Raw genomic sequence first — 230,686 nt, forward strand, 5'->3', positions numbered from 1 at the left:
CTTGTTAAAGAGAGTAAGACCATAGCCGGTCCCATAAGTCAGCTGGATACGTTTGTGGATATTCAGAAGCCCGATCCCAAATCCGTGCGGGGTGATCAGGCCGTTTTCAAGTTTTTCAAGCAGATCATTCTCAAACTGAGAACCGTTGTTGATCACATCTATCACGATCGTGTCTTTATGGCGGGAACCTTCCAGCCATATATGACACACTTCCGTACTCTTTTCCATTGCATAATTGACAGAATTTTCTACGAGCGGCTGAATCGTAAAGTGAGGCAGTGTGACAGACAGTATGGCGGGATCTACGTTCTGGGAGTAAGTCAGCCTGTCCTCAAAACGGATACGCTGGATCGTCAGGTAACACTGTACAATTTCTAATTCGTGGCTCAGAGTAAAGTTCTTTGAACCGGAACTTAAAGTTTCACGCAGCAGAGTGCCAAGCGACTCCACCATGGAGGATATATTTTTTTCACCGATCGCTTTCGCACGCCAGTTCACCGCTTCCAGCGTATTATAAAGGAAATGTGGGTTGATCTGATTTTCCAGTGCTTTCAGCCTGGCGTCTTTGGAAAGGATCTCATTGACATAGTTTTGTTGGATCAAGTCCTGTATCTTTATGGTCATCTGGTCAAACTGATTGTGAAGAACACCAATTTCATCGATTCTGCCGCTGTAGTCATAGCCGATATCCGGCGCTTTTGACTCGTCTTTCCCAAAGGCCTTCATTTTATTTACAAGGCGCCGGAAATCCTCTGTTACAGAACGGATCAGCATTCTGGAGAGCAGGATCGCAATGAGCACCGATATGAGGATGATAGCCAGCGCCAGCACCATAGTGAAGCTCAGCGCCGCAAAAATGTGGTCATAGGGGACGAGACAGATGTATTCCCAGGAAGTGTTCTTTATCGTTCCCTGAACAGCAAAATACCTGTTTGAATCGACCGTTACAACTCCGTAATCCGAGCGCAGCCGCCTGTGGATATCTTTAAGCTGTTCTGAGCCTATACCGTCGGAATGGTAGAATTCCGTACCGTTATCCATCAGAACGTACTGTGTCTCTTCCGATGGAAGAACAGAACTGGTCGAAGAGCGGATCAGCCGGTTCATGTCCACACATACAACGACAGTACCCAGCCTGTGAAAATTCATCTGTTCCACCCTCCGTGAGTCACGGCCGAGAAAAAGTCCGTAGGAGTTACAGTAGTCTGTGACGGCGCACGGATATCCCGATACATTATTGGCGGCGGCGATAACTTCCCTGTGAACCTGTTCAGGCACGGAGGAGCTTTGGGCTTCATAACTTTGTACGACCCCGCCGGGATAGTACAGGTTGATATAGCTGATGTTGTTGTTCTTGTATGTCTGGTAATAATCTGCAAGCAGCGTTTCCAGTGAGCTTTTTGCATTACCGGTACGGATCATTGACTCGTCATCATTTAAAGTGATCAGGTTCTTTCGTATATTTGAATTCGAGACGATGGCGCTCGTCATAGATTCAATATTGGATATTTTTCTGGAAATATCCTCCGCACTGTAAGTTAATGAACCGGCAAGAGCCTGATACAGCAGCTTGTTGCTCGAATGTAATACCATTGTGATACCTGCAATAGAGGAAGAGATCATAAGCAGTATCACGATCAGAAGAATGCCTACGATTTTAGTCCCCAGCTGCAGATTTGCGATTCTGGTCATCATTGTTTTTTTAGTTTTCATTGTAAATATCTCCATGTCTGTCTGCTAACAATACTTATTATAGTGTATATTTGCCCGCGGAAAAAGGCCTGAAACAAATAGAGCGGAATTTTGGAAAAATAAGACGGAAATGTTTATATCATATTAAAAATAAAGCCTCTATAATGTGCTTATGCAAAAGAAAACAAATGTAAGGAGGAATGAAGATGAAAAAATTGGTTTCAGTATTATTGTGTATTATGCTTGCTGCCGCAATGGTGACAGGATGTGGGAGCAGCGACGCGGGCTCGGGAACCGGGGACAAGAAAACAAAGGAGACAAAAGAGACAGGTGAGGAAAAGACAGCAGATCCTGAGGAGTATCAGGTTGTTATGGTCGTAAAGCAGAGCGATTCATGGTTTGACGACATGGCTACGGGTGTAGAACAGCTGAAAAAAGATACAGGACTGAACGTCTCTGTTCAAGTTCCGGAGACAGGAGATGCCGCAAGTCAGATCTCTATTATGGAAGATCTGATCGCGCAGGGGGTAGATGCGATCTGCGTAGTTCCAAATGATCCGGAGGCACTTGTGCCGACGATCGAAAAAGCAAGAGAATCGGGCATTGTGGTAGTCACACATGAGGCGCCGGGCATTGCCGGTGATGTGGATCTGGATGTAGAGGCGTTTGTAAATGAAGAGTTCGGACAGCTGTTTGGAGAAAAACTTGCTTCGGCCATGGACGGAAAAGGAAAATATGCCGGTTTTGTAGGCGGCCTGACGATGGAGACACATATGGCGTGGTATAAGGCGGCGGTTGCCTATATAGAAGAGAACTACCCGGATATGGAATGTGTCTCTAAAGAACCTTATGAGGATGGAAACAGCATAGACGGAGCCCATGATAAGGCATTGGAGATCCTGAAGGCGTATCCGGATATCAAGGGATTCTTTGACTGTTCCGCACAGGGAGGCGGTATTTGTGAGACGCTGCAGGAAAAGAACAAGACAGATGATATAAAAGTTGTATCTCTGGCGCTGCCGTCTATGTCCGCTACGTATCTGGAAGACGGCTCTATGGCCGCAGGGCTGGCATGGAGACCGGCCGACGCGGGATATGCAACATGCTACGCCGCGTACCTGCTGGCATCAGGGCAGAAAGTAGAGACAGGAACCGACCTTAAGATCACCGGTTACGAAGAGATGGAAGTAAAAGACGGAGTTGCCTATGGGAATGCGCCTCTTGAATTCTCATCCGATAATATCAATGATTACAATTTCTAGACAGAATCAAAGCTGCTGCCCGATTATGCTGATCGGGCAGCAGCTTTATGAGACACACGCTTGGAGGTAGCATTATGGGAACAGTCTTAGAAGCCAGACATATATACAAGTCATTTGTCGGTGTTCAGGCGCTGAAGGATATCAATATTAAGATCGAAAGCGGAAAGATCCACTGCCTTGCCGGAGAGAACGGATGCGGCAAATCGACATTTGTAAAAAACATCTCAGGCGTATATACGCCTGACTCAGGAGAAGTTGTTTTAAACGGCAGCCTGTATCATTGCCTGACGCCGGCGCAGGCAATGAAGGAAGGAATACAGGTGATATATCAGGATTTATCGCTGTTTCAACATCTGACAGTGGCAGAAAATATAGCGATCAGCAGACTTAAGTCTGACAGGAAGCGTATCGTAAACTGGAAGAAGGTACGTGAGATCGCAGGAGAGCAGCTTGACAAGATCGGCGTTCGGATGGATATCGATCAGCCGGTAGGAGAGATATCAATGGCAAACAGGCAGATCACCGCAATATGCAGAGCGCTTGCGCAGGATGCCAGAATTCTTTTTATGGATGAACCAACGACCGCGCTTACGAAGACGGAAGTCGACAGGCTGATGAAAATAATGCTGGATCTTAAGAAGAAGGGACTAGCGGTCATTTTTATCAGCCATAAGCTGGACGAAGTATTTTCAGTGGCAGACACTATTACGATTTTCCGAAATGGGGAAAAGATCGGTGACTTTGAGAGCAAAGAGCTGGATAAGAAAAGTCTATCTTATCATATGACAGGGAGGGAAGTGGAATACCCGCGGTACCGGCGTTCTGTCAAAGATGACACACCGGTTCTGGAGATCGAAGATCTCACGAGAAAAGGACAGTACGAGTCGCTTTCTCTTACCGTACGCTCCGGGGACATCGTGGGGGTGACCGGGCTTCTTGGTTCCGGGAGAACGGAACTTGCGTTATCGCTGTTTGGACTGAATCCCGCAGACAGCGGACGGATCAAAATAGACGGAAAAGAAGCTGCCATATCGTCGCCGATGGCCGCCAAAAAACTGGGCATTGCTCTGCTTCCGGAGGACCGTTTTCGTCAGGGACTGTTCGTGGACAGAGAGGTGAAGGAAAATATATCATCTGCGATCATAGATGACATCTCCGGGAAAGGACTTCTCGATAAAGACAGAGAGAAAAAAGTCGCAGAAGATTACACGCGTCAGCTGAAGGTGAGGACGCCTTCTGTTGAAACTGCAGTCGGAACGTTGTCGGGAGGGAATCAGCAGAAGGTTGTGATAGGGAAGTGGACTGCGGCTAAGCCGAGGGTCTTTATCATGGATACTCCTACGGTTGGGATCGACATCGGTTCAAAGGCAGAAATATACGAACAGATACATAAGCTTGCGGCGGACGGAATGTCAATTATCTTTATTTCTGATGAGATACAGGAAATTATCGCAAACTGCAACCGGGTAATGGTCCTTGCAGACGGCAGATGCGTACGGATGCTGGAAGAGGAAGACTTAAAAGAAAATGCGGAGCAGACGATAACAGAACTTATCGGACGGCATGCAGAGGAGACCGCAAAGGGGGGAGCGTTATGAAGATAAGGAAATTAGACCGGTTTCAGGGGATTCTCCTGCTGATAATTATTTTGTACAGTGTTTTTGTCGCGGTCAAGAATCCGGCGTTCATACATATAGAAACTATTTTTGATATTACCCGTGTCGCGTCGACTACGCTGATGGTTGCCATCGGCCTTCTCGTAGTGATGATCTCGGGAGGGATCGACGTATCATTTATGGCAGTTGCCCTGTTCGGAAGCTACACGACGATAAACATTATGATCGGAACCGGAATAGACAATCTGGCATTCGCTTTTTTCAGCTCTGCGCTTATCGGCGGCATACTGGGAGTTATCAACGCTCTGCTCATCAGCTGGCTTAAGCTGCCGCCATTTATCATTACACTTGGAACTCAGAATCTGTTCCATGGAATTATGACAACATTTATCAGCGATAAGTCTTTTGGCGCGGGCGTGCTTCCGGAAAGTCTGCATTCCTTTGGACAGGCTTCTGTATTTAAGATAAAAGATGTGGGGCTGACAGCTTCTGTGATCCCGGTACTGCTGGCCGCCCTTGTGACCTGGTTTGTTTTATACAGGACAATGGTCGGAAGAGGGATATTTGCGGTTGGAAATGATGAAGAGTCCGCCAGAAGGGCTGGATTCAACCCGTTTAGGATCAGGCTGTTTGTGTATGTCTATTCGGGGATCCTGGCCGGGATCATGGGCATGATGTATGTGGCACAGACAAATGCCCTGTATCCGAATAAGCTCGTCGGCGATGAACTGATCGTAGTGGCCGCGGTTGTGATCGGCGGGACAAAGATCACGGGAGGGCAGGGAAAAATATTTGGAGCCGTCCTCGGCGTGATCATTATCTATCTTCTAAATACAACGCTGATCATGATCGGTCTGTCATCCTCGTGGAACAATCTGTTTGTAGGGACTATTCTGGTCATCTCAGTAGCTGTGACATCATATCAGGAAAAGGTGAAGAATCGAAATAACCTTATCTTTACAGAATAGGGAGGCAGAAGATGAATAAAGTAAATAAAATGATCCGCAGAGATCTAAATCTGAGTATTCTAACAGGAGTGACCGTGCTTGTGCTGCTGTGGTCGGCGGTATCCTTCGGGGACGCAATGTACTCTCTGAAAAATATACAGTCTATGACGTTCCAGATCCCGGAATTTGGATTTTTGGCTTTGGCGATGATGTTGTCCAATATGATCGGAGGAATCGATCTGTCCATTATCGCCAATGCAAATACAGTTGCCATCATGAGCGCATATATTCTCAACGGACAATGGGCGTTTGGGCTGACAGGACCGGCAAGGATCGCGGCCGCGGTCATAGCCGCACTGATCGTAAGCCTTCTGTTCGGTCTGCTGAACGGAGTGCTCATTTCCAGGACTTCGGCCCCTCCACTCATAGCGACACTGGGCACGATGACATTGTTCCAGGGTATCGGGATGGCAGTGACAGGAGGAGCGAGTGTCGGGAACATTGATAAGGGATTTGCGCAGATGGGCAAGGCAACGCTGATACAGATCCCCCTTATTTTCTGGCTGTTTCTGGCGGCGGCAGTGATTCTGGGCATGGTCATGTCAAAAAGCAAGTTTGGAAGAAAACTATATCTGTATGGAGATAATCCTACGGCTTCCAGATTCTCGGCCATAGATAATGATAAGATGTGCATCTGTACCTTTCTTTTGACAGGCGTTCTCGCGGGGATGGCGGGCCTGATCGTACTCAGCAGAGTCAATTCCGCCAAAGTGGGATATGGTGATTCTTATCTGCTCCAGACGCTGATCGTATGTGTGGTCGGAGGGATCGATCCAAACGGCGGCAAGGGCAGAGTGGGCGGAGTGCTGATCGCAGTCATACTGATGCAGATCTTATCCAGCGCTTTTACAATTATGTCATTGTCCCCTTACACGAAGAAATTGATCTGGGGGATCATGCTCGTACTTGTGCTCGGTCTGAATTACGCGTTAAAAAAGTATACCAATATGACGGAACTTAGAAAAAGTCTGAAAGAGGGGTGTTAGAAGTGAGCGAAGAGAAATATAAGGAATTGTATAAAACGATACTTCTGGAACACGAAAAGGTATTTGAAAAACAGGATCTGACAGAATTACAGCAGTTCATGGAACATATAAAAACGGCCGGGCGCGTTTTTCTTATGGGCGTCGGCAGAGAAGGCATTGCCGCGCGGGCGTTTGCCATGCGGCTGATGCATCTTGGAAAAGAAGTACACTGGATCTGGGACGATACGACGCCGGGCATGGCGGCCGGAGACTTATTCATCGCCGTCAATGGTTCGGGAAAAATAGGACATATTCACTATGTGACAGAGCGGGCGAAAGAAAGCGGCGCGGCTGTCGCGGTCGTCACAGGGGGACCAAAAGAAAAGACACCGGCTCTTGCGGACTGTGTACTGTTTGTTCCGGCGTGCGTCTATAACGGCACGGATGACAGGGCGGTGCCCTCCGTACAGCCGATGGGCAACTTATTTGAACAGCATCTGTTTCTTCTGTTCGATATTATCATCATACAGCTGGAAGAAGAGATGCAGCTCACACATGCGCAGATGGAAGCAAGGCACAGAAATGTAGAATAATTCCGGGATAAGCGAAAAAAACAGCAGATACAGAAGAGAAGCCGCGTGAACGGCAGACAGTTCTGTATCTGCTGTTTTCATTTACATATGAGGCGGCAGGACGCCGGTTTATGTCCGGTCAGTCCTTTTGTCTCACCGGTATCCATACTTCATACTGCGCGTTATCCGGATCCGCGTTCAGGTATACTTCAATATCTGGTGCGTCGGCATATTCATATCCGGAGCCCGGCAGCCATTCTGTGACGATCCGCTGTTCCAGTTCCTGGATGGAACGGTTTGTCCCTGAACCGGTGAAGATGGCCCAGGTGGCTGCCGGAACATGGTATTCCTCCAGACTGCCGGTAAGCTCCATATCGCTTGACACTGCCAGATAGTACCGCCACTCATCTTCGTCGTGGCAGGCGCTGACACCTAACAGCCCCATCGGCCGGCCGTTCATCATTTTAGCGAGAGCTCCGATCGTGCCGTCCGCGGCCGCCTTCTGCCAGAGTCCCGGGACAACGGAGAAGTTCTCTTCGATATCTTTGTGAAGAGGCTCCGATATACCGATGATGCGGAAAGATTCCTTTGCTTCGATTCTGTAATTCATTTCTTCCACTCCTTTGATCGTTATTTGAAAACTTATGGGCGGAAATGATTTGAGCACTGCGCCTTCCTTTTTTGCGGACGACGGCGTGATCCCGTGTATGCTCTGAAACGCCCGGTTAAAGGCTGTAGGGGAAGCATAGCCGTACTTTAAAGCGATATCCAGAACCTTTGCCCCTTTATTCTGCAGGTCCGCGGCCGCCAGCGTCATCCGTCTGCGGCGTATATATTCGGAAAGCGGGACGCCCGCCATAAAGGCGAACATCCTCTGGAAATGATAGGTGGAGCAGCAGGCCGTTCTGGCTGCCTGCGCGTAATCAAGCTCCTCCGTAATATTTTCTTCAATATAATTCACCGCTTTGTTGAGACGTTCTATCCATTCCATACATGCCTTCTCCTTTTCCCATGCTTTATTATAGTTTCTTTTATGTGCGCCTGCCTCTCTTTTTGTGCAAATAAAAGAGAGGCTGTTTTACATAATTGAGTAGTGTTATAATTATACAGTTTTACCGAAAAGATACAAGTCCTTTCCTTTCTCCGGGAAAGATGTTATAATATTGGCGTATATTGTGTGGCTCTGTTTAGAAAGAGACTGTGACTGTTATAGGTCAGATTAGAGGATGGAGATATGAAAGAGAATAAGAAAGTCCAGCTGAAGGGCCAGCTGAGACTGTATATGCAATGGCCGGCCATCATGGCGCTGTTTCTTGTGGCCGTGAACATATGGATATACAAGCTGGATAGGCGCGCGGGGACATTGATGTTCATATTCCTGCTCATTTATATTGTGATGGTAGGTATATTGTATCTGTACAGCAAGTCTGTCATTATGAAAGATCTCGTTGAATTTGCCGCTCAGTACGGTATCGTGCAGAATACGCTGCTTCGGGAACTGTCTGTTCCGTATGCGATCCTTCTGGAGGACGGCAAGGCGATATGGATGAACGACAAGTTTGAAGAGATATTCGGAAGAAAGCCGAAAGGGGAGGCCTATGTAAGTAAGTACATCCCTGAGCTGAACAAGAACATATTCCCAAAAGAAGAAGATGAGATCGTGGAGATGGATGTCTACTACGAAAACCGGGAATATAAGGCGGTGCTCCGGCGCGTGTCGGTGGCAGGCTTCAGTGAGACAGAACAGCTGATGGAGCTCCCGGAGGAGCGGGAATACTTTATCGCCGTATATCTCAACGATGTGACGGAACTGAACGTATGTAAGAAAGAAAATGAAGAACAGCGTCTCGTTGCGGGACTCATATATATTGACAATTATGACGAAGTGATCAACAGCGTGGAAGAGGTGCGCCAGTCTCTTTTGATGGCGCTCGTTGACCGTAAGATCAACCAGTATATTGCCAGAGTGGACGGCATTGTCAAGAAGCTGGAAAATGATAAATATTTTATAGCGATCAAGAAGCAGTATTTTAAAAAGCTGGAACAGGATAAATTTTCACTGCTTGAGGATGTGAAGTCGGTCAACATCGGAAACGGGATCCCCGCTACGCTCAGCATCGGACTTGGACTCAGCAATTCGGCGTATTCGCAGAGCTATAACTATGCCCGCGTCGCCATTGACCTTGCGCTCGCCCGCGGAGGCGACCAGGCGGTGATAAAGGACTGCAGCGGTATCACTTACTATGGAGGCAAGCGGGAGCAGACGTCCAAGAACACAAGAGTGAAAGCGAGGGTAAAAGCGGAAGCGCTCAGAGAGTTTATCACCGTAAAGGAACACATTCTCGTTATGGGACATAAGCTGACGGACGTAGATTCCTTCGGCGCGGCGGTTGGAATATACAGGGCGGCGGCCGCTCTTGAAAAGAAGGCGCACATTATCATAAATGAGGTGTCCGCTTCGCTTCGCCCGCTGTATGAAGTATACGCAAACGACCCTGCCTATCCGGAGGACCTGTTTTTGAATTCACAGCAGGCCATCGACATGGCGGACGCGGACACGATGGTCGTTGTCGTGGATACGAACCGGCCGCAGATGACAGAGTGTGAGGAACTGCTCCGCATGACACGCACGATCGTCGTGCTGGATCACCACAGACAGAGCAGCGATAATATTGACAATGCGCTGCTGTCGTACATTGAGCCGTACGCGTCTTCTGCGTGTGAGATGGTCGCGGAGGTTCTGCAGTATATCGTAGATGATATCAAGATACCCAATATCGAGGCGAGCAGCCTGTATGCGGGCATTATGATCGACACGAACAATTTCATGAACCGGACCGGGGTGCGTACGTTTGAAGCCGCGGCATTTCTGCGCCGGTGCGGCGCGGACATCACGCTTGTGCGCAAGATGTTCCGGGACGACATGGATGCGTACCGGGCAAAGGCTGAGATCATCAGCAGCGCGGAAGTATATGAGGATAAGTTCGCCATCGCGCGGGGCACGGGGCTTGCCATAGAAAGTCCGACGATCATAGGCGCCCAGGCGGCCAATGAGCTGCTGGATATAAGCCAGATCAAGGCGTCCTTCGTGCTGACAGAGTACAACGGCAAGATCTATATAAGCGCAAGGTCCATCGACGAAGTGAATGTGCAGATCATTATGGAGCGTCTCGGCGGCGGCGGACATATGAACGCGGCGGGCGCGCAGCTTCTGGATGTAAATATGGACCAGGCGGTGGAGAAGCTTCAGGAAGTAATACATGACATGGTAGAAGGAGGAGACATCTAAGATGAAAGTAATATTAAATGAAGACGTGAAATCACTCGGAAAAAAGGGAGATATCGTGGAGGTGAGCGACGGCTACGCCAGGAACTTTATCCTTAAGAATAAAAAAGGGGTGGAAGCCAACAGCAAGAACCTGAACGACTTAAAGCTTAAGAAGGCAAATGCCGATAAGGTTGCCCAGGAGCAGTATGAGGCTGCCAAAGAGCTTGGCGCCAGGATCGAAGAAGGAAGCATAAAAGTGTCCATCAAAGTCGGGGAGGGCGGCAAGGCGTTTGGAGCCGTGTCCTCCAAGGAGATCTCCGCAGAGGTGAAGGCACAGATGGGTCTGGAGATCGATAAGAAAAAGGTACAGCTCAAAGAGACGATCAAGACGCTCGGGACACATAATGTTCCAATCAAACTGCATCCGAAGGTGACAGCAGAGCTGAAAGTTGTTGTTACGGAAGAAGTATAGGAGGAGGGCGGTATGGAAGAGGCGCTCATTAAAAGAGTCATGCCCCATAGCGTGGAAGCGGAACAGTCGGTCGTAGGCGCCATGCTGATGGATAAGGACGCCATCATGACCGCGTCTGAGATCATCAGCGGAAAAGATTTTTACCAGTCTGCTTACGGCGTGATATTTGATTCCATGGTAGAGCTTTTTAACGAAGGCAAGCCGGTGGATCTGATCACGCTTCAGGAGCGGCTGAAGGAAAAAGATGTGCCTGCGGAGATCGCAAGCCTGGAATTTGTCAAGGATCTTGTGACCGCCGTTCCTACGTCTGCCAACGTTAAGTATTATGCGGATATTGTGTCCGACAAGTCCATGATGCGGAAGCTGATCAAGCTCAATGAAGAGATCGCCAACATATGTTACGCTGGAAAAGAGCCGCTTGAGTCGGTGCTTGAGACAACGGAGAAATCAGTGTTTGATCTGCTGCAGAGGCGCAACACGGGAGATTATGTCCCGATCAAGGACGTCGTGCTGAACGCGCTGGACCGCATTGAGAAGGCGTCCAAGAACAAAGGGACTGTCACGGGGATCCCGACCGGGTTTATAGATCTGGATTACAAGCTCTCAGGCCTCCAGCCGTCGGACCTGGTGCTCGTGGCGGCAAGGCCGTCCATGGGTAAGACGGCTTTTGTCCTGAATATCGCACAGTACATCGCGTTCAAGAAAGATAAGGGCGTGGCGATCTTCAGTCTGGAAATGTCAAAGGAGCAGCTTGTGAACCGTCTGTTTTCCCTTGAGTCACAGGTGGACGCCCAGGCACTCCGTACAGGTAATATGAAAGATTCCGACTGGGAGAAGCTTATAGAGGGGGCGGGCATTATCGGCCAGTCCAACTTGATCATAGACGATACCCCCGGTATCTCGGTGTCAGAGCTGCGTTCCAAATGCCGGAAGTACAAGCTGGAACATGGCCTTGATATCGTCATCATAGACTACCTGCAGCTCATGACCGGAAGCGTCGGTAAGAGCTCCGAATCAAGGCAGCAGGAAATATCCGAGATATCGCGTTCCCTCAAGGCGCTCGCAAGAGAGCTGAGTGTTCCGGTGATCGCGCTGTCCCAGCTAAGCCGTGCCGTAGAGAGCAGGCCGGATAAAAGACCTATGCTTTCTGACCTGCGTGAGTCGGGGGCCATTGAGCAGGACGCCGACGTAGTTATGTTTATATACAGAGATGAATACTATAACAAAGATTCAGAATATAAGAAACAGGCAGAGATCATTATTGCAAAACAAAGAAACGGCCCTGTAGGGACCGTTCATCTGGCTTGGCTTGGCGAGTACACAAAGTTCGCCAACCTAAGCAGGCAGGAATAATTTTTTCAGCTTTTCCACTGGGCCGGTTCCCGCTGCAGCTTTCCGGTAAGATTGCTGCTGGCGGATGAGCTGGTCCAGTTTTTTAAATTGTTCATCCTCCTGGCGCTCCTTTGCATCGAGAAGGAAGGACATCTCTTTGCTGAACATGGACATAAGTACCTCATTGTTGTTTTCCAGCATGCGCTTCATGTACAACTGCTCTCTGGTACGGCGGATGTCAGGGATCAAGGCCTTCAGATCTGAAAAAGGCACCCCCTGCTCGTACAATTCTTTGATACAGCCATACAGTTTTGCGTCATCTTTTGTCTCGCGTCTCAACTGTTCTAATGCGTTTCCCATTATTATACCCCCTTATGAATAAAGATTCTTTCATGGAGTAATCATAGCACACGGCTGTGGTAAAACGAGTCAAAACCCGTCGAGGACAAACAAAAAACTAAAAATGGCATATTTATTGTATTTTATGCAAATATAGTGAAATGCATTCTAAAAAAATGATATAATCATAAAAGAATATATGTAAAAAATTGGAAGAAAAGAGGGAACGGCATGTATTGCAGAAAATGCGGAGCCGAGAATGAGGCCGGCAGCAGATTTTGCTGTAAATGCGGCGAGCCGGTAACGGAATCTTCGGCGGAAAGCGGGGGTAAGTCCAACGGCGGGAAAAAGAAGAAAGTGTTGTGGGTGTGCCTGGCCATCTGTATTCTGGCAGCCGCTGCTGCGGCCGCACTGTTTACGGCAGCAAAGCAGAATAAAGAAAAGCAGTTCGGCGACAATGTGGCGAAGGCAGACAAGTATATGGAAGAACTGGACTATGACAACGCAAAGGACAGCTATCTGAAAGCGATCAGCATAGACGGGAAACAGGAGGAGCCGTATATACAGCTGGCCCGCATATATGAGAAAACGAATGAACCGGAAAAGGCGAGGGAAATTCTCAAGCAGGGGGTAAAGAATACGGGGAGCGCTGTGATAAAGAATAAATACAGCCTTTATACGTACGTGGATGAGGTGCTTATCCCGGAACTTGGGCAGTGCAGCCCGGGAACGTATATGACAGAATACAGAAAGGTAAGTACGTACGGCGCGCGCGTGGAAAGTATACACAGTGAGGCGGGAGTGGTCACATACCGGATCATGGATTTTGACTCCGACGGGGAGGCAGAACTGCTGGTGGTTATACTGGACAACAAGGCGGTGAATGAATGGGACGGTTCTCAGGAGAATAAGATATCTTTACAAATGTATGAAAATGAGAATGGCACAATTGTGAAAAGCGACGAGTGGAGCCCACAGGTAAATGTCTTCGGCACATTAGACTTTGAGGAGGATATGCTCTTTCTGAAGGAAAAGGACGATGAGATCTATATATGCGGCAGTTTTTCCGGTCTCGCATATGTGCTGGCAGACGGCTGGGGATTTGAGTCATTTGTTCTGACGTATGACGGCGGATTCCAGAAGTATACCGGAACGGACGGGGAGACAGGAGGCTCTTCTTTTGAGGACAGCGAAAGTGACGCGTATGCGATGGCGGAACGGCTGGAACATATTGGCTTGACGAAATCAGCGGCTGAGATCAGGGACTCGTGGATGATGAAACTTTCCATGGACGATGAGATGGATGATATTCTCTTTACCATAACCGGCAGGCGGCAAAATGAAGGTCATTTCGTGTATTCCAATAATTTTACTGCGGAGGAACTCGGAAAAATAGACCTGGAGTTTACCATCTGGCAGCAGGGGGAATACCAAAAAGCCAAAGGGCAGGATACAGCAGCAGGGGAGACTGAAGATGTGGATTACAGGGCAGCCTATGAGCCTGTTGTCAGTCAGGCGCTTGAAGATTACGGAACATACAATACGTACGCGCTCTGGGACATAGACAGGGACGGAGTACAGGAGCTTCTTGTCCTGTGCGGCCACGCGGAGGCTGACTATACGTATAAGGTATATACGGCTAAAGGAGGAGCGGCAGTGTATATAGGCGAGTTCACCGGGTCCCACACTGCGCTGTACGGACCGGAGGAAGAGGGGGAACCGTACATAATGGCAGTCCAGTGTCATATGGACACTGAGGTCATCGCCCGGGTCATGGTTGCTGACAGCAGCGTTGTATACGAGCAGATCTCCAGCCGGGAAGTGCCCGGAGGACTGGATTACTATACGAACCCGTTCCCGATCCCGTTTTGCGACGTGTCGGACATGACGCTGGTTGATGAGGCCGGGTAAGAAGGAACTCGGAGGAAAGAGAGTAGAAGAGGATAAAATGGAAACTAGAACACTGACAATTATTGATACAGGCAGCCAGCTTACCGAAGTAAAGCTGGAGAGCTTTGGAAAAGAGAATGTCACGCTGGGGCGCAGTCGGGAGCAGTGTGATATCGTCATACCGGATAACATCGTGTCCAAACTGCACGGAACGTTTTTCCTGGATGGGGAGCGAACCTGGTATGAAGATAACGGCAGCATGAACGGTACGTTCATCGGCGACGGGCAACAGCGGCGGCTGCTCACAGGAGGCAGCGGCTATGCTGAGCTCTATGACAAGACGGTGCTGAGGATCGGGGATGTACATGCCCCGGACAAGATGATACTCCTGTTATACAGGGTGATCCCGGAGGGAGAGGTGTGGAAAAAGGCGCCGCTTAAAGGTGAAGGCATCAGCATCGGGCGCGGATCCGGGTGCCAGATCAGGCTGAAGCATCCCGGGGTGTCCAAGGTGCACTGCTTTGTTCTGCCGCAGGACGGCGGCTATGTGCTGAAGGATAACCACAGCACGAACGGAGTGATGATAAACGGACGCAGCGCCGCGGGAGCGGTCTTGCTCAGAGATAAAGACCTGATCCAGATACTGGATTACCAGCTTTTCTTTTCCGGCGAGTGCATCTATTACAAAGCGACAGCACAGGGAATCTCGCTGAGGGCGTGCAGCATTAATAAATACGTGGGCCGCGGGAAGAAAAAGAAGCAGATCTTAAAAAATGTCAGATGTGAGATACAGGGAAATGAATTTGTGGCTATCATAGGGGGCTCAGGCGCGGGAAAGACTACGCTCATGAACGCGGTGAGCGGATTCGAGCCGGAGTTTGACGGCAAAGTGTACTGTAATGGCATCGATCTCATAGAACAGTTCCAGAATCTGAAGAGTATTATCGGGTTCGTGCCGCAGCAGGATATCATTTATGAGAATCTGACGCTGCGCAGGATGCTCTATTATACGGCAAAGATGAAGATGCCCGAAGATACCCAGGGGCAGGAGATCAAAGAGCGGATAGACGAGGTCCTTTCTATGGTCGGCTTGAAAGAGCACGAAGGTACGTACATACGCAAGCTCTCGGGAGGACAGAAAAAGAGGGCCAGCATAGCGGTTGAACTGCTGGCGGACCCGAAGCTGTTCTTTCTCGATGAACCGACCTCGGGGCTGGATCCGGGAACCGAGAAAAATCTGATGATGACGCTCAGTACGCTTTCAAAAGAGCAGAATAAGACGATAATCATGGTCACACATACGACACAGAACCTGCATCTATGTGACAAGGTGATATTTATGGGGCCGGGCGGCAGGCTCTGTTTCTGCGGCAGTGTCAATGCCGCAAAAGCATTCTATGAGACGGACGACCTTGTAAATATTTATAACATGATCGCGGAAAATCCATGGCTGTGGGAGCGAAGATATGCCGCTTACCGCAAGGACAAAGAGACAAAGGAAGAGCCATCAGCAAGGTCCGAACTGATGAAGCAGAGAAGTGTATCCGCGTTCCGGCAGTTTTCCATCTTGACAATGCGGTACGCAGAGCTTATGAAAAACGACCGGCCGAGGCTCGGCGTGCTCCTGCTGCAGCCGCTGCTCATTGCGGTACTGCTCAATGTGGTGGCAGATAAAAATATATTCAAGATATACGAGAGTACGAAGTCCATGCTGTTTGCGCTGAGCTGTTCCGGTATCTGGATCGGACTGTTCAATTCTATACAGGAGATATGCAAAGAGCGGGTGATACTGAAGCGGGAATATATGGCGAATCTGAAATTACCAGGATACGTGATGTCAAAGTTTGTCCTGCAGGCGGCGCTCGGATTCGTACAGGCGCTCATTTTGACAGTTGTATTTTTACAGCTGGTGGGAAAGGACAGAGAAGGCATCTTCTTGTCCGGGTTTGGGCCGGAGATCGTATTTACCGTCTGGCTGACCATACTGGCGTCCGTCACGATGGGATTTGTCATATCTTCCATGGTGGAGACGGGAGATAAAGCGATGGCAGTGGCGCCCTTTGTTCTCATTATTCAGCTGTTGTTCTCAGGTATTTTGTTCACGCTGAAGGGAGCCGGTGAGATCATATCTTACTGTACTGTCAGCCGCTGGTCGGTGGAGGGGCTTGGAAGCATCGCAAAGCTGAACCGGCTGGATCTTAAGCTTCAGAAGGACTATCCGATGCTGGAACATGCGGCGGAGAGCTTTTTTAAGGCCACAAAGGGACATGTGCTGACAGCGTGGGGCATCCTGGCGTTTATGACTGTACTCTTCATGGGGATCAGTATCGTGATGCTGAAAAGAATATCAAAGGACCGCAGATAGGAGGAAGTTAGAATGGATTATCTTGATGGATGGAAAGAGGCGGGCGAGGTGTTTATCCCGCCGCTTAAGAAAAAGGGATTTGGCGAGGACATTATCATCAGAAAAAGAATAGAACCGGCGGGAGAGAGACCGGTTCCTGTCCGGGAGGAGCAGTGTGCGTACACGGGAAGCGAGCCTACGGTATTCGCCGCGCACGTTCCGCGCGCGTATATAAAGAGACTGAAAGACGGCAGGACAACAGAGCTTGCCGGGCGCGAGACGGTCATTGGAAAAGAGAGAGATTCGGACTGCGTCATTACGGACAATCCGACGGTGAGCCGGCACCACGCACGCATCACCGCGTCGGCGGACGGATATTATCTGGAAGATCTTGGCTCTTCCAACCATACTTATATAGACGGCAGCGAGATCAAAAAGCCGGTCAGACTTGCCGGCGGCATGTGCTTTCAGCTGTCGGATGAAGAGTTTCAGTTTATGTTAGAGGCGGGGCAGGAATGAAATGAGTGTTGCAGAACAATTTTCAGATACATATATCATAAGAGAAAAGCTCGGCGAAGGAAGCGGCGGTATTGTCTACCGGGCGTATCATAAAAGACTGAAAAAAGAAGTCGTGATAAAGCAGATGCGGACGCGGAGTGTGTCTGTGCTTGTGAACCGGCAGGAAGTGGATATTCTGAAGAACCTGCATCACTCCTACCTTCCGCAGGTGCTGGATTTCCTCACGGTCGACGGCGAAGTATATACGGTGATGAGCTACATTCCGGGGAAGTCGTTGCAGCAGCTTCTGAAAGACGGTTATCATTTTACACAGAATGAACTTATAAAGTGGGGGATGCAGCTTTGCAGCGCTTTAAATTACCTGCACAGCCAGAAACCGCCCATCATTCACAGTGATATCAAGCCGGCCAATATCATGCTGACGCCGGAGGGGAATATCTGTCTTATTGACTTTAATATATCGTTCTTTATGGATGAGAATACCGTGCTCGGATATACGGACGGATATACGTCTCCGGAGCAGTATATCATCGCGCTGGACAGCGAGTCGGTGCACAGTCTGCCGCAGTATTCGAGTATTGATGAGAAAACGGACATCTACAGCGTTGGCGCCACGTTTTATCATCTCGCGTCAGGGAAGAAGACAGAGAGCTACAGGGATCCGATAGACAGAGAGCTCCTGGCGGAGAAAATGGGGGAGGCCTTTGCGAAGGTCATAGAGAAGGCGATGCAGATAGACCCGGAAGACCGGTTTGACAGTGCGTTTGACATGTTTCAGGCGTTCAAACAGATCACGAAGCAGGATGCCAGATATGAAGCGCTTCTTCGCAGGCAGAGAGGCATACGGGCGGGACTTGTCCTGCTGACGGCCGGTTTTATCGTTCTTGGAGGCTTTGGCATCCACACGATCAAAGCAGAAAAGACGAAGGCTTACAATGAACTCGTCAGCCGGCAGAAAAAGCAGCGGCAGGACGGTGAATATGAAAAAGAAGAAGATACATATAAAAAAGCGGTAAAAATACTGCCCGGAGCGCTTGAAAGCTATTATCAGAATGCATATGCATTGTATGAACAGCAGAAATACAAAGAATGTATTGAATTTATCGACTATGACATTCTGGAAAATGAGAAGGTAGACACGTTAAAAAAGCGGATGGCGGATATTTATTACCTGAAGGCGGAGAGTCATTTCCAGCTCGGAGAATATGAAAAGTCGGTGAATGCGTACGAACAGCTATTTAAACTCGGCGGATACGACAGCGGATATTACAGAGACTATGCCGTTGCCCTGGCATACAACGGCTCGGTGAACAAGGCCAAAGAGGTGCTCGACGAAGCGGCAGAGTACGGGCTGAAGGAGGATTCGCTCTATTACGCAAAGGGAGAGATCAGCAAGTCGCTCAATGAGCTGGCCGGGGCGGCAAATGATTTTCAGCAGTGCATCAGCCTGTCGGACGACATGGCGTTAAAGAGCCGGGCTTACGTGATGTTAAGCGAGATCTATAAGATGCAGGGACAGGATGTCAGGCAGCGGGATATACTGGCGGAGGCCAGAGCGGCTGTGCCGGCAAAATACCGGATGCTCATACTGGAGCGGCTTGCCCAGGCTGATATCGAACTGGCGGAAGCGGGACAGTCCGGATACCGGGCAGAAGCCACCGACGTATTGAACGAGGTGGTAAGCCTTGGGTGGGAGACATATGACACATACGACAATCTTGTCATACTCCATGAGAAGCAGGGAGAGATCGGCGAGGCGGAGCGTCTGCTGGAGACGATGATACAGCTATACGGCGAGGACTACAATATCTATAAGCGGTATGCGTTCCTTCAGGTGGACCGTCAGGAGTTAAAGGATAATAATGCCAGGGATTACAAAGCATTCGCCGGTTATTTTGAGAAGGCGCGGCAGCTGTATTACGCCCAGCTGAAAGGGAACGATACAGATGCGGAAATGCAGCTTCTGGAAAATGTATACGCGCAGGTAAAAGCAGGAGGTTGGTTATAATGGGTATAACGGCAGGATGGATCATCACGGCGGTAAGTGTCCTTGGAATCGCCGGATGTACCGCGGCGCTGGCTGCCAGCAGAAAAATATTTGACAGACAGAGGAAAAAACTGCTCGACGAGATAGAGGCAGAGTAAGAGGGAGGAGAAAGATGAAAGAAAAATTGAAATACGCGGTGGGCGCGCTGCTGGCCTGCTCGCTCGTGGCCGGCTTCATGCCGCTCATAGAAGTGGGAGCCATGAAAATGTCGGTGATGGATATACTGAAGATCGGTGTGGGAACGTACGGAGACACAGAACTGATAAGAGAAGTGATGGAATTATTTAAAGAGTATCTGAGACCGAGCATCATCACAGTCGTCATCCTCATCATCCTAATTCTTGCGGGAGCATTTCTGACGGTGGTGCTTGATGCGTCAAAAGCTTATATCGCGGCGCTTGTAAGCGGGGCTGTCAACAATGTGCTCGTGATCATACTGTGTGTGTCTGTAAAAGGAAAAATAGACGAGGTGGAGAGCGCGTTCAACTTCTTTGGCCTTAGCAGCGGGATTCGGTTCCACGTTTCTACGATAGTGTTGTGGATCCTATTGTACGCGGTGATTTTCGGGCTGTCGGCCTGCGGGATCGTCCTGGGAAAGAGCGGACAGAAGACGGAGGGAGCCCGGGATATTATGCCGGAGAACCTAAGCGACAGGAAAAATCCGTGGGAGGCAGATTTGGATCCGAAGAAACAGGCATATCTTGAACGCATCGGGCAGCTGGAGCAGGAGAGGAAGGCAGCCCGGAAGGCGACAGAACGTGCCGCGGGGCAGACAGAGGGGAGCACATTCCACGGCGCCATAGGGGGACGGAACGGAAGATATGCCTCCAAAGTGTATCCGCTTCAGGAAAAAGTACAGGTATTTTTCATAAAAGACGGTACAGGAGAGGTACTTATAACCGGCGAAAAGAGCGGAAATACTACCGCTGGTGTATACTATATCAGTGAGTATGAGGAATACTGTGTGGAGCCTTATGAGAAAAACAGTTTCTTTCTCACAAGCGGACAGCCGCTCGGGCGTGACCGGCGTTACCATTTGCCGCGGGGAACAGAAGTGTATATAGGAGACAGAGGGCACGCCTTTGTGCTGGCCTAGATGAAAGGACAGAGGATAAGATATGTATTGCCGTAAGTGTGGCAGCCCCAACGATGAGGGGGCGCGTTTCTGCGGTAAATGCGGAGCAGAATTACAGCCGCCGCAGGAGCAGACAGAGAAAGAGAAGAAAGTAAAAAAAATCAGGCTGTGGGCAGGCGCGGCAGCAGTCCTTGCCGCCGCCGTTGTCCTGGCCGGCTATTTTGCGATGAAAGATGTAAGTGCCAGGGAGGCATACGAGGAGTACATGACCAATGCCGATAAGTATCTGGAGACAATGGATTATGAAAAAGCAGAGGAAGAGTACCTGCAGGCCATCGCCATCGATCCGAAACAGGAGGAACCATACCTGAAGCTGGCGCAACTGTATGAGGCAGACGGGGAGCCGGAAAAAGCGGAGAGCATTCTGGCGGAGGCGGATAAGAAAGTGCCCCAGAAGAATCGCAGAAAGCTGGCAAAGAAAAAAGAAGAGGATAAGCAGGCCGCAGAACAAAAAAGTAATTATACGGCTGTATGGGAGACAGAACCTCAGGTTGAAGCTGACGCCATCTATTATCTTGCAGAAAATGATTACTATGAGCAGCCGGTAAACGAACTTAGAAAGCAATACCTCTCTCCGTATGCTGTCATACAGAAGGGAGAGGCGAAGGGACTGATCGGAATGGACGGCCGGACAGAAGGCGGCCTGGATTATGAAGACATACAGATCGAGGCAGGGGGCTATCTCATGGAGAGGACGGAACCAGTATATGACGACAAAGCACAGGGACAGTGCTCGATGTACCGTATGCTCGAGGGTATGGATGAGATAGAACCGGCGCTGGGACTCGGTGGGATGCCGCCCTATGACGTATTTTATGAAAGCGGCGGTGAACTCATAAGTCTTCTTGAGAGAAGCGGGGGAAGCTTCTGTGATTTCCACAAGGAGGTGCCGGAAGGCGCGTTTCCGGTGCAGCACTTTGAGACGCCTTTTGAGGGAGATATATTTGACGACAGTTACCGTGAGTGGAAGGAGAACGGCGGACTGTATGCAGTATATAACGGTGGAGCGCCGGTGACGGACTTTGTGTACGAAGAATGCGGCTCGGCAGTGGACGGACTGCTTGCCGTAAAGAGAGACGGAAAGTGGGGGTATGTGGACGAGAGCGGAAAGGAAGTGATCCCTGCTGAATTTGACGCTTCCTGGCAGTATTATACTTCTGCTGATCCATACGGCGAGGCATACGAAGACTATTGTTATGCCGCGTCAGAAGGTTACGTCGTGCTCCGCAGCGGGAAGCAGTGGGAACTGCGGGATACTGCCGGTAACGTGGCTGTACCTTCCGGCATATACGAAGAGATCCTGCCGGTGTATGAGGGCAGATGCTGGGTGAAAAAGGACGGCAGATGGGGCGTGCTTGAGATATATGAGTGGAGCGAAGATGCGCAGCAAGAAGACGGGGGTGGATCAGGTGAAGATGTACAGGACACCGGCGGCCCGGGAGAAAGCTATACGGTCTATGACAGCGGGCCGGTAGAACTAACCGGAGTGATCCAGTTTGAAACGGGGACGCATCCGAACGGTCAGGAGATTGGAGCTGTCATATTAAAATTGGATACACCTGCCGGATTCCATGTCGGGGGAGGACTGGAGCCGGAGGAATCGTTTGAGAACTGTACGGATATACAGCTTGTAGGTGCGGAAATTGATAAATCGTGGGAAGGAAAGCATGTGAAGGTTACAGGTGAGTTGAACGCAGATGCATATACGGTATATTACTTCCGCGAATACGCAGTTTATGACGCGGTCGTCAGCGAGATAAAATAAAGGAGAGTGGAAAAGATGAGTGACAATGATAAGACAGTATTTGTAAATTATGAAAAGGGCAGCCAGGAGCCGGGTCTGGAACAGGCGTATATGGAACTTGGGAAAGCATATTACGAGGGGAAGTTTGAGGATCCGCTTCCGGAGCTTCTGCCGCTTTTCGACAAGATCACGAGACTGAAAAAAGAAAACGAAAAGGATGAGAATGTGTGCCCTCACTGTAAAAGTGAGCTGAAACCGGGCTCTCTGTTCTGCGCACAGTGCGGCCAGAGGATATAGAGATGAGATATTGTGATAACTGCGGGCACAAGCTGCGCGAGGATGATGTATTCTGCCAGCAATGCGGCCATAAAGCTGGGGAACCGTTGGGAAACAGGATAGCTTCAGGTAAGACAGGGCCCCCGGGGACACGCAGAAGCAATGTAACTGCAGTCATTATATGTGCTGTTGTATTTCTGTGTGTGTGCGGGCTTATTTTGTGGTATATATTCAAACCGGAAAGCAGCGGTTCCGGTGAGCGTACGGCGGCCAGTCATGTGGAAGGAGCTGTACTATCGGACACTGTCGCAGCTGCAGAGCTTACGGCGGAACCCGACAGCCTGAGCCCTTATCATAAAGTGCCGGCTGTATCCTCCGGCGCAAGTTCGGTTGTCAGGCAGGAGGGGCATGATAATACGGCAGCCATGACTTTGGATGGCCTTGATGAGACTTCCTGGCAGGAAGGTGCAGCCGGACCGGGGATCGGACAACAGATATGGTATGAACTAGATGGTACATATGAGATAAAATACCTATCGTTCAAGCTGGGCAACTGGAGAGGCAGCAGCTATTATGCGGGCAACCACAGACCGAGAGTACTCCGGATCACGGCCGGCGGTGTGACCGGGGATGTCACGTTCCCGGACGGAATGGAAGAGTACTGGGTAACACTGTCAAATTCGTGCAAAGCAGACCGTATCGTGCTGGAGATCCGGGATGTATATGAGGGAAACAAGTGGGATGAAACGTGTATTGCGGAAGTAGGCATATACGGGAAACAGGAAGAGCCGAAGTAATAAAGAAAAAGATATTAAAGCATACAGTGTTACAGTGAGGAGGAATGAAAATATGCGGTGTCAGAAGTGCGGAACACCGGTGGGAAAGGATGACCTTTTCTGCCCTGAGTGCGGCAGCAGAATAGAACAGAAATCAAATACAAAAGTAGTTGTCATCGCAGCGGTCATTATGGCCGCCATATTGGCAGGGATTATTTTCTGGGTCATGTCGGGAAGCAGCGGGGATGCAGGCAGAAGCGAGACAAAGTCGGAGGATACAAAGAATAAAAACGACAGTAGTAAGAAGAAACAAGAAAAATCAAAGGAAAGTACGAAGCCGGAAACGGTAAAGCAGCCGGAGGAGAAAAATACAAATGCCGCGGGATACATTCTGCCTGAAAGTGACTCTGTGTATCTTACGGATGCGGATATAGACGGCCTGACACTGAGAGACCTGAACTATGCCAAGAATGAGATATATGCAAGACACGGACGCAGGTTCAAATCCAGGGAGCTGCAGGACTATTTCAACAGTCAGAGCTGGTATACGGGACAGTATGATGCGGACGATTTTGATGCAAATTACAGCCAGAGCGTACTGAATGATTATGAAAAAAAGAATGCGGAACTGCTCCGTAAAAAAGAATTTTCACTTAATTCCGGCGGCTATCCGCTGGACGCGCAGTGACAGCAGGTGAGGGGATATGAAGAAAAAAAGAATTTATGTGACCATGACGCTCATACTGCTGGTCGCGGTTGGCGTGGCGGCAGCCGTGTACATTTTAAAGAGCCCGTTTGAAGCAAAAAAGAGTCCGGTCTCCAAAAGTGCGGGAAAGGATGTGCCTGGAAAGATGACAAAAGCAGACAAAGAAAAACTCGTACCCGAGACCATAAAAAAGAAAGGGATCACAGTGGCGGTCGACCCCGGACATCAGGGACCGCATGTCGATATGAGCGCACAGGAGGAAAATGCTCCGGGATCCGGCGTGATGAAACAGAAAGCAACGTCGGGCACGACCGGCCGTTATACCGGACTGGGTGAATATGAGCTGAACCTGGACGTTTCTCTCAAAGTGAAAGAGCGGCTTGAGAAGCTGGGATACGATGTCGTAATGGCCCGGGAGGATAATGACACGGCAATCAGTAATAAGGAAAGGGCGCAGATGGCCAATGAGGCAGGGGCGGATGTGTGCGTGAGGATCCACGCAAACGGAAGTGAGAGCCCGGCCAGCGAAGGAGCGCTCTGTCTTGTCATGTCACAGGACAATCCGTATGTGGGCCGGCTGTACGGCGAAAGCAGCAGGCTGGCGGAGGCTGTCTTATCATCCTACTGTGAGGCTACAGGATTTTCAAATATGGGGATCCAGGCCAATGATACGATGACCGGGCTTAACTGGAGTGAAATACCGGTGATGATACTGGAAATGGGATTTATGACGAATGAACACGATGACACGATGATGGCCGACGATGCTTTTCAGGAAAAGATGGCAGACGGCATCGTAAACGGCCTGGAAAAATATTTTGAACAGCGATAGCAATGGAGGGAACGGCTGTGCTGAATGTGAAGATAAAAAAGGGCGCGCTGACCGCTCTATTATGTGTGATTCTCTGTATAACGGGCTGCGGCGGTAAAAGCGGAGACGTAAAAGAAAACGGCGGCTCGAGAACAGAGAAAAAGAACCTGGTCATAACGACAGAGGACAAAGGACGGACGGAGCAAAACGGCGCCGCCGCACCGGTGCAGGAGTTTCAGGCACAGGCGGAGAAGCTGGCGGCAGACTTCCCCGGAGGCGGCGAATGTGCTGTGTATGTATATGGACTGGTCTCAGGCCGGGAGGCCTCTGTAAATAATAAGCCCATGCAGTCGGCTAGTCTGATCAAGCTTTTTATAGCGGCCGCGGTGCTTGAGCAGAAAGAGAAGGCGGAGGCACAGGGGAGCGGTTCGGAGACGGATGCGCTGCTTAAGGCGATGATAACCGTGAGCGACAATGAGGCTGCCAACACACTCGTGAAGCGTCTCGGCGCCGGGGACGCAGCGGCGGGGATGAACGCGGTCAATACGTTCGCGGCGGCACACGGATTTGCAGATACTCATATGGGACGGCTGATGCTCGATTTTGACGCGCAGGACGATAACTATACGTCTGTAAAAGACTGCGGTATTTTTCTCCAAAGATTATACCGGCAGGAGCTTGCGGGAGCAGAGCAGCTCACCGGGCTTATGAAAGAACAGACGCGGACCGGAAAGATTCCCGCGGGGGTGCCCGCGGGAACTGTCACGGCCAATAAGACAGGAGAACTGGACACGGTAGAAAACGACGCGGCGCTCATATGGGGGGAGGAGGAACCGTATATTCTTTGCGTCATGTCGGAAGGGCTTGCGGACGCGGCCGCAGCCAGAGACGGGATACAGAAGCTGTCCTCGGCCCTGTATGAACTTATGCGAAGCGAAGCACCGTAAAGCATCCGGACGGACTCAGACCACATTCAGACCACACGGTTAAATGGTTTGTTGCCCTTCAGGACATTTACAACCTCTTCGGCTGCTTTTCGCTGCAGCGTACGGATCGCGGTCTCGCTGTACCAGGCGCTGTGGGGAGTGGCGATGACGTTGTCCATGCTTAGGAGCGGATGGCCGGGATGTACAGGTTCCTCCTCGAAGACATCTATTCCTGCCCCGGCAATTCTTTTTTCCTTTAAGGCCGTTATCAATGCCTTTTCGTCTATAATGCCTCCTCTTGCTGTGTTTATCAGGAAGGCGGAGGCTTTCATTTTCTCTATCTCTTCTTTCCCGATTAAGTGAAATGTGTCGCTGGTGAGCGGACAGTGTACGGAAATAAAGTCGCCTGTACGGAGCAGTTCGTCGAGAGAGACGAGGTTTACAGACTGTTCTGCGGCTGTCTCAGAGCTTACAAAAGGATCATACGCACTGACGGTCATACCGAACGCACGCATCTTCTTTGCGGCCATCTGCGGGATCCGTCCGAAACCGACGAGACCAAGCGTACATTCGGACAGCCTTTTTAGCGGAACGGCACTGGAATAACCCCAATCGCCGGACTTGAGCGCGCCGGCAAGGGGCATAAGCTTCCTGCCGAGCGCCAGTATCATGGCGCATGTGTGGTCGGACACCTCTGAGATTCCGTAATCCGGTACATTGCATACGAGGATGCCTTTTGCGGCTGCGGCGTCACAGTCTATATTGTTTACGCCGATGCCGTATTTGATTATCATGCGGCAATGTTCCATGCCTTCGATAACTTCGGAGGTGATGGAAGAATACTGCGTGATAACGGCGTCCGCGTCTCTTAGGACCGGGAGGAGCTCCTCCGGCCTCTTCAGCTGGCAGCTGTGCAGTGTGAACCCTGCGCCTTCTATGATCGCTCTTTCTGTCTCAATGTTCTCGTACTCATAATCTGTGATCACTACCTTCATTTGTTCTCCTCCTTATAATAACCGCATCTTTTCCGCCACGAGATATGCTCCGAGCGCTGACGCGGAAAAACCGTTATCGGGTTCAAATACTGTGACATGGGAAAACAGGTCCTCCGCCTGAAAGATATCCTTAAGCGCCAGGTTCAGAGGAGCTTTTCCGCAGATGACCACCTGTGTGTCATTGGTCAGGCGGACGGCTTGAGAGTTCTTTACAGCGGTGATATCGCCCTGTAGTACAGCCCCGAGAATATAATTGGCAATTTTGGAAGGATTCTTTTCTTTAAACAGGCTCAATATGCGCCCGGAGAAGCAGGCGCGCCCGAGACCGGCTTTTTTGGCGCTGCTGTAGCCGAGAAGCAGCCAGTCCCTGTCATAGTCCTCTGCCGTCACGAAGCTGCGCCCCACGGACTTTGCGAGAATAGTGTCATTTGTGATGGAATCAAGGAGTTCTCCTGATATGGAGGTGAGGCATCCGGTGATCCGGCCGTCCTTGTCCACAGATACAAACTTGTTGTGGGAGCCGGGAAGGACGAGGAGCAGCGGTGTCCCCCTGTGACATGTGTGAATGATGGCGAGGCTCTCTGTCTCCTCCCCTCTCATAATATCCATAGCCTCATAGTTGTCAAACGTAATTTGGCCGTCAGAATTCTTTATTCCCGGAATGAAGTGTATCGGCAGCGGGCAGATCTCGGGAAGCGTGATCGCTTCTGTGGCAGCGGCGATCTCTGTGAGCCCTGCGGGCGCGGTCAGGTGGGGAACTTCCACGATGCCTACGTCCGAGGTGATCATGCCGCTTGCTATGATATGGCTGATATCGTCATAGGAGATAGAAGCGTCTTTAAGCAGCTGTTCCAGACATTCTTTTACTGCGTGCTTCAGCCGGCTGTTATTGCCGTCGATGGCTGTGTTGCGGACGCCGACTTCTCTTTTGGCCTCCCCGGTCTTTATTCTGCGGTCATCCCACAGGATACACCGGGTATTCGTCGTGCCTCCGTCAATGGTGATCGTATAAGCGCTCATATGAATTCTTTCCTTTCCTGGTAAAAATAAATATAAGCATTGTCGTATTTCCCGTTCAATCAAAGCATTTGTTACAGTTTATATTTCTTAAATGTGTTTCTCGTATCCTGCAGCCTCGGCAGCATTTCATTTGCATTTGCAATACTTATCATAGAAAACAGCGCGTCGATGAGGCAGAACTGGGATACTCTTGAGTTCAGCGCGTCGGTAAGAATGTTCCGCTCTTCGCTTACTGTACTCAATATTACCTGTGACAGTCTTGCGATAGAAGAACCAGGGGCGCCGGTGATGAGGATCGCGGGTATCCTGCGCTGGTATGCCATCTCGATCTGCTTGTACAGATCGGCAGTCTCACCGGACTGAGAGACGCATAAGATCACATCGCCCGGGCGGGGATGGGTCAGGATGGCGGCATTCATATGTGCGTCCTGATTACAGACGCAGTTCAGTCCGAGCTCGGTAAGCCTGAAAAATGCATACTGGCAGATAGAGGCGGAGGCCCCGTGCCCCAGGATGATTATGCGTTTGGCAGATGAGAGCAGTTTCTGGGCGTCCATACATTCCCCGGCGGCGATATCTGCATTCTTGCTGAGCGAGGACATGGCTCCTAAAAATACTTTTTTCTTGATCTCTGTCGGTTCATCATCGATCGTAATATCGCTTTCCGAGTGATAAAAGGTTCTGTTTACAAGTTCCTGGGCCAGCTTGATCTTAAAAGACTTAAAGCCGTCAAAGCCGAGCAGACGGTAGAACTTCACAACGGAAGCCTCGCTCTTCAGGCTCGTATGGCTGATCAGGTCAGTGATCGATTTGTTGACCACTTCAGACGGATTCTTAAGAATATAGTCTGCCAGCTGTTTCTGTCCCTTTGTCAGCTGCGGATATAATTCGCTGATTTTTGCCAGCGTGGGATAATGGTCAGTGTCTATATGCATAAGCAACCTCCCTTTTTATTATTTCTTACTTCAAATATAACATAACCTTTTTCAAAATTCAAACCGAAAATAATAAAATTTTTTTATTAATATAAGCATTATGCACATAAAAAACGATGTAAAATAATGGAAATTAAACAAATTTACAAAAATATATTGACAATAAAATAAAAAAATTATATTTTAATATCATAAAGCATTTGTCGTATCATTCAATCAAAGCAAAGAAAAATTCAAGGAGGATGACACTATGAAAAAATGGAAAGTTCAGATGAAAAAGGCAGCATCCCTGCTTCTTGTAAGCGTGATGGTCCTGTCACTGGCCGCATGTGGAAGTAAGGGTTCCGACGGTAAATCGGACAAGAAAGACAAAAAGGCGGACAAAAAGACAGAACAGGAAGGGCAGGATTTTACAAAGGATGTGCTGAAAGATCTGGCGGTCAAGGAAGACGGCACGCCTGTTAAAGCAGCCATTACGGTCGCGGAACTGGACAGTGAGTATATTATCGCCGTACAGAAATATATGCAGTACATACTGGAAGAGGCCGGGGCAGATGTGACAGTGAGCAGCGCGGACGGTGATGCCGAGAATCAGTGCAACCAGATATATGATTTTATTGAAAAAGGGGTAGAGGTGGTGCTTATTCAGGCAGCCGACAGTAATGCTGTGGCGCCGGCCATCAAGGCATGTAATGACGCCGGCGTGAAGGTGATCGCCGTCAACAGAACGATCTACGGCGACTGCAAGGTAGATTACAGCGTATTGATCGATGACAAGGCGATGGGCGAGATGTGTGCCAAATATATTGCCGACAATTCAAAAGAAAAAGACGTTAAAGTGACGACCATGCAGGGGACGCTCGGAACAGCAACGGCAGACGACCGGGCGGAAGGCTTCAGCGCCGGCGTACAGTCTGACGGGCTGGACAACATCCGGGATAATCCGTGCGAGTGGTCTTCTGAAAAGGCGATGGCGGCAATGAACGATGTGCTGACGACAGATTCCGATGTGGGCGCTGTATTCCTGCACAGCGATTGTATGCTTGCCGGCGTCGTATCTGCTCTTACACAGTCTGATAAATTGAAAAATGTTGGCGAGGACGGCCATGTCATGATCGTATCTATAGACGGAGCCGCATCGGCTCTCGACTATATCCGTCAGGATGTACTTGATATGACGGTTGACAATTCTCCGCTTGCGATGGCTACGATAGCGGCAAAAGCGGTACTGACAAAGGTAGTCAAAGGCGAGGATCTGGGCGGTAAAGTGATCACAGTGGACGCCACCGTCATCACGAAGGACAATGTGGACGATGCGGCGTTCTGGGGCAACTTTAATGTCGACGACGGGTATTGGAGTGAAACGGCAAGCGTCTGGGATCAGTATACGATCGAATAAACTTCTTTGATCAAAGAGGGTGTTGAGATATACACCCTCTGACAATTCTATTATCTGAAAGGGAGTTAATTATGGAAAAACAGGGACTGATCATGAAAAGCATTGGAAAGCAGTTCAACGGTGTCACTGTGCTTGAAGATGTTGATTTTGACGTTCGCCCGGGGGAAATTCACGGTCTGCTCGGAGAAAACGGCGCAGGCAAGTCTACTCTGATGAAAATCGTAAACGGCGTGCTTACACCGAGTGCAGGCGAGATATACATAGACGGCGGAAAGGTATCATTTGACTCTCCCCACGCGGCGTCAAGAGCAGGCATCCGGATGGTATATCAGGAACTGGACTTGTTCGCGCACCTGACGGCAGCCGAAAATATCTGTCAGGGCAATTTACCGAGAAATGGCATGAGGCTTATCGACTGGCCGCGGATGAGAGAGATATCCCGGGAGATCCTCCGCATGATCGATGTGGAGATCGATGTCGATGAACGGCTGGACCGGCTGAGTATTGCCCAGCAGCAGATCGTGGCAATAGCGCGGGCGCTGAACGGAAACTGCAGGATCATTCTGCTGGATGAACCGACGTCGGCTCTTCCAAAGAAGGATGTTGAGAATCTGTTTAAGATAGTCAGACAGCTGAAGGGAAAAAATATTTCTGTCGTGTTCATATCACATAAACTGGATGAGATGATGGAGATCACAGACCGTATCACCATTTTGAATAACGGGAAGAAAGTAGCTACGGTCAATACAGAGGACATTAATGAGGATAAACTGGCCGAGATGGTGGTGGGAAGGACGATCAAGAATAAATATCCGAAGATACACTGCGAGGCAGGAGAGACCTTGCTTAAGATGGAGCATATCTCTCTGGAAGGCCGTCTGAACGATGTCTCATTTGAACTGAAAAAAGGGGAAGTGCTGGGTATCGTGGGACTTCTCGGCGCCGGAAAGACAGAGATCGCGAAAGCGCTGTTCGGCGTATATGGAAAGGGAAATAAACGGCTGACAGGAAATATATATATGGGCGGAAGGGACGCAAGATTTGCGGCGCCTGCTCAGGCTGTAAAAGCCGGTATCGGATATATCTCAGAGGACAGAGGCTCGGAGGGACTGCAGGTGGAACAGCCCATAGACTTTAATATTTCTCTCGCCGCGCTCAGAAAGCTGAGCAGGCTCGGACTTCTGAATCTGAAAAAGGAGAGAGACACGAATGAACGTCTCATAGACAAGCTGAAAATAAAGTGCGAGACTCCGAGGCAGAAGGTCAGCAGCTTAAGCGGAGGGAACCAGCAGAAGGTCGTCATAGCGAAATGGTTTGCGACCGAGGCGAAGATCGTTGTTCTGGATGAGCCGACGAGGGGGATCGACATCGGCGCAAAGGTGGAGGTCTACAATCTCATCAACGAGATGGTGGAAGCGGGCATCGGGGTGCTTCTGCTGTCCTCGGAGGTGCCGGAGGTATTCGGCATGGCGGACCGCATACTTGTCCTGAAGGACGGAAGGATAACAGGCGAGATGAACAACGGCAGCATCACCGAGGCGGAACTGCAAAGACAAGTAATGTAAATGACACTAAAGGAGAAGAGATATGAATAAAAAATTAAAACTCTTTATGAAATCACAGGGTTCGGTTTTTCTAATACTGGTGCTTATGTGTCTGGTGGCGTCTCTGTTCACGGATAAGTTTTTTTCACCGTCCAATTTAAGCAATGTACTTGCCCAGTCTGTGACGTGCGGGATATCGGCGCTCGGCATGACCTTTGTCATACTGACGGGCGGGATCGACCTGTCGGTGGGCGGCTGTATCGTGTTCACGGCTACGATAGGAATGAAATTTCTGGCGGAAGGGACCGTGGGAGTGGAAACGGCCGTACTGATGATGCTTGGGCTTGGCATACTGGTCGGCATGTTCAACGGCATACTGATCACGGTCCTAAAAATGCCGTCATTCATAGCGACACTGGCATCGTCGAGCGTGACGGCGGGACTGGCGCTTTACATATCCATGGGGAAAACGATCATAGGGCTCCCGATCGAATACAGCGTTATAGGACTGAAAAAGGTAATGGGGCTTCCCATCTGTGTATGGCTTATGTTTGCACTGTATATCCTGTCCTATGTCATTCTCAGGTATACAGGCTACGGACGTAAAGTGTATGCCACCGGGAGCAACAGGAAGTCGGCGTGGCTGAGCGGGATCAACGTAAGGCTCGTAGAGTTTTCCGTCTATGTCATCAACGGTCTTATGTCCGCGCTCGTGGGGATCGTGCTCACATCCAAGCTTCTGTCATCCACAAGTACGATCGGCAATGGGATGGAAGTAAATTCCATAGCGGCAGTCGTTATCGGCGGAGCGAGCATGACAGGCGGAGAAGGCGGCGTTGCGGGCACGATCGTCGGGGCGCTTATTCTGACCATCATAAGCAATGCCATGAATCTGATGAGTGTCAATGCATATCTGCAGGAAGTTGTGATGGGGCTCATCATCATCATCGCATTGTTGTTTGATATGCTGCGCAAAGGATATATTTTCAGGAAACCGGATGAAGAGTAAAAGAAAGTGGTGAGTGATATGTTGATCGAACTGAGTTATGTGATAAGCGAACATGTGCCGAAGTGGCCGACGAATCCGGAAGAGAAGTATGATTACAACCAGGCGTTCCGGTTCGGGGACACGTGCAATGCGTCGTCGGTATACCATCATTTACATACCGGTACGCATGTGGACGCCCCCTTTCATTTCGATAAGACGGGAAGGACGATCGATGAGATCCCGGCGGAAGACTTCTATTATACGGCGCCGCTCGTACTGAAGCTGATGAAGTCTGAAGGGGAGCGGGTAGAGCTGGCGGAACTGAAGGTTCATGAGGAAGAGATCGCAAAGTGTGATATTCTCTTTCTTTACACCGGATATTCGGACTTGAGGGAAAGCAGTCCGGAGAAATTCGTATCTGACTTTCCGTCCATGGCGCCGGATGCGGCCCGGTATCTCAGGAAGAATTTTCCCGGGCTTAAGGCGGTGGCGCTCGATTCCATAAGTTTTGACAGCGCTGTTACCGGGGCGGCGGAAGGGTTTCCGTCCCACCATGCCCTGCTGGAGACGAATGAAGAACAGACAGAGCGCACCCTTCTTTTGTATGAGGATGTAAATATTAAGAAATTGGCAGAACAGGATACGGTACGGGCCGTCTGCGCATTTCCGGTAAGATTTGCCGGGCTGGAAGCCGGACCTGTGAATATGGTAGCAATAGTCTAAAGAAAAGGAGCAGAAGTCATGAAAAAATTAAAAGGTGTTGTACCTCCCATGATAACCCCGTTTGACGCAGAAGGGCGTCTGGATGAATATAATCTCCAGAAGCTGGTCGAGTATTTATCTCCGAAGGTGGACGGACTGTTTATCTGCGGTTCCTATGGATGCGGGCCGCTGATGACGTTGGAGGAGCGGAAGAAAGTGGCGGAGATCGTCAGAAAATATTCCGCCGAAGAGACGATGATCGTCGTACATACGGGCGCGCTTACAACAAAGGATACGACGGAGCTGACGCTCCACGCGGCAGAGATCGGCTGTGATACGGCGGCTGCGGTCGGCCCGTATTACTTCCATTACGGAGATGAAGAACTGATCCGTTACTATACTGACGTGATCGACGCAGCCGGGGAACGGATACCGTTTTATGCATATCACAACCCGAAGTTCCAGGGATATGAGACAAGCCTTAATGTCATGAAGCAGTTAAAGAACGCAGGTCTGTCGGGCATCAAGGATGCCACCTTTGATCTGATGAATTATGCGATCTATGAGAGAGAGCTTGTGGATGATAATTTTGACCTTGCGCTCGGCACGGAGGCGCTCTGGATCTCTGCGCACGCTCTTGGATGCAGGGCATATATCCCGGGCATCGGCAATGTGTTCCCGGAACTGTGCGGGGCAATGTTTGAGGCGTCCATGAAGGAAGAAAAAGAGAAGGCGAGGGAGCTTCAGTTCCTTATCAACAAGCTGAGAGATATTATGTATCTGGCAGGCTCCACCCAGCTGGCCATCTATGCCATCGCAGAGATCAGAGGCATTATGACCGCGTATCCGCGCAGGCCGTTCCTGCCGCCCACAGCAGGGGAGAAAGATGCGATCAAAGAAGCGCTGAAGGAACTGGAGGTAATCTGATGTATAACATTATCATTGACTGCGGGACGACGAACTCAAGGGCATATGTGGTGAGGGAAGACGGCAGCATAGCGGGGCAGGCATCGAAGAAGATAGGTGTGAGAGACACATCCATCACAGGCTCGAAAGAAGCGCTGGCGGCCGGGCTCAAAGAGACGGTCGGGAAAGCTGTGGAGGCTGCGGGAGTCCGGGAAGCGGACATCTGCGCCGTCTTATCCTCGGGCATGATCACGTCGGAGATCGGGCTGTGCGAGCTGCCGCATCTGACTGCCCCGTGCGGCGTAAACGAGCTGGCCGGCCATATGGAGCGGGTGGAAGGGCTGGATCTGTACGGGGGAAAACCGGTCTATTTTGTGAGAGGTATCAAAAATAAAATGGAGGAGGCGCCGGAGGATCCTTTTAAAGCGGCCGGGTGCCTTGATTTTATGCGCGGGGAGGAGACGCAGGCCGTTGGAATCATGGAAAGCGCCGGCATGATTCTGCCTGCGGCGATAGTGATTCTTTCTTCTCACACAAAGTTTATTTCCGTGGAGGAAGACGGCAGGATCCTCGGCAGTCTTACGACGATGAGCGGGCAGACGTATGAGGCGGTCAAGAACAATACCTTTCTCGGGAAATCGCTGGACGGCGATGAAAGCAGTGTGCCGGAAGATTATTTTGACGCGGATATTGTGGAGAACGCGGCCGCGTGGGTTCAGAGGGCGGGGCTTGTACGTTCCTTTATGTTTCCGCGTTTTCTCGATGTACTTCTGGATACGAAATGGTATGAGAGGCGGCTGTTTTTTGAAGCGCTCATAGCTGCGGACGATATGCTCTCACTTGGACAGATGGATATGTTCGGCGGCAGTGGAACGCAGCGGTTTGTGCTTGTGGGGCTGAAAGAGCGGTGCAGGCTTTATGAATACATTTTACGAAAAAAATATGTCGGGGCAGAGATAACAGTCATCTCGGACAAGGAGCAGATTGACCGTCTGAGCATAGATGGTATGCTCAGCATTGCAAAAAAGGCAGGGATCATAGCATGTGGAAAATAGTGATAGCGGATTATTATTATCCGGATCTGAAAGAAGAGTACAAGGTGTTTGAACAGCTCGGTGAGACCGAGATAGTCGATCTGACAAAGATAGCGGAGGGCGGCATTAAGGAGCCCGGGGAGCTGATTCCGTATGTGAAAGATGCGGATGCGCTTATCGTACAGTTTGCAAAAGTAAATAAAGAGGTCATCGACAGCATGGAGCGGTGCAGGGTGATCGCAAGATATGCCATCGGCGTTGATACGATAGATGTGGAAGCGGCGGCTGCAAAAGGGATCTGCGTGGCAAACGTGCCGGATTACTGTATCGACGAGGTGGCGGATACGGCGATCGCCCATATCATGAACGCAAAGAGAAAGATCGCCCGGGCGAACAGCCTGCTGCTTGCGGGGGAATTTGACATGGCGAAGATCAGGCCGGTTGGGCGCATGGAAAATGAGGTGCTCTGCCTGATCGGTTTTGGCAATATCGCCCGGAATGTGGCGGGGAAGATGAAGTCCTTTTTTAAAGAGATCGTTGTGTACGACCCGTACGTTAAGGACTGCGGTTCGTATCCCGAGTACAGATTCCTCGATTTTGACGAGGCTGTAAGCTGTGCGGATGTGATCTCCCTCCATGTGCCGCTTAATGGTACGACGGAGCATATGATGTCGGACAGAGCTTTCGGTCTGATGAAGCAGGGAGCAGCTGTCGTCAACACGGCCCGGGGCGGGCTCATAGATGAGGCGGCCCTTGTGCGGGCGCTGGATATGGGAAAGGTGGGTTACTGCGGACTGGATGTGGTGTCGACCGAAGAGTTCGGAAGCTCTCCGCTGCTTCACCGGGAAGATGTATTTATCACGCCTCACATGGGCTGGTGCTCGGAGGAGGCGATCGTGGAGCTTCAGCGCAAGACGGCCGAAAATGTGGCGGAGACGCTGTTGTTTGGAAAGCCGAAGTATTGTGTAAATAAAGTGTAAGCTGCGAAAGGACGATGAAAATGGATATGTATTCTATCATATCAGACAATCCGGTGCTGGCCATTTTCAGAAATGTCCCGCTGGAGCATACGGTAGATTATGCGGAGACTGTTGTGAGAGGGGGGATCTCATTTTTTGAGATCGCGCTCAACAGCAGGGATGGCATAGAACAGATCAGGCTGCTGCGAAAACATTTTGGAGACAGCTGTATGATAGGAGCCGGCACGGCGATCACCGTGGATTCTGCTAAGGCGGCTCTGGACGCGGGGGCGCAGTTCCTGCTCACACCGGGGACTCCGCTCAATGTGCTCGAGTTCTGTGCGGCGGGCGGCATCATGCTTCTGCCCGGGGTACTGACGCCGAGCGACGTGGCGGTAAGCCTGCAGTATGGATTCCGGACGATGAAGCTGTTCCCGGCCAAAAGTGTACCGAGAGGATATGTAAAGGCGTTGAAGGGGCCGTATGACGATACAAATTATATCGCCATCGGCGGAGTGTCGCCGGCCAATATCGGCGAGTTCTTTGAGGAAGGGTACGCGGGAGTCGGAATGGCCGGCGGGCTGATGCCGGAGGAGATCGTTAGGAATGAGAGGTGGGAAGCCGGAGCGGAGTATATCCGGAAGCTTCTGGCAGACAGCAGGCTGCCAAGCAGGGAGGTGCGCTGCCATGAAAATAACTGAAGTAAACACGTATGCGGTCCGGCCGCGGTGGGGCTTTGTTGAGATCGTCACCGATGACGGGTTCACCGGCTGGGGCGAGCCTGTGCTGGAAGGGCATACGAAGGCGGTGCTGGCGTCTGTGCAGGAGATGGCAGACGAGCTGTACGGAAGAGATCCGCTTCATATCGAAGATATATGGACAACGCTCTACCGCGCGGGATTCTACAGAGGCGGCGGGGTGCTCATGAGTGCCATCGCGGGGATAGACCAGGCGCTCTGGGATATCAAGGGCAAGTATTACGGCGCGCCGGTGTATGAACTGCTGGGCGGCGCCTGCCGGAGCAGGATGAAGGTCTACAGATGGATTGGAGGCGACCGGCCTTCGGATGTGAAGGACGCGGCGCTGAGGAAGAAGGAGGAAGGCTTTCGGGCTGTCAAGATGAATGCGACGGAAGAGCTGCAGATGATCGACAGTTATGAGAAGATCGATGCGGTGCTTGAACGGACGGCGGCTGTGAGAGAGGCCTGCGGAAAATACTTTGGCATTGCCATTGATTTTCACGGGCGGGTGCACAGGCCGATGGCAAAGATCCTGGCGAAGAAGCTGGAGGAATTTGACCCGATGTTTATTGAGGAACCTGTGCTGTGTGAACACATGGAGGCATTTTCCGAGATCGCGGCCTGCTGTAATATACCCATCGCCGCGGGGGAGAGGCTTTACACGAAATACGACTTCCGGCGACTGCTGTCCGCAGGGGGCGTGTCGATCGTGCAGCCGGATCTGAGTCACGCGGGAGGGATCACGGAAGTGAGGAAGATCGCGGCCATGGCGGAGGCGTATGACGTGGCTCTGGCGCCTCACTGCCCGCTTGGTCCCGTCGCGCTGGCCAGCTGTTTCCAGGTGGATGCCTGTTCGTACAATGCGGTGATCCAGGAGCAGAGCATGGGAATTCATTATAATGTGGGCAGGTCGGTACTTGATTATGTCTACAATAAGGAAGACTTCTGCTTTGAGGACGGATTTGCGTCTCTGCCGCGTCTGCCGGGCATCGGAGCAGAGATCAACAGAGATCTTGTAGTAAGTGAAAATGAGACGCCTCACACGTGGAAGAACCCGGTATGGCGCCACGAGGACGGTTCTGTCGCGGAGTGGTAGAATGTAACAGAGCCTGTAAAACGGCGGTAATAAAAAAGCATTGTCTGAGATCTGAATTGATCACAGCAATGCTTTTTTCATTATCACTTGATAAAAAAACCGATTAGCCCTGAGAAATAGCTCCTGTTGGACATTGAGCTGCACATGCACCACAATCAACACATGCGTCTGCATCGATTTCATAATGGTCTGCACCCTGAGCAATAGCTCCTACTGGACATTCAGCTTCGCAAGCTCCGCAGCTTACACATTCATCACTAATTACGTGTGCCATAGTATGTACCCTCCTTCTTAATTATCAATAGACATAATCCAATTTTGTCTATCCCTATCATAATACAAATAAATTAAATATACAAGTAAAATCATGCTTTAAATTAAGTACAAAGTTTGAAAAAAGCACCTGTTATCCAGGCGCTTTTTTGGCCTTTTTATAGGCAGACAGTATGACGTTTCTGGCCGCTTCGGCGTCCTCTTTCGAGGGCTCTTTTGTGTCCTTCAGCGGGTAGTCATATCCCATGCTCTCATATTTGGAGCGGCCCATGGAGTGATACGGAAGGACATCCAGCGCCTTCACATTACTGAGCGTGGCCATAAAACGGCCCAGACGCTGGAGATACTCCCTGTAGAACGTAATACCCGGGACAATGACGTGGCGCAGCCAGACAGGGACCTGTTTTTTGTCCAAGTAGCGCGCGAAGTCCAGGATCCGTTGGTTGGAATGACCGGTCAGCGCCTTGTGTCTTTCGTCGTCCATATGCTTGATATCCAGCAGGACCAGGTCCGTTAATGATAATACTTCATCAAGACGGCTCATAAAAGTCTCATTGTGCGGGTTAAACATAATGCCCGATGTGTCTATACACGTGTGGACGCCGTGCCTTTTCAGGTCACGGAACAGCTCGGTCAGGAAGTCCATCTGCATCAACGGCTCCCCTCCGGTCACCGTGACACCGCCGCTCCGGTAAAAAGGAAGGTTGGAATAAAATCCCTGCAGAACCTCCTCCACGCTCATCGTACCCCCCGTCCCCGGCTCCCACGTATCCGGGTTGTGACAATACTGACAGCGCATCGGACAGCCCTGGAAAAAGATGACATAACGGATGCCGGGACCGTCCACCGTCCCGCAGCTTTCAATAGAATGTATAAATCCCTTCAATAGATCAACCCCATTTCTATAGAGGGGACAGGGCGAAGAGCGGTTGGGGACGGGGTTTTTTTCAAAAAACCCCGTCCCCAACCGCGTCTTACCCTGTCCCTACATGTTATTGTGGAAGGTGCGGGCAATGACGTCATCCTGCTGCTCTTTTGTAAGCTTGATGAAGTTTACCGCATATCCGGATACACGCACGGTAAGCTGAGGATAGTTTTCCGGATGCTTCTGCGCGTCCAGTAACGTCTCTTTTGAGAATACGTTTACGTTCAGGTGGTGTCCGCCCTGTTCTACGTATCCGTCCAGCATTGCTACAAGGTTATCTATCTGTTGTTTATTTACTGTCATAACAGTTCCTCCTTTGATGGTTATTCGTTATCTATGCTGTCTTCGATGTTCGGTATATTACATGCAAGGTCTTTGCAGTCTTCTATTCTGTCCAGATCCAGGTCTCCGGCAAATATCTGGTCCTCTTTGCCGAGTGCTCCGGGAATGATGGAGAAGGTGTTGGAGATTCCGTCCTGCGCATGGCGGAACGGTATCTTGGCTACGGAAGCGAGGGAAGCCAGCGCTCCGTGGGTGTCGCGCTGATGCATCGGATTGGCGCCCGGCGCCAGCGGCTCGCCCATCTTACGTCCGTCGGGCGTATTCCCGGTTTTTTTGCCGTATACGACATTGGATGTGATGGTGAGGATGGACATGGTCGGAACGGAGTGGCGGTACGTGTGGTGCTTGCGGATCTTGTCCATGAAACTGCGCACGACCTCCACTGCGATATCGTCCGCCCGGTCGTCGTTGTTGCCGTATTTTGGAAAATCACCTTCCACTTCATAGTCCACGACAAGGCCGTCTTCATCCCGGATCGGTTTCACTTTTGCGTATTTGATGGCGGACAGAGAGTCTGCCACGACGGACAGGCCCGCGATCCCGGTGGCGAAGTAGCGTTTTACCTCGCGGTCGTGGAGCGCCATCTGCAGCTTTTCATAGCTGTACTTGTCGTGCATATAGTGAATGATATTCAAGGTGTTCACATAAAGGCCTGCCAGCCATTCCATCATATCGTCGAATTTGGACATGATGTCGTCATAGTCCAGGTATTCCCCTTCAGCCGGCCGGAAACGGGGACCGACCTGTATCTTCATGCGTTCGTCCACACCGCCGTTGATGGCGTAGAGCAGGCACTTGGCGAGGTTGGCCCTGGCGCCGAAGAACTGCATCTCTTTGCCCACGCGCATGGAGGATACACAGCACGCGATAGCGTAGTCGTCGCCGTGTGTGACCCGCATGAGATCGTCATTTTCATACTGTATGGATGAAGATTTGATGGACATTTTTGCGCAGTATTCTTTGAAATTTTTCGGCAGCTTCGTTGACCAGAGCACGGTCAGGTTCGGCTCAGGGGACGTTCCGAGGTTGTCCAGCGTGTGCAGATAACGGAAAGAAGTCTGTGTGACAAGCGTCCTTCCGTCGATGCCCATGCCGCCGATGGATTCCGTGACCCAGGTCGGATCACCGGAAAAGAGAGAATTATATTCCGGCGTGCGGGCAAATTTCACGAGCCGCAGCTTCATGATAAAGTGGTCGATATATTCCTGCGCCTGTTCTTCCGTTATGAGACCTCTGTCCAGATCCCGCTGAATATAAATGTCAAGGAAGGTGGAAGTACGTCCGAGACTCATGGCGGCTCCGTTCTGCTCCTTCACCGCCGCCAAGTAGCCAAAGTACAGCCACTGGACCGCCTCTTTTGCATTTCTGGCCGGCTTGCTGATATCGAAGCCGTAGATCTCTCCCAGCTTCCGGAGCTCGCCGAGCGCCCGGATCTGCTCGGACAGTTCTTCTCTGAGCCGGATATTATCACCGGTCATTCTGACGAGAGAGGTGCTGAGCTGCTGCTTTTTGTCTTCGATGAGCCAGTCTGTGCCGTACAATGCCACACGGCGGTAGTCGCCGATGATGCGTCCGCGCCCGTATGCGTCGGGAAGTCCAGTGATGATAGCTGATTTTCTTGCGAGACGCATCTCAGGAGTGTAAGCGTCAAAGACGCCCTGGTTGTGTGTCTTCCTGTATTCTGTAAAGATCTTAACGACTTCAGGATCCACTTCATAACCGTTTTCTTTGCAGGCATTTTCTGCCATGCGGATGCCGCCGTAAGGCTGCAGTGAACGTTTAAACGGCTTATCGGTCTGAAAGCCCACGATCTGTTCCTTGTCCTTGTCCAGATATCCCGGCCCGTGTGAGGTGATGCCCGAGACGATGCTTGTGTCCATGTCCAGGACGCCGCCTGCCTCCCGCTCCTGCTTTGACAGCTCCATCACCTGGTCCCACAACTTTCCGGTAGCGCCGGTCGGACCCGCGAGAAAAGAGTCATCTCCTTCATAAGGGGTGTAGTTAAGCTGTATAAAATCTCTCACATTGACAGATGTACGGTTCCAGCGTCCCGGCCGGAAGCCGTCCCAGCTTTCTGCGTGCCATTTGTGTTCCATAATGTCTCCTCCTGTTATTATATAAAACTGTAAAATAATGGTTAACTATGACTAACTTATTTCCTCATCATTATATGGGATAACATATAATCTCGTCAATATATTTGCTTGTACTAAATCGGATACAGTATACAAGCTGAAAACACATATAAAATTAAGAAAATTTTCAACACTTTTTCACTGTTTTAGTGTATAGTGTTTGTTGGAAAAGCAGATTTTATCAGATATGGGAGTGGGATTTATGAAAAAATTATGGAGTGCCGTTGCAGCCGCGCTCTGCGTGACATTACTGTCAAGTGCGTGTGCAGCAGGGAATGTAAGTGATGCAAAAGCAGAAAATACAGAAGATAAAAAGGTAAAAAGCACGGAAAAGGAATATCAGAGAAGTCTCGATATCATACAGCCGAGGGCGTACAGCAATGTGAACGGATTAAAACTGGAGCCGGGCTCTTATCTTTCCATCATAGGAAAGAGTTCTGACGGTCAATACTGGGAGGCTGTCGAAAAAGGTGTCTTACAGGCCGTCAAAGATTTGAACAAAGAGCTGGGATATAAGGGGAAAGACAAGATCAAAGTGACATACAGCGGTCCTGCCACTGCCTATGATGTGGATGACCAGGTGAATATACTGGACGAAGAGCTGGACCGTTATCCGGCGGCGCTCGGGATCTCCATGGTGGATGCAAAGGCGTGTGACGTGCAGTTCGACCTTGCGGCAGAAGGAGATATTCCGGTCGTTGCATTCGATTCCGGAAGTGATTACCAGGGACTGATGGCCACGGTGGAGACAGATAATGACAAAAGCGCCAGAGCAGCAGCTGACAAGCTGGCGGAGGCTGTCAACGAGGCAGGGGAAGTTATCATTTTTGCAAATGATTCCAAATCCAAGTCGTCACAGGAACGGGAACAGTCTTTTACTGCCCAGATCGCGGAGCAGCATCCGGGCGTCACTGTTGTGGACGCCTACCACAGAGACCAGCTGCCTGAGCTGCAAAAGCGGGTGGCGGACGAGATCAACGCTGGAACGTACCAGAAAGACGGCGGGGATAAACCGGAAGAAGAAGTGACTGCGGACAGTATCACAGAAGAAGAGGCAGTCAACTACCTTTTTGCGAAGCATCCAAATGTGAAGGGCTGTTATGCGACGAGCGGAGAGGCAGTGAACGCAGTGGTGGAATCTATGGACAGGCTGGAACTGAAAGATGTGGCTTTAGTGGGATATGACGCGGACGACGCGGAGATCGAAGCGCTTTCCGAGGGCAGGATCACAGGGCTCATTGTCCAGAATCCGTTCGGCATGGGGTATGCCACCGTTGTAGCTGCAGTGCGGGCTGCCATGAAGGCCGGCAACGAAGCGATCGTAAATACCGGCTACACATGGGTGACGAAAGAGAACTATAAAGATAAGGATATCAAAAAACTGTTATATTAAAGTAAATAACACCGGCACGGGACTTAAGCGCCGGAATCAAAGCGGGGACGCAGAGAGGATGAGACAGAAAAGAAATTGAGACAGCTGAATGCAGACAATTACCGCACAGATAAAAACGGCTGGAACTTTGTACATGTGGAAGGCAGCGCATTTGAAAGAGGTGTTTCCTATGGCAGACTTATGGCCGGGGAGATCACCGCGTCGGTTCAGGAGGCTGCCCGGCTTGCAGAGCTTCAGACGGGAATCAGCTGGGAGTATTTCAGGGAGAGTGAAAGGAGCATCCTTCCGAGATGGAAAGCGCATATGGAGCGGGAACCGTACAGGGAGTTTCTGGATGAACTGGAAGGGATGGTCCGGGGCGTTCAGATGGAAGTCAGAGACTGTACGCTGTCCGTGGACGATCTGATCCTCTGGAATGGGTATGAGGAACTTACCGGATACTGGTTCCCTTCTGCTGCAGATGATATTTACCGCAGCCTGCCAGGGCAGCATGGAGCGGCAGGAACAGACAGACACTTCAAGGGGGCGGATGACCACTGCAGTGCTTTTATTGCCACAGGCTCCTACACGGCGGACGGCCGGATCGTCATGGGCCACAACAGCTTCACTCCTTTTGAAAACTGTAATTATATGAATGTGATAGCGGATATAGTGCCGGAACACGGCAGCCCGTTTATCATGCAGACTCTGCCCGGATATATCCACAGCCTGGCAGACGTTTATGAGACGAGGACCGGCAGGGGCGCGGGGCTGATGATCACGGAAACTACGATCGGAGGGTTCAACGTCTATGACTGTGACGGCGCGCCGGAATTTGTGCGTATCCGTTATGCGGTGCAGTATGCAGAGTCGCTGGATGAGTTTGTCCGCCTGTTTTTGGAAAATAACAACGGCGGCTATGCGAATACGTGGCTTGTGGGAGATATCGCCACGAACGAGATCATGCGGTTTGAGGCCGGATTAAAATTCTATCAGATCGACAGGACAGAGGACGGATATTATGCAGGCTTTAACGCGCCGCTGGATGCCCGCATCCGGAATCTTGAATGTGTGGATAGCGGGTTTGCGGATATCCGCAGACATCAGGGAGCAAGACAAGTCAGGATCCCTCAGCTTATGGAGAAGTATAAGGGCAGGCTTAACAATGTCACCGCACAGAAAATACTGGCGGACCATTACGACGTTTACCTGGAGAAAGAGAATCCGTGTTCCAGGACGGTGTGTTCCCACTATGAGCTGGATAAGAGGGAATATATGTGCCAGCCGGGCCGTCCGGCGCCGTATGAGCCGCGGGGGGCAGTCGACGGAGTGACCGCCTCTGCGGACGACGCGCTGGAGCTGAGTCTGTGGGCCAGGTGGGGGAGTTCCTGCGGCATGCCGTTCCATGCGGAGGAATTCTTAAGGGACCACCCGCAGTTCGCGCATCTGAAAGAATTTCTAAAAGACCGCCCGAGCCGTCCATGGACGCGATTTGGAGCAAAGGAAAGCCGTCACGATTAAAGAAGACGCCCTGTGGGGGAAGGCAGTGAACCAACCCCCACAGGGCGTCTTTATCTATTCCTTTATTCCGGCCGGTATTTCGGCAGGGAGAAACTGAATTCCGTGCCGACGCCTTCCGTGCTGACTACGTTGACATTTTCCCCGTGTGCCTGGATAGCCTCTTTGACGATGGCAAGTCCCAGACCAGTGCCTTTTTTGTCCTTTCCGCGTGACAGGTCCGTCTTGTAGAACCGTTCCCAGATCTTGTTGAGCGCGTTTCTTGGAATGCCGATACCATAATCTTTTACAGAGGTAAAAACTTTATCACCCCGCTCGGTAGTTTCAATCGTTACGGCTGATTCTGAATCGCTGAATTTGATCGCATTGTCCAGCAGATTGTAGAGCACCTGCTGGATCTTACGTTTGTCTGCATTTACAAATAAGTGCTTTGTGGCAAATATAAGTTCAATGGACACTTTTTTCTGTGTACATGTGCCTTCAAATGACGCGGCTACATTTTTAATGATCTCATGGATATCAAAAGGTTCTTTATTCAGCAGCAGATTCTGTGTGTCAAATTCATTCAGTGTGAGAAGATCCTGCGTCAAGTCTGTGAGCCGCTCTGTCTCAAATAAAATGATCTTCAGGTACTTTTCCTGAAGCTCCGCCGGTATTGTGCCGTCCGTCATCGCCTCCACATAACCTTTGATGGAAGTGAGAGGAGAACGGAAATCGTGGGATACATTGGCCACAAACTTTTTCTGGTAGTCCTCCATGTCTTTAAGCTGCGACGACATGTAGTTGAGGGAGGCGCCGAGGTAGCCCATCTCATCCTCCGTATTCAGCGGGATCTCGTAATCCAGATTGCCGGAGGCGTACTGGGTGGCGGCTTCCGTTATCTTGCGCAGCGGCCGGTACACGAAGAACTGGAACGCCAGCAGGATGATAAAGGAGAGCGCGTAGATGACGACCATGGAAATGTACACGGAATTAAGAAGCAGGTCCCGAATCTCCATGATATCCGACATACGCTTGTGAATGATGAGATATCCGTTCGGGGTATAGTTGTACACAACCGGCGCGATAACAGTGATCACATCTTCATCAAAGCAGTCGTGGTATTCCCCGACCTGGTACTGTGAGCTGCCGCCTTCTGCCGGATCAAAGTCTTCGATCTGGCCGGGCGCCATGGGATAATTGTCGGACTGGGCGGAGACGAGCACATTACCGTCACGGTCCACAAACCATACGGAGGCGTTCAGATGAGATTCCATGCCTTTCAGCTGAAGGTGCACGTCTGAAGCGGTCAGCCGTTTGGAAAAATAATCGGGAAGATAATCGCTTGCCACGAGGTTGGCTTCCTTGTACATCGTGCCGGACATATACGTCTCCAGGCGTCCCTCGGTCAGTCCCGACGTCAGAGTGGCGATCGTAAAGAAGCCGAGGAATCCGAAGATGATATATACAATTATAAATTTTAGATACAGTGTGCTGCGCATGTGCCTTCCTCTTATTTCACTTCAAATTTATACCCGATTCCCCATACAGTGCTGAGCCCCCATGTACTGTGGTCCTTTATCTTCTCCCGGAGCCGTTTGATATGGACATCCACCGTACGGGTGTCGCCGATGTATTCATAACCCCATATCTGGTCCAGCAGCTGTTCTCTTGTGAACACCTGGTTGGGAGAGGAGGCGAGGAAATATAAAAGCTCCAGCTCCTTTGGTGGCATATCTACATTTGCCCCGTCCACCACAACGGAATAATTCGTCAGATTGATGACGATGCCGGGATATTCCACACATTTCCCCTTGTCCTCCGCCGGTTCCTCTGCCTTCGGCACAGCCTGATAACGGCGGAGCACCGCTTTGACGCGGGCGACGAGTTCCTTGGAGTCAAACGGTTTCATCATGTAGTCGTCCGCGCCGAGTTCTAGGCCGAGCACCTTGTCAAATACTTCTCCCTTGGCGGAGAGCATGATGATCGGTACATTGGATTTGGCGCGGATCTCCCTGCAGACCTGGTATCCGTCGATTCCCGGAAGCATGAGGTCCAGCAGGATCAGGTTCGGCTGATACGTATCGTAGGCGATAAGCGCCTTCTCCCCGTCGTGCACCATCATCGTGTCAAAGCATTCCTTTGTCAGATAGAGGGAGATGAGTTCGGCTATATTTTCATCATCATCCACGATTAAAATTTTCTGTTTGTTCACCATAACTGGCCTCCTTAATGATTATTTCAGTTCAACGATCGTAACGCCCGCATCGCCTTCGCCGAAGGCGCCGAGCCGGTAGGACTTCACGCGCTTCTGCCGCTTCAGGTAATTGTGGATTCCTGTGCGCAGCGCGCCGGTCCCCTTGCCGTGAACGACACGCACCGATGACAGATGTGCCAGCGAGGCGTCGTCAAGATATTTATCGAGCTCGGCCACAGCCTCATCGACTGTTTTGCCGAGAAGATTGATCTCCGCGCTCACCGAGAAGGATTTTCCCATCTTCATTTTGCCCTTGCTTGTCTTGTGCAGCTGTTTGGCAGAATAGGAAGGAGCTTCCTCGATGATCTCCAGGTCGGAGATATTTACCTGAGAACGGAGGATCCCCATCTGGACCGTGACATTCCCCTTTGCGTCCGGAAGGGAATTTACAGTTCCGGTCAGGTTCATACTGAGTACCTTCACAGACTCTCCGAGCTTGAAATCTCCCGGTTTATGCTGTTTCTGCGGCTTTTTCACCTGGCGGTCCATGCCGGATGCGGTGGAAGCCATCTTTTTGCGGAGCCGTTCCCGCTCCCGTTCCATATCCGCGGCTGAGATATTTTCTTTGCCGAATTTATGAAAATTGCGCATCGTCTCGTCGGCCACATCCTTGGCTTCCGCCAGAATGGCATGGGCTTTTTCATTTGCCTCCCGGAGGATGCGTTCCTTCTGCTCATCCAGCTTCTTCTGCTTCTGGCTGGCTTCATCCTTCAGCCGTTCCAGTTCTCTGCGGTAGGACGCGATCTCTGCCTGCTCTTTTTCTATCGTGCGCCGGTTGGCCTCCAGGTCCGCGAGAAGGTCCTCAAAGGACTCATCCTGCTCGGACAGATGCCGCTTTGCCTCCTCTATTATATAGGAAGGAAGTCCAAGCTTTCCGGCGATGGCAAATGCATTGCTCTTGCCGGGGATGCCGATGAGCAGATGATACGTCGGGCGGAGCGTCTCCAGATCAAATTCACAGCACGCATTTTCCACGCCCGGTGTAGTGAGGGCATAGACCTTCAGCTCACTGTAGTGGGTGGTTGCCATCGTGCGGATCCCGCGCTCGTGCAGATGGTTCAGGATGGAGATGGCGAGGGCGGCCCCTTCCGTCGGGTCCGTGCCGGCGCCCAGTTCATCGAACAGGATGAGAGAATGTTCATCTACCTGCTTTAAGAAGGATACGATATTCGTCATATGGGAGGAGAAGGTACTCAGGCTCTGCTCAATACTCTGCTCGTCGCCGATATCGGCGTATACATCATGGAATACGGACAGCTCCGAGCGGTCAAGGGCAGGGATATGAAGTCCTGCCTGGCCCATCAGTGTAAATAATCCTACTGTTTTCAGCGATACGGTCTTCCCCCCCGTATTTGGCCCAGTGACGATGAGCAGGTCAAATGTGTCCCCTAAAGTTATGGTGATCGGCACGACCGTATGCTTATCAAGGAGAGGATGCCTGCCTTCCCGTATGTGAATGCGCCCTTCCGTGTTAAAAAGAGGCATGCTGGCGTTCATATCCAGGGCGAGGGAGCCTTTGGCAAAGATAAAGTCAAGCTCCGTGAGAACCGTGCAGTTTGTACGGATCGTCTGGATGTGTTCCGCTGTCTCAGCGCTCAGCCGGGCGAGGATGACCTGTATCTCCTCCTGCTCTTTTGCATACAGCTCTTTTAGATCATTATTCAGTTTTACGACTGCCATCGGCTCGATAAACAGAGTGGAGCCTGTGGAAGACTGGTCGTGGATCAGCCCCTGTACATGGCCTCTGTGCTCTGCCTTCACAGGGATACAGTATCTGTCGCCGCGCATGGTGATGATAGGATCCTGCAGATACGTGCGCAGTGAACCGTTTACCATGCTGTTTAACGTGTCGTGTACTTTATCGTTGATCTGACCCATCTGGCGCCGGATGCTTTTTAAGGCGCTGCTGGCGTCGTCGCTGATCTCATCCTCTTCAATGATACAGCGCCGGATCTCGCCGGACAGCACGGTGAGCGGCCCAAGCTGCTCAAAAAAGGCGTCGAGACAGTCGGACGATTCGTCCGAATTCTCGCGCCGTCCGTATGCCTTGGCGCGGTTGGCGCACTCCAGAAGCTTACAGATGCGAAGCAGTTCACCGCTTCCGACGACTGCCCCGATCTCCAGCCGTTTCATGGAATCTTCCACAGAACTGTTTCCACTGAAAGAAAGCCGTCCCTTTTTCACGATCCGGGTAAAGGCGGCGGCTGTCTGCTCCTGGGTGATCTGTATCTCCTCCGGAGCAGTCATCGGTTTCAGTTTCCTGCATCGTTCCTTTCCCGCAGGAGAGGACGCGTTTGCGGTCAGCATCTCTATTATCTTATTGTATTCAAGTTTGATTAATGTTTTTTGATTCATATTATTCACCTAGACTTATTCTACCCTATTTGTCCCATAAAGAAAAGGATAAATATTGAACATTCTCCGGCGATACGGTATACTATATTAAGGATTGTAAAGGAGTATTGCCATGTCTATGGAAGAACAGAAAGATCCATTGGAACATACGGAAGAGCAGGAAGAAGAGGAAGCGTTTTCATTTCTGCAGGAAACGATCAAAGACGAGGCGGGCGGGACAAAGAAGACAAGGAAGAGCATACTGCGTATGATCGGACTTGGTCTTGTATTTGGTATTGCTGCCAGCTTTAGCTTTTCTATGCTTAAACCGTGGTTTGAGCAGAACTTTCAGAGCGATCCTGAGAAAGTCACAATTCCGAAAGAGGAAGAAGAAGAGAACACAGCGGACGATGACGGCACAAAGAACAATACACAGCAGGTTCTCGACGAGGAGAGCTACCGGCAGATGATCCAGGCGCTTAATGCGGTCGCCCAGGAAGCTTCTAAAAGTGTCGTGGAGATAAACGGGATATCGGGAGACAGCGACTGGCTGGAGGCTGACTATGATAAGAAGAACAGCGTGTCAGGACTTATCATCGCCGATAACGGGCAGCAGCTCCTCATTCTCGGCAAGACGTCCATATTAAAAGAAAGTAATGAAGTCACCATCACGTTTTATGACGGTAAGACATATAAGGCGGGAGTGAAGAAAAAAGATTCCAACCTCGGTATTGGGATCTATGCAGTCAGACGGGCGGATATCCAGGAGAGCACGTGGTCACAGTCGAAGATCGCAGTGCTCGGAAGTTCCAATTCTCTCGCCAAGGGAGAGACCGCCATAGCGCTCGGAAAACCTTTTAATTATGCAGGCGGCACCGGCTACGGTATTATCTCCTCCAATAAAAATGTCATCGATGTGGCAGACGGCCAGTACCGGCTTATCTGCACGGACATACCGGGCACGGGGAAGGGGACGGGATTCACCGTCAACCTGAAAGGGGAAGTGACTGGCATTATCGACCAGAGTATTTCAGATGAGGACAGTATGAAACTTACAACGGCATACGGCATATCTGATTTGAAAGAACTGATCGAACTTATGTCAAATGGAAAGGCAGTCCCATATATCGGGATCCTCGGCATCGATGTCACAGAGAGTATAGAGCAGCAGGGAATTCCGCAGGGTGTATATGTGAAAGAAGTAGAGGTGGATTCGCCGGCCATGGCGGCGGGGATCCAGAGCGGGGATATCATCACAAGTATTGGCGGCGCAGAGGTGAAGACCGTCTCAGCGTACCAGTCCGTGCTGATCGATAAGGAGGTTGGCAGCAAAGTAAAGATAAGAGGCCAGCGCCAGGGCTCCGGCGGTTATGTTGACATTGATTTTAACGTGACGGTCGGAAGTAAAGAATAAAGAAAGAGGCAGCTATATGAGATACATTAATACCCTTCAGGAGGGCGAGACAATAAGGAACATTTATCTTTGCAAAGGAAAACGTTCCGCAGAGACAAGAAACGGGAAACCATACGATAACCTGCTGCTGCAGGATAAGACGGGAACACTGGACGGAAAAGTCTGGGACCCGAATTCCGGCGGGATCGCAGATTACGACGAGATGGATTTTATAGAATGTTATGGGGAAGTGACGAGCTACAACAACAATCTTCAGCTGAACATCAAGCAGATAAGGAAGGCGCAGGCCGGGGAATACGTGCCGGCAGACTACATGCCGACGACGGAAAAGAGCCCGGAAAGCATGTATGAAGGGCTGCTCGGTTACGTAAGTCAGATCGGCAATACTTACCTTCGTCAGGCGGTGGAATATTATTTTGTAAATGATGAGGAATTTATCAGCAGATTCAAGGCACATTCCGCGGCCAAGAGTGTACACCACGGATTTGCCGGGGGACTGCTGGAACATACACTGAGCGTCGTGAAATTCTGTGAATATATGGTGGGCGCTTATCCAATACTTAACAAAGACTTATTATATGCGGCCGCGATCTGCCATGATATCGGCAAGACTGTGGAGCTTTCCGCATTTCCGGAGAACGATTATACAGACGACGGACAGCTGCTCGGACATATCGTCATCGGAGTGGAGATGGTAAGTGACGCCGTGCGCACGATACCGGACTTTCCGGTTAAGCTTGCCAGCGAACTGAAGCACTGCATCGTGGCGCACCACGGAGAGCTGGAATACGGTTCACCGAAGAAGCCGGCGCTTGCCGAGGCACTTGCACTTAACTTCGCAGACTGCACAGACGCAAAGATGCAGACGCTGACAGAGATATTCAAAGACAAAAACAGCAATGACTGGCTTGGCTATAACCGCCTGTTTGAATCAAACCTGCGGAAGACAAGCGTATAGTTGAATGAAGGGCGCAGAAATAAATTGGGGACGTAGCAAAATGAAAAATGTTACGTCCCGAATTCACTTTTGCCCTGTCCCTTTTGGAAGATGGAGTGTTTTATGAAGAAAAATGATATGGTGAAGGTAACAATTGAAGATATCGGGGTGAACGGTGAAGGTATAGGCAAGGTTGATGGCTATACCTTATTTATTAAGGACGCGGTTATCGGCGATGTGGTGGAGGCCAAGGTGACGAAGGCGAAGAAGAATTACGGGTATGCGAGGCTTGTCAATATTGCTGACGAGTCTGAATTCCGCGTAACACCCCGGTGTGACGTGGCCCGCCAGTGCGGCGGCTGTCAGATCCAGGCGATGTCATATGCCAGACAGCTGGAATATAAAAATGAGAAAGTGCGGAACAATCTTATCCGGCTCGGCGGCGTGCCCCAAGAGCTGCTGGATGAGGTGATGGAACCGGTCTGCGGGATGGAGGAGCCTTACCGGTACCGGAATAAGGCGCAGTTCCCCGTCGGTACGGATCGGGAAGGAAATATCATCACAGGCTTTTATGCCGGCCGGACACATCAGATCATCCCACATATGGACTGTGCGATCGGGAGAGCAGAGAATAAAGAGATCCTGAACATTATTATTTCCTTTATGAAAGAGTTCGGTCTCAGCCCTTATGATGAGACAAGCCATAAAGGGCTTATCCGCCACATCTTGATCCGTACCGGATACCGGACAGGGGAGATCATGGTATGCATTGTGATCAACGGAAATGGAATTCCCCACGGGGATACGCTGGCGGAGCGTCTGGCAGAGATTCCGGGGATGACGAGTGTAACGTACAGTGTGAACCGGGAGAAGACAAATGTGATCATGGGACGTGAGGCAGGACTACTGTGGGGACAGGCATATATAACAGACTATATCGGCGATATAAAATATCAGATCTCTCCGCTTTCGTTCTATCAGGTAAATCCGGTGCAGACGGAGCGTCTTTACGAAACGGCGCTTGAATATGCGGGGCTCCACGGCGATGAGACGGTCTGGGATCTGTACTGCGGCATTGGGACGATCTCCCTGTTTCTGGCGCAGAAGGCAAAGCACGTCTATGGGGTGGAGATCGTTCCCCAGGCAATCGAAGACGCAAAAAAGAATGCGCAGATAAACGGGATCGAGAATGCACGGTTTTATGTCGGAAAGGCAGAGGATGTGCTGCCGGAAAAATATGAAAACGATGGAATCCACGCGGATATAATCGTCGTGGACCCGCCGAGAAAAGGCTGCGAGGAGTCGGTGCTTCATACGATGGTGAAAATGCAGCCGGAGCGGATCGTGTATGTGAGCTGTGATTCCGCGACGCTGGCCCGGGATGTGAAGTATCTTAGGGGGAGCGGGTATGAGGTGAAGAGGGTGAAGGGGGTGGATATGTTTCCGCATACGGGGCATACAGAAGTTGTGTGTTTGCTTTCCAAACTTAAATCGAGCAAACATATTGAAGTGGAATTGAAGATGGATAAACTGATTTAACTGCGACGGAGAGTAAAGCTACCTATGAAGAAATCAAGGAATATGTGTTAGAGCATACCGGCTTAAAGGTAAGTAGTTTGTATATCACACAGGTAAAGCAGAAGTTTGGGATTATTGAGAGGGGGAATTAAAACAAACCTAAAAATAATGGTTTAAAACAACCAATTTGTCCAACAGAAAAAGAAGAGGCAATAAAAGATGTGTTTAGACATTTTCAAATGTTTTAAAGGGGAGGACAAGATGTTAAAAAAGATAAAGTTTAAAGGAGGCTTTTTTACTGAAGAAAAAGAGCTGGAATTATTTATGAATGAAGACAGAATATCACTTCTTTACGGAAAAAATGGTTCCGGAAAGAGTACAATTTCTAATGCTGTGCGTAAGGCAAAGGGGGATGTAGTTGATGAAATAGTCCAAGCTACATTACTTGATAAAAAAGGTATGGCTTTTACGGATACTCAGTGTATTCATGTTTTTAATGAAGATTATGTGAGTTCGCGTGTAAAAATACGAGATGATGGGCTAAATGCAATTATTCTTTTGGGTGAGTTAGGTAATCTTGAAAATAAAATATTGGATTTGGAACTTAGAATTGAAGCTGAATCTAACAGAAATGCAGAATTTAAAACAGCTGCTGGCGAATATAAAGACAGAGATAATATAAAGTCTCCAAGCAACTGTAGATTTCGGATTAACCTCGGACTGTCTGGAAATGGACATTGGGCTGAACGAGAAAAGATTATTAATAATGGAAAACGCAATGCCAGCGTTACGGGTAAAGTAATTGATTCTATTATTGCGTTGCGACCTGCCGAAACACTGTCAAATTTGAGAAAGCGTTATGAAGAAAATCTTCAACTATTAAGTCAGGTAATAGCTAATGAAGCGGCTCAGATTAGAAGTACTGTGAAATTGAATGTTCCATATAATGAAAAGGTATTGCAAAATCTTCTTTCACAGAAAGTTGAAAGACCGATGTTGTCAGATCGTGAGCAATATCTTCTTCAGCTAATTGATGACGGGAAATTAGAGCAAATTAATGAAATGAAGTCAGTATTTTCGAAAGAAAAAACAAAGAAATGTCCTTTTTGCTTTCAGGAAATCTCGGATCAAGGTAAACGAGATTTGATTGGCAGCATAGAGAAAGTATTATCGAAAGAAGTTGATATTCATGAGGAAAACCTCAAAAAATGCATTATACAGGAATTGAACATAGATTTTTCTGGCATGGATGTCTTGAATTCACCTAATTATATAAAATGTAAGGATGTAGTGGAAGAAATCAATAAGGAGATATTTAAGATACGAGAAATTATCCTTAAAAAGATTAACCATCCATATACACCTATTACTGGTTTTGAGAGCTACCTGATTGATAAACTTGAACAATATGAATTGTTTAGGACTAAGTTGCAGCAGGAAATAGAAACTTACAACAATGCAGTTAAAAAAATTGGAACGCTTAAAAGAAATCTCACAACTGATAATGCAGCCATTGCACATTGTGAGGTTTCTAGGGATATTGAGTTATTGAAGCAAGCCTTGGAGGATCAGAGGAACGCTGATGAAGCATTAAAAGAATCTGACGAGAAAATCAAAAATCTCAATGATGAGCTGAATGTCCTAAAATCTCGAAAGAAAAATATAAAAATAGCAGTCAACTTGATTAATAAAAGTCTCAGATATGTGTTCTTTTCAAAGGATAGATTAGAAATCAAAGTTGAAGAAGATAAATATGTATTGTATGCTCATGGAAAGGCAGTAAAGCCTAACAATGTGTCTGTTGGTGAAAGAAATATTATTGCTTTATGCTACTTTTTTACAGAACTGATTATGAATCAGGAGGCGAAAGACGGGTATTCAAAAAAACTAATCCTTGTTATTGATGATCCCGTATCAAGTTTTGATTTTGAAAACAAAGTGGGAATTATGTCACTGCTGAAAGCTAAGTTGGCAGATATTGTTAAAACTAATCCAGAAAGCCAAATTCTAGTAATGACACATGATATTCAGTGTTTATATGATCTTCAGAAAATTGGACAGGACGTTTGCAACGAATATAAGAAAGAAAGCAACGGAAAAAAGAAAGTTACATATGCTTGTTGTGAATTGAAAAACAAAGAGATTATTTCATTCAATTATACAAAGCGAAATGAATATTCTGAGATTTTAAAGACTGTATATGATTATGCTTGTAGTAAGAATGAAAATGACGCTCTGATTGTTGGAAACTCAATGCGACGAGTGATGGAGGCATTCTCAACATTTGTGTATAAAAAAGGAATAGCAGAGATTTCCTGTGATGATACGATTTTGCAACAGATTGGAGACAGAGATTACATTGATTACTTCAAAAATCTAATGTACAGGCTTGTGCTTAATGGTGATAGTCACATGCTAGAGAGAACAAATAGTTTGGATGACGTGGATTATTTGTATTTTTTAAGTGATGGAGAACGACGGAGGACTGCACAGGAAGTTATTTGTTTCATTTATTTATTAAATAAGAGACATATTTTGGCACACTTGGAAGGGAAGCAAAACATTGAAACCAACATTCAAAAGTGGTGTGCAGACATAAAAAGTTTTTGTGTAGGCGATGAAGTAATGGCGTGACTATATTCCATAGAAACTAGAAGTGCACGTCTATATTTAACCATAGGCATGTATAGAGGTAAAACAAACCAATGGTTGAGCCGGTAATCAGGATTCTTTGAAAAAAGTAAGAAATGAATGAAACGGAGCGAAGGAAATTTCTACTTTAGATATTTTAAAAGGTTGCGACCCATAGGAGAATTAGAATAATGATCAGTAACTTAAGTCCACTGAATTTCAGCTTTTTATCATTAAACATGTTGTGGAAGTAGGTTTGGACAAAAATGAGCAAGTTGAGACGATTGTTCTTTTATCCAAATTAAAATTGTCCAAATCTATTGGGGTTTAAATTGAACTTGAAGAGATAGATTTGATAACGGCAGAGATTTAGTAACCTATGATGAAATAAAGTAATATGTGCTTGATACAGGTAATGATGGATAGTGATCTGGTTACACCCTATCAGGTAGAGACGGGTATTTAATCAAGCAGTAAAAGAAATATTGCACATTTCCCAAATGAGTTCCTATTACATTAAAGGTTTATTTAGATGGGAATACGGCTTAGTTAGATTGCACATCATTTGTCGTAACACTTCTCTTATAATAAGTAAATAATTAGGGAAGATGCACTGTTATTTTTGGTATAATACACTTATAATGTTATTATAATACTTTGGAAAAGAGGTGTATAATACTTGCGTATAGAAGAATATATACCAAATAAAATAATGGAACTTTGTTCAAAAATTTTTACTGTTGATGATAATATACCCAATCTATCGGAAGAGTAAAATGATATTCCGCGAATGTGGGATAATCTTAAGATAGAAGAAAAGGGGTTTATAAAAAATTGTATGGAATGCATAAAAAAATGAGGAGTGGTCTTTGATTTAAGAGGCTATTCGTTTTTACGCTGTTTAATAAAGCTTTATTCTTATGATGTGTTAGGTATAAGAGGGGAATCTGTTGAAGTGAATAGGAATGGTAGGTAAAAATGTATTACTGGTATACAGTATTTTAACAAAAGAAGGAAGAATGTATGGAACAGTATAATGCAATTGATCTCTTTTCCGGATGTGGTGGAATGACTTCCGGATTGATTAAAGCTGGCTTTAATGTTATAGCTGCTGTTGAAATAGATAAAAATGCCGCAAGTGCATATCGTGCTAATTATAAAAGTAATAAAATAAAATTATTTGAAAAAGATATAAGACAAGTTTCTTCAATGGACATTTATGAACTGTTGGAAGGCGATGTATTACATTTGCTTGCAGGGTGTCCACCATGCCAAGGGTTTTCTTCTATTCGTAGACTTAATCGAGACGAGTATATAGAGGATGAACGTAACAATCTAGTTTTGGAGTATTTACGTTTTGTGAAAGAGTTAAAGCCTCTTACAATTATGTTGGAAAATGTTCCAGCCTTGGAGAAATATAGTACATTTCAATCTGTAGTGGAGAAAATCAAGAAATTAGGTTATTTTGTAGAGGTTAAAATTGTTAATGTGGCCTCTTATGGAGTTCCACAAAATAGAAAAAGGCTTGTAATGATTGGATCTTTAATAAAAAAAGTTCATATTCCGTATGGTGACCATGTAGGGGCTACAGTTCGAGAGTTTATTGGAAATATTGAAGCTCCGGAGAATACAACGGATGAACTCCATAAAAGGTACCCCCATCACACGCCGGAGGTTATGAAGAGAATTAGTCTGACACCAAAGGATGGAGGAAGCCGAGAAGATCTGCCGGAAGAATATACATTGGAATGTCATAAAAAAGAAAATATCGGCTTTCATGATGTATATGGACGTTTAAGGTGGGATGCCCCGTCCTCGACTATAACAGGTGGATGTTTAAATCCTTCAAAGGGGCGATTTTTGCATCCTAGTGAAAATCGGTGCATCACAGCCCGTGAAGCGGCAATGCTACAGACTTTTGATAGAGATTTTATGTTTCCAGTTGAGTTGTCACTATCTTCTTTAGCATTAATGATAGGAAATGCTTTACCACCATTGTTTTGTTATAAACAAAGTTGCTATATAAAGAAAGAATTGGATGGGTATTTTATGACCGATATTTTTGACCAAACAAAACGTTCCGCTATTATGAAAAAAGTGAAAAATAGGAATACTGCACCTGAAATATTCATTCGTAGTTTATTAAATGAACTTGGTATAAAGTATAGACTTCAGACAAAGGTATTTCACTGCAAGCCGGATATTGTATTTCCATCGAAGAAAAAAGTTATTTTCATAAATGGTTGTTTTTGGCATGGGCATGATTGCAGACGTGGGGCTTTACCAAAGACTAATACTGAATTTTGGATCAACAAAATAGAGGTCAATCGGGATAGAGATGAAAAAAATTATGCTGAAATTAGTGATAAGGGATGGGAATATTTGATTATTTGGGGATGCCAGATAAAGAAGAGTAACAGAGAATATTTAATTGACATTTTAAATAAGTTTTTAAAGGAGTAACTTAAGAAAAGGGGACCTGTTATGAATTTGAGGACGGACATATTCAAGTTAATTAATCGTATTCGTATTTTATATAAAGGGGAAGAGATAGAATGTAATCAATTTCTCAATGCATATATAGAATTCATAACATCATCTTTTAATACAGATTATCAAAGATGTTTAGTTTTGCATCCTGGAACGGAGATTTTTACAATATTAGGATTGATTTTGAATGCTTTATCAAATTTGTATGAAGATTCAATAGATAAGATAGATATTATCCACTCGATAAATAAAGGTGATAAAGTGATTTTATCAGAAAAAACAGAACAATTGGCAATTTTTCAAGGAATGGAATTTCTTGATATTTCTAAGAAAGAAATGGCCGTTTTTGAATTGAAAGATGGTGGAAGAAAGTATTTACCCCCTTCTTCTTATTATAAAATCACCCCTTATTATGGTAATGCACAAACGCTTGGGAGTAGAGGTATAGGAACTAATTTATCAATTAAAAAAAGATTTTATAGTTTTTTATTAAATGATGAAGAAAAAAATATTAATCCATTACTGACGAGTTCTATTGTTATTGTTTGTGATAAAATTTTAGCGGACTCCATTATGAACGATTTACAAATTTCATATATGAATGAAAAACCTATACGAATGTGTGAAATATTTGCAGGAGCGTATTATACACAAAATGACGTAACTTATTATGCAGGTAACTCTTACCGCTTTGAACCGGTATTAAAGTTCGTGCCAAGAATATCTATTGCAAGAGAATTAATAATTGAAGACTGCGAAAACAATATCACAAGTTTATGTGTTTGTGGTGGTATGTATTTTAGAAAGAGCATTACAGAATTAACAGATTTGTTAGAGCGCAAATCACTTGCACATGTATTTTTGTTAAGTGAAATTACTGAAATGGCAGGAACCGATTTATTAGGTAAATATCCGGACATGAAACTATTTGCGTCAACACCGCAGGCACTGAATTGCTTTGAAGTGGTTGATATAGCTACTAGTAATGGATTAAATGCAAAATTGAACCAGAGTATAAAAGCCTTAGTGAATAATAATATTGATTATATTAATTGCCAAAGCCCAATTGAAAAAGGTAACTATGAAAAATTAAAACAAAACTTATTTGTACTATCAAGGGCAGAAGACAGAGAGCTGGGCGAATTTGTTATTGCAGCATATTCTTTACTGAAGATTATTACATTTTCTATATTTCCGCTATCACATTTAGATAAGATTTCTAACAAACAAGCTTTTGAAAATTATGGTCCATCAACTAAAATGAATTACATAAATGAATATAGTAAAAATTATAAAGGAATTAATGAAAATGAAGTAAAACAAACAAGGGAAGATTTGTCGAATTTATTTTTGAATACTTACTATGAAAATAGTAAATTTCAATATATTTTTGATAGCATAACTACATATAATTTTGAAAAAAAATTACTTTTAGTGGTGCCTAAGGTTTATTTTAAAGATGCTTTTTACTATTCTTTTAAAGGGAAAAATAGTCGTTATATTAAAAATATCGATGTTGTAACACCAAACAACTTAAGAAAAAAAGATATAACTAATTGTATAGTGATATTATGTGGCATTTTTGGAAAAGAAGAATCCATTTTTTTAGATAATTTGAAAGCTTATGATTTAAAAGTATTGCTATATTCTTTTGAAGAACCATTATTAGCACACATAAGTCGTGCTATTGAAAACGCATATACATACTATAATTCTCGAAATCATTTGTTTTGTATAAATTTAAAAGAAGCAAGAATGGAATTTGATGAGTGCAACAATGGAATTGAAGAAGAGTTGGATTTATTTGTTCAAAAATTAGAACTCTCAACAATTACCGCATTTGCGTCACAATTGAAATCTGGAACTCAAAACGGTATGTCGGAAGTATTTAAAATAATTAACTTCATAACAGGAGAAACTGCATTCCTGACGCGTTATTTTGAGGTTTATGTATTAAATCATGATAATGGGCAAATTGAAGAGAAGTCTGTTTCCGAATTGGTCGAAGGTGATGAACTTGTTTTTGCCAAGCGAGATGAACAATCAAAGGATATGATAGATGTTTTGCTTAAGAGAATTATCTTTGATAAACAATGTCCGGAGCAATTGAGAATTGCGTATCAACTTTCCAAGCATTGGAAAACCGTGCTTAAAACTTATATTTCGGATCAGAAAATTACATATCGCCAATTAGCAGAGAGGATGAGAGAATTTGGAAAAGGTAAGCATGAGGCAACTTTGCGTACTTGGTTGAATGAAGATGCTCATATTGTTGGACCGCGAGATGAAGAATCTTTTTACGAGATTGCTCTTTTAACCGAGGATGATAAAATGCTAGAATCGCCTGAGATATTTAGAGATGCTTGTGATGAAATTCGGTCTTTACGCATTAGAATATTAAAGTATATTGGAAAGTATGTGTTTGGTAAGCATGGGCGTCAAGGTAAACAGTTAGATGTTTTACTTAATGATATTATTGGTGATATTTCAGATACGATACAAATATATCAAGTTGCTCAAATTTTAGACGGAAAGGATGCTACCGGAAGCGTGATGTCAGTTCCATCTTATTTTACTAATCGTCCTCAATTAAAAAGTTAGGAGAAATACAAATGAGAAGTATGTCTGATTTAATGTGTGAAACAAGACAAAAATTTCTGTCGGAAATGAAGAAAGAGTTATTAGGTCCTGGATCAGAGTATTCAGTGCCGGATGCGGAGCATGAAATTATAACGGATCTTCCGGAGACACGATATGGAGTAGGTGTTTTATATCCTCAGAAAAACTGTATGGAAGTTGATAATGATGTTACAACCCCTGATAAAGGAGTTGTTGAAGTAGAGCGGCAAGAGTTGGAGGAAGAACTGGAACAGCTATTAGTTGGTAAATATGATGATGAAGGACAGGATGATTGTAAACATAGAAACAGTAACATTAATGGTGAAGATGCGGAGATGGAGACATTAGATGAACAAATTTCATTGTCCGCACAATTGCAGCCATCTTCGATGGGATATACTTTTTTTATTGATAAAGATATATCAGAATTAAAATGTGCGATATCTTTTGGGACTTATATGAGTAATTCGGCCAAAGATTGTAAATTACCTTTTGAACCCGCTCATGAACAGTATATTATTCCTGAAGTTTTTGAAGAATATGTAGGATTTGACTCAGAGAACAAAATTTTATATCTAAAGAAACCAATGTATAAAAAAGATGTGTATCGAATCTATGAAATGGATAAAACGGAAGATGGAAATTTTATAGACTGTGCATATCGTCTTTGTGATCAAATGAAAAAAGGATTTCATAGAATTCCACACCCGGAAAAGGGGAAGGAGTCATTTGATGGAATGGTTACCATAAAGTTTACCGATTCTATAGGAAGTAAAAATAAAATAGATGAGCAAGACTTAAGTATAATGGCCATAAAAAATAGGATTAATAATCATATGTATTCTATTACAGTCATGCTTACTAACACGGCAGTGGGGAGTTACAATGGCAGAAACTCTATTTTTCAGCCTCGAATAACAATAAATAGTATGGAAAATAATTTTCGCTTTTGTGATTATACAGGTAACGATTTTCATGGTGATGCGGAAGAAAAGTCTCTTTCCTTACTTTATCGCAACAAAAAAGTATATGCTTCCGGGCATGGAACTTCTGTCGATTGGGAGATAGATCAATCCGGATTGGGGATATTGTGGAATGACTTCTTACCAATGAAAGAAGTTCCTCCTATGAATTTTGATATTGATGATTCACAAATTTCTGTTAAGGCTTTGGAGATGAAGTATCTTTCAGACTTAGATAATTTGCCGAAGGCTGAGAAGGTCAATGCTATGCATACGCTTGTAGATGCGTATAGTAATTGGATTAGTGAGATAGGCGATAAGACGGATAAGTTGGATTCAGATTTACAATCAATTGCTTTAAGGCATATAGAAGAATGTGTTATTTCCAGAGACCGTATGCTTGTGGGTTTAGAGATTTTGTTGCATGATAAGATAGCATTCGATGCATTTCAGCTTGCAAATAGAGCTATGTTTATGCAACGGATTCATAGTAACATTCAAACGAAAGATTCTTATCCCGATGATATGGAGCTTCAGAATAGGATGAAATCGTTGAATTATTATCATGCGGAAGAATACTATGTCAATGAAAAGGAACCGGCATGGCGACCATTTCAGCTTGCGTTTTTATTGATGAGCATTACCTCAATAGTTAACCCAGAACATAGTGAACGAGACCTTGTTGATTTAATCTGGTTTCCTACAGGAGGCGGAAAGACGGAGGCATACCTTGGTTTGACGGCATTTACAATTTTTTACCGTAAATTGTCATATCTCAAGGTGTCTGATGGAACAACGGTAATTATGCGATATACTCTTCGATTATTGGCTTCACAGCAATTTGTGCGTGCTGCTACTCTTATATGTGCTTGTGAGTCAATTAGGAAAGATTGTACCAAAATTAAAAATAAATATCCCAAATATTCACTTGGAAAAGAAAAAATAACAATAGGCTTATGGATTGGAGGTAACCACACACCTAATCGCAATTCAAATCCAGGAAATAAAGATGGTGCTTTGGAACACATAAATGAATTAGTATCTGCCGGGTTAAGGGATTTGCGAGAGATAAAAGATAGACATCATAAATTTCAAATTTTAAAATGTCCTTGGTGTGGCACTAAATTAGTTAAAGATATAAAAGAGAAAAAGATTATCGGAAGTTGGGGCTATAAAATGCGTGATGGTAAAGCTTTTTATATGCATTGTACACAAGTGGGATGTGAATTTGAGACAATTCTACCAATACAGATTGTGGATGAGGAATTATATAAAAATCCTCCATCTCTTCTTTTTGGAACGGTTGATAAATTTGCCATGCTTCCTTGGAAAGCAGACACCGGTTCTTTTTTTGCTACTAATTCTAAAAATCGGACTCCTGAGCTAATTATACAGGACGAGTTGCATTTGATTTCGGGTCCGCTCGGCACGATTGTAGGTTTGTACGAAACTGCAATTGACGAGTTGTGTTCGGCTAAAGGGATTAACCCCAAAATTATTGCGTCTACCGCAACGATACGAAGAGCCAAGGAACAATGCTCACAATTATATAATAGGGAAGTAAAACAATTCCCATCACCTGGTATTGATGCGGAAGATTCATTCTTTGCAAAAGAAGATACGGATAAATTCGGCAGATGCTATTTGGGAATTATGCCTGCTGGAAAAACAAAAGCAATGATGGAAGTACGGACGATTGCGTCAATTTTGCAGAGAGTATATATGTTGGATTGTGAATATTATGTAAAAGATAAATTTTGGACGTTGGCCGTATATTTTAATAGCCTTCGTGATTTGGGAAAGTGTTCCACACTTATTGATGATGATGTGAAGGATTTTATACATAGGCTAGGGTATCGCTTTGGGAGACGAAATAATGTCAGGCAAATAGGAGCTGCTAGTGAACTGACCAGCCGAGTCTCTACCACCCAATTAAATGAAACCCTTGATAGGCTTGAACATCTGGAATATTCGGAGAAGAATCAAGCTGAAAAGAAATATCCGATAAGTGTTTTGTTAGCAACAAATATGATTTCAGTCGGGGTTGATGTTGCACGACTAAATGTTATGTTACTGGTGGGACAACCAAAATTAACGAGTGAATATATTCAGGCCTCAAGTAGAATCGGTCGTACATTTCCGGGAAGTGCTTTGGTGTTGTATGATGGATCAAAGAGTAGAGATAGGTCACATTATGAGCAGTTTAAAGCCTATCATGAATCTTTTTATCGGTTTGTTGAACCTACGGGGGTCACTCCTTTTTCAAAGCCTGCACGTGATAGAGGACTACATGCGGTCATGGTATCGCTTATTCGACATCTATATGGACTTGGTAAAGACAAGGATGCCGCCAACTTTGATATTTCGGATAAATATGTTAAAGAAATAGAGGGAATTCTACTTAAAAGGGTTGCGGACATTAATAATCGTTTGTCATACAAAATGGAGGATAATTCACAGGATATCTTGGAAGAGATGAGAATGTTCTTTTCCGAATGGCAAGAGCGACTAAACATTGGAGAAAAAGAGCATTTCTTTTATGGTGATCAGTTTATGTTCAAGCAGCCGACAGGATTGGACAAGCGGCTCATGAAAGTCTACAGCAGTGGAGGAGATGATAACGCAAAGGAGACTCTTATATCAATGCGTAATGTTGACCAAAGTATAGCTGCTAATATAATCACTTGGGAGGAATAGAATGACAACCAATAGAGAAAAGTTGAATAATGTTACTCATACGGTAAGATGTGCACAGGCGGTTTTACAATATGGAGTGGGAGCTATGATAGATTTTCCGGATCAAACTTTAATGACAGCTTCACCGGAATTTTGGAATGACCAAATAGATGTCATTCATGATGAACGGTTGGAAAAAGCACTGGGCGTTCAATATTTCGGTATGCCAGGAGGAAAAGCCAACCATTCTTTAGGGATATCTTATGTCAGATTTCCACAATGGTACTTTTGTCCACAATGTAGGCGTTTTATGCCTATTCTCGATTGGATAAAAGAATATAGAACAAAACGCAAAAAGGTTCCTGGGGATTATGACTACAACATGAAAAAACCTTATTGTACAGAATGTAAGAAAGACCTTGTTGCTACGAGGGTGATAGTTGCTTGTGAAAAAGGCCATATAGATGATTTCCCTTGGGTTGCTTGGGTTCACAATAAAAATTTAAATGGTAGTAAAGATATTTGTTCTAACCCTCAACTTACTTTTGGAACATCTCCCACTGCTTCGGCAGGGCTGGAGGGTCTGCTTATCAAATGTACCAATTGTAACGCAAGGGCATCTATGCAAGGAGCATTTGATAAAGATATATTTGAAAAAATGGGTGATGCATATAAATGTACAGGAAATATGCCGTGGAAAAATAAGCATACAATGTGCGATGAATTTCCAATTGCAAGACAACGGGGTGCTTCTTCCGTCTACTATCCTAAAATTGCCAGTTCATTGGTTATACCTCCGTATTCAAATAGAGTAAATTTGGATATCGAAAAATCAAAAACTTATCATGAGTGTCTTATTAAAATGGAAGATGATGATGACGCGGAGCGGAAAGAAAGAATTAGAAAACAAATTGATAATTGGTCGGGTAAGATTGCAATTGAAATATCTGCTAATCCGCTGACTGTTAAAAATATTCTTTTTCGTAAATGGGAAATTATTCAACAGGAAAATTATGCTACCGATAGTTCGGATTACCGTTATGAGGAATTTCAAGCATTAACGGGACAAATACCAAAGAATGATTTATTGACTGGTGATTTTATAACAGAAGATATGGATGTGAATCAATATCATATTCCGGGAATAGAACGTGTTACATTAGTACATAAAGTGCGTGAAGTAAGGGCATTGACCGGATTTACACGAATAAATCCTCCGGGTGCATCTGATTTAGGTAAAGATACTTTTGGATTTGTATCATCTAAGGAGCCGGACACGTCTTGGTTTCCGGCGTATGAAGTTCGGGGAGAAGGCATATTTTTAGAGTTTGATAAAAGTCAACTTGAACGATGGGTATCTGGTTGTCCGGAGGTATTAGTGCGTTCTAAAATAATTGAAGATAATTTTAAAAAATCTTTTTACGGAGGGATTATTGCTAAGGATTTATCTCCTCAGTTTATTTTTTTACATACATTAGCACATCTACTTATACGTGAACTTAGTTTTGAATGTGGATATTCGGCGGCTTCTTTAAGAGAACGAATTTATTTTAATTCGTATAAAACGCCAATGGCGGGAATATTAGTCTATACTGCGGGAGGAGACTCGGAGGGAACCCTTGGTGGTCTAGTACGACAAGGATATCATGACTGCTTGCCACATATTTTTAGAAAAGCTATTGCAAATGCAAAAATATGTGCAAATGATCCGGTTTGTATTACTAGTAACGGACAAGGGAGAGATTCATTGAATCTTGGGGCATGCCATTCTTGTGTATTGCTGCCTGAGACAAGTTGTGATGAATACAATTCTTTTCTTGATAGAGCATTGGTAATAGGAACTTTTGAAAACAAGATGATTGGGTTTTATAGTAACTATGAGAATGATATTGTTTAATGTGTTTATACCAACAAAAAAAGCAGATTTGCTTACCGCTATGAGTGGACATATCCTGCAGGAAGGAAGTATCAGGGGTAAGTATCGGCGACAGGCTGCGGCATGGGATTACTTTTGGTTGTTTTCTCATGCCGCTCCTTTCTGTTTTAAAAATAGCTATTTCGCAGCAGATATGACATTCAGAACTTTTGGAGATTCGGTATTGGGGATGCGCTGCAGAAATTTTGGGTGTGTGAAAATTTAAAGCAGCCGCTATCCAAAGAAGAAGCTTATGGTTTTAAAATTACTTTAATGCAGTTGTCTTCCTTTTTATCGAAAATACTGTAAGCGTGGCTGCCTTCTTCTAAGGAAAGCTTATGGGTTATGATATCTGTTGCGTCAAATTCACCTTTTTGGATTTTTTGTAACATCAAGTCAACGTATCCGGTCGCAGGGCACTGTCCCATTTTTAAAGTGATATTCTTGGAAAAGAAGTTTCCAAGGGGAAAGTTATTATATTTATTGCCATATACTCCGACGAAAGCTGCTGTACCGGCTTTTCTGATACATTGGGAAGCTATTTCTATAGCTGATTTTGATCCTCCCTGTAATTTGAGTGCAGTTTCGATTTTTTCCATAACCGAAGTTTTCCCGTCCAGCCCAACACAATCAATTACGCAATGCGCTCCTCCATGTGTGATCTCTTTTATGTGCGCCCCTACCTGTTCATATTCTTCAAAGTTTAAAGCTTCCACCCCATAACCTTTTGCATGTTTCAGGCGGTAGCTTACATTATCGACCGCAATGATCCTGCCGGCTCCTTTTTGAATACACCATTTGATCGTCATCAATCCTATAGGACCGCAGCCTAAAACTACGACGGTATCTCCGGCTTTTACGCCTGCTATTTCCGTGCCCCAATAGGAAGTGGGCAGGACGTCTGTTACAAATAAGACCTGCTCATCTGTCAATTCATCCGGTACTTTTTTAGGCCCTACATTGGCATACGGAACCCTGATATATTCTGCTTGTCCTCCGGCATAATTTCCATGATATTTACTATAACCGAATAATCCGCCCGATTCACCATAATCATTTGAATTATCGCACTGACTGAATTCTCCTTTATTACAGAATTCGCAATGCCCGCATGCCACGGGAAACGGGATAACAACTCTGTCGCCTTTGGTCAGATTTTTAACTCCCTTTCCGACTTCTTCGACAATTCCCATTGTTTCATGACCTAATACATATCCATCATACATTCCCTTTACCAAACCATGCACTAAATGCAGATCTGAACCGCAGATGGCAGCAGAAGTGACTTTTACTATAATGTCATCTTCTTTTTCTAACCTCGGATCTTCCACGGTTCTGCATTCTACTTTCTGCAGTCCATCATATACGATAGCTTTCATTGTAGTACCTCCTGTTATTATTAAAAAATATTATTTGCAGCTGAATTAAATCTATACCAAATATAATTATGGAGGGTATATGAAAGAACTTTTAATATACAGCGCAACAGCCGCAACAGTCAATTTGTCACGCTGGTGTCAGAAATCAGGTGTATGATAATAATAAAGCAATTGATTTAAAAATATAGAAGGGAGGGCAGTGTTTATGAGCACTATAGGTTATGTGAATATCTCATTGGAAATCTGGGGTGCTGTTCTTTCTCTTGTATTTATATCCAGCCTTTATATCGGTGAAAATATCAAGACACGGACGGACAGATTGTTTGCGGCGATGCTTTTGTGTAATGGCCTTCTGTTGGTAAGTGACGCGGCGGCATGGATTTTTAAGGGACATACGGCGGCCATAAGTTACTGGGGCGTGCGCGCGGCCAATTTCATGGTCTACATACTTGGTTATATATTAATGGCGCTTTTTACGGAGTACCTGACGGGATATCTTTCGGCAGGAAAGCCGGTCTCGCGCTGGTTTGCCAGAGTTGTATGGGGGATCTGCGGCGCGGGAACAGCTCTGACGGTGCTTTCACAGTGGAACCATATGTATTATGACTTTGTGGGAAATAACGTATACTGCCGTGGAGACTGGTTCTGGCTGTCACAGGTGTGGGGACTGGCCGGAATGGCTGTGGACATCGGAATGCTTTTGTCTTACAGACGGGAACTTAAGAAAAAAGAAGTGTGGATCTTACTTTCCTACATATTCCTGCCTGTTTTTGCCTTGGTGATCCAGATATTTATTTATGGCATAGCATGGCTGTATCTGGCTACTACAGTTTGCATTATTTTTGTATATGTATCTCTGCAGGCCAATCAGGCACAAAAGCGCAGACTGAGAGAGATGGAACTGGAACAGTCCAAGATGACACTTATGATAAGCCAGGTGCAGCCGCATTTCCTTTATAATTCGCTGATGGGGATCAAGCAGCTCTGCGACACCGATCCGCAGAAGGCGTCGGAAGCTCTGGAACACTTTGCATATTATCTGCGGGGGAATCTTGATACACTTACACAGCAAAGACTGATTCCATTTGAAATTGAGATGCGCCATGTGAATGACTATCTCTACCTGGAGAAAATGAGATTTGACCAAAAGCTTACGATCCACCTGGAGCTTCAGTATACGGATTTTATGCTTCCGGCCATGACGCTTCAGCCAATTGTGGAAAATGCGGTCCGCTGGGGCATTACGAAGAAGAAAGGCGGCGGCACGCTGACAGTCAGAAGTGAAGCTGTGAAGGGGGATGTGGTCATTTCCATTCTGGATGACGGAGCAGGTTTTGATCCTCTTAAAATAAAGGATGATGGAAGGACCCATATTGGAATTGAAAATGTCCGGCAGAGGGTCATGCTCCAGTGTGGCGGGACCATGCACATCGAAAGTAAAAAGGGCTGCGGCACGACAGTAAAAATTATTCTGCCGCAGAAAGGAGGACAAAGTTGAATATTATCGTGGCAGATGATGAAAAATTAGCGATGGAATATATGCTGTCCCTTTTGAGAAAACTGGAGCCGGAGTCGCAGATCACCGGATTTACAGAGGCAGAGGAGGTCTTTGAATATATTCGCGCAAGCCAGGTGGATATTGCGTTTCTGGATATTGAAATGGGCGGATATAACGGAATAGAGCTTGCCCATAAATGTAAAGACATTGCTCCGTTATTGAATATTATATTTGTGACAGGTTATGCGGAGTATATGACGGATGCCTTCCGCCTTCATGCCAGCGGATATCTGATGAAGCCGGTGCGCACAGAGGATCTTAAAGCAGAACTCGATAATTTAAGACACCCGCCTCAGAATATTTCAAAACGAGGAATCCGCATACAGACATTCGGATTCTTTGAGGTGTTTGTAGATTCCGTACCCCTTAAGTTCAGAAGGACGAAGTGCAAGGAATGTCTGGCCTACCTGACTGACCGCCGGGGAGCCCGGGTTACTTATGGAGAACTTGCGGCGGTTTTGTGGGAGGACCGTGCCTGCAACCAGGCGGTGCAGAACAATACGCAGAAAGTAGTGTCTGATCTGGTGAAAACACTGCGGGAGGCCGGTCTGGAGGAGCTTGTTATCAGAAGCAGACGGGACATCGCCATAAATACTGCTCTTGTGGACTGTGATTATTATGATGTGCTTAATGGAGACAGAGAGCGGCTGCGTACATTTATGGGTGAATATATGTCTAACTACAGCTGGGCCGAGTTCAAAGTAGGAGAGTTGATCAAACTGAAAGAGGAAGTGATACATACAACGCCGTCCGGGAGGGGGAATGGGTGATGAGATCCATACAGACAAAATTCATTATACTGATCTTAAGCTGTATATTTATATGCTCCGCAGTCATTGGGGGAGCCGGTATTATTAACGCAGAGAAAGCTGTGGATAAGGATACTGCCCAGCTGATGAATCTGCGCTGCAGCGAACTGGCGGGGGATATGGATGCCATGCTCTCCCGTATTGAACAATCGGTCAAGACACTGGTAGTATTTACGGATGAACAGTTGGAAAGCGTCGAGCGTCTTAAGAATGATGAAGCCTATCTTGAGGAATACACAAAACGGTTGGAATCTGTAGCGGTAAACGCGGCAAATAACACGGAAGGGGCTGTAGCGGTATACGTCCGTTTCAATCCGGATCTTACCCCGCCTACTTCGGGTCTGTTCTGGAGTAAGACGGATCTAAACGGCACTTTCCAGCAGTTGGTTCCCACTGATTTCTCAAAATACAGTCCCACGGATACAGAGCATGTAGGCTGGTATTATATTCCGTTAAAGAACGGGAAAGCCAGCTGGCTTGCGCCCTATTCCAATGAGAATATCAATGTGCAGATGATTTCTTACGTCGTTCCTATCTATAGAGGGAATGAAACGGTAGGTGTTGTGGGCATGGATATTGATTTCAATATTATAAAAGATACGATCAATGATGTTCAGATTTATGACAGCGGTTATGCATTTTTGACGGATGATAAAGGAAATGTCATGTGCCATAACACCTATCCTTTTGGAATCCCCATGAGCAGTGTGGATGAAAGTCTCATCCCGCTTACCGCAGAACTGGAAAACGGCACGAGCGGAAACAGTCTTTACACCTACACGAATGAAGGAGTGGAGAAAAAGATGGCCTTCCGCACTCTTAATAATGGGATGCGGCTGGCTCTGACCGCGCCTCTGTCTGAGATTGACAAAAGCAAAAACGAGCTTATTCTGCAGATCGCTATTGCCTTATTGATCATTGCGCCGCTTTCGGTCCTTGTGACGGTGGCAATTACGAGACGGATGATAAAACCGCTCAGAGAATTGAATACGGCGGCAAAAAAGATTGCCGAGGGAGACTTGAGCATCTCCCTGACACAGCAGACGAAGGATGAAGTGGGGACGCTCTCAGACAGTTTCCAGCAGACAGTAGACCATCTGCAGAAATATATCAATTATATCAACAGCCTGGCTTACCGCGACGCGTTGACAGGCGTAAAGAACAAGGCGGCTTACCAGGAAGCAGAAAGACGTCTGGAGGAACTGATGAGACAGGGATGCCCGGAATTTGCCATTGTGGTGCTGGACATTAACGACCTTAAGTACGTCAACGACTGTTTTGGACATGATTTTGGAGACATGCTGATCATGGATTCCTGCAAGCTGATCTGTAAAAGTTTTCCACACAGTCCCGTCTACCGGGTGGGCGGAGATGAATTTGCGGTAATCTTAGAGGGCACGGACTATAAAAATTATGTGGAATTGCTGGAGAGATTCCAGACGGCGGTGGATGAGTACAATATGCATAACGATTCCGACAGCCGCCTTTCCATTGCAAGAGGGATTGCCATATATAACAGTGATATAGACCTCGTATTTTCCAATGTGTTTAAGCGGGCAGATGATGCGATGTACCAGAATAAAAAAGATATGAAAGACAGGATGAGGCAGGACGTATAAGACAGGATGGATCTGTCTGACGGAAGGGCAGTCAGACTTACTTTAACTCTGACTGCGGCAGTAAAACGAGAAGAACGATGCGGGAAAATATGGAACTCCAAAACAAACCATAAATGAATTTTCAAATCTATGTATACCGCCGCAATGGCGGCACCATGGCGGCGGTTTTCTGCGCCGCTGCTGTCTCTGCAAAAGGGTTTCTTTCTTTGTCTCATAAGGAATATAAAGATTGATTTTTTGAAAACTTACAGTAAAATAAGAAATAGAATATAAATTTTTATAAAGGAATACTGAAATCTAAAGAGTGATAAAAACATCCTAAACAATAAAACCACCCGACAGGAGAAGCCCATCATGCCAGACTTATTAAAAAACGTGTACAACTACAATTCCCTCCAAAAACTGGCGCACACCATACAATCCGCCTACCCTCCATTTCAGGCTGATAAATTTCTGCAGACAACAATGGACGAGACGTGGGATAAGCTGGAGTTAAAAGCCAGAGTCCGGAAAATCAGCACAAGCCTGGCCGCATACCTGCCGGAAGACTACAGCAGAGCGCTTGCCATACTCGATAAAGCGGCCGCAGTCTTCACGAATGGGTTTTTCGGCATCTTTTTTCCGGATTTCATAGAGGTCTTCGGGCAGGATGAAGAGAACTGGGATCTGTCAATGAGCGCTCTGGAGCGCTATACTCAGTATTCAACTTCCGAATTTGCCGTAAGGCCGTTTATCATCAGCCATGAGGAGCGTATGATGGCACAGATGTACGCCTGGTCCGGGCATGAAAATGAACATGTCCGCAGACTGTCCAGTGAAGGCTGCCGGCCTCTGCTGCCGTGGGGTCAGGCCCTGGTCAAATATAAAAAGGACCCGTCGCCTGTACTGCCCATACTGGAGCGGCTGAAAGCAGATCCTTCCCTGTACGTGCGAAAGAGTGTTGCCAATAATCTGAATGATATTTCCAAAACACACCCGGATCTGGTCATCAGTCTGGCCAAAGAATGGTACGGCAAAAATGAATACACAGACTGGATCGTAAAGCATGGATGCAGAACACTGCTCAAAAAGGGGAACAGAGAGATCCTTGCTCTGTTCGGATATCATGATTCCGCGTCCATAAAAGTAGACGGATTCACACTGGAACCGGCAGCAGTCCCCATGGGAGAGGACATCACTTTTTCGTTTTCCATATCAACAGAGGAGGCGGCAAAGGTAAGGCTGGAATATGCTGTTGATTATATGAAAGCCAACGGAAAAAGAAGCAGTAAGGTATTTCAGATTTCTGAAATAACGCTGGGCCGGAATGAAAAGAAGAGCTGCACAAAAAAGCATTCTTTCGCGGAGATGACGACAAGGAAGCACTATCCTGGCGTACATACGATAACGCTTATAGTCAACGGGGCCAAGCGGGAGCGGCAGGACTTTGAGCTGACAGCGGGACCGGGACGGACTCGATAAAAGCTGCCCTTCTCATATTTAAGGCAGGCTGTTCAGGAACGCAGTCAGATCTGTATAGCAGAGCGGTCGGCTGTAATAGTAGCCCTGGTAGATAGTGCAGCCGAGTTCCAGAAGCATATCCCTTTGTTCTTCTGTCTCTACGAATTCTGCTACGATGCGCAGATCCAGACTTTGTGCCATCGAGATGATGCCGGATAGTATGTCTTTGGAACGCTCGTTGCCCGGGAGCTGGGATACAAGCTTTCCGTCCAGCTTTACCTCGTCAAAGATCCGCTCCTGCAGATACAGGATAGAATTATGCCCCATGCCAAAGTCATCCAGGCTGAAACTGATCCCGCTGTCTTTCAGGCGGCTCATATCATGCATCAGTGTGTCAGATATGATCATTGCGGAACGTTCCGTTATTTCCAGCACAAGGTGAACATGTTCCAGTTTATAACTCTGTATGATGTCGAGCGATTTGTCGAAGAAACCGTTTTCCTCCATCTGCTTGGATGAAATGTTAATAGACAGATACAGGTCATTTTTTATATGCGGCTCCAGCGACACAGCGTCGCGGCACGCCAGATTCAGAAGATAACGGCTCAGCTCATGGAGAAAACCTCCTTCGTAAGCCAGCGCTATGAGCACCGGCGGGGCGATGTAGCCGGCCACCGGATGTTTCCACCTGAGCAGGGCCTCCATCCCGTGCAGGTTCCCGCCGGAGGAGAGCTGAGGCTGGTAAAACAGTTCCAGCTGGCCGCGGTGCATGGCGTTGCTCAGGTCCATGGCAAGCGTCTTGGCATAGGAGTAATATGGATACCTGTGATGGAGGAAATGGGGCAGAGTGCCGCTTCCTTCTCCGGCCGCCATGTCCTGTTCCATGCGGCGGACAATCTTCTGGAATGCCAGCGTCTCTTTCTGTTCGCTCCGCTTGATAAACGGTATATAGATAAGAACTCCGATCAAAAGGTTGACAAGCTGAAGGATGCTTCCTGCCACGGAGCCGGTCGCCTTGTATCCGCTAAGGAGGATCGGAACGGTCCATTCTACCGACTGGGTCACAACGGGCACAAGCCCTGCCTGCGCCGCCAGCGTACTTGTTAAGGTCAGCACGACAGGCGTCAGTATGAACGGGATCATCATGGTAAAGTTAAAGATGATGGGAAAGCCGAACACGGCGATCTCGCTTATATTAAACAGGGCGGAAGGCAGGGCTACATAAGCGATTTTGCGGTTGTGGCTTTTCCTTGAGATGATACAAAGAGCTATGATGAAGCTCAGGGCACACCCGCATCCGCCCAGGAATACAAATGTGTCCAGAAAAGTTTTGGAAAATAATTCTGTCGGCGCGCTGCCGGCCAGAAGCAGGGACTGGTTGACCGAGATATTATGTTCAAACAGCTTCTGGGATACAGCTTCCAGCGTGTTGGTGCCATGTATGCCAAAAAACCAGAGCACATGTGTCACAACGACATAGAGCAGAATGCCGGCCAGGTTGCCGCTCAGCCGGTCAAATATGTTCAAAAATATGTAAGAGCCAAAGTTTGTTATATTGCTGCTTCCCCAGGCGGTGCGGAGCGCATAGCCGACCACGGCGAAACCGGCCACGATAATGACCGCCGGGAACAGACTCTGGATCGATATGTTAAACAGATATTCCGCGCCTGTTGTGTGGAGCTTGCGCAGGCGGCTGCCGAACTTGAGCAGCTGCCGGAACAGCACGCACGAGAGCAGAGTGATACACATGGCGGTAAATACCCATTCTGCCTTAAATACATATTCGTCATGCCCTTCCATGCCTCCGCAGAAAGCCAGATAGGAACAGACAGCCACGACGGGATATAAGATGAATGTATCTGTCTTTGCCTGCAGTCCGTAGGACAGGCTGATGGTAATACTCAGTACAAGCGCCAGCGAGCCGAGGCTGACCGTGTAAAGCGTCTCAAGAAGCTCAGCTGCCGCCCCGCCCAGAAAATGAACGAGAAATGCCTGGTACGCATCACTTGGGAAGTTTCTCAAAAGGAGTGAAAAGGAGCCCATGATGAGAAATGGTATGGCCATTGTAAGCCCATTGCGGATGGACTGCGCGGATATTGAATTGCGAAACCGGGACATGATACTGCTGCTGCGCGATTCCATACAGACTCCTTTCAGCACATTCTGGCACCAGAAATATGCATGATCGATAAATGTAAAAATACTGTCATTTTAGTTTATAACAAATTAACTTAATATACTATATTAAAAGTACACTTGTCTGATATTTTTTTGACGTTAAATGATTATGGGATACAATTGGAATATATTACCACTAATTTACCTGGCAGCTATAACTGGAGTATGATAAAATCGGATTAAAGATACAAAGTGAATATGACATACAGTTGTCATATTGTATGTATTATAATGGGAAAATGAAATAACATGAGTTTCATACAATGTTTATACTTAAATTCAGCGCAGGAGGAAAATAGATGAAATGGCACCAGCTATATGACGCCGGCAGAGAGCCGGATATGAAGCAGATAGGAGAGTATGTCGGAAGCGGACTTTGGGAGGAACTGTGCGTACATCTGGAGGAGGAGTACAAGACGTCACCGAAGGTCGAATACAGCGGCTGTTCCATGCAGCCGGGATGGAACGTAAAGTATAAGAAAGGGGGAAGGGCGCTCTGCACGCTGTACCCGGCAGAAGGGTATTTTACCTGCATGGTGAGTATCGGCAACAGAGAAGCCGCGGAAGCAGAACTGCTGCTGACGGCCTGTACACCTTATGTTAAAGATTTATATGAAAGGACAGGCGGATACAATGGAAGCCGGTGGCTGATGATCGATGTCACGGAGCCTGAGATACTGGATGATACGATTAATCTCATCGGCACACGCGCGCCGAAAAAAAGCGCGGCAAAGTGAATGATTGGGAGGGGAACCGAAAGAGAAAGAAGGGTTGATCATGGCGAAATATATGAGCTGCTGCGGGACAGTATGTTCCGATTGTGAATATTATCCGGACAGCTGCGGGGGCTGCGAGGAGATAGAGGGAAAGGTATTCTGGCTTGAATACACCGGGGAAGAGATATGCAGTATCTATGACTGCTGTATGAACGGGAAGAGATACGTTCACTGCGGACAGTGTGAAGAACTGCCGTGCCGCAGATATGACGGGGAAGACCCGACAAAGTCAGCGGAGGAAAACAGGGCCGATCATCTCAGGCAGGTTGAAGCATTGAGACGGAGGAATGAGGGGGAGAGACGCTGAAAAAGGCGTCTTTTTCATTGCCTTTTCAGGGAGGAATGGTATAATGGAAGTGCCGGAATAACAGAACGTGATGCGGGCAGAAACGGAAGGTGGAAGTCGTGAGTTGGAACATAGCGCCAGAATCAATATCCTTAGTCATATTGGGGATCATATGGGTCTATTCCCGTAAGGGAAGCCATACACCTACTTTGAAGAACCAAATGTTCCAGGGATGTCTGCTGGTCACATTCAGCGCCATGTTTACCAATATAGTTTCCACCGTCATGATATATCACTGTGATACGATACCGCTTTGGATGACGTGGTTCGTGACGACCGTTTATTTTATGCTCACTCCGCTCATGGGGCTTGTATATTTCTTATACAGTATATCGGTAATATATTCGGAAGATCCGGCGAGGAAAAAAATTATAGGTTTCGGCCTTATTCCGGGTATTCTTTATTCCTTATTCATACTGATGAATCCATTTACAAAAAATATATTTGATATAAATATGGCGCAGGGTTACGTAAGAGGCAGTCTCATAGAAGTGACCTATATTGTTTTCTATGCCTACTGCGCGGCCAGCATCGTAACCGTACTTGCGAACAGAAAACGGATCGAGCGGAAGATCTACCGCATTTTGTCCACATTTCCGGTACTGGCAGTGCTCGTGATCATTGTGCAGCAGATTTTCCCGGACATCATTCTCTCCGGTTCCGCTGCAACGTGCGCCATGCTCATTATTTATCTTCACCTTCAGAACAGGCAGATATCCATGGATTATCTGACCAATGTGCCAAACAGACAGGAGCTGCTTAACATGCTCAGTCTGATGCTGAACCGACATCCGGAGACACAGTTCACGCTTGTCGTAGTGTCGCTCAGAGAGTTCAGACAGATCAACAATGTGTGCGGCCAGCGCATCGGGGATGAATTTCTGAAAGCTGTCTGTGAATTTCTCTGTTCCATCGTAGAGGGAGTCAATGTATACCGTTTTACCGGAGATGAGTTCGCGGTGCTCTTTACGGAAGAAAGCGATGATGTCATAGAGGGGTATATTACAGAAGTCCAAAGGCGGATGAAGCAGAATTGGTGTGTGGAGAGCTATCAGTTTAATCTGTCCGCGGTCATTGGTATCATCAGGCATCAGGCGAAGGATGACACACTGGAGCATATGATCAATGCGATCGAATATGCGGTAAATCAGGCAAAGTCCGGAAAGTGTGGACAAGTCTGCTACTGTGATGAAGAGATGCTCCGGAAGCTGAGAAGAAGGCAGCAGATAAAACAGATCCTTAAAGAAAAGCTGAGGGATGAAAGCTTTGAGATGTACTATCAGCCCATATATTCTGTACATTCCGGAACATTCCGATATGCTGAATCGCTCATGCGGATGAACGATACTCCTATCGGGCCGGTCTATCCCTCCGAATTTATACCGATCGCGGAGGAGACCGGTATGATCATCGATATTACATATGTTGTTCTTGACAAGGTGTGCGCGTTCATCAACAGACTGAAGTCGGAACATATTCCGATAGACGCTGTCCACGTTAACTTTCCCGCAGTCCAGTTCTCGCAGCCGGGGCTGGCCGGCAGGGTTATGGATATTATAGAGAAGAACGGGACGCCGCCGTCCGCTGTAAAGATCGAATTTACAGAAAGCACATTGGCGGAAAAGCCCCAGGCAGTCACAGACTTTGCGGCGGAAATGAAGAAGTTTGGGATTGAGATGGGGCTGGACGATTTTGGCACGGGTTATTCTAATTTTGCCATGGTGATCAACATTCCGTTTGGCACGATCAAGTTGGATAAGAGTCTCGTCGGCGCAATGATAGGCAGCAAAAATTCGGCGCTCGGCGTCAAGAATATCGTGCGCACGTTCAAAGAACTTGGGATGAAGGTGGTTGCGGAAGGTGTGGAGACGGAAGAACAGAAGCGGATGGTCGAGGAGATCCATGTCGATCAGATTCAAGGGTTTTATTATGCAAAACCAATGTCTGAGGATGAAGCGGAAGCATTTTTGAGAAAAAACAGCAGATCAGTGAAATAGCAGTTTATATCCGGCAGAGACAGAGGCGTTATGCCTCTGTCTCTGCCGGTTTGATTGATGCCGGATTGGCGTTTTTTTACGGATATACAGGCCGCGGGTCAGACACGGGACAGGACAAGGACAGAAACGGTATCGCTTGGGTACATGCCGGGTACGGTCTGTCTGGCATTCACAGTCTGGTTTGCCAGGAGTGAAGCTGAGGACGGCACAATGATAAACCATTGACCGCCGGCATCCACTGCAGCCGCTGCCTCGGACCCGTCGGGGAAGGTGACGGTGACAGCGGCTCCGGGGACGCCGGTGCCTGTTACTATGGCATCTCCCTCCATGACGGTATTGATGACCGGCTTCGGACTGCGCATGCGTGTGTTTTCCGGCCGGAATTGTGTCAGATCATTTCCGTTTACTGTGATATGCCCGTCGTTGGTGACGTTCACGGTGTGGACAGTGGAATCGAGGATATAACCGTCCGGCGCCTTTGTCTCGGTGAGGGTGTACGTTCCGGGGGCGAGCATGCCAAGGTCTACGGTGCCGTCAAGATCCGAGAGGGCGGAGATGCCGTTGGACAGCGTGTACCCGGCCCCTTCAAGCGGCTGCCCGGTGGAGGTGTCTGCCTTGGTAAACGTAAGATGTGCCTCTGCGGAAGGGGTGTTATACAGAGGAAAGCCGTCTGCCGGCTGTCCGTCCACAGTCACCGTTCCCTCTTCGCTTACGGTAACCTGATGCACTGCAGTATCGGGCTTATAGCCGGAAGGCGCCATTGTCTCGGACAGTTCATAGCTGCCGGGCCTGAGACCTGAGAACGTGATCCTGCCTAGAGAATCGGAAATACTGTTCAAAAGGACGCTGCCGTTCTGTGACAGGGCGAACCATGCGCCTGACAGCGGAGAGCCTGAGACGGCATCCAGCTTCCGCGCGGCAAAGGAGGAGGCCGTCAGCGGAGGCGGGCACGGGCAGCAGAACCTGCGTTTTTTCCATATGGCATAGAGACACAGGTCGGTACTGAGCGGGGGAAGAAGTTCCCCGGGCAGATAAGACCCGCCCTGTCCGGACGGACTTGTATTCCAGAAGCAGAAGCAGTATCCTCTCCTTGTCGGCACGGCATCCGGAAGCAGCGTACTCTGGCCGGCACGGACGGTCAGTGGAGCCGGAATACCGCATGCCCTGGAACAACAGCTGCCGCCGCCTTTGAATGTGACCGTGTGGTCTTCACCCGCGGCCTCCCATCTGGCATACAGAATTCTGTCGCCGGTGCTTCCGTGGGGGATGACCGTAACGCTGTTCCCGCCGTCCGGCGCGTCATACCATCCTGTGAAGCGGCTGCCCGGGAGACTGCCCGGAGGCAGAAGGTGGATATCCGGTGAGGTTGAGTTGTAGGAACCCGGGTTTGGATTGGCGGCTCCCAGAAGATTTTCGTATTGGATCCGGTAGTCGGACGGCGCGAGTAATATCTGAGTGCGGTCGCTGCTCCGTCTGATCTCCCAGCCGTCAAATCCCCGGACCGGCTTTTGGAAAGCTTTTGCATCTGTCTGTGAGAGGAGGGGATAACCATCTGTCGCTTCTCCGACGACGATCGGCGTGCCGTCTGTATTTGGAGAGAGATAGCCGGAGTTTTCAAGCTGTATGACGGAGTCGGCAGCCAGTGGGGCATTAAGCCGGACGACAGCCGTCCTGTTTTCGATATATACGCCATCTGAAATGTTGCGGAGGCCTTCTGCGTACAGGTAGGAGTCATTGTAGATGCCGCCTCCGTACGGAGCCTTGTTGTTATTCAGGCTGCCGCCGCTTAAAGTGACCGCGCTGCCCCCGTGTATCCATATACCGCCGCCGTATTCGGAGGATGTGTTGTCATGGATCGTGCCGCCTTCCACCGTGACCTGTGAGTCTTCAGCCGCGCTGACGGCGCCGCCGTAGAGACGTGCACTGTTGAGGGCGATCTCGGTACTGTCCTGTATCGTAAGCCTGCCGGGAACGAGACAGATGCCGCCGCCGTGGCTGCCAAAATCACTTTGAGCGGCATCGGCGTGGTTGTTCGTGATCTTTACGCTGCCGGTAAGGAGCATAGAACCTTCTTCGCTGTTGAAATAGATGCCTCCGCCGTTGCCTTCCTCTGTCGAGTTGTCCGTGACGGACGTAGACCCATCCAGCGTAAGAGAAGCATTGGAACCGCCGTTCCATATGCCGCCGCCGCTGTTGCCGCGTGCCGTGTTGGAGCTGACAGTACAGTCGGTCAGTACGGCAGAGAGTATTCCGCTTCCGGAAGTGAGACGGAGTCCGCCCCCTTCTGCGCCGGCTGTGTTGTTTTCTATAGAAGCCTCTGTCATGGTGAGAGAAGAGGAACTGTCACCGGATGTGACTGCGTGGTACATACCGCCTCCTGAGCCCCCGGCAGTATTGCCGGTCAGAGCCGTCTGCCGCAGAGTAAGGGAGCCGTTTCCGGAATTGCTGAGAAGAAGCCCGCCGCCGTCTTTTGCAGACTGGTTTTCTGATACAGTACCGCCAGCAACCTCAAATGAGAACGGGCTGCCGCCTGCGTATAATGCCATACCACCGCCGTGGGCTTCTGCCTCGTTCCGGCTCATAGTGATGTTGGTGAAGGATGTGAGCAGACCTGCGTCTGGTGACTGATTTCTGATCCACATGCCTCCTCCGGTGCCGGATGCCCCTCCTGCCGCGTGGTTTCCGGAGATGAGCCCCTGGGTGACGCTTACAGAGCCGCCGGAATCTGTGAGCAGGTAGAGACCGCCGCCCGTGCCGGCCGTATTGTCGGTGAGCGAGGCGGAAGTCATGATAAACTGTACGCCCGCGCCCTGTGCAGTCATATAGCATCCTCCGCCGTTTTGAGAAGCTGTATTTTGTGTGACTGCGGCATTACCAGACAGGGTGAAACGGTCACCGTCGTTGGCGGAATAGAAGTAGACACCCGCGCCGTTGACCGCTTTGTTCAGAGAGACTGCCGCGCTTCCCGTGAGGGTGAGCGTGGCGGCGGCGCTGCCTCCGTTGCGGTATCCTGAAAAGTTAAGTCCGCCGCCTGTGCCGGAGGCCGTATTATCTGTGATCTGTACCTGCTCTGCGATCGTGAGCGTGCCGCCTGTTCCCTGCGCGTATGAGCGGACGTAGACGCCGCCGCCGTCAGATGCTGTATTGCCGCCGATAAAGGCAGCTCCTGCGATGGAATAGGAGTCGCCCTGATTTCCGGAAGCTATCATGATGCCGCCGCCTTTTGTGCGGGAGGCGCAGCCGGTTATACGGGCATCATCTGTCATGAGGAAGGCGTTGTAGTAAGAGGAATTACTGTTTACATAGACGCCCCCGCCCTCCAGGTAGGAGTTATTATTCCGTAGGATGGAACCGCTCAGCAGCTTGAGAGTACCTCCGGTAACATAGATAAGGGACCGGTTAGCTTCATCTGCCTGCGGATGAGCCGCGCCGTTCCCGTCGAGTATGATATTTCTCACAGTCAGCGAGCCGCCGTCTGTTATACGAAACATATAGGAAGAATAGGAATTGTCTTTTGTCAGTACCGCCGGACTGCCGCCGGCATAACTTTCGATGGTAACGGCGTACTGTATATTGATCTGGGCGGAGATAGAGAAATCAGCCGTTACCTGTATGAATGAATCCAGAGCTTCAAGAGCTGTCCGAAGCTCTGCCTGGCTGGAAACCTGTGCCATATAAATCACCTGCTTTTTTTAAGTTGTACTTTATCATATGTAATGTTCCGCTATAATGTGTGAGGCGGCAGAGACCGGTCAATTTATGTGGCAAAACAGCCCGCGTCATGGTAAGATAGTTACAGGTGATTTCAAAAAGGAGTTTTGTATGAAGAACAGATCAAGACTGGAGATAAAAAAATGTGGAGTGGTGCTGCTTCTCCTTGCTGCAGCGCTTACGGCAGTTCTCGTGCCCTGTGCCGGAGCGCGCGCAAAGGAGCCGCAGAGCGGGAAAGTCCTGAAAGTGGCGTTTGCCCAGGTGCCGGGATTTACCGAGACCGACAAAAATGGCAACAGACGGGGGATCGTGGTAGATTACCTGAATGAGATAGCCAAATACACCGGATGGGAATACGAGTATATAGATACAGACGGTGAAACAATGGTGGACGAGTTCCTGGAGGGCAGGTACGACTTGATGGGGGGAACCTATTATCAGGAAGGTCTTGAAGAGTATTTTGCCTATCCGGACTACAATACGGGCTACAGTAAGTCTGTGCTTCTGGCCAGCCGTGAGGACGACAGCATCAAAGCTTACGACTGGAAGAGTCTGTCGGGAAAGACCATCGGGGTATATGAACGGGCCGTGGAAAATATACGCCGGCTTAAGGTATTTCTGGACAGCAACGGAATCGACTGTACGCTTAAGACATACAGCGCAGAACAGTTAACGGACGGTAATATGTATTCTTATCTGGAAAACGGCGAGGTGGATATGATCCTCGGCAATCTGGGAAGCGATGCAGATGTGTTCCGCGTGGTAGCGGAGTTTGATTCGCAGCCGCACTATATCGTGACGAAACCGGAGGATAAAGAGATACTGGACGGCCTCAACATGGCGCTTGGGAAGATCGTGGATTCTAATCCGCATTTTGCCCAGGAGCGGTATGATGCAAATATCCAGGACAGCAGCACCGCCAATATCACATTAAATGACGAAGAGAAAAAGTATGTAGAGGAGAAGAAGACGGTATCGGTAGCAGTGCTGAAGGAGTGGCATCCTCTGTACTGCCGGGAGCTGAAAAAGGATCTTCACGACGGGATCATTCCGGATATACTTGAGGAGATAAAGGAATTTTCCGGTCTGACATTTTCCTATAAATATGTGGACAGTTATGCTGAGGGGCTCCAAATGGTTGAGAATGGGGAGGCAGATCTTTTCGGCGCCTTCCTCGGGACGGATGAGGAGGCGGCGCAGAAGGAGATGGCGCTCACAAAGCCATATGTTGTTCTGAATGACATCATAGAGAGGAACAAGTCTGTGAGCTACCCGTCCGAGGGGCTGACGGGAGCTGTGCTGGAGGGACGTGAACTGCCGGCGGAGATAGAAGCCTCAGAAGTGAAATATTATTCCAATACAGCAGAAGCGCTCCGCGCCGTGGACCAGGGCGAGGCGGATTTTTATTATGGCGTTTCGGCCATCATGGAGCAGGAGATACAGAACCATCATTTTACGAATGTTGTTCCAAACACACTCATAAATGACAGGAATGATATCAGCTTCGCAATGAAAAGACCTGCCCCGGGACAGCTCTTAACGATAATGAACAAGGCGATAAACAGTCTGAGCAGCACCCAGAAGGATACGATCGCCAATCAGAATATGATATCATCAGGCACGGGCGAGATGACGATCATTGAGATGATATATGCCAATCCGCTTATGTTTGTTGTGATCTGCGGTGTTGTGTTTTTATTGATAGTGATATTGATTCTTGTGATGGCGCGCTACCGGATACATGCGGTGAGGATGCAGAACAGTCTTGCAAAAGCGGAGAAGGAAAACCGTGCCAAGGGAGAGTTCCTGTCCAGGATGAGCCATGAGATCCGCACGCCCATGAATGCCATCGTCGGACTGAGTGATCTCACATGTATGATGGACGATGTGCCGGAGACAGTGAGAGTGAATCTGTCCAAGATCCGCTCGTCTTCACGTTATCTGCTTGGTCTTATAAGCGACATTCTGGATATGAGCAGAATTGAGCAGGACATGATGACGATCGTGCGCGAACCATTTTCCATAGGACAGGTCATGAATGAACTGGAGAGTATGATGACGGCGGAGGCGGGACGCAGGGAGCTGGAATTTAAGCTGGATCTGCGGATAAAAAGCGACAGACTTATCGGGGATGCGGTCCGTCTGAAGCAGGTATTGATGAATCTTATATCTAACGCGTTCAAGTTTACCTCCGCCGGGGGGCGTATCCGGGTGGACGTGACAGAGACGGAAGCGTCTGCAGAAGAAGCGGTGTTCTGCTTCCGTGTGGCGGATAACGGCATTGGTATATCCGAGAAGGACCAGGAGCGTATCTTTGAGTCGTTTGAACAGGTTGGGACGAATTATTCCAAGAGCCAGGGCACTGGTCTTGGGCTTGCAATAAGCAAAAATATCGTGGAACTTATGGGAGGCAAGCTGGAGCTTAAAAGCGAGATCGGGAAAGGAAGCGAATTTTACTTTACCGCAGCATTTCCGACCGCCGCGTCAGAGGAAGTACATGACGAAAGCCCGGCTGTGGATATGCCAAAGCGCTATCTGAGAGACATGTGTATCCTTCTGGCGGAGGACAATGACTTAAATGCGGAGATCGCCGAAGAGCTGCTGGAGATGCAGGGAGCCGCGGTACGGCGTGCGCGAAACGGAAGAGACGCGGTAAAAATGTTTGAAGACAGCGCGCCGGGAGAGTTTCATGCCATACTTATGGATATTCAGATGCCGGTCATGGACGGGCTGGAGGCGTGCCGCGTGATACGCGGGATGAAGCGGGAGGATGCCGCAGTCATACCTGTTATCGCGATGACCGCCAATACTTTCAAGGAAGATGTGGACATGGCTGCGGAGGCAGGCATGGACGGATTTGTCACAAAGCCGGTGGATGTGGAATACCTGTATCAGGTACTCTGCAAGGCAGTCAGAAGAGACCGTCCGGCGCAGCCGGATGTTCTGTAGCTGGTATGTAATACTTATGGGAGGTTGTGCGGATGCAGACGGAGAAGCGTCTATGTGAGATAACGAGAAAGCTGTGGCACTATTACATGCTGGAGCCGACAGAGGAAAATTTCGGGAAGATCATGCAGACATGGGATGAGAAGCTGAGTATGATCGGTACGGGCAGACATGAGATATTCAATACAGCCGAGGAGGCGGTAAAGGATTTTGCCGGAAATCAGACGGAGGCCGGACAGATATCTTTTGAAGTGCTGGATGAATGGTACAATGCGGTGATGATACGTGACGATGTCGGGATCGTGTACGGGGGGATCTGGGTGAGGGAATGCAGAGACGCCGAGGCGGAAGCGCTCATTGAGATGGACACGAGATTTTCCATCGTATATGCCCTCGATGACAGCGGAGAGTGGAAGATGGTGCATATCCATCACTCTATGCCTTACTTTGACCAGGCGGACGGGGAATATTATCCGAAGGCGCTGTCGGCAAAGGTAAGGGAGGCGTTTGAGCTTGTAGAACTGTTCCGGAAGCGGTCGGAGATGGATCTGATGACTGGTATATATAATCATGATTCATTTCAGCGCAAGACAGAGGAACGGCTGATGAAAGGAAATCAGCTTTGCTTTTATATCATAGATCTGGACGACTTTAAGTCTGTAAATGATACGTACGGACACAGCGCGGGGGACGCTATCCTTAAGTGTCTTGCAAAGCTGATCAGGAAGTATTTTCCTGAAGACGCTGTTGTGGGCCGGCTCGGCGGTGATGAGTTTGCCGTCTGCGAAGTCTGCCCCGGCACGCAGGAGGAACGAAAAGAGCGTCTCAGACAGATGCGCGCGGAATATCAGCAGCTTTCCGGCGGGCTGCTTAAGGAGAATCCATGTAGTTACTCCGTCGGTATTGCTGAAAAGGGAAAGGAAAGTATGACATACCGGCAGATTTTTGAGAGGGCGGACGAGGCTCTCTACGCCGCAAAGCAGCGGGGAAAAGACAGGACCGCAGAATTGCCGGGGCAGGGGGAATAGTATGAAAGAGAACAAGTATGACAGTGACAGTTTTTTTAAAAAATACAGTGAGATGAGCCGGTCTCAGCAAGGATTAAAAGGAGCGGGAGAATGGTCCGAACTGCAGAAGGTGCTTCCGGATTTTCGGGGAAAGTGTGTGCTTGATCTCGGATGCGGGTACGGATGGCACTGTCTGTATGCGGCGCAAAACGGAGCAGAATACGTACTCGGCACGGATATTTCCGCAAAGATGCTGGAAACCGCCCGGGAGAAGAACAGTCATGAGAGGATCGAATACAGGCGCTGCGCCATGGAGGATCTGGAGCTTCCGGATCATTCCTTTGACGTAGTCCTCAGCTCGCTGGCGTTTCATTATGTGAAGGAGTTTCAGCCGGTCGTGAAAAAGATAAGCCGGGTCTTGTCTCCCGGGGGCTTTTTTGTGTTCTCAGCGGAACATCCGGTATTTACCGCGTACGGCACTCAGGACTGGTACTATGATGAACAGGGGGAGATACTGCATTTCCCTGTGGACAATTACTACTTTGAGGGAAAACGGGACGCAGTATTTCTCGGTGAGCCGGTCACAAAATACCACAGGACGCTGACCACGTATCTGAATACACTTCTGGAAAATGGATTTGAGCTTCTTAATATCATCGAGCCGCAGCCGCCGGACGACATGCTGCATATTCCGGGAATGGCAGACGAGATGCGGCGTCCGATGATGCTTATCGTTAAGGCTGTTAAGAGAACGTAGATAATAACATGTACATATCAGGACAGATGCCCCGGTTCAAAAGCCGGGGCATCGTTCTGCTTTGCGGCAAGTGTGCGGTGAGCCTGATATACTTTTTCCCGGCATTCCCTTAACAGCCCGGGGAATCCCGACCATTCCTCCAGCTCGGCATTCTGGGCCAGCTTCTCCTCCATCATATAAGCCTGTATGACGAGATGATAGTATAGCTGGGTATCTGCTTCGTCTGTACGGCATATGTCTGCCAGCAGTTCTGTGACGGTTCTGTATTTTTTCCAAAGATGTCTTGTGGCCATTTTCCTGGTATACGGAAGAAGCAGACAGTTAACTGCAAATGCCGCGGCGATTCCGGCCAGGATATAGCCAAGTCTGATGAGAAAGATATGCCCCACAGCCGGAAGACCGAACGCGGTCATGAACACGGCGCCGCCAAGCGCTCCGACGGTGGAGCAGGCGAAGGTCTGTGCATAGTCGGTGAAATAAAAAGATATATAGCCGGAGAGCATCATGGCGGCCGTGCGGCCTGCGGCGGAAGGTATGAGGGAATAAATGACTACGGATATAAGCCCTCCTGCGAGCGTGGCGGTGAGCCGCTTCTTCATTTTGACAGGGACGTCATCCGCATACGGCAGTGAGACGGAGGCCAGGGTGAACATAAGCCAGCGTCCGTGAGGGAGAGCCCAGAACTGCACGAGCAGCGCGGCGAAGGACAGAAGAAGAGCGGTCCTCAGGGCGTACACGGCCCGGACCGGACTTAAGCCGAGCGCCGCCTGTAGGCGTACTTTCAGAGAAAGGACAGTCCTGCGGTAATGGGTTCTGCGCTCCGGGTCTGTCATGTGAAGCATCCGGCCGCGTATGTAGAGTAGCGCCCTGGAGAACGGCTCGGACGCTCCGCTGCTGCCGGAGGGGAAGCTGCACTGCTCCCGGGGCGGCAGATGGCCGGCCTCCTGACAGAGAAAGGCACGGAAGCTTTCCAGGACGGTCTCGGTATGGAGAAGGAGGCTGCGGTTCTGGAGCGAAAGATGATCCGGAAGTTCGCTGACAAGAAGGTAGAGATGCTCAAGCCCCCTGCCTGCGGCTATCATGGAGAAGGCAGCGTCGGAGACACAGAGGACTTTTCTGCGGCGCTCGTACACCATCTGGCTCAGCCGGCTGAGGCTGCGGTGCACATCGGCGGGGGAAGGGGGCTCTGACGATTCCCGGTTCTTACAGGCGATCAGAAGGAGTATGTCATCTATCATTTGCACGAGCACGTCTCTTGCAGTCTCCGCCGCCCGGTTCCGTCCCATAAACCACTGGTATAGGAGGATGGAGACTGCCCCTGTGAGCATACTGAGCAGCCTGCGCGGAAGCTGCCCTGCATCCGCCGGAGAGATGTATACGAGAAACAGATAGGACAAGATGTAGGGAAAATACATATGGCTTGAATATTCATAGGTAAATGCGTACAAAATGATAAGAATTGTGATAAAATTAACTGTAAAGGACCAAGGTGCAGAGAGGGTATTGACCCAGTAAGCGGCAAGCGCCATCCAGACGAGTACAGCCGCCTGGACAAACAGATGCTTTACCGGGGAAGCGGTCATATCCCTTACCATGGAAGCGGACATCATGATAGTAAATATGACGCCGGTGATGGAATTCTCCGGACCGAATACAAGCTGGAAAATGTTTACATAGGCGATAATGAAGAGAAAGTTCAGCGTACTGAAACGGACTTTGTCCTTCGTTATTTTCGGCATATCCCAATTTTTTATGTTCATTGATATACTGCATCTCCTTTTAGGTTGAAACAAATGTCTGTGTACCGTATAATTATATAAAATATAAATAATATATGATAGTCATATATTATTTACTAATATACAAGAATAAAGATTAGCATTTTCAAATTCATTTGTCAATAAGGAGAAAAGAGATGGAATCAGAAAAGACGTCGGAAAAATTTGTCCAGAACCTGCTTCTCGTTATGCCGAACTGGCATGCCAAGCTTGTGAGGCCGTTTAAAGATACGCTGAACAAAGAGATGAGCCTGGAGACATATTACTGTCTGGAGACGCTTAAGCTATGCGGCTGCGTCACGATGAGCGAGCTGGCGCGGCACCTTAAGGTGCCGAAGCAGCAGGTGACAAAATTGATCGACAAGCTGAGCGAGCATCAATTTGTAGAACGTGTATGCAGGGAGGAGGACAGGAGGGCGGTATGGATTCGGCTGACTCCGACCGCGGCATCCTATCTGGACGGATATTATCTGAAGAACAGGGCATTTATTACAGCGCTGGAAGAGCAGCTGACAGAGGAAGAGCTTCAGCGGCTCAACCGCGCTGTTGCGGACCTGAGTGAAATACTGCCCCGGCTCAGCTAGACGATCAGATAATAGACCGCGCAGAAAGGGGACAGATCCAGCGGGATAAAGCCATTTTCAGGATGAAGGCTGCCGCTGCCGCATGGAGTATTGCCTCCGTAGATCTGTGCGTCGCTGCAAAGCAGGAGTCTGTACCGGGCGCTGTTATCCGCGGGAAGGAGATAGTGCTTCTGCGGCCTGCCGGAAAAATTAAAGACAGCTGCGACCCGTTCGTTCCCGTTGGTCCGCTCAAAGGCATAGATGCAGCGATCCTCCTGTGCGCAGTCGATCCAGGCAAAGCCTCTCTGGTCGTGGTCCATGGCAGAGAATGCCGGATGGGACAGGTAGATCTCGCTTAAGTCTTTCATAAACCGGTGGAATGCATCGTGGATCGGATATGACAGTATATTCCAGTCTTGTTCACGTTTTTCATCCCATTCCCGCAGCTGTCCGAATTCATTTCCCATAAAGCTGAGCTTCTTGCCCGGATGGGCGTACATATACATATAAAATGCCCTTGCCTGGGGGAATTTGTCCTCATAGTCTCCGCTCATCTTCTGGAGGATGGCAGCCTTGCCGTGGACGACTTCGTCGTGGGACAGCGGCAGCAGGTAGGAATCGCTGTAATAGTAATGCATGGAAAAGGTAAGCTTGTGATAGTCCCGGCTTCTGTATTCCGGCGCCGTCATGAAATATTCAAGCGTATCGTTCATCCACCCCATATCCCATTTATAGTCAAAGCCGAGGCCGCCTTCGTCTGCGCTTTTTGTCACCCCCGGATAGGAGGTGGAGTCTTCTGCTGAAAGAATTGCAGACGGATGCATACCTTTCAGTCCCTGGTTCATCTCCCGGATGAATTCCACGGCAGTCTTATTTACCCCTCTGGCCGGATCGCCCTGCCAGTAGATGATGTTACTGATCGCGTCCATCCGTATGCCGTCCGCGTGATATTCCGTGAGCCAGTAGTTTGCGGCGGACTGGAGAAAGCTTCTCACTTCCCCGCGGGAGTGCATGAAGTTTAAGCTGCCCCACTCGCTCCTGCCGACGTCGGCATGGGGATATTCATACAGGCTCGTTCCGTCGTATTGGGCGAGGGCGTAGCCGTCCACCGCAAAGTGTACCGGGACGAAGTCCAGGATCACGCCGATGCCGTTCTGGTGGCAGAGATCGATGAATTCCATCAGCTGCCGCGCCGTGCCGTAGCGCGCGGTGGGACTGAAGAAGCCGGTGTTCTGGTAGCCCCATGACTCGTCGCACGGATGCTCGCTCAGCGGCATGATCTCCACATAATTGTAGTGATATTCTTTGAGATACGGAATGAGAAGTTCTGCCATTTCGGTGTAAGTATACCAGTCGTCTTCCACATCGGAAGGCTTTTTCCAGGAGCCGAAATGTATCTCGTATATATTAAGCGGTTTTGCTTTACAGTCTGTACGTTTTGACATCCAACGACAGTCGCGGAAACGGTGTTCTCCGAGACTGCGGACAATGGAGGCGCTGGCAGGGCGCAGTTCCATTCCGAATCCGTAAGGGTCACAGTGGTCGATAAAAGTGCCGTCCTGGCGGTAGACGCGGTATTTGTACATCATGCCCGGACCCGCGCTTTGTATATGACATTCCCAGAAGTTGCCGTCATATATCCGGTCCATATCATATTCATTCCAGCCGTTGAATTCGCCGATCACACTTATTTTACGGGCGGCGGGAGCGAACGTGCGGAAGGTGACGCCCCCGTTTTCCGGGTGGGCGCCGAGATATTTGTATGCGTCAAACACTTTTCCTGTATAGAAGCCGTAATAATCCATTTTGCTTTCTCCTGTTTATAATATTTGTTGCTTTCACTAATAGACAGCAGTTGTTTATTTTGTTTATAATAATTATACAGATAAAGAGAAATGGTATCCACCGCCGCTAAAGGAGAACAGTTGCTTAAACGACGGATGGAAAAAAGAGTTGTATAAAAGGAGAGGAAAGCTTTGGATCTGCGGATGGAAAAGACGGAAAAAGGGATCAAAAACGCATTTATAGAACTGCGCTCCAGAAAACCACTGGAGAGAATAACCGTGAAAGAGCTCTGTGCGGGCGCCTGTATTAACAAATCTACCTTTTACGCTCATTACAGAGATATTTACGACCTTTCAGATACGATGGAGGCAGAGATAGCAGAGTCGGTGACAAACAGCATCTCCCACCCGGAATATATTATCGAGAATCCGGCTGCTTTTACGCAGGAGCTCTTCCTTGCGTACCAGTCCCAGAGTTCGCTCACAAATACGGTGTTCTCGGGGGACCAGAGCAGCCACCTTTCTGACCGCATTGAAGAGAGCGTCAAGAAAATGTTGTTTGAGAAATATCCGCAGCACCGCGGCGATATGATGCTGGATATCGTGCTCAGCTACTGTATTCAGGGGGCATATCACGCGTTCCATGGTAACAGACGGTACGACGCAGACGAGAGGATAGCGGTCATCGGCAGGATCACTGACAGCATAAGACCCCTGTACGAGGAATATTATTTGAATAATTGATTAAGGAGTATATTTTTTAACTGATTCGTGATATACTTAACACTATAATCAGGAGTATACATAAAAGGAGATCGTTATGGAGTTTATAGATGTACTTATAAAGATGGAGATAGACCCGCAGGAGACGATACGGCGGTTCTGCCAGAACGAGGCGATGCTTAAGAAGTATCTGCTCAGATTCGGTGATGAAGCCACTTACCCGAATTTAGTGAAGGCGATAGAAGAGAAGGATCATGAGGAAATAGAGAAGTGTGCCCATACACTGAAGGGACTCTCGGCCAACCTTGGGATGAATAAGCTGAGTGAAAAGTGTGCGAAGATCGTAAGTGCCATGAGAGAAGGCGAATACGACAAACTGGACACCCTGTTTCCCGAGGTGGAAGCAGAGTATAAGCGCCTGAACGAATGTCTGGAAGAACTGAAATAAAAGGGGCATTGCGTAAGTGAAGAAAAGAGACTATGCATCAACAGTGCAGAGTCTCCTTTTTTTGTTCAGATAACAGTTTTCCGAGTATCGGCTTTTCGGACAGGGACATGTCCGTACGGTCAGTCCGCCATGAATTTTTCAATTACGTGGAGGACGCCGTCCTCGTCGTTTGACTTCGTTATGTAGTCTGCTTTTTCCAGGACAAGAGGCTGGGCATTGGCCATGGCGACACCGAGACCGGCCGTCTCTATCATAGTTACGTCATTATAGCCGTCCCCGCAGCATATCATTTCGTCCGCGGTCAGTCCGATGCCTGTCAGCAGGCGGAGGAGAGAATGGGCCTTATCAATACCCGGAGGCATGATCTCCAGAAAAAACGGGTCCGACAGATATATATATAGATAAGAGCGGAACGCTTCCGCCGCCTCGGCCTTTACCTCCTGAATGATCTCAGGCCTGCCGGTGATGAGAAACTTGTTGGGAGGAGCCGTAATGTGGGACGGAAAATCATCCACTGCTTTGAGCGGCATGTGATTGATGCGTGACTCCAGCTCGCTGTACTTGTTCGTACTTCCGCCGGAGAGCAGCGCATCAGAAGTGTAGCCGACGATATCTACGCCCCGGTCCCGGTACTTATTCACAATATCAAACAGAGGCGCGACGGCATCCATCGGCAGTGTCTTGTTATAGATCACCTCTCTGCTGCGGCAGTCCGTGATCCTTCCGCCGTTGAACGAGAGGATGTAACTGCCGTAACGGTCCAGATGGAGCTGCCTCGCCAGCGGCAGCACCCCCTGTGTAGGGCGCCCGCTGGCAAGCACTACTTTTTTGCCCTGCTCCTGTATCCGGATCAAAGCCTCAAGCGTCGGCCTTGAGATCTCCTTCCTGGAATTTGTCAAAGTACCGTCCAGATCTAAAGCTAAAATCTCATAACTCATGTGTAACTCCTTTAATTTTGAAAGGGGTCAGACCCCTCTGTGCAGCAGGGGTCTGACCCCTATGAAAATTTCTTGAGTTGTTCAACAATTTCAGGGAACTGCATTCCGTGCGACGCTTTCACAAGGACGTTGTCCCCTTCTTTTATGATATGGTGCATCTCTGCCAGGAAATCTTGTTTCGCGGCAAACCAGTGTGTCTCTGTAGAAGCGCCCTTTGCGGCGCTTTCGGTGATCTCTTTCGCCAGATCTCCGATGCCGCACACAACGTCGATGCCGTGTTTTGCGGCGTATTCGCCGACTTCGCGGTGGAGTTCTTTTTCGTTGTTCCCAAGCTCGCCCATATTTCCGAGCACTGCGACTTTGCGTCCGATGGCCATGTCGAGTACGTCGATCGCCGCTTTTGTGGACACGGGATTGGCATTGTAGCAGTCGTCGAGTATCATGAGGCTGCCGGTAGAGATGATGTTATTTCGTCCGGGCAGCGTCGTATGTGCTTCGATGCCCGCCTTGATCTCATCTGCGGTAAGGCCGAGAGCAGCGCCGACGGCGGCGCCTGCCAGGGCGTTGGAGACCATATGGGCTCCCGGGGTGGGGATGAGGCAGTCAAAAGCTTCTCCGTCCGGCAGATGTATCGTGCAGGCGGTTCCTTTTAATCCCATGGGCACAATGCCGGATGCGTAGCACTGGCAGTCTTCGTTCGTGCCGAACAGGACCGGGGTCACGCCTTTGACAGGCCCCATCTTTGAGAGCAGGTCGTCGTCCCCGTTGAGGATGATGCTGCCGCCGTTTTTCATATCCTGTATCATCTGGGACTTCTCCTGGAGGATGCCTTCTCTTGTCTTGAAGAACTCCAGATGGGCGATACCGATATTAGTGATAACGCAGATGTCCGGGCTTGCGACCGACGACAGCCGGCGCATTTCCCCGAAATGATTTACTCCCATCTCCAGGATCACCACCTCATGGGATTCATCCATCTCAAATATAGTGATCGGGAGTCCCCATTCGTTGTTAAAATTCCCTAACGTCTTGTGCACCTTATATTTCTGTGACACGACGGAGGCGATCATTTCCTTTGTACTTGTCTTGCCGACGCTTCCTGTGATCCCGACTACCGTCACGTCAAAAGAATCCCGATACAGTTTGGCGATGTCCAGAAGCGCCTGGCCGGTGGACTCTACAAGAATATATGGAAAATCCGTATCACCGAGGTCCTCGTGGGACACAACGCAGAGAGCGCCTTTTTCAATGGTATCAGGGATAAACTTGTGCGCATTGACATTCTCTCCGTCAATGGCGACAAACAGGTAATCCTTCTCAACTTTTCTGCTGTCGATCACAACGCCTGCCGCCTCGCGGCTTTTTTTACTCTCGTCGCCGTGGTAGGTCCCGTGACAGGCCTTCGCAATGTTTTCTAGTGTAAGGTTTTTCATAGTTCTTATCCTCTTACTTTCATTGATTCTTCAATAATTTTCTCGCACAGTTCACCATAATCCATCCCGGCGTTCAGGGCGGCTCTCGGCAGAAGACTTGTAGGAGTCATGCCCGGAAGTCCGTTCATCTCCAGACAGTAAAATCTGCCGTCCGTCTCATCCACGATGAAGTCCGCCCGGGCATAGACGTCCATGCGGAGCGCGTCGAACGCCTTTTCACCGGCGCGCTGGATCTTCTTCATCGTCTTTGCGTCGAGAGAGACCGGAGGACATATCTCCGTTGCCCCTCCGTCCTGGTATTTGTTCTCATAAGAAAACACTTCGTCTCTCGGAATGATCTCCACGAGCGGCAAAGCCTTTCCGGCCAGAATGCCGCAGGCGTATTCCCGTCCTTTTATGAACGGCTCTATGACGACTTCATCCTGATGGTCCTCGTCAAAGGAGCGGCGGACCGCCTCCTTATAGTCTTCTTCCGTGTGGCAGATATATACGCCGAGGCTCGATCCGCTGGAACACGGCTTTACGACGAGCGGCAGATAGTAGCCGAGCTCATCGAGCGGTGTGTTCTTCGTCTCTTCTGTAAGCGAAGTTCCGCGCGGAGTAGGCACGCGCGTCATCTTAAATACCTGCTTTGCCACCAGTTTGTTCATGGACATGGCGCATCCGAGTGAATTCGGCCCGGTATACTTAATACCGAGGACATCAAACGTGGCCTGCATCTTTCCGTTTTCACCGACAGAACCGTGAAGTCCCATAAATGTGATATCGGCCAGCCGGCACAATTCAACGACATTTGGGCCGAGGTAGCATTCAGACTGGTCGGGCCGGGAAGCTCTGACCGCCTCGATATCCGGAGCGGTCGTCTTGATTCCACTGGCGATCTCAAGTCCGGCATCCGGAAGGTCGAATACCTCATTAAGCTTATCAGAATCGTAAGGCAATCCGAGATAGACATCCAGCAAAAATGCCTTGTGTCCCCGTTCTCTTAAGGTTCTGCAGATACCGGCGCCCGAGATGAGGGATACATCGCGCTCAGGACTCAGTCCTCCGGCTAAAACGATAATCTTCATAAACAAATACTCTCCTTTTTAATTAGTCGCACTTATCTGATCTAAGAGTGATTTCTTTACTTCATACAGTTTCTGTGACAAATCCACGTACACACGGTGAGGATAGAAGAGACGCTTCGTCTCTTCCCACAGTGTCTTCTTCTCCTGCCGGCAGTAAGCGGCAATTTCTTTTACAGAAGGAGATTTGTACACGCACTCCCCATTCTTAAATACAGGAACGAGGATTTCACGCATGGTGTAAGAACCGCCCGGAAGCTTTGTCTTCTTCCATGTTTCGATCGGGTCGAAAAGGAGCAGGTCCTCATTCGTGTCATACGTCTCCCCGACAAAACAGATTAAATCAGCCTTAACTTTTCCTGTTGTTTTATCATAGATTCTATAGATCGTTTTGTTACCAGGATTTGTTATTTTCTCTGTGTTTTCAGAAATTTTTATCTTTGGTATGAATTCCCCGTCCTCATTTTGGATCGCGGCAAGCTTGTACACCCCGCCGAAAGAAGGGCAGTCCTTGGACGTTATGAGGTTTGTTCCGACGCCCCAGGAATTGATGGCCGCGCCCTGCATCTTCAGATCGTGGAGCAGGTATTCGTCAAGGTCATTGGAAGCGGTGATGGTCGCGTCTGAAAAACCGGCCGTATCCAGCATCTTGCGCGCCTCTTTGGAGAGATAGGCAAGGTCGCCGCTGTCGAGGCGGATGCCATATTTTTTGAAATGGACGCCCTCCTCCTTCATCTCTTTAAATACGCGTATCGCATTTGGCACGCCTGACTTCAGCGTATCGTACGTGTCAACGAGAAGAGTACAGTTGTCAGGATACATCTCAGCATAGGCTCTGAACGCGGAATACTCGTCTTTAAAGCTCATGATCCAGCTGTGCGCGTGTGTGCCCATGACCGGAACGTCAAAAAGCTGTCCGGCAAGCACGTTGGAAGTACCTACGCAGCCTCCTATCATGGCCGCTCTTGCGCCGTACAGGCCGGCATCCGGACCCTGTGCGCGCCGCAGGCCAAACTCCATAATACCATCCCCGTTTGCGGCAAATACGATCCGTGACGTCTTGGTCGCTATAAGTGACTGGTGGTTGATAATGTTCAGTATCGCCGTCTCCACAAGCTGGGCCTCCATGATAGGCGCAACGACCTTCAGCAGAGGTTCCTTCGGAAATATGACAGTTCCTTCCGGAATGGCGTAGATATCGCCGCTGAAATGAAAACCGCTCAGATAGTGGAGGAAATCTTCACTGAAGATTCCCAGGCTTCTGAGATAGTCCACATCGTCATATGTGAAATTCAGATTCTTGATATAGTCAATTACCTGGTCAAGTCCGGCACATACGGAATAACCATTGTTGCAGGGATTCTGGCGGAAAAACACGTCAAAAATCACAGTTTCGTTCTGTCCCTGTTCATAATAACCCTGCATCATCGTCAACTCATATAAGTCTGTCAGCAGGGTCAAATCTCTTCTACTCATTTTCCTGTTAAAACTCCTTTTTTCTCCGGACAGCCCAAACCGCCCTGTCTAAATAAATATTCTGTCTTATTATATCACCGTACGCATAAAATGTAAAAGAGAAAAGTAATCAACCAGAGGCTTAGACAAGCCTCTGGTTCTTATTGATCGTCTCTTGTATGATGTTCTGGCAGTATTGTCCGAGATGCTTTTTCGTCTCTTTATCCAGCTCGTTCGGATAGATGGGCGCGCCGTATTCCAGCACGACATGTGTCTTTTTGATCCTCGGGAACTGCTGTTCAAATATAGCGTGTGTATTGTTGAGGCTCATCGGTATAATGGCGCAGCCGGTCTTTTCCGCGATCTTAAAAGAGCCGTCGTGGAACGGCAGCATGCTGAGTTCTTCACCGTCATTGCGCGTACCTTCGGGGAAGATGCAGATGGAGATGCCTTCCTTCACATATTCGATGGCCTTCAGTATCGTCTTAAGCCCTTCCTTTGGCGTGCTTCTGTCGAGAAACAGGCAGTACAGCCGTTTCATCCAGTCTCTCAGAAGCGGGTAGCGCAGCATCTCCTTCTTGGCGATATATCCGGTGAGCCGGCGGCAGCGGGAATAGGTGATGAGTATGTCAAAGTAGCTCCTGTGGTTGCCGATAAAGAGGACCGGTTCGTCCGGTACGTTTTCCTCCCCGATGACAGTGACTTCCACCCCGGCGATGCAAAGCATAAGACGGAATACCCACTGTACGAGCCGAAGGGAGCTCATATCCGCGCTCTTCCTTCTGAACTTACGGATGATCCATTCCACGCCAAGTACCGGGATGCCCAGAACAAGATACAGTATCAGCACGATCACAACACAAATAAATCTTATCATCAGTATAACCTCTCTGTCTCAATTTAGTAATAATTTAATATCTTCCATATAATATGGCCAGATCCTTCAGTTCCTTGGCGAGCAGCGCGCTTAAGATCCCCTTTTTAAAACGCCAGTTCCAGTTGCCGGAGGCGGTGCCGGGAATGTTCATCCGCGCCTCTTTGCCGTAGGAGAGCACATCCTGCATCGGCACGACCGCATACGCGGCGATGCTGCCCATACAGAGACGGATGAACTCCTTGTTGACCTTCGTGCCGTCGGAGTTCGTATACCGCTTAACCTTTTCTTTACAGGCGGGGTCAAGTGTCTCGTACCACCCAAGCGTCGTGTCATTGTCGTGTGTTCCGGTGTAACAGGCACAGCGGGTCGTCGTGAACTGATGAGGGAGAAAGTCATTTTCCTGCGTTCCCTCAAACGCAAACTGAAGCACCTTCATGCCGGGGAAATGAAATTCATCCCTCAGCGCTTTCACTTCCGGTGTGATGACGCCCAGATCCTCCGCAATGATCGGAAGGCCGCTGCCGAGCGCGTCCTCCACGGCACGAAACAGTTCCCGGCCCGGAGCTTTGACCCATTCTCCGTGCACGGCATTCTCCTCCCCGTACGGGACAGACCAGTATGCCTCAAAACCGCGGAAGTGGTCGATCCTCACAATATCAAGCAGGGATAGCTGATGGCGCATGCGCGAGATCCACCACGCAAAGCCATCCTCCTCGTGTGCGTTCCAGTGGTAGAGCGGATTGCCCCACAGCTGGCCGGTCTCGGAGAAATAATCCGGCGGCACGCCTGCCACCTTGACGGGATACCCTCTGGAATCAAGCTGAAACAAGTGCTGGTTCGCCCACACATCCGCGCTGTCCATGGAGACGAAGATAGGAAGATCCCCGATGATCTGTATCTCATGCCGGTTGGCATAAGCTTTGAGCTTTGCCCACTCTTCAAAAAAGAGGAACTGGAGAAACTGATAAAAGCCGCATTCTTTTTCAAAGTCCTCTTTAAGCTGTGCCTTGTACTCCGGGGAAGGACAGCGGAAATTGTCCTCCCACTCAAGCCAGCTCACACCTCCGTGAGCGTCCTTGCACGCCATAAACAGCGCATAGTCGTCCAGCCAGCCCGCGTTCTGCGCGCAGAATGCGGTGTAGGACGTGATGAGCTCTCTGTGGGAGTCCTGATAGGCCGAAGTGAGGAAACGCCGGTAGGCATTTTTGAAAATGCGCTGCTTCCACGGAATGATCACCCCGTAATCGATATGCTCGTCGTCGCGCACCGGGCAGTGTAATATCTCGTACCCCTGTACAAGATCCAGTTCTTTTAAGTGCGCCGGGCTTATGAGAAGGGGCTGGCCCGCAAACGCGGAAAAGCTCTGGTACGGGGAGTCGCCGTAGCCGGTATGGGTGAGCGGGAGCATCTGCCAGATATGCTGGCCCGCACGCTCCAGGAAGTCCACAAATTCATAGGCTTCTGCTCCCAGATCGCCTATGCCGTACGGGGACGGCAGAGAAGTGGGATGCAGCAGAATGCCGGAAATTCTTTTCTGTTCTTTCATGTGGATACGCCTGCTTTCTATAGAGATTAAGTAGTTTTATGACAAATACGCGTCTATTATACTACAAAATTGGAATTTTTCATAGCTTTGCTGTGTATGATGTTAAAGAGAATGTAGCTTTGAGGAATCTGATGAAAAGATTATGCTCCTGCGTGCTTCTTCTGGCCTGCACGCTTCTGCTTACTTCATGTTCTGTCACAAAGACGGACAAAGACAAGATCAGGGATATTGATTTTACGGTGGTCGATCCGGAGGATATCCCCGAAGAGCTGGCCGCACAGATAGAAGAGGCCAGGGCGGAACCGTTCAGGCTCACATACGGGGATAATGGATATCTGTACATTGCCCGTGGATATGGGACAAAAGATACAAGCGGGTACAGTGTGGAGGTGCCGGAATGTTATGAGACTTCCAATGCGGTCTGTATGAAGAGCAGCCTTCTCGGGCCGGACAAAACAGAAGAGGTGCTGAAAAAACCTACGTACCCGTATGTAGTTATAAAAATGGAATACAGCGACAAAAATGTAGAATTTGATTAAGGAGGTAAGAAAATGGAATATATGAAAAAACAGGTACAGACGTACCGGATGGGTAAAGTCATTGCCGATCAGTTTTACATTGACGACGACTACAATGTACCGGACGTAAAAAGCGACGTGATGCGTATTATTCTCGGGGAAGGAACACTTGACGTAGAAGATATGAAGGTCGTGGAAAATTATATCCGCGTCACCGGTAAGATGAACTTCAAAGTATTGTATGTGACAGAGGAGGGGGAATCGAGACTGTCGGCTCTGGAAGGGCGGATTCCTTTTGAAGAGATGATATACACCGAGCAGGAGCCGGAGGGCGCACCGTTTATCAAATCTTCCAATATAGACCTTACGGTGACGACGATTCACTCGAGAAAGCTGAACCTGAAAGCGCTCGTGGAGCTTCAGGTATCTTCAGAGGGTATGGACGACCTGGAAGTAACGACGGATATCTTGAGCGATTCACCGCTTTATAAGCGGTATACGGGGAGACAGATGCTGCGCATGCTCACCTCGAAGAAAGATACATACCGCATCAAAGAAGAAGTGGCCATCAGCGGGACGAAAGAGAATGTAGGCACACTGCTCTGGACAGACGTGACGAGCCGCAAGCTCGATACGAGGCTTGGCGCGGACGAGATGCTCATCCAGGGAGAGCTGATGCTGTTCTGCTTTTATGAATCGCTGGAAGGCAAGACGGACTGGATCGAACAGGTGATTCCTTACGAAGGACGTATAGAATGTTACGGAGCACAAGATAATATGTATCATCAGATCTATCCGGAACTTGCGGACGTCAATATCGATATCCGCATGGATGAGGACGGAGAGATGCGGCTGCTCGGCGTGGAGGCAACGCTTGAGATGCGGCTTATCGTGTATGAAGAAGAAAACGAGGATGTGCTGGAGGATGTATATTCTCTCGAACAGAAATGTATTCCGAGGATCACAGAAGAGACCTTTGAAAAGCTGCTCATGCAGAACCACTCAAAATGTAAAGTGATCGAGCAGCTGTCTCTTCCGGAGATAAAGGACAGTATGCTGCAGGTGTGCCACAGCAGCGGAAAGATACAGCTGGAACGGACGGAGATCGTGGACGGCGGTATTCAGATAGAGGGCGTGCTCCACATCAGTTTTCTCTATGTAAAGGCAGACGACGTCATTCCGTTTGATACGTGGCAGGGGATGGTCCCGTTTTCCTATCTGCTGGAGAGTAATGAAACGAGCAGTGATATGACATACGATCTGACCTATGCGGTGGAACAGCTCTCCATCGGCCTGCTTGGAAGCGACGAGATAGAGGTCAAGGCAGTGCTGGCGTTCAACAGCTTCTTAAAGCAGCCGGTGCGCATTTCCAATATTGAGGAAGTGGACTTTGAACCGGTAGACATGGAAGAGATGGAGCGGCGTCCGGGTATTGTCGGATATATCGTCCGGGACGGGGACCTGCTCTGGGATCTCGCCAAACGCTACAGCACTACAGTGGAAGGGATCATGGAAGTGAACGGACTGGAGTCGGAACAGGTAAAACCAGGGGATAAGATATTGATTTTTAAGGAGAACATGAGTATACTATAAGTACACTGTATACAAGATACAACGTTGGGGAACAAAGGCGTAAAGATACGAGGAGATAACATATGGATAAATTGGAGTTGAAGGCACTGGCAAAAGTGAATCTGGGCCTGGATGTGCTCGGAAGAAGGAGCAGCGGCTACCACGATGTGCGCATGGTCATGCAGACAGTGTATCTGTACGATCAGGTGATCATGGAGAAGAAAAAGAAACCGGGAATCGAGGTTGAGACGAATCTGTATTTTCTTCCCGTCAATGAAAATAATCTTGCGTACAAGGCTGCAAAGCTGCTGATGGATGAATTTAAGATCAAAGAGGGAATCAAGATCACGCTCAAAAAGCATATACCGGTGGCGGCGGGGATGGCAGGCGGAAGTTCCAATGCGGCGGCAGTGCTCTATGGAATGAACCGTATGTTCTCCCTGAAGCTGTCGGAGGAGGAGCTGATGGAGCGCGGCGTGGCTCTGGGCGCGGACGTCCCTTACTGTATCATGCGCGGAACGGTACTGGCAGAAGGCATAGGGGAGGTCCTCACACCTCTGGCTCCTATGCCGAAGTGCCATATACTGATAGCGAAGCCGCCCATCAGTGTGTCGACCAAATTTGTGTACGATGAGCTTGATTCCCATGAGATAACAAAGCATCCGGATATCGACGGAATAATAGCGGGTCTCAATGGACAAGACCTGGCCCGGATAGCCGGAAGCCTTGGAAATGTGCTGGAGGAAGTAACGGTCCGGGAATACCCGGTGATCGAACAGATAAAGAATACGATGAAGGAACAGGGTGCGCTGAATGCCATTATGAGCGGAAGCGGCCCGACCGTGTTCGGTATATTTGAGGAGAAGAGCAGAGCGAGAGAGGCCGGCAGAAAGATAAAAGAAACAGGAGCAACAAAGCAGGTGTATGTGACAAACGTACATAATGCAAGGAGGAAATAAGCATGGAACCTAACTTTCAAGTCAATATGAACGAATACCTCCCGCTGCGGGATGTAGTGTTCAATACACTGCGCCAGGCGATCCTGCACGGGGAGTTAAAGCCCGGTGAGCGGCTTATGGAGATCCAGCTCGCCAATAAACTCGGGGTGAGCCGTACACCGATACGCGAGGCGATCCGGAAGCTGGAGCTGGAAGGGCTGGTGCTCATGATCCCGAGAAAAGGCGCGGAAGTAGCGGAGATCACGGAGAAGAGCCTGCGGGATGTGCTGGAAGTGAGAAAGGCGCTGGAAGAGCTTGCGGTACAGCTCTGCTGCGACAAGATCACGAAGGAGGAGATCCGGGAGCTTGAAAAGGCGGCGGAGGATTTCAAGACAGCGATCAGGAACGGGGGACTTACGGAGATCGCGGAAGCGGACGTAAAGTTTCATGATGTCATCTATATGGCGACGGACAACCAGAAGCTGATCCAGCTTCTGAACAATCTGCGGGAGCAGATGTACCGCTACCGGATGGAGTATCTGAAAAGCGATGAAGTATATCCGCATCTCATATCCGAGCATGAAGCGATTATCCGGCATGTCGAGGGAAAAGAAAAAGAAAAGGCTACGGAAGTTGTGAGCAGACATATAGACAACCAGGTGGAGGGGGTCGTTGACACACTCCGCACAAAAAAATCATAAAATTCATACAGGCGCTGTATAAGAGCCGGAAAATGTGTACAGACTTCTTATAACATCCGAGGGGATCGTTAATAAGGAGGTACATATCATGCGGGAAGAAATTGAAAAGAGATATAGAAAGAAACAGCTCATCTGTGTTATACTTGGTGTCTGTATAGCGCTGATCCTGACGGGAAGCATCGTTAACCGGCGGATGAAGGTGGTCGATGCGAAAGTGCGCAGGACACAGGAGAAGCTGGCCGGGGAAGTATTCCGTTTTCACGTGCTTGCCAACAGTGACAGTGAAGAGGACCAGGCGCTGAAGCTGAAGGTCAGGGACGCGGTGCTTGCGTATATGAAGTCTGATATGAAAGATGAGACGACCGGCGAGCCGTCTGCAGAGGACACAAAGCAGTGGGCGCAGAGACATCTCGGTGACATAGAAGAAAAAGCAGGGGAGATCATCCGTGAGGAAGGATATTCTTACGGGGTGAAGGCGAACGTTCAGGTATGCCATTTTCCGGACAAGACTTACGGGGATATCACATTTCCGGAGGGCGACTATGAGGCGCTGCGCATTGAGATAGGGAAAGCCGAAGGACATAACTGGTGGTGCGTGCTCTATCCGAACCTGTGCTTTATGAGTACAACGTGCGCGGTCGTGAGTGACGAGGGAAAAGAAGAGCTGAAAGAAGTGCTCACGGACGATGAATACGAAATGGTGACAGCCACTTCGGACTTTAAGATAAAATGGTTTTTCTTTGGAGGAGATGCCGGGAAAGACCAGTAGAAACATGGAGGCAGTTTCATGACTGAGTTTTTAGTTAGACGATTTGTGAAAAATCATGAAGAAGTGGAGAAGGTGTCTGTCCGTACAGCCTATGGAGTGCTGGCGAGTGCGGTGGGCATCTTTTGTAATGTGCTGCTGTTTGTGGTAAAGGCTGTGACAGGCTTTATGCTCCACAGCATATCCGTCACGGCGGACGCTTTCAACAATCTTTCAGACGCCGGTTCTTCCGTCATCGGTCTCGTCGGTGTCAGAATGGCCGGCAAGCCGGCGGATGAGGACCACCCGTTCGGACACGGCAGAATAGAGTATATCGCCGCGCTTGTCGTAGCTTTTCTCGTCCTGCAGGTAGGATTTACTTTTTTCAAGGACTCGGTCGGCAAGATACGTGAGCCGGAGATGCTCAAATTCAAGCTTGTATCGGTCATTATCCTCGTACTGTCCGTCGGGGTAAAGCTCTGGATGGGTGTGTTCAACCGGAAGCTCGGACAGCGCATCAACTCCAAGGTAATGCTTGCCACGGCGACAGACGCGCTCGGGGATGTGATAACGACCTCCGCGACGATCGCGTCTCTTCTGTTCTGGAAAGTGACAGGGATCAATATCGACGGCTTTGTAGGCCTCGGCGTATCGCTTGTCGTCATGTGGGCCGGAATCGGGATCGCCAAGGATACGCTGGAGCCGCTGATCGGCGAGCCGGTGCCGGCGGAAGAATATGTGAGGATATCGCGGTTTGTGGAGAAATATGACGGCATAGTCGGAAGCCATGATCTGATCGTACATAATTACGGACCGGGAAGGAATATGGCGTCTATCCACGCGGAAGTGCCCAACGACACAGATATAGAAGATTCCCATGAGATCATCGACCGGATCGAGCGGGACGCGGCCAGGAAGCTTGGGATCTTTCTCGTGATACATATGGATCCCGTGGAAACCAAAAATGAGCAGGTGCTTGTGGCGCGCAATCATGTGGAAGAGGCGGTGTCCCGGCTCGACAGGAGGGCCAGCGTCCACGATTTCCGCATGGTAGACGGTAAGGAACAGATCAATCTCATCTTCGATCTGGTCGTTCCAAGGGAGTACACGAAAGAGCAGCAGGACAGCTTAAGAGCCGCGCTCATCGAAGAGCTCCATAAGACAGACAAAAGATACGAGTGTGTGATAACCGTAGAGATGAGCTTTGTGGCGAGCGCGCAGAAAGGACAGGAAGAGTAAGTTATGTATTCATTTGACAGCAGAGTAAGGTTCAGTGAGGTAGACCATACAAAGCAGATCACCCTGCCGGGGATCATCAATTATTTTCAGGACTGCAGCACGTTTCATTCCGAGAGCCTCGGCCTCGGTGTCGACTACTTTGCGGAGCACGGACGTGCCTGGGTGCTGAATGCCTGGCAGGTGATCGCTAAGCGGTATCCAAAGCTTGGAGAAGAGATCACGGTCAGCACATGGGCAACAGAATTTAACGGACTGTACGGCCTGCGTAACTTCCGGATGACGGACGGGGACGGCAGGACGGCGGCGTATGCCAATTCCGTCTGGGTGTACATGGATATGGTGAAGGGAAGGCCGGTAAGGCCGCTGCCGGAGGAGATAGAGGCGTATGGGGCCGAGGAGCCGCTTGATATGGAGTACGCGCCGAGAAAGATAAGCCTGCCCGAAAATTGGGAGGAGAAGGAAGCGTTTCAGGTAAGAAAGTATCATATTGATACGAACGAACATGTAAATAACTGCCAGTATGTGCAGATGGCGCTTGAGGCGCTGGAAGAAGAGCTGTGCGTGCGCCAGGTGAGAGTCGAATACAGGAAGTCGGCGGTCTGCAAAGATATCATCAGGCCGAGGGTAGCCAGGGAGGACGGCAGGATCGTTGTGTCACTTACAGACGCACAGGGGAAACCTTATGCAGTAGTAGAATTAGAGGAGAACATAGGATGACATTAGAAAATGGATTGGGAAAAAAACAGGTACTGAGCGTTGTAAAGCTGGTAGACTTCGGCGTATACCTCGGCACGGAGGAAGAGAAAGTGCTGCTTCCGAAGAAGCAGGTTCCCCCGGGTGTGAAAGCCGGGGATAAGATCGAAGTATTTCTCTATAAAGATTCGTCCGACCGGCTGATCGCCACGACAGCCGAGCCTGCGCTCACGCTTGGGGAAGTGGCGGCGCTCACGGTGGCGGACACCGGCCGCATGGGAGCGTTTCTGGACTGGGGGCTGGAAAAAGACCTGCTTCTTCCGTTCAAGGAACAGACAGAAAAGGTGGCCAAAGGAGACCGGGTGCTGGCAGCTCTTTATGTGGACAAGAGCAGGCGTCTGTGCGCGACGATGAAGGTATACGACAGGCTGCGCACCGATTCGCCGTATAAAAAAGAAGATCATGTGAGCGGCACGGTCTATGAATTCAGCGATAATTTCGGCGTGTTTGTAGCCGTGGACGACCGGTACTCCGCCCTTATACCGAAGCGGGAGGCGTTCGGCAGCCTGAAGATCGGAGATAAAATAGAAGCAAGAGTGGTGAAAGTACATGAGGATGGAAAGCTGGATCTGAGTATCCGTGAGAAAGCCTTTATCCAGATGGACGCAGATGCCGCCGCCATCATAAAACGGATGGAAGAATACGGGGGAGCGCTCCCCTTTACAGATAAGGCGGAGCCGGAACTTATAAAGAAGGAATTCGGTCTGAGCAAGAACGCGTTTAAACGTGCGGCAGGACGCCTTTTGAAAGAAGGAAAGATTGAGATCAAGGAAAATTCCATTGTTATGAAGTAATAATTACCAAAAAATGGGATGAAAATTTGTGCACTTTTTAAAAAGCGCCGAAAATCAATAATATCCTTGATTTTAACACCGTTTTCGTATATATTGAGGGTGTAAAAAGAAAAAGAGTAGAAAAGAAAAGGAGAGTAACAAGATGAAAGTTCAGAATATCACAAATATCGAAAAGTTTTTCGAAGTAGTAGACAGTTGCTCAGGTAAGGTAGAATTAGTAACAGGTGAAGGAGACAGACTTAATTTAAAATCTAAATTATCTCAGTATGTGTCTATGGCAAACATCTTTTCCAACGGAGAGATCCCGGAGCTGGAAATCGTAGCGCATGAAAAAGAAGATATCGACAAGCTGGTCGCGTTTATGATCAACGGCTAGATAAAGGACAGCAGGAAGTAAAGACAGGCAGGAAAGCTAATATATATTACTCAGACAGGCGGAGATGGTATTTATCAAAAAAGATACCTTTTCTGCCTTTTTTTGTTTTTGTGTAAAAATTTTCCACTTTTACGTGATTTCGTGAGCCTTTTTTTGGACGAAAACTCTCCTATATAATATAGTGTACAAAATATATCCTTGCCAGGCTGCACGTACCCCAAAAAGGATGGCTCTCATACAGCCGGAACCGGGGAGATACGGGCATGGCGGGTAATGGTAAGAACGAATAAAACAATGACAGAAGGGGATACGTTATGAAGAAGCTTAGAAAATGGATCGCGTTATTACTGGCAGTCGTGCTCGTCGGCGCTAACGCAGTATATTCTATGAGCAGTGCGTTATGGGCGAGTGAGATAGAGTCTCAGGAGGAAGCAGCGGGCTCGCAGACGCCAAATGAAACGGAAGTGAACGAGCAGGTTCAGAGCAGCACAGAAGGTGTCAATGTCCAGGTTGTGGAAGAGAAACCAGAACAGAAACAGAGCCAGCCGGCCGCGCAGAAGACAGAGACACAGCCCTCCGGGGGACAGCAGGATCACAATAGTGAGCCAGCAGGGCAGGAGCCGGAGGCAGACGCACCGTCTGAGGTGAAGTATGAGGTGATCATTCATAAGCCTGAAGTAGACGGCGGTACGGTTAAGGCGTGGACCTCCGGTGACAGGCGGACGGTCACATACGACGCTTCCGGCCGGTATAAAGAAGAAGTGGCGGAAGGCACGGCCTATAATATAGAGATAACCGCAGATGCGGGATATGAGATAGACAAAGTAACCGGCAGGAACGAAGACGAGATCAGTCCGGCAGGCACAGACGGAAATATCAGTACATATACGATCGCCGGTATTGCAGAAGATAAGGAAATATTTATCTCATTTAAGGAAATAAAAGCAGAGAAGACGGAAAATAACGCGGTCCTTTCTTCTAATGATAATAAGACAGCTGAACGCACAGATGCGGGCGATACCGCGGCGGCAGAGAGTATAAAGATCCGCGGGAATAATAAAGTGATGGCAGGGCAGTCTGTCGAGCTGTACGCCGACGTAGAGCCGGAGGATGCTGCCGGCGATATCACATGGACGTCCTCGGATCCATCGGCCGCAGAAGTGACCGCGGAAGGGGACAGCAGCAGACAGGCGCGGGTCACCGGTGTCAAAGCAGGCGAAGTTACAGTCACGGCAGCGACACAGGACGGAAAAGTGAATACGTCTTTTAACATTACTGTGAAAGAAAAGTACACGGTTAATTATTACGATCAGAACAATTTTCTCGTAAAATCAGAAGAAGTACAGCCGGGGACATTCCTTCAGGGATACACGTTCACAGCTCCGGAGAACCAGAGTTTCCTTGGGTGGTACTGGCAGGGCAGATATCTGTCGAATGATGAGATCACGCAGCTGGAGGTCACGTCGGATATGAACCTGCATGCCGTCTGTGTCAATATTTATACTGTGACATACAGATATGGATGGGACGGCGCTGCCACAACGAAGAGTGAGACAGAACATGTAACTGCCGGAGGGCAGCCCCAGACAGTCCCTTCTGTTATAAAGGCAAGTACGACAGGGAGAAATGCCAAGATAACAGCTGTCGACGCCGCAGGATATGTGTTTACCGGTTGGAAGAATGAAGAGACCGGTGAGACAGTCAATAATCCGGCCGAGGCTGGAATATCCTCGGATACTACATACGTGGCCCAGTACGAGAAGGAAAGCGGTAATAAATTCACATTGAGGACCGGCTCGTCAGGAGTCAAGGTCTATTATGCCTTCAAGAAACAAAATGGTACGCCGCAGGATATAACCGATCTGGCCCAGCTGCCTGTCGGTTCATCGATCACGATGAACGCGGCCGGCAATGCGAGGATCCTGTTCTACGTGTCGGTTGAGAGAGGGTATATGACGGATACGGTGTATGCGCCGGTAAGCAGCAATATGGCCGGAGAGTATTTTTCATTTGAGAAAAAGCATCCGGACAGTACATACTATTATTTTGCAGATCAGTCTAATAAAGCACATGAAGAATTAGGATGTGATTACTGGTTTACTTTTGGTACATGGAATAATGGGAATGCAGACAGGTGGTTTACGATCACGGCGAATCCGGTCAAACATACGGTAGTATATGATTCGGCCGGCGGAACACCGGAACCGGCAGACACAAATAAGTATACCATTCACGATACTGTTACTTTAAGCTCTGAACGTCCGGAAAAAACCGGTTATACGTTTGCTGGCTGGAAATTGGAGCAGACGGGTGATGTTTATCAGCCGGGCAGCCGTATTGTGATGGACGAGATCTATGATGATCTAAACGGAAGTACACAGCTTAAGTTTACGGCTCAGTGGAAGGAACATGAACAGAGAATAGAAGGGACGATCGATAACGGTACAGCGCGGTTTGTATCGGACGAGGCAGTGGATGAGGCAGAAGCAGACAATGAGGTCATCGGTTATGTCACATCGGCGGGAAGATCGCCGGAAGTGAGCTTTAAGGCTTCAGAGGGATATTTTATATCTAAGGTAACTGTCAGCAAAGACGGACAGACAACAACGAACAGGAACGTATATGGAAGAAAGGAATATACTTATCCTCCGCAGTCCAATGTAACGACAGATATTATGGTAAATGTTGAGACAGAGGCGGAAGACGCATACATTATCTTCCATAGAAATGACGGGTCTGAGAATGATATCGTCAATACCCTGACAGGTAAAACAGGCCAGACGCTGGTGAATACCGATATGCCGTCAGACATTGAAGGTCCTGAAGGATATGTGTTTGAAGGATGGTATAAGACAAAGGATTGTGAAGAAGGAGACAAAGTGACAAAGCTGCCGTCAGCTTACCCTGCCGGAGAAACACATTATTACGCAAAATGGGTACGCGATACATCTGTATTTGACGCGGCGCTGAAAGGCTATGAAGGAGTGTACGACGCAGACCGGCATGGGATAACGTTCGATATTTCTGATAAGTTGCTGGCAGGCGAGGCGGTCTCATACGAGACAGAGAGCGCCGGAAAGACAGAAGATAATCCGCAGTTTACAGATGTGACAGAACAGAAAGTTACGGTGACGGTCACAGATAAAGAGAATGGTAATACCGTCTGGAAGGGCACGGCTTCTGTGAAGATCACACCGGCAGAACTGTCGGTAAAGACAGAGGGCGCAGAGAAAGTATACGACGGTGATAAACTTACTGCCGCAGGTAATATAAGCGGCTTTGTGAAGGGCGAGACAGCAGCGTTTGAAGTGACAGGAAGCCAGACAGAGGTTGGTGGCAGCCTCAATACTTATGACATTACGTGGAACGGGTCCGCGAAAAAAGACAATTATATAGTGAAGGAAGACCTGGGTACTCTTAAAGTGACTGAATACGCAGAACAGATAACGGTAACGACGACAGGCGGAATATATACGTACGATGGCGCAGAACATAAAGCAAAGGTAGAGGTATCCCAGCTTCCGAAAGGCTATTATGTGGAAGAGGCATCTACGGATGCGAAAGCGGCGGACGTTACGAAAGAAGCAGTGGAAGCGCGCTGCGACAAACTTGTTATCAAAAATGTCTCCGGTGAGGATGTGACCGGAAAGCTCAACATTACATATAAGAACGGAAGTATCGTTGTAAATCCGGCACGGCTGACAGTAGTGACGGAAAGCGCGGAAAAGCCGTATGACGGCGGGGCGCTCAAAGCAGGCGGAAAGATGGATGGTCTTGTGAACGGCGAAACGGCAGCATTTACTGTGACGGGAAGCCAGACAAAGGCCGGTTCCAGCACGAACACTTATAAAATAGACTGGAACGGTACCGCAAAAGAAAGTAATTATGCAGTTCATGAGACTTTAGGGACTTTGACGGTACTCGAGTATGCGGATGAGATCGTAGTGCTCACAGAGGGTGGAGAGTTTACTTACGACGGAAGTGAACACAAAGCAGTTGTAGAAGTCAGGAATCTTCCGGCAGGATACAGTGCGGAGGCTTACTCTGACGCAGCGGTGACAGACGTGACGACAGATAAAGTAACGGCAGCCTGCGATCATCTCGTTATCAAAAATGCAGATGGTCAGGATATAACAACAAAGCTTCGGATCCGGTACGTGGACGGCAGCATTCAGGTGAATCCTGCAGTGCTTACGGCAGTTACTTACAGCGCGGATAAGGAATATGACGGCACAGCGCTTACGGCGGATGGAAGCATCTCGGGATTTGCAGATAACGAGGACGCAGAATTTGCAGTGACAGGGACGCAGACAGACGCAGGAACGAGCCTCAATGATTATGACATCCGGTGGACGAACGCAAAAGAAAGTAATTATGTGATCAGCGAGACGAAGGGTACTCTTAAGGTAGACCCGAAGAAAGTTACGATCACAGTGGATGACAGCAGGAAGCTTTACGGGGAGCCGGACAGTCCGGACAGTTATACAGGAAGCATAAGCCCTGCACTTGTGAACGGATCGGACCTTGGCGCTGTCACTTATAAGAGAACAGGAGCAGGCGGAGATGACAATGAAAAGGTCGGAATATATAAGGATGTTCTGACAGCAGATTATACATCCAACAGTAACTATGACGTTAAGGTAGTTCCGGGAACGTTCGAGATAGCCGGACAGATCACCTATGACGGAAACGGCAGTACTTCCGGCTCTGTACCGGTGGACGGCGCAGAATATTCGTATGAAGCGGATATTCAGATCATGGACCGGGGAGAGCTTAAAAGAGACGGCGCACTGTTCCTTGGATGGAGCACCGTGCAGTCACCTCTTATTACTACACAGGCGATGGAAGATGAAGCCATGGAATCCATAGTGGGCGCTTCTGTTAAAATGGGAAGGGAAAGCGTCGTTCTGTATGCGGTATGGGCTGTGGATATTGCGGGCCCTGGCACTGGACCGGATGATGTTCCCGACTATAAAGAGTTCAAAGTGACATATGACGGCAATGGAGATCAGGTGACAGGCAGCGTAGAAGATACAGGACTGTATGAAGAGAATTATGAGTATACAGTCAAAGATAATGGGTTCCAGCGCGCGGGCTATGTATTTGACGGATGGAACACACAGGCGGACGGAAACGGCATGTCTGTCAAACCTGATGAAAGCTACACGATCACGGGCGATGTTACCTTCTACGCACAGTGGGAGGAGGATGTCATCGGTGAAGGTGAGAATCCGAATGAGCCGGACGGAATTCCTGACAGATATCAGGCAGTCGTATATTTTGAAGCGGTCAATGGAACTGTAAGTATTGACAAAACGGTTGTCACATTATATGACATGGATGGAAATCCATCTGAGTTAGGCATCGGTACACTGCAATATACGGCGGAAGCCAGAGCAGCCGGCGGATATACACAGAGCAGCCTGACATGGACTCCGCAGACACCGGTGGTCGGCATGAAAATTACAGGAACAAGAACATTTACAGCTGAATTTGACAGAGAAGAGACACCGGCCGCAGTGACGCCGGGAGGAACGACACCAGGCGGAACGACTCCCGACGGAACAAATCCGGGAGGGACTGCTCCCGATGGAAATAATACAGTAACGCCGGCAGCTGTGATCCAGGCGATCACAGAACCTGTTGCTGAGCTGGCAGAGGGGATCGGCAATGCCATTGGAGATAATGTCCGGCAGCTTGTACAGTCAGACGATGAAGGAGTACCGCTTGCCAACAGGGCTTCTAAAGACCATAAATGCTGTATACTTCACTTTCTGCTCGTCCTGCTTGCGCTTATTGTGGAGATAGAGTACACGAGAAGCATGAAGAAACGCCAGCGGAGGATATTTGAACTAAGAGAAGAGATCGCGCTTGCGGATAAGGACATAGAAGCAGGAAAGAATCAGGCGGCTTAACAGTTTTATAATGAACAGGAGGGCACCAGTCACGCGTGAAACCGGTCAGACAGACCGTGAGCGCGGAACTGGTGCTTTCATCAATAATTTTACATTTTATTATTGGCGAAAGTTTGATATAGTATTATGTAGATATATGTCAACGAGTACAGAACAGGAGTGATTATGAGTTTTGCACATTTGCATGTCCATACGGAGTACAGTCTCCTGGACGGTTCAAATAAGATAAAAGAGTGTATTTCCCGGGTGAAGGAACTTGGGATGGACAGTGTGGCCATCACAGACCACGGCGTCATGTTCGGCGTCATAGATTTTTACCGGGCGGCGAAGGAGGCGGGAGTGAAGCCTGTCCTCGGCTGTGAAGTATATGTGGCCCCGGGTTCCCGGTTTGATAAAGAGGCGGGCGGCAGCGGTGAGGACAGATATTATCATCTTGTACTGCTGGCGGAGAACGATATGGGGTACCATAATCTGATGAAGCTCGTATCAAGGGGATTCACGGAAGGGTACTATTATAAGCCCCGTGTGGATCTGGAACTGCTGGAAGAATACCATGAGGGGATCATTGCGCTGAGCGCCTGCCTGGCGGGGGAAGTGCAGCGCAATATCATGCGCGGGATGTACAGCGAGGCGAAAGCGGCGGCACAGCGCTATGAGGGCATCTTCGGGGAAGGAAATTTCTTCCTTGAGCTGCAGGACCACGGCATGCAGGAGCAGAAAATGGTCAACCAGTCTCTGCTCAGACTTTCCCAGGAGACGGGAATCGAGCTTGTGGCCACCAACGATATCCACTATACATACGAGGACGACGTCAAGCCTCACGACATACTGCTCTGCCTGCAGACGGGAAAGAAACTGGCGGACGAAGACCGTATGCGCTACGAGGGCGGGCAGTATTATATCAAGTCGGAGGAGGAGATGCGCCGGCTCTTTCCGTATGCGCTCCAGGCGCTGGAGAATACGCAGAAGATCGCGGACCGGTGTAATGTGGAGATAGAATTTGGCGTGACAAAGCTCCCGAAATACGACGTGCCGGAAGGATATACGTCATGGGAATACTTGAGAAAGCTCTGCTTTGAGGGGTTGAAGCGACGCTATCCGGACGGGGAGGAGGCGCTGGCAGAACGGCTGGAATACGAACTGTCCGTCATTCAGTCCATGGGATACGTGGATTATTTCCTCATTGTATGGGATTTTATCAAGTATGCCAAAGACCACGACATCATCGTTGGTCCCGGCCGTGGTTCCGCGGCGGGGAGCATTGTGTCCTACTGTCTGGACATCACGAGTATAGATCCGATAAAGTATCAGCTGCTCTTTGAGCGGTTCCTGAATCCGGAGCGTGTGTCCATGCCGGATATCGATATTGACTTCTGCTTCGAGCGGAGGCAGGAAGTGATAGATTACGTGGTAGAAAAGTACGGCTCCGACCGGGTCGTACAGATCGTCACCTTTGGTACACTGGCGGCCCGCGGTGTTATCCGGGATGTGGGACGTGTGATGGATCTTCCGTATGCGTTCGTGGACAACATTGCCAAGATGGTGCCGACGGAGCTCAACATGACACTCGAGCGCGCGCTCGCCATGAATCCGGAGCTCAGGAGAGTGTACCAGGAAGATGAGCAGGTGCGGGAACTGATCGACATGTCGAAACGGCTGGAAGGGCTTCCGCGGCATACGTCCATGCATGCGGCCGGGGTCGTGATCAGCCAGAAGGCGGTGGATGAATATGTACCGCTTTCACTCGGCTCCGACGGATCGGTCACGACGCAGTTTACCATGACGACGCTGGAAGAGCTAGGACTATTGAAGATGGACTTTCTCGGGCTGCGCACGCTGACGGTCATTCAGAACGCGGCTCAGCTTGCGGGTGTAAGTACCGGTCAGCCTATCGATATGGACAACATAGATTATGACGATAAGAAAGTGCTCAGCTCTATCGGAACGGGTCGGACAGACGGTATCTTCCAGCTGGAAAGCGGCGGGATGAAGAGCTTTATGAAGGAGCTGAAGCCGCAGAGCCTGGAGGATATCATCGCGGGCATCTCTCTCTACCGTCCGGGCCCGATGGATTTTATCCCGCAGTATATCAAAGGAAAGAACAATGCACAGAGCATCACGTACGACTGCCCGCAGCTGGAGCCGATCCTGGCCCCGACATATGGGTGTATCGTATACCAGGAGCAGGTAATGCAGATCGTGCGCGACCTTGCCGGGTATACTCTGGGACGGAGCGACCTTCTGCGCCGCGCCATGTCCAAGAAAAAGGGCGACGTGATGAAAAAAGAGCGGCAGAACTTCGTGTACGGCAATGAGGAAGAGGGAGTGCCGGGCTGTATAAAAAACGGTATAGATGAGAAGACGGCCAACAAGATCTACGATGAGATGATCGATTTCGCAAAGTATGCGTTTAACAAATCGCACGCGGCGGCATACGCTGTTGTCTCCTATCAGACCGCGTGGCTGAAATATTATTATCCCGTAGAGTTCATGGCGGCGCTCATGACATCGTGTATCGATAATCCCGGGAAGGTGGCGGAATATATATACACGTGCCGCCAGCAGATGGGGATCGAGATCATGCCGCCGGATATCAACAAAGGTCTTGGTAACTTTACGGTGGAGAACGGGCGCATCCGTTACGGGCTGGCTGCCATCAAGAGCATCGGCAGGCCGGTGATCGACGCGATCGTCAGCGAGCGCGGCGCGGGCGGTCCATTCAAGACGCTGAAAGACTTCATCGAGCGCATGTCCGGGAAGGAAGTCAACAAAAGGACGCTTGAGAACTTTATCAAGTCGGGAGCCTTTGACAGTCTCGGCGGGACGAGAAAGCAGTTTATGATCATCTATGTGCAGATCCTCGACCAGGTAAACCAGGAGAGAAAGTATTCCATGACCGGGCAGATGACTCTGTTTGATATGGTGGATGAAGACCAGAAAGCGGAGTTTGATATTCCGCTGCCCGACGTGGGGGAATATGAAAAAGAAAATCTGCTCTCTTTTGAAAAGGAGGTACTGGGAATCTACTTAAGCGGGCATCCTATGGAAGAGTATGAAGAAAAGTGGAAGAAAAGCATAACGAGAACGACACTCGATTTTCAGCTGGATGAGGAGACCGGACAGACGAAGGTGCACGATGGGGCGCAGGAAGTCGTGGGAGGGATCATTGCGGACAAGACGATAAAGTATACAAAGAACAATAAGACGATGGCCTTTCTGACACTGGAAGACCTGGCGGGCACAGTGGAAGTCGTCGTGTTTCCGAAAGTGTACGAGAAGCACCAGAGGTATCTCACAGAAGAAAATAAGGTATTTGTAAAGGGAAGGGTCTCTGAGGAGGATGAAGCCGCGAGCAAGCTTATCTGTGACGACATCGTTCCGTTTGAACAGACGAAGAAGGAGCTCTGGCTCCAGTACGATAATAAGGCGGCGTTTCTCGCCCGGGAAGCAGAGCTTTATGATCTGATCAAGGAGTCTGACGGAGACGATCAGGTCGTGATATACTGCAAGGCTGAAAAGGCGGTCAAACGGCTCCCGAGAAGCAGGAACATCTGTGTGGAGCCCGGGATTTTAAGCAGATTGACGAATTACCTTGGGGAATCTTGTGTAAAAGTTATAGAAAAACCCATTGAAAACATCTCTTAGATAAGGTAAAATGAACCACGAAGAAGAGAAAGAATGAGAATGAAAACATACGATGGAGGAATTGAAATGGCAGACAAAATAATTCGTACAATAGGCGTTTTGACGAGCGGCGGAGATGCCCCCGGAATGAATGCTGCTATCCGCGCGGTCGTAAGGACGGCATTAGGGAAAGGCTTGAAAGTAAGAGGCATCAGAAGAGGATATCAGGGTCTTTTGAATGAAGAGATCATCGACCTGTCCGCCAGAGATGTATCCGATACCATTCAGCGCGGAGGGACCATTCTCCAGACGGCAAGATGTGAAGAGATGCGCACGGAAGAGGGGCAGCAGAAAGCCGCGGCGATATGTAAAAAATATGGAATAGACGGTCTGGTAGTCATCGGCGGAGACGGTTCTTTTGCCGGCGCTCAGAAGCTGTCCAGACTTGGGATCAATACAATAGGACTCCCGGGCACGATCGATCTTGATATTGCCTGTACGGAGTATACGATCGGATTTGACACGGCTGTCAATACGGCCATGGAAGCGATCGACAAAGTAAGAGATACGTCCACATCCCACGAAAGATGTTCGATCATTGAGGTGATGGGAAGAGACGCGGGATACCTTGCACTCTGGTGCGGGATCGCCAACGGCGCGGAGCGTATTCTCATGCCGGAGGAACACGATTACAACGAGGACGCTATAGTCCAGGATATACAGGAGTGCAGAAAGCGCGGTAAAAAGAACTATATTATCATCAATGCCGAAGGTATCGGTGATTCCATGAACATGGCAAAGAGGATCGAGGAGGCCACCGGCATGGAGACGAGAGCCACGGTTCTCGGCCACATGCAGCGCGGCGGAAGTCCGACGTGCAAAGACAGGGTATATGCGTCTATCATGGGAGCTATGGCTGTAGATCTGCTGATCGAAGGCAAGTCCAACCGTGTTGTCGGTTACAGACACGGCGAGTACGTAGATTTTGACATCGACGAGGCGCTTGGAATGAAGAAGGGTATTCCGACCTACCAGTATGAGATCGCGAGAGAGCTGGCACTTTAGAATATCAGTTTTGAGAGACAACAGAGACGTTCAGGACGAAGAGTTTTCTTTTACTGAAGGTCTCTTTTTTCAAACGGCACAGGTGAATAGACATACGAACAAAGTGAAAAGAGGGAAGTAAATTGAACAGTAATAAAGACAGGACGGCGCCCATAGGAGTGTTTGATTCCGGCGTGGGGGGACTTACCGTGGCGCGGGAGATCATGCGCCAGCTGCCGGATGAAAATATCGTCTATTTCGGAGACACGGCCAGAGTTCCGTACGGCAGCAAGTCCAGAAATAATATAATCCGGTTTTCACGGCAGATCATCCGCTTTCTTGAGACGAAGGGCGTGAAGGCCATTGTCATAGCGTGCAATACAGCAAGCGCACTGGCGCTGGACGTCGTGAAAGAGGAGTCCGGCATTCCGATCATAGGTGTCATCGTACCCGGCGCGCGGGCGGCGGTGAAGGAGACGAAGAGCAAAAAGATAGGAGTGGTCGGAACGGAGGCGACGATCCAGAGTCATACATACTCCAAGGTCATCACGGATATGGAGCCGGAGGCTTCGGTGATAGGAAAGCCGTGCCCGCTGTTTGTGCCGCTGGTGGAGGAAGGGTTTGCGAAGCACCATGTCACGGATGAGATTATTGAATATTATCTGGATGAGATGAAGCATTCGGACATCGATACGATGATACTCGGCTGTACCCACTATCCGCTTCTGAGGTCCCGTATCATGGAGTATTTCGGAGAGAATGTAAATATCGTAAATCCGGCCTACGAGACGGCCATGGATCTGAAAGCTCTGCTTGCGGAGCATGACATGGAGAACAATTCCGGAAGCCTTGCCCGGTACGAGTTCTATGTAAGCGATACGGCTGAGAAGTTTAAGCATTTTGCCAACTCTATACTGCCGTACAACGTAGAGACCATTCAGCAAATCAATATTGAGGATTATTAGGTGAAAATATGACGAAAGATGTACTGTTAAGCATTTCCGGACTTCACTTTGACGCGGCAGGTGCCGAAGCGGATGAGAACGAACCGATAGAGGTGATCACCCCGGCCGTTTACTACAACAAAAACGGAAAGCATTATGTGATATATGAGGAGCCTGTGGAGGGGATGGCGGGCACCGTCAGAAATACGATAAAGATCACGGGAGACAGCGTGTTTGAGATCATCAAAAGCGGGCTTGCCAGCGCCCATATGGTATTTGAGAAAGATAAGATTAACATGACTCAGTACGAGACGCCTTACGGAGAACTGCTCATAGGGATCCACACGAGGAAGATAGACGTAGATGTGACGGAGAATAACATAGCGATCGCCGTTAACTATGCGCTCGATATCAATGACGAAAAAGTGGCGGACTGTAATATTGATATGAATATAAAAGCATTGGAACGCTAGTCCCAATGCTTTTTATACGTCTGCATACTATCTGCCCGTGATCCTCTTGAAGAACCCTTTCTTCTTCGGCGGCGTCTCAAGCGGTCCTCTGAGACCTTTGACTCCTGTGATGTATATGCCGCTTACCGTGGCTTTTACTTCCTTTTTGACCGGTATGACCGGGAATACCTGAGCGTCGCACATGAGCGTCATTACTTTCGGTCCGACTTTGGCTTTTACGACAGGCACTTTGGAACGGCGGAGATACTTCGGCGTACCTTCCACTACGACCGGCGGAAAACCTGCGTCCTTAAGTCGCATCTTACCTTTGTCGATAATAAGCATAGATACGGTCTGCGCGGCCGCGTCAAGCTGTTCCTGCTGGGCAGCCTGCTTCTTTTCTGCTCTTTTGCCGAGAAAATATAATACAACACATGCTATAACTAATACAATTAAGATAACAAGCAGTACGATCGTTAATGTACTCATGGGAACCTCCTACAAATAGACTTTTTCACGATGTACATTGTATCATTCTTTTACTTTAAGTGCAAGAGATTTGACATTTTAGGGTTACTTTTCTCGTCAGATGACGTTATAATAGAACACATACGTCAGGAAATCAATAAGCATACATTATGGGGGAGTGAGATTATGATGCAAAATGCCGCGCAGGCGGTCGGGACTGCTTACTGGTGGATCATTGACCATCTGCTGTTTATCAATATAATATTTTCCCTGCTGATCATCTTTTTCCAGCGCAGGAATCCGACGACAGTATGGGCATGGCTGCTTCTGCTCTATTTTGTTCCGATCCTCGGCTTTATACTGTATCTCGTCCTCGGACAGAACTTCCGCAAGGAGCGGATGTTCAAGATGAAGGAGATAGAGGGGGAGATCAAGTATGCGGTCCGCCGCCAGGAGGAGTCTATATACCGAAGGAAGCTCAGGCTGCGCGATCCGGAGCTTGAGCGGTTCAAGAGCCTGATCCTGTACAACCTGAATGAAGGGGAAGCCGTGCTGACGGACAATAATGACATCCGCATCTACACGGACGGCAGAGAGAAGTTCCAGGCGCTCATGACAGAGATGGAGCATGCGAGGAACTACATTCATCTGCAGTATTACATCATACGAAACGATGAACTGTGGCAGGAGATAGAGGAAGTGCTTGTCCGCAAGGCGAGACAGGGCGTGGAAGTGCGGGTGCTCTTTGACAGTATGGGCTGCCGCGGTATGCACAACGCTGACTGGGTGAGGCTTGAAAAGGCGGGGATCGAGGTGGCGGAGTTTTTCCCGGCGGTGCTCGGGAAGCTGCAGCTGCGCGTCAATTACCGCAACCACAGGAAGATCGTTGTGATCGACGGACGTATCGGGTTCGTGGGCGGATTCAATATCGGCAGAGAGTACCTTGGACTGGACAAGAAATTCGGTTACTGGAGGGATACGCATATTTGTATCGAAGGCTCAGCCGTTACGTCCCTCGCGGTCAGGTTCGTGCTTGACTGGAACTATGCGGCAAGAGAAAATCTCTTTCTGGAGGACCGTCTCTTCGAGATACCGACCTATATCCGCAACGGGCGCGACCCGGTACAGATCATATCGAGCGGGCCGGACTCCAGGAGCCAGGAGATACGCAACAACTATCTGCGTCTCATTCACATGGCGAGGAGCAGTATCTACATTCAGACGCCGTATTTTATCCCTGACGAAGATATCAGAGACGCGCTTGTCATAGCGGCCAGATCAGGGATCGACGTGCGCATCATGATACCGTGCAAGCCGGATCACCCGTTCGTCTACTGGGCGACCTACTCCTACGCGGGTGAGATGATAGAAGCGGGGGCGAGATGCTACACTTACGACAACGGATTTCTCCACACAAAATGTCTCTGTGTGGACGGTCTTGTGAGCTGTATCGGGACTGCCAACATGGATATTCGAAGCTTTTCCCTGAACTTTGAGGTGAACGCGGTCGTATACAGCGCCAGGACGACGGAGAAGCTGATGGAGGCGTTTGAAAATGACATCCCGAAAAGTACGCTCATAACGCGGAAGGGCTATGAACGCCGGGGACTTGTCATCCGCGTCAAGGAGCAGTTCTGCCGTCTTCTGTCGCCGGTGTTGTGACCGTATCTTTCCTAAAAGTGAAATAAGTGTGAAAAAGGTTTCAAATTTATGGAGAATGTGCTATAACTAATACAGTATGTTTCAAAGAGAGGGACATAAAAGATAAAGAATCGATGAGGTGTATTTTATGAAAAAGAAATTAGTTGCTGCATTGGCGTTGGTATGCGCAGGTTCTATGATACTTGCAGGATGTGCGGGAAGCAACCAGATTGATACCGACGAGGTGACAGTTGAAGGATATAAAGGAATCCAGGTTGATGAAGTTGAGAAAGCGTCCAAAGTGACAGACAAGGACGTGGAGAGCGCCATCCAGTCCACGCTGGAATCAAAGGCGACCCAGAAGGAGATCACCGACCGCGCGGTAGAAAACGGTGATACGGTCAATATCGATTATGTGGGAAAGATCGGCGGAGAGACTTTTGACGGCGGCAGCGCGGAGGATTACCCGCTCACGATCGGTTCCGGCGTATTTATCGAAGGATTTGAGGAGAGCGTCATCGGCCATAATATCGGCGAGACATATGACTGGAACGGAAAATTTCCGGAAAATTACGGCAATGCAGATTATGCCGGAAAAGACGTTGTGTTCACGATCACGGTAAACAAGATCACACAGGATGAAGTGCCGGAGCTGGATGACAAGTTTGTAAAGTCCGTATCTGAGAAGTCAAAAACAGTCAAGGAATACAAAAAGGAAGTTAAAAAGCAGCTCGAGGAAGAGGCAGAGACAGCATACAATGACAATCTGTCCTCCGCAGTGTGGGAAGCAGTGCTTGATAAATCAAAAGTAAAGAAATACCCGAAGAAGGATGTCAAGGACATCACCGACAACCTGATCCAGCAGTATAAAGATGCGGCAGAATATTACCAGATGGACTATGATACCTTTATCCAGGAACAGATGGGAGCTACGGTAGAAGAGTTTGAAGAACAGGTGAACAAGGCTGCAAAGTCCAGTGTGAAGCAGACGCTTGTCACAAAAGCGATCGCAGATAAAGAGAAGATCAAGCTGTCGGACGACGAGTACAAAAAACAGCTTAAAAAAATGGCCGAGACATATGGTTATGAAAATGCAGACGCGTTAAAAAAAGCGGCTGAGGAAGACGACTTGAAAGAGATGGCATTGAATAATCTGGTGAAAGACTGGCTTGCAAAGAACTGTGTGCAGGTAGCAAAGACAGATAAATCGGATTCAGATAAATAATGTGAATAAGCCCCGGGATCCTTTTGTACCGATCCCGGGGAATTTTTGCTTTTTAACGGTATACACAGCACCGGGAACGGCCGGACTGCTTGGCTTTATAGAGGGCGATGTCACTTTCTTTGATCAGGTCGTCAATCTTTTTTGCGGGTTCTGTCGTATATGCGATACCGATGCTTGCCGACAGGACCTTCATACAGCTGTTCGTGTTGAAGGCGTCCTGCAGCCCGTCGATCAGCATGTCTGCCTGGCGGACAAGTTCTTCTTCTGCCACCGGCTCCGTCCTGGCGACAAGAAACTCATCTCCGCCGATGCGCGCAATGAGATTGTCCGGGAAACATTTCTTTAAAGTCGCGGCGACCATGATCAGCGCCTCATCACCGATCTGGTGGCCGTAAGTATCATTTACCATTTTAAAATGGTCCAGATCCACGTATAAAATGGAGATCTGCTCGTAGCTGTGAGTCTCAGAAAAGTATTCATAGAAAAAGCGCCTGTTGCACAGGCCTGTCAGAAAGTCTGTGTTTGAGTTATTGTTCAGCTGTTCCTTGAGAAGAGATTCTTCCGTTATGTCACGGTAGATGGTCAGCTCCCCGACAATGCTCTCAAATATATCATATATGGGCTCGTGGGTGATCTCGAGGATCCGCTCACCGTCGTCTTCGGGAAGATGTATTTCTTCGGTGTCGTTCTTTTTGACGGAGGACAGCCCGTGGAACATGCTTTCATGCCATTCGTGGAACGGTCTGCCTATCACATCGTCTCTGCGGGAACTAAAATATTCCTCGAACTTTAAGTTGACATCCACGATGGCGCCGGCGCTGTCTTTTAACAGAATGGCAAAAGGCATGCTGTTCAGCAGTATTTCCATCTCATTGCTCATATTCTCAAGGACGGTGACATCGTGTCCGATGCCCACGGTTCCCATAATATTCCCGTCTCTGTCAAAGAGAGGCGACTTGTATGTACGGAACTGGCGCATGCCGCCGCTGCTCTTTACAAGCTCGTTAAACTGGCACGTCCGCCGTTCCCTGCGCACGATCGCCTCCGTCGCCTCGCAGTCGTCCACTTCCACATCCCATATCGTACAGTGGTCTTTGCCCGTCACGTCTTTCCGCTCTTTTCCGACGGTGTGGCAGAAGACATTGTTCACCTTTACATGTATGCCGTTGTTGTCCTTGAACCAGACGAGATCCGGCATACTGTCGATGAGCACGTCCAGATATGTGGAGGAGAGCCATTCGTCCGCCCGGAGCTTTATCTCACCGCAAATGTGCCGTATCCGTTTCTGCAGATAGTCTTTGCTGACGGGCCGGGCGAATAATTCATCGGCCGCCGTGTCCTTATCCCGGCATATATCATCCGCGGGGCTGTATATGTAGAGCAGATAAGAATCTGATCTCATCTTTTTCTTAACGGATGCCAGCTCTTCTACAGGAATATCACACAAGATGATATCACTGTCCTGCCAATCAGTCTGCATAGACGATGTCGTAGATATGGTGTAAGCAACGGGCCCTTTTTCCATGGCTGACCGGATCAGAGGTTCCAAGCCGGTATGTTCAGAGAAAATGGTGATTTTACGCGTTTCTTGATACATATGAAGACCTTTCCCTTTCTGAATCCAAGTTCATGTAGAGATAATACGACGCTCTTTATCTGAATTTTATTTAACTGTCCCAGTATTTTTCCTCAAATTCATCCTGTGAGACAGGCTTTGAGATATAGTATCCCTGAATACTGTCTGCAGACATGTTCTGGACGGTATCCAGTTCATCTGCGCATTCCACGCCTTCCACGCAGACTGAGATCCCGATGCTGTGGCACAGGTTGATGACCGCCTGGATGAAAGAGCGGTTGAAGAAATGCTCTTTATCATTAATGAGTGAGATGAACATCCGGTCTATCTTGACGATATCCGCCAGCGTCTGGGAAAGCATTCCAAGTGAGGAGTAGCCGGTCCCGAAGTCATCCATGGCGATGCATATATCAATATCACGCAGGCGCTGGAACGTAGTCTTTAACGCCGGCATATCAGTCACGAAATAGCTCTCTGTCATCTCCAGCACGATGTGTCTGGCGGGAAGGTCATATTTTTTCAGCAGCTCTTCGATATAAGGGACAAAATCCTTTTCGATGATCTGGACGTAAGACACATTGATATTCATGACAAAATCAGGCCATCTGGCGACCCATTTCTTACACGTGCAGAAAGCCTTGTCCAACACCCACTTGCCGACAGGGACGATCGTTCCGCTTGATTCCAGAAGCGGGATGAATTCCGCGGGGCCCACTTTTTTTACTGCCGGAGAGGACCAGCGAAGCAGAGCCTCCGCGCCTTTGAGACAGAGTCCGTCGGTCTTTACAAAGGGCTGATATACGACGGAGAAGCCTTCCATGCCGTTCATCACACACCGCTGCAGTTCATTGGTCAGCTCCATGATATACAGATTGGACTGCAAAAGAGCCGGCGTGAAGGCGGTGCACATATTTTTCCCCTTCTTTTTTGACGCTTCAAGAGCGCTCATAGCACACTTTATGAGGTCGAGATAATTGTCCGCATCCGTGCCGAGCATGGCGACGCCGCCCGATATGGTGCAGTAGTAGGAGATGCCGTCGATCTCATGTTCTTTGTTGGCATAGAGATGTATCTTGGAATATAAGTCGTACATATCCTCCAGAGTGGCTCCGGGTGAGAAGACTGCTCCTTCGTCGCCGTCGAACCGGAAGATCTCCGCTTTGTGCGGAATCATATGCTGGATATCCTGAGCGATCTTGCGCAGTACGGTATCGCCGAATGTATGATTTTTCAGATTGTTGATCCGCTTAAAATCATCGATCCCAAGCAGAAGAAACCCACCGCTCGTATTGCCGAGATTCAGATAGGCTTCAATATGGTTCTTGCATTCCTCCTGTGTAAAAAGCCCGGTCGTGCGGTCCATCTTTCCCTTGCTTCCCACCGGGGTCACGACGCCCGCGAACATGGTGGGCGCGCCGCTTTCGTCCCGCGTAAGAAGACCGCGGCAGCAGACCCAGATGTATTCATTCTTTTTGTTCAGGATCTGGTATTCTACATTGTGGATATCTGTATATCCCGCCATCATCTCATCGATCGAGTCATAATAGCGCTGTCTGTCCTTCTCATGTATGAGTTCTCCCCACAGAGGGATAAGTCCCGGCACGAGACGTCCGGGCAGATCAAAGTCACGCGCCATATTCTCCGACACGAGGGAGATATCTTTGGTGATATCCACAATATAGATATAATCCTCCGTACTGTTGACGATGGCATTATAAAAGGCGTCCGTATCTATATGAAATGAATCTGGTATACCTTCATGAAGTTCCATTGGTTCCTCCCCTTACAGAAACAATCTTAACGGTTAATAAGTTCTGTTAAGTTCATTGTAGATTACCGTTAATGTTAAATCAATAAAAAGAAGTAAAAAAAATACTTATTGTGTAAATTATGGAAGATGGCGGTCGAAGGACTCTATCTCAAGGCCGGCCTCATATTTCCGTTCCATCTGGTGACGGATCTTCCGGTGCTCTGCTGAATCGAAGATGATAGAAAAGTCGTAATCCTCCGGATAAAGCTGTGATGCCGCCACTTTAAGCTCCAGTCTTTTTCTGTTGACATAAAATTTTTCTTTCTGCACCTGTACGAGGACATTACCCCGGCTGTCCGCAGGCCGGACGACGATGCCTATCTTTTTGTCCGGCAGTATGGTGACGCTGTCGCCCCTGGTAAATTCCTGGCCCTGCGATGAGGGAAGCTTTATGTCTTGCACAGGCTTTAAGCGCGGTGCGGATATCTTACGGAACGGCTCCGGTGAGCTGTGAGTCCCAAGATCCGAGATGATATGTTCCGCGCGCGGACCGTAGGCTTCTCTGGCGGCGGCCGCCAGCATATTATCCGGCACGCCGAGCCGTTTGGCGATATACAGGGCGCAGCTGTCTCCGGATTCGCCTATGGTGAGCCGGTAGAGCGGCTTTAACGTCTCCTTGTCGAATTCCATGCGCGCGTTTGCTATGTCCGGATGACGTCCCGCGTATTCTTTCACTTCCGGATAGTGAGTTGTCACGAAAAACAGCGCGCCGCTTTTGCGCAGTTCTTCCAGTATGGCGACGGCAATTCCCATTCCCTCGGCAGGGTCTGTGCCGGAGCCGAGTTCATCCATAATGACCAGGCTGTCCTTCGTTACCCGCTTTAATATATCAAGGACATTTTTAATGTGTGCGGAAAAGGTGGAAAGATTGTCTGTCATGTTCTGCCCGTCACCGATATCGCACAAGATCTGATTGTTCATCGCAATGTCCGCAGAGGCGCACGGTACATGGAGGCCCGCGCATGCCATGGCGCTTATGAGCGCGACGGTCTTAAGCGCAACGGTCTTTCCGCCGGTGTTCGGGCCGGTGATGATAATGCCGCTGACACCGCGTCCCGCCTCAAAGTCGAGGGGAACGCACGTCTCATTATCCAGCATGGGGTGCCGCGCTCCGGTGACGGAGATATACCGGCTGAGGTTAATGTGAGGTTCTGCCGCCTTCATGTCAAAGCTCAGCTTCGCCTTTGCAAATACGAAATCGAGCAGAGCGATGACCCGGACATCTTCCCTCAGCGCTTCCTCATTCAGGGCGATCTGTTCAAGCAGTTCATAGAGGATACGGCGTTCTTCGGAATCTTCCTGTATCTTCAGTATCTCCAGTTCCTCCCGAAGTGAAGCGACGGTCTCCGGTTCGATGAAGACCGTGGCGCCGGTAGACGATTTGTCTACAATACTGCCGGGCACCCGCAAGCGGCATTCTTTTTTGACAGGGATGCACAGCCGTCCGTTCCGCTGTACGATAAAGGATTCACTGACGCTGGCGCCGGCTGCTTTCAGCGCTCGCGCCGCTTTCTCGTTTATCTTCTCCTCTGAGGTCTTTATCTGGCGCCGGATATCATTCAGATAACCGGAGGCATGATCGTCCACACGTCCTGCCCGTATACAGCGTTCAATGTTATCTTTTAATTCTTCCGGGAGCACCAGATTGTCATTATAGAAGGCGATCTGTATGTGCTGTTCTTCCCCTTTTTTCAGATAAAGCTTCAGCCTGCGCACCGCATTGAGAAACAGCCCCATTTCCTCCAGATGTTCCGGCATGAGCAGTTCCCCGATCACCGCTTTTTCTATAAATGCTTCGATATGTTCCATGGCGGGAAGCGGCGGAAGCCCAAGCAGTCCGATCATCTCTCTTGCCTGTGTCGTCTCCCGCAGATTTTTGCGCAGTTCTGACTCGGACAGGAAAGGGTGGAGCGCGCGGGCGCGTTCTTTTGCGCGGGCGGTCAGGGCCTGCTTTGCCAGTTTTTCTGTAATTTCATAGTATCCGATGAGTTCTAATGATTTATTGTTCATTTTTCTTATTCCTTTCCCGGCGCCGGTGTACAGGGCATGTGTCCCTGCGCACGGATGCCGGCTGCAATTTTTATAATAATAAAGGACCACATAAAGCTCCTTCCGCCTTCTTAAGGCATACGACTTCTGTGGTCCTGAATATATACGGCCGGAAACAGGGAACAAAAAACACAGCCCTTACAAGCTGTGCATTCGGCGATACCCCTTCGGCGTCTTTATAAACATGGAAGTGTATGAATGTGTAAAGTAAGGCGGATATACCGGCAGATCAGGCGTACCAGCATAAAGAGTACACGAGTCCGCTGGACATAAGTACCCCTACAACTTATTTATTTCGCTGTATAATCCTTTACTGACACAATTAACATAAATTACCTCTTCCACTAATATTTAATGATTTGACGGATTCATTATAACATATGAGGAGCAGATGTCAACCGGAAAAATAGTTTTAGATAAAATTGGAAGACAGGTAAAAACAGGCCTGTCTTTGGTTAAAGTGTATAAAGATTTACGATAAAAGGGACTTATTTACGATATTATTGACAATGAAAATGTCCTAATCTATTATGCACTTAACAATTCAGACAAAATAAAGGAGGAATGGATTATGAAGAGAAACGTAAAGAGAATCATCGGCGCTCTGCTGTGCGCCGCAATGGTAGTTTCCATGGCAGCCTGCGGGTCGAAAGCCAAAGAAGAAGGCTCTGATTCAGGAAAGGCGGCAAAGACAGAGGGCGATACGATAAAGATCGGTTTTATCCCCTCCGACCTGGCAGGCTTTTTCGCCCAGTTAAAGACGGGCCTTGAGAAATATGCAAAGGAAGAAGGAAACGTACAGGTAACGACAAAGGAATGTATTGATTCCGCCAAGAAAATTGATGCGATCAATAACTTTGCAAACGGCGGATACAATGTGATCATCTGTCATGTGGACAACGCGGTGGCCCTGAAACCGGCCATGGAGCAGGCACAGAGCAAAGGGGTATATTTCTTTGCGTACGATACGGATATCGAGGGGGCGGACGGATTCTTCGGCGCCGACAACTATGCGATGGGACAGGTGATCGGCAAGATGCTCTCGGAGTGGGTAAATAAGACATTTGACAGCTCTGAAGAGGTGCAGTGCGGGATCCTTAACTATGACCCGTTCCCATTCCTCGTAGAGAGAAGAAAGGGAATTGAGGCGGCCATCAAGGAGGAAGCTCCGAATGTTGTGATCGTAGATTCCCAGCAGGCAGGACTTGAGGACGAAGGTACGTCGGTGGGCAATGCCTGGTTCACAAAATATCCTGATATGAAGGCGGTCGCGGGCATAAACGACGCAGGCTGTTATGCATTATACCAGGCGTGGAAGTCAAAAGGGAAGGCGGATCAGGACCATGTGGGCATCTTCGGTGTCGACGCAAATGAACCTGCGCTTCAGGCGATCAAAGAAGGCGGTATGTACAGAGGCACGGCATCGAGTGATCCGGACAGCGTGACAAAGAATATGATCCAGAATGCGCTGGAGGTCTCTAAGAATGGCAAATTGGAAACACGTGATTACCTGTTCGTGCCGGAACCGGTCACGATCGATAATGTAGACGATTTTCTGTAAAATGCGGTAATGAAAATTAGATTTAACTGACTGCGGAATCTTATACATGTAAGGTTCCGCACAGGAGAGGATACTATGAGCGTTATTTTAAAGACGAACAATATAGTGAAAACATATCCGGGTGTCATTGCGCTGAATGATGTCTCGATTGAGGTTGAAGAGGGAGAGATCCACGGGCTGATCGGTGAGAACGGCGCCGGAAAATCTACGCTGATCAAAACGATAGCAGGCGCCATTGCGCCGGACAGCGGCGTGATCGAGATCGCGGGCAGTACATACAGGATGGTCACACCGGCACAGTCCAGAAGACTGGGGATAGCGGCGGTCTATCAGGAGTTTAATCTGGCCGGCTCTCTGTCTGTGGCTGAGAATATTTTCTGCGGAGAAAAAGAAGGGCATGGTATTATATTCAACAGGAAGGAACTTAATAAAAGAGCGCGGGAAATCCTCGATATGTATGATGTGGACATTGATCCTGCTGTTCTTGTGAAAGAACTTTCGGTTGCCAAGATGCAGCTCGTTGAGATCGCCAAAGCCATCGCAAGCAAGGCGAAGCTCATCATTATGGACGAGCCCACCGCGCCGCTTACCGACAACGAAGTGAAGGCGCTGTTTGAGATCATCAGGCAGTTAAAGGAAAGCGGCGTCACGATCGTATATATATCCCACCGTCTTGAGGAGTTATTTGAAATTACGGACAGAATCACGGTAATGAGGGACGGGGAGGTAGTGGGAGTGATCAGCACCGGGGACAGTTCCAAAGACCAGCTTATATCGATGATGGTCGGGAGGAGCCTGTCCGAGGCGTATCCGGGGAGAAAGACAGCTCCCGGCGGCGTCTTGCTTGAACTGAACAAAATTACAGGTATGGGAGACCGGGATATCTCTTTATCGCTCAGAGAGGGAGAGATATTAGGTCTCGCCGGGCTCGTCGGTTCCGGGAGGACTGAGCTTGCAAGAATGCTGTTTGGACTAGATAAAATCCAGTCGGGCGATATATTTATCAAGGGCAGGAAAGTGAATATCAAATCGCCGTGGCAGGCCATCGCCAACGGGATCGGATTTCTGACCGAAGACAGGAAGGCTCAGGGCGTCTCTCTTTCCCTGTCCATCAAATGGAATATTACCGCAAGTATTCTAAAGCAGATATCAGGGGCGCTCGGCATCATTGACACTGACAAAGAAAATGAGATCGTGGACGGGCTTCAGAAGTCTCTTTCCATCAAAGCGCCGTCCGTGGAACAGCTCGTCAAAAACCTTTCAGGCGGAAATCAGCAGAAGGTTGCCCTGGCAAAGTGGCTCGCTTCTGATTCAAAGATCCTGATCATGGACGAGCCGACGAGGGGAATAGACGTTGGGGCAAAGCACGAAATTTATCTTCTTATGAACGCTCTTGCAGAAAGAGGAGTCGGCATTATCATCATATCCTCGGAGATGGAGGAGATACTTGGAATGAGCGACAGGATGGCAGTGCTGTATGAAGGCAGAGTTTCGGGTATTTTGGAGAAACCGGAGTTTTCACAGGTGAACGTTATGAAACTTGCGTCCGGGGAACGTTTAAAACAGAAGGAGAGTAAGTGCTTATGAATACGGTGAAAAAATATTTTAAAGAGTATGCTGTGGTGGTGTTTCTTGCAGCCATACTTATACTGATGAGTATACTGGAGACGGATGCTTTCTTAAGCTTTTCCAATCTTATGAACATATTGGACCAGGTGTCGGTGGTAGGGATCCTGACGACCGGAATACTATTCGTGATGCTGTCGGCCGGCATAGACCTGTCGGTTGGCGGGATGATGGCATTTGCGGGAGTTATGGTAGTGCGGCTTGTTGTGTCGGCCGGTATGCCGTATCCGCTCGCGATCGCGGCTGTGCTCGTTTTATGTATCCTGGTCGGCATGCTGCAGGGCTATATCATCGTCAGCACAGGGATTTTCCCGATGATAGGGACGCTTGCCATGATGGGGATTCTGTCAGGGGCAGCTTATGTTGTGTCGCAGGGCAGCTATCTGACCTTTCCGGCAGACATTACCGTTACCTTTCTCGGTCAGGGGCGCGTCGGTCCGGAAGGGTTCCAGATACCGTTTGCGGTCATCATCCTTGAGGTCATTCTCATAATTGCGTGGTTCATTCTCAATAAAACGTACTTCGGAAGATATTTTTATCTCGTCGGAAGTAATATAGAATCCGCAAGAGTATCGGGCATCAACACCCGCGCCGTACAGATCATCTCATATGGGATCTCTGCCCTTGCGGCCGGTTTCGGCGGGGTCATCTACATGTCCCGGATGGCGTCGGGTTCCGCCCAGATATCGGCGGACGGATGGGAGATGGAATGCCTGACGGCGGCTGTTATCGGCGGCGTCTCTCTTATGGGTGGTGAAGGGAAAGTAAGCAAAGCGTTTACCGGCGTACTTATCATGGGTGTGCTGAACACTTCCATGATCATGCTCGGCATAGACGCATACTGGCAGAAGATCGTGACCGGACTTGTATTTCTGGCGGCCGTCTGCTTCGACGGGATCCAGAAGAATATTGCCGCCGGCGCCAAGATGAAGATCGTCGCGGAAAAGGCGGTTCCGGCAAAGTAAAGAAAAATTGATATTAACAAAATCATATACGGAGGGAAAACGATGATCAGAACTTACCATAAGCTTTTTGAACCGGAATATAATGAAGTGGCGCCGGAAGTGATCATTGAGCCTGCAGAGATCATGGATATGGATGATCCGCAAGTATCACGTACACAGCTGAAAATGCAGGCGGTCGCTTTATTTACTTCGGAGTGGAGGAGGAGAACGTGCTGGCAGGATATGATGAACATCAGGACCAGGAGTGTCCCCTATGAGAGAGAGGGGTATGAGATCCCGTGTACGATCTATGATCCACGTGAAGATCCGGCGGGCACATTGCTGTATTTTCACGGCGGAGCGTGGAGTATGAATGACCACGAGGTGTATGACCAGGTGCTCAGGGGCATTGCTTTGTTTGGAAAGGTAAGGGTCATTGCCCCCGACTACCGTCTGGCGCCTGAGTATAAGTTCCCGACAGGCCTGGAAGACTGCTATGCCGCGCTTGCCCACATTGAGAGAGAGAAACTGGCAGAGGGGAAGCTTTTTATCGGCGGAGACAGCAGCGGCGGTAATTTTGCGGCTGCGGCCGCGCTGATGGCAAGGGACAGGGGGCGTAAGGATATAGCGGGGCAGGTGCTTATCTATCCGGCGGTCATCATGAATCCTGAACTGCCTCTTAAGTCGGAGCAGCGCTACGGAAGCGGATATTTTCTGGAATACAGGAGCGGCCAGAAGTTTACGTCCTATTACTTTGACGACTATGAGGAACAGTCGGATCACCCTTATGCCTCGCCTTTGTGTGCCGGCAGCTTGAAGAATCTTCCGCCGGCGCTTATGATAATGGCAGAGTGTGATCCGCTTCTGGATCAGGAACTGATGTATGCGGCGCGTCTCATTGACGAGGGGACAGATGTTGCGTATAAATATTACGAGGGCATGATCCATGCGTTTATACACCGTCCTCTGAAAGAAACGATCGATACCTATAAGGCCATCGGCGATTTTATACAAAGCCACGCATGATAAGCAGTCTGGAGGTGAGAGAGTATGCCGGGAAAAATCACACGTGTCTGTTTCGTGATATGCTTAAGCTGCTTTTTGGCGGCATGCTCTTTTGCGGGCAGTTTGGGAGAAGATACTGCACATAAAGAGAAAACTGCTAAGGGAATGAAGATCGGCGTCTGTATGTCGGATATGACACATACGACTTTTATTGAAATGCTGGATCAGATGCACAGGAAGGCCGACAAACTGGGAGTGGAGATCATCGAGTTTTCATCGGACAGCGACCCGGGAAATATGGTGGAAGGGCTGGAAAATTTTATTGCGGCGGGATGTGATGCCATAATTTTTCAGAATTTTGATCAGGACGCCAGCGAGTATGTCGTAAGTGAAGCGGTAAAAAAGGGTATCATAGTGATCTCATACGACAATTACAGTGACGCGGCAACGTACGTATATGTGGCGGACAATGAGAAACTCGGGTTTGCCATCGGGCATATGGCAGGGGACTGGATCAATGAAAACCTGGGCGGCAGGGCGAATGTCGCGATCTGTGACTATTCACTCATAAATTTTCTGAACAACAGGGCGGATTATATTGAAGAAGGAATACGGGAGCGGGCGCCGGAGTCTAAAATAGTGGCGAGGCAGGATGCGGGGCTGCTGGACCAGGGGGTGAATTTTGGCGAGATACTGCTGCAGGCGCACCCCGACGTCAACGTAGTCGCGGGGGTAAATGACAACGGGGTACTCGGGGTAAAAGAAGCGTTTGAATCAGCCCACAAGACGGGCCCTTCCATTGCGATGTTTGGCTGTGACGCGACAGAAGAAGGGATAAAGGCGATCAGGGAAGACAGCGTCTTTCGGGGGACAGTCTACTTTGACCTGAAGCAGGCAGGCGAGGATATGTTTATGGCGGCAGTGAACGCATACCTTGGAGATCCAGGCGAAAAGAGAGTGGTGACATTTCAGATGGTTCCGATTATGAAGGATAATCTGGACATCGTGAAATAGACAGCGGCATCGGAGGCGGAATATGGAGCGAGAAGGAAAAGTGAAGAAGGCAGTAAAAATGCTGAGCAGATGGATCGCCCTGATGGCGATCGTCGTTCTCATGTCACTGCTTGAATCCAGCTTCAGTACATTTGATAATGTTATGACGATATTCAGGCAGACGTCTATGCTGACAATTATGTCAGTGGGGATGCTCTTTGTCCTGCTCACCGGCGCCATTGATCTGTCGGTCAGCGGGATCTTGTCATTTGTCGGTGTGTTCACGGCTCTTGCCGCGACAAAGATGGCGCTGCCTCTGCCGGCCGCGGTATTTCTCGGACTCGTCTGCAGCGCTCTGTTTGGCCTTCTCAATGGTTTTATTGTGACGAAAACAAGGATTCCCGCCCTGATCGGGACACTTGCCATGCAGCAGGTGATCCTTGGCATATCCTATACGATCTGCGGCGGCAAGCCGGTATATGGCATATCGCCGTCTTTTAAGCAGATCGCGCGCGCTATGCTTTTCGGGATCATTCCCATTCCGATCGTGATCACGGTCGTCGTACTCGCGCTCGGTGAATTTCTGCTGAAAAAAACGTATCTCGGCCATTATTTTTATGCGGTTGGAAGTAATGAAGAGGCCACCAGACTGTCGGGCATCGATACGGATTCTGTCAGGATCGCGGCGTACACGATGAACGGCTTTCTGGCCGGGGTCGCGGGTATCATCATGCTGGCCAGAGTGAACTCGGGCCAGCCAAAAGCCGGGTCAGGGTATGAGATGGAAGTATTGACTGCGGTAGTCGTGGGCGGGGTGAGGATCACCGGCGGCGAGGGCCGGATATCTTCTGTTATTGTCGGTTCGCTCATCATGGGCTTCCTGTCAAACGGTATGGTGATTCTTGGATTTAACGAATATTACCAGATTTTGATCAAAGGTCTTGTGCTGCTCTTTGCGGTGGGGATCGACAGTATGCAGAGGACCGGAGCAGGAGGGCGCAGAAAAAAGATAAAAAGTTATAAGGCGTAAGCGGTCATTTCATATCTATGAGAAGTTCAAACAGGTCGATGGAAAGAGCCTCCTCCCTCGACAGGACGACCGACCGTCCCTGTTTCGATATGATCACAAGTTTGCTGCAGAGTGTGAGCAGCTCGTATATGTTGTTGGAACGGATGAGTATGCCCATTTTATGCTCCGCCATTTCGTGGATCAAAGCAAATATAGACTGCTGGAGCAATGGGTCGGCATATATGCCGGGAAATTCGATGTACGAAAAATTCGCTCTGTGAAAGAGCCATTTGTGAAAAGCTGATTTTTTCTGAGTGGCTTCATCTGTGTCCTTCAGTTTTGTTCTTCTGGACCATCCGGTCTCTTTCCCGTACCATTTATCTAAAATATGCTCCATATAACGTGAAAAATCAGCATTGATACAACCCATTTTAGAAGTTGGCCTGTAAATGAGAAGCAAATAATTTTCCAGTATGCTTTTTTCGGGATATGTCGCCTCCGCCGCGGCATTCTGCGGAATTACGACCAGTTCTTTGCCGGGATCATATAATTCGGCTTCCCAGCCGCTGTCTGTTTTATAGTATTTATGTTTCAGTCTTTTGCGTCTTAAATTGACGGAGACGATCAGCTCCGCCAATTCTTCCGGTATCGAATTTTCTAAGGAAAAGATCCCGACAGTCTCGCTCTCACTGACACTGAGCCGTACAGGCTGCAGGCAGGAACTGCCGTAGTATGAAAACCGGATCACCGGTCTTCCTGCTTTGATGAGAGGGGTAGAAGAGGCGGAAGTATGCCTCGGTCCCAGCAGCATCCGCATCAGATTTTTCCTGTCGAAGCTGTCGGAATACATCGTTCCCGCGTTTCTGCCGTCGCGGAGTATAATGATCCGGTCCAGGTACTCGGCCATATAATCTATGGAATTGCACACATAGATCACGGATATATTTTTTTCTTTCAGCTTGTTAATGAGAACGGACAGCCGCCGGAAGTCTGTCTCCATATAGGAGTATCCGATCTCGTCCAGCATAATGATGTCTTTGCCTGCATAGACGAGCTTTGCGATCTCAATGAGATGTCTTTCAAAGGGGGATAATTCATTTAATTTTGCCGCGGGTGTGATCAAGTCGTCAATACCGAGGTCTTCTAAAAGTACGGCGATCTCGGCGTTCAGAGAATTGTCATCGATGAGCAGGCTTTTTTTCCTGCCGGTACGCCTGGAGATCATGAGATTTTCTTTGATCGAAAATCCCGGCATCAGTGTTCCGGTCTGTCCGACATATCCGATATCCAGACACGGCTGCAATGGGGGCAGAAGCTGTGTGACGCGGGTTTCACTGCGGTATATGGAGCCGGAAGTGATGCCTGCCTGTTCCCTGAGAATGCGCACAAGAAGTTTTACTCCCGAGTTCAGGATACCAAATAACCCGAGAAACTCGCCCTGCAGAAGATGGAAGGATATGTTCCGCAGAGAACCATAAGTATTAGAAGTAAGATAGATGTTGTTTAGTCTTAGAACTTCTTTTCGCATGGAGGATACCTACTTGTTTTCTTCCTGATATGCCTGTTTTGGCATCGTTATATGTACCGTTGTTCCAACCATCGGAGTGCTCTCGAGAGCAATGCCGAACGAATCTCCGAACAGCAGCTGAATCCGTCTGTGTATATTGGAGAGGGCAATGCCGGTGGTCCGTTCTGAACCCGAAGCGGAAGTGTCGGCCTGCAGATCGCGGTGTATCATTTCGAGCTGTTCGTAATCAATGCCTTTTCCGTTGTCGCTGATCGACAGAAGAATCCGTTTTTCTGTCTCTGTCACTCTGATGGTGATCTTACCGCTTGTCAACGTCTCCTCCAATCCGTGGTAAATAGCGTTTTCCACGATGGGCTGTATCGTCAGCTTCGGTATTGCCTGATTGTTAATGGTGTTTCTGTCGCCGTCGATCATGAATGAAATGGAGAACCGTTCGCCAAACCGGAACTGCTGGATGTGCAGATAGTTGCTTATGTTTGCGAGCTCGTCTTCCAGCGGGACGACATCGCCGCCCCGGTTGATATTGTACCGGAAATAGGCGGCCAGGGCTTCCGTCATCTCGGATATCTGCAGAGCGTCATCCAGTTCCGCCTGTGCCCGTATGCTTTCCAGCGTATTGTACAAAAAATGTGGATTGATCTGGCTCTGAAGGGCCATAAGCTGCGAGCTGCTGTTCAGCTCGTCTTTTCGGTAACTGATCATATAATGCTTTTTATACAGATAGAGCAGTTCATCTAACTGCGTCTGGAATGTCATATGTGAATTGGGGGCAGCGTCGGAAAACGTCCCGTTTTTCAGTGATAAAAGAGTATGGCGCATATACCGGTCTCTTCGTATGGCAGGGAGAGAGAGGAAAAACAGAAGACAAAGGAAGATGGATATGACGCATAACAGTAATACCGTATTCAAATGAAGATTCCTCCTTTAAAGTGAATGATGAAACTTTTTATAGTCCAGAGGCTTTAGTCCCACTTTTTTCTTAAAGATCTTAGAAAAATACTTTACATCCGGGTAACCGACTCTTTTACATACTTCGCTTAAGGGAAGTTCTGTCAGAAGAAGTTCCTTTGCTTTTTCTATGCGAAGTGCGATCAGGTAGTCGAGATAGTTGCTGCCCGTCTCATTTTTGAATAAGGTGCTGAAGTAATTCGGCGTCAGATGAACATGGTCCGCCACGTCGAGGAGGGTGAGCGGCTTGTCGATGTGGGCGGAAATATATTCCTTCGCGTTTTTGATGGGCAGCATGTCCACATTTTGCTTTGCCGATACAATATGTGACAGCAGCCCGGACAGAGTGTCCATAAAGGCTGAATCCATGCTCTGTTCTGTTTTTGCGGTCAGAATGACCTTATACAACGCATCGGTATTTACTTCATTCAGATAGCTGTATTTGGAAACATAGTCTTCCAGAGTTTTATAAAGGGTGAGCAGGATATCAATTTTGTATTTTGGATGAAGCGTCTGACGGCGGGATTGTTCGAGCAGCCGGCCGAACGCCGTCAGAAGGGCTTCCATGTCGTCTGCTTCCAGATATTTTATCACGGTTTCCGCCTGCATGGGGGCGAGCGGGGCGTCCGGGTATGACAGAGTATCGGCGAAAATGATGCGGCCGTTACCGATTCTGATCCGGCATTTGAGGGCGTCGGCTGCCAGCGCGGCAGCGCCGGGAAGTTCCTGTATACACTTGGCGGGCGGGCTTACGGCGAGAGAAAAGCGGAGGTCTCCCTGCCTGTCAAGCATCTGGTTGATCTCGCCAAATACATGAGCCACACTGTTTTCCAGATCCGTATTCTGCGGGTCGTAGTTGATGAGCCAGAATAAAAGCCTGTCTTCTATGTAATATTCTTTTTCAAACAGCCGGCCTGCATAGAATTTGTTAAGGATATGGATGATGTTATCCATTGCTCCGGCCAAAGTTGAACTTAAGTAATCTGTACGTTCGTTTCCGCTGTCAAGGACACCGGTAAATACTTGAAAGCGTCCTTCGCGGAATGCATATAAAAAACGGCGGTTACATTCTTCTATGGAAGTCAGAGTGATACCGTCGTTCCTGCATAAGGCTTTCAGAAGAGAATGCCGGATGCCCAAAGTGGCGCTTGGGAGAACATTGTGCGGTTTATCAGAGGAGCCGCCGGCATTTTCCGCGCAGTCCAGCGACTGAATGATTTTTGTCAGGGAATTCAGAAAATCCTGCTTGTTGATCGGCTTAAGGAGGTAGTGCCTGACACCGTAAGAAATGGCGCTGTGCGCATATTCAAACTCACGGTAGCCGCTTATGAAGATAAAGTCGCAGTTGTTGCCGGCGGCCCTTACCCGCTTCACAAGCTCAATGCCGTCAAATATGGGCATGCGGATGTCGGTCACAACAATGTCGGGAGATTCTTTTGAAATGATCTCAAAGGCGTCTTTTCCGTTGTTGACCGAAGCGATCACCTGCAAGTCTAATCCGCTTTTGTTGATAAACTTCTCTAACATTTTACAAACTCTGAATTCATCATCTACCACGAGAATTTTGTACATAACATGGCTCCTTATCGTATCGGTTTCACCGCGCAAACGCAGGCTTTTTTCAACCTGGGCAATATCTCTTATGAAGGGTCGGCAGTTTGACATTTGTAATTTATTCTATCATATGCACCGGTAAATAACAAGTAACGGGCATGCCGGGGAGCGGTTCTTTCCCATAAGCCTTGCGCCTCCCCAGCCGACGCAGGGGAAAAATTGCGAATAAGCCCCTGTTTCCGTGCATAGATTGTAAAAACAAATTATGCAGGGGTTATTTATATGAAAGATTATATTCAGGAACGGGCAGTAGAGATCGCGTACTATATCATTGAACATCAGGCTACAGTGCGGCAGACGGCAAAGCAGTTCGGCGTCAGTAAATCTACCATACATAAGGATGTGACCGAGCGGCTCTTACAGATCAACCCGGCTTTGGCCAACCAGGCGCGCAAAGTGCTGGACATGAACAAGTCGGAACGCCACATCCGCGGCGGAATGGCTACGCGGGAAAAATATCTGCACAGCCGCCACGACGAGGGACAATGCGTTCACAGTGAAAGTATGGTATAATACATACATATTCTGAAACGGGCTTGTATACGAATGAAGGAGAAACGGCATTGAAGAGAACAGGAAAACCAGCATCTGTAATTCTGGTCTGCCTGCTTTTGGCTGCGCTTGCAGCAGGCAGTATTACGGGATGTAAAAAGGAAGAGAAGGCTGAGGCAGAGAAAAAAAGAGAGATCGTCCTGTGGCATTACTGGGACCTTCCGCAGCAGAGGAGAACGCTGGAAGATCTTGTGTATGATTTTAATCATTCCCAGGAGGCCATCCGGGTGAAGACAAGGTATATACCTGACGCTGATTTTAAAAAGGAGCTTGCGCTTGGCATGGCCGACAATAAGACGCCGGACATTGCGCTCGTTGATTCTGTTGATTTCCGGTATTTTAATTCTATGCAGCCGTTTGTGGATCTGACAGATGAGATCGGGGAGCTCGGGCAGTACCTGCCTGCGGCGGTGCAGCCTTGTACGGTGGAGGGACGCGTGCTCGGACTTCCGTCCGGGTTAAATTGTACCGGTCTGTTCTACAATGCCGCTCTGTTTGAAGCGGCAGGATTGTCCGTTCCCGGAACGTGGGAGGAGTTCTACGAGGCTGCCCGCATTCTCACGACGGACGATATATGCGGGTATGCCCAGATCGCTCTGCAGGGAGAGGAGAGTCTGTACGCGTTTCTTCCGATCCTGTGGTCTATGGGAGGGGATGTGGATGCAATAGACTCTCCGGAAAGCAGACAGGCCTTTGAGCTGCTCGGCACGATGGCCCGCAGCGGCTGCCTCGGCAAGGAGAGTATCAGTCTGACCGGTTCAGATCTGGCGGGACAGTTCGCGGACGGCAAAGTGGCTATGATGTTCAACGGTATCATGATGGCTGATTATATCCGAGAGCAGAACAATGCGCTTGACTTTGGGGTGACATATCTGCCGGCAGACAAAGACAGGGTGTCCGTAGTGGGCGGCGAGATCTTCGGTGTTATGAGCGGAGACAATGAGGCGGCATCCATAGAATTTCTGAAATATATAAGTGAGAAGGACAGGCTTGCTTCCTATATAGACGGCCTGGGACTGCTCGCCCCGAGGCAGGATGTCATGGACGGGCAGTTTGCGGACGATGTGCTCATGCGTCAGTGCGTGGATATCTTCCAGACAGCGAGGATGCGGGAAATAAGCACGGAATGGCCGAGAGTATCCGCCGTGGCGGCGGATGCCATCGATGAAGTCATCGTGGGCGGCAGGAGTGTGGATGAGACACTAAAGGAGGCTGCCGGCGCCATCCGGGATATCAGGGAGGGCGTGCGATGAAAAGAGAGAGAACGCTGCGGCAGAAGCTTACCCCCTTCTTTATTCTGGCGGTGGCTGTACCGATCGTCATATTCGCGTGTCTGTCCATGTACAGGCTGGAACAGAGCATGCGGGCAAGCCTGGACAGACAGATAGACGGTAACCTGAACAAGGCGGACCAGTGTCTCGATATGGTCCTGGACAAGTACGGTACGCTGCTCTATGATCTGTGCACGGATGATGAGGTCATATCACTCGTGGAGGAGATCAACAGGGACCAGGACGGGCTGGAAGTAAACAGCAATTACCTCAGGCGGAGGCTGAGCCACATATGCAACCGCAATGACGGCATAGAGGGCATCACGATCATAACGGCGGAAGGCAGAGCCATCTATTACGATCACCTGTCGGCCTCCTCTGTGAGCAGTTCCTGGGCGGCTGACGTCGCGCCGCCCCTTATCACGCACGGCGCGGTATATGAGGGGATGACAGAGCCTGTGTCCTCAGGCGGGGATGAAGTATATATGTTGCGCATAGCAAGGCGGCTCGTGAATTATGAAGATATACATAAAGAGACCGGCACGGTTGTGATGAGCATAAATGAGAGTCTGCTCACAGAGGCGCTGGATGCGTGGGATGTGGCGGAGAACTATCTGCTTTGTGATAACGTGGTGATCAGCGCCCGGGATAACAAAGATATCGGAAAAACAGCAGAAGATATCAGACGGGACGGATACGAATATACTTCTGCGGTGAATGAAACGACCGGATTTACCATTTACAACCGGCAGTCGCTCAAAGCGTATCACGATACACTGTATGAACAGGGGGGGTTCTGGCTGCTCATAACGGCCGCTCTGGCAGGCGGTGTCTTTGTGCTTGGCTATGTGCTTACAAGACCGTACCTGAAAGAGATCGACACGATAGCGGCGGCCATGAATGAAGTGGAGCAGGGCAATTTTCAGACTGAGGTTGCGGTCAATGAGAAGATGCCGGTGGAGATACGCAAGATCAGTTCCGGCTTCAATGAAATGGTTCAGCATATCGAGATGCTCATTGAGCAGGTGAAGGCGGCCATACTGGAGCAGAAAAATGCAGAGCTGTCCGCGCTGGAGGCACAGATCGATCCCCATTTCCTCTATAATACGCTGGACACGATCAACTGGAAGGCGATCGAGAGGGGAGAGTTTGAAATCAGCGAGATGGTGGGCGCACTGGCGGATATCCTGAGGTATACTGTAAAGAACGCCGGAGGGGAGACATCGATAGAACAGGAATTGTACTGGCTGCGTCAATATATCATACTGCAGAGCACGAAGGAGGGAAAGGAGATCCGGGTAACGCTTGACGTGCCGGATGAACTGAGAGGATGCCGCATTCACAAGCTGCTTTTGCAGCCCTTTGTGGAAAATGCGGTCAAACACGGCATGAAGCACAGAGAAGGGGAGTGTAAGATCGATATATCCATGCGCAGTACGGACCGTCAGATCCACATTATGATCATGGATAACGGAAACGGCATGACTGCCTCCACGCTGGCGAAGCTGAACTCCGGAGCATTTGAGCGTGATAAGGAGTATTTGAGCAGCCATCTTGGGATCGCCAATGTCAGAAAGCGGCTCAGGTTATATTATGGAGAACAGGCAGATATTTATTTTGAGAGCAGACTGGATAAATATACGAAGGTACACCTGTTTATTCCGGCGGTGGCCGCCCTGGAAGGAGGAACACACATATGAGAATAGTAGTTGTAGAGGACGAGGCGCCCATAAGGAACGGTATGAGCAGACTGCTTCAAAAGATCAATTCTGAGTATGAGCTTGCGGGCACGGCTGATAACGGCCTGCAGGGGCTGGAGCTGATCGAGCGGGTGAAGCCGGATCTCGTTATTCTGGATATTCATATGCCGGACATGGACGGGCTTACGATGCTTGCCAAAGTACGGGAAAAAGGAATCAGCTGCAAGGCGATTGTCCTGTCGGCATATTCAGACTTTTCCTATGCCAAGATCGCCATCGAGCTCGGCATTGAGAATTATCTGCTGAAACCGATCAAGATACCGGAACTGAAACGGGCGCTGGAGCAGGTGGAGAAAACGATCATAGAGGAGCAGAGCAAGGAAGAGTTTTTTACCCTTGAAAATATATTTTACCGCAGTGTGACCGGGCAGTTTATATCGGACAGGCAGACAGATATCACGCTGGAAAAGCATTTTCGCATTATGCCGGACGAGGAGATCGTTGTCTTTCTCGTAAAGCTTAGCGGCTGCTACCCGGTCTATCACGACACAGTCAGGTCGCTTCTGGAAGAGACGGGGATCCATAACGGTACGTTCTCCTCGTGTCTGCTGGAGTTTGAGGATAAGGAAGGTATCATCATGCTTCTCTATAAGATGGACGATCAGGATGAGCTGCGGCAGTATTTTCAAAAAGCAGTGATGCCGATGCTCTGCGGACAGGTAAAAGGCAGTTTCGCAGCGGTCTGGAGAGCGTGTGAGGGACTGGCGGGAGTGAACCCGGCGCTGGAGAATATGAGGGAAGATCTGGAATGGAATCTTGTCCTCGGCCGGGAAGTGCTCATCAGCAGAGAACGGATCGGGCAGGCCGAGGCTGTGCCGGTGAAATATCCTGTGGAAATAGAGACGCAGGCCAGACAGGCCATCGTGTCAAATCATAGGGAGGAATTTGACGCGTGTACGAAGCGTCTGAGGGAATATTTTCTGGCAGATGTCCATTTTCCAAAAGAAATAAAGGAGGCGTGCATCCGCTATTGTATGGCCATATATCATACGGCCAAGGAGGCCGGCAAAGTGTCAGAGGATACATCTGCCCAGGATATCATGAATCTGATCACTCAGGCATACACGTGGGAACAGATAGGGAAAGCATACGGCCTGTTCTATAAAAGCCTCAGGTTCCAGAGGGAGGAAGAGGCCACAAGTCTTATGGTGCAGCGCGCGGGACAGCTGATGCAGGAATATTACAATCAGGGGATAACACTGGAAGAGATCGCCCGGAAGCTCTGTGTGTCAGAAGAATATTTAAGCGCACAGTTTAAAAAGGAGACGGGTAAGACATTTACTGAGACGATACGGGGATACCGGATAGAGAAAGTAAAAGAGCTGCTGCTGCAGACTACGCTGAAGCTGAACCAGATCGCAGATCTGGCCGGATATACGGATCCGAAATATATGAGTAAGGTATTTAAAGATGAAGTCGGAGTGACACCTGCCGAGTATCGGAAACTGAATAATTAAGGCAGAAGTTTGTCGGAAATTGGACAAATACTGCTAAAAATTTCCACCTTTTTGAAAAATTTCCCCCTTTTTAATGAAACAATATATGGTAACATGGCAATAATTATAATGAACATATGGACTAGATATTGAATGGCTTATTGAACGTCAGACGTTTGATGAGCATAGATTAAAATGGTAAGGAGAGATTATTATGAGCAGAAAGACAGTGGTATTTCAAAGACCTGACGATGTCCTGGACTTTGTCAATAAGGTGGGCAAGTATCCTTTCGATATGGATATGAAACGCGGCAGATTCATTGTGGACGCGAAGTCTATATTAGGCCTTATGAATCTCGGACTGAAGAATAAGATCGAGCTCCAGGTTTATCATGACAGTTGTGATGAACTTTGGCAGGATATCGAAAAATACATTGCAGCGTAAGGTTGCTCTTGAATGAGGAAACTCCTCGGCGTATAATATATAGTTATCGGGTCATCAATGACCGGTAAGTATATATCTGGCGGACCATTTATGTCCGGCAGGGTATGCAGTGAGGAGTTTTTTTATTATGAAAAATGAAGTAAAGACAGACAGAAGCGGTTATCTTTTTGACAACAAAGCGCTTCTGGCATTGATCATTCCGCTTATCATCGAGCAGCTTCTGGCGGTGCTCGTCGGTATGGCGGATTCTATTATGATTGCAAGTGTCGGAGAGGCGGCCGTATCCGGCGTTTCCCTCGTAGACCAGATCATGGTGCTGCTCATCAATCTCTTCGGAGCGCTCGCCACAGGCGGCGCGGTCGTTGCGGGACAGTACCTCGGACAGAAAAATCAGAAGCAGGCATGCAGGGCGGCCACACAGCTCGTGTGGTTTATCACTGTCAGCGCGGTCGTCATAACGGTGATCGTGTACGCATGCAAGTTTTTTATCCTTCACGGTGTCTTCGGCAGGATAGAGCAGGACGTCATGGGCCATGCCAATACATATCTGATGATAGTGACCGCGTCGATCCCTTTCATGGCGCTGTATAACGGCGGAGCCGCCATCTTCCGCGCCATGGGAAACTCTAAAGTATCCATGCAGGTATCGATCGTAATGAACATCATAAACGTAGCGGGAAATGCTCTGCTGATCTACGGGTTCCACAGAGGAACGGAAGGTGTCGCCATCCCGACGCTCGTCTCCCGTATGGTGGCCGCGGTGCTCATCATTGCTCTTCTTGTAAATCAGACGAGGACGCTGCATATAGAAAAGACACTGCGCTACCGGCCGGACTGGAGGCTTGTGAAAAAGATCCTGAGTATCGGGATCCCGAACGGTCTGGAAAACAGTATGTTCCAGCTCGGAAAGATACTCGTGCTGAGCCTCGTGTCTACGTTCGGCACCTATGCCATAGCGGCCAATGCGGTATCCAATGCCGTGGCGCTGTTCCAGATACTTCCCGGCATGGCGATGACACTGGCGGCCACGACCGTCATTGCCCGCTGTGTGGGGGCGGGAGACTATGAACAGGTCCGCTATTATAATAAGAAGCTGATCATGATCACCCACATCTGCATGGTTGTGACGGTTGGGGCCATTTTCCTCATACTGCCGTTTATTTTAAAGGCATATCATCTGTCGGATCTGACGGCTGGCGTCACAAAGCAGATCCTGTATTTCCACGGGATCAGCGCAATACTCATATGGCCGGTATCCTTTATCCTCCCGGCCACGTTCCGGGCGTCGGGGGATGCAAAGGCGTGCATGTACATCTCCATTTTGTCCATGTGGATCTTCCGTATCATATTCAGCTACATTCTCGGCAAATATATGGGACTGGGCGTATTCGGCATATGGGTCGCCATGGTTATCGACTGGATCTTCCGTGTAATCTGCTTTGCTATCCGGTATTTCCGCGGAAGCTGGAAGAAAAAAGCAATCGTATAATGTGCCTAAAGTTGTACGTTACCCTTGTAAATGCAGAGGGGCTCGTATATAATTGAAAAATAGTTTAGACATAGGAGGAACTTCTTGTGAAGAGAGAATTAGTAATTGTGATAGATTTCGGCGGCCAGTATAACCAGTTGGTGGCGCGCCGTGTCAGAGAATGCAATGTATATTGTGAGATCTATTCTTATAAAACAGATATTGAGAAGATCAAAGAGCTGAATCCCATGGGGATCATCCTGACGGGCGGCCCGAACAGCTGCTATATGCCGGACTCACCGACTTACAGCAGAGAGCTGTTTGAGCTTGGCATCCCGGTGCTTGGCCTCTGCTACGGCGCGCAGCTTATGATGCACGTGCTTGGCGGCAAGGTGGAAAGCGCGGATGTCCGAGAGTACGGCAAGACAGAAGTGCTGATCGACAAGAAAACGTCCAGAATATTTGACCAGGTCTCATCCCCGACCATATGCTGGATGAGTCATTTTGACTATATATCCAGGACAGCTCCCAGATTTGAAATAACAGCCCACACGGCCGACTGTCCTGTGGCGGCGGCAGAAGATGAGGCGAAGAAATTATATGCCATCCAGTACCACCCGGAAGTGCTTCATACGGTGGAAGGCACAAAGATGCTCTCCAACTTTGTGCACAATGTATGCGGCTGTGCCGGCGACTGGAGAATGGATTCCTTTGTGGAAGAATCCATCCGTTCGATCCGGGAAAAGGTCGGAAGCGGCAAGGTGCTCTGCGCCCTGTCCGGCGGCGTGGATTCCTCTGTGGCGGCAGTCATGCTCTCCAAGGCGATCGGCAGCCAGCTTACGTGTGTGTTCGTCGACCACGGCCTGCTGCGCAAGAATGAGGGCGACGAGGTGGAGGCAGTCTTCGGACCGGAAGGCCACTACGATTTGAACTTCATCCGTGTAAACGCGCAGGAGAGATTTTACGAAAGACTTGCCGGAGTGTCAGAGCCGGAAGACAAAAGAAAGATCATCGGGGAAGAGTTCATCCGTGTGTTTGAAGAAGAAGCCCGGAAAATAGGGGCCGTTGATTTCCTCGTGCAGGGAACCATCTACCCGGATGTGGTGGAGAGCGGGCTCGGCGGTGAGTCTGCGGTCATCAAATCTCATCACAATGTAGGAGGACTGCCGGACTATGTTGATTTCAAAGAGATCATTGAGCCGCTGCGTGACTTGTTCAAGGATGAAGTCCGCAAAGCAGGCCTGGAGATGGGCATTCCGGAATACCTCGTATTCCGCCAGCCGTTCCCGGGACCAGGGCTTGGCATCCGTATCGTCGGCGAAGTTACGGCCGAGAAGGTGAAAATGGTGCAGGACGCCGACGCCATTTACCGGGAAGAGATAGCCAGCGCCGGGCTGGACAAAGGCATCGGCCAATACTTTGCGGCGCTGACGAATATGAGAAGCGTCGGGGTTATGGGCGATGAGAGGACGTATGACTATGCAGTGGCGCTGCGGGCCGTGAATACGATAGACTTTATGACCGCGGAGGCGGCGGAGATCCCGTGGAGCGTGCTGCAGAAGGTGACGAGCAGGATTATAAATGAGGTGGATCATGTGAATCGGGTTATGTATGATATTACCTCGAAGCCGCCGGGGACGATAGAGTTTGAGTAAAACTTATTCATTAGAGAAAAGCCCGTTGTACCGCTTGATAATCAGACGAAAACTGGCTGAATATTTGGACTTACCTACGGATTATTTTACAGAAAATCATGACTATAAATATAATGAATTTTCAAAACCAAATGGAGACGGCGAAAGACATTTCACTGAACCACTAGAAGATTTAAAGATTATTAAGAAAAAAATTGTAAATTACTCAAACGAATAGAAACACCAGAGTGGGTGATGTCCGGGAAAAAATCTTATAGTTATATCACTAATTCAGAAACACATTTGCAATATAAATTTATCAAAACAATGGATATTTCAAAATTTTATGAATCAGCACAGCGAAGTAAAGTATATAAAATGTTCATTCAAACATTTAAAATGGAACATGATATTGCATGGATTATGACTGAAGTGGTAACATATAATGGAGTATTACCAACGGGGAGTCCTTCTAGCCAGCTTATAGTGTATTGGACATATTGCGATCTGTTTGATATGATTAACAACTTGATAAAACAATATTATTGTCATTTTTCTCTTTACGTAGACGACATGACTTTCTCGTCTCATAAACCCATTTCTTTAAAGTTAAGGGATGAAGTGGCGATTATTAAAAAAAGCATGGATTAAAGGCAAAACCACAAAAAGATCATTATTATCAAGCGAAGGATTTTAAGGTGGTTACTGGTGTTGGAATAAGGGATGGTAACAAGATTGTTCTTAACGGTAAACGCAAAAAAATCATAGACATATATGAAGAATGTAAGAAAAATCCTGATATATATAATTGAAAAGCTGGGCGGAACATTATGTTCCCGGAGGCAAATTGAACTTAGTATATTTCCTGAAATATATAATTACATTATACATTATAATGATGAATTAAAGAGCTTGTCAAAAGATAGATTTTATAGGGCTCAAAGAATAAAATATTTTAAGGAATGCAAAAAAAGAGAACATGCAAATTTATCATAAATTAAAGGTTTTGAATGTTTAATTAATCTTGTACAAGACGAAAAGGAGTTATTATGGCAAAAATAGTAGAGTTGTTTAATCATAAAGGTGGGGTTAGTAAAACAACAACAACCTTTCATTTAGCATGGAAGCTATCTCAACAAGGTAAAAAAGTTTTATTAGTAGATGGAGATTCACAATGCAATTTGACAGGAATGTTTTTGGGTGAAACATTTGATGAATATTATGTTAATGAAGCTACAAAAAATATGAATTTGAAAGATGCAGTAAAAGTTGCATTTACTGGAAGACCCCAGCCTATTGAGGCAATAGAGTGTCCTATTCACATTAAAAATCCAAATTTATATATAATACCTGGACATATGGATTTATCGGAATATGAATCGTCATTAAGTCTTGCTTTAAACAGTAATAACGCAATAGTAACATTGCAAAATTTGCCGGGTTCTTTTTATGAGCTGATAAAAAAATGCTGTGAAAAATACGGGATTGACTATGTATTTATAGATATGAATCCGGGACTAAGTGCAATCAATCAGACTTTCTTTTCATATGCAGATGCATTTATTGTACCTGCAAACCCTGATCCTTTTTCAACGATGGCACTAAAAACTTTAAAACAGACATTGCCAAAATGGAAAAGATGGGCATTACAGGCAAAAGAAATGTTTAAGGATTCTGCATATCCATTGCCGGAATGTGAGATGAAATTTATAGGAGAAATCATCCAGAGATTTAATTTGAGAAATCATAAGGCAGCAAAGCCATATACTGGCAAAATAACTGAAATTAAGACTTATATAGAAACAGAATTTGTACGTGAACTAGAAAAATATGACATGGTATATGACATATCATCCTTGATTCAAGCTGGTGTACTCACAGATAGATGTCTTGGAGAAATCCCTGAGTTTGGCGCGTTAATACAAAAGGCTAATGAAGCTATGCTTCCGGTATTTGATTTATCAAAAGAGGATATGGGAACGGTGGGAAATGTATATGACAGTATGGAAGAAAAAAGGGAACTTTTTAATGATATGTATAAAAAAATTGTTAAAGTGATTATGGAGTTAGTGTAATGTTGATTGCATATAAAAGATTTACCGATTTGGTAAATAACACGCAGAATGTTGGAGTTCTGTATGAATATATAGAGAATACGATGAAAGCTCCTGTTGATACAAGCGACTTATTAAGATGGCAATGGATTCAGTGCATTTCAGTGTTTGATAAATTTGTTCATGATATTGTACGAATAGGAATGGTTGAGATATTTCAGGGAAATAGGATTTCTACACCAAAATTTAATGATTTCCAAATAGATTACCAAACATATGAAAATATAATTAACAATCCTTTAATAGCAAGTACAGTATTTGAGCAAAGAGTAATACTTAAACATAGCTTTTTGGCGTTTCAAGATCCGGTCAAAGTTGCAGATGCGTTGTCTTATATCTGGAATGAAAACGATAAATGGGGAAAGATTTCAGGGTTGATATGCATGAATAAAAAAGACTGCGTGACTTTTTTGAAAAATGCAGTCATTCGTCGAAACCAAATTGTTCATGAGAGTGATTACACGGATGCACTTTCAAGACGACAAGACATTTATGCCCAAGATGTAGTTGATATACGAAATTATACTTTAAAGGTAGGTGGAGCAATTTATAATTGCGTAAAATAAAACATAAAATGTTGCAGATGCTTATAGCACGAATTATTGATAACAATGCAATGATAACACTAGTGCGTATAGTACATAGAAACAAGACAGTTGGAGAAAAATAAAATCAAATAGAGCCAACCCACCTATACAAAATTGTATAGAATCAATTTTGATTTTGCGAGTTTGAATAAGAGAAATTTCATATGATTTATTTTATATGGCAGGTAGTCTATAAGGTTGCCTGCTATATATGTGTTGTTTCTAAATATAGATATTATTAAATTGTTTTGTTGTTAACTTTACATTTAAGAAAGGATAAAATTAATGGAGAACATAAAGTATCAAGTTTTTATAAGTTCTACATATTCTGATTTGATGAACGAGCGAAAGCAAGTGCTAGATATTTTGCTTATGGCAGATTGCATTCCAGCGGGGATGGAAAATTTTGTTGCAACAGATGACGAACAGTTTAATGTCATAAAAAAAGTAATTGATTTATGTGATTATTATGTCCTGATTTTGGGGCGACGCTATGGGTCAGTGAATGAGACAACAGGGATTAGTTATACTGAGATGGAATATAACTATGCAATAGATAAAGGAATTCCTGTTCTTGTGTTTGTATTGGATGATTCGGTAGAAATTGATAATGAAAAAAAGGAAAAAGATGATATAAAAAGAGGAAAATTGGCTGAATTTAAAAGTAAGGCTATGAGAAATAGATTGGCAAGTATTTGGAGAGATCAATCAGAATTAATGGGAAAAGTTGCGATTGCAATTATGCAGGCGAAAAACGAAATAAAGCGTCCCGGATGGCATAGAGGAAATGATGTGGAAAGGGAAAGATTATTAAAAGAAATTGATTTGTTGAGAAAAGAAAATGAAGATTTACGAAAGGGCGTAGAGTTACATGACAATAAGCCAATAGATTTTAATGGTATATTTTATGGTAAGGAGATAACCTTGCACTATACAGAACGAGTTTATGTTTTTACAAAGGATACTGTAATTCATGAGAAAAACGTGGTTACGACACTCGATAAGCTGTATCAATTTGTTTCATTGAGAATTACTGGTATTAAAAAACTATCAGAGTTTCAGGAGGCAGTAAGTGGATTTGTGTCAGGATATTATGTAGATACTCAAGATGCACTAATTGTTAGAAATAAATATGAACAATTAGGATTAATAAATAGTTTTGTTGGGAAAGACAATATTGAAATGATTGAAATGACAGATTTAGGTAAAGATATTATGAATAAATTAAATCAGTAAAGAAGAAGCATATAGCAGTAACATTTTGGAAACAGAAAATCAGTAAGCCAGAATAAATGATGTAATTGAAGTAAAGAACGGCGTGTATTTGCAGAAAACTTAAGCAAATATAATTAATTACAACAAAGGACACGCCGAGTTCGAGTAAAAGTATTTTTATATGAATTGTCTTGAATGGCAGGTAGTCTATGAGATTGCCTGCCATATTTACAATCTTTATATTGCAAAGTATTATATCTTCTGATAAAATAGAAATAGAACATATGTTTGAAAGCGCATTAAGTTTACGAGCATATTATTAAAGAAAATTGTCTGTGAGGGGAGGTTAAGAATAAATGAAAATATGAGGATTGATGATAATGGAACAGAAGTCTGGTGATAGGTAATGTTGTGAATAAAAATGCGTATATTTCTTTGACTGACATAGCGAAATACAAGAATCCAAATCATGCGTTTAATTTAACGCTTTAACAATGGATAATAGCAACGAATGCATAGGTATTACATCAAAATCAGGTAGATATGGTGGTACTTATGTTCATACAGAAATAGCATTTGAGTTTGCCTCATGGATTTCCCCAGAATTTAAACTCTATATTATTAAGCATTATCAGCGATTAAAGAAAGATGAAGCAAGTAGACTTGCAATTGGTTGGAATTTTAAGAGGGAACTTTCAAAAATAAATTATTGTATTCCCACATATGCGGTAAAGGAATTTCTAACAACACCCATATTATCTCCACAGGAGATGGCATATACATACGTTTCGGATGCAGATATTTTTAATATGGCATTGTTTGGAAAGACAGCGGCACAGTGGAGAAATGAAAAAGGGATAAGTGTAAAGATAGCTAATATTAGAGATTTTGCATCGGCGTAACAGTTAGTTGTACTTATCAATCTAGAAGATGCAAATGCCGATTTAATAAGACAAGAAGTGCCTAATTGGAACGTTTGAAGATATTGAGAGATAAGGCATATGGCAATTAGAACGTTTAAAAAAGAATCAAGAAACTGTTACTGCATTGAAACAAAACCTTATTTAAGATATATAAAAATAAGTAAGAGAGGAAGGGGTTATATGGCGACAAAAAAACAATTTCTTCGAGATTATATAAAGGCAATTAGAGATGGAAATGCAGCCGTGTTTGCAGGAGCAGGGTTATCACGATCTTCGGGATTTGTTGTGTGGAAAGAACTCCTTCGTCCTTTAGCAGAAGATATAGGATTGAATATTGATGATGAGTATGATCTCACGGCTGTTGCTCAGTATGTGAGAAATAAATCGGGAAATCGTGCGGCTATTAATTCAACTATACTTGATGCTTATGGAAAAGATGTTGCAAGGAATGAAAATGTTTCTATTCTTACAAGGTTACCGATTTATACGTATTGGACAACTAATTATGACCATCTTATTGAGGAAGGACTTCATGATGCTAATCGTAATTCAGATGTTAAGATAGATTATAAACAATTGTCTAATACAAAAAGAGATCGAGATGCTGTAGTATATAAAATGCATGGTGATGTAGATCATGCCGCTGATGCAGTTTTGACTAAAGACGATTATGCTCAGTATGAAAGGAATTATCCATTTTTCAGAAGCGTATTGCAGGGTGATTTGATATCGAAAACATTCGTTTTTATAGGTTTCAGTTTTGAAGATCCAAATCTAGATAGTATACTTGGACAAATCAGGTTATTGCTAGATGAAAATATTAGGAATCATTATTGTTTTGTGAAAAGAGTAAATCGAACAGATACAATGGATGATGAAAGTTTTGGCTATCAAAAAGCAAGACAGGATTTAAGAGAGGAAGACTTGAAACGATATGGTATTCAAACAGTTTTTATTGACGATTATTCGGAGATTACAGAAATATTAAGAGAATTAGAAAGTGCAGTTTTGGCAAATAACATTTTTATTTCTGGTAGTGCAGATTTTTTCGAGGGTGTTTGGGAAAAAACAAAGGTTGAAGAATTAGCATATAAATTGGCAAATCAACTTGTGAAAGAAGAGTTTAGGATAACATCTGGTTTTGGACTAGGCATAGGTTCAGCGGTTATAAATGGTGCGTTAGACGAAATTTATAGTAGTAGATATAAGCATATATCTGAACATTTGTGCTTGCGCCCATTTCCACAAGGAATAGTAGATGCAGAAGAATGTAAATCAAAATGGAAGAAGTATAGAGAAAATATTATAAAAGAGAATGGTGTAGTCATATTTATGCTAGGTAATAAGAAGGCTGACGGTAAAAAGTCAATAGCAGATGGATGTTTGCAAGAATATGAAATTGCTAAGAAAAATAAATGTGTGATTATACCAATCGGGAGTACGGGAGATGCGGCTGAAATCATTTATCATGAAATGAAGGAAAACAAGGCAGATTTCCCATATCTTGAAAAATATCTGGATATTCTTGGAACAGAAACGGATATAGATAAGATTTTAGGTGCTGTGACAGAGATTTTAAAAGCTAAGAGGATAGTATAATTTTATATATGAATATTGGAGAGGTGAATAATTTAGGAAAAGAATTTTTGTATCTTATTAAATATGCAGATGATCAAGTTGAAAATTTGACATCTAGAGAAAATCAACAGTTAGAGATATGTTGAATAGTTTGAGGGAAAGTTAGATTCGACCGACAAAATTTATAAAGGAGAAAGGGATGAGATTTTGATATTAAAACAATTGATAATCAATATAAGGGATTTGAATATATGACAATCTATCCGTACATTGCTCATTATAATGGAACTGAAAACTACAGAGATAGTAGACTAGTTTCGAAATATTATTATATTTGTACCCGTGGAATGGACGATATAAATTATATTACACCTTCTGCTGACTGGTTTAACAAAAGATAAAGAGGAGTTAAAATGGCGCATAAAACATTTATTTCTTATAAATATGACGAAGCTCAAAGATTGAGAGATGATATTATTGAAGCACTTGACGATGATGCAACATACTATAAAGGCGAAACAAGTGATTCTCCTGATTTGACAGATACCTCAACAGAAAATATAAAAAAGAATTTAAGAGATATGATGTATGATACATCAGTTACAATAGTGATTATTTCGCCTAATATGAAAAATAGTAAGTGGATTGATTGGGAAATAGAATATTGTTTGAAAGATAATACAAGAAAAGGTAGAACATCTCATACCAATGGAGTTGTTGGTGTAATTATGAAATATAATAGTGGTTATAGTTGGTTTAAAAGTACACATATAAATGATGATGGTTGTTCTTCCACCACATATGAGGAATCTAAAGTCTATGATATTATTAACAATAATCGATTTAATCAAAATCCGAAAAAATATAGTTGTGATGTATGTAAAACAGTAAATGCATTGACGGGCTCCTATATTGCATATGTTGATGAAGAAACTTTCTTAAGTAATCCTACCAAGTATATAAACAATGCGTATGACAAAAGTGAAAATGATGCGGAAGGTTATGATTTGACTAAAAAAAGATAACTAATACTGTGTTTTATTATCTACAGCTTTAGAGTGTGTGTTATCAATGCCGATAGCAAAATGATAACATTAGCCCATATAGGTAGGATAATATGGATAAATCAAACAATCAAAAGAACTATAAACACAACAATTATTAATATCTAAACAAAATTGATTAGTAATTGTCGAGTATGAATAGGGAAAACATACGGGAAGCCTTATATATACTGGGTTTTCCGTTGTTTTTGTTGGCACTGTGGTGCTACAATTACAGGACATAAAAATTATAAGAATTTTACAGGCATGCCGTGCGAGGCAAAACAATATACGGCTTTCTTGTTTAATTCCAGATAGCCTTGATATATCATTTCCGTAAACTACAGCTGCGGATCCATTCCGTTCGCTTTCATTTCAATATCAAATTGCGCTCGGCTTACTGCTATTTTGTATGATCTACCGGATTATAGTAGATAATGTCGTTGTTCTCGTATGATGTGAAATTAGGCAGCGTTTTTTTGATTTTCTGCAACTGGGATAGTACCTGTGCTTTGGCGGTCAGATTTTCCGTGATGCATTAGATACCAGGGTATCTCTGAAACAGCCGTTAGTGGCGTAGGGATTAAAGGGCGGTTCTCGCAGCAAAACGGAATAGAATCATTAGGTATAGTTTGAAAAAGAGTAGCTTGCTGCTGTTATGGAATGTCATGGTATAGAGTGGTAGCATTAAGGCATGAAAAACATTTGTCCGTTCTAGATTATAAAAAGCAGGAACGAGAAAAAGAGGTTTTCCAACTTGGGGACAGATAGATGGATTAATTGGTGGGGGCGATAGAAAAAATGATTTTTGATGAAAGAAACGGGCTTTGGCATGAGAAGAAAGGCCACTATTCTTTGCCTTGTATTACAAGCCGAAGAAGAAAAGACGATAGGATTGTGTAGGATAGAGGTATTTGTTTTATCTCAAAGAGCATAAGCGACTTGTTTAACTTAATCTGCTGACAAATGGCAGGCTTCATTCATACCTTACTAATATTGACGAACAGGCGGTGGATATGTTCCATTAGTTGGTAAAGAAATATGCCGACAAGTAGGAAGTAACGGAACGGCTGAAAGAAGAAATCAGCTTGAGTGGATTGGAAGAATGACTAATATTAGGGCGTGTGGGGAAAGTTGTGGAACGTGAGATGGTTTGGTAGGTATGAGTTGGTAGCGGGAGTTCCCCGCTACGTTATAAATTAGAAAAAATTTAAAATGGGGATAGACAAATGATAAAAAGCGAATTATAATATTTTGTGTAAAAAAGTTCTCAAAAAAGGAGAAAACGCTTAAATGAACAGAGTAAAAGAAATTCGTAAAGAAAGAGGAATGTCGCAAGAAACGCTCGCAAGATATATAGAAATTAGCCGCAAATATCTTTCCATGATAGAGTGTCAAAACGCTACTCCGTCTATATCTATTGCAATGAGGATTGGCGGAGCGTTGGGAGTGTCCGTTGATAAAATTTTTTTGGATTTATCTTCAGTAGAAACAATAGCATATCCGAAACCTATACGTTACATAGACTTATTTTGCGGAATAGGCGGTTTTAGATACGCCTCTCAATATGCGTTTGATAAATTAGATTTAGAGGGTAAATGTGTTTTTAGCAGCGATATAGATAAATATGCCCAGGTAAGTTACGAAGCGAATTTCGGAGAAAGACCGATGGGAGATATTACAAAAATTGAAGCGTCTGAAATACCTGATTTTGATATTCTGTTCGGTGGTTTTCCATGTCAGGCGTTTTCAATTTGTGGTTTACAAAAAGGATTTGCCGATAATACAAAAGGAACGCTTTTCTTTGATATAGCGAGAATTATAAAAGAAAAACAGCCGCAGGCTTTTGTTCTTGAAAACGTCAAAAATCTTGCAAGTCACGATAATGGAAAAACGCTGAAAACTATTTTGGAAGTCTTGCGAGATGAACTTGGTTATCATGTGGATTATAAATTGCTAAACGCTCTTGATTTTGGATTGCCCCAGAAAAGAGAGAGAATTATTATTATAGGCTCTAAAAAACCATTCCTAATGGATTGGACGTTTAATGTAGAGAAAAAGAAAACGCTGGACGATATTCTTGAAAAAGATATAGATAAAAAGCATTATGCATCTCCTGAAATAGTTGCAAAGAGGAAGGCAAAGCATACGGCGTCCATATATCCGTCGATTTGGCATGAAAATAAATCGGGGAATATATCCTCCTACCCGTATAGCTGTGCTTTAAGAGCAGGGGCAAGTTATAACTATCTTTTGGTAAACGGAGAAAGAAGATTATCACCGAGGGAAATGTTGCGTCTGCAAGGCTTTCCCGATAGTTTTAAGATGGTTGTGTCCGATACGCAGACTAGAAAGCAGGCGGGGAACGCAATACCCGTTGATATGGTGGCGAAAGTTATTGAAAGATTTTTGCCGTTGGCGTTTTAAGTGCTATACAAAAACATAGAATTTTGGTGAAAATTGTGGTAGACTATATCTTGTATGAGTCTATGTACGGAGGGATACCATGAGAGAACCAAGATTAAGAACTGTTAATAAAGCCGTTGCGCCGTTTGATTTAAATAAATTTCCTGCAAAGTTCATCGATACTCTGGCGAAAGAGATTGTGTATATGATTGCGACAAAATCGTCAATGTCGTTAGAGGGTAACGAGTGGGAACAGATATTTGCGGAGTGCGTCGGAGCAGAATGGAAGCCGTCTAACGTGGGTTTGGACGATGTTGTTTTAGATAATTGTTGTTGGGGCGCAAAAACCGTTTTCGGCTCAACCAACATTGAAAAGCAGCAGACGGTAAGGTTGATTTCAGGACGCAATTCGCCTACATACAGTTACGGAGTTGACAGTATAACAAGCGAGGATCCAAATGAAATTGGAAGATTAGTTCTCGATATATGGAACGAGCGTGTTTCAGCGGTAAGACAGGTCTTTAAATTTGTTCGTACCGTAGTTTTGGTAAAATCAAAGGATTATAAAGATTTTTTAGTATTTGAGTTTGATACGATAAGATACGACCCTGAGTTATATCATTTTGAGTGGAATATGAGAATGAATTTAGAGGGTTATGAAAAATCAACTGGAAAACACAAATTCACATGGCAACCTAGTGGTAGCCAGTTTACAATTATTGAGGATATTCCTGATAAGCGCTTGCATATTTCCGTAAGAAAGCCTGAAAAAGTTGATAAAGAAACCATTTTAAGAGCCGTAAATTTTGATAGTAGTTGGTATCAGGTTGTTTCCGACCATATAGAGAGATAGAAAAATGACGGATGTATTTGACGATAAAAAGCGTTCCGAGATTATGAGTAAGGTGCGCTCAAAAAATAATAAATCTACGGAATTAAAGCTAATACAGATTTTCAAAGAAAATGGTATTGGAGGTTGGAAACGTAATTATCCAGTAAAGGGGCATCCTGATTTTATCTTTCTTGACAAGAAGATTGCCATATTTGTTGACGGTTGCTTTTGGCATGGGCATGATTGCAGGAATACCCGCCCTTCCAACAACGCTGATTATTGGACGAAAAAGCGTGAGCGCAATATGAAACACGATAAAGAAATAACGGAGTCGTTTGAACGACGAGGGTGGACGGTTATTCGGATTTGGGAATGTGAATTAAAGAAAAAGAATAGGGAGAATCTCATATTACGTCTAAAAAATGAATTGGGGGATATATAGGTTGGACAAAAGGGAGTTTAAACCTAAGGAGAAATACTATTTGGATATAAAGGCGAAATATATGCAAGGGCAACAGTTTGGCAGAAAAATAAGTGAGTACAAATAATCTATACAATTGAAGTGAAAAATTGGCATAAAAGTAATGGAAAATTAAACTTATATGTTTAATAGAATTGTCCAATTTGCCGAGCTCGAGTAATACGTAAGGATATAATTTATTTTATATAGCAGGTAGTCCATAGGATTACCTGCCTTATTTATTTTGTTCCAATAAAGGCAATTTTGTTGAAATTAATTAAGTCTTTATCAAGCATTTTATCCATCCCATAAAGAGAATAAATTATTATAAGAACTAAAAAGCTGAAGGTTTTAATCCGGTAAGTCTTTAAACAGATCTGAAATATGAATTCCTAAGTTATTAGATATTTTATAACATAAATCTAAAGTAATACTATGCTCGCCACGTTCGATCCGGCCATAATATGCTCTGCTTATGTTACATAATTCTGCAAAATTGGATTGTGATAAGCCTTTAGCTTCTCGATATAAACGTAGATTATTGCCAAAATAGAAATTTATATTGTCAGTTGAACGTATTTTCATAGTATTTCTCCTATTTAACCAGTATAACACAAAACGTCATATATAGCGTCGACATATTGAAAAATTATACTATAATTGTATATAGATGGTGGTTGTACCACGTATCAAAATACAATTATAATATTGAAGGAGAATTTAATTATGGGCAAAGAACTGAAAATTAAGGTGGAGTCATTCAGAAAGATACCAAATCCTTATGCAACAAAGGATGAAGGGGTTAAGGATGCAATGATGTATATAGCAATTTGTGACGTAAAGGAAATTCCTAAAGACATACCTATGGAAACTAATCCAAGAGAACAAAAATTAACAACTGGGATACCAAAAAAAATCAAAGCCTCTTTATTGGGAGAAGATTATCTGGATTTTTATTTGTTAAATCGTGGATTATGTATTTCAGCATCAGAGGTGTCATATAATAATTACAATAATGAAATGACGGTGTCTTTCGAGGATTTTGAGTGTCACGGGGATATTGATGGTGGGCATACATATAAAATAATACTGGAAAATCAGGATAAACTTGATGCGGGAAAACAATTTGTAAAATTAGAGATTTTAACGGGGGTAGAGGGAATATTTCAGCGCCTTGCCGCAGCGAGAAATACATCTACGCAAGTGCAGGATAAGTCTATTGCTGAATTAGAAAACAGATTTGATATTATAAAGAAAGCCATTTCAAGGGAAACCTACTCTACAGATATTTTCTTCAAGGAGAATGAAGAAGGAAATATAGATGTCGCAGATATTTTAGCGATTCTGAATATGTTTAATATTGATATATATTCAGATATGGATAAATATCCAACTTCTTCATATAGTTCTAAGAAAAAATGCATTGATTTGTATATAAAAGCGCACAAAGAATATGGAGAGGATTTTCCTAATCCATATATAAAAATGGCGCCGTTGATGAAGGATATATTCAAATTATATGACCATATTGAAATAAATATGGCGAAATACTATAAAGAAAAGAATCCGACAGGAAAATATGGATCAGTGAAAGGTGTTACGCTGGCAAAGAATGGCTGTCCATTTCGTTCAAAATTTTATCATAAGGATATGGATTACTCTACTCCGACGGGTTTTTTATATCCAATACTGGGAGCGTTCAGAGCATTGATAAAGGAAGAAGATGGTGTGTATGAATGGAGAAAAAATCCATTCATTGTAATTGATGATTTAGGACCAGAATTAGTGGAAACGACGATAGAGAGAAGTAGAAGTCTGGGAAATAATCCACAGTCGGTGGGGAAGGATTCAGGAAATTGGAAAACTCTTTATATGATTGTAAAACTTGGTTTAATCGAATAACGTCAAGCAATAAAAACCATCCCGGGAGCCGCCCATCCACCCAGCTCCCGGGATTTCCTATTTCCACACAACAACACTACCCAAAACCTACAGCGGCAGATCCTTCTTAGCAAACCGAACCGCCCCAACCGCATAACACACAGCAGCAACTGCAGCCAAAACCAGCAGCTTCCACACAAAAGCAGTATCCACACTTCCGGTCCCAACGGTCGCCAGAGAATCAACATCATACAATCCGACCAGCGTAAGCTTATTAAATACGCTGAGCTCTTCCACACCCATACCGGTGTTGACCATATTTTCCGACCCGAACATACCGATCATAGAAGCGAGGAAGAACCAGACCGCAAGCCCGCCGCCAAAAGCCATCGCTTTTTTGCTCTGTGAGAACAGACAGCTTCCCATGTAGCACAGACCGCAGACTGCTTCGATCAGGATATACATTCCGCCGAACAGGGCAAGGATCCCGGGCACGTTCACCTCATCATAGAACAGAAAGGTGGTGCCTATACGGGTTGCGCACACAATGGCGATCATCAGAAGAGGAACGACAAGCATAAACACCATCTGTGTTATGGCGACAGCCGATCGTCTGGTCGGTGTAGACAGGACATACGCCATAGAGCCGCGGTCCACCTGGTTTGCGATCAGAGAGTTTGACAAAATGACGATAAGTATAAAGATTGGAAGCAGGCCCATTGCGGTATAATACATATGATTCATCATTGACGCGGGGTTCATCTCGCTCATTTTTTCCACCATCTCCGAGGAGACGCCCATCATATCCAGCGTGATCGTAAGCATTCCTGAAACCGTCAGTTCTTCTTTGTCGAACACGCCTTTGGACTGATTCAGTGCATATACATATTCAAACTGCTTCACATATTTATCGAGACTGATATCGGACTGTGACAGGCCGTCGATCGCCTCCTGAAAGCCTTCTGTGCTGAGGTTCATATCAGACTGTGCGTTCAGCATCTGAAAAGCCGTCTCATAAGCGGCCTCATTGCCGCCGCTTGAAAAATCATCGTAAGACAGGTCCTGCTGTGCAGCGGTATTATAAGTTGCGAGCGCTCCGAGATAAGTGTAGAAGCTCTCCTGATACTCTGTGACGTCAACATCGGATTTCTCCGTTGCCATCATGCTCATGGCATAGTTCACAACATTGCTTAATAGTATCATGATAAACAATATCGCGAGGCATAAGGTCCAGTTGGACTTGATCGTCTGCCCCATCAAAGGCTTTGAGAAATACCGCGCTGTTTTTTTATTTGTTTCCATTTTGAGTCAGTCCCTCCTTGTATGCTCTCATAAACTGCTGCTGCAGTGAGAGATGAATTTCACGTAAATATGCGATTTGGTAATTTTTAAGTGTATTAAATAATAAGTCCAACTGTTCCACAGAGCATTGAACGCTACATGTATTCGCATCTGTGGCAGCAGCCGGGAACGGAGCAGCTTCAACAAACTTCTGCTGCTGCGCCGGCTGCTCGAATTCAATGATGAAGTTTTTCGTTGTCGGATGGCGCAGATTGTAGAGCGAGGTCGTATCAATGATATGCCCGTTTTTTATCATGGACACTCTGTCACATACGGCTTCGATCTCCTCAAATATATGGCTGGACATAAAGATGGTATGGCCTTTCTGCTTTTCCTCACGGATGAGTTCCAGAAATGCTTCACGCATGAGCGGATCCAGTCCGGTCGTCGGTTCGTCGAGTACAAGAACTTCTTTTTCTCCCATCAGGGCCGCGACGATGGCAGTCTTCTGCTTCATACCCTTGCTCATTCTTTTTAAGTTTGCCGTAGGGTCCAGCTGGAGCAGTTCGATGATATGATTCATATATTTAAAGTCCGTAACGCCGAGATATTTTGCCTGCGTTTTCAGAAATTCAGTGCCTGTTTTCAGCGCGGGAAACGCAATCTCTCCGGGGATATAGCTGACGTTTTTCATAATGTCTGCCGACCTGCTCCAGGAATCCAGGCCGTTTACAGCAAAAGTTCCGCTGTCAGGCCGGATAAAGCCCATCATATTGCGGATCGTTGTCGTCTTGCCGGAACCATTAGTGCCGACGAAGCCGAATACTTCTCCCCTGCGGATCTCCAGATCTATATCAAAGATGCCGCGTCCTTTGCCGTAGTCTTTTGTCAGCCCGTTTGTTTTGATAATGACATCGTTCATCACTTCACCCCCTCGAATATTTTATCTTCATGATAAAACTGCATAAAGTAGTCCTCCAGTGAAAATGGGAACTCTGTGAAATCAATGATATGATACCGGGAGATATCTGCAAGGAATGATGTGATCTCACTGTTTTTCAGCTGGATCCTGGCACGCAGTTTTCTTTCGTTTATGGAAGTAAAATGATACGTATGAGAGGTGAACTCCTGCCATTGTTTTTTATCGTGGAAAGTCACTCTGTATATCTTGTCGCTTTCTTTTTTCAACACCTCCGGATCAAATTCCGATACGATCCTGCCGTCTCTGATGATCGCGATCCTGTCACAGGAAGCGTCTACCTCATGAAAGATATGAGAGGACAGGAATATGGTTTTGCCCCTTTTCTTTTCCTCCAGAATATATTCAATGAAGATCTCCTGCATAATAGGGTCAAGACCGGAAGTTGGTTCATCCAGGATCAATATTTTCGGGTCGTGCATAAATGCGGTGACGACCGCCAGCTTACGTCTTGTTCCGAGGCTCATCTGCTTTAATCCGATATCAGGGTTCAGTTCAAACTTCTTCAGCAGCATTTCCAAATAAGAAGTGTCCGTGACACCTCTCATCTTCTTTTGCATATTTAAAAACTGCGTTCCGGTCATCCCGGAAGGAAAGGCGATCTCTCCGGGCAGATATCCGACGTCACGCTGAAGCTCCGCCGAGCATTCCCAGCAGTTTTTCCCTTCAATACTTGTAGTCCCGCTCTGTGGCTTAGAAAACCCCATCAAATGTCTGATGGTGGTACTCTTGCCTGCGCCGTTTGGCCCGAGAAACCCCAGGCACTCCCCTTCGTCCACGTGAGCAGATACATCGAACACACCTCTGCCGTGTCCGTAGTCTTTTGTCAATTTACTGACTTCTATAACTGACATTCGTATCTCTCCTTTTACTTGAATTATGCAACAATGTGTTGTATGATGCGATTGTAAATGAATTTATACGTTTTATCAAGCAACAATACATTCAATATTGTTACATGATGACAGAGATTCTCTGTCAATCCTTAACAAGGAGGGGCAAAAGCTATGAAAAAGCAGCCGGAAGTGACCGCGGCTACGAGACAAAAAATAATGGATGCGTTCTGGACGCTCTATAAAGAAAAAGCGGTCGATAAAATATCGGTCTCTGAGATCACAGCGATAACCGGAAATAACAGGGGGACGTTTTACCGCTATTTTAAAGATGTCTACGCAGTGCTGGAACAGATCGAGGCAGATCTTTTGAGAGATGTAGGCAGGGAAGTGCACAATATTTTAAGCAGCCATATTTTTGAGGATCATTTAAGAGACATTAACCTGCTCTATACGATGACCATACCGATTTTTAAAAAGCATGAAGAGAAAATATTTACACTGCTCGGCAAAAACGGAGATCCCAAATTCACAAGTGAGTTCCGCAAAAGCATTCAGTCTATGCTGATAAAGTTTTGGAATTTTTCGGATGACACGGAACATCTCGATTATCTGTTAGAGTATACATACTCGGCAATGTTCGGATTAATGGCCAAATGGTATGAAAACGGAAATGACCTGACGGAAGATGAATTTTTCAAGATGGCGCAGGGTCTCGTTGCAAACGGAGTTTTGGGGCATTGTAAGCATTTGCCAGCGCAGGCTTAGTATCTTAAGCGTTCCATATGGTTATCATAGGCTTTAAACAGGAGAGGAGAACGGTTATGAGCAATCATTTAAAAAACGAGAGCAGTCCGTATCTTTTGCAGCATTCGGAAAACCCTGTGGATTGGTACCCATGGTGCGAGGAGGCATTTGAGAGGGCCGGACGTGAGGATAAACCGATTTTTCTGAGTATTGGTTACAGTACGTGCCACTGGTGTCATGTGATGGCTCATGAAAGCTTTGAAGATAAAAGGACAGCTGATATTTTGAATGAAAATTTTATTTCTATCAAGGTAGACAGAGAAGAACGTCCGGACATCGACAGCGTGTACATGTCTGTATGCCAGGCGCTGACGGGGAGCGGAGGCTGGCCCATGAGTATCTTTATGACCGCAGAGCAGAAGCCTTTTTACGCGGCGACGTATATTCCCCCGGATAACCGTTATGGAATGAAGGGTTTCCGGGAGCTGCTGCTGGAGATCAGCGGTCACTGGAAGTATAAGAAATCAGAGCTTCTGGAGTCGGCGGAGCAGATTTTAGATCATATCGATACCAAAGAGGAGCGTGCGAAAAAGAAAACACTTAAGCGGGTGGGAGCAGGGACAGATACCACGCTTCCTGAGCGGGCGGCAGAACTGTTTGCGCAGGCTTTTGATGAGAAGTACGGCGGATTTGGCGCGGCGCCCAAGTTTCCGACTCCTCATAATCTCCTATTTTTAATGATTTATTCCAGCCTTCAAGATGCGGGCATGTCCTATGAGGCAGAAAAGACACTCGAGCAAATGCGAAGGGGTGGGATCTTCGATCACATTGGCTATGGGTTTTCCAGGTATTCTACCGACCGTTTTTATCTCGTCCCTCACTTTGAGAAAATGCTGTATGACAATGCGCTGCTGATGATCGCCTACTCAGCCGCGTATAAGGTATCGGGGAAAACTATGTTCCTTGAAACGGCGGAAAAAACAGCGGAGTATATATTACGGGAAATGACCGGACCGGACGGTGAATTTTATTCCGCCCAGGACGCGGACAGTGAAGGAAGAGAAGGCCTGTATTACGTCTGGGATGAGGAAGAGATCTGCGGGATACTCGGTGCAGAAAGAGGAACAGAGTTCTGCAGATATTACGGGATCACAGAAGAAGGAAACTTCGAGGGAAAAAATATACCGAACGAGTTAGACGGTAAAGAGATTACGGACAGATTTCACAAGGAAAGAGAGCTTTTATACGATTACCGGAAGCGTCGGGCCAGGCTGCACCTGGACGACAAGGTGCTCACATCGTGGAATTCTCTGATGATTTCTGCCATGGCGGTATTGTACCGGGTTACGGGAAAGGAACGATATCTGGAAGCGGCAGAGCGGGCGCGCCGTTTTATCGAACATAATCTTGCGGACGGGAATACGCTCCGAGTCAGCTGCCGCGGCGGAAGCGGCTCGGTGAAGGGCTTTCTGGATGATTATGCATATTATACAGCGGCGCTGCTCAGTCTTTACGAAGCGGTCTCTGATGTGGATCATCTGACACGGGCGGAACAGATCTGCCGGGAAGCGCGGCAGCAGTTTGCGGATGAAGAGGGCGGAGGGTTCTTTCTGTACGGGAGCCGGAACGACAGCTTGATCACAAGGCCAAAGGAAACGTACGACGGCGCGCTGCCAAGCGGGAATTCCACGATGGCTTACGATCTCGTGAGGCTTTATCAGATCACGGGCAATGAAGAATACAAAGACGCGGCCAAGCGCCAGCTCGCTTTTATGTCCGGGGAGGCGCAGGAATACCCGGCGGGATACAGTATGTTCCTGACGGCGCTGCTGCTGTATGAGAATCCGCCGCAGAAGATCACGGTTGTTCTGGCAGATGGGGACAATAAAGAAGAGATAATGAGCCGCCTCCCTCTGTATGCGGAGATAAACATATTGAGCGGGGAGACGCGGGAATATAAATTATTAAATGGAAGAACTACGTATTATGTGTGTAAAAACTATACGTGTCTTCCGCCGTCAAATGAATTGATGAGTGATAGTAAATAAGAAAGAGCCCTGTCTTTTCTGTTTAAGAAGAGGCAGGGCTCTTCGTTACAGGCAGACAGAACTATTTGTAGGAAAATTATGACAGAATAACAAATTAGATTGACAAATGGATACTTATAAAATATAATTAATTTAAGTTTAATAAATATATGCACGTAAAAGCGTTATAAACGAGGGAAATATGCTTTGAATTGCAGAAACATGATATTTTTTTGCCTTAATTATGAAATAAACTTTAATAAGTAGAGCAGGAATTCCCTGAACTATATTACAGAGAGGAGGATTTTTCAATAATTTACCGGATAAAAGACGGTACAGCGTGCATATGAGCAAATGTTAATGAATGATATTAAATAATTTCAAAGGAGAAGGGTATGAAGAAGATTTATAAGAAAGTGACCGCGGTTTTAATAGTATTGACGATGATGTTTTCTCTTGCCGCCTGCACAAGCGGAGATTCGGGCAGCGGCGGGAGTTCCTCCGGAGGCAGTAAGAAAGATAACAAAAAGGTAGGGATCGCCATGCCGACTAAGGACTTGCAGCGGTGGAGCGAAGACGGCGCTTACATGAAAGAGGCGATGGAAAAAGCCGGCTACACAGTAGATATTCAATATGCCAATAACGATATCGGCGTACAGGCTTCACAGATCGAAAATATGATCACCGGAGGATGCGGGACACTCGTCATTGCCTCCATTGACGGCGGAGCCCTCTCGGAAGTGCTGGAGAAGGCAAAAGCCGCGGATATCGCGGTGATCGCGTATGACAGGCTGATCATGAACACCGATGCCGTTACATATTATGCTACCTTTGACAATGAGAAGATCGGGATCATGCAGGGGCAGTACATTGCCGATAAGCTGGACCTGGAAAATCAGGCAGGCCCGTTTAATATCGAACTGTTCACCGGCCCGACAGATGACAATAATGTCAATTTCTATTTCGGCGGCGCCATGTCTGTCCTGCAGAAGTACATAGACGAAGGGAAACTGGTGATCAAGTCGGGAACGGAAGTTTCACTGGCGGCATGTGCCACACCGAACTGGTCAACAGAAGAGGCGCAGAAGAGAATGGAAAATATCATCACCAAGAGCTACACAGGCGGAGAAAAATTAGACGCAGTGTTATCTTCAAATGATTCTGTCGCAAATGGGATCACGAATGCGCTCGTGGCAGCAGGATATACGGCGGAAGATTTCCCGATCATTACCGGACAGGACTGTGAGATAACATCTGTGAGAAACATGATAAAAGGGCTGCAGGCCATGTCTGTCTTCGTGGATACGAGAGAGCTTGCCAATGTGACGGCCGACATGGTAGAAGCGATCATGAAAGGCGAGGAGCCGGAGATCAACAATACGGAAGATTACGACAACGGCACGGGAATCATACCGACTTACCTTTGTGAGCCGCAGGTTGCGGACATCGACAATTATAAGGAAGTCCTCATTGATTCCGGATATTACACGGAAGACAGATTAAAATAGCAGATTTACATAAAGGATATGAAGAGCTGCTGCAGACTGCGGCAGCTTCTTTAGAAAGGAAGGGATTTTTTGAACAGGTTATTAATGGAAATGAAGGGGATCACCAAAACCTTTCCCGGTGTGAAAGCTCTTGACAATGTAAATCTGCAGGTGGAAGAAGGAGAGATACATGCCCTCGTCGGAGAAAACGGCGCCGGAAAATCTACCTTGATGAATATATTAAGCGGCGTCTATCCATTTGGCAGTTATGAAGGAGATATCTTCTATGAAGGAGAGCGGTGCGAATTTCAGAAGATCAAAGACAGTGAGAAAAAAGGAATCGTCATCATACACCAGGAGCTGGCGCTCGTTCCGTACATGACCATCGGCGAAAATATGTTCCTGGGCAATGAAAGAGGCAGCCGTTATAACGTGAACTGGAATGACACATTCAGTCAGTCGGAAGAACTGTTAAAGACAGTCGGGCTGTCCGAGGCGCCTCAGACATTGGTAAAGGATATTGGCGTCGGCAAACAGCAGCTTGTGGAGATCGCCAAGGCTCTGGCAAAAGACGTCAGACTTCTGATCCTGGACGAGCCGACGGCATCTCTGAACGAATCAGACTCCAAAAAACTGCTGAACCTGCTGCTGACACTGAAAAAGCAGGGCATGACATCGATCATCATTTCCCACAAATTAAATGAGATCGCCTATGTTGCGGATAAGATCACCGTGCTGCGGGACGGAATGACGATCGAGACGCTGGAGAACAAGGAGCATATTATTGACGAAGACCGGATCATCAGAGGCATGGTCGGGCGCGAACTGACGAACCGTTTCCCGCCAAGGGAACATGCGTCGATCGGAGACGTGAGCCTGGACATCCGAAACTGGACCGTACACCACCCGCTCGCCCCGGAACGCAAGGTTGTCGATAACGTGAGCATGTATGTCAGACGGGGAGAGGTAGTCGGCATCTCCGGATTGATGGGAGCCGGGCGCACCGAGTTTGCCATGAGTGTATTCGGAAAGAGTTATGGCGTCAATATAAGCGGCGAGATGACACTCGGCGGGAAAAAGGTAAAGCTGAATTCCGTTCAGCAGGCCATTGACAGCAAGCTTGCGTATATCACCGAGGACCGGAAAGGGAACGGGCTTATCTTAAGCAATCCGATCCGGGTAAACACGACGCTTGCGAAGATGGATAAAGTGAGCCGGTTCGGTGTCATTGATAAGAATAAAGAGTATGAGGTGGCTGAGGATTACAGGGAAAAGCTGCGCACAAAGACTCCGACTGTGGAGCAGAATGTGGGCAATTTAAGCGGGGGCAACCAGCAGAAAGTCCTGCTTGGCAAATGGATGTTTACCGAGCCGGACATTATGATCCTGGACGAGCCGACAAGGGGGATCGATGTGGGGGCCAAATATGAGATATACAGTATTATCAATTCGCTTGCAGAAGAAGGAAAGTCCATTATCATGATCTCTTCCGAACTCCCGGAGATTCTCGGTATGTGCGACCGGATCTATATCATGAACCAGGGAAAGTTCGTAGGAGAACTTGACCGGGCGGAGGCGACCCAGGAAAAAATCATGACACTTATATTAAAGCAGGGAAGAGAGCAGTAAAAGGAGGAGAGAAGTAAGTGAATAGTGTAAAGGATGTACTGAAGAAAAATACAATGTTATTTATACTGCTGATCGTCGCATTGTTTTTCGGATGGAAGACGAACGGGGTGTTATTTGACCCTCAGAATGTGACAAACCTGATCGCCCAGAACGGCCATGTAGTCATACTGGCAGTCGGCATGCTTTTGTGTATTCTGACCGGCGGTAACATCGATCTCTCGGTCGGATCCGTCGTGGCGTTTATCGGGGCTGTGGCAGGGAAGCTTATGGTCACGTACAAGATGAACTTTGGACTCGTTATCGTGATATGCCTTGTGCTCGGCATTTTGATCGGCATGTGGCAGGGATTCTGGATCGCATACATACGGATCCCGTCCTTTATCGTGACGCTTGCGGGAATGCTCCTTTGGAGGGGCGTGGCGCTGATCATCTTAGACGGCCTGACGATATCGCCGTTTCCCGATGACTTCAAGATGATCTTCAACAGTTATATCGCCAATCCTTTCGGGGGCAGCATCAATCTGATGTGCTTGCTGGCCGCGGTGCTCGCCTGTCTCGCTTATATCTTTGTAGTTGTCAACAGCAGAAGAAACAGGCAGAGAAAAGGCTACGCCGTAGAAAAGCTGGCGCCGTCGGTCGGAAAAACCGCAGTTATCTGTCTCGTGATCCTTTTGGCAGCTTACCGTATGGCGCAGTTCCAGGGGCTTCCGACGATACTTGTCATTCTGGCTGTCGTTGTCGGTGTGTACACATATTATACGTCGAAAACAGTGGGCGGCCGTTATCTGTATGCAGTCGGCGGTAATGAAAAGGCGGCGAAGATGAGCGGGGTCAATACGAACCGTGTCTTGTTCTTTGCATTTACCAACATGGCATTTTTAAGCGCCGTGGCCGCGCTTGTCTGTGTGGCCAGGTTTAACTCGGCGGCGCCGACGGCAGGAAAGAACTATGAGATGGACGCGATCGCTTCCTGCTACATCGGCGGGGCTTCTGCCTACGGCGGTACCGGTACGGTCATGGGAGCTGTGATCGGCGCGGTATTTATGGGACTGCTGAACAACGGGATGTCGATCATGGGTGTGGATTCTAACTGGCAGCAGGCGATCAAGGGGCTTGTACTTCTGGCGGCGGTTGCCTTTGACGTGATATCAAAGAAAAAGAGCAGATAAGGGAGAGGGAAAGAATGGATCTAAAGAAATTATATGAGTGGTGCAGTATTCCGGCAGAAGAGCTGCCGGGGAGAACTGACTTAAAAGTACCCTTCAGGATCGTAAAGGATTCTCATGAACTGGGCAGTGTGATGGCCCGTGACCTCGTGGAAGAGATCAGGAAAGCCAATGAAGAACAGCGCAGCTTCCGGCTGATCGTGCCGTGCGGCCCGAAGGAATGGTATGGTCCGTTCACGGAAATGGTCAATGCCGGGAACGTATCACTTCGGAATATGGTCTGCTACCATATGGATGAAAACCTGGACTGGGAAGGAAAATTACTGCCGAAGGAGGACCCGAATAATTTCCGTACCTTCATGGAGCGGTATTTCTACGGAGGGATCAAAGAGGAACTACAGGTTCTGCCGGAAAACAGGCATTTTCTGACCCCGTACAATATGCAGGAGATGTCGGAGATGATCGCCGGCACGGAGATAGACTATACGCTGGGCGGCTGGGGACAGGACGGGCATGTGGCATTTAACCAGGCGAACCGCAATCCCTATGTGGAAGTGTCGCTGGACGACCTGCGCGGTTCGACCGCAAGGATACAGAATAATAACAACGATACGATTCTGGCGCTGGCCCAGCGGGGGCTTGGAGGCGCGTGGCAGTTTATGCCCCCCATGTCCATTACACTGGGGGTGAAGGAATGCATGAAGGCGAAAAAGATAAGGGTCTATTCGGCGACCGGAGCGTGGAAGCAGACGGCCCTTAGGGTGGCGCTCTTTTCAGAGCCGACGGTGGAATACCCGATGACTCTGCTGCAGGAACATCCGGACGCGCTCATTACGGCAACAGAAGAAACCGCGGCGCATCCTATCAGTGAACATCCGGAGTGGGAGTTCAGGAGGGTAAACAGCAAATAAAGATAAAGGCGGAAAATTATGACATATGACAAGATTATAGCGACCGGAGGAATCGGCACCGGCATGCTGTTTCTGAGTGGTCAGCAGGAAACACTGGGCCGGAGCGAGTCACGCTCGGTGACGCTCAGTCCGGCCAAAGATTATTGCAAACAGCAGATCGTCCTGTATTATACAGCAGCTCTCTTAAGAGAGACCATTCCGGTCTATCCCATCGGCTGCGTCGGCAATGACAGCATGGGGGATTCGATCCTTGAGGAAATGCGGCGGCAGGGGATGGATGTCACTTATATATCCCAAAGTCCGGACGTTCCGACGACCATCAGTGTCTGTCTCCAGTATCCGGACAGAGAGACGTGCAACTTTACAGCGGATAACAGCGCGTCAGGCCTCGTCACACCGGAGTATATCCTACGCGCGATGGAAGACATAGGAGTGGATGAAAAGTCCATTGTCTGCGCTGTACCTGAGATCCCGGTTGACTCCCGCGCGGCAATGATGAAGGAAGCCAAACGGCGGGGAGCTCTTACCGTGCTGTCGGTGCCGGTGTCTGAAGCCGAAGAATTTGCACAGCGCTCTATATACCGGTACGTGGATATTCTGGCTGTTAATATGGAAGAGGCGCAGGCGGCTGCCGGAAGCCGTTCAGAGGGGAGGGAACTGCTCCTTGAGCTGTCGAAGCTGCTTTGCAGCTTAAATCCTCATCTGGCCATCCTGATGACATGCGGTAAAGACGGAGCCTATACATTTGCCGGACAGACTGCAGAAAAAGTACCGCCGCTGCTTTGCAGCGCCTTAAATACGACCGGAGCCGGGGACGCATTTCTGGGCGGTACGCTGGCAGGGCTTGCCCGCGGCATGAAGCTGCAGAAGGGCTGTGAGGACCGGAACTTCGGGGAATCGGAGCTTAAGAGCGCCCCGGAGCTTGGCACCATCTGCGCCGGGATGGCAGTAGAATGTGAGGACAGCATTGCATTTCATGTAGGGCCGGAAACGATCAGAGAAATGATCCAAAACAGAGGCTGGAAGGCGGATGCCCGCTTTGCCGGTTAGAGGGAAGAAAATAATATTCAGAAGAGGGCAGTGAGATATGAAAGATATAAAAGTCGAATCATTTGGAAAACTGGCGGGCGGACAGGAAGCCTTTCTATATACAATGACAAATAAAAATGGTATGCGAATTAAAGTCACAGATTTTGGCGCTGCCGCGGAAGCGGTCTTACTTCCGCAGCGGTCCGGAAAGCACAGAGATGTTCTGCTTGGTTTTGACAGCGCCGCCGGGTATGAGAACACGGGACTTTACCTTGGCGCGACGATAGGCCGGTACGCCGGACAGATACGCGGCGGAAGCTTTTGGCTAAACGGTGAGCAGTATCATCTGCCTGTGAATGACCATGAAAATACGCTTCACGGAGGGGCACGCGGCTTTGACAAGCACTGCTTCACCGCCGTGCCCGACGAAGAGAACAACCGCGTAGCATTTCATGCCTTCATCGAAGACGGAGAGGAAGGATTTCCGGGAAATCTGGAAGTGGAATCCAGTTATGAGCTGACCGATGACGATGAGATCATAATGGTACACACCGCACGCACCGATAAGGATACGGTGCTGAATATGACGAATCACAGCTATTATAATCTGGACGGACATACGGGCGGGAGTATCGAAGACCACAGACTGAAAATTTACAGTGACCAGTTTCTCGAGCTGGCCGGTGACTGCTGTCCTAATGGCAATGTTCTCGCGGCAGCGGGAACGCCGATGGATTTTCACGACATGACAAGAATCGGAGAGCGGATCGGACAGCCGTACCCGCAGCTTATCATAAGCGGGGGATACGACCACAACTGGAATATAACCGGACCGGCGGGGCGGCTTAAGAAAGTCGCTGAGCTTGAGAGCAGCAGAGGCGACGTGCGCATGGAGATGTTTTCAGATCTGCCGGGGCTTCAGTTTTACAGCGGCAATTATCTGGACGGCAGTGAGAAAGGAAAAGAAGGCTGCGCCTACAATTTCCGCGGCGGTCTGTGCCTGGAGCCGCAATATTACCCGGCGGCCCCGAATTACAGACAGTTTCCGCCGGCGGTGCTCAGGAAAAATGAGACGTACCGGCATACGATCAAAGTGAAATTTACATACGACTGAGGCCGGGCTGGGAATTCTTGTAAATCAGTCCCCGGCATGGTATAATTGGCGTTAAACAGGAGGGTGCGAGATGAAAAAGGGAGGCAAACCAGAAGATCTTGGCGAGGCGAATAGAATGTTGATTCTGAACTGCCTTCGTTTATATGGATGCATGTCAAAAGCAGATCTGGCGAGACGGCTTGGAATGAGCTTTCCCGCTATTTCGGCAAATGTGAAGATATTAATAGAGCAAGGTCATGTCAGAGAGTCCGGAGAAGGCGACAACTCACTGGGACGAAAGTCCATGCTGCTGTCATTTAACGAGGAGATGGGGTTTGTCATCGGCGTTGACATCGGCAGATTCTGGATCCGTGTTATGGTTGCCGACTTGATGGGAAAAGTGCTCGGCTACGTAAAAGCCCCCGCCGTCTCAGGAGGCGAAGCAGAGGAGCTTTATGATGCGGTAGTCGATGTCATCAGGCAGGCCTTGATAAAAAGCGGAAAGACAGAGAAAGAAATACTCTGTATAGGCATAGGAATGCCTGGCGTGATCAGAGATGATACGATCCTGCTGGCGCCGTATTTTCCAAGCGTTGAACTGAAAAAGTTTAAACAGCGCATCAAAGACGAATTTGATACAGAGCTGATACTTGAAAACAGCGTAAACATGGGCGCGATCGGCGAACAGGCCGAAGGAGCGGGAAAAGGATACGATAATTTCATTGTCATTAACTATGGCGTCGGCGTAGGCTCGGCTCTTGTTTTAAACAGAAAGATATATTCCGGCAGCCATAACGCCGCCGGAGAGATCGGATACATGGTGGCAGAACCCATGAAGCTCAGGGATTCATTTGACGAAGTGGGAGTGCTGGAAAGTATCATATCAAAAGAGAAGATCGAAAAGTTTATCTCTCACGACAACTTTCAAAAGGAGGTTGAACTGCTGGTGGAGAAGTACCGGGCAAATGATCTGTACGTCCGCTCGGTTTTAGACGAGATATCGATCAACATCGGCGTGACGCTCATAAACTTGTGCGCGGCGCTTGACCTTGAGGCGGTTATCATTTCAGGCGGTCTTGGAACAGCGTTTGGAAATATATTTATCGATACGTGGCGTTCCATGCTCGGTAATCACATCCCGTTTCCACCGGATATTCTCCTCTCTGAACTGGATAATAAAGAAGGCGTTTTAGGGGCGATACATAAGAGTATTGAGCACCTGTTTTCAGCAGATACGATAATTTAACAGGCTGACGAATCCTGAAAATGCAGTTCAAATTCCGGAATCCCGCTGGAATAAGGAGCAATATCATACTGCTGAAAGAATATGACGATGCCGTCTGCGTTCATATAATAATTTTCCGGGTGAAAATTACTGCGGATCAGTTCAGGATAATTGTCAAAATATGTGGAAGGGGCGTCTTCAAGCCGCTGCTTCGTCTGTTCTTCGATACAGCTTATGACAGATTCCCGGAAATCGGGCGTATCCGGGTAAAATTCGCGAAGCGCCATCGGCCGGCCTGAAGAGAAATTCCACGTATCCGCAGTCCGCACAGTCGCCCCGTGGGCTCCGCCCATATATGTATATTGGTCGGTATAAAGGCTGGTGATGCCGCTATCGTTGTAAGTGACCGTATACACTTCCAGGAGTTCATAGCTGTGAAACGGAGGAAAGTTCTTCTGTATATACCGTGCGCTTTCAACGGCTTCTTCATACAAGGCGGTCCTGCAGTAATGCTCCAGTTTTTCCGCCTTCGCCTCATAGTGCCTGTTGATGCCGTGTGCTGCGGATGTGCCGCACGCAGTGAGGAAGAAGGGGTAGTCTATTTTGTAAGTGAATACGGCGATATCATTGTAATAGAGTGTGTCTTTAAGCGTCTTGTTATAGATCGTCTGCATGGGGACCTCCCAAACTACACTTTTTATAATATATTTCCGGAAAATATAAAGTATACTTGATGTTTGTTCCGGCATATTGACAGTTGTGTTTTTTAGGTTCAAACCTTATAATAATATGCAGACGGATAAGGGAGCGGAAATTATGGAAAAAGTGGTCATCATAATCAACGGAAACGGCGGGGTGGGAAAGGACACACTGTGCGAGCTTGCGGCAGAGGCGTTTAAAGTCACAAATATATCATCTATAACCCCCATCAAAGACATAGCGGCAAGATACGGCTGGAATGGAGAGAAAGACGCCAGATCCAGAAAATTCCTTGCGGACTTAAAGAAGGTATTTACCGAGTACAATGATCTGCCTACCAATTATCTTGTGGAGGAGTACAGGAAGTTTCTGGAAAGTGATTCTGAACTTCTTTTTGTGCACATAAGAGAGGGTCAGGAGATAGATAAGTTCAGGAGGCAGGTAAATACGCCGTGCGCTGCGCTCCTCATACGGAGAGATCATCTGAAGGGCAGAAGCTGGGGCAATGAGGCGGATGATAATGTGGCGGGCTACGCGTATGATTTCCGGTATGACAACGACAGGCCGCTTGCGCAGGCGGGACCGGACTTTATAAGATTTCTGCGGGACATGCTCGATACAGTCCTGAAAAAAGACAGATAGCAGTATATATACTGCCCGGTGTGAGACGTTCTGAAGCAGGACGTCTTTTTTACTGCCTGAACATAAAGTTTTTTTAAAACCTTATAAAATCCTTATAGTCGTACGCTATCCTGTGACTGTAACATGGCCGGGGCCGATAAGGCACAACGTATGAAATGAGGAGGTATAAAGAGCATGAAGAATATAGAGTCAGCGCGGAGAAGGTTCAGAAAGGCTGTCATTGTTTTATGCAGTATATCAGCCGCCTGCGTCATGACCGGATGTTCCGCCGTAAGCGGCATGATAGATCAAGTTACGGGGACAAAGGAAGAATGCAGGATCCATGAGAAAGACGTAACAGAATTTACTTATAAGGGAAAGGTCTATACAATTTTGCAGGATACCGTTTCTGAAAAGGAACTGGGAACCTGGGTAGGCTGCATACGGAAGCTGGCCGTCTTAGACCGTGAAAATAATCTTATCACAGAGGTAGATGCGGTCAACTCACCGGTGAAAGATCTGGCAAAAGTTTCAGAAGATAACCCGGAGGCCGCATATACACTCTCCTACGGAAACGTATATCTGGATAAGCAGGACGGTGGGGACCGTCTCATCGTCGGCATAGACGGGACATGGCATAAAGCGGTAGCAAAAGAACTGCTGCAGGAGAAGGACATTGTATTTCAGGTCCGTGAATACAATCCTGCAGAAGACACCGTGTCTATCGCTTCGGGTAACTGTACAGAGATAATATATGGTACAGTCGTTTACCAGATCACAGAGGAAGTCATACCCGGGGAAAAAGTGGATACGTATCTTGGGATGCTGGCAAAGAATATCGTGTTCGATGAGACGACAAAACGTCCGCTGTCAAGGGCAGAACTGTCCCGGATCGACTGGACCGGGAAGGAAACGGCAGGGCAGAAGCGTGTGGAATGGTTTTTCGGGGATGTCTGCGCTGTGTCCGGAACCGATACAGAGGAGGCTGTCGCCGTTGAGATCAACAGTGAATACAGGCTGGCAAAAGCGGTCAGGTAATATGCCCGGCAATCTTGACAGAAGCCCGGAAAAGGCTTAGCATGATAACAGCAAAGATAAAAACACAGCCTGGTTGGTAGTCCAGGCATATCCGTCAGGATATAAGTAACCTTCCTCCTTAGGTCGTCCGTTCTTTGTCTTTGAAAACATTTTAAGGAGGAAATTATCATGGACAAAGTATCGGTAACGGTCAGTGTATATTTTGAGGAACCATTCTGGGTAGGAGTGGTGGAGAGAGTGACAGAAGAAGGGCTGACGGCCTGCAAGGTTACATTCGGAGCAGAGCCCAGGTCTTACGAAGTATATGCTTTCTTTCTCGAAAATTACTACAGACTGCGATTCAGTCCGGCTGTGGAGGCCGCTGTAAGAAAGACGCATGTAAATCCAAAACGGATGCAGCGCAAGGTGCATGAGCAGATGGAGGATAAAGGGCCGGGAACGCGGTCCCAGCAGGCGCTGAAACTGCAGCATGAGCAGATGAAAACAGAGCGGAAAGTGCTCACAAAAGAGCAGAAGGAAGCTGACAAACTGCGGAAATTTGAACTGAAACAGCAAAAGAAAAAGGAAAAGCACCGGGGCAGATAACGCCCCGGTGTTCCCTTTTGTGATACGTGAGAACAAATCAGACTGCATTGTGATATAATCATGACATACAGATGTCGTGATTCCTGTGTTATTCTGGTCTCACACAGAGGAAAGGAGGATGCATATGGCTTCAAGCAGAGAATTTGTAGAATATGTCGCGGACCAGCTCTTGGGAGCAGGAGAGATCACTTACCGGAAAATGTTCGGAGAGTACGGAATGTACTGTGACGGAAAGATCGTCGCGCTGATCTGTCAGGACCAGCTTTTCATAAAGATCACGGAAGCCGGACGTAACGCCTGGCCCGGTCTTGAGGAGGCGCCGCCCTACGAGGGGGCAAAACCATATTTTCTCATAGAGGAGCTTGACGAGAGGGAACGTCTGTGCACATTAGTGAAAGAGACATACAGAGAGCTGCCTGCGCCCGGGCCGAAGAAGAAACGGGCGGAAAGGAAAAAGAATGGAAAAGAAAAAGACGGCAAAGCTGGATTATAAAAAGGAGTACAAGGACTTATATCTTCCCGGGACAAAGCCTGTCATAATTGATGTTCCGGAGATGGTCTTTATACAAGTGGAAGGAGAAGGAGACCCAAATACATCGGCCGCGTATAAAAACGCGATGGAGGTGTTATATGGTCTGTCCTTTGGAATCAAGATGAGCAAGATGAGCGGCAGCCAGCCCGATGGATATTTTGAGTATGTCGTTCCGCCGCTGGAAGGATTGTGGTGGATGGAAGGAGGAGCTTATATCGGAACGGAAAAGCTGGCGGGGCTTAAGGACCAGTTCCGGTGGATCTCCATGATCCGCCAGCCGGAGTTTGTCACACCGGACGTATTTGCATGGGCCAAGGATACTCTGAAGAAAAAGAAACCGGACATTGATCTTTCCCGGACAAAGCTTGTGACGTACACAGAAGGTCTCTGCTGCCAGGTGATGCACATAGGGCCGTACGACGATGAGCCGGCTTCGGTCCGGAAGCTGGAGCAATTTGTGGAGGACAACGGATACAGGTGCGATATAGGAGAGGAACGCCGCCACCATGAGATCTATCTCGGCGACCCGAGGCGGACAAAACCGGAGCGGCTGAGGACTGTGATCCGGCATCCGGTGAAAAAGTTCTGAAAAATAAGAAATTTCGTAAATTTAAGCAGAACAGACAGTAAAAAGCGCCCACATCTGCATATTTTGTGGTAGAATATGAGTAATGTTTATCGGAAAACGAAAGAAAATATAAGTGCAGATGTGGAGTACAGCTATGAAAAGGATTGTGAGATTGGGGCTTCCGCTCGTTGTAGTTATCATTCTGGTCATGAGTTTTGTTTCTGCAAGATCGATGTCAGATATGGAAAATTACAGCAGGCTTATCAACTATGTGGGGATAGTGAGGGGAGCTTCGCAGCGGGTGATCAAGCTTGAGACGAACAACAGGCCGGACGATGCGCTCATTGACTATGTAAGCGGTATCATGGAAGAACTTTTGAGCGGCGAGGGGGAATACGGACTTAAAAGGACCGTCTACAAAGAATTTAACGATGATCTGGAGAAGCTTGGCAGCCGGTGGGATCTGATCAAAGAGGAAATTTCAGATGTGAGGGAAGGAGCCGGCACAGAGAAGCTTCTGAATTCAAGTGAAGAACTGTTTGACATTGCCAACGATACGGTTTTTACTATTGAAGAGTATTCGGGGATGCGTTCGGCGGCTCTGGCCAGACAACTGATCATTACAGGCGTCCTCTGCTTTCTTATCAGTCTGTTTGTCATTATCTATTATGTGAGAGAATATTTTAAGCTGAGCAGAAAGACGGAAAAGCTGGCGGATATGGCCGGGCGTGACAAGCTTACGGGAGCTTTGACGACAGAACGGTTTTATGAGGAGGCACAGAAGGCCATCGACCGGGAGCCTGATGCGAGGATCGCCGTTTTGTATATAGATTTTGAGAATTTCAAATATGTGAACGATGTGTTCGGCTATGAGGTCGGAGATGCCATTCTTCAAAAGTATGTGGAAGTGGTAAAAGCGTCTCTTCGCAATGGAGAACTTCTGTCCCGGACGATGGCGGACCGTTTCGTCCTGCTCCGCTATTACGAGGATAAACAGCGGCTGCTGGAAGAACAGCAGGAGCTGGACCGGCGGTTCGTGAATCTGGATGTTCTGCCGGATAAGCATTCCATAACGGTTGCATGCGGTTTCTGCTGCCGGGAGGACGTCATAGAGCAGCTCGATATACATGGACTCATCAACAGGGCAAACTATGCGCAGAAGACGATAAAGAGCAGGCCGGATGAACATTATGCCTTTTACAATGACAGCATAAGACAGAAGCTGTTCCGGGAGGTGTACCTGACGGACCGTATGCAGGAAGGACTGGACAACAGAGAGTTCCGGGTGTATCTGCAGCCGAAAGTCTCTCCCTATGACGGTATGATAAAAGGGGCGGAAGCGCTCATACGGTGGATCACAACAGACGGAAAATTCATCACGCCCGGGGAGTTTGTCCCTCTGTTTGAAAAGAATCACAGTATAAAAAAGCTGGATACGTATGTGTTCGAGAATGTGTGCCGTCTGATGCAGGAGTGGCATGAAAAAGGGCAGACGGTCGTCCCGGTGTCGGTCAATGTATCGAAGCTGACATTTTATACGGCAGATTTTATTAAGGAATACCGAGAGATAAAAGAGCGTTACGGGATTCCCGACCATATGCTTGAGATAGAGTTCACCGAGACGGTTGCCTGTGAGAATGAGAAATATATGACGCAGATAGTAAAAGAACTGCACGAAAATGGATTTCTCTGCTCCATGGATGATTTCGGGACAGGATATTCTTCACTTGGGATGCTGAAGAATCTGGATATTGACATCCTGAAGCTGGACGCGCTGTTCTTCAGAGAGAGCAAGGACTTAAAAAAGGAACAGATCATCGTAAAAGAGGTACTGCATATGATCTGCCAGCTGAATATCAAGGCAGTGGCGGAAGGGATCGAAACAGACAGCCAGGTCGCCTTTCTGAAAGAATGCGGCTGCGACTTCATACAGGGGTATTATTATTACAGGCCCATGCCGGCGGAGGAATTTGAGGCAGAGCTTAAGAGACAGTACGGTCAGAAGAGATGACCGGTCCGTGTTGAACGGAAGTTAAAAAAATGCAGCCGGCAGTTGAACACACGTCCATTGTGCCGGTACCTGCCTCTGCTGTAAAATAAGGATAACAGATCATAACAGTGGAGGCGGAAGGATGAAGCAGCAGTTAGGAAAGACAATACAGCAGATGCGCAAGGTGCAGGGCTGCACACAGGAACAGATGGCGGAGACATTAGGCGTGTCCGTTGCGGCGGTATCAAAATGGGAAAACGGTGTGAGCTGTCCCGACATCACACTGCTTCCGGCGCTGGCAAGGTATTTGAAGACAGATTTAAATGCCCTGCTTTCTTTTCATGAAAAGATATCGGAACAGGAAGCAGCCGCGGTCGTCAATGAGATGTCTGAGATTTTCTTTCGCAGCGGGTTTGAGGCCGCATATGAGTTTATCATGGAAAAAATAAGGGAATATCCCGGAAGCGATATCCTTTTGCTGAATGGGGCGATGGCGTTAAGCGGAGCGCTCGCGATGGGGAAAGACCCGGAAGAAGCACAGCTATATAAGGACAGGATCGAGCAGCTTTATGAGAGAGCGGCCCGAAGCGAAGACACGGCGGTGCGTGATCAGGCGCGGTACATGCTCGCCTCAGGGTGTATGGCGCGGGGGGAGTATGGCAGGGCAAAAGAGCTGCTGGACGGGCTGCCGGAGGAACAGACCTTTGACAAAAGGCAGATGCAGGTAAATCTCTGCCTTGCGAGAAATGAACTGACGAAGGCCGCGCAGATCGAAGAAAGAAAACTGATGCAGGCGGCGGTCAGCCTGAGCATGGTATTCTCCGTACTCATCGAGATCGCGGTAAGGGAAGGCCGGGAGGAGGACGCGCGTTATCTGGCAGAGGCTGCCGGCAAAGCGGCGGAAGCACTGGATATGTGGGAATATACAGCAGGTATCCCGTGGCTTGAACTGTATGTTCACAGGAAAGACAGGGATAACTGTCTGGAAATATTGGAGAAAATGCTCACTTCTGCGGCCGGACAGTGGGATCATACGTCTTCTCCCCTCTACCGGCACGTGAAGAAAAAGGAAGGGGAAGACCGGCTCGGCGCCAGAATGAGAGAGACATTGATAGCCGCTGTGGAAAGTGACGAACAGTATGCGTTTCTGCACAATACAGAAGCGTGGGAGCGAATAAAAACCGCCGGTTACGGCGCTGACAGGAGCAGTAAAGCAGATGAAACGTAATGTAGACTTAAAGGATATATCAGACGGCAGACTGTATACAGCCAATGATATGGTGAGGGCAGACTGCCGTGACTGTGAGGGCTGTTCGGCCTGCTGCAGGGGGATGGGGAGTTCCATTATTCTGGACCCGCTGGATATAAAAAGACTGTGCTGCGGATGTTCTGCGGACTTTGCAGGACTGATGGAACGGTATATTGAGCTGAATGTGGCGGACGGCATGATCGTGCCGAACCTTAAGATGAACGGACAGGAAGAAGCGTGCGCCTTTCTGGACGGCAGCGGCCGGTGCGGCATCCACGCCTTCCGTCCGGGCATATGCCGGCTGTTTCCGCTTGGACGTTATTACGAAGAAAAGGGATTCCGATACTTTCTTCAGATCCATGAGTGCAGGAAAAAAGACCGCGGCAAGATAAAAGTGAAGAAATGGCTGGACACGCCTGATCTTAAAACGTATGAGCAGTATACGGCAGACTGGCACGGTTTTCTGACAGACTGCCAGGCCGCTGCTGAGACGCTTGACGAAGAACAGGCGCGTATCTTGAACTTGTATGTACTGAAGACATTTTATCAGACAGCATACGAGACGGAACAATTCTACAGTGAGTTTTACGGCAGGCTGGATCAGGCAAGAGAAACGCTCGGGATCTGAATAGGAGGCAGGGACAAAAGCAGGACAGGGAAGTATGATTCCCCGCCCTGCTTTTGTCCTTTTTTCTGCGGATCTGCGGAGACGGACGTCCCTTTATTAGAGGAAATGGTTTTTCGTATGTAACGGATACGTGCAGTCATGATATAATAGTGCATAGATGTAAGGTGTGAAATACAAAAGAAAAAGGACAGACGAAATACGTAAAGAGGTGTTCATATGTATATAGCAGATCTGCACATTCATTCCCGCTTCTCCCGCGCTACAAGCAAAGACTGCACTCCGGAAGCGCTCGATATGTGGGCGAGGCGCAAGGGCATCCACATCGTCGGAACGGGTGACTTCACCCATCCGGCCTGGAGAGAGGAACTGGAAGAGAAGCTCGTTCCCGCGGAGGACGGGCTGTATGTTTTAAAGGAGGAATACCGCATCAAAGATGAGACGGCCGCGGCGGGAGATATCCCCCGGTTCGTCATTACCGGAGAGATCAGTTCCATATACAAAAAGAACGGCAGAGTGCGCAAGGTGCATAACGTGATCCTTCTGCCGGGACTTGAAGCCGCCGAAGCCATCGCAAAAAAGCTTGAGGCTGTCGGAAACATTCATTCTGACGGCAGGCCGATCCTCGGACTTGACTGCCGGGATCTGCTGGAGATAATCCTGGAACTGAGCCCGGACGCCGTCCTCGTGCCTGCGCATATCTGGACGCCGCATTTTTCCCTGTTCGGCGCATTTTCCGGCTTCGACACGGTGGAAGAATGTTTTGAGGATCTCTCCCCATATATTCATGCCATGGAGACCGGACTTTCCTCAGACCCGCCCATGAACTGGCGCGTCTCCGCGCTGGACAGGTATCAGCTCATCTCCAACTCAGACGCCCACTCTCCGGCAAAGCTTGGGAGAGAGGCGAACCTTCTTGATATCGAACTGTCCTACAGCGGACTGAAAGCAGCGGTACAGGAAGGACGGGGGCTGTGCGGCACACTTGAATTCTTTCCGGAGGAGGGAAAGTATCATTTTGACGGGCACAGAAAATGCGGCCTCTGTCTGACGCCGGTGGAGACGGAAAAGTACGGGGGGATCTGTCCTGTCTGCGGGCGGAAGATCACCATCGGCGTGTCCCACAGAGTGGAACAGCTGGCGGACCGGGAGGAAGGGTACAGAAGAAAGGACGCCGCAATGTTCGAGAGTCTCGTGCCTCTGCCGGAGGTGATCGGCGCTTCGGTGGGGCATGCTCCCGCCAGCAGAGGAGTGCAGAAGGAATACCTCAGCATGCTGAAACGTCTCGGACCGGAGTTTGACATATTGAGGACGATACCGGAAGAGGAGATACGCGCCGCGTCCGGTGTGCTGATCGCCGAAGGGATCCGGCGGCTGCGCAGAGGATATGTGGAGCGCATTCCGGGCTTTGACGGGGAATACGGCTCTGTCAGACTGTTTGAACCTCATGAGATAGAGAATACAAGCGGGCAGATGGACTTCTTTGACATGCTCGGCATGAACGTAAAAGAAGTGGGCGCGGAAAATAAAGTGCCGCCGGGACCGGCTGTAAAACAGACAGAAGAACAACGGCCGGGGGAGAAGGAGACAGGGAAGGAAGGTCAGAAGCAAAAAGAACATAAGGCAAAAGAACAGATACCGGAGACAGAGCGGCTCGATCCGGGGCAGGAAAGCGCCGTGAGATCAGCGGCGCGCAGAACCGCGGTTATCGCCGGACCCGGCACAGGCAAGACGAAGACGCTTGTCTCCCATATTCTGTATCTTCTGGAACGAAGAAAAGTAAAACCGTCTGAGATAACGGCGGTGACCTTTACAAACGAGGCGGCCCGGGAGCTGCGGGAGAGAATACAGCGGCAGCTCGGCGGGAGGCGGAGAGTGGGAACGATGCAGGCGGGCACATTCCATGCGGTCTGCCTTGCCTTTCTGAAGGAGCAGGGGCTTTCCTTTTCACTGGCGGATGAGACTGAGGCAAAAGAGATCGCCGCTGAGGCGGCAAAGGAGTCGGGGCTTCACATCACCGGGAAGCAGCTGCTTGAGCAGGTGTCCAGGGAGAAATCTGCAGCGCTTTCTGAGGAAGAAATGAGCCCTCAGGTGAGAGAATATGAGCGCAGGCTGAAAGAGAGAAAGCTTCTTGACTTTGACGGCCTGCTTCTTGAGACACTGCGCCTCATGGAGGCCGGCGCGGCGGCTGACGGCTTCCGGAAGCGTTGCGCGTACCTGCTCGTGGACGAGTTCCAGGATATCAATCCGCTGCAGTACAGGCTTATGAAGGCCTGGAATGAAGGCGGAAGAGAACTCTTTGTCATCGGGGACCCGGATCAGTCCATCTATGGCTTTCGCGGGGCGGACGCAGCCTGCTTTGACCGGCTTCGGGAAGAATATCCGGATCTGGAGGTCATCCGCCTGGAAGAAAATTACCGCTCCACACCCGAGATCGTGGCGCCTGCCATTAAGCTCATCTGCGGCAATCCGGGGGAGGAGCGCACGCTGCGCGCCAACTGTGAAGGAGGCGTCAAAGTGAGACTGGCCGCGGCGGGGACGCCGATGGGCGAGGCGATATTTGTGGCAAAGGAGATCAACCGGCTGGCAGGAGGGATCGGAATGCTGGAGGCGCACGAGATGGACGTAACCCGGGGAGAGAGGAAAGTCAGAGGGTTTGACGATATTGCGGTACTTTACCGCACACACCGGGAGGCGGACATTCTGGAAACGTGCCTGAAGAAAGAGGGGATTCCCTATATCGTGGCCGGACGTGAGTCATATCTTCAGGAGGATATTGTGCGGGGGAGTCTTTTCTTTTTCCGGTATCTTGCGGATGCGCTCGATACGCACGCCAGAGAGCAGGGGCTGAAGCTTCTGTGGGGGCTGGAGCAGAATCCGGTATCAGAGGAAGTATTTGAGCGCATGGCAGAGAAATACCGTCCTCTGTATGCAAAGGAAAAGCCGCAGAAGTTTATGGAACAATGGATACAGGATATACAGGCTGCAGACAACGAGGCGATGAAGAAGCTGTCGGGGATGGCGGTATGTTATAAAGATATGGAAGAGCTTTCTAAAGCGCTGAGCCTGGGCGTGGAGAGCGACCTGAAACGGCGCGGGGACAGGCAGTATAGCTCCGGGGCAGTCACGCTCATGACACTGCACGGCTCCAAAGGGCTGGAATTTCCGGCTGTCCTCATCTTTGGCGTGCGCCGGGGGACGATGCCTTTTGAAAGCGAGCGGCATCCGGCGGACAAGGAGGAAGAGCGCCGGCTGTTCTATGTGGGCATGACAAGGGCAAAAGAAGAACTTATCCTGACCTGCTCCGGGGAGGAATCAGAATTTCTGAACGATGTGCCGGCCGGCCTGATCGTAAGGGAGCAGGCGCATAAAAAGAAGAAAGAAGAAACAGTCCGGCAGCTCAGTCTGTTTGATCTGTAAAATACGCAGATTTTCTGTTGACCCTGACGGAAGGTCATACTGTACAGTGAGATTATCAAAGCAGGAGGAGACGGGAATATGAGAACAGTGAACGAGATATCCAAAATCACAAGTATCAGCGTGCGCACGCTTCATTACTATGACAAGATAGGGCTTCTGAAGCCGACGGCTTACACAGAGGCGGGATACAGGCTTTATGACGATAAGGCACTGGAGACACTTCAGCAGATTCTCTTTTTCCGCGAATTCGATATGCCGCTTAAGGATATCAAAGCGACAATGGAACGTCCTGACTTTGACAGAGAAGCAGTATTGAACAGTCAAAGAGCCATACTGGAAGTTAAAAAGTCGAGACTTGAGCGTTTGATATCCAGTATAGATGGCATTCTGAAAGGAGAGAACGAGATGGATTTTGAAGTGTTCAGCAGGGATGAGATAAAAGAACTATATGATACGATGGTATCAAATATGGAGAGCGGGCAGGTTGACGCCGTTGTCAGAAAATACGGAAGCCTGGAAAAGTACGAGGAACAGTTTATAGAAAAAGCTGGCAGCGGGCGTGCACAAAAGAACCTTCAGAAAGTGACGGAGTGGTACGGCGGCAGAAAAGAGGCGCTGGACGCCGCAAAAAATCCTGCCGGTTCCGGAGTCATGGACGCGTACCAGAAGCGTATCGATAAGATATACCGGAAGATCGCCGCCAAGGCAGGGACGGATGTGAATACATTTGAAGTGAAGGAGCTGATAGGGGAATATGACTTTGTATCGAAGCAGCTGTATCAGATGAAAGATGTGACAGAGCTGCTGCTTGAGATGGCGGATGCGTTTAAAAAGAGCGGTCCTCTCAAAGAATCCATGGAAGAGCAGTACGGTCCAGGAGCTCCGGATTATATAGCGGAGGCGGTGAAAGCGTTTTACGGCAGATAATATAGGACAGGGATATATGGGGCGGAAACCGGGCAGGCTTCCGCCTGTCTTTTATCATGGAGAATTTTTCAGGTGGAGGAGAGGGGACGGATGATGTATAATATAAACAGTGATCAGGACGAAAGGAGGAAGAAAAAATATGGGTGAATTGTCCAAACTGCCGAATATAGGACCGGTCGTAGAGCAGCAGCTGAATGAAGTCGGTATTATGACGGCGGAGCAGCTCAGGGAGACAGGAAGCAGACAGGCCTGGCTTAAGATCAAGGCGATAGACGACTCTGCATGTATTCACAGGCTGCTCGGAATGGAGGGGGCCGTCAGGGGGATCAAGAAGCGCGATCTTCCGCCGGAGGTCAAAGCAGAGCTTAAGGAGTTCTACAATGCTTTCAAATAATAAGGCGAGAATACAGATCATTCTGTCCATGGTGATCTTCGGCACGATCGGGGCCTTTGTGAAGAATATTCCGCTGCCGTCCGCGGAGATAGCGCTGTGGAGGGCTGTGACCGCATTTCTTATGCTCACCGGCGCGGCTGCCGCGGGGGGCAGACTTAAGCAGATCAGGGCTGTGAAGGGAAGGATCCTCATACTGCTCGGATCCGGGGCGGCTTTGGCATTTAACTGGATATTGCTGTTCGAGGCGTACCGGTACACAAGTGTGGCCGTATCTACCCTGTGCTACTACTTCGCCCCAACGCTGATCGTCCTGTCGAGTGTTCTCATATTCAGGGAGAAGCTTAAGGTAAGGCAGGCAGTCTGCTTTGCGGCGTCCACGGCGGGGCTCGTGCTTGTCATAGGAGTGAGCGGAGGGGGAAGCAACGATACGGCAGGGGCGCTTTACGGGCTTGGCGCGGCGGTATGCTACGCAGGGGTCGTATTTTTTAATAAGACGCTCGGGGATATCGACGGACTTGTGCGGACATGGCTCCAGTTTGGGGCAGCCATGCTGATCATGTTTCCTTACGTTATATTTACATGCGGTTTTGCCGTAACCGGTCTGGACGCGAAAGGGACCGTGCTGCTGCTCATAGTGGGAGTCGTACATACGGGAATCACGTACTGCATGTATTTTGCCTCTCTGACAGGGCTCAAAGGGCAGCAGGCAGCCATCTTAAGTTATATCGACCCGATGGTGGCCATACTCGTCTCGTTTATCGTACTTGGGGAGACGGTCACTGTGCCTCAGATCGCAGGAGGGGCAATGATCATCGGGTTCGCCTTTCTGAATGAGGTGAAGGGCAGGAGCAGGCGGAAAGCAAAAGAAAAAATAGAAAGCAGGAAGTAACAGATGCAGATCATCATTTCACCGGCGAAGAAAATGAATGTGAATACAGATGTATTTGCATGTCATGATCTGCCGCCGTACATGGATAAAACAGAATACTTGATGGAATACATGAAGTCACTCACATATGAGCAGTGCAAAGCGATATGGAAATGCAATGATAAGATAGCGAAACTGAACTTCAGGCGGTTTAGCGGCATGGATCTGTACAAAAGCCTGACGCCCGCCATTCTTTCTTATGAGGGGATCCAGTACCAGTATATGGCTCCTGCTGTTATGGAGGACAGGACGTTTGCCTATCTCCAGGAACATCTGCGCATTCTCTCGGGATTTTACGGGATGTTGCGCCCTTTTGACGGTGTTGTTCCGTACCGCCTGGAAATGCAGGCTAAGCTCGGGAGGCACGGAGACTGCCCGCAGATGGATTCGCTGTATGAATACTGGGGGGATACGATGGCCGGGGACATATTTGAGGAAGATAAGGTTATTCTGAATCTGGCTTCAAAGGAATACAGCAAATGCATTACAAGATATCTGCATGACGGCGTCACCTTTGTGACGTGCGTGTTCGGAGAGCTGTCAGAAGGAAAGATAAAGGAAAAGGGGACGCCGGCCAAGATGGCCCGCGGCGAGATGGTACGTTTTCTCGCCGAACACGAAGCACACAGCATGGACGACATCCGAAAGTTTGACCGGCTGGGCTACCGGTACCGGGAAGAGTATTCCGGCGAAGATACGCTCGTGTTTTTGAAAGATGACGGCGGGGCAGCCAGATAGGAGACAGAAAAGGTTAAAGAAGAGAGGACAAAGGGACAGACATACATATGGTTACGAAAGAGACAGACAACTTTAATATAGAACAGATCTGTATCTCCGGCCAGTGCTTCCGCATGGAGCCTATTGACGGCAGTACATATTCCGTCGTGGCGGGAGGACGGTATGTGGAGATCACACAGGAAGGAAAGAGCTGTACGTTCCGCTGCGCAGAAGAGGAGTACGAGAGCTTCTGGCGGCACTACTTTGATTTGGATGAAGACTACGGGGCATATATCAAAAATATCGACGTAAAAGATGACTATTTAAGATCGGCGGCTTTGCTTGGAAGCGGGATCCGGATACTGCGGCAGGATCTGTGGGAGATGACGGCTTCTTTTCTCATCTCCCAGCAAAATAATATCACCCGGATCCGCCGGTGTATCTCCAATATATGTGAAACGTACGGAGAGAAAAGAGAAAGTGCGTCCGGCCGCGTCTATTATACCTTTCCGGAGCCGGAGGCGCTGGCGGAGCTTGAGGAAGACGCCCTGAAAGAATGCAATCTCGGATACAGGAGCAAATATGTTGTGCGCACGGCCAGAAGTATAGCGTACGGGGATGTAAACCTGGATCATATCCGGTCGCTTTCCTATCCGGAGGCGAAGGCTGAACTTTTGAAGCTGTACGGGGTAGGCGATAAGGTGGCGGACTGTATCTGTCTGTTCGGACTTCATCACCTGGATGCGTTTCCGGTGGACACACATATCAGTCAGGCGCTGAAAGCCCATTACCGCAGAGGCTTTCCGAAGCGGCGGTATAAAGGATACCGGGGGGTGATGCAGCAGTATATTTTTTATTATGAATTAAACGGGAAACGCTGATATTACGGCGTATACAGGTGCAGGTCCACGCTGCGTAGACCGGGCAGAACAATGCGTGTATTGTAATGAGAACAGCTTTTGTTATCATAACAGACAGGAGCTGGCAAGGCTAAGAAGCGGCAGCAGACGGGAGGCAGAGTATGGACAATAAGAAAACAGGACAGTTGATCGCCAGAAGAAGAAAGGCAGCAGGCCTGACCCAGAAGGAACTGGCAGAACGGCTCGGTGTCACCAACAAGGCGGTATCCAAATGGGAGACAGGAGGCGGCCTTCCGGATGTAGGCATGCTGAAGGAATTGAGCCGTACACTGGAGATCAGTGTGGATGAACTGCTGGACGGAGAAGAGTACAGCGGACAGGCCGGAGGAAAAAAGAGCGGTATGTACCGGGAGACAGAGGGACATGGGCAGAAGAAAAGAAGGACCGCCGCGGTCATCTGCGTGGTTCCCGCGCTGCTGCTGTTGTGCATGCAGCTCGCATATGTGACGGCCGGGAAAAATACGGTATGGAGTATATCTCAGATTTTCTGCCGTACCTTGTTAATATACTGGCGGCAGTTCTGCTGACTGCCGCGGCCGTACTCATCTGGCGGGAGAAGAAAGCGGTGCGCGTCGGCGCCGCTGTGGCGGGAAGTGTGATCATATTGGCCGCCGGGGCCGCGGGTATCCGTGAGGTGAGGGAGCGCAGCGCAGTATGGAGCCTGTCTCCGGACTACCGGCATATGCTCGTATTAAAATACGAAGAGACGTCGGGCCGTGTGACGACATACCGGGATCAGATCCTCTGGTTTGCAAGAAGGTCAGACCAGTTCCCGTACACTTCCGGGAAAGACATGAAAGTTCAGTGGCTGGCAGATGACGCGTGTGCAGTCACGTACCAGTCACCGGATGACGGAAATGTGCACGAGTATGTGATGACTTACGGCGACCGGGGAGACGGGATCACCACGCCCTACGTATACAATCTCATTACCGGAAGCTGGACGGGAGAGGGCAAAAATATTGCCGGATGGAGCATCAAGACAACAGCGGACGGCCTGGTCGTGCGGTCAGACGGGAGAGTGGAAGAGACATATGCATTTGAAGACTGCGTACAGTTTGGAACGCTGGCTCTCGCCCTGTGCCGGGAAGGACTGCCGCAGTGGACGATAGTGCTGGATGAAAATTGTGTGGCAGGCGAGGACGATTTTCTCGAAGACGGCGGTACGATCTCACTCTGTAAGGTATCTATGGAGAAAACAGCTCCCATGCATTTTACACGGACGGAGGCTCCGGAGTCATTTGAAAGTGACAGAGGAGCAGCGCCCGATGTGGCGGCGTCCGGCAAGACAATGGCGAAGGAAATGAGAGAGATTCTGAAAAAAGACCCGGCCCTTGCCGATTTCCGCTCCAGCCAGCTCGGGTATCTGAAGGTGGCATATGGGCAGGACGATATATTTCAGGCGGCGCGGCTGGCGCTGGAAGAAAACGACAGGCAGTATACAGTGAACGGAATCGATGTCACGCGCAATATCACACATATGGAGCTGCTGGCAGGCGACAAGTACGACTGTCTCGTTCAGATCGATTCCACAGATGTATATTCAGATCCTTACAGTAAGGACGCGGAAGAGCTGGAAATGACGGCCAGCTACAGGCTCATGCGCGGGGAAGGCGTATATCTTGCGTATCAGGTTCCTTACGGGACAGACGGGTCATCCGGGCTGGATGCCCCGGCAGTGAAAAAGGAGCTTGACACAGAAGGCGATCCGGGGTACTCATATTTCGTACCGGGCGAACGGCAGGAGGAACAATAGTTGGAGAAAATGGACGAATTTACATACGATACTGTGCCGGACAATTACAGGGAGAAATATGAAAAATGCCAGAAGAACCGGATAGACGCTTTCGTCATAGTGGCCGGGTACGGAGTGCTGCTGATCGCAGTGATGCTGCAGGCAGTGGGAGTTCTGGCCGGATGGCGTCCGGTTCTTGCGATGATGGCGCTGGCAGCGGTGGCAGAGGCTGTGGTGCTCGGTATCGTCCGGCTTTGTTATCATTGCTCCGGCAAAAAACTGGCCGCGTTGATCAGAAGCCGGGAACAGAGCAGCCTTGTTGGAACATTTTATCCGGACTATCTTTTTGTCGCGTACGGGGATGGACGCAAGGAAAGCATAAGTTATTCGGATATCACAGCAGTGCGTGAGACAGAAGCATATTTTGATATCTGTTCGGGAGCGGCCGGGCTGCGGCTTGATAAAAAATATCTCGGCAGAGACGGGATACTCTGTCTTAGAAACAAGATGAAGAAGCACTGTCCTCATAAGTATACGTGCGGGCTTCTCCCGGAAGATGAGCCGCTTTGCATTGAGATCGGGTGGGGCGAAGGAGACAGGGAACAGGCAGTAGAATGTGCGTCCATGTATATGCTCTATCGGCTCCGGTATTATTATTCAGAAAAAAGGGCGGGATTTGCCAGCGTTCTGGCAGCCGCGGTTTTCTTTATGAATATAAGCAATCCTATGCTGACGGTGACGGTCTGCATGTGTCTGATCGTTGGAGTGTCCATGCTGATTATGCTTGTCCGCTGGCTTGTATTTTGGCTTACCTTAAAAGCGACTAAGAAGAATTATGCAAACCGGCCGCAGGACGCAAAGACGATAGTGGAACTGTCGGCGGAGGAGCTTGTGATCCACACGTACAACAGGGTGATCGGGCTGCCGCTTGACAAGCTGGAAAGTGTGACAGAAGGAGAACGCTTTTTTGCCGTCAATGATCAGTTTATCTTCAAAGGTGATATGTCCGGGGAAGAGCAGTCTGTACTGCGGGGCCGTCTGAAAAAATACTGCAGGGAAGGCTTCCGGTATATCGATGCTGCGGACCCGGTCAGAAATCAGCAGATACGCTCCGCCGTCTCCCTTGTTGTGCAGTTGCTTTTTATCATCCTCATAATCTTGAATTATCACGCACATCCCCTGAGAACAGGTGAGAGCTTCAAAAGCGGTACTGCGCCGGAGGAGAGGCAGGGCAAAAGTGAAGAGAAGACGGATGGTGTGCCGGCAGTTCCGTATGTGGATACGCCGGATAAAGACGCGCTGCACCTGGGGAGCAGGGAACTGCGCATTGAGGACTGTTACTGTGGCAACGCAGTGAACTTAAGCAGTAGATTTTACATTGAAAACGGTATTTTGTACGGAATCTCGGCCAATGAGCACGGCGAACTCGGGAGGGGAGACACGGATGGGCATATCAATGCCCGGGGATACTATCCCCCGTACGAGATAGCGGACGGCGTAAAGCATGTTGCGCTTGGCAAGTATTTTATGCTGTTCATAAATGAAGATAATGAGCTCTGGGGAACAGGTGATATACCAGGAACCGAAGGGAAGATGAAGGTTACGAAGCTGATGGATCATGTCCGGTTCGCGGCCTGCACGGAGGAGGCGATGGCCGTGCTGAAGGAGGACGGAACCGTCTGGTGCGGCGGGACGGTCAAAGACTTATCCGGTGCCGGGATTGTCTCATACAATGGGTTGGAACAGACGCTGTCGCATATGAAGTATGTCACAGCCGGGCAAAATACGCTGGCTGCCATCAGCGATGACAATGTCCTCTGGACATGGGGGGATAACTCCTACGGCCAGTGCGGCCTGCCGGCGGCCAAAGAGAAGGTTCTGGCAGAACCGGTGCAGGTGAGGGAGAAGGTGAAATCCGTCTGGGCGGACGCCCTTCTGTATGACTCCCCGGAGCAGTATCCGCTCTATGACCGGAAGGAGCCGCTTTCCTATGTCAGGCATCAGACTTACATCCAGCAGACAGACGGGGAAGTCTATGCCTGCGGAGAGAATCTCGCATCGGGCGGGGAGGACGTTTTCGTCCGCGTTATGCTGCAGCAGACAGATGTAAGGTGAACATTCTTTTTCAAAGATGACATACAGCTGTCCTGTTGATACTGATAAGATATATCTGCCCGGCGCATAAGACGGATGCCGCGCCGGGCATAATAACAGTGGAACAGGGGAGACCCTCAAGCGGAGGAAAAGAATATGGAATATGAAATTGTGACATTGGAAGAAAAGACAGTAGTCGGGCTGACGGCCCGCACGAACAATACGTCCCCGGATATGGGAGCCGTCATCGGCGGTCTCTGGCAGAAGTTTTACGGGGACAAGGTATATGACTCCATCTGTAATAAAAGGGATGGAAAAGCGCTTGGGATATATACGGATTACGCAGGGGATGAAAAGGATGACTATACGATAATGACAGGATGTGAGGTAAGCAAAGCAGAAGAGATTCCGCCGGAAGCTGCCGTAAAGCACATTCCGGCGGGAAAATATGCAAGATTCGTTGTAAAAGGCGAGCTCCACAAGTCAGTTGGGGCGTTCTGGCAGAAACTCTGGCAGATGGAACTTGACAGGGCGTTTACCGCGGATTTTGAAGAGTACCAGAACAGTGATCCGGAGCATACTGAGATTCATATTTATATCAGCCTTAAGGCGGAAGAATAGAACGTCTCAAGTCCTGTAACGCCGTATTCTTTTACAAAGTTTTCGATACCATCTTTGATCTCTTCTCTGGAGTAGTTGGATTCCAGCAGAAAATCATCTTTATAATCATTGATATGTGAGTAGAAGGACAGGCCCATGAGCAGATAGTCTTCGTTATCCGTATCCAGATTCTCATAGAGGAGGTTTTCAGCCTCGTTTATCCTGCCCGCGTCAGCCATTGCGATGATGCGGGTATAGTCGTCGCCGCACGGCGATGGTTCTTCGGCGTCTGTCTCATACCGGAACTGGGGCTTACCTGTGATGAGCTGCATGAGAAAGCGCACCAGGTCTTTGACCAGCCTCATGACATAATCCTGTTCAAAATCCATTGCGGTACCTCCTGACTCTAATCGTCTCCATATGTGTCATCCAGTTTCCTCTGTTTTCTTTTCGTGTATTCCCCCATGGCGGCCAGCACTCCGAACATGAGCAGAAAGATAAATACGGCAAAGGCCAGCGTGATTCCTGCCAGATGACGGACACCGCGCAGAGCCATGGCGGCGGCAAACAAAATAGTAAAGATCACAGTCGCCGCAAGGCTGTGAACGAGATAATCCCTGAGACAGGGGACAGAATAATAAGTCCACAGCCCCCTCTTTGTGCATCCGGCTATGATCGTGATGCAGCCCGCAAAAAACGCGATGTGTTCCCCGATAAGCTCCTGCACCGGAACCTGAAAGAACAGTACCTTAAGTAATATATCCGCGGTCAGGGCAAAGAATAATACCCAGAAGCCGGCCCGTTCTATCTTCATCAATTCCAGTTCCTGTCTTTCATCGACTGTTTTTTTCATATTCCTCATCCTCCTCCCAGAACAAATCGTTTAAAGTGACACCGAGCGCCCGGCAGATCGCGAGGCACAGTCTGAGCGACGGATTAAACTTCCCGGCCTCTATCATACCGATAGTCTGGCGGGTGACATCCACGTGCCTTGCAAGATCTTCCTGGGACATATCCATATTGATCCTCGCAAGTTTCATTTTCTTGTTTTTCATCTCCCGCCTCCTTTGATTTCAGTATATAGTTATGGTGATGATATGTCAACTATATTTTACATTATGTGAAATTTACATTACCTTTCTGCGCGGTTTAGCGTTTGACATTAAGACGGGCAGAGCTTAAAATAAAAGGAACCACTATACAGAAAAGGAGGATGACCATGATACATGTAATAAAAGGTGACATTACCAGACTTACAGATGTGGATGCCATAGTCAATGCGGCCAATTCTTCTCTGCTTGGAGGCGGGGGTGTGGACGGGGCGATCCACAAGGCGGCAGGTCCGGGCCTGCTGGAAGAGTGCAGAGCGCTTCATGGTTGTCCTGCCGGAGAGGCGAGGGTGACCGGCGGCTACCGTCTGCCGGGCAGGTATGTAATACATACGGTCGGACCCGTCTGGAGGGGCGGGGGGAAGAAGGAGGATGAGGTGCTGGCCGGATGCTATCGGAACTGTCTGGAGGCAGCGGCCAGGAAACGGATCACGTCCATCGCGTTTCCTGCCATATCTACAGGTATCTATGGGTATCCGAAGGAGAGAGCTGCCGGGATCGCGGTACATACGGTTCAGTCCTATCTGGAAGAGCACCCGGGAAAGATAGAGAAGGTAATATTTGTCCTGTTCGACGACGAAAGCCTTCAGATATACAAAGAACTGATGAAAAAAAGAGGAAGAGTATGACAAAGAAGAAATTAGCACTGGAAATAATCGAACGTTTAAAGAAGGAGTATCCGGACGCCGGCTGTACGCTGGACTACGACCATGCGTGGAAGCTCCTTGTCAGTGTCCGTCTGGCGGCACAGTGTACAGACGCCAGAGTCAACGTAGTTGTGGAGGACCTGTATGAAAAATATCCGGATGTGGAAGCGCTTGCTTCGGCGCCGCCGGAGGAGATCGAAGAGATCGTGAGGCCATGCGGGCTCGGTAAGAGCAAGGCGCGTGACATCAGCGCGTGTATGAAGATATTGAGAGATGAGTATGGCGGGAACGTACCGGACGATTTTGACGCATTGTTAAAGCTGCCGGGGGTCGGGCGCAAAAGCGCCAATCTCATCATGGGCGACGTGTTCAAGAAGCCGGCGATCGTGACAGATACACACTGTATCCGGCTGGTGAACCGGATGGGCCTTGTCGACGGCATCAAAGAGCCGAAGAAGGTAGAGATGGCGCTCTGGAAGATCATACCGCCGGAAGAAGGCAGCGACTTCTGCCACCGCCTCGTTTATCATGGACGGGATGTATGTACGGCGAGGACCAAACCATTTTGTGACAAATGCTGTCTGGCCGATATCTGCAAAAAAGCGGGCGTATAGCAGACGTTTGCGGTGACAGAAGGGGGCGGACAGTATGGAAGGACAGACAAAGCTGCTTTTTCTAGGAGACAGTATAACAGATGCAGATCATAACCTGGACGGGGATCCTGACAGCCTCGGGGATGGTTATGTCCGCATAATAGCGGAACGGATAAAGGACCGGGGAGTATGTTTCGTCAATAAGGGACATGACGGTTTTACAGTGCCGGCACTTCTGAGGATGCTCGATGCCGACTGCATATCAGCCGCCCCTGATGTGGTGACGGTGCTGATAGGCTGCAATGACGCGGGGATAGAGATGCATACCCAAAGGACGCTGAAGCAGCAGAAGTTTGAAGAAAATTACGGGCGGCTCATCAGAAGGATCCGGACAGAGACAGCGGCCAGGATACTCTGTATGGGACCGTTCATATTTGCGGAACCGGCCAGATACCGCCGCTGGTTTCCTGTCATTGAGGAGGCGGAGGCCATAGAACGTAAGATGGCATTGAGATATGGAGCGGAGTTTCTCCCGCTCCACAACGTGCTGAACCGTGCCGCGGACGCAGAAGGGACCGGTGAGATCACAGTGGATGGGATCCACCTGAACAGACGAGGCGCCCGGATCGTGGCTGAGGAATGGCTTGCCTTATACAAGCCTTCGTTTCCGGTAGGAATAATAAAAGAGGAACATAAGGGCTGATATGATCCATGATACCGGATAGCTGAAGATTATCGTGTCTACGGCAGGGCGGAACTTCAGGGCGCCGGCGATCCATATGATCCTCAGCAGGCACGTACCGCACATCGTGATGATGAGCGGTATGATGACATCTCCGATCCCCCGCAGGGCGCCGGATAATACTTCCAGAAACACGTAGAAGATATAACACGGCGTGATGAGGGCAAGCATCCAGGAGCCAAGCCGTATGACTTCCGGGTCAGACGTAAATATGCCAAAGAGAGGGATGCGGAGCACCATAAAAAAGACGACGAGGATTCCGGAGAAGAGCAGGTCAATGCCGAGACAGACGCGGACGCTTTTTTTCACCCGGTCTGTTTTTCCTGCTCCGTAATTCTGCCCTACGAAGGTGGTTATGGCTATGCCGAAGGCGCCGCTCATCATCCAGAAAAGGCCGTCCAGCTTGTTGTACACGGACCAGGCGGCGGACGTGTCGGTTCCGAATGTGTTCAGTGATGCCTGTATCATCGTGTTGGAGATATTGTACATCACAGACTGGAAGCCGGCGGGCAGCCCGATGCGCAGCAGCGATCTTAGGATCGGGCCGTGTATGCGGATGTGGGTAAATGACAGCTTCAATATCGTCTCTGCCCGGGTGAGACGTAAAGTCACAAGCAGTGCGCTCACCGCCTGGGAAAGCAGGGTGGCGGCCGCCGCTCCGGTTACGCCCATGTGAAAGACGACGATAAATACGGTGTCCAGCACGATGTTCAGCATGCAGCACACGATCAGGTAGTACAGAGGGTGTCTGGAATCCCCTGAAGCGCGGAGGATCCCTGAGCCCATATTGTAGATGAAGACAAAGAGGATCCCTGCAAAATAAATGCGGAGATAGACTGTGGAGTCCGCCATCAGTTCTGCCGGCGTATTCATCCACATAAGCAGCCTTGGGGCAAGCACAAACCCGAGAATTCCGATAGCGATACTCCCGGCGGCGGAGAAGGCGTACGCGGTGTGAAGACTCTCGTTCAGGGCGTGCTTATTTTTTGCACCGTAAAACTGCGCGATGATGACGGACGCTCCGGAGGAGAGTCCGGTAAAGAAGCCGACGATCAGATTGACGATCTGAGTGGAAGAGCCGCCCACGCTGGCAAGCGCCTCTTTACCGACAAAATGGCCGACGATGATCGTGTCTATCGTGTTATAAAGCTGCTGAAAAAATGTACCAAATACGATCGGAAAAAAGAAGATCAGAAGCTGTTTCCAGATGACACCTTCCGTAATTTGATTTGTATTATGAGTCCCCCGTCTCATTGTTTCATAACCTCTCTTTTGTGTGATAGTTTCAGGCACCTGAAATTATGCCACCGATACTATATCACGAAAGCCTGTTTATGTCGACAGATTTTGGAAAAAGCCAGAAAGGACAGGAAAGATATGCGATATACAATACCAGATTATTACCGCCAGTTCCGGTGCGCGGCAGGGCAGTGCGAGGATACGTGCTGCGCGGGATGGCAGATCCAGATAGATGAGAGGTCCCTTGGAAGATACGCCAGGCTGAAGGGAAGAGCAGGGAGGAAGCTGCGCAGGTCCATCAGGTGGCGTCAGAGGATATTCAGGCAGAAGGAAGGAAAGCGCTGTGTATTTCTAAATCAGGACAACTTGTGTGATATGTATACAGAACTCGGTGAAAAGAGTCTGTGCAGGACGTGCCGCCTCTATCCGAGACATATAGAGGAATTTGAAGGCATACGGGAGATCACCCTGTCGCTGTCCTGCCCTGTTGTGGCCAGGCTCCTCATGAACAGAGAAGAACCGGCGGCTTTTCCTGCCTGTGAAAAGGACGGGGAGGAGGAGTATGAAGAGTTCGACCTGCTGCTGTATTCGGCGCTGGCAGACGCAAGGGAAGTGATCCTTGATATCCTCCAAAACCGCGCTGTTCCTGCGCAGGCGAGAGAACAGAGAATGCTTGCCCTTGCCGATGAGGTGGAGAAAAACTACATGGAAGGAGCTCTTTTCTCCTGTCAGGAACTATTCGATGCGCCCGGCAGAGCGGAAGCTGCCGGGAAGCCGGGAGGAGCGGAGAATAATGAAGCGCGGATGGGCCGGCGGTTTTGTTTTATGAAGAAGATGTTTGCCTTCCTTGACACGCTGGAGCTTCTGCGCGAAGACTGGAAAAGCTGTCTGGATGAGACGAGAGCTCTCCTGTATTCTCAAGCGGACGCAGGCTATGCCGCGACATGTCTGGAGTTTGGCGCGTGGATGAAAAGATATATGCCGATGTGGGAGATACAGTCGGAGCAGATACTCGTCTATTTTATCTCCGTGTATTTCTGCGGCGCGGTCTATGACGGCCGGATCAGCGCAAAGGCGAAGCTGGCCGCGGTGAGCCGTATGATCATTGAGGAGATGCTCATGGCGCGCTGGATAAAAAACGAAAAGACACTGGATACGGAGGACATAGTCGAGACCGTATACCGCTATGCAAGAGAGGTGGAGCACTCGGATAAAAATGTGAACAGACTGGAGAGCCTAATGGAGAAAGTCCCGTCAAACCTTACATCCTATGTAAGTGGTTTCGTGCCGCCATGTACGGTATAATTCCGTTAGATGGGAGGTATGATGATAATGAAAGAGAGAATCTTACAGGTGCAGGGACTGCGCAAATATTTTGGGAAGAATGACAACAGGACAAAAGCGCTGAATGGAATGACCTTTGACGTACTGAAAGGGGAGTTCCTCGGCATTATGGGAAAGAGCGGTTCGGGCAAGACGACCCTTCTGAACTGTATCGCCACCGCGCTGAAGCCGACAGAGGGCAAGATCCTTCTGGACGGTAAGGATATAGGCGCCTTCAGCGACAGACAGCTGGCAGACTACAGGGGCAGCCGTATCGGTTATCTGTACCAGGAATTTGAACTGCTGGATAATCTGACCGGGAGGGAAAATATCACGCTTCCGATGTCGATCCGCCATATAGACGAAGAGGAAGGCGCGGCCAGACTGGCCGAGCTTACGGATTATCTGGAAATAGGAGAGGTGCTTGACAAATTTCCTGCCGGGATGTCGGGCGGAGAGAAGCAGAGAGTAGCGGCGGCCAGAGCGCTCATACTGGATCCGGAGATCGTTCTCGCCGACGAACCTACCGGAGCGCTTGACACACAGAATGCAAGGGTCCTTATGCAGAAGCTTCACGGATTGAACTGTGAATTTGGCCGGACGATACTGATGGTCACCCATGACGCCGGGGCGGCCAGCTATTGTTCCCGCATCCTGTTCGTGCAGGACGGTTACATTTTCCACGAACTGAGAAGAGAATTTCCGCACGAATCCCAGAAGAACTATTATGAAAGAATTCTTGCAGCCATGGCACAGTTAGGGGGGAGCGCGGATGTTTTTTAATATGGTCGGAAGAAACAGCAGGAGAGACCGGAAGGAGAACGGTATGTTCTTTGGCTCCCTCACTGCGGCGGTCGTCCTGTTTTACATGATACTGTCACTGGAGAATCAGGATGTGATGCAGTTTCTGCACACGATGGAAAGTGACGCGGTGGACCGTCTGCTCGGGCTTGTGTCCGTGCTGTACGGATTTTCACTGTTTCTTATATTCTTTCTCGTTTATTTTGCGGGAAAATACCAGATGGAGAGGAGGAGTCATGAATTCGGGCTATATCTTATGCTTGGCATGAAGAGGAGCAGGCTGTTTGGCATCCTTATGGCGGAAGATATGTGGAACAGTGTGCTGGCTCTGCTGGCAGGCCTTCCGCTCTCCGTATTCCTCTCCGAGATGATCAGTCTGATAACCTCACGGCTGGTCGGTCTTGGGATCATCGGGCATCGGTCGTCCTTTTCGGTGACGGCGGTGCTCTGGACGGCAGCGGGTTTTTTTGGGGTAAAGTTTCTGGCCTTTCTCATACTGAGCGGCAAGATCGCGCGGCAGGAGATCAGCGTGCTCATGGAAGAGGGACAGGAGGAAAAGCAGCGTGAGGAACAGGGGAGATCCCCGGTCCTGCGGTTTGCGGCAGGTCTGCTGCTTTTGGCCGCCGCCTATGGCACAGCACTCTCAGGAATGGCGTGGAGAGATGTGCGGACAATGACCGTTACGGTCATCGTTGGCACGGCCGGCACATTTCTGCTTTTTTCCGGGCTTGGGAAACGGCTTGAGGCTGTCATGCTCCGAAAGAAACAGAAGAAAGGTCTTTATACGTTTACATGCAGGCAGCTTCAGGAAAATGTATTTCTGAAGCACAGATCTATGGCGGTTTCCTCTCTTTTGATCCTTATGGCGCTCGTGTGCTTTTCCTATGGTATCGCCATGGGCCGCGCGGCGGGGAGAGAGGAAGGGCATGCGGCAGACTTTACCTTTACCGGCGGGGAAGCGGATATCAGAAGAGAGCTTGCGGCGCCGGAACTTAAAGAGATGCTCGGAGGACTCTCGGAAGTGAAGGCGGGGCTGTTATTTACCGAGGAGGAACCGGAGGGCACAGGCCACAGACAGCATACCTTCGGCATGGAACAGCTGCTTGAGGCAGCGGATAAGCTTAAGGACTCTGAGGAAAAGGAAACATTTAAGGATAATCTGCGTTATTTTACTTCTCCGTATGTGATCTCACTGTCCGGATATAATGAGATCCTGAAGATGGCGGGAAAGGCTCCCATTCGCCTCAGTGACAATGAGACTGCGTTTTATACCGATGCCGATTACTCTGACGGCGCGTATAAAAAGGTGGTGGATGAAGTGTGCAGGATGAGGCCGGTGGTTACGATAGACGGAGAGGATCATAAGGTGACCGGCACACTGTGCACGGAAAATCTGGTGGCCGACCGCCTCATCACGATCAGCCTCGGCCTTATTCTCCCGGATAAGGTATTTGACAGGCTGTTTGCAGGAGAAGAAGTGAATGTGTACTGGAATACTTACGTGCAAAGAGAACTTGTGGAAGAAAAGGGACTTCTCCAGGCGGTGATGCAGGTCAACAGCCTGCTCAAAAAGACAGACCTGGAATATGAGTCCTATCTGCAGGGCATAGGGCGCCAGATGTTCTACAATGTGGCCTCCACTTATGTGAGCCTCTACCTGGCGGCCATATTTCTCATAATAGGCAATACAGTCATAGGGGTACAGTTTCTGATGCAGCAGAAAAAGTGCGGGAAGCGTTACCGGATGCTCATCATGCTCGGCAGTGACAGCGGGGCGGTCTGCCGCTCTCTGGATACACAGATCAGATGGTATTTCGCGTTGACGGTCCTGACGGCGGTCATAAGCAGTATCTTTGGGATCGGTTCTCTGTTTAAGGGGATCCTCCCGACAGCGCTTGAAGGAAGGGCCGGCGTTCTGTTTTGGACCGCGCTTCTGGCAGCGGGGCTTCTGTGTATCGTGGAGTATGTGTATATAACAATTGTGATGCGGGCGGGCAGACGCCATATCCTCGAGATGGTCCGGCCGGCAAAAGAGAGGACATAAATGAGGGAAGTTACGTGAAAAAGATAGTAATTGTTGAAGACGAGACGTACATGAGGGAAGAACTGGAATATATTTTTCAAAAGGCCGGGTATGAGGTGCTGTGCATTACGGATTTTGGCAGCGCCTCCGCGGCCGTCTTCCGGTACGCCCCGCATCTTGTAGTATTGGATCTGAATCTTCCAGGCAAGAGCGGGTTCGACATATGTATGGAGCTTAAGGAGCGAAGCAGCTGTCCGGTGCTCGTGCTGACATCCAGAAATCATCTGAATGATGAACTGAGGGCGCTGCGTATCGGGGCGGATGAGTATCTGACGAAACCGTGCCGCAAGGAACGTCTTCTTGCCAGGGCGGAAAATCTCATGCGCCGCTTCGAGGGAAGGGAACAGGAGATACGCCTGGGGGAACTGACGCTCGATATCCGGACGTATACACTGTATGTGTCGGGCTGTTCTGTGCTGCTGCCGGAGAATCAGGGAAAGATCATGGAGAAGCTTATGAAGAAAAGAGGCGGGACCGTCACAAAAGAGGAACTGAGCAGCGCGCTCTGGGGCACGACGGAATATATCGATGAAAATGCGCTGCAGGTCAATATGACACGGCTTAAGAAAACACTTGCACGCCTGTCTCTTGACGGCCGGATCGAGACAGTGAGGGGCGTTGGCTATCGGATCGCCAAAGGAGATGCGTATGGAAAAGATTAGACGATTCCGGGATATCTGTATGGACCACAAATTATGGCTCGGGCTGCTTCTTCTGTCGGACACTGTATTTGGACTTTTTCTCTGGCTGGCAGACATACGCGCGTTCCGGGAACTGGCCGGAATGTTCTTCCTTTTTTCTCTCCTTCTCTTTGCCGCGGCCGCGGCGTGTACGTACCGCAGGGAGGTGAGGCAGAGTAAGCTTGTGCCGGAATATCTGGGCAGTCCGGATGAAGAGATGGAAGAACAGCTCTGCCGCTGCCTGTCCGCCGGGGAACGGCGGCACATCCGGCTGGCGGCGCAGCTGCTTTGCCAAAAAGAAGAACGCATAAAGGAGCAGGTGATCCGTCTGGAAGAATATGAAACGTTCATAGAGACGTGGGCGCATGAGGTCAAGACGCCGCTGGCGCTGATGACACTTGTTCTTGATAACCGGAGGAATGAGATCGGTCCGGATATCCATAAGCGGCTTGAATATGCGAGAAACCAGATGCATGGTTTTATAGAGCAGATACTGTTTTACGCAAGACTGAAAGCGGTGCATAAAGACTATCTGCTGGAGAAAGTGAGCGTGGCGGAAAGTGTCGGTGAAGTGCTGGATGAATATGAGATGCTCATTCATGAAGCAGGATTTCATATAGAGGCGGATATTTCCGATGAGCAGGTGGTAACAGATAAAAAAAGTCTCTGCTTTATTTTAAGCCAGATCATGGGTAATTCCATCAAATATACGAGAACGGAGGAAATTCGTCCCGAACTTTCCGTAACATTGCGCCGGTCAGGATCAGACAGGAAACTGGTGCTGGAAATAGAAGATAATGGAACCGGAATAAAGGAGACGGACTTGCCGTTTATCTTTGACAAAGGATTCTCCGGAGACGCAGGCGGGCAGAGGAAGAAATCAAGCGGTATGGGGCTGTATCTTGCGGCTCAGATCGCGGGAGAACTGAAGATCGGGCTGGACGCACATTCCGTGTATAAAAAAGGGACAAGGATCACGCTCGTCCTGTAACTAAAATTACCAATATAACTCTTCTTTTTATGCAGATACTAACATTGTAGCTATAGTATTTACAGGAAAGGAGAAAATTATGTCAAAAGAACAGTTAGCCATCGCCAGCGTGCCGGTTCAGGACTATGGTGAAATCTACGATGATAAAAAAGCTCTGTGCGAGGGTACGATATTCAGCGAGTTGGATATGCCGTTTTTTGCGGCAGACGGCGAGAATGGCAAAAGCAGCGGGAAGAGTGCGTTGTTCGGCATGAACCAGAAGCTGCCGGAGGAAAAAGAAAGAGAAGAACTGATGACAAAGCTGACAGAGGTCAGTTTTGTACTGGATGATCTGACATTATACCTCGATACCCACGGTGATGAGGAACAGGCGGTGAGTCTGTACGAGCAGAAGCTTACAGAGAGGGAGACGCTGAAAAAGCAGTTTGCGGAAAAATTCTATCCGCTCACGAGAGACTGTATCCCTTACTGTACAAAAAAAGAAGACGGCAGATTCTGCTGGCAGACGGGGCCGATGCCCTGGGAAGGAGCGTGTGTATAATGTGGCAGTATGAGAAGAGATTACAGTTTCCGGTAAAGATCACAAAGACTTGTCCGAAGACCGCACAGATGATCATAAGCCAGTACGGAGGCCCGGACGGAGAATTGTCCGCTTCCATGCGGTATCTGGCGCAGCGATATACGATGCCGGTAAAGGCGGTGGGCGGACTGCTCACTGATATTGGTACAGAAGAACTGGCCCATATGGAGATCATCTGCGCCATGGTATACCAGCTGACGAAAGATCTGACGATAGAGCAGGCTAAGACAGCGGGATTTGACGCGTATTATATCGACCATACGACAGCGCTCTGGCCGCAGGCCGCAGCGTCTGTTCCGTTTACTTCGCTGGAATTCCAGTCCAAAGGTGATGCCATAGCGGATCTTACTGAGGACCTTGCGGCTGAACAGAAGGCAAGGACCGTATATGACAACCTGCTGCGGATGATAACGGATCCGGAAGTGAGGGAGCCGCTTAAGTTCCTGCGGACGAGGGAGATCGTCCACTTCCAGCGTTTTGGCGAGGCGCTGGAGAAGACGAAAGACCAGCTGGACAGCAAGAACTTCTATTATTTTAACCCTGAATTTGATAAAGACAAATTTCACGGCAAGCTTTAGACGGCCAATATAGGCATAAGGCTGCTCTCTTTCGTGCATGTGCATGCACGGCGGAGGGCAGCCTTATTTTTTATAACATAGAAATTTCATTCCCTATGTTATAAAAACCCTCCGGGGGAGGCACACTCGCGCGAAGATGTAATATGTCGCAAGCGGCCGCGCTCGGCGCGAGAATGTGCTAGGGCACATTCTTTATTTTATAATTCCATTCGGTTTTTGAAATTAAATATCTGACAATATTGACTTATATAAAATAAAGTCTTACAATTAATATAATAAATAAGAACGGAAAGGAGTGGCTTGTATGTCAGCATATCTTATATTCACATTTATTTTTGCGGCTGCTGTACTCGTCTTCTGTTATGTGCTTACAAGGTACTGGTTCGGTACCGGAAGACATATGCCGGAGCAGGACGTTGGAAAGCTGCGGTTCGGTTCAAAGACAGCCTTTGCGCTGACCCATTTCTGGAAGGCGGTGGACGATGCAAAGGAGCTTCCGTCGGAGACTGTAAAGGGCGGGATGGGCAGCGCCGCCGGTATCACAGCAGAGGACAGAAGCGGGCCTGTCCTGTCAGACGGCGGCAGGAAGCCGGCGGAAGTCAGAAACGGATACGTTAGAAGAAAATACCGGTTAAAGGAGAACATGTAAAGCAGTATGAAAAAAGAAAAAATGCCACATTGCCAAACGGATGCGGCTGCTTCGGAGATACCCTTCACAGCAGCCGCATCCGTGTTGTTTTTGTGCGGACGGCCTGGCAGCCTGTCCTGTTTTCAGGGAGCAAAGACATTTTTTTAGCAGGTGCGGGGTACATTTCATATAAGTGTATGTGGGATTTGGGATAAGAGATATGTAGTAATAAGAACCGGAAAGATGAAGCGTTGTGCATTCTGGTTCTTATTTTTTAGATCTGAAGCGCTAAAGAAACATTTCGTATAATCCGAGTACGATCAGTATTACGCCGGAGACCGGTCCGGCCCATCGTTTTAATACGCCCGAGACTCCGATGCGCCCTATTTTATTACCGGTGTACAGAAATACCATACAGATAAGCAGGGTGGCAATGGAGGTGGGGATGAGCTTCATGCCTGAGATGCTGGCTCCTATGCCCATCCCCATGTTGTTCACAGTGAGGGCGCAGGCGATGAGTACGGCTTCTCTCAGGGTTATGGTCTTATCCGGCGGCTCTGCTTCCGGATTATCCCAGTCGTCCGGCGGCAGCTTACCCTGCCGGTATTCGATCATGGACTTTACCGTATAATACAGTCCGAGGACGATCAGTACGATGCAGCCGATTCGCTGTGCGACACTGGCGGGAATAAACAAGGTGAGCTGAAGTCCCATATAGATGGAAAATATTGTTCCGGCAAATGTTATGAGGCTAATGACAATATTCTCCGCAAAGGGCACCCGTTCCTTTTTGATCCCGTAGGATATTCCGACGATCAGAGTGTCTATGTTGGCAGACAATGCAAACAGTACAGATGATATTAGGTGCATGGATATTGCTCCTGACTTTAGGTGTATACTCTTTTTACTAATATATTCAAACGGGCGGCATATGGAACTGTCCCATGACATAGACTGTTAGGAATCCGATATACAGGAGCATGTATGCGTAAGTTTGTTATATCACCGAAGGGCATTGCCGCGGAGCTGCTTCTGATCATTCTCGCGGCCGCGCTTCTCTTTGGAAGAGGATACGCGGAAAAGACGGCCGCTGTGGCTGAGAAGAAGGAAGAGGACTATATCAAATGGGTAGAATTTAACGTCTCCTGTGAGGCGCTGGACAAAGCGTACGAGTATGACGCGGAAACATACGGAAAGGAACCACATTTGGACTGGATCGAACTGCTTGCATATCTCGGGGCGAAATATGGGGGCGATTTTTCCGGGTATAAGGACAGCGACATGGAAGAGCTGGCAGAGAAGCTGTCTGACGGCGGTACTGATATAGAAGCGCTCACAAAAGACATGCAGTATTATGAATACTACCATGAAGCTTATGAAGCCGTGCTCGGCGGCATGGTCGGAACGTATAAGATTCAGGGTGAGGACGGAAAATATAAGGATGCGTATGGGCTGAAAGCATTTCATCCTATTGCAAAAGGGTTCCCGTACAGTGACTATGATGATTTCGGTGTGTCCAGAACGTATGGTTATAAAAGAAATCATCTCGGGCACGACATGATGGGGCAGGTGGGAACACCTGTGGTGGCCGTGGAGTCCGGTTATGTGATGGAACTTGGCTGGAACCAGTACGGAGGATGGCGCATAGGCGTCAGCAGTTTTGACAACAGGCGGTATTATTATTATGCGCACCTGCGCCAGGATTTTCCCTTTGCCGGTTCTCTGAAAGAAGGAGCGGTCGTGCAGGCAGGCGATGTCATCGGATATATGGGGCGGACGGGTTACAGCACGAAAGAGAATGTAAACAATATCGATACATATCATCTGCATTTCGGACTGCAGCTTGTCTTTGATGAATCCCAGAGAGAGGGGAACAATGAGATCTGGGTGGATCCGTACCCGCTCGTCAGATTTCTGTACAAAAACCAGTCGGAGACAAAACGGGACGACGCCACGAAGGAATGGCAGCGTATATACAATATCAAGGACCCGGCGGCGCAGCAATACAAAAAAGGCCGGAAAGACAAGTAAAAGAAAGCTTTTACAGGCTAAAGAAAGTAGGATATAATAGCAATAACAGAATGGAAGTACAGAACAGGAGGACGTAAGTTGGAATACGATCAGATATCTTCCCAGATCATGGATGAAAGTGAAAATATGGTATACATATCAGATCCGGATAGTTTCGAGTTGGTGTATATGAATCGCGCGCTTGAGGAGCAGTTCGGAACCGGCTGCAAGTATATCGGTGAAAAATGTTATAAGGTTCTTCAGGGGCTGGAGGAGCCGTGCCCGTTTTGTACGAATAAGTATTTGACGAAAGACCGCTATTATATATGGAAACATTACAATCCGGTATTTAAGAAATACTTTGAGCTGAAAGATAAGCTGATCGAGATCGACGGCAGAAATATGCGCCTGGAGATCGGCACGGACATCACGGAGACAGAGACGGAGCATCAGGAACTGGAACGGCAGTTGTCTATAGAAGAGACGCTGGTGGAATGTATCCATACATTGTCAGAGCACATGGAGATCGACACTGCCATCAACGAACTGCTGCGGATAATCGGTGATTTTTATAAGGCGGACAGGGCCTATATCTTTGAGATAGATTACGAGGCAGAGACAGCGTCCAATTCTTATGAGTGGTGCAGGGAAGGCGTGATACCGCAGATCGATAAGCTGCAGGATCTGCCGGTCTGCATACTGGACATATGGATCGAGACTTTCCGTGTAAGGAATGAATTTTACTTTGACGCTCTGGATGAGTTTGCGAAAGAGGGAGCAGAAGACTATAAACTGTTGGCCGAACAGGGGATCGAGTCGCTGATGGCGGCTCCGTTTTGGAAGGACGGGGAATTATTGGGTTTCATCGGCGTTGATAATCCGTCCTGCGGTACTGAGCAGATAAAGCTGCTGCAGTCGGTACCTTATTTTATTGAGAACGATATTACAAAACGGCACATGCTGGATAAGTTCCGGGAACTGAGCTACAGGGACACCCTCACCGGGCTTGGAAACCGTAATCTTTATATTGAGACGATCGAAGGGCTTCAGCAGAGGGAGCTTCATTCACTCGGAGTATTGTTTGTGGACATCAACTCGCTGAAATATTCCAATGATAATTACGGACATCAATACGGCGACCGCATTATCCAGAATGTGGCGCACGGACTTGCAGACATATTTCCGGAGAATGCGTACCGTGTCGGCGGCGATGAGTTTGTCTGTCTGTTCATCGACGGAGAACGCAGGGAGTTTGAAAGACGAATCCTGCGGCTGCGCAGGTTTGAGCAGGAAGACTGTATGTGTGACTTTTCCATAGGTGTCAATTACCGCGAAGGGGACGTGGATATCAAAGAGCAGATCGGCTACAGTGACAATATGATGTATGTGGAGAAGCAGATCTATTATGGCAACGCTGTGGAAGGGAAGAATTCCTATCATGAGATGCTTGCGAAAAAACTTGTAGGAGAAATTGCTTCCGGTGAGTTTGAAGTATATCTGCAGCCGAAAGTAGACATCGATACAGGGGGACTGTACGGCGCGGAGGCGCTGGTCAGAAGGCGCATGGAGAGCGGTGAGGTGCTGATGCCGGGCCAGTTTATACCGCTGTATGAAGCCGAGGGAGTCATACAGCAGCTGGATCTCTACGTGTTTGAGGAAGTGTGCAGGCTGCTGGAAAGCTGGAGGAAAAAGGGCTACCGTATGATTCCCATCGCCGTCAACTTTTCGAGGATCAGCCTGATGGGGATAGACATTATGGAAAGTCTTGCCCGCATAAGAGAGAAGTATGAGATTGAGCCCGGACTTTTGACGATCGAGGTGACGGAGAGCATCAGCAGGATGGGAGCCGAGGCGCTCGGACAGCTCATGGACAAGTTTAAAGAGCTCGGGTTTGAATTCTCCCTGGACGATTACGGGACAAAGTATTCTAATCTGTCGCTTCTTGCCAGGCTTGAATTTAAGGAGCTTAAGATCGACCAGAGTCTAATCCGGGATATTCTGACAAACAGACGCTCGCGTATCGTGCTGGAGCACACGATCGAGATGTGCCAGGAACTCGGTATTATCACGGCGGTCGCCGAGGGCGTGGAGACAGAAGAGCAGCGGGAGCTTCTGAAGCATTACCACTGTGATATCGGTCAGGGATTTCTGTTTTCGGAACCGATACCGATAGGAGAATTTCTGGATAAGTATGGTAGAGAGTATCTTTATTAAATTAATATGCAGGACAGAATATTTACAGGAAAAATAAGACAAAATTCATAAACTGTTTATAGAATTATAAAGTATACAGGGGTATAATAACCTCATGTTACCGGAAGGCAGAGCCGTGTCCCAAAGAGGCGCACATGCTTATGCGGCCGGGGCTTTGCAAGGAGGATATTATGTTTTTGAGGCGGAAGTCCGATCATGATGATATAAAAGTACAGGAAGAGATATATGAATATGAAGAGGAGCGCGGGCCGGTCACCCGCTATGAGCCGGACTACAGAGACGGCCTTACCGGGAGGCAGGTAAAGGAGCATGCGGCGGCCGGATACCGGAACGTGCCGGTGGATCCTCCGTCGCAGACGGTAGGAGAGATCGTGCATGAAAATGTATTTACTTACTTTAACCTGATCTTTGCTGTCCTTGCCGTACTTCTCTGTCTTGTCGGATCCTTCCGCAACCTGACGTTTCTGCCGGTCATAATCGCCAACACGCTTATCGGTATCGTGCAGGAAGTGAGAGCCAAGAATATACTGGAAAAGCTCACAATGCTCAATGCGCCGCAGGCCGTGGCGGTGCGTGACGGAAAGCCGTCGACCGTCGGCTCCGAGGAGCTTGTTCTGGATGACATTGTTATCTTTAAGGCAGGTAATCAGATATGCGCGGATGCGGTCGTTGCCGCGGGGGAAGTGCAGGTCAATGAATCGCTGCTGACCGGGGAAGCGGATGAGATCACAAAGAAAAAAGGAGATCATCTCATGTCCGGAAGTTTTGTTGTGGCAGGGCAGTGCCATGCAAGGCTTGAATATGTCGGGGCGGACTCCTATATCTCCAAACTGACGCTGGAGGCCAAGGCGATGCAGAAGGGTGAACAGTCCGAGATGATGCGCTCCCTGAACAAGCTCGTTAAGTTTATCGGCATAGCGCTCATCCCGATCGGCATAGCGCTTGTCGTACAGAGTCTCTTCTTTAACGACGAGACATTGCGAAGCAGTATCACTTCAATGGTGGCCGCTGTGATCGGAATGATACCGGAAGGCCTTTATCTTCTTGCAAGTGTGGCGCTTGCGGTCAGTTCCATGCGTCTGGCGAAGCAGAAGGTACTGCTGCATGATATGAAGAGCATTGAGACGCTGGCGAGAGTGGACGTGCTCTGTGTGGACAAGACCGGAACGATTACGGAGAATTCCATGAGTGTAAAGAAGCTCATTCCTGTGACGGCTGGAGAGAAAAAGACGGAAGAGGCAGAAAAAAATACCGGGGAGGATGCAGAGACCGTACTTTCCCGGATGATAGGCGATCTTGCGCTCGCCATGAGCAGTGACAACAGCACGATGGAAGCGCTGAAGGTGTATTTTAAGGAGCACACGGACGCAAAACCTGTCAAGGTCACGCCGTTTACATCGAAGACAAAGTACAGCGGGGTGACCTATGAGGACAAGGCGCATGTGCTCGGCGCGCCGGAGTTTATCCTGCGGGAAGACTATGAGACGTATAAAGACGAAATACAGCAATATGCCGGGAAAGGTTACCGGGTGCTCGTCTTTGCCGGTTATGACGGCGAGATCGACGGAAATGAACTGACCGGAAAGGCTGAGCCGCTCGCCTATATACTGCTGGCGAATCCGGTGAGAAAGAATGCGCCCGAGACGTTTGCATATTTTGCAGAGCAGGGAGTGGAAGTGAAGGTCATCTCCGGTGACAACCCGCTCACTGTGTCTGAGGTGGCGAAGGAGGCCGGGATCAAAAACGCGGAAAATTATGTGGACGCCGCTGTGCTTGCGACAGAAGAAGACGCGGCGGAAGCCATAGCGAAATATACAGTGTTCGGCCGCGTGACGCCGGCGCAGAAACGGCAGTTCGTGCAGGCGCTGAAAGAGCAGGGGCATACGGTAGCCATGACAGGTGACGGTGTCAACGACGTGCTGGCGCTGAAGGACGCGGACTGCAGCGTCGCCATGGCGTCCGGAAGCGACGCTGCGGTGCAGGCTTCCCAGGTCGTGCTGCTGGAATCTGATTTTTCCTGCATGCCGTCCGTTGTGCTGGAAGGCCGCAGAGTTGTCAACAATATCCAGCGCTCGGCGAGTCTCTTCCTCGTGAAGAATATATTCTCCTTCCTGCTGTCCCTGTTCGCGGTCGCCTTTATGATAACCTATCCGCTGGAGCCGTCGCAGATATCGCTCATCAGTATGTTTACCATAGGAATCCCAGCATTCTTCCTGGCGCTGCAGCCAAACCAGGAAGTGATCAAGGGTCATTTCCTGACGAATGTATTTCTGAAGGCGCTTCCGGCCGGGCTGACGGATGTTCTTGCCGTCGGAGCGCTCGTTGTGTTCGGCAGGACCTTTGATGTGAGTCCGACCGATATTTCCACCGCAGCCACGATGCTGCTTGCCATCGTTGGTTTTATGATACTGTTCAAGATATGCCAGCCGCTCAATACACTGCGGATCATCGTCTGGATCGGGAGTATGGCCGGACTTCTGGCGTGCAGCATTTTCCTTCCGGATCTCTTTGCCATCACGGGAATGTCTGTGGAGTGTATCATGCTCTTTGTCGTATTCTCTATCGCGACAGAGCCGGTGCTGCGCTACTTGACGCTGCTTGTCGGCCGGCTGAGACTCATATACCGGAAACGTGTGAAAAAGGAGACCGGATTATAGGCTGTCTATATATTTAATACGGCGCCGTCCAGGTCTTTCCACAGAAATTTTTTGTCATACAGCATGTATCCCCGTGCAGAGTTTTCTTTCGGGATCGAGACAGAACCCGGATTCATATACGTATATGTGCCCATATTTTCGTGGGCCGGAACGTGGGTATGACCGTTTAACAGGATGTCCCCCTCCTTGAGAGGCGGCGGTGTCTGCGGGTTCCAGTGATGGCCATGTGTGGCGAAGAGCGTCTGCCCGTCCAGTTCGAGCAGGCAGTAGTCGGCCAGAATAGGAAAATCGAGGACCATCTGGTCCACTTCGGTGTCGCAGTTGCCCCGGACGCAGAGAAGTTCGTTTTTGAGCGGATTCAGCAGGGCAATGACTTCCTTCGGGTCATAATTTTCCGGCAGGTCATTGCGGGGGCCGTGGTACAGAATATCGCCGAGCAGCAGAAGGCGGTCCGCCTGTTCCCTGCGGTATGCCTCTGTCATTTTCCGGCAGTAGTGTGCAGAACCGTGAATATCAGACGCGATCATTAATTTCATAATATATATGTTCCTTTCCATATGATTTTTGCATATTTTATCATAACACAGCCGGCGGTTGTTTACTACCTGCCGGCGGCCGTAAAGAGGGAGGATTTATGAGTAAGAGAATGTTTGTTAAACGGGCCGGGTACGGAGATGTCCCTGCCATACGGAGAATCATGGAAGATTCCGAAAAGCTGGCCCGTGATAAGGACTGGTACGTCATTGATAATATTTCTTTTCTGGAACGGCACGTGGAAGAGGAAGGAATTACGTTAAAGGCGGTCACAGACGGGACGATGGCAGGGTTCCTCATTATCCGTTATCCGAAAAGCGCGGAGGATAATCTGGGGAGTTACATAAGACTTACGGAAGAGCAGGCCATGACGGTCGCGCATATGGAGTCCGCCGCGGTCGTTCCCGTCTACCGGGGGCGGGGGATACAGAAGCTTCTTATGGATAGCGGGGAAAAGCTGCTGGCAGAGACAGAGTACAGATATCTGATGGGGACAGCCCACCCGGACAACATTTACAGCGTAAATAATTTCCTGAAGCTTGGCTATGACATTGTGGCGGAAGACGAGAAGTACGGAGGTCTGCCCCGCTATGTATTCTGCAAAAACATATAAAAATACTGCAAGGGCACTGTCACTGAAGGTACAGTGCCTTTAATCTGTCCGTTTTCTCACGGTCCAGGCCGACGTTATTTTCCAGAAACGCGCGGATACTGCCGGATGTTTTCTTCATGATGGAGAAGACACTTTCAAGATAATCTTCTTTTACGCCCATGCATATGCGTATGCTTTCCAGCGCCGACGGGTCTGTGATACGGTGGGAGAGACGGCTGATGATACGGTCGATCTCTTCCTGGAGAAAGGAGCCGGTCATCATATAATCTTTCATGATCGTGTCCATATCTGCGCCGAGTGTATAGAGAAGCATGGCCGTGCCGATGCCGACCCGGTCCTTGCCGGCGCTGCAGTGCCACAGGGCCGCTCCTGCCGTCTGTGAGGCGAGGATATCAAAGAAGCTGCGGTACTGGTTCAGAGAATATTCACTCGTGATGATCTCCTCGTACATCTGCCGCATGTAAGACGCAGGGTCTATGCCCCGCTCTCTCATACTGACGGTCGCCTCCCCGAGCGAGAGCTGTCTGTCGGATTCCTCATCGTGGGTAATGCCGGCTGTCATATCCTCCAGTATCGGATTGCTTATGTGCCGTACTCCGGGGATGGACGGGTCCGGGCTTTCTGCCTGTTCGTCTGCGGTCCGGAAATCTATGATCGTTTTTAATCCATATGTCCCGGCCAGAGTCTTTTCGTCCTGTCCGGTCATGTCTCGGAGCATGCCGCTTCTTATGAGCCTGTGCGGTCTGATGCGGCGGCCGTCTTCTGTGACGATGCCGCCGAGATCACGTGTGTTGAAAAGCCCTTCCAGTGGGATCCGTTTTATTTCTTTCATAGTGCGCTGACCTCTTTTCTTAGTGATACCTTAAGTATACCGTATCGAATAACAATAATTCAATAAGTATATCATACGCGCCGGCCGCGGTTCTATATGTATACCGTCCGCAGTGCCGTCAGAACGATAAGTATGCTGTGCGGCTTATATGTTTGTCACAGATGTTTATAGTGTGATATAATACTACTATACTTAATGATCTGTCTGGTCTGGTAAGTATGAATTACAGTATGGCAGCAAAGGGGGTTATGATTATGACGGAAGAATTGATAAAAGAAGTGAAGCATATCCAGAGATGCCTTGCCGCCAAAGATATGCGCGGCGATGAGTGGGAGGAGAAACAGGAGATCATCAACAAACTGGAGGCGGTGTCCGACTATCTGAAGGATGCTCTCGGGAAAGGAATTGAATTTTAAGAGATGATAGATGCACTTATATTTGATATGGACGGCCTGCTGTTTGACTCGGAGCGTATCGTCCAGCGCTCGTGGGAGGACTGCGGAAATGTGCTCGGCTTACCCGGGATGGGGAGCCACATATATAATACGCTCGGCATGAATGCTGCCGCGCGCAGGGTATACTTTACCCGGGAAGTCGGAGCCGACTTTCCTCACGAGGAGTTTGCGGCACTTACAAGGGTGCGATTTCGTGAGATCACAGATGAAGAAGGACTGCCCATGAAGCCGGGAGTGAAAGAGCTGCTTACATACGCGCGGGACCATGGGCTTAAGACCGCGCTGGCGACTTCGTCGAGAGGGGAGTACGCGATGCGCAATCTGACGGACGCGGCAATCAAAGAATATTTTGACGGGTTTGTATTCGGGGATATGGTGAGCAGGGCCAAGCCGGACCCGGAGATATATCTGGCGGCGTGCCAGAGTATTGGGACTGCCCCCGGGCGGTGCATGGCGCTGGAAGATTCGCCTAACGGCATACGGTCTGCCCATGCGGCGGAAATGGTGCCGGTGATGGTGCCGGATCTTGTCAGACCGGACGAAGAGCTGAGAAGTCTTACATATAAGATCGTTGATACACTGCATGATGTTCCGGCAATATTGGAAGAATTAAACAGAGACAGGACACCTTAAGGTGCGCCTGTCTCTTCTTTTCTGCCGGCTTCTTGGTTCTGTTCTATGCCTCAAAGCGGCCGGAAGCGCCGCACGGAAGGACGAGTCCTGAGTCTGTGACAGGAAGTCCGATCTCCTGGGAATCTACACGGCCGTTGTATTTTTTTAATTCTGTGCCGAGCATGTAGGTGAGCACGGCGGGAGCGAGTCCTGTCGTATAGGAATTGACGAGGAAGAAAAGCGGGTTGTCGGAAAGGATGCGCGTGCATAATCGGATGAGCGGATGGATGGCGTCCTCGATCTTCCATATCTCACCTTTTGGACCGCGTCCGTAAGACGGGGGATCCATAATAACGGCGTCGTATTTGCTGCCCCGGCGGATCTCCCGCTCCACAAACTTGACACAGTCGTCCACAAGCCAGCGGACCGGCCGGTCCGAGAGTCCGGAAGAGGCAGCGTTTTCCTTTGCCCATGCCACCATGCCCTTTGAGGCGTCCACGTGGGTGACGCTCGCGCCCGCCGCGGCTGCGGCCAGGGTGGCGCCGCCGGTGTAGGCGAAGAGATTCAATACTTTCACAGGACGACCGGCATGCTTTATCTTATCGGAAAACCAGTCCCAGTTGGCGGCCTGTTCCGGAAAAAGCCCGGTATGTTTGAAGCTGAAGGGCTTCAGGTTGAAGGTCAGCTCTTTGTAATGGATCTGCCACTGTTCGGGCAGGTGGAAGAATTCCCATTCTCCGCCGCCTTTTTTACTGCGGTGATAGTGGCCGTTTTTATTGTTCCAGCCGCTGTTCTCCTTCGGCGTGTCCCAGATGACCTGCGGATCCGGACGGACAAGAATATAGCGTCCCCAGCGCTCCAGCTTTTCACCTCTGCTGCAATCTAATACTTCATAATCTTTCCATTGGTCTGCGATCCACATATATGTTGAATTCCTTTCTGTACGTATTCCTCAATATTTGCGCAAAACAGGGCAGGGACGCCCGTTTCCGCAGATGTATGGGACAAGTATATCACAGAATGTCCATAAAATCACTATATAGATATTATCTATAATAAGGCGTTATTATAAAAAAGGTCTATTTGATGGGCGGGCGGAAGGTTTATATAATGTACGTAGGTATACTTTTATATTGCTTTAAGCGGACGGGAGTGAACAGCATGTTTATTGATACACATATGCATGAGATGACCTATTCAAAAGACAGTATCCTTACTCTGCGCGAGATGGTGGAGAGAGGAAGAGAAAAAGGACTGGGAGGCATCTGCATCACAGACCATGACAGTATGGGAATTCGGGATTATGCCCGGGAATACGCGGCAAAAACGGCATTTCCTATTTTTACGGGGATAGAATACTACTCTCTGGAGGGGGATATCGTGGCGTTCGGGATCAGGGAATATCCGAAGGAACGCGTGCCGGCCCAGGAATTTATTGATCTGGTGAAGGCCCAGGGCGGAGTCTGCTATGCCGCCCATCCGTTTCGGAATAACAACAGGGGGCTGGAAGAAAATCTTCTGAAGGTGAAGGGTCTGGACGGCATAGAGGTGCTGAACGGCAGTACATCAAAAGAGGCGTGCGCAAAGGCGGCGCTCTATGCGAAACGGCTTGGACTCATTACGCTCGGCGCCAGCGACTGCCATGTGCCGGAAAAGGTCGGCGTGTGCGCCACATACTTTCCGGAGGAGGTAAAGACGGAAGAGGAATTCCTGAATGTTTTTAAGAAGGGCGGTTTAAAGCCGGCATATTACCAGGATGGACAGTATCATATTGCCGGGCTGGAGAGAAGTCTTCTCCCGCAATATTATACAAGATAAATTAAGAAATACCCATTTACCTTTTAAGGCATCAATGATAGAATATATCTATAAGTGCCAGGTGATGGGAACATGAGATTACTGGAAAGGTGGAAGAATTATGATCACAGTGAATGCTATGGGAGAAAATTGCCCGATCCCGGTCATCAAGACGAAAAAGGCAATACAGGCACTTGCAGGGCCGGAGACGATCGAGGTTCTGGTAGACAATGAGATCGCAGTGCAGAATGTAACGAAGATGGCGGAGAGCGAAGGAGGAGAGGTATCTTCTGAACAGATCTCCGACGGTGAATATAAGATCACAGTGAAGATGGAAGGCGCTCCTGGGGAAGAGAAGCAGGAAGCCGGCAGTATGGTGATCGCCGTTTCATCAGACCGGATGGGGGCTGGCAACGATGAGCTGGGGAAAGTGCTCATCAAAGGATTCATTTACGCGGTGACTCAGCTTGACGTTCTGCCGAAAGCGATGCTGTTCTACAACGGCGGGGCCACACTTACGGCGGAAGGGTCGGATTCTCTGGAGGATCTGAAGCTGCTGGAATCTCAGGGAGTGGAGATCATGACATGCGGGACATGTCTTGATTACTATGGTCTGAAGGAGAAGCTTGCGGTCGGGACAGTGACGAATATGTACAGCATTGTGGAAACGATGGCGGGCGCTTCCAAGGTGATCAAGCCGTAGTTTACTGCGGGGGACATGCCTTTGACAGAAGATGAGAAAGAGACAGGAGGATTTCAGGCATATGAAGTCAGATGTAAGATTGACGCAGCTGAGCAAGACTGCGGGGTGAGCGGCCAAGATCGGTCCGGAGACCCTTGCCCAGGTGCTGGGTAAGCTGCCGAAGTTTGAAGATGAAAATTTAATAGTAGGTATTGAGACGTCAGATGATGCGGCTATCTATAAGGTGACAGATGATATTGCCATGATCCAGACCGTCGATTTCTTTCCCCCCATAGTAGACGACCCTTATATGTTCGGGCAGATCGCTGCGGCAAACTCGTTAAGCGACGTGTGGGCCATGGGAGGAGAACCCGCGGTGGCGCTCAATATCGTCGGGTTTCCAAACTGTCTGGACCCGGGGATACTAGGGGATATACTGGCCGGAGGCGCCGCGAAAGTAAAAGAAGCCGGCGCCGTGCTTGTGGGCGGTCATTCTGTTCAGGATGATGAGCCGAAGTACGGACTGTGCGTGTCCGGATTTGTACATCCGGATAAGATATTTAAGAATTACGGCTGCAGGCCGGGAGATGTCCTTGTGCTGACGAAACAGATCGGAAGCGGGATCGTCAATACTGCCATCAAGGCAGAGATGGCGTCCGCGTCCGCGGTCAGGGAGGCACAGACAGTGATGGCATCACTGAACAAAAAAGCAAAACAGGTAGTGGAGCGCTATGATGTGTCCGCATGCACAGATATCACGGGATTTGGCCTTCTCGGCCACTGTGTGGAGATGGCATCCGCAAGCGGCGTCACCTTTGAGCTGAATGTGCAGGATATTGCTTATTTTGAAGATGCCGCCGATTACGCGAAGATGGGTCTGATCCCGGCAGGAGCGTATAAGAACCGCGGATATTCTATAGATAAAGTAGACGCAGGCTGCGTGCAGGAGTATTATCTCGACCTCCTGTACGATCCGCAGACTTCGGGCGGCCTGCTCATCAGCGTGCCCAAGGAGGATCTGGCGTCTATGATGCGGGAGTTCGGACAGACAGAGATGGACACGAAAGTGTCAGTTATCGGGAGGGTAGCTGATAAAAGTGACAGATTAATCAGGTTGTTTTAAAAGGGGTCAGACCCCTATGAGCATAGGGGTCTGACCCCTTTGAAGATTTACACACAATTCAAACAATTTGGAAGGGAAAAGTGTTATGGATAAAAATATGTTGTACCGCAGTATTCCCAAGGTGGATGTGCTTCTGGAGAGCAAGGCTGTCCGGGGGATGATTGAACTATACAGCAGGGATACGGTGATGGAAGCGATTCGTATTGAGACGGACAAGCTCCGTGCGTTTATCGGCCAATGCGACGACGAGGAGGCCGCAAGGGCGCAGACGGAGATGCTGACGGCCCATATTGAGATGACGGTGGCGGCCATGCACCGTCCGAATATGCGCATGGTGGTCAACGGGACGGGGACTATCCTCCACACGAATCTGGGCAGAGCCCCCATCAGCGGGGAACATATGAAGAAGGTGGCAGCCATAGCGACCGGTTATTCCAATCTGGAGTACAATCTGGAGGAGGGCCGCCGCGGCGAGCGATATTCTCATTTTGAAAAGTTGTTGTGTAAGATCACAGGAGCCGAGGCTGCCATGGCGGTAAATAATAATGCGGCGGCGGTCATGCTGATCCTGAGCTCGCTTGCAAAGGGCGGGGAGGTGATCGTCTCCCGCGGTGAGCTGGTTGAGATCGGCGGGAAGTTCCGTATCCCCGATGTAATGGAGCAAAGCGGAGCCACACTGGTGGAAGTGGGGACGACGAACAAGACGCATTATGACGACTACGAAAATGCAGTGACAGAGGAGACAAAGGCGCTTCTCAAAGTGCACACGAGCAATTACCGCATCGTAGGCTTCACAGATACGGTGGCGGTTGATGAGCTTGTTCCGATTGCTAAAAAGCATGATATCCCTGTGATAGAAGACCTGGGAAGCGGCGTACTTATCGACCTGAGCAAGTATGGACTGACCTATGAGCCCACCGTCCAGGATTCCATCCAAAAAGGCGCGGATGTAGTGTGCTTCAGCGGCGATAAGCTGCTCGGGGGCCCCCAGGCGGGCATCATCATCGGCAGGAAGAAATATATTGACAAGATGAAAAAGAATCAGCTCACCCGCGCGCTCCGTATTGATAAGTTTACGGCGGCCACACTGGAGCTGGTTCTTCAGGAGTATCTTTCAGAGGAAAAAGCAGTGGAGCATATTCCGGTTCTGAGGATGATCACAAAGCCGCTGGAGGAAGTCACGGAAGAGGCGCGGGAACTTGCCGGCCTGCTGGAAGCGGCTGGCCTGCCGGCGCAGATCAGGACAGAACCGTGTGAATCTCAGATCGGCGGCGGTTCGCTTCCGCTGGAGCGGATACCGAGCATGGCAGTGGCCATCCGCCCGGAGAAGATCAGCGTGCCTGAATTTGAGGAACGTCTCAGACATCTGCCGGTGCCGGTCATTCCAAGAACAGTAAATGACACGGTCCTCCTGGACGTCCGCACCCTTTTAAAGAGAGAGTTTAAGCTGATCGCAGAACAGATAAAAGAACTGGATGTGCTGGAAGAGACAAGCCTGATCGCATCACGGTAAGGAGCAGAGAATTTATGAAGAACATTATTATAGGGACCGCGGGTCATATTGACCATGGAAAGACGACATTGATCAAGGCTCTGACCGGCCGGAACACAGACAGGTGGGAGGAAGAACAGAGAAGGGGAATAACGATCGATCTTGGATTCACCTATTTTGACCTTCCGGGCGGAGACCGTGCCGGGATCATAGACGTGCCTGGACACGAGAAGTTTATCAATAACATGGTGGCCGGCGTTGTCGGCATGGATCTCGTTCTGCTTGTTGTGGCGGCAGATGAGGGGATCATGCCTCAGACGCGGGAGCATGTGGACATACTGCAGCTGCTAGGCATTGAAAACAGTATTATCGTTCTGAACAAATGCGACCTTGTGGATGAAGAATGGCTGGAGCTTGTGGAAGAAGAGATCAGAGAGGAGCTTGCCGGCACCTTTCTGGAACATGCTCCTGTGGCGAAGGTGTCTGCGGCAACAGGGGATGGCCTGCCCGAGCTTATCAGCATCATAGAGCAGATGACGCGGGATGAAGTAGTGCCAAAGGACATTCACACCATTGCGCGCCTGCCGATCGACCGTGCGTTTACGCTGTCAGGCTTTGGTACGGTCATAACCGGAACACTTGTATCCGGAACGATCACGAAAGAAGATACGCTGGAGATGTATCCGGTCGGAAAGCCGTGCAAGATCAGAAGCATCCAGGTACATGGCAGGGATGTAAAGGAATGCTTTGCCGGCCAGCGTGTTGCCATTAACCTGTCCAATGTAAAGAAACGGGAGATAAAGAGAGGGTGTGTGCTTGCGCCCTCTGACAGCATGAAGGAAACGGACCTTTTGGATGTGCGTCTCGATGTGCTGGAATCGTCCATGCGTGTGCTGACCCATCACGCCAGACTCCATCTGTTCACAGGCACGAGTGAGGTGCTCTGCCGCGCCGTCCTCCTCGATGCCGATGAGATAGGGCCGGGAGAGAGCGGATATGTGCAGCTTCGGCTGGAGGAGAAGATCGCGGTGCGGCGGAGCGACAAGTTCGTCGTGCGGTTCTATTCCCCGATGGAGACGATCGGGGGAGGTGTCGTACTGGAACCAAATCCCGGTGTGAAGAAGCGCTTCCGGGAGGATGCCATTGAGGAATTAAGAAGAAAAGAATCCGGTTCATCCACAGATGTGATAGAACTTCACGTAAAAGAGTACGGCGCGTCGATGATAACACTTGCGGAGCTGGCCAGGCTTACTGCCCTTTCCATGGAAGAAGTACAGGAAGATGTTAAGGAGTTGGAAGCAGGCGGCACAGTGTATACGTTTGCCATGAGAAAGGATACGTATGTGTGGCATGCGGATGCCTGCCGCGAGGCTGCCGGGAAGATCACAAAGGCGTTGTCATCATATGAGGAAAAGTATCCATACCGTTATGGAATGAAAAAAGCAGAAGTCCAGATGACCTATTTCCAGAAAATGAAGCCGAATGTATTTGATAAGGCGGTAGAGCGTTTGACGGCGGAGGGGCAGATCAAGCGGGTGGATGAATTTCTCTGTACACCGGAGTTTGAGATCTGCAGGGACGAGACCTATGACAAGACGGCCGGCCTTCTGCTCGGTGCATTCAAAACGGCAGGGTATGATTTCGTACGCTACTCGGAGATTGATATGAAGGGGACAGGACGGGAGACGGCAGACGATATCCTGAACATACTGCTTGAGGAAGAGCAGGTTGTAAAAGTCGCAGATGACATGTATACGATGAAGTCTTATATGGATGAGGCCAGAGAGATCATCAGCGGTAAGCTTGCGGAACATCCTGTCATTACGATAGCGGAAGTGCGCGATCTATTCGGTACGAGCAGAAAAAGCGCCAAGCCGATCCTGGAGTACATGGACAGTATCAGGGTGACAAAGAAGACCGGAGCAGAGAGTGAGAGGGTAGCATACTAATGAATTTAAAACAGTTAGAGGCCTTTGTACAAGTGGCAGAAGGTGGGAGTTTTTCCAAGGCGGCAAAAGAATTGTACTTGACGCAGCCCACGGTCAGCGCGCATATATCTTCCCTGGAGAAGGAGCTGAATGTACGTCTGTTCGTAAGGAACACCAAGGAAGTGAGCCTGTCTGACGACGGCAGGGAGCTGTATAAATACGCCAGACAGATGATAGACCTGGAGAGCCAGATAGAGGAAAAATTCGGCTCCTCCCGGAAAGAAAAGAGACAGTGCATCACCATTGCGGCGTCCACGATCCCGTCTCAGTATCTTCTCCCGAAGGTGCTCATAAAATTCAGCGAGAAATATCCGGAAGAACAGCTAAAACTGATCGAGACGGACAGCAGCAAGGTTATAGCCCAGATCGTGGACCATCTGGCAGAGGTAGGCTTTACGGGAACCGTGCTGGAGAAAAAGCACTGCAAATATATACCGTTTTACAAAGACGAACTTGTCATAATAGCGCCGAACACAGAGAAATACAGACAGATAAAAGAAGAAGGCGGAGACGACATCTCATGGATCAGGAAGGAACACGTCATCATGCGTGAGGAAGGCTCTGGAACGCGCAAGGAGGCGGGAAAGCAGCTTCGGCGCGCCGGTGTGGAGTTGTCAGATCTGGATATTATCGCGAGTATTGAGAATCAGGAGACGATCAAGAAGTCTGTGCGCCAGGGGATGGGCATATCTATACTGTCCAGGCTTGCGACGGCAGATGAGGCTGCGGACGGACATCTGCTCGTATTCCCGATCCCTTATGCGGACGAAGGCCGCAATATCAACCTTGTATATAATAAAAATTATCAGCTGTCGCGTTCGGCGGAACGGTTTATCAGAGTGGTAAAATCTATATATCAGGGGAAATAAGTAATAAAGCACCAATTATAGAGAATTTCTATAACTGGTGTTTTTTATGGGGCTTTTTGATTAGACGAAGGAAATAATTGGTAATATACTTAATTGTAGCAGAAGGAAATTTTATTTAGAAAGGATGTACGTACGTATGATATACATGGATAATGCAGCGACTACCATGCAGAAACCGAAGGAAGTGCTGGACGCGGTACTAAATGCGATGAGTTCAATGGGGAATGCGGGAAGAGGCGCCAATGAGGCATCTTTGAGCGCATCGAGGATCATATATGACACAAGAGAAAAATTATGTACTCTGTTTCACGCAGAGGACCCAAGGCAGATCGTCTTCACCGCCAACTCGACGGAAAGCCTGAACGTGGCCCTTAAAGGACTTTTAAATCCCGGAGACCATGTGGTGACGACGATGCTGGAGCACAATTCCGTACTTCGTCCGCTGTATGAGTTGGAGGAACAGGGAACGGAGCTTACAATTGTGAAAAGCAGCAGTCTCGGCACGGTGGAGCCGGAGGATATCGAGGCCGCAGTACGCCCGGATACAAAATTGATCGTCATAACAAACGGATCCAATCTCACCGGCAATTATATAGATCTAATGCCAATAGGCGATATCGCCAGGAAACACAACGTCCTGTTTGTCGTGGACGCCTCACAGACAGCAGGCGTATTCCCGATCGACGTGCAGGAGATGAAGATCGATGTCCTGTGCTTTACGGGTCATAAAGGGCTGTTGGGTCCGCAGGGGACCGGCGGCATGTATGTAAGGGAAGGGCTGGCGGTGCGTCCACTGAAGAGCGGCGGGAGCGGAGTGCGCACCTTCAGCAGGACGCATCCGGCTGAGATGCCGACAGCCCTGGAGGCAGGCACGCTGAATGGACACGGGATCGCGGGTCTGAATGCGGCGCTTGCTTATCTGGAAAAAGAAGGGATCGACAACATACGCAGACGCGAGCAGGAACTGATGCGGAAATTCTACGACGGTGTAAAAGATATCCCGGATGTAAAGGTATATGGCGATTACAGTGCAAAAGAGCGCTGCGCGATCGTGGCGCTCAACATCGGTGATTATGATTCTTCAGAAGTGAGTGATGAGCTTCTTACAACATATGGAATTTCAACAAGGCCAGGGGGGCATTGTGCTCCATTGATGCATGAGGCGCTCGGTACGGTGGAGCAGGGGGCTGTCAGATTCAGCTTTTCCCACTATAACACGGATGAAGAAGTGGATACCGCTATTGCGGCTATCCGGGAATTGGCGGAAGACTGACCCGGGGTGACGGGAAAGCCTGAGCCGAATGAGAGTTACTAAAGGAGGAGAAACATGAATTTATCAGATTCAAAGAAAAAACTTGCACTTGCAGGAGTAGTGTGCGGACTTGTGGCGGCATGTCTGGCTTACTTCGGCAATCCGGCCAACATGGCATTTTGTATTGCCTGCTTTATCAGAGACACGGCAGGCGCGCTCGGAATGCATCAGGCAGAGGTTGTCCAGTATGCAAGACCGGAAATTATCGGACTTGTACTCGGCGCGTTCATCATTTCAGCAGCGACAAAGGAGTACCGTTCAACAGCGGGTTCTTCGCCGATGACACGGTTTGTACTTGGTCTTATTATTATGACAGGCTCCCTTGTATTTCTCGGCTGCCCTCTCCGTATGGTGATCCGTATGTCCGCGGGAGATCTTAACGCATGGGTAGCCCTGATAGGATTTATTCTCGGCGTTGGCTCCGGAGTCATCGCCTTAAAGAAGGGATTCAGTCTCGGAAGGGCGCACGTTACAAATAAGGCGGCCGGCACGGTTCTTCCTGTCATCATGCTTGGCATACTTATCCTCTCTGTCGGGACATCACTGCTGAAAGCGAGTGTGACGGGTCCGGGGAGTATGCATGCGCCGTTGATCGCCTCTTTGATCGGCGGTCTCGTTTTCGGCGCGTTTGCCCAGAAGTCCAGGATGTGCTTTGCGGGAAGTATCCGCGATATCATCCTGATGAAGAATTTTGACTTATTCAGCGTGATCGCAGGGCTGTTTGCAGTCATGCTCGTATTCAACATTGCGACGGGACGTTTTGTGTTTGGTTTTGATACGCCTGGAATTATCGCTCATTCAGAGCATTTATGGAATATTCTCGGAATGTATGCGGTTGGGTTTGCGGCAGTGCTCGCAGGAGGCTGTCCTCTGCGCCAGCTCATCCTGGCGGGGCAGGGGTCCTCTGATTCCGCTGTCACAGTGATCGGTATGCTTGTCGGCGCAGCGATCTGCCATAACTTTGGCCTTGCCGCAAGCGGCACGGCAGTGAACGCGGAGACAGGAGAGACCGTTGCGGGAGCAGTTCCGTTTTACGGAAAAGTGGCATGTATTATCTGCATTGCCGCATGCTTTGTCATTGCGTTTACAAACAAGCGGGAAGAAGCAAAATAATTGTGTTTTAATATTGAAATACAGGCACATTAGTAGTATTCTGAGAAAGAAGGTCAAATAATATGAAAGAAGTAGATGCAAGAGGTCTTTCCTGCCCGGAGCCGCTCATGCTGACGGCAGACGCACTTAAAGACGCCAAAGAGGCGGTGAAGGTTCTTGTCACGGAACCACATCAGAAGATGAACGTAGAAAAATATGCGAAAGAGCATGGAAAGTCTGCGGTGTCAACGGAAAGAGAAGGATTTTTTGAAGTGGTGATCGAATAGACATGAGAAAAAAAGAATTAAAACTGGTGGTTACATTCCACACAACGGCCGATGCGATGGCAATGGAAAAGGCATGCAAGGAAAACGGTGTCCCTGGACGGATCATTCCGGTCCCAAGGGCGATATCAGCAGGATGCGGCTTATCATGGTGTGCGGATCTTACCGAAAGGGAACAGATCAAAGCGATGATGGCAAAGGCCCGGATCGAAGAAGAAGATATGCACGAGTGCATGGTGTGATCAAGATGGATTCTTTGATAGAACAGGCCCGGCGGTACAGGAAAGTTTCCTGTACCGCCGGGCCTGTGCGTTCATCTGACTTTGTTTATCTATACGCCGTTTACGAATGTGTCGAGCACATGCGGCAGAAGTTTGTCGCTGTATTGGGAAAGTGAGTATTTTCCCTTGAAAAGCGACCAGTCATACAGCAGCGCGCGCTCAAACATGGCGTATATAGCCATGAGTTCTTCGGCAGTGCTTGTATTTTTAAATTCCCCTTTTTCCAGACCTTCTTCCAGAATTTCAGTGATCCATTTGAAATAGAAGCGTTTGCTGTCAGAAAGTGATTTTTTATCCTTTGTGACAAGCTGGGAAGAATACAGAAGCGCAAGCAGCTTGATATCTACACTTGTCTCTATCATATAAAACAGCTCGTGATTTAAAAACAGGAGCTTATCATAAGCGGACAGGTTCGGGTCTATCACTGCAGTCAGTTCTTCGTATTTTTCGTCAAACAGATAGGAAAGGGAATTAAGCAAGGCTTCTTTCCTTTGAAATAGTGGTAGAAGGTACCTTTAGAGGTCTTTGAAGCATATATGATATCCTCTACAGTCGTCTGCTCGTACCCGTTCTTATAGAACAGGTTCCAGGCAGCCTTTACGATGCGGCTTTTCGTGGATTGTCGCTTTCGTGGCATCGTCCCCATTCCCTTCTCTAGTTAACCTATTTTATAACCTTTTATATAAAGAGAAGCGGATTATGAACTAATCCGCTTCTATAACTATCGCACTACCAACTTCGGTTCCGGCAGATGATTAGCCTACCTGGAAACCATATTTCAATGGATCTGTAGGATCGATCAAATATGTAGCAACGCCTGTCAGATAGCAGCTTCCTGTGATCATCGGGATAACTGCATCGTAATCGGCAACCTTTGTCGTCTCTTTGATAACGCCCTTAAATGTAGTACCGATAAAGCTTTCGTAGATGAATTCCTCGCCTACGCCGATCTCTCCCCAGTGATGAAGAGTAGCGAGCTTAGCGCTTGTTCCTGTTCCGCATGGTGAGCGGTCAGCCATAGCATCTCCGAAGATCACGACATTTCTCATCGTTGCTTTGTCCGGGTTTGGCGTCGGTCCGTAGAACTCTACCAAATCAACGGTATCAATGTCAAGAAGAGGATGTTTTACCGGAACCTCTTTATTGATAACATCCAGAAGCTTCATTCCTAATTTTGTGATGTCAGGAACAGTCTTCGGGCTGATCTCCTCAATGCCGATCTTCGTTGTGTCAACCAAAGCAAAGAAGCTTCCGCCGAATGAGATCGTAAATGGAATCTCTTTTCCGTCGATCGTAACGGAGAGGTTTTCTTTATAAACGAAAGCCGGTACGTTTGTCAGTGTAACGTGCTCAACTTTGCCGTCTTTTACAACTGCTTCTGTACGGATGAGTCCTGCAGGTGCTTCGAGAACAACTTCGTTCACACCTTCTTTGGACTCTACAAGTCCTGCTTCAACTGCAACAGTTACAGCACCGATCGTACAGTGGCCGCACATGTTAAGATATCCGCCTGTATCCATGAACATTACACCAAAGTCAGCTTCTTTGTTGACTGGCTCGCACAGGAATGCCCCAAACATGTCGTGATGTCCTCTTGGTTCGAACATCAATGCTGTACGAACATGGTCATAGTTGTTCTCCATCCATTTTTTCTTTTCGATCATTGTGCTGCCTTCCGGCTCCGGAAATCCTCCAATGACTACACGGCAGAACTCGCCGACGGTATGAGCGTCAACTACCTGCAATGCCTGCTCAAACCGATCGAAGTTAACATTTGCTTTTAACTCCATAATTCATTACCTCCTTAATGTTTACTCATAGACAATTACTATAAGTTTTTATAAAAACACGTTGGAGATTCCCTTGTCTCCGCAGTGCCTTTTTCGGAAAAACCTCAAAATCGTATGTTATTACGATATAAAATTAACAATTAGACCGTATTCTAGTATCACGTTCAGTCTGCTACAATTATTATGTACGATAAACCTTGAAAAGTCAATGATTTTTTGGTAATATAAAAAGTAAATAAAAACGGTTGAAATATGCAAAAAATTGTGTTATAGTCAAGACGCATGAGGCAAGAACCATGGGGGTAGATGGGTGACTGGTGTGCCTCCTAGTCTTCAAAACTAGTGTGGGGCGTTAAGAGCGTCCTGGGTGGGTTCGATTCCCACATGCCTCCGCCAAAAAAGATATATATAGTGTTAAAAAAATAGCGATAACAATATATTGTAATTTATAGATAAAATTTATAAATAAAACAAAATGGTATGTCATGGACATGTAATAAGTAAACGGGATGTAAGTTTCGTTTTTTACTTATAAAAAAACAAAATAAAGGAGAAAGATGTCATGGGAAATGTGCAGATTTTATTACGTCAACATGTTGGTGCACCCTGTGAGGCAATCGTAAAGGCTGGGGATGAAGTAAAAAAAGGTACCTTGATTGCAACACCTACAGGTCTTGGCGCTAACATTTTTTCCAGTGTGTACGGTGTAGTGGAAGAAGTGGCGGATGATCGTATTATCATCAAGCCTGATGAAGAGCAGAAAGACGAGTTTGTACCTATTAAAGAAGGAACAAAGCTCGAGATGGTAAAAGAAGCTGGAATCGTTGGTATGGGCGGCGCCGGATTCCCGACAGGAGTCAAGATCGGAACAGACCTTAAAGGCGGATATGTGTTGGTGAATGCAGCAGAATGCGAGCCGGGACTTCGCCACAATATTCAGCAGATCGAGGAGCAGACTGATATTACGATCCGCGGACTGAAATACTGCATGGAAGTCTGTAACGCATCGAAAGGTATCATTGCCATCAAGAAGAAAAATGAGAAGGCAATACAGATATTAAGAGAAGCGATCAAAGAGGAAGACAGTATTACGATCCATCTTCTTCCCGATATCTACCCGATGGGAGAGGAAAGAGCGGTCGTAAGAGAGGCGCTTGGCAAGCTTCTGGATCCTACACAGCTTCCTTCAGCGGCAGACGCAGTCGTGATCAACTGCGAGACACTGCTTCGCATCGCTGAGGCGATCGAACTTAAGAAACCTTGCTACAGCAAGAATATGACGGTTATCGGCAAGCTGAACGGTGGCAATGAGCCACACGTATTTATGGACGTTCCGGTTG

Annotated in this window: 193 protein-coding genes, 1 tRNA gene and 1 pseudogene (2 of these 195 only partly in view); 149 read left to right on the plus strand and 46 right to left on the minus strand. The window is 48.4% G+C overall.

Annotated features, from left to right (window positions below; all coding sequences use genetic code 11):
- A protein-coding gene (locus tag LAJLEIBI_RS03000; RefSeq protein WP_390527571.1) for a sensor histidine kinase crosses the window boundary here: on the minus strand, window positions 1-1,149 show its 5' portion. The gene continues 72 nt to the left of window position 1, outside the view; only the first 1,149 of its 1,221 coding nucleotides appear in the window; its start codon is at window positions 1,147-1,149; its stop codon lies beyond the left edge, outside the window.
- 749 nt (window positions 1,150-1,898) lie between these two features.
- Between LAJLEIBI_RS03000 and LAJLEIBI_RS03005 the strand changes: the two genes are divergently transcribed.
- The 5 genes from LAJLEIBI_RS03005 to hxlB all read left to right on the plus strand — a co-directional run bounded on the left by LAJLEIBI_RS03005 (window position 1,899) and on the right by hxlB (window position 7,135).
- The gene (locus tag LAJLEIBI_RS03005) at window positions 1,899-2,954 is read left to right on the plus strand and encodes a substrate-binding domain-containing protein (RefSeq protein ID WP_050765563.1); all 1,056 of its coding nucleotides are present in this window, start codon (window positions 1,899-1,901) and stop codon (window positions 2,952-2,954) included.
- 74 nt (window positions 2,955-3,028) lie between these two features.
- A complete protein-coding gene (locus tag LAJLEIBI_RS03010) occupies window positions 3,029-4,552 on the plus strand; it encodes a sugar ABC transporter ATP-binding protein (RefSeq protein WP_040435940.1) in 1,524 nt (507 codons plus the stop codon).
- Window positions 4,549-5,538: an ABC transporter permease gene (locus tag LAJLEIBI_RS03015; protein ID WP_006444769.1), complete on the plus strand. Its 990-nt coding sequence runs from the start codon at window positions 4,549-4,551 to the stop codon at window positions 5,536-5,538. Before LAJLEIBI_RS03010 ends, LAJLEIBI_RS03015 begins: the two co-directional genes overlap by 4 nt.
- A gap of 11 nt (window positions 5,539-5,549) precedes the next feature.
- Complete coding sequence (locus LAJLEIBI_RS03020; RefSeq protein ID WP_006444770.1) at window positions 5,550-6,563, plus strand: ABC transporter permease; 1,014 nt, start codon at window positions 5,550-5,552, stop codon at window positions 6,561-6,563.
- Between the two features lie 2 nt (window positions 6,564-6,565).
- Window positions 6,566-7,135 (plus strand): 6-phospho-3-hexuloisomerase, encoded by a 570-nt coding sequence (gene hxlB / locus LAJLEIBI_RS03025; protein ID WP_040435941.1) that lies wholly within the window; start codon window positions 6,566-6,568, stop codon window positions 7,133-7,135.
- 118 nt (window positions 7,136-7,253) lie between these two features.
- Here hxlB and LAJLEIBI_RS03030 read toward each other — a convergent pair whose 3' ends face one another.
- Window positions 7,254-8,105, minus strand: coding sequence for an AraC family transcriptional regulator (locus LAJLEIBI_RS03030; protein ID WP_006444772.1), 852 nt, complete (start codon window positions 8,103-8,105; stop codon window positions 7,254-7,256).
- A 243-nt stretch (window positions 8,106-8,348) separates the two neighbouring features.
- Here LAJLEIBI_RS03030 and LAJLEIBI_RS03035 point away from each other — a divergent pair, with 243 nt between their 5' ends.
- Genes LAJLEIBI_RS03035 through dnaB form a run of 3 tightly spaced genes read left to right on the plus strand, consistent with a single transcriptional unit; the run spans window position 8,349 to window position 12,207 of the window.
- Complete coding sequence (locus LAJLEIBI_RS03035; protein WP_006444773.1) at window positions 8,349-10,403, plus strand: DHH family phosphoesterase; 2,055 nt, start codon at window positions 8,349-8,351, stop codon at window positions 10,401-10,403.
- Between the two features lies 1 nt (window position 10,404).
- Window positions 10,405-10,854, plus strand: a complete 450-nt coding sequence (gene rplI, locus LAJLEIBI_RS03040) for a 50S ribosomal protein L9 (protein ID WP_006444774.1) — start codon at window positions 10,405-10,407, stop codon at window positions 10,852-10,854.
- A 12-nt stretch (window positions 10,855-10,866) separates the two neighbouring features.
- Complete coding sequence (dnaB, locus tag LAJLEIBI_RS03045; RefSeq protein WP_006444775.1) at window positions 10,867-12,207, plus strand: replicative DNA helicase; 1,341 nt, start codon at window positions 10,867-10,869, stop codon at window positions 12,205-12,207.
- On the opposite strand, the gene LAJLEIBI_RS03050 is transcribed toward dnaB, so the two are convergent.
- Window positions 12,190-12,546, minus strand: a complete 357-nt coding sequence (locus tag LAJLEIBI_RS03050) for a hypothetical protein (RefSeq protein WP_006444776.1) — start codon at window positions 12,544-12,546, stop codon at window positions 12,190-12,192. The genes dnaB and LAJLEIBI_RS03050 overlap by 18 nt on opposite strands.
- A gap of 210 nt (window positions 12,547-12,756) precedes the next feature.
- On the opposite strand from LAJLEIBI_RS03050, the gene LAJLEIBI_RS03055 reads away from it, so the two are divergent.
- The 12 genes from LAJLEIBI_RS03055 to LAJLEIBI_RS03105 are packed head-to-tail and all read left to right on the plus strand — an operon-like array spanning window position 12,757 to window position 25,720.
- On the plus strand, window positions 12,757-14,436 hold the full coding sequence (locus LAJLEIBI_RS03055; protein WP_006444777.1) for a tetratricopeptide repeat protein: 1,680 nt from the start codon (window positions 12,757-12,759) through the stop codon (window positions 14,434-14,436).
- Between the two features lie 37 nt (window positions 14,437-14,473).
- Window positions 14,474-16,780 carry an FHA domain-containing protein gene (locus tag LAJLEIBI_RS03060; protein WP_147570518.1) on the plus strand — a complete coding sequence of 769 codons (2,307 nt, stop codon included), beginning with the start codon at window positions 14,474-14,476 and terminating at the stop codon, window positions 16,778-16,780.
- Window positions 16,781-16,792: 12 nt separating this feature from the next.
- On the plus strand, window positions 16,793-17,278 hold the full coding sequence (locus tag LAJLEIBI_RS03065) for an FHA domain-containing protein (RefSeq protein WP_006444779.1): 486 nt from the start codon (window positions 16,793-16,795) through the stop codon (window positions 17,276-17,278).
- Between the two features lies 1 nt (window position 17,279).
- Window positions 17,280-19,286 carry a serine/threonine-protein kinase gene (locus LAJLEIBI_RS03070; RefSeq protein WP_006444780.1) on the plus strand — a complete coding sequence of 669 codons (2,007 nt, stop codon included), beginning with the start codon at window positions 17,280-17,282 and terminating at the stop codon, window positions 19,284-19,286.
- A complete protein-coding gene (locus LAJLEIBI_RS18030) occupies window positions 19,286-19,423 on the plus strand; it encodes a hypothetical protein (RefSeq protein WP_006444781.1) in 138 nt (45 codons plus the stop codon). Before LAJLEIBI_RS03070 ends, LAJLEIBI_RS18030 begins: the two co-directional genes overlap by 1 nt.
- 14 nt (window positions 19,424-19,437) lie before the next feature.
- Window positions 19,438-20,421: a hypothetical protein gene (locus LAJLEIBI_RS03075; protein ID WP_006444782.1), complete on the plus strand. Its 984-nt coding sequence runs from the start codon at window positions 19,438-19,440 to the stop codon at window positions 20,419-20,421.
- A gap of 22 nt (window positions 20,422-20,443) precedes the next feature.
- Window positions 20,444-22,225, plus strand: coding sequence for a WG repeat-containing protein (locus LAJLEIBI_RS03080; protein WP_006444783.1), 1,782 nt, complete (start codon window positions 20,444-20,446; stop codon window positions 22,223-22,225).
- Between the two features lie 15 nt (window positions 22,226-22,240).
- Window positions 22,241-22,501, plus strand: coding sequence for a zinc ribbon domain-containing protein (locus tag LAJLEIBI_RS03085; RefSeq protein ID WP_006444784.1), 261 nt, complete (start codon window positions 22,241-22,243; stop codon window positions 22,499-22,501).
- A gap of 2 nt (window positions 22,502-22,503) precedes the next feature.
- Window positions 22,504-23,277 (plus strand): NADase-type glycan-binding domain-containing protein, encoded by a 774-nt coding sequence (locus LAJLEIBI_RS03090; protein WP_006444785.1) that lies wholly within the window; start codon window positions 22,504-22,506, stop codon window positions 23,275-23,277.
- A 52-nt stretch (window positions 23,278-23,329) separates the two neighbouring features.
- Window positions 23,330-23,944, plus strand: coding sequence for a YARHG domain-containing protein (locus LAJLEIBI_RS03095; protein ID WP_006444786.1), 615 nt, complete (start codon window positions 23,330-23,332; stop codon window positions 23,942-23,944).
- Between the two features lie 16 nt (window positions 23,945-23,960).
- Window positions 23,961-24,794, plus strand: a complete 834-nt coding sequence (locus LAJLEIBI_RS03100; protein WP_006444787.1) for an N-acetylmuramoyl-L-alanine amidase family protein — start codon at window positions 23,961-23,963, stop codon at window positions 24,792-24,794.
- Window positions 24,795-24,796: 2 nt separating this feature from the next.
- Window positions 24,797-25,720 carry a serine hydrolase gene (locus LAJLEIBI_RS03105; protein ID WP_006444788.1) on the plus strand — a complete coding sequence of 308 codons (924 nt, stop codon included), beginning with the start codon at window positions 24,797-24,799 and terminating at the stop codon, window positions 25,718-25,720.
- Window positions 25,721-25,746: 26 nt separating this feature from the next.
- Here the strand turns inward: LAJLEIBI_RS03105 and LAJLEIBI_RS03110 are convergent, their stop codons facing one another.
- From LAJLEIBI_RS03110 to LAJLEIBI_RS03120, 3 genes are all read right to left on the minus strand, one after another.
- The gene (locus tag LAJLEIBI_RS03110; RefSeq protein ID WP_006444789.1) at window positions 25,747-26,694 is read right to left on the minus strand and encodes a C-terminal binding protein; all 948 of its coding nucleotides are present in this window, start codon (window positions 26,692-26,694) and stop codon (window positions 25,747-25,749) included.
- A 12-nt stretch (window positions 26,695-26,706) separates the two neighbouring features.
- Window positions 26,707-27,714 (minus strand): 2-dehydro-3-deoxygalactonokinase, encoded by a 1,008-nt coding sequence (locus LAJLEIBI_RS03115; RefSeq protein ID WP_006444790.1) that lies wholly within the window; start codon window positions 27,712-27,714, stop codon window positions 26,707-26,709.
- A 71-nt stretch (window positions 27,715-27,785) separates the two neighbouring features.
- The gene (locus tag LAJLEIBI_RS03120) at window positions 27,786-28,649 is read right to left on the minus strand and encodes a MurR/RpiR family transcriptional regulator (RefSeq protein ID WP_006444791.1); all 864 of its coding nucleotides are present in this window, start codon (window positions 28,647-28,649) and stop codon (window positions 27,786-27,788) included.
- A gap of 250 nt (window positions 28,650-28,899) precedes the next feature.
- Here LAJLEIBI_RS03120 and LAJLEIBI_RS03125 point away from each other — a divergent pair, with 250 nt between their 5' ends.
- The 9 genes from LAJLEIBI_RS03125 to dgoD all read left to right on the plus strand — a co-directional run bounded on the left by LAJLEIBI_RS03125 (window position 28,900) and on the right by dgoD (window position 38,017).
- Window positions 28,900-30,048 (plus strand): sugar ABC transporter substrate-binding protein, encoded by a 1,149-nt coding sequence (locus LAJLEIBI_RS03125; protein ID WP_006444792.1) that lies wholly within the window; start codon window positions 28,900-28,902, stop codon window positions 30,046-30,048.
- Between the two features lie 71 nt (window positions 30,049-30,119).
- Window positions 30,120-31,613, plus strand: coding sequence for a sugar ABC transporter ATP-binding protein (locus LAJLEIBI_RS03130; protein ID WP_006444793.1), 1,494 nt, complete (start codon window positions 30,120-30,122; stop codon window positions 31,611-31,613).
- Window positions 31,614-31,635: 22 nt separating this feature from the next.
- A complete protein-coding gene (locus tag LAJLEIBI_RS03135) occupies window positions 31,636-32,601 on the plus strand; it encodes an ABC transporter permease (RefSeq protein WP_006444794.1) in 966 nt (321 codons plus the stop codon).
- A gap of 18 nt (window positions 32,602-32,619) precedes the next feature.
- Window positions 32,620-33,303, plus strand: coding sequence for a cyclase family protein (locus LAJLEIBI_RS03140; RefSeq protein WP_006444795.1), 684 nt, complete (start codon window positions 32,620-32,622; stop codon window positions 33,301-33,303).
- 18 nt (window positions 33,304-33,321) lie between these two features.
- Window positions 33,322-34,209 carry a dihydrodipicolinate synthase family protein gene (locus LAJLEIBI_RS03145; RefSeq protein ID WP_006444796.1) on the plus strand — a complete coding sequence of 296 codons (888 nt, stop codon included), beginning with the start codon at window positions 33,322-33,324 and terminating at the stop codon, window positions 34,207-34,209.
- Entirely contained in the window at window positions 34,209-35,243 is a 1,035-nt protein-coding gene (locus LAJLEIBI_RS03150; protein ID WP_006444797.1) for a 2-dehydro-3-deoxygalactonokinase, read from the plus strand. The genes LAJLEIBI_RS03145 and LAJLEIBI_RS03150 overlap by 1 nt, the downstream gene beginning before the upstream one ends.
- A complete protein-coding gene (locus LAJLEIBI_RS03155) occupies window positions 35,231-36,202 on the plus strand; it encodes a C-terminal binding protein (protein WP_006444798.1) in 972 nt (323 codons plus the stop codon). The genes LAJLEIBI_RS03150 and LAJLEIBI_RS03155 overlap by 13 nt, the downstream gene beginning before the upstream one ends.
- 20 nt (window positions 36,203-36,222) lie before the next feature.
- Complete coding sequence (locus LAJLEIBI_RS03160; RefSeq protein WP_147570520.1) at window positions 36,223-36,882, plus strand: bifunctional 4-hydroxy-2-oxoglutarate aldolase/2-dehydro-3-deoxy-phosphogluconate aldolase; 660 nt, start codon at window positions 36,223-36,225, stop codon at window positions 36,880-36,882.
- On the plus strand, window positions 36,869-38,017 hold the full coding sequence (dgoD, locus tag LAJLEIBI_RS03165) for a galactonate dehydratase (RefSeq protein WP_006444800.1): 1,149 nt from the start codon (window positions 36,869-36,871) through the stop codon (window positions 38,015-38,017). The genes LAJLEIBI_RS03160 and dgoD overlap by 14 nt, the downstream gene beginning before the upstream one ends.
- Window positions 38,018-38,120: 103 nt before the next feature.
- Here dgoD and LAJLEIBI_RS03170 read toward each other — a convergent pair whose 3' ends face one another.
- The 4 genes from LAJLEIBI_RS03170 to pflB form a co-directional block, all read right to left on the minus strand.
- A complete protein-coding gene (locus LAJLEIBI_RS03170; protein ID WP_082912677.1) occupies window positions 38,121-38,291 on the minus strand; it encodes a DUF362 domain-containing protein in 171 nt (56 codons plus the stop codon).
- Between the two features lie 132 nt (window positions 38,292-38,423).
- On the minus strand, window positions 38,424-39,176 hold the full coding sequence (gene pflA, locus LAJLEIBI_RS03175; protein ID WP_040435942.1) for a pyruvate formate-lyase-activating protein: 753 nt from the start codon (window positions 39,174-39,176) through the stop codon (window positions 38,424-38,426).
- A gap of 99 nt (window positions 39,177-39,275) precedes the next feature.
- Entirely contained in the window at window positions 39,276-39,518 is a 243-nt protein-coding gene (grcA3, locus tag LAJLEIBI_RS03180; RefSeq protein ID WP_006444803.1) for an autonomous glycyl radical cofactor GrcA3, read from the minus strand.
- Between the two features lie 20 nt (window positions 39,519-39,538).
- Window positions 39,539-41,653 carry a formate C-acetyltransferase gene (gene pflB, locus LAJLEIBI_RS03185; RefSeq protein WP_006444804.1) on the minus strand — a complete coding sequence of 705 codons (2,115 nt, stop codon included), beginning with the start codon at window positions 41,651-41,653 and terminating at the stop codon, window positions 39,539-39,541.
- 241 nt (window positions 41,654-41,894) lie between these two features.
- Between pflB and LAJLEIBI_RS03190 the strand changes: the two genes are divergently transcribed.
- Window positions 41,895-43,085: a substrate-binding domain-containing protein gene (locus tag LAJLEIBI_RS03190; RefSeq protein WP_040435943.1), complete on the plus strand. Its 1,191-nt coding sequence runs from the start codon at window positions 41,895-41,897 to the stop codon at window positions 43,083-43,085.
- A 75-nt stretch (window positions 43,086-43,160) separates the two neighbouring features.
- Window positions 43,161-44,585, plus strand: a complete 1,425-nt coding sequence (locus LAJLEIBI_RS03195; RefSeq protein WP_006444806.1) for a C45 family autoproteolytic acyltransferase/hydolase — start codon at window positions 43,161-43,163, stop codon at window positions 44,583-44,585.
- A gap of 62 nt (window positions 44,586-44,647) precedes the next feature.
- On the opposite strand, the gene LAJLEIBI_RS03200 is transcribed toward LAJLEIBI_RS03195, so the two are convergent.
- The 3 genes from LAJLEIBI_RS03200 to LAJLEIBI_RS03210 are packed head-to-tail and all read right to left on the minus strand — an operon-like array spanning window position 44,648 to window position 49,173.
- Entirely contained in the window at window positions 44,648-46,063 is a 1,416-nt protein-coding gene (locus tag LAJLEIBI_RS03200; RefSeq protein ID WP_006444807.1) for a sensor histidine kinase, read from the minus strand.
- Between the two features lie 11 nt (window positions 46,064-46,074).
- A complete protein-coding gene (locus LAJLEIBI_RS03205; RefSeq protein ID WP_006444808.1) occupies window positions 46,075-46,779 on the minus strand; it encodes a response regulator transcription factor in 705 nt (234 codons plus the stop codon).
- An 18-nt stretch (window positions 46,780-46,797) separates the two neighbouring features.
- The gene (locus tag LAJLEIBI_RS03210) at window positions 46,798-49,173 is read right to left on the minus strand and encodes an endonuclease MutS2 (RefSeq protein WP_006444809.1); all 2,376 of its coding nucleotides are present in this window, start codon (window positions 49,171-49,173) and stop codon (window positions 46,798-46,800) included.
- Window positions 49,174-49,291: 118 nt separating this feature from the next.
- Between LAJLEIBI_RS03210 and LAJLEIBI_RS03215 the strand changes: the two genes are divergently transcribed.
- The 8 genes from LAJLEIBI_RS03215 (at window position 49,292) to drmB (ending at window position 66,296) form a co-directional block, all read left to right on the plus strand.
- The gene (locus tag LAJLEIBI_RS03215; protein ID WP_006444810.1) at window positions 49,292-50,566 is read left to right on the plus strand and encodes a S1C family serine protease; all 1,275 of its coding nucleotides are present in this window, start codon (window positions 49,292-49,294) and stop codon (window positions 50,564-50,566) included.
- A gap of 16 nt (window positions 50,567-50,582) precedes the next feature.
- Window positions 50,583-51,524, plus strand: a complete 942-nt coding sequence (locus LAJLEIBI_RS03220; protein ID WP_006444811.1) for a 3'-5' exoribonuclease YhaM family protein — start codon at window positions 50,583-50,585, stop codon at window positions 51,522-51,524.
- Window positions 51,525-51,626: 102 nt separating this feature from the next.
- Entirely contained in the window at window positions 51,627-53,042 is a 1,416-nt protein-coding gene (rlmD, locus tag LAJLEIBI_RS03225; RefSeq protein WP_050765564.1) for a 23S rRNA (uracil(1939)-C(5))-methyltransferase RlmD, read from the plus strand.
- Window positions 53,043-53,282: 240 nt separating this feature from the next.
- Complete coding sequence (locus LAJLEIBI_RS03235; RefSeq protein WP_147570521.1) at window positions 53,283-55,655, plus strand: AAA family ATPase; 2,373 nt, start codon at window positions 53,283-53,285, stop codon at window positions 55,653-55,655.
- Between the two features lie 1,020 nt (window positions 55,656-56,675).
- The gene (gene vsr, locus LAJLEIBI_RS03240) at window positions 56,676-58,115 is read left to right on the plus strand and encodes a DNA mismatch endonuclease Vsr (protein ID WP_006444815.1); all 1,440 of its coding nucleotides are present in this window, start codon (window positions 56,676-56,678) and stop codon (window positions 58,113-58,115) included.
- Between the two features lie 21 nt (window positions 58,116-58,136).
- Window positions 58,137-60,743 (plus strand): DrmE family protein, encoded by a 2,607-nt coding sequence (locus LAJLEIBI_RS03245; protein ID WP_006444816.1) that lies wholly within the window; start codon window positions 58,137-58,139, stop codon window positions 60,741-60,743.
- Between the two features lie 11 nt (window positions 60,744-60,754).
- Complete coding sequence (locus LAJLEIBI_RS03250; protein ID WP_205689585.1) at window positions 60,755-64,420, plus strand: helicase-related protein; 3,666 nt, start codon at window positions 60,755-60,757, stop codon at window positions 64,418-64,420.
- A gap of 1 nt (window position 64,421) precedes the next feature.
- Window positions 64,422-66,296, plus strand: coding sequence for a DUF1998 domain-containing protein (drmB, locus tag LAJLEIBI_RS03255; RefSeq protein WP_006444818.1), 1,875 nt, complete (start codon window positions 64,422-64,424; stop codon window positions 66,294-66,296).
- Window positions 66,297-66,565: 269 nt separating this feature from the next.
- On the opposite strand, the gene LAJLEIBI_RS03260 is transcribed toward drmB, so the two are convergent.
- Window positions 66,566-67,693, minus strand: coding sequence for a zinc-dependent alcohol dehydrogenase (locus LAJLEIBI_RS03260; RefSeq protein ID WP_006444820.1), 1,128 nt, complete (start codon window positions 67,691-67,693; stop codon window positions 66,566-66,568).
- A gap of 205 nt (window positions 67,694-67,898) precedes the next feature.
- Here LAJLEIBI_RS03260 and LAJLEIBI_RS03265 point away from each other — a divergent pair, with 205 nt between their 5' ends.
- The 4 genes from LAJLEIBI_RS03265 to LAJLEIBI_RS03280 all read left to right on the plus strand — a co-directional run bounded on the left by LAJLEIBI_RS03265 (window position 67,899) and on the right by LAJLEIBI_RS03280 (window position 73,140).
- Window positions 67,899-69,191, plus strand: a complete 1,293-nt coding sequence (locus LAJLEIBI_RS03265) for a sensor histidine kinase (protein WP_006444821.1) — start codon at window positions 67,899-67,901, stop codon at window positions 69,189-69,191.
- The gene (locus LAJLEIBI_RS03270) at window positions 69,188-70,021 is read left to right on the plus strand and encodes a response regulator (RefSeq protein ID WP_006444822.1); all 834 of its coding nucleotides are present in this window, start codon (window positions 69,188-69,190) and stop codon (window positions 70,019-70,021) included. The genes LAJLEIBI_RS03265 and LAJLEIBI_RS03270 overlap by 4 nt, the downstream gene beginning before the upstream one ends.
- A complete protein-coding gene (locus LAJLEIBI_RS03275) occupies window positions 70,021-71,679 on the plus strand; it encodes a sensor domain-containing diguanylate cyclase (RefSeq protein ID WP_006444823.1) in 1,659 nt (552 codons plus the stop codon). Before LAJLEIBI_RS03270 ends, LAJLEIBI_RS03275 begins: the two co-directional genes overlap by 1 nt.
- Before the next feature lie 354 nt (window positions 71,680-72,033).
- Complete coding sequence (locus LAJLEIBI_RS03280; protein ID WP_006444824.1) at window positions 72,034-73,140, plus strand: DNA alkylation repair protein; 1,107 nt, start codon at window positions 72,034-72,036, stop codon at window positions 73,138-73,140.
- Between the two features lie 18 nt (window positions 73,141-73,158).
- Here LAJLEIBI_RS03280 and LAJLEIBI_RS03285 read toward each other — a convergent pair whose 3' ends face one another.
- Window positions 73,159-75,261 (minus strand): PTS sugar transporter subunit IIC/EAL domain-containing protein, encoded by a 2,103-nt coding sequence (locus LAJLEIBI_RS03285; RefSeq protein WP_187120305.1) that lies wholly within the window; start codon window positions 75,259-75,261, stop codon window positions 73,159-73,161.
- Between the two features lie 335 nt (window positions 75,262-75,596).
- On the opposite strand from LAJLEIBI_RS03285, the gene LAJLEIBI_RS03290 reads away from it, so the two are divergent.
- The 3 genes from LAJLEIBI_RS03290 to LAJLEIBI_RS03300 all read left to right on the plus strand — a co-directional run bounded on the left by LAJLEIBI_RS03290 (window position 75,597) and on the right by LAJLEIBI_RS03300 (window position 78,416).
- Window positions 75,597-76,034, plus strand: coding sequence for a DUF3788 domain-containing protein (locus LAJLEIBI_RS03290; RefSeq protein ID WP_006444827.1), 438 nt, complete (start codon window positions 75,597-75,599; stop codon window positions 76,032-76,034).
- 40 nt (window positions 76,035-76,074) lie between these two features.
- Window positions 76,075-76,380, plus strand: coding sequence for a DUF3795 domain-containing protein (locus LAJLEIBI_RS03295; RefSeq protein ID WP_040435944.1), 306 nt, complete (start codon window positions 76,075-76,077; stop codon window positions 76,378-76,380).
- A 200-nt stretch (window positions 76,381-76,580) separates the two neighbouring features.
- Window positions 76,581-78,416 (plus strand): GGDEF domain-containing phosphodiesterase, encoded by a 1,836-nt coding sequence (locus LAJLEIBI_RS03300; RefSeq protein ID WP_006444829.1) that lies wholly within the window; start codon window positions 76,581-76,583, stop codon window positions 78,414-78,416.
- A gap of 98 nt (window positions 78,417-78,514) precedes the next feature.
- Here LAJLEIBI_RS03300 and LAJLEIBI_RS03305 read toward each other — a convergent pair whose 3' ends face one another.
- Window positions 78,515-82,090 (minus strand): SpaA isopeptide-forming pilin-related protein, encoded by a 3,576-nt coding sequence (locus tag LAJLEIBI_RS03305; protein WP_006444830.1) that lies wholly within the window; start codon window positions 82,088-82,090, stop codon window positions 78,515-78,517.
- A 148-nt stretch (window positions 82,091-82,238) separates the two neighbouring features.
- Here LAJLEIBI_RS03305 and LAJLEIBI_RS03310 point away from each other — a divergent pair, with 148 nt between their 5' ends.
- From LAJLEIBI_RS03310 to LAJLEIBI_RS03320, 3 genes are read left to right on the plus strand one after another with little or no spacing between them, the layout of a single operon-like run.
- A complete protein-coding gene (locus LAJLEIBI_RS03310) occupies window positions 82,239-85,076 on the plus strand; it encodes an ATP-binding protein (protein ID WP_040435946.1) in 2,838 nt (945 codons plus the stop codon).
- A 32-nt stretch (window positions 85,077-85,108) separates the two neighbouring features.
- Window positions 85,109-86,101 carry a diguanylate cyclase domain-containing protein gene (locus tag LAJLEIBI_RS03315; RefSeq protein ID WP_006444832.1) on the plus strand — a complete coding sequence of 331 codons (993 nt, stop codon included), beginning with the start codon at window positions 85,109-85,111 and terminating at the stop codon, window positions 86,099-86,101.
- Between the two features lies 1 nt (window position 86,102).
- Window positions 86,103-86,837 carry a class I SAM-dependent methyltransferase gene (locus LAJLEIBI_RS03320; RefSeq protein ID WP_006444833.1) on the plus strand — a complete coding sequence of 245 codons (735 nt, stop codon included), beginning with the start codon at window positions 86,103-86,105 and terminating at the stop codon, window positions 86,835-86,837.
- 17 nt (window positions 86,838-86,854) lie between these two features.
- On the opposite strand, the gene LAJLEIBI_RS03325 is transcribed toward LAJLEIBI_RS03320, so the two are convergent.
- Window positions 86,855-88,597: an FUSC family protein gene (locus LAJLEIBI_RS03325; RefSeq protein WP_006444834.1), complete on the minus strand. Its 1,743-nt coding sequence runs from the start codon at window positions 88,595-88,597 to the stop codon at window positions 86,855-86,857.
- Window positions 88,598-88,752: 155 nt separating this feature from the next.
- Here LAJLEIBI_RS03325 and LAJLEIBI_RS03330 point away from each other — a divergent pair, with 155 nt between their 5' ends.
- Window positions 88,753-89,199 (plus strand): MarR family winged helix-turn-helix transcriptional regulator, encoded by a 447-nt coding sequence (locus LAJLEIBI_RS03330; protein WP_006444835.1) that lies wholly within the window; start codon window positions 88,753-88,755, stop codon window positions 89,197-89,199.
- Here the strand turns inward: LAJLEIBI_RS03330 and glgB are convergent.
- The gene (gene glgB / locus LAJLEIBI_RS03335; RefSeq protein WP_006444836.1) at window positions 89,196-90,983 is read right to left on the minus strand and encodes a 1,4-alpha-glucan branching protein GlgB; all 1,788 of its coding nucleotides are present in this window, start codon (window positions 90,981-90,983) and stop codon (window positions 89,196-89,198) included. The two genes, LAJLEIBI_RS03330 and glgB, sit on opposite strands and share 4 nt — an antisense overlap.
- Window positions 90,984-91,154: 171 nt before the next feature.
- Here glgB and LAJLEIBI_RS03340 point away from each other — a divergent pair, with 171 nt between their 5' ends.
- On the plus strand, window positions 91,155-91,706 hold the full coding sequence (locus LAJLEIBI_RS03340; protein ID WP_040435947.1) for a TetR/AcrR family transcriptional regulator: 552 nt from the start codon (window positions 91,155-91,157) through the stop codon (window positions 91,704-91,706).
- A 76-nt stretch (window positions 91,707-91,782) separates the two neighbouring features.
- Window positions 91,783-92,133 (plus strand): Hpt domain-containing protein, encoded by a 351-nt coding sequence (locus LAJLEIBI_RS03345; RefSeq protein ID WP_006444838.1) that lies wholly within the window; start codon window positions 91,783-91,785, stop codon window positions 92,131-92,133.
- Window positions 92,134-92,252: 119 nt separating this feature from the next.
- Here the strand turns inward: LAJLEIBI_RS03345 and LAJLEIBI_RS03350 are convergent, their stop codons facing one another.
- From LAJLEIBI_RS03350 to malQ, 6 genes are all read right to left on the minus strand, one after another.
- Window positions 92,253-93,071, minus strand: coding sequence for a Cof-type HAD-IIB family hydrolase (locus LAJLEIBI_RS03350; RefSeq protein WP_006444839.1), 819 nt, complete (start codon window positions 93,069-93,071; stop codon window positions 92,253-92,255).
- A 59-nt stretch (window positions 93,072-93,130) separates the two neighbouring features.
- Window positions 93,131-94,504, minus strand: coding sequence for a UDP-N-acetylmuramoyl-tripeptide--D-alanyl-D-alanine ligase (locus LAJLEIBI_RS03355; protein ID WP_006444840.1), 1,374 nt, complete (start codon window positions 94,502-94,504; stop codon window positions 93,131-93,133).
- A 5-nt stretch (window positions 94,505-94,509) separates the two neighbouring features.
- Entirely contained in the window at window positions 94,510-95,574 is a 1,065-nt protein-coding gene (locus LAJLEIBI_RS03360) for a D-alanine--D-alanine ligase family protein (RefSeq protein ID WP_006444841.1), read from the minus strand.
- Between the two features lie 18 nt (window positions 95,575-95,592).
- Window positions 95,593-97,047 carry a nicotinate phosphoribosyltransferase gene (locus LAJLEIBI_RS03365; RefSeq protein WP_006444842.1) on the minus strand — a complete coding sequence of 485 codons (1,455 nt, stop codon included), beginning with the start codon at window positions 97,045-97,047 and terminating at the stop codon, window positions 95,593-95,595.
- A 121-nt stretch (window positions 97,048-97,168) separates the two neighbouring features.
- Entirely contained in the window at window positions 97,169-97,903 is a 735-nt protein-coding gene (locus LAJLEIBI_RS03370) for a lysophospholipid acyltransferase family protein (RefSeq protein ID WP_006444843.1), read from the minus strand.
- 34 nt (window positions 97,904-97,937) lie between these two features.
- Entirely contained in the window at window positions 97,938-99,449 is a 1,512-nt protein-coding gene (gene malQ / locus LAJLEIBI_RS03375) for a 4-alpha-glucanotransferase (protein ID WP_006444844.1), read from the minus strand.
- A 131-nt stretch (window positions 99,450-99,580) separates the two neighbouring features.
- On the opposite strand from malQ, the gene LAJLEIBI_RS03380 reads away from it, so the two are divergent.
- The 14 genes from LAJLEIBI_RS03380 (at window position 99,581) to LAJLEIBI_RS03445 (ending at window position 119,085) form a co-directional block, all read left to right on the plus strand.
- Window positions 99,581-99,988, plus strand: a complete 408-nt coding sequence (locus LAJLEIBI_RS03380; RefSeq protein WP_040436038.1) for a protease complex subunit PrcB family protein — start codon at window positions 99,581-99,583, stop codon at window positions 99,986-99,988.
- A gap of 12 nt (window positions 99,989-100,000) precedes the next feature.
- Window positions 100,001-101,560 carry a DUF3794 and LysM peptidoglycan-binding domain-containing protein gene (locus LAJLEIBI_RS03385; protein ID WP_006444846.1) on the plus strand — a complete coding sequence of 520 codons (1,560 nt, stop codon included), beginning with the start codon at window positions 100,001-100,003 and terminating at the stop codon, window positions 101,558-101,560.
- Window positions 101,561-101,622: 62 nt separating this feature from the next.
- Window positions 101,623-102,498: a 4-(cytidine 5'-diphospho)-2-C-methyl-D-erythritol kinase gene (gene ispE, locus LAJLEIBI_RS03390; RefSeq protein WP_006444847.1), complete on the plus strand. Its 876-nt coding sequence runs from the start codon at window positions 101,623-101,625 to the stop codon at window positions 102,496-102,498.
- A 2-nt stretch (window positions 102,499-102,500) separates the two neighbouring features.
- Window positions 102,501-103,178: a GntR family transcriptional regulator gene (locus tag LAJLEIBI_RS03395; RefSeq protein WP_006444848.1), complete on the plus strand. Its 678-nt coding sequence runs from the start codon at window positions 102,501-102,503 to the stop codon at window positions 103,176-103,178.
- An 88-nt stretch (window positions 103,179-103,266) separates the two neighbouring features.
- Window positions 103,267-103,947 (plus strand): stage II sporulation protein R, encoded by a 681-nt coding sequence (spoIIR, locus tag LAJLEIBI_RS03400; RefSeq protein WP_040435949.1) that lies wholly within the window; start codon window positions 103,267-103,269, stop codon window positions 103,945-103,947.
- 18 nt (window positions 103,948-103,965) lie between these two features.
- Entirely contained in the window at window positions 103,966-105,162 is a 1,197-nt protein-coding gene (locus LAJLEIBI_RS03405) for a cation diffusion facilitator family transporter (protein WP_006444850.1), read from the plus strand.
- 3 nt (window positions 105,163-105,165) lie between these two features.
- A complete protein-coding gene (locus LAJLEIBI_RS03410) occupies window positions 105,166-105,879 on the plus strand; it encodes an acyl-[acyl-carrier-protein] thioesterase (RefSeq protein ID WP_006444851.1) in 714 nt (237 codons plus the stop codon).
- Window positions 105,876-106,709, plus strand: a complete 834-nt coding sequence (locus LAJLEIBI_RS03415) for a CvfB family protein (protein ID WP_006444853.1) — start codon at window positions 105,876-105,878, stop codon at window positions 106,707-106,709. The genes LAJLEIBI_RS03410 and LAJLEIBI_RS03415 overlap by 4 nt, the downstream gene beginning before the upstream one ends.
- Before the next feature lie 142 nt (window positions 106,710-106,851).
- On the plus strand, window positions 106,852-107,085 hold the full coding sequence (locus LAJLEIBI_RS19470) for a hypothetical protein (RefSeq protein WP_006444854.1): 234 nt from the start codon (window positions 106,852-106,854) through the stop codon (window positions 107,083-107,085).
- A gap of 314 nt (window positions 107,086-107,399) precedes the next feature.
- The gene (locus LAJLEIBI_RS03425) at window positions 107,400-113,000 is read left to right on the plus strand and encodes an InlB B-repeat-containing protein (protein ID WP_006444856.1); all 5,601 of its coding nucleotides are present in this window, start codon (window positions 107,400-107,402) and stop codon (window positions 112,998-113,000) included.
- A gap of 165 nt (window positions 113,001-113,165) precedes the next feature.
- Complete coding sequence (locus tag LAJLEIBI_RS03430) at window positions 113,166-116,645, plus strand: DNA polymerase III subunit alpha (RefSeq protein ID WP_006444857.1); 3,480 nt, start codon at window positions 113,166-113,168, stop codon at window positions 116,643-116,645.
- Window positions 116,646-116,711: 66 nt separating this feature from the next.
- The gene (gene pfkA, locus LAJLEIBI_RS03435; RefSeq protein ID WP_040435950.1) at window positions 116,712-117,689 is read left to right on the plus strand and encodes a 6-phosphofructokinase; all 978 of its coding nucleotides are present in this window, start codon (window positions 116,712-116,714) and stop codon (window positions 117,687-117,689) included.
- A 122-nt stretch (window positions 117,690-117,811) separates the two neighbouring features.
- Window positions 117,812-118,633 (plus strand): glutamate racemase, encoded by an 822-nt coding sequence (gene murI, locus LAJLEIBI_RS03440; protein ID WP_006444860.1) that lies wholly within the window; start codon window positions 117,812-117,814, stop codon window positions 118,631-118,633.
- Window positions 118,634-118,641: 8 nt separating this feature from the next.
- Entirely contained in the window at window positions 118,642-119,085 is a 444-nt protein-coding gene (locus LAJLEIBI_RS03445; RefSeq protein WP_006444861.1) for a YwiB family protein, read from the plus strand.
- Between the two features lie 27 nt (window positions 119,086-119,112).
- Here LAJLEIBI_RS03445 and LAJLEIBI_RS03450 read toward each other — a convergent pair whose 3' ends face one another.
- Complete coding sequence (locus LAJLEIBI_RS03450; RefSeq protein ID WP_006444862.1) at window positions 119,113-119,553, minus strand: hypothetical protein; 441 nt, start codon at window positions 119,551-119,553, stop codon at window positions 119,113-119,115.
- Window positions 119,554-119,718: 165 nt separating this feature from the next.
- Between LAJLEIBI_RS03450 and cls the strand changes: the two genes are divergently transcribed.
- Both cls and tig read left to right on the plus strand, forming a co-directional pair.
- The gene (gene cls / locus LAJLEIBI_RS03455) at window positions 119,719-121,194 is read left to right on the plus strand and encodes a cardiolipin synthase (protein WP_040435952.1); all 1,476 of its coding nucleotides are present in this window, start codon (window positions 119,719-119,721) and stop codon (window positions 121,192-121,194) included.
- 127 nt (window positions 121,195-121,321) lie between these two features.
- Complete coding sequence (gene tig / locus LAJLEIBI_RS03460) at window positions 121,322-122,398, plus strand: trigger factor (RefSeq protein ID WP_006444864.1); 1,077 nt, start codon at window positions 121,322-121,324, stop codon at window positions 122,396-122,398.
- A 52-nt stretch (window positions 122,399-122,450) separates the two neighbouring features.
- Here tig and LAJLEIBI_RS03465 read toward each other — a convergent pair whose 3' ends face one another.
- The 3 genes from LAJLEIBI_RS03465 to LAJLEIBI_RS03475 all read right to left on the minus strand — a co-directional run bounded on the left by LAJLEIBI_RS03465 (window position 122,451) and on the right by LAJLEIBI_RS03475 (window position 127,794).
- Window positions 122,451-123,878 (minus strand): sensor domain-containing diguanylate cyclase, encoded by a 1,428-nt coding sequence (locus LAJLEIBI_RS03465; RefSeq protein ID WP_205689588.1) that lies wholly within the window; start codon window positions 123,876-123,878, stop codon window positions 122,451-122,453.
- 187 nt (window positions 123,879-124,065) lie between these two features.
- Complete coding sequence (locus tag LAJLEIBI_RS03470; protein ID WP_006444866.1) at window positions 124,066-125,745, minus strand: bifunctional diguanylate cyclase/phosphodiesterase; 1,680 nt, start codon at window positions 125,743-125,745, stop codon at window positions 124,066-124,068.
- 117 nt (window positions 125,746-125,862) lie between these two features.
- Complete coding sequence (locus LAJLEIBI_RS03475; protein ID WP_006444867.1) at window positions 125,863-127,794, minus strand: endonuclease MutS2; 1,932 nt, start codon at window positions 127,792-127,794, stop codon at window positions 125,863-125,865.
- Between the two features lie 610 nt (window positions 127,795-128,404).
- On the opposite strand from LAJLEIBI_RS03475, the gene LAJLEIBI_RS03480 reads away from it, so the two are divergent.
- The 6 genes from LAJLEIBI_RS03480 to LAJLEIBI_RS03505 all read left to right on the plus strand — a co-directional run bounded on the left by LAJLEIBI_RS03480 (window position 128,405) and on the right by LAJLEIBI_RS03505 (window position 134,992).
- Entirely contained in the window at window positions 128,405-129,394 is a 990-nt protein-coding gene (locus tag LAJLEIBI_RS03480) for a sugar ABC transporter substrate-binding protein (protein ID WP_006444869.1), read from the plus strand.
- A gap of 75 nt (window positions 129,395-129,469) precedes the next feature.
- Window positions 129,470-130,981, plus strand: a complete 1,512-nt coding sequence (locus tag LAJLEIBI_RS03485; protein ID WP_006444870.1) for a sugar ABC transporter ATP-binding protein — start codon at window positions 129,470-129,472, stop codon at window positions 130,979-130,981.
- Window positions 130,978-131,985, plus strand: coding sequence for an ABC transporter permease (locus tag LAJLEIBI_RS03490; protein WP_006444871.1), 1,008 nt, complete (start codon window positions 130,978-130,980; stop codon window positions 131,983-131,985). The genes LAJLEIBI_RS03485 and LAJLEIBI_RS03490 overlap by 4 nt, the downstream gene beginning before the upstream one ends.
- A 42-nt stretch (window positions 131,986-132,027) precedes the next feature.
- Complete coding sequence (locus LAJLEIBI_RS03495) at window positions 132,028-132,990, plus strand: alpha/beta hydrolase (RefSeq protein ID WP_006444872.1); 963 nt, start codon at window positions 132,028-132,030, stop codon at window positions 132,988-132,990.
- Window positions 132,991-133,014: 24 nt separating this feature from the next.
- On the plus strand, window positions 133,015-133,983 hold the full coding sequence (locus tag LAJLEIBI_RS03500; RefSeq protein ID WP_006444873.1) for a sugar ABC transporter substrate-binding protein: 969 nt from the start codon (window positions 133,015-133,017) through the stop codon (window positions 133,981-133,983).
- Window positions 133,984-134,005: 22 nt separating this feature from the next.
- Window positions 134,006-134,992, plus strand: coding sequence for an ABC transporter permease (locus LAJLEIBI_RS03505; protein ID WP_006444874.1), 987 nt, complete (start codon window positions 134,006-134,008; stop codon window positions 134,990-134,992).
- A 4-nt stretch (window positions 134,993-134,996) separates the two neighbouring features.
- On the opposite strand, the gene LAJLEIBI_RS03510 is transcribed toward LAJLEIBI_RS03505, so the two are convergent.
- From LAJLEIBI_RS03510 to LAJLEIBI_RS03520, 3 genes are read right to left on the minus strand one after another with little or no spacing between them, the layout of a single operon-like run.
- Window positions 134,997-136,499 (minus strand): ATP-binding cassette domain-containing protein, encoded by a 1,503-nt coding sequence (locus LAJLEIBI_RS03510; protein ID WP_006444875.1) that lies wholly within the window; start codon window positions 136,497-136,499, stop codon window positions 134,997-134,999.
- Window positions 136,500-136,508: 9 nt separating this feature from the next.
- Window positions 136,509-137,408: a sensor histidine kinase gene (locus tag LAJLEIBI_RS03515; RefSeq protein ID WP_147570525.1), complete on the minus strand. Its 900-nt coding sequence runs from the start codon at window positions 137,406-137,408 to the stop codon at window positions 136,509-136,511.
- Window positions 137,409-137,423: 15 nt separating this feature from the next.
- Window positions 137,424-139,019 carry a response regulator transcription factor gene (locus LAJLEIBI_RS03520; protein ID WP_040435954.1) on the minus strand — a complete coding sequence of 532 codons (1,596 nt, stop codon included), beginning with the start codon at window positions 139,017-139,019 and terminating at the stop codon, window positions 137,424-137,426.
- 264 nt (window positions 139,020-139,283) lie between these two features.
- Here LAJLEIBI_RS03520 and spoIIID point away from each other — a divergent pair, with 264 nt between their 5' ends.
- The 18 genes from spoIIID to LAJLEIBI_RS03620 all read left to right on the plus strand — a co-directional run bounded on the left by spoIIID (window position 139,284) and on the right by LAJLEIBI_RS03620 (window position 158,767).
- Window positions 139,284-139,574, plus strand: coding sequence for a sporulation transcriptional regulator SpoIIID (spoIIID, locus tag LAJLEIBI_RS03525; RefSeq protein ID WP_006444879.1), 291 nt, complete (start codon window positions 139,284-139,286; stop codon window positions 139,572-139,574).
- A gap of 50 nt (window positions 139,575-139,624) precedes the next feature.
- The gene (locus tag LAJLEIBI_RS03530) at window positions 139,625-140,866 is read left to right on the plus strand and encodes an ABC transporter substrate-binding protein (RefSeq protein ID WP_050765566.1); all 1,242 of its coding nucleotides are present in this window, start codon (window positions 139,625-139,627) and stop codon (window positions 140,864-140,866) included.
- Window positions 140,863-142,584, plus strand: coding sequence for a sensor histidine kinase (locus LAJLEIBI_RS03535; protein WP_006444881.1), 1,722 nt, complete (start codon window positions 140,863-140,865; stop codon window positions 142,582-142,584). Before LAJLEIBI_RS03530 ends, LAJLEIBI_RS03535 begins: the two co-directional genes overlap by 4 nt.
- The gene (locus tag LAJLEIBI_RS03540; protein WP_006444882.1) at window positions 142,581-144,101 is read left to right on the plus strand and encodes a response regulator transcription factor; all 1,521 of its coding nucleotides are present in this window, start codon (window positions 142,581-142,583) and stop codon (window positions 144,099-144,101) included. The genes LAJLEIBI_RS03535 and LAJLEIBI_RS03540 overlap by 4 nt, the downstream gene beginning before the upstream one ends.
- A gap of 193 nt (window positions 144,102-144,294) precedes the next feature.
- Window positions 144,295-144,525: an HPr family phosphocarrier protein gene (locus tag LAJLEIBI_RS03545; RefSeq protein ID WP_006444883.1), complete on the plus strand. Its 231-nt coding sequence runs from the start codon at window positions 144,295-144,297 to the stop codon at window positions 144,523-144,525.
- Window positions 144,526-144,652: 127 nt separating this feature from the next.
- Window positions 144,653-146,014 carry an MATE family efflux transporter gene (locus LAJLEIBI_RS03550; RefSeq protein ID WP_006444884.1) on the plus strand — a complete coding sequence of 454 codons (1,362 nt, stop codon included), beginning with the start codon at window positions 144,653-144,655 and terminating at the stop codon, window positions 146,012-146,014.
- An 86-nt stretch (window positions 146,015-146,100) separates the two neighbouring features.
- Window positions 146,101-147,648 carry a glutamine-hydrolyzing GMP synthase gene (guaA, locus tag LAJLEIBI_RS03555; protein ID WP_006444885.1) on the plus strand — a complete coding sequence of 516 codons (1,548 nt, stop codon included), beginning with the start codon at window positions 146,101-146,103 and terminating at the stop codon, window positions 147,646-147,648.
- Between the two features lie 306 nt (window positions 147,649-147,954).
- Window positions 147,955-148,278 (plus strand): RNA-dependent RNA polymerase family protein, encoded by a 324-nt coding sequence (locus tag LAJLEIBI_RS03560; RefSeq protein WP_170254058.1) that lies wholly within the window; start codon window positions 147,955-147,957, stop codon window positions 148,276-148,278.
- A 123-nt stretch (window positions 148,279-148,401) separates the two neighbouring features.
- Window positions 148,402-148,623 carry a hypothetical protein gene (locus tag LAJLEIBI_RS03565; RefSeq protein ID WP_006444888.1) on the plus strand — a complete coding sequence of 74 codons (222 nt, stop codon included), beginning with the start codon at window positions 148,402-148,404 and terminating at the stop codon, window positions 148,621-148,623.
- 53 nt (window positions 148,624-148,676) lie between these two features.
- A complete protein-coding gene (locus LAJLEIBI_RS03570; protein ID WP_006444889.1) occupies window positions 148,677-149,702 on the plus strand; it encodes a ParA family protein in 1,026 nt (341 codons plus the stop codon).
- Window positions 149,702-150,307, plus strand: coding sequence for a HEPN domain-containing protein (locus tag LAJLEIBI_RS03575; protein WP_006444890.1), 606 nt, complete (start codon window positions 149,702-149,704; stop codon window positions 150,305-150,307). Before LAJLEIBI_RS03570 ends, LAJLEIBI_RS03575 begins: the two co-directional genes overlap by 1 nt.
- Before the next feature lie 306 nt (window positions 150,308-150,613).
- Window positions 150,614-151,564: a DUF4062 domain-containing protein gene (locus LAJLEIBI_RS03580; protein WP_006444891.1), complete on the plus strand. Its 951-nt coding sequence runs from the start codon at window positions 150,614-150,616 to the stop codon at window positions 151,562-151,564.
- A gap of 473 nt (window positions 151,565-152,037) precedes the next feature.
- Window positions 152,038-152,445 carry a KilA-N domain-containing protein gene (locus LAJLEIBI_RS18890; protein WP_006444892.1) on the plus strand — a complete coding sequence of 136 codons (408 nt, stop codon included), beginning with the start codon at window positions 152,038-152,040 and terminating at the stop codon, window positions 152,443-152,445.
- Window positions 152,446-152,646: 201 nt separating this feature from the next.
- Entirely contained in the window at window positions 152,647-154,065 is a 1,419-nt protein-coding gene (locus LAJLEIBI_RS03590) for an SIR2 family protein (RefSeq protein ID WP_006444893.1), read from the plus strand.
- 392 nt (window positions 154,066-154,457) lie between these two features.
- Window positions 154,458-155,069 (plus strand): TIR domain-containing protein, encoded by a 612-nt coding sequence (locus LAJLEIBI_RS03595; protein WP_006444894.1) that lies wholly within the window; start codon window positions 154,458-154,460, stop codon window positions 155,067-155,069.
- A 1,311-nt stretch (window positions 155,070-156,380) separates the two neighbouring features.
- Window positions 156,381-157,514 carry a DNA (cytosine-5-)-methyltransferase gene (dcm, locus tag LAJLEIBI_RS03610; protein WP_006444896.1) on the plus strand — a complete coding sequence of 378 codons (1,134 nt, stop codon included), beginning with the start codon at window positions 156,381-156,383 and terminating at the stop codon, window positions 157,512-157,514.
- Window positions 157,515-157,593: 79 nt separating this feature from the next.
- Window positions 157,594-158,346: a hypothetical protein gene (locus LAJLEIBI_RS03615; protein WP_006444897.1), complete on the plus strand. Its 753-nt coding sequence runs from the start codon at window positions 157,594-157,596 to the stop codon at window positions 158,344-158,346.
- A 4-nt stretch (window positions 158,347-158,350) separates the two neighbouring features.
- Window positions 158,351-158,767, plus strand: coding sequence for a very short patch repair endonuclease (locus tag LAJLEIBI_RS03620; protein WP_006444898.1), 417 nt, complete (start codon window positions 158,351-158,353; stop codon window positions 158,765-158,767).
- A 369-nt stretch (window positions 158,768-159,136) separates the two neighbouring features.
- Here the strand turns inward: LAJLEIBI_RS03620 and LAJLEIBI_RS03625 are convergent, their stop codons facing one another.
- Entirely contained in the window at window positions 159,137-159,370 is a 234-nt protein-coding gene (locus tag LAJLEIBI_RS03625; RefSeq protein ID WP_083790661.1) for a helix-turn-helix transcriptional regulator, read from the minus strand.
- A gap of 141 nt (window positions 159,371-159,511) precedes the next feature.
- On the opposite strand from LAJLEIBI_RS03625, the gene LAJLEIBI_RS03630 reads away from it, so the two are divergent.
- Window positions 159,512-160,687, plus strand: coding sequence for an AIPR family protein (locus LAJLEIBI_RS03630; protein ID WP_006444900.1), 1,176 nt, complete (start codon window positions 159,512-159,514; stop codon window positions 160,685-160,687).
- 87 nt (window positions 160,688-160,774) lie between these two features.
- Here LAJLEIBI_RS03630 and LAJLEIBI_RS03635 read toward each other — a convergent pair whose 3' ends face one another.
- From LAJLEIBI_RS03635 to LAJLEIBI_RS03645, 3 genes are read right to left on the minus strand one after another with little or no spacing between them, the layout of a single operon-like run.
- Window positions 160,775-161,968: an ABC transporter permease gene (locus tag LAJLEIBI_RS03635; RefSeq protein WP_006444901.1), complete on the minus strand. Its 1,194-nt coding sequence runs from the start codon at window positions 161,966-161,968 to the stop codon at window positions 160,775-160,777.
- Window positions 161,955-162,869: an ABC transporter ATP-binding protein gene (locus LAJLEIBI_RS03640; RefSeq protein ID WP_006444902.1), complete on the minus strand. Its 915-nt coding sequence runs from the start codon at window positions 162,867-162,869 to the stop codon at window positions 161,955-161,957. Before LAJLEIBI_RS03640 ends, LAJLEIBI_RS03635 begins: the two co-directional genes overlap by 14 nt.
- On the minus strand, window positions 162,869-163,780 hold the full coding sequence (locus tag LAJLEIBI_RS03645; protein WP_006444903.1) for an ABC transporter ATP-binding protein: 912 nt from the start codon (window positions 163,778-163,780) through the stop codon (window positions 162,869-162,871). The genes LAJLEIBI_RS03640 and LAJLEIBI_RS03645 overlap by 1 nt, the downstream gene beginning before the upstream one ends.
- Window positions 163,781-163,933: 153 nt before the next feature.
- Here LAJLEIBI_RS03645 and LAJLEIBI_RS03650 point away from each other — a divergent pair, with 153 nt between their 5' ends.
- From LAJLEIBI_RS03650 to LAJLEIBI_RS03690, 9 genes are all read left to right on the plus strand, one after another.
- Window positions 163,934-164,527 carry a TetR/AcrR family transcriptional regulator gene (locus tag LAJLEIBI_RS03650; RefSeq protein WP_006444904.1) on the plus strand — a complete coding sequence of 198 codons (594 nt, stop codon included), beginning with the start codon at window positions 163,934-163,936 and terminating at the stop codon, window positions 164,525-164,527.
- Window positions 164,528-164,583: 56 nt separating this feature from the next.
- On the plus strand, window positions 164,584-166,554 hold the full coding sequence (locus LAJLEIBI_RS03655) for a thioredoxin domain-containing protein (protein ID WP_147570526.1): 1,971 nt from the start codon (window positions 164,584-164,586) through the stop codon (window positions 166,552-166,554).
- A 383-nt stretch (window positions 166,555-166,937) separates the two neighbouring features.
- Window positions 166,938-168,041 carry a multiple monosaccharide ABC transporter substrate-binding protein gene (gene chvE / locus LAJLEIBI_RS03660; protein WP_390527576.1) on the plus strand — a complete coding sequence of 368 codons (1,104 nt, stop codon included), beginning with the start codon at window positions 166,938-166,940 and terminating at the stop codon, window positions 168,039-168,041.
- Between the two features lie 69 nt (window positions 168,042-168,110).
- Window positions 168,111-169,649: a multiple monosaccharide ABC transporter ATP-binding protein gene (gene mmsA, locus LAJLEIBI_RS03665; protein ID WP_040435956.1), complete on the plus strand. Its 1,539-nt coding sequence runs from the start codon at window positions 168,111-168,113 to the stop codon at window positions 169,647-169,649.
- Between the two features lie 17 nt (window positions 169,650-169,666).
- A complete protein-coding gene (gene mmsB / locus LAJLEIBI_RS03670; protein ID WP_006444909.1) occupies window positions 169,667-170,818 on the plus strand; it encodes a multiple monosaccharide ABC transporter permease in 1,152 nt (383 codons plus the stop codon).
- A gap of 14 nt (window positions 170,819-170,832) precedes the next feature.
- On the plus strand, window positions 170,833-171,726 hold the full coding sequence (locus LAJLEIBI_RS03675) for a 6-phosphogluconolactonase (protein WP_006444910.1): 894 nt from the start codon (window positions 170,833-170,835) through the stop codon (window positions 171,724-171,726).
- Between the two features lie 18 nt (window positions 171,727-171,744).
- Complete coding sequence (locus tag LAJLEIBI_RS03680; RefSeq protein WP_006444911.1) at window positions 171,745-172,776, plus strand: carbohydrate kinase family protein; 1,032 nt, start codon at window positions 171,745-171,747, stop codon at window positions 172,774-172,776.
- Window positions 172,777-172,813: 37 nt separating this feature from the next.
- Window positions 172,814-173,869, plus strand: a complete 1,056-nt coding sequence (locus LAJLEIBI_RS03685) for an aldose epimerase family protein (protein ID WP_006444912.1) — start codon at window positions 172,814-172,816, stop codon at window positions 173,867-173,869.
- 70 nt (window positions 173,870-173,939) lie between these two features.
- Window positions 173,940-175,094, plus strand: a complete 1,155-nt coding sequence (locus tag LAJLEIBI_RS03690) for an ROK family transcriptional regulator (RefSeq protein ID WP_006444913.1) — start codon at window positions 173,940-173,942, stop codon at window positions 175,092-175,094.
- Here the strand turns inward: LAJLEIBI_RS03690 and LAJLEIBI_RS03695 are convergent.
- Window positions 175,091-175,747, minus strand: a complete 657-nt coding sequence (locus tag LAJLEIBI_RS03695; RefSeq protein ID WP_040435957.1) for a DUF3298 and DUF4163 domain-containing protein — start codon at window positions 175,745-175,747, stop codon at window positions 175,091-175,093. The two genes, LAJLEIBI_RS03690 and LAJLEIBI_RS03695, sit on opposite strands and share 4 nt — an antisense overlap.
- A gap of 142 nt (window positions 175,748-175,889) precedes the next feature.
- On the opposite strand from LAJLEIBI_RS03695, the gene LAJLEIBI_RS03700 reads away from it, so the two are divergent.
- The 18 genes from LAJLEIBI_RS03700 to LAJLEIBI_RS03785 all read left to right on the plus strand — a co-directional run bounded on the left by LAJLEIBI_RS03700 (window position 175,890) and on the right by LAJLEIBI_RS03785 (window position 194,736).
- Window positions 175,890-176,414, plus strand: a complete 525-nt coding sequence (locus tag LAJLEIBI_RS03700) for a hypothetical protein (RefSeq protein WP_040435959.1) — start codon at window positions 175,890-175,892, stop codon at window positions 176,412-176,414.
- 174 nt (window positions 176,415-176,588) lie between these two features.
- Entirely contained in the window at window positions 176,589-177,431 is an 843-nt protein-coding gene (locus tag LAJLEIBI_RS03705; RefSeq protein WP_040435960.1) for a NisI/SpaI family lantibiotic immunity lipoprotein, read from the plus strand.
- A gap of 168 nt (window positions 177,432-177,599) precedes the next feature.
- Window positions 177,600-178,016 carry a YjdF family protein gene (locus LAJLEIBI_RS03710; protein WP_006444918.1) on the plus strand — a complete coding sequence of 139 codons (417 nt, stop codon included), beginning with the start codon at window positions 177,600-177,602 and terminating at the stop codon, window positions 178,014-178,016.
- Between the two features lie 124 nt (window positions 178,017-178,140).
- Window positions 178,141-178,509, plus strand: coding sequence for a TfoX/Sxy family protein (locus LAJLEIBI_RS03715; protein WP_040435961.1), 369 nt, complete (start codon window positions 178,141-178,143; stop codon window positions 178,507-178,509).
- Window positions 178,475-179,137 carry a GyrI-like domain-containing protein gene (locus LAJLEIBI_RS03720; RefSeq protein ID WP_006444920.1) on the plus strand — a complete coding sequence of 221 codons (663 nt, stop codon included), beginning with the start codon at window positions 178,475-178,477 and terminating at the stop codon, window positions 179,135-179,137. The genes LAJLEIBI_RS03715 and LAJLEIBI_RS03720 overlap by 35 nt, the downstream gene beginning before the upstream one ends.
- 133 nt (window positions 179,138-179,270) lie before the next feature.
- Complete coding sequence (locus LAJLEIBI_RS03725; RefSeq protein ID WP_040435963.1) at window positions 179,271-181,127, plus strand: putative bifunctional diguanylate cyclase/phosphodiesterase; 1,857 nt, start codon at window positions 179,271-179,273, stop codon at window positions 181,125-181,127.
- A 121-nt stretch (window positions 181,128-181,248) separates the two neighbouring features.
- The gene (locus LAJLEIBI_RS03730) at window positions 181,249-182,334 is read left to right on the plus strand and encodes a helix-turn-helix domain-containing protein (protein WP_006444923.1); all 1,086 of its coding nucleotides are present in this window, start codon (window positions 181,249-181,251) and stop codon (window positions 182,332-182,334) included.
- The gene (locus LAJLEIBI_RS03735) at window positions 182,324-182,983 is read left to right on the plus strand and encodes a YkgJ family cysteine cluster protein (protein WP_006444924.1); all 660 of its coding nucleotides are present in this window, start codon (window positions 182,324-182,326) and stop codon (window positions 182,981-182,983) included. The genes LAJLEIBI_RS03730 and LAJLEIBI_RS03735 overlap by 11 nt, the downstream gene beginning before the upstream one ends.
- A gap of 216 nt (window positions 182,984-183,199) precedes the next feature.
- Entirely contained in the window at window positions 183,200-186,400 is a 3,201-nt protein-coding gene (locus LAJLEIBI_RS03740) for a UvrD-helicase domain-containing protein (RefSeq protein ID WP_006444926.1), read from the plus strand.
- A gap of 78 nt (window positions 186,401-186,478) precedes the next feature.
- A complete protein-coding gene (locus LAJLEIBI_RS03745) occupies window positions 186,479-187,327 on the plus strand; it encodes a MerR family transcriptional regulator (RefSeq protein ID WP_006444927.1) in 849 nt (282 codons plus the stop codon).
- A 139-nt stretch (window positions 187,328-187,466) separates the two neighbouring features.
- On the plus strand, window positions 187,467-187,721 hold the full coding sequence (locus LAJLEIBI_RS03750) for a TfoX/Sxy family protein (RefSeq protein ID WP_006444928.1): 255 nt from the start codon (window positions 187,467-187,469) through the stop codon (window positions 187,719-187,721).
- Window positions 187,708-188,610: a DMT family transporter gene (locus LAJLEIBI_RS03755; RefSeq protein WP_006444929.1), complete on the plus strand. Its 903-nt coding sequence runs from the start codon at window positions 187,708-187,710 to the stop codon at window positions 188,608-188,610. Before LAJLEIBI_RS03750 ends, LAJLEIBI_RS03755 begins: the two co-directional genes overlap by 14 nt.
- 3 nt (window positions 188,611-188,613) lie before the next feature.
- Entirely contained in the window at window positions 188,614-189,387 is a 774-nt protein-coding gene (yaaA, locus tag LAJLEIBI_RS03760; protein ID WP_006444930.1) for a peroxide stress protein YaaA, read from the plus strand.
- Between the two features lie 47 nt (window positions 189,388-189,434).
- Window positions 189,435-190,247, plus strand: a complete 813-nt coding sequence (locus tag LAJLEIBI_RS03765) for a DNA-3-methyladenine glycosylase family protein (RefSeq protein ID WP_006444931.1) — start codon at window positions 189,435-189,437, stop codon at window positions 190,245-190,247.
- Between the two features lie 140 nt (window positions 190,248-190,387).
- Window positions 190,388-190,813: a helix-turn-helix domain-containing protein gene (locus tag LAJLEIBI_RS03770; RefSeq protein WP_149301896.1), complete on the plus strand. Its 426-nt coding sequence runs from the start codon at window positions 190,388-190,390 to the stop codon at window positions 190,811-190,813.
- Window positions 190,753-192,042 carry a hypothetical protein gene (locus tag LAJLEIBI_RS03775; RefSeq protein ID WP_006444933.1) on the plus strand — a complete coding sequence of 430 codons (1,290 nt, stop codon included), beginning with the start codon at window positions 190,753-190,755 and terminating at the stop codon, window positions 192,040-192,042. Before LAJLEIBI_RS03770 ends, LAJLEIBI_RS03775 begins: the two co-directional genes overlap by 61 nt.
- A 9-nt stretch (window positions 192,043-192,051) precedes the next feature.
- Window positions 192,052-194,136, plus strand: a complete 2,085-nt coding sequence (locus tag LAJLEIBI_RS03780; RefSeq protein ID WP_154649233.1) for an RCC1 domain-containing protein — start codon at window positions 192,052-192,054, stop codon at window positions 194,134-194,136.
- Window positions 194,137-194,271: 135 nt separating this feature from the next.
- On the plus strand, window positions 194,272-194,736 hold the full coding sequence (locus tag LAJLEIBI_RS03785; RefSeq protein ID WP_006444935.1) for a GyrI-like domain-containing protein: 465 nt from the start codon (window positions 194,272-194,274) through the stop codon (window positions 194,734-194,736).
- On the opposite strand, the gene LAJLEIBI_RS03790 is transcribed toward LAJLEIBI_RS03785, so the two are convergent.
- Genes LAJLEIBI_RS03790 through LAJLEIBI_RS03800 form a run of 3 tightly spaced genes read right to left on the minus strand, consistent with a single transcriptional unit; the run spans window position 194,709 to window position 195,770 of the window.
- Window positions 194,709-195,104 carry a DUF6483 family protein gene (locus LAJLEIBI_RS03790; RefSeq protein ID WP_006444936.1) on the minus strand — a complete coding sequence of 132 codons (396 nt, stop codon included), beginning with the start codon at window positions 195,102-195,104 and terminating at the stop codon, window positions 194,709-194,711. The two genes, LAJLEIBI_RS03785 and LAJLEIBI_RS03790, sit on opposite strands and share 28 nt — an antisense overlap.
- A gap of 17 nt (window positions 195,105-195,121) precedes the next feature.
- Window positions 195,122-195,568 (minus strand): DUF6773 family protein, encoded by a 447-nt coding sequence (locus LAJLEIBI_RS03795; protein ID WP_006444937.1) that lies wholly within the window; start codon window positions 195,566-195,568, stop codon window positions 195,122-195,124.
- The gene (locus LAJLEIBI_RS03800) at window positions 195,549-195,770 is read right to left on the minus strand and encodes a helix-turn-helix transcriptional regulator (protein WP_006444938.1); all 222 of its coding nucleotides are present in this window, start codon (window positions 195,768-195,770) and stop codon (window positions 195,549-195,551) included. Before LAJLEIBI_RS03800 ends, LAJLEIBI_RS03795 begins: the two co-directional genes overlap by 20 nt.
- A gap of 164 nt (window positions 195,771-195,934) precedes the next feature.
- Between LAJLEIBI_RS03800 and LAJLEIBI_RS03805 the strand changes: the two genes are divergently transcribed.
- Genes LAJLEIBI_RS03805 through LAJLEIBI_RS03815 form a run of 3 tightly spaced genes read left to right on the plus strand, consistent with a single transcriptional unit; the run spans window position 195,935 to window position 197,767 of the window.
- The gene (locus tag LAJLEIBI_RS03805) at window positions 195,935-196,453 is read left to right on the plus strand and encodes an O-acetyl-ADP-ribose deacetylase (protein ID WP_330362748.1); all 519 of its coding nucleotides are present in this window, start codon (window positions 195,935-195,937) and stop codon (window positions 196,451-196,453) included.
- The gene (locus LAJLEIBI_RS03810; RefSeq protein ID WP_006444940.1) at window positions 196,450-197,085 is read left to right on the plus strand and encodes an endonuclease III domain-containing protein; all 636 of its coding nucleotides are present in this window, start codon (window positions 196,450-196,452) and stop codon (window positions 197,083-197,085) included. The genes LAJLEIBI_RS03805 and LAJLEIBI_RS03810 overlap by 4 nt, the downstream gene beginning before the upstream one ends.
- Window positions 197,086-197,119: 34 nt before the next feature.
- Complete coding sequence (locus tag LAJLEIBI_RS03815; RefSeq protein WP_040435965.1) at window positions 197,120-197,767, plus strand: SGNH/GDSL hydrolase family protein; 648 nt, start codon at window positions 197,120-197,122, stop codon at window positions 197,765-197,767.
- On the opposite strand, the gene LAJLEIBI_RS03820 is transcribed toward LAJLEIBI_RS03815, so the two are convergent.
- Window positions 197,714-199,060, minus strand: coding sequence for an MATE family efflux transporter (locus LAJLEIBI_RS03820; protein WP_006444941.1), 1,347 nt, complete (start codon window positions 199,058-199,060; stop codon window positions 197,714-197,716). The genes LAJLEIBI_RS03815 and LAJLEIBI_RS03820 overlap by 54 nt on opposite strands.
- A 93-nt stretch (window positions 199,061-199,153) precedes the next feature.
- Here LAJLEIBI_RS03820 and fliB point away from each other — a divergent pair, with 93 nt between their 5' ends.
- The 8 genes from fliB to LAJLEIBI_RS03860 all read left to right on the plus strand — a co-directional run bounded on the left by fliB (window position 199,154) and on the right by LAJLEIBI_RS03860 (window position 206,730).
- A complete protein-coding gene (fliB, locus tag LAJLEIBI_RS03825; protein ID WP_006444942.1) occupies window positions 199,154-200,350 on the plus strand; it encodes a flagellin lysine-N-methylase in 1,197 nt (398 codons plus the stop codon).
- Window positions 200,351-200,377: 27 nt separating this feature from the next.
- A complete protein-coding gene (locus LAJLEIBI_RS03830) occupies window positions 200,378-201,151 on the plus strand; it encodes an ABC transporter ATP-binding protein (protein ID WP_040435968.1) in 774 nt (257 codons plus the stop codon).
- A complete protein-coding gene (locus LAJLEIBI_RS03835; RefSeq protein WP_006444944.1) occupies window positions 201,141-203,213 on the plus strand; it encodes an ABC transporter permease in 2,073 nt (690 codons plus the stop codon). Before LAJLEIBI_RS03830 ends, LAJLEIBI_RS03835 begins: the two co-directional genes overlap by 11 nt.
- 14 nt (window positions 203,214-203,227) lie before the next feature.
- Window positions 203,228-203,914: a response regulator transcription factor gene (locus tag LAJLEIBI_RS03840; protein WP_006444945.1), complete on the plus strand. Its 687-nt coding sequence runs from the start codon at window positions 203,228-203,230 to the stop codon at window positions 203,912-203,914.
- The gene (locus LAJLEIBI_RS03845; protein WP_006444946.1) at window positions 203,901-204,923 is read left to right on the plus strand and encodes a sensor histidine kinase; all 1,023 of its coding nucleotides are present in this window, start codon (window positions 203,901-203,903) and stop codon (window positions 204,921-204,923) included. The genes LAJLEIBI_RS03840 and LAJLEIBI_RS03845 overlap by 14 nt, the downstream gene beginning before the upstream one ends.
- Window positions 204,924-205,002: 79 nt before the next feature.
- Complete coding sequence (locus tag LAJLEIBI_RS03850) at window positions 205,003-205,464, plus strand: spore coat protein CotJB (protein ID WP_006444947.1); 462 nt, start codon at window positions 205,003-205,005, stop codon at window positions 205,462-205,464.
- Complete coding sequence (locus LAJLEIBI_RS03855; RefSeq protein WP_006444948.1) at window positions 205,464-206,081, plus strand: manganese catalase family protein; 618 nt, start codon at window positions 205,464-205,466, stop codon at window positions 206,079-206,081. The genes LAJLEIBI_RS03850 and LAJLEIBI_RS03855 overlap by 1 nt, the downstream gene beginning before the upstream one ends.
- Window positions 206,082-206,385: 304 nt before the next feature.
- Window positions 206,386-206,730, plus strand: a complete 345-nt coding sequence (locus LAJLEIBI_RS03860; RefSeq protein WP_006444949.1) for a hypothetical protein — start codon at window positions 206,386-206,388, stop codon at window positions 206,728-206,730.
- A gap of 267 nt (window positions 206,731-206,997) precedes the next feature.
- Here LAJLEIBI_RS03860 and LAJLEIBI_RS03865 read toward each other — a convergent pair whose 3' ends face one another.
- Window positions 206,998-207,579, minus strand: coding sequence for a manganese efflux pump (locus LAJLEIBI_RS03865; RefSeq protein WP_006444951.1), 582 nt, complete (start codon window positions 207,577-207,579; stop codon window positions 206,998-207,000).
- Window positions 207,580-207,693: 114 nt separating this feature from the next.
- Between LAJLEIBI_RS03865 and LAJLEIBI_RS03870 the strand changes: the two genes are divergently transcribed.
- The 3 genes from LAJLEIBI_RS03870 to LAJLEIBI_RS03880 all read left to right on the plus strand — a co-directional run bounded on the left by LAJLEIBI_RS03870 (window position 207,694) and on the right by LAJLEIBI_RS03880 (window position 213,590).
- Window positions 207,694-208,740 (plus strand): M23 family metallopeptidase, encoded by a 1,047-nt coding sequence (locus tag LAJLEIBI_RS03870; RefSeq protein ID WP_006444952.1) that lies wholly within the window; start codon window positions 207,694-207,696, stop codon window positions 208,738-208,740.
- A 78-nt stretch (window positions 208,741-208,818) separates the two neighbouring features.
- Entirely contained in the window at window positions 208,819-210,933 is a 2,115-nt protein-coding gene (locus LAJLEIBI_RS03875) for a putative bifunctional diguanylate cyclase/phosphodiesterase (protein ID WP_242654931.1), read from the plus strand.
- Between the two features lie 170 nt (window positions 210,934-211,103).
- On the plus strand, window positions 211,104-213,590 hold the full coding sequence (locus LAJLEIBI_RS03880; protein WP_050765570.1) for a cation-translocating P-type ATPase: 2,487 nt from the start codon (window positions 211,104-211,106) through the stop codon (window positions 213,588-213,590).
- 5 nt (window positions 213,591-213,595) lie between these two features.
- On the opposite strand, the gene yfcE is transcribed toward LAJLEIBI_RS03880, so the two are convergent.
- On the minus strand, window positions 213,596-214,126 hold the full coding sequence (yfcE, locus tag LAJLEIBI_RS03885; protein ID WP_040435970.1) for a phosphodiesterase: 531 nt from the start codon (window positions 214,124-214,126) through the stop codon (window positions 213,596-213,598).
- Between the two features lie 98 nt (window positions 214,127-214,224).
- Here yfcE and LAJLEIBI_RS03890 point away from each other — a divergent pair, with 98 nt between their 5' ends.
- Complete coding sequence (locus LAJLEIBI_RS03890; protein ID WP_006444956.1) at window positions 214,225-214,737, plus strand: GNAT family N-acetyltransferase; 513 nt, start codon at window positions 214,225-214,227, stop codon at window positions 214,735-214,737.
- A gap of 19 nt (window positions 214,738-214,756) precedes the next feature.
- Here LAJLEIBI_RS03890 and LAJLEIBI_RS03895 read toward each other — a convergent pair whose 3' ends face one another.
- Complete coding sequence (locus LAJLEIBI_RS03895; RefSeq protein ID WP_006444957.1) at window positions 214,757-215,569, minus strand: tyrosine-protein phosphatase; 813 nt, start codon at window positions 215,567-215,569, stop codon at window positions 214,757-214,759.
- Window positions 215,570-215,823: 254 nt separating this feature from the next.
- Between LAJLEIBI_RS03895 and LAJLEIBI_RS18035 the strand changes: the two genes are divergently transcribed.
- Both LAJLEIBI_RS18035 and LAJLEIBI_RS03900 read left to right on the plus strand, forming a co-directional pair.
- The gene (locus LAJLEIBI_RS18035; protein ID WP_167534367.1) at window positions 215,824-215,985 is read left to right on the plus strand and encodes a hypothetical protein; all 162 of its coding nucleotides are present in this window, start codon (window positions 215,824-215,826) and stop codon (window positions 215,983-215,985) included.
- 3 nt (window positions 215,986-215,988) lie between these two features.
- Entirely contained in the window at window positions 215,989-216,657 is a 669-nt protein-coding gene (locus LAJLEIBI_RS03900) for an HAD family hydrolase (protein WP_006444959.1), read from the plus strand.
- Window positions 216,658-216,700: 43 nt separating this feature from the next.
- On the opposite strand, the gene LAJLEIBI_RS03905 is transcribed toward LAJLEIBI_RS03900, so the two are convergent.
- Complete coding sequence (locus tag LAJLEIBI_RS03905; RefSeq protein ID WP_006444960.1) at window positions 216,701-217,558, minus strand: class I SAM-dependent methyltransferase; 858 nt, start codon at window positions 217,556-217,558, stop codon at window positions 216,701-216,703.
- Between the two features lie 239 nt (window positions 217,559-217,797).
- Here LAJLEIBI_RS03905 and LAJLEIBI_RS03910 point away from each other — a divergent pair, with 239 nt between their 5' ends.
- The 10 genes from LAJLEIBI_RS03910 to LAJLEIBI_RS03955 all read left to right on the plus strand — a co-directional run bounded on the left by LAJLEIBI_RS03910 (window position 217,798) and on the right by LAJLEIBI_RS03955 (window position 227,517).
- Window positions 217,798-218,454 carry a PHP domain-containing protein gene (locus LAJLEIBI_RS03910; RefSeq protein ID WP_040436054.1) on the plus strand — a complete coding sequence of 219 codons (657 nt, stop codon included), beginning with the start codon at window positions 217,798-217,800 and terminating at the stop codon, window positions 218,452-218,454.
- A gap of 100 nt (window positions 218,455-218,554) precedes the next feature.
- Window positions 218,555-219,136: a sulfurtransferase-like selenium metabolism protein YedF gene (gene yedF, locus LAJLEIBI_RS03915; protein ID WP_006444963.1), complete on the plus strand. Its 582-nt coding sequence runs from the start codon at window positions 218,555-218,557 to the stop codon at window positions 219,134-219,136.
- 61 nt (window positions 219,137-219,197) lie between these two features.
- Window positions 219,198-220,238 (plus strand): selenide, water dikinase SelD, encoded by a 1,041-nt coding sequence (selD, locus tag LAJLEIBI_RS03920; protein WP_083790664.1) that lies wholly within the window; start codon window positions 219,198-219,200, stop codon window positions 220,236-220,238.
- An 85-nt stretch (window positions 220,239-220,323) separates the two neighbouring features.
- The gene (gene selA, locus LAJLEIBI_RS03925; protein ID WP_006444967.1) at window positions 220,324-221,751 is read left to right on the plus strand and encodes an L-seryl-tRNA(Sec) selenium transferase; all 1,428 of its coding nucleotides are present in this window, start codon (window positions 220,324-220,326) and stop codon (window positions 221,749-221,751) included.
- 14 nt (window positions 221,752-221,765) lie between these two features.
- A complete protein-coding gene (selB, locus tag LAJLEIBI_RS03930) occupies window positions 221,766-223,679 on the plus strand; it encodes a selenocysteine-specific translation elongation factor (RefSeq protein ID WP_006444968.1) in 1,914 nt (637 codons plus the stop codon).
- On the plus strand, window positions 223,679-224,587 hold the full coding sequence (locus tag LAJLEIBI_RS03935; protein ID WP_006444969.1) for a selenium metabolism-associated LysR family transcriptional regulator: 909 nt from the start codon (window positions 223,679-223,681) through the stop codon (window positions 224,585-224,587). The genes selB and LAJLEIBI_RS03935 overlap by 1 nt, the downstream gene beginning before the upstream one ends.
- A 136-nt stretch (window positions 224,588-224,723) precedes the next feature.
- Window positions 224,724-225,860, plus strand: coding sequence for an aminotransferase class V-fold PLP-dependent enzyme (locus LAJLEIBI_RS03940; RefSeq protein ID WP_006444970.1), 1,137 nt, complete (start codon window positions 224,724-224,726; stop codon window positions 225,858-225,860).
- A gap of 54 nt (window positions 225,861-225,914) precedes the next feature.
- Window positions 225,915-227,012 (plus strand): YedE family putative selenium transporter, encoded by a 1,098-nt coding sequence (gene yedE, locus LAJLEIBI_RS03945; protein WP_006444971.1) that lies wholly within the window; start codon window positions 225,915-225,917, stop codon window positions 227,010-227,012.
- A 62-nt stretch (window positions 227,013-227,074) separates the two neighbouring features.
- Entirely contained in the window at window positions 227,075-227,278 is a 204-nt protein-coding gene (locus tag LAJLEIBI_RS03950) for a sulfurtransferase TusA family protein (protein WP_006444972.1), read from the plus strand.
- Window positions 227,279-227,280: 2 nt separating this feature from the next.
- Window positions 227,281-227,517, plus strand: coding sequence for a putative Se/S carrier protein (locus LAJLEIBI_RS03955; RefSeq protein WP_006444973.1), 237 nt, complete (start codon window positions 227,281-227,283; stop codon window positions 227,515-227,517).
- Between the two features lie 89 nt (window positions 227,518-227,606).
- On the opposite strand, the pseudogene LAJLEIBI_RS03960 reads toward LAJLEIBI_RS03955, so the two are convergent.
- Together LAJLEIBI_RS03960 and LAJLEIBI_RS03965 are read right to left on the minus strand one after the other, a co-directional pair.
- Window positions 227,607-228,193: pseudogene (locus LAJLEIBI_RS03960) on the minus strand (TetR/AcrR family transcriptional regulator).
- A gap of 118 nt (window positions 228,194-228,311) precedes the next feature.
- Entirely contained in the window at window positions 228,312-229,346 is a 1,035-nt protein-coding gene (locus tag LAJLEIBI_RS03965; RefSeq protein ID WP_006444975.1) for a proline racemase family protein, read from the minus strand.
- A gap of 298 nt (window positions 229,347-229,644) precedes the next feature.
- On the opposite strand from LAJLEIBI_RS03965, the gene LAJLEIBI_RS03970 reads away from it, so the two are divergent.
- Together LAJLEIBI_RS03970 and prdC are read left to right on the plus strand one after the other, a co-directional pair.
- Window positions 229,645-229,742 (plus strand) — tRNA-Sec (locus LAJLEIBI_RS03970).
- A gap of 148 nt (window positions 229,743-229,890) precedes the next feature.
- Window positions 229,891-230,686, plus strand: partial view of a proline reductase-associated electron transfer protein PrdC gene (prdC, locus tag LAJLEIBI_RS03975; protein WP_278142460.1) — the 5' portion only. 551 nt of this gene lie beyond the right edge of the window; only the first 796 of its 1,347 coding nucleotides appear in the window; its start codon is at window positions 229,891-229,893; its stop codon lies off the right edge, out of view.

It is taken from the genome of [Clostridium] hylemonae DSM 15053, assembly GCF_008281175.1.
Taxonomy (GTDB): domain Bacteria; phylum Bacillota; class Clostridia; order Lachnospirales; family Lachnospiraceae; genus Extibacter; species Extibacter hylemonae.

Coding starts and splice junctions, on each gene's coding strand:
- LAJLEIBI_RS03005 (WP_050765563.1), top strand. CDS start 1,899: ATGAAAAAATTGGTTTCAGTATTATTGTGTATTATGCTTGCTGCCGCA.
- LAJLEIBI_RS03010 (WP_040435940.1), top strand. CDS start 3,029: ATGGGAACAGTCTTAGAAGCCAGACATATATACAAGTCATTTGTCGGT.
- LAJLEIBI_RS03015 (WP_006444769.1), top strand. CDS start 4,549: ATGAAGATAAGGAAATTAGACCGGTTTCAGGGGATTCTCCTGCTGATA.
- LAJLEIBI_RS03020 (WP_006444770.1), top strand. CDS start 5,550: ATGAATAAAGTAAATAAAATGATCCGCAGAGATCTAAATCTGAGTATT.
- LAJLEIBI_RS03030 (WP_006444772.1), bottom strand. CDS start 8,105: ATGGAATGGATAGAACGTCTCAACAAAGCGGTGAATTATATTGAAGAA.
- LAJLEIBI_RS03035 (WP_006444773.1), top strand. CDS start 8,349: ATGAAAGAGAATAAGAAAGTCCAGCTGAAGGGCCAGCTGAGACTGTAT.
- rplI (WP_006444774.1), top strand. CDS start 10,405: ATGAAAGTAATATTAAATGAAGACGTGAAATCACTCGGAAAAAAGGGA.
- dnaB (WP_006444775.1), top strand. CDS start 10,867: ATGGAAGAGGCGCTCATTAAAAGAGTCATGCCCCATAGCGTGGAAGCG.
- LAJLEIBI_RS03050 (WP_006444776.1), bottom strand. CDS start 12,546: ATGGGAAACGCATTAGAACAGTTGAGACGCGAGACAAAAGATGACGCA.
- LAJLEIBI_RS03055 (WP_006444777.1), top strand. CDS start 12,757: ATGTATTGCAGAAAATGCGGAGCCGAGAATGAGGCCGGCAGCAGATTT.
- LAJLEIBI_RS03060 (WP_147570518.1), top strand. CDS start 14,474: ATGGAAACTAGAACACTGACAATTATTGATACAGGCAGCCAGCTTACC.
- LAJLEIBI_RS03065 (WP_006444779.1), top strand. CDS start 16,793: ATGGATTATCTTGATGGATGGAAAGAGGCGGGCGAGGTGTTTATCCCG.
- LAJLEIBI_RS03070 (WP_006444780.1), top strand. CDS start 17,280: ATGAGTGTTGCAGAACAATTTTCAGATACATATATCATAAGAGAAAAG.
- LAJLEIBI_RS18030 (WP_006444781.1), top strand. CDS start 19,286: ATGGGTATAACGGCAGGATGGATCATCACGGCGGTAAGTGTCCTTGGA.
- LAJLEIBI_RS03075 (WP_006444782.1), top strand. CDS start 19,438: ATGAAAGAAAAATTGAAATACGCGGTGGGCGCGCTGCTGGCCTGCTCG.
- LAJLEIBI_RS03080 (WP_006444783.1), top strand. CDS start 20,444: ATGTATTGCCGTAAGTGTGGCAGCCCCAACGATGAGGGGGCGCGTTTC.
- LAJLEIBI_RS03085 (WP_006444784.1), top strand. CDS start 22,241: ATGAGTGACAATGATAAGACAGTATTTGTAAATTATGAAAAGGGCAGC.
- LAJLEIBI_RS03090 (WP_006444785.1), top strand. CDS start 22,504: ATGAGATATTGTGATAACTGCGGGCACAAGCTGCGCGAGGATGATGTA.
- LAJLEIBI_RS03095 (WP_006444786.1), top strand. CDS start 23,330: ATGCGGTGTCAGAAGTGCGGAACACCGGTGGGAAAGGATGACCTTTTC.
- LAJLEIBI_RS03100 (WP_006444787.1), top strand. CDS start 23,961: ATGAAGAAAAAAAGAATTTATGTGACCATGACGCTCATACTGCTGGTC.
- LAJLEIBI_RS03105 (WP_006444788.1), top strand. CDS start 24,797: ATGGAGGGAACGGCTGTGCTGAATGTGAAGATAAAAAAGGGCGCGCTG.
- LAJLEIBI_RS03110 (WP_006444789.1), bottom strand. CDS start 26,694: ATGAAGGTAGTGATCACAGATTATGAGTACGAGAACATTGAGACAGAA.
- LAJLEIBI_RS03115 (WP_006444790.1), bottom strand. CDS start 27,714: ATGAGCGCTTATACGATCACCATTGACGGAGGCACGACGAATACCCGG.
- LAJLEIBI_RS03120 (WP_006444791.1), bottom strand. CDS start 28,649: ATGCATATAGACACTGACCATTATCCCACGCTGGCAAAAATCAGCGAA.
- LAJLEIBI_RS03125 (WP_006444792.1), top strand. CDS start 28,900: ATGAAAAAATGGAAAGTTCAGATGAAAAAGGCAGCATCCCTGCTTCTT.
- LAJLEIBI_RS03130 (WP_006444793.1), top strand. CDS start 30,120: ATGGAAAAACAGGGACTGATCATGAAAAGCATTGGAAAGCAGTTCAAC.
- LAJLEIBI_RS03135 (WP_006444794.1), top strand. CDS start 31,636: ATGAATAAAAAATTAAAACTCTTTATGAAATCACAGGGTTCGGTTTTT.
- LAJLEIBI_RS03140 (WP_006444795.1), top strand. CDS start 32,620: ATGTTGATCGAACTGAGTTATGTGATAAGCGAACATGTGCCGAAGTGG.
- LAJLEIBI_RS03145 (WP_006444796.1), top strand. CDS start 33,322: ATGAAAAAATTAAAAGGTGTTGTACCTCCCATGATAACCCCGTTTGAC.
- LAJLEIBI_RS03150 (WP_006444797.1), top strand. CDS start 34,209: ATGTATAACATTATCATTGACTGCGGGACGACGAACTCAAGGGCATAT.
- LAJLEIBI_RS03155 (WP_006444798.1), top strand. CDS start 35,231: ATGTGGAAAATAGTGATAGCGGATTATTATTATCCGGATCTGAAAGAA.
- LAJLEIBI_RS03160 (WP_147570520.1), top strand. CDS start 36,223: ATGGATATGTATTCTATCATATCAGACAATCCGGTGCTGGCCATTTTC.
- dgoD (WP_006444800.1), top strand. CDS start 36,869: ATGAAAATAACTGAAGTAAACACGTATGCGGTCCGGCCGCGGTGGGGC.
- LAJLEIBI_RS03170 (WP_082912677.1), bottom strand. CDS start 38,291: ATGGCACACGTAATTAGTGATGAATGTGTAAGCTGCGGAGCTTGCGAA.
- grcA3 (WP_006444803.1), bottom strand. CDS start 39,518: ATGACAGTAAATAAACAACAGATAGATAACCTTGTAGCAATGCTGGAC.
- pflB (WP_006444804.1), bottom strand. CDS start 41,653: ATGGAACACAAATGGCACGCAGAAAGCTGGGACGGCTTCCGGCCGGGA.
- LAJLEIBI_RS03190 (WP_040435943.1), top strand. CDS start 41,895: ATGAAAAAATTATGGAGTGCCGTTGCAGCCGCGCTCTGCGTGACATTA.
- LAJLEIBI_RS03200 (WP_006444807.1), bottom strand. CDS start 46,063: ATGCGCAGCACACTGTATCTAAAATTTATAATTGTATATATCATCTTC.
- LAJLEIBI_RS03205 (WP_006444808.1), bottom strand. CDS start 46,779: ATGGTGAACAAACAGAAAATTTTAATCGTGGATGATGATGAAAATATA.
- LAJLEIBI_RS03210 (WP_006444809.1), bottom strand. CDS start 49,173: ATGAATCAAAAAACATTAATCAAACTTGAATACAATAAGATAATAGAG.
- LAJLEIBI_RS03215 (WP_006444810.1), top strand. CDS start 49,292: ATGGAAGAACAGAAAGATCCATTGGAACATACGGAAGAGCAGGAAGAA.
- LAJLEIBI_RS03220 (WP_006444811.1), top strand. CDS start 50,583: ATGAGATACATTAATACCCTTCAGGAGGGCGAGACAATAAGGAACATT.
- rlmD (WP_050765564.1), top strand. CDS start 51,627: ATGAAGAAAAATGATATGGTGAAGGTAACAATTGAAGATATCGGGGTG.
- LAJLEIBI_RS03235 (WP_147570521.1), top strand. CDS start 53,283: ATGTTAAAAAAGATAAAGTTTAAAGGAGGCTTTTTTACTGAAGAAAAA.
- vsr (WP_006444815.1), top strand. CDS start 56,676: ATGGAACAGTATAATGCAATTGATCTCTTTTCCGGATGTGGTGGAATG.
- LAJLEIBI_RS03245 (WP_006444816.1), top strand. CDS start 58,137: ATGAATTTGAGGACGGACATATTCAAGTTAATTAATCGTATTCGTATT.
- LAJLEIBI_RS03250 (WP_205689585.1), top strand. CDS start 60,755: ATGAGAAGTATGTCTGATTTAATGTGTGAAACAAGACAAAAATTTCTG.
- drmB (WP_006444818.1), top strand. CDS start 64,422: ATGACAACCAATAGAGAAAAGTTGAATAATGTTACTCATACGGTAAGA.
- LAJLEIBI_RS03260 (WP_006444820.1), bottom strand. CDS start 67,693: ATGAAAGCTATCGTATATGATGGACTGCAGAAAGTAGAATGCAGAACC.
- LAJLEIBI_RS03265 (WP_006444821.1), top strand. CDS start 67,899: ATGAGCACTATAGGTTATGTGAATATCTCATTGGAAATCTGGGGTGCT.
- LAJLEIBI_RS03275 (WP_006444823.1), top strand. CDS start 70,021: ATGAGATCCATACAGACAAAATTCATTATACTGATCTTAAGCTGTATA.
- LAJLEIBI_RS03280 (WP_006444824.1), top strand. CDS start 72,034: ATGCCAGACTTATTAAAAAACGTGTACAACTACAATTCCCTCCAAAAA.
- LAJLEIBI_RS03285 (WP_187120305.1), bottom strand. CDS start 75,261: ATGGAATCGCGCAGCAGCAGTATCATGTCCCGGTTTCGCAATTCAATA.
- LAJLEIBI_RS03290 (WP_006444827.1), top strand. CDS start 75,597: ATGAAATGGCACCAGCTATATGACGCCGGCAGAGAGCCGGATATGAAG.
- LAJLEIBI_RS03295 (WP_040435944.1), top strand. CDS start 76,075: ATGGCGAAATATATGAGCTGCTGCGGGACAGTATGTTCCGATTGTGAA.
- LAJLEIBI_RS03300 (WP_006444829.1), top strand. CDS start 76,581: ATGTTCCAGGGATGTCTGCTGGTCACATTCAGCGCCATGTTTACCAAT.
- LAJLEIBI_RS03305 (WP_006444830.1), bottom strand. CDS start 82,090: ATGGCACAGGTTTCCAGCCAGGCAGAGCTTCGGACAGCTCTTGAAGCT.
- LAJLEIBI_RS03310 (WP_040435946.1), top strand. CDS start 82,239: ATGAAGAACAGATCAAGACTGGAGATAAAAAAATGTGGAGTGGTGCTG.
- LAJLEIBI_RS03315 (WP_006444832.1), top strand. CDS start 85,109: ATGCAGACGGAGAAGCGTCTATGTGAGATAACGAGAAAGCTGTGGCAC.
- LAJLEIBI_RS03320 (WP_006444833.1), top strand. CDS start 86,103: ATGAAAGAGAACAAGTATGACAGTGACAGTTTTTTTAAAAAATACAGT.
- LAJLEIBI_RS03325 (WP_006444834.1), bottom strand. CDS start 88,597: ATGAACATAAAAAATTGGGATATGCCGAAAATAACGAAGGACAAAGTC.
- LAJLEIBI_RS03330 (WP_006444835.1), top strand. CDS start 88,753: ATGGAATCAGAAAAGACGTCGGAAAAATTTGTCCAGAACCTGCTTCTC.
- glgB (WP_006444836.1), bottom strand. CDS start 90,983: ATGGATTATTACGGCTTCTATACAGGAAAAGTGTTTGACGCATACAAA.
- LAJLEIBI_RS03345 (WP_006444838.1), top strand. CDS start 91,783: ATGGAGTTTATAGATGTACTTATAAAGATGGAGATAGACCCGCAGGAG.
- LAJLEIBI_RS03350 (WP_006444839.1), bottom strand. CDS start 93,071: ATGAGTTATGAGATTTTAGCTTTAGATCTGGACGGTACTTTGACAAAT.
- LAJLEIBI_RS03355 (WP_006444840.1), bottom strand. CDS start 94,504: ATGAAAAACCTTACACTAGAAAACATTGCGAAGGCCTGTCACGGGACC.
- LAJLEIBI_RS03360 (WP_006444841.1), bottom strand. CDS start 95,574: ATGAAGATTATCGTTTTAGCCGGAGGACTGAGTCCTGAGCGCGATGTA.
- LAJLEIBI_RS03365 (WP_006444842.1), bottom strand. CDS start 97,047: ATGAGTAGAAGAGATTTGACCCTGCTGACAGACTTATATGAGTTGACG.
- LAJLEIBI_RS03370 (WP_006444843.1), bottom strand. CDS start 97,903: ATGATAAGATTTATTTGTGTTGTGATCGTGCTGATACTGTATCTTGTT.
- malQ (WP_006444844.1), bottom strand. CDS start 99,449: ATGAAAGAACAGAAAAGAATTTCCGGCATTCTGCTGCATCCCACTTCT.
- LAJLEIBI_RS03380 (WP_040436038.1), top strand. CDS start 99,581: ATGAAAAGATTATGCTCCTGCGTGCTTCTTCTGGCCTGCACGCTTCTG.
- LAJLEIBI_RS03385 (WP_006444846.1), top strand. CDS start 100,001: ATGGAATATATGAAAAAACAGGTACAGACGTACCGGATGGGTAAAGTC.
- ispE (WP_006444847.1), top strand. CDS start 101,623: ATGGATAAATTGGAGTTGAAGGCACTGGCAAAAGTGAATCTGGGCCTG.
- LAJLEIBI_RS03395 (WP_006444848.1), top strand. CDS start 102,501: ATGGAACCTAACTTTCAAGTCAATATGAACGAATACCTCCCGCTGCGG.
- spoIIR (WP_040435949.1), top strand. CDS start 103,267: ATGCGGGAAGAAATTGAAAAGAGATATAGAAAGAAACAGCTCATCTGT.
- LAJLEIBI_RS03405 (WP_006444850.1), top strand. CDS start 103,966: ATGACTGAGTTTTTAGTTAGACGATTTGTGAAAAATCATGAAGAAGTG.
- LAJLEIBI_RS03410 (WP_006444851.1), top strand. CDS start 105,166: ATGTATTCATTTGACAGCAGAGTAAGGTTCAGTGAGGTAGACCATACA.
- LAJLEIBI_RS03415 (WP_006444853.1), top strand. CDS start 105,876: ATGACATTAGAAAATGGATTGGGAAAAAAACAGGTACTGAGCGTTGTA.
- LAJLEIBI_RS19470 (WP_006444854.1), top strand. CDS start 106,852: ATGAAAGTTCAGAATATCACAAATATCGAAAAGTTTTTCGAAGTAGTA.
- LAJLEIBI_RS03425 (WP_006444856.1), top strand. CDS start 107,400: ATGAAGAAGCTTAGAAAATGGATCGCGTTATTACTGGCAGTCGTGCTC.
- LAJLEIBI_RS03430 (WP_006444857.1), top strand. CDS start 113,166: ATGAGTTTTGCACATTTGCATGTCCATACGGAGTACAGTCTCCTGGAC.
- pfkA (WP_040435950.1), top strand. CDS start 116,712: ATGGCAGACAAAATAATTCGTACAATAGGCGTTTTGACGAGCGGCGGA.
- LAJLEIBI_RS03445 (WP_006444861.1), top strand. CDS start 118,642: ATGACGAAAGATGTACTGTTAAGCATTTCCGGACTTCACTTTGACGCG.
- LAJLEIBI_RS03450 (WP_006444862.1), bottom strand. CDS start 119,553: ATGAGTACATTAACGATCGTACTGCTTGTTATCTTAATTGTATTAGTT.
- cls (WP_040435952.1), top strand. CDS start 119,719: ATGATGCAAAATGCCGCGCAGGCGGTCGGGACTGCTTACTGGTGGATC.
- tig (WP_006444864.1), top strand. CDS start 121,322: ATGAAAAAGAAATTAGTTGCTGCATTGGCGTTGGTATGCGCAGGTTCT.
- LAJLEIBI_RS03465 (WP_205689588.1), bottom strand. CDS start 123,878: ATGCAGACTGATTGGCAGGACAGTGATATCATCTTGTGTGATATTCCT.
- LAJLEIBI_RS03470 (WP_006444866.1), bottom strand. CDS start 125,745: ATGGAACTTCATGAAGGTATACCAGATTCATTTCATATAGATACGGAC.
- LAJLEIBI_RS03475 (WP_006444867.1), bottom strand. CDS start 127,794: ATGAACAATAAATCATTAGAACTCATCGGATACTATGAAATTACAGAA.
- LAJLEIBI_RS03480 (WP_006444869.1), top strand. CDS start 128,405: ATGAAGAGAAACGTAAAGAGAATCATCGGCGCTCTGCTGTGCGCCGCA.
- LAJLEIBI_RS03485 (WP_006444870.1), top strand. CDS start 129,470: ATGAGCGTTATTTTAAAGACGAACAATATAGTGAAAACATATCCGGGT.
- LAJLEIBI_RS03490 (WP_006444871.1), top strand. CDS start 130,978: ATGAATACGGTGAAAAAATATTTTAAAGAGTATGCTGTGGTGGTGTTT.
- LAJLEIBI_RS03495 (WP_006444872.1), top strand. CDS start 132,028: ATGATCAGAACTTACCATAAGCTTTTTGAACCGGAATATAATGAAGTG.
- LAJLEIBI_RS03500 (WP_006444873.1), top strand. CDS start 133,015: ATGCCGGGAAAAATCACACGTGTCTGTTTCGTGATATGCTTAAGCTGC.
- LAJLEIBI_RS03505 (WP_006444874.1), top strand. CDS start 134,006: ATGGAGCGAGAAGGAAAAGTGAAGAAGGCAGTAAAAATGCTGAGCAGA.
- LAJLEIBI_RS03510 (WP_006444875.1), bottom strand. CDS start 136,499: ATGCGAAAAGAAGTTCTAAGACTAAACAACATCTATCTTACTTCTAAT.
- LAJLEIBI_RS03520 (WP_040435954.1), bottom strand. CDS start 139,019: ATGTACAAAATTCTCGTGGTAGATGATGAATTCAGAGTTTGTAAAATG.
- spoIIID (WP_006444879.1), top strand. CDS start 139,284: ATGAAAGATTATATTCAGGAACGGGCAGTAGAGATCGCGTACTATATC.
- LAJLEIBI_RS03535 (WP_006444881.1), top strand. CDS start 140,863: ATGAAAAGAGAGAGAACGCTGCGGCAGAAGCTTACCCCCTTCTTTATT.
- LAJLEIBI_RS03540 (WP_006444882.1), top strand. CDS start 142,581: ATGAGAATAGTAGTTGTAGAGGACGAGGCGCCCATAAGGAACGGTATG.
- LAJLEIBI_RS03545 (WP_006444883.1), top strand. CDS start 144,295: ATGAGCAGAAAGACAGTGGTATTTCAAAGACCTGACGATGTCCTGGAC.
- LAJLEIBI_RS03550 (WP_006444884.1), top strand. CDS start 144,653: ATGAAAAATGAAGTAAAGACAGACAGAAGCGGTTATCTTTTTGACAAC.
- LAJLEIBI_RS03560 (WP_170254058.1), top strand. CDS start 147,955: ATGGATATTTCAAAATTTTATGAATCAGCACAGCGAAGTAAAGTATAT.
- LAJLEIBI_RS03565 (WP_006444888.1), top strand. CDS start 148,402: ATGAAGAATGTAAGAAAAATCCTGATATATATAATTGAAAAGCTGGGC.
- LAJLEIBI_RS03570 (WP_006444889.1), top strand. CDS start 148,677: ATGGCAAAAATAGTAGAGTTGTTTAATCATAAAGGTGGGGTTAGTAAA.
- LAJLEIBI_RS03575 (WP_006444890.1), top strand. CDS start 149,702: ATGTTGATTGCATATAAAAGATTTACCGATTTGGTAAATAACACGCAG.
- LAJLEIBI_RS03580 (WP_006444891.1), top strand. CDS start 150,614: ATGGAGAACATAAAGTATCAAGTTTTTATAAGTTCTACATATTCTGAT.
- LAJLEIBI_RS18890 (WP_006444892.1), top strand. CDS start 152,038: ATGGATAATAGCAACGAATGCATAGGTATTACATCAAAATCAGGTAGA.
- LAJLEIBI_RS03590 (WP_006444893.1), top strand. CDS start 152,647: ATGGCGACAAAAAAACAATTTCTTCGAGATTATATAAAGGCAATTAGA.
- LAJLEIBI_RS03595 (WP_006444894.1), top strand. CDS start 154,458: ATGGCGCATAAAACATTTATTTCTTATAAATATGACGAAGCTCAAAGA.
- dcm (WP_006444896.1), top strand. CDS start 156,381: ATGAACAGAGTAAAAGAAATTCGTAAAGAAAGAGGAATGTCGCAAGAA.
- LAJLEIBI_RS03615 (WP_006444897.1), top strand. CDS start 157,594: ATGAGAGAACCAAGATTAAGAACTGTTAATAAAGCCGTTGCGCCGTTT.
- LAJLEIBI_RS03620 (WP_006444898.1), top strand. CDS start 158,351: ATGACGGATGTATTTGACGATAAAAAGCGTTCCGAGATTATGAGTAAG.
- LAJLEIBI_RS03625 (WP_083790661.1), bottom strand. CDS start 159,370: ATGAAAATACGTTCAACTGACAATATAAATTTCTATTTTGGCAATAAT.
- LAJLEIBI_RS03630 (WP_006444900.1), top strand. CDS start 159,512: ATGGGCAAAGAACTGAAAATTAAGGTGGAGTCATTCAGAAAGATACCA.
- LAJLEIBI_RS03635 (WP_006444901.1), bottom strand. CDS start 161,968: ATGGAAACAAATAAAAAAACAGCGCGGTATTTCTCAAAGCCTTTGATG.
- LAJLEIBI_RS03640 (WP_006444902.1), bottom strand. CDS start 162,869: ATGAACGATGTCATTATCAAAACAAACGGGCTGACAAAAGACTACGGC.
- LAJLEIBI_RS03645 (WP_006444903.1), bottom strand. CDS start 163,780: ATGTCAGTTATAGAAGTCAGTAAATTGACAAAAGACTACGGACACGGC.
- LAJLEIBI_RS03650 (WP_006444904.1), top strand. CDS start 163,934: ATGAAAAAGCAGCCGGAAGTGACCGCGGCTACGAGACAAAAAATAATG.
- LAJLEIBI_RS03655 (WP_147570526.1), top strand. CDS start 164,584: ATGAGCAATCATTTAAAAAACGAGAGCAGTCCGTATCTTTTGCAGCAT.
- LAJLEIBI_RS03675 (WP_006444910.1), top strand. CDS start 170,833: ATGGATCTAAAGAAATTATATGAGTGGTGCAGTATTCCGGCAGAAGAG.
- LAJLEIBI_RS03680 (WP_006444911.1), top strand. CDS start 171,745: ATGACATATGACAAGATTATAGCGACCGGAGGAATCGGCACCGGCATG.
- LAJLEIBI_RS03685 (WP_006444912.1), top strand. CDS start 172,814: ATGAAAGATATAAAAGTCGAATCATTTGGAAAACTGGCGGGCGGACAG.
- LAJLEIBI_RS03690 (WP_006444913.1), top strand. CDS start 173,940: ATGAAAAAGGGAGGCAAACCAGAAGATCTTGGCGAGGCGAATAGAATG.
- LAJLEIBI_RS03695 (WP_040435957.1), bottom strand. CDS start 175,747: ATGCAGACGATCTATAACAAGACGCTTAAAGACACACTCTATTACAAT.
- LAJLEIBI_RS03700 (WP_040435959.1), top strand. CDS start 175,890: ATGGAAAAAGTGGTCATCATAATCAACGGAAACGGCGGGGTGGGAAAG.
- LAJLEIBI_RS03705 (WP_040435960.1), top strand. CDS start 176,589: ATGAAGAATATAGAGTCAGCGCGGAGAAGGTTCAGAAAGGCTGTCATT.
- LAJLEIBI_RS03710 (WP_006444918.1), top strand. CDS start 177,600: ATGGACAAAGTATCGGTAACGGTCAGTGTATATTTTGAGGAACCATTC.
- LAJLEIBI_RS03715 (WP_040435961.1), top strand. CDS start 178,141: ATGGCTTCAAGCAGAGAATTTGTAGAATATGTCGCGGACCAGCTCTTG.
- LAJLEIBI_RS03720 (WP_006444920.1), top strand. CDS start 178,475: ATGGAAAAGAAAAAGACGGCAAAGCTGGATTATAAAAAGGAGTACAAG.
- LAJLEIBI_RS03725 (WP_040435963.1), top strand. CDS start 179,271: ATGAAAAGGATTGTGAGATTGGGGCTTCCGCTCGTTGTAGTTATCATT.
- LAJLEIBI_RS03730 (WP_006444923.1), top strand. CDS start 181,249: ATGAAGCAGCAGTTAGGAAAGACAATACAGCAGATGCGCAAGGTGCAG.
- LAJLEIBI_RS03735 (WP_006444924.1), top strand. CDS start 182,324: ATGAAACGTAATGTAGACTTAAAGGATATATCAGACGGCAGACTGTAT.
- LAJLEIBI_RS03740 (WP_006444926.1), top strand. CDS start 183,200: ATGTATATAGCAGATCTGCACATTCATTCCCGCTTCTCCCGCGCTACA.
- LAJLEIBI_RS03745 (WP_006444927.1), top strand. CDS start 186,479: ATGAGAACAGTGAACGAGATATCCAAAATCACAAGTATCAGCGTGCGC.
- LAJLEIBI_RS03750 (WP_006444928.1), top strand. CDS start 187,467: ATGGGTGAATTGTCCAAACTGCCGAATATAGGACCGGTCGTAGAGCAG.
- LAJLEIBI_RS03755 (WP_006444929.1), top strand. CDS start 187,708: ATGCTTTCAAATAATAAGGCGAGAATACAGATCATTCTGTCCATGGTG.
- yaaA (WP_006444930.1), top strand. CDS start 188,614: ATGCAGATCATCATTTCACCGGCGAAGAAAATGAATGTGAATACAGAT.
- LAJLEIBI_RS03765 (WP_006444931.1), top strand. CDS start 189,435: ATGGTTACGAAAGAGACAGACAACTTTAATATAGAACAGATCTGTATC.
- LAJLEIBI_RS03770 (WP_149301896.1), top strand. CDS start 190,388: ATGGACAATAAGAAAACAGGACAGTTGATCGCCAGAAGAAGAAAGGCA.
- LAJLEIBI_RS03775 (WP_006444933.1), top strand. CDS start 190,753: ATGGAGTATATCTCAGATTTTCTGCCGTACCTTGTTAATATACTGGCG.
- LAJLEIBI_RS03780 (WP_154649233.1), top strand. CDS start 192,052: ATGGACGAATTTACATACGATACTGTGCCGGACAATTACAGGGAGAAA.
- LAJLEIBI_RS03785 (WP_006444935.1), top strand. CDS start 194,272: ATGGAATATGAAATTGTGACATTGGAAGAAAAGACAGTAGTCGGGCTG.
- LAJLEIBI_RS03790 (WP_006444936.1), bottom strand. CDS start 195,104: ATGGATTTTGAACAGGATTATGTCATGAGGCTGGTCAAAGACCTGGTG.
- LAJLEIBI_RS03795 (WP_006444937.1), bottom strand. CDS start 195,568: ATGAAAAAAACAGTCGATGAAAGACAGGAACTGGAATTGATGAAGATA.
- LAJLEIBI_RS03800 (WP_006444938.1), bottom strand. CDS start 195,770: ATGAAAAACAAGAAAATGAAACTTGCGAGGATCAATATGGATATGTCC.
- LAJLEIBI_RS03805 (WP_330362748.1), top strand. CDS start 195,935: ATGATACATGTAATAAAAGGTGACATTACCAGACTTACAGATGTGGAT.
- LAJLEIBI_RS03810 (WP_006444940.1), top strand. CDS start 196,450: ATGACAAAGAAGAAATTAGCACTGGAAATAATCGAACGTTTAAAGAAG.
- LAJLEIBI_RS03815 (WP_040435965.1), top strand. CDS start 197,120: ATGGAAGGACAGACAAAGCTGCTTTTTCTAGGAGACAGTATAACAGAT.
- LAJLEIBI_RS03820 (WP_006444941.1), bottom strand. CDS start 199,060: ATGAGACGGGGGACTCATAATACAAATCAAATTACGGAAGGTGTCATC.
- LAJLEIBI_RS03830 (WP_040435968.1), top strand. CDS start 200,378: ATGAAAGAGAGAATCTTACAGGTGCAGGGACTGCGCAAATATTTTGGG.
- LAJLEIBI_RS03835 (WP_006444944.1), top strand. CDS start 201,141: ATGTTTTTTAATATGGTCGGAAGAAACAGCAGGAGAGACCGGAAGGAG.
- LAJLEIBI_RS03845 (WP_006444946.1), top strand. CDS start 203,901: ATGGAAAAGATTAGACGATTCCGGGATATCTGTATGGACCACAAATTA.
- LAJLEIBI_RS03850 (WP_006444947.1), top strand. CDS start 205,003: ATGTCAAAAGAACAGTTAGCCATCGCCAGCGTGCCGGTTCAGGACTAT.
- LAJLEIBI_RS03855 (WP_006444948.1), top strand. CDS start 205,464: ATGTGGCAGTATGAGAAGAGATTACAGTTTCCGGTAAAGATCACAAAG.
- LAJLEIBI_RS03860 (WP_006444949.1), top strand. CDS start 206,386: ATGTCAGCATATCTTATATTCACATTTATTTTTGCGGCTGCTGTACTC.
- LAJLEIBI_RS03865 (WP_006444951.1), bottom strand. CDS start 207,579: ATGCACCTAATATCATCTGTACTGTTTGCATTGTCTGCCAACATAGAC.
- LAJLEIBI_RS03870 (WP_006444952.1), top strand. CDS start 207,694: ATGCGTAAGTTTGTTATATCACCGAAGGGCATTGCCGCGGAGCTGCTT.
- LAJLEIBI_RS03880 (WP_050765570.1), top strand. CDS start 211,104: ATGTTTTTGAGGCGGAAGTCCGATCATGATGATATAAAAGTACAGGAA.
- yfcE (WP_040435970.1), bottom strand. CDS start 214,126: ATGAAATTAATGATCGCGTCTGATATTCACGGTTCTGCACACTACTGC.
- LAJLEIBI_RS03890 (WP_006444956.1), top strand. CDS start 214,225: ATGAGTAAGAGAATGTTTGTTAAACGGGCCGGGTACGGAGATGTCCCT.
- LAJLEIBI_RS03895 (WP_006444957.1), bottom strand. CDS start 215,569: ATGAAAGAAATAAAACGGATCCCACTGGAAGGGCTTTTCAACACACGT.
- LAJLEIBI_RS18035 (WP_167534367.1), top strand. CDS start 215,824: ATGACGGAAGAATTGATAAAAGAAGTGAAGCATATCCAGAGATGCCTT.
- LAJLEIBI_RS03900 (WP_006444959.1), top strand. CDS start 215,989: ATGATAGATGCACTTATATTTGATATGGACGGCCTGCTGTTTGACTCG.
- LAJLEIBI_RS03905 (WP_006444960.1), bottom strand. CDS start 217,558: ATGTGGATCGCAGACCAATGGAAAGATTATGAAGTATTAGATTGCAGC.
- LAJLEIBI_RS03910 (WP_040436054.1), top strand. CDS start 217,798: ATGTTTATTGATACACATATGCATGAGATGACCTATTCAAAAGACAGT.
- yedF (WP_006444963.1), top strand. CDS start 218,555: ATGATCACAGTGAATGCTATGGGAGAAAATTGCCCGATCCCGGTCATC.
- selA (WP_006444967.1), top strand. CDS start 220,324: ATGGATAAAAATATGTTGTACCGCAGTATTCCCAAGGTGGATGTGCTT.
- selB (WP_006444968.1), top strand. CDS start 221,766: ATGAAGAACATTATTATAGGGACCGCGGGTCATATTGACCATGGAAAG.
- LAJLEIBI_RS03935 (WP_006444969.1), top strand. CDS start 223,679: ATGAATTTAAAACAGTTAGAGGCCTTTGTACAAGTGGCAGAAGGTGGG.
- LAJLEIBI_RS03940 (WP_006444970.1), top strand. CDS start 224,724: ATGATATACATGGATAATGCAGCGACTACCATGCAGAAACCGAAGGAA.
- yedE (WP_006444971.1), top strand. CDS start 225,915: ATGAATTTATCAGATTCAAAGAAAAAACTTGCACTTGCAGGAGTAGTG.
- LAJLEIBI_RS03950 (WP_006444972.1), top strand. CDS start 227,075: ATGAAAGAAGTAGATGCAAGAGGTCTTTCCTGCCCGGAGCCGCTCATG.
- LAJLEIBI_RS03955 (WP_006444973.1), top strand. CDS start 227,281: ATGAGAAAAAAAGAATTAAAACTGGTGGTTACATTCCACACAACGGCC.
- LAJLEIBI_RS03965 (WP_006444975.1), bottom strand. CDS start 229,346: ATGGAGTTAAAAGCAAATGTTAACTTCGATCGGTTTGAGCAGGCATTG.